Genomic DNA, 229,081 nt, shown 5'->3' with positions numbered 1-229,081 from the left:
GGGCGGCGAGTTGCCCGGCCCGCTCCAGCAGTACCTTGAAGCGGTACGGCGTCGGCCGGCTCACCGTCGCCGCCGCGAGGCCCTGGGTGCGCGGCATGCCCGCGATGTTGCGGCCCTGGCGGAGCTTGGCCAGCTGCATGTCCACCCTGGTGCGCAGAGTGCGGACCTCCGGGATCGGCAGTGCCGGCTCACCGAGGTTCGTCGGTGTCTGCGGCACCAGGGCCGCGGAGCCGAGCAGCCGGCGGGCGGCGACGTAGAGGGTGCGGGCGTGCGCGACCGATTCGTCGGTCTCCCGGGTGAACTCCGCGTCGGCGTAGTCGAGATGACATCTGATGATCGACAGCAGGGTGTACCGGGTGTGGGGCTTGGGACGTTTCGCGGACGCCGAGTCCGCCAGCGCGAACGGGTCCAGATTCGCCGTCCAGTTGGCCGGAAAGGTCAGATCGGGGCTGGACAGCGTCTCGCTGTTGATGCGGCTGTAGATCGAGGTCGGCGAGGTGAGGTCGTACGGGAGGACGATCCAGTACCAGTCGAGCGCCGCCCGGTAGTCCCCGGCCGCCTGAAGGCGCTGCGCGAGGAGCATCGGCACGGCCCAGAAGACCTCCCGGTTGTCGGCGTGCCCGGTGGTCTGCACGGCCTCGATCCCGCTCGACACGTTCGCGAGAGCCGTCTGGTGGGCGGCCCTGCGCTGCGCATCGAGATACGTGTACGGGGCGGGGAGGGTGATCCTCTTCGCCGCGAGGTACTCGGCCGCCAGCTTGACGGCCGTGCCGGCGGTGAACGTGGCTCCCGGCCCGCTGACCTGCGCGAACAGGATGTCCAGCGGCAGTGTCGGCGTGCCTGGTGTCATCGTCCTGGTGCTCGGGACGAGCAGGGCGGGGTCGAGGTGCCGCTCGGGGAACAGGAAGGCCGTGGTGGCCGCCTGCCAGGTGCCCTGTTCACCCAGCCAGGCCCAGGCGGCGGCGAACGTCTCGGGTCCGTTCTTGAACGTCCAGCCGGCCGCGGGATGGTCCGGGGCCAGCTCGCCCGACCGCTTCGCCGACAGCAGTGACTGCACGCTCTCGACCGCCTGCCCGATACGGGTCGTGCGCAGGGTCCCGCCGGCGAGCATGTCGACGAGGAACCGCGCCGACATCGACTCGCCCACCTCGCCCGCCGCCGTGGTCGTGGCCGCCAGGTCGGCGAGCAGCGCGTCGCGCAGGATCGGCAGCGCGGTCTGCTCGGCGGCGGCCACGGCCTGCGCGTCGGCCTCGCGGAGCGCCTCCCGCTGGGCGACCCTGGCGCGCAGCACGGACTGCCAGGCGGCACGGGCCCCGCCCTCGGCACGGTACGGGCCGGGCGCGGGCCCGGTCCCGCCGGTGACGAAGAAGTCCGGCGAGAGCACGAAGCCCGACTCCGCCGCCCGCCAGGCCGGGTACAGCTGCTGGCGCTTGTACGCGCCGGTGAGGACGGCCAGGCCGTCGTCCCACTCGGCCGTGGTGACCGTTCCGGCGGCGGCCAGCGCGCTCAACTGCCTGAGATACAGGAAGCCGTCCCGGGTCAGACCCCGGGCGGCGAGGGCGCCGCCGACGTCGGCACCCTGCGCGTCCTGAGCGGCCAGGGCGGCGAGGTCGAGGCCGGGCTGCGCCAGCGTGAGCATCGCGGTGAACGCGGCCGCCGGCGTCCTGCCCGTCCTGAGCGCGGACAGCGTCGCACGGTACGCGGACAGGGCCTGCGCCCGGTCGCTCAGCAGCTTGCGGATGGGGTCGCCCGCCGGCCCGTCGACGACATCGCCCGCGTCGATCACATCGGGATCGGCGAGCACTTCGAAGGCCCTCGGCGCATCGGGGTGCTGGTCCTGTCCGGCCCAGGCGAGCGACTGGGCGGACAGCCGCCAGCCGAGCAGCAGCGGCACACCGGGGACACGCAGCGGATCGGACGCGGTGGTCGAGGGCAGGCCGAACAGCGTCTCCAGGCCGGCCTCGGTCAGGGCGGGGCCGTCGACGAGCAGTCGGTCGAGTTCGTCGGGTGCCGTCGCCCCGAGCCGGATGCCGAGCCGGTCGGCGAGCGCCCGGCGGGTCGGGGCGTCGGCGCCCCTGGCCAGCCGCAGTTCCGCGTACGAGGTCCCGGCGGCGGCGAGCAGGGACGCGTAGGCCGTACCGCGGTACTCCTGTTCCAGGGCGGCACCGGGCGTGGTCGGCGTGTTCGTGGCCGCGATACGGGCCCGCAGGAGCTCGACGGGTATCCGTAACTGGTTGACCTCGTGGCCGCCCAGGTCCGCCTCGGCCGACAGCGGCTGGCTGAGCCGGTCGAGCGGCTGCCCGAGCGCCGCCACCAGGGTGGCGGTGTCCAGCGGTGCGGCGGGCGGCCCTGGCACGTTGACCTGCTCGTGCGCGAAGGACAGCAGCGCGGCGAGATACTCGCGCTCGTCCAGCCGCTGCTCCAGGGTCTCGGGAACGTACGAGCTGATCACCGTGGCCTGTACGTCCTTGGCGGTGACGTTGCCCGCGTTGTCGGTCGCCCACAGGTGGACGGTGTGCGCGCCGAAACCGGTCAGCGGTACGTCCGCGGTCCAGTTCCTGAAGTCGCCGCCCGCGCCCGGCTTCGCCAGGGTTCTGGTACCGGTGGGGGACAGCGCCCACTCCACCTTGGCGTTGCCGCCCGTCATACCGCTCTGCGCGTCGGGAGCCGTGCCCTGCAGCGGCGCGGTGGCGGCGCCCCTGCTGTCACCGAACACGGTGACGGGGGAGACCTGGAGATTCGGCGGCGAGGCGTCACGGCCGGTGAACGTACGGGTCTGCGTCGCGGTGAGGCCGTCGGGATCGGTGCAGGTGATGGTCACGGTCCGCGCCCCGAGCGGCATGGGCAGCAGACTGACCGGTATTTGGTAGGAGGCGACACCGCCCGATGTCACGGGCAAAGTCGTGTTGTCCCGCGTGATGGTGATGGTGAGCGGCGCGATCTGGGCGCGAGTCACGTCGAACCGGGCGGTGATCTGCCCGCTTCCCTCGAACAGGTCGACCGTGCTCCCGGCGGCGGGGGCCGACCAGGTGAACGCCGGTGGGAAGGCCGCCTGCACCTGGACGGTCTGGGAGACGCTGACCGGGGTGGACGTGGCGGACCACACGTCGGGCCACTGCTCGGGGTACGGGACGTACCAGCCGATCGCACGGTAGTTGGCGGTCACCTTGACCGAGATCTGCGTGCCCGGAGCGACGGACGCCGGCAACGGCACCTGAGCGCTCCAGCCCCCGCCCGATGCGGTCGCCTGCACCGCGGGCTGCCCCGCGACGGTCACCATGACCGAGTTGAGGATGTCGTACGGGTCGTGGTCACCACCCTGCGGGACGAGCCCGTTCACCTGCGCGGTCACCACGACCGTGCGCCGCACGACCGCGTTCGCGGTCGGCCCTGTGATCTGTACGGTGACGCTCACGTCTGTCTCCCCATCTTCTTGTTCACGTTGTCCACGCGCCGGATCGTGCGCCGGGCGGCGATCGGCGGAGGTCTGTCAGCGCTCTAGCGATGTCCCCTGAGATTGGGCGGGCTGGACGGCGGTGCTGTCGGCGGGACGGTGGCGTAGCTGGGGAAACCGACGAACCTGACGGTGAAGCTGTCGCCGGGCCGCACACCGAGCCGGTTCAGCTCGTTGCCCAGCTGCGAGCCGAAGGAGGCGTTGACCCTCGCGTCGCCGAAGTAGTAGGTGGTTCCCACCGGTCCGCCCGGAGTCAGGTACTTGTTGGCCACGGAGTCGAGCGGGTGCATGGCCTGCAGCCCGGTCCTGTCGAAGCCGCTCCTGTCCATGTGGTTCCTGGCGGTCCTGCGCAGCGCGCCGTCGGCCGGAAGCCGCTGACCACGGATCAGCGGCCCGTCGGTCTGCGCCCATTCGATGTTGAACCGCCCGAACTGGGCGTCGCTCGGGGCGCTCGCCATGGCGGACGTGTAGGTGATGGTCGCCACGGGCGGCTGGGCGGCGGCGGGCGCCGCGGTCGTGGGTGCCGCGGTGGAGGTGGTGGTCGGCCGTGGCGACCGCATCCCGGAGAAACCGTCCACCATGGTCTTGGCACCCAGCGCGGACTCCACGACGGCTCGTGAGTACATGCTCATGCGGGCGAAGCGTTCGAAACCGCCGGTGTTGATCGTCCAGTCGAGAGGGAGACCGTTCCCCGGATCGACGCCGCTCGCCCCCCAGGTGTTCCACACCTGAGTGGTGACGTGGCAGAGCGTGCAACCCCACTGCTTGTCCATCAGCTCGCGCGCGAAGGTCTGATCCGGACCGAGGCTGTCGTAGCGCCGGTTGCCCGCCGGCCCCCGCCCTCCGACAGTGATCGAGGCGAAGAATCCGCCGACCCCCTTCTGATAGGGGATGTCCTCCTCCCGCATCGAACCCGCGGGGCCGTCCGCCGCTTTCGCCGACGTGGCCGGCGCCCCGCTTTGACCGGGCGGTTTCCTGTCGTCGGCGCCGTCGGGGTCGACCAGCCCCATCGGGTTGTTCGACACGTACCCGTAGCTCGACGCGCCGATCGGTGAGGTGAGCGGATCGCAGGACGTCCATCGGGCCAGCCACGGTGCGTAGAAGCGGGCCTGATGGTGGCCGAGCCCGCTCTCCTCGTCGCGCTCCCGGCCGGTGAAGCGGTACCGCTTGCGGGCGTAGCTGCCGAAACCGGTCTCGCCGTACGGCGTGTACTCCTCGCGGTTGACGAGTGTGCCCGTGCCGTCCACGACGGTGGTGCTGCTGCCGAGATGGTCGGCGAGGTGCAGGGCGACGGCCGGGCCGCGGTCGTCGGGATGGGGCGCGCCGATCCGGACGAGGGCCACCCGCTGGCGCTCGTCCATGACATGGACGTGGTTGTTCGTGCCGGACCGCGTTCCGGTCCAACGACGGTGCTCGAAGGCGTCGTCCAGGTAGTGGGTCACCTCGATGGCGCCGCCCTGCCGACGGACCAGTTTCTTCACCCGCTGCCCGGTGGCGTCGTAGAGATAGTGGGCGTGCACCGAGGGCTCGGCACCCGGTGTCTGCGTGGCGAAGGCGGCGAGCCGGTCGGCGTGGTTCCAGGCGAAGCGCCGACTGGTCGTCTCGGCGGTCAGGTTGCCGTTGAGGTCGTAGGTGTAGTCGTACGGCAGTGACCCGACGGTCATCCGGCGCAGCTTGTTGCTGTCGGCCGTGGCGGTGAACTCCCGGGTGAAACCGCCGGTACCGGTGTGGGCGAGCCGGACGATGCCGCCGACGGGGTCGTAGCGGTAGGTCTCGGCACAGGCCTGTGCCCTGGTGGCATCGGTGCCGCGCGGCAGATCGGTCCACGGGTCCCCGGCCGGCGGTGCCTGGTGTTCACGGCCGGTGGCGGTCAGCAGCCGGTAGACGGGGTCGTAGGTGAAACGCCGGTCCAGGGCGTCGCCGCTGCCGAGCAGGGCGCGCAGCCGAGGTGAGGCTCCGGTCGGTGCTTCGGGGTTGCCGGGGACACCACTGCCGGGAGTGCGGTCGCGCAGGGTGGTGAGGTTGCCCGCCAGGTCGTAGTCGTAGCCGATGTCCTGGAGCGCGGGCCCCGTCGGCCGGTAGGTCGTCGCGTCGACGACGGCACAGCGCTCGCTGCGCAACCGCGCCAGGCGGAGCGTGTACGGGTCGTAGGCGTAACGGGTCATCACGCCGTTGCCGTAGGCGATCAGCGAACGCCGGCCCTTGGCGTCGTAGGCGATGCGTCTGACGTGCACGGTGCCGTCGAGCTGTACCTGCTCCAGCGCTCCCGCACGGTCGTAGGTGTGGTATAGCACATGTCGGTCGCCCTCCACGTCGGCGGGCAGGAAGGACCTCTTGACCCGGTTCAGGGCGTCGTACTGGGTGGACGTGACGTAGGAGGTCGGCTCCAGCAGTTGCGCGTCGCGCTGAGCCTGGGTCTGGCCGGCCCCGGGTGTCCAGTCGACCCGGAACGGCTGCACCTGCCAGTCCGTCGCCGCCGCCCGCTCGTAGGTGGCCAGCAGGGGCGCGTCGGCGATCACCGTGCGGGTGCTCTGCACGACGTTGCCCTTGAAGTCGACGGAGCCGGTGGCGACCTGGCCGGCCTCGTCCCGGTGGAGGATCGCGCGGCCGAGCAGGTTGCGACCGCGGGCGCCGTCCCGTTCGGCGGGGCGCTGGGCGGGCGTGCCGGCGTCGCCGTAGTCGACACGTTGCCGCAGGGTGACCGCACCGACGGCATCGTCCCTGGCCCAGACCCGGGTCGGCCGCCGCAGCAGGTCGAACGCGCCCAGGGTGACGGCGCCCTTGCTGTCGCGGCTCTCGACCACGTTCCCCAGGGCGTCGGGGACGGTGTCGCGGCGGCCCGCATCGAGACTGTCCGTCCGCCAGCGCCGCTCGGCCAGATCGAAGGAGTACCGGAACGCCACTCTGCCCAGTGCGTCGGTGACCGCCACCAGGTTGCCCCGGATGTCGTACGCCGAGCGGGTGGTCAACCGGTCCGCCGCCCCCCGGCCGTTGCGGGCGACCGCGGTGACCTTGCGGCCGAGCGCGTCGATCTCGACACCGGCCGGAGTGTTCCAGTGCCCCTCGTAGGACTGTGCCTGCGCCGGATGGGTGCGCCCGGCGTTGTCGTTCGCGTCGTAGGTGTAGGTCTCCCACGGCGTCGGCAGGTGGCGGTCCGGATCCGCCAGGTCGGCCGGGACGCCGAAGACGATCCGCTGCTCGCTGCCGTCCGGGTGCACGGTGCGCTCGACCCGTCCGCACGGGTCGTAGAAGATGCTCGCCCGCTGACCGAGCTGAGCGTCGGAGGGCGGCGCGTAGTCGTATCCCGTGGAGAAGAACGGCTCGTACTTGCGCACCGCGCGGCCCTTGTTGTCGTACACCTGCCAGCCGGACACGACCACGTTGTCCGGGCTCCCCGGCTCCCTGGTCCGGCCCGTCGCGTCGCCCACGGGCGCGAGGTCGTCGGGCGGGACGGTGCTGCCGCCGTGGGCCGGGTCGCCGAAGAGTGTGTCCTCGGCCTGGGACCGGGTCTGCAGCACACGGCCGAAACCGTCGGAGTACACCACCGACACGATCACCTCGTCACGTCTGTCGGCGGCGACGTCGGGTTCGGTGTCATGGTGCGTCCGGCGGAAACTGCGCACGGAGGCGGGCCGGCCGCGCCCGGTGAACGCGTGCAGGTCGTAGACCGTGCGCACACCCGGCGCGTCGCGGTCGCCCTCACCGTTCTTGCCCCGCACGTACTGGGCGGTGACCAGCCCCGACGGGGAGAACTCCACCGAGGTGGAGTTGCCGTTGACGTCGGTCACCTCGCGCGGTCGCAGCACCCGGTGGTCGATGACCGCCGAGACCGCGAGGCCCGCGGCGTCGACCGTGCGGATTGCCAGCAGGTCGTGCGCGTCGTGGTCGATCGTGCTCTGCGCGCCGAGCGGATCGAGGGTGGCGACGGGCATGCCGCGCGGCACACGGCCCGGCTCATGGACGTCGTAGCGGTGGCGGCCGGACACGACGTAGAAGCCGCCGGGCGATCCGGGCACGTCGCCGTCGTCGTATCGCCGGTACCCGGCCAGGTCCGGCAGTGCGCCACGGAACTCGGCCGGATACTCCGACGGCCATGTGGTCACCGGTCCGGGGCTCAGAAAGGCCGGTCTCGGCCCCGCCGCGAGGGGGTCGCCGGCCTGGTACAGGTCGTCGAGGAAGGCGTCGGTGAACGCGAGGGACTCGGTGCGCGTCGGCAGGCCGTACTCGCCCAGCACGCCGAGGGCCAGCCCGACGAACGCCTCACCGTCGAAGTGCGTACGGGTATGGCCGATCACGCGCAGCGAGATCCCGGTCCCTCGCGCCGGGCCGGCCAGGACCGCGTCCCGCAGGGCGGGCACCGGCAGACGGCCGTCGTTGACGACCTCGTGGCGCGTCGTCCTCGCGACCCGGTCGACGAGGTAGTGGTCGGTGTCGTCCCGGCGGGCGTACTCCGTGGTGGCGCACGTGGCCAGGTAGGGCTCGGGCACCGGCGTCGACGCGGCGACCGTCAGCGGGTCGCGGTGGCGCGGCACGGCTATGGAGATCTCCCCGGTCGCGAACCCGTACGCGTCGTACCCGGTGGGGTAGGCGAACTGCGTCATCGGCTCGGGGCCGCGCTCCCACCGGGTGGTGCGCGTGCCGAGCGAGAACGGGAAGAAGATCCGCTGCCGGTCCGAGGAGTCGTCCGTCTCGTCGTCCCGTACGCCCGACTGCCCGACGCCCGACCTGGCCACCGACCCTGCTACGCCCGACCCCCCGACGCCTGCCCCGGCCACGGACCCCGCTACGCCCGACTCCTCCCGTACGCCCGACAGGGTCTCCGTCACGGTGTAGGGCCGGTCGGACAGCGGGCCGCCGTCCAGTGCGAACACCTCGGTGCGCAGCACCTGCCCGCGCAGGGCGCGCAGCGCGGAGCGGCGGGCCGCCCGTGGCAGTCCCGCCAGGAACGCGAGCTGTTCCGGCGGTCTGGAGAGCATGGGCGTGTCGCCCTGCCAGTACTCGTGGCTCAGATCGAGCTCGGTCCAGTCGCCGGCCTCGTCGGCGGCGACCGGCCCGCAGTGGAACCAGCTCCTGGTGAGCACGGGCGGCGCGTGGTGGCCCTCCGGCACGCCGGCCGCCGTCGCCCCGTCGAACGTCTCCGTGTCCAGATGCTCGACCATCGCGAACCCGCGGAACTCCCGCTCGACGCCGTCCCAGTAGCCGTGGCGGTAGCGGTACTCGGTGGCCAGCGTGCCGCCCGAGATCCGGTCGGCGACCTCGGTCCTCGTCACCACGTGCACCGGGAACGGCAGCGGGGTGCGCCAACGGGTGGCCGGGTCGGCGAAGTCGCGCAGGTACTCCTGGGCCGACGGCGCGTACGTCACCCGCGTGACCGCACCGAGGCTGTTGTCCATCGAGGTGAGCAGATGAGGCTTCACCCCGCCGGTGAAGTCCAGGAACCGCGCTTGGGGCCCACCGGAGAGCCCCGCCGACCGGCTCAGCAGCAGCCCGGCCATCCCGGTGCCGAACAGGTCGGACAGTTCGAGCACGTCGGTGCCGGACACCCGTGGGGTGCCGCGGACGACGACCGGGGTCCCGGTCCAGCCGTTGCCCGACCGGTTGCCCCACAGCAGGACCCGCCCGCTGTCGACGTACAGCAGGTCGGCGGCCCCGTCCCCGTCGACGTCGCCGAGGAGCACCCGGCGCGGGTCGTAACCGTCGGGCAGGCGGGGCGCGTCCCGCATCTGGATCCGCGAACCCCATCTGTTGTGCCCGAGGTTCGGCCAGTACGCCACGTTCCCGTTGCGCAGCAGCACGAGGTCCTGAAGGCCGTCGCCGGTCATGTCGGCCAGTCGCACCCGGGGATCGGCGAGGTCGACGGGCGGGCCGCCGGTGGCGACCGCGGAGCGCCGCCAGGCCTCGCGGGGATCACGGTCGTTGAACCACGCCTGGAGGCGGGTGCCCGACCGCACCATGTCCGTCAGCCCGTCGCCGTCGAGGTCGACCAGACTCACCCGGGGGTCGGCGGTGCTCACACCGGGGGACCGCCGGTAGCGGGTGAAGCCGCGGCGGCTCCAGCCGCCCGCGAAGGCCGTCGGGAAGTAGCCCGCGGCAGGGCCGCCGTCCGGGCCCGGTGCGCCTGTCGCGGGCGCGAACAGATCGGGCCGGCCGTCACCGTCGGCGTCCAGGAACCGCACCCCCGGCTGTCCGAGCGCGAGCGGCGGCGCCTCGGTCATCGAGCGGGGCCCGTCGAACCGCCCGCCGCCCGCGTTGCGCCACACCCGTGCCGCCGCCCCGAGTTCCACGACGTCGGGCAGGCCCGCGCCGTGCAGGTCCACCAGGGCGAGCGTGGGACTGTTCAGCGCGGCGGCCGGGAAGCCCGGGCCCGTCACCGGGGAGAACCTGCGCCCGCCCGGGTCGAAGCCCGAGTATCCGAAGATCAGCGGAGGCATCAGTTCCTCAGGCACCACTGCGGAGGCCGCGGTCGGGTCCGGGTCCGGTGCGGATGCCGAGGCTGGGTCCGAGGTCGGGTCCGGTGCGGGTGCCGATGCCGGTACTCCCGACGCGTCGATCCCCACCTCGGTCACGCTCGCGAGCAGCGACACCCCGTTGAACTCCGCCTGCCGGTAGGCGAGTCGGTACTCGCGGGCCACCCGTGCCACCCCGTCCGCGGCATGTGTCGTCACCCGGATCGTGTCGCAGCGCACGGACGTCCGTACCTCGAAGCCCGCCCGGTGGTCGGAGAACGGGTCGGGGCGCGACGCGTACACGAAGTCGACGGAGACCAGGAACCGGGGGTCGGCCCGGTCGCCGTAGTCGGCGTAGGAGATGCCCGCCAGGAGCGGCCGGGACCACGATCTGCCCTGCTCGGTGCCCGCGTCCGCGAGGTGGACGTATCGGATCAGGTTGCCGAGCGGGTCGACGGTCTCGGTGAGCTGCCAGCCGAACACGCGGCCCGCGTCGCGCGGATCGGCCGTCACCGCAGGATCCCGCCAGGTGTCCGTGGCGTCCGCGGGACGCCGTGTTCCGTATCTGCTGAGCGAGCCGTCCTTGCTCCGGACCTCCCAGTAGTCACCCGTCGCGTCCTTGACGTGCTCGATCCGGGCGAACAGCCCCTCCGTCCGGGGCCGGTAGCGCACCCGGCCGGGATACGTGCCGAGGACCGGCACCAGATCCTCGGCACCCGACAGCAGGAACACATCGGCCGGACCGTCCCCCGGCCCGGCGGCGTCGACGTATCTCGGAACACCGTGCGACGTCTTCCGCGAGATACCGGGCAGACCCAGCTGCCAGCCGAGCCCGAACGGCCCGTTCCCGTTGCCGGTGCTGTAACCGAGGGCGAGCGACGGCGTGGCCCCCTGACGCCCCGCGGGTATCGACAGCGGTACGGACATGTTGCCCGTCCCCGTGAACAGGTCCGGTGCGAACTTCTCCCCCAACCCGCCTACGGCGCCGCCCCCTTGGGGCAAGGAGATCGCCGAACCCGCCGCCGTCGAGTCCGCGGTGTCCGCAGAAGTCATGGTGCCTCCCCCTGGATCGAGCCTCGGCGACCGCCGCCGCTCATCGACGGGACACCGACCTGATTCGTCAGCGTGGGCTGCGTGTGTGGGTGGAAACGTTGTCGGTAGGTTGTCGCCCAGCGCGAGCCATGCGTGGGGTGTGTGGGGCAGATCTGTGCGGGGGTGCGGACGCGTGATTCAACTGCGACTGCTGGGTCCGGTGGAACTGGTGGCGGGGGAGCGGGCCGTGGAGATCGGACCGCCGCAGCGCAGGGCCGTCCTGGCCGCGCTGGCGGTGGACGCCGGCCGGCCCGTGACGGCCGGCGTGCTGATCCAGCGGGTCTGGGGGGTGAGCCCTCCGGACGGGGCCCGGCGGGCACTGCACGCGCACATCGCCCGGCTCCGCCGCCTGTGCGAGCAGACCGCGAACGACGCCGGGGACGTCCAGTTATGCCTGGTACGCCGCTCGGGCGGCTACCTTCTCCAGGCGCCCCCGGACCAGGTGGACGTGCTCCGCTTCCGCAGGCTGGCCGACCGGGCCCGGGAGACGGGACGGACGGACGACGACCGCGCGGCCCTGCTGCGCGAGGCGCTGCGCCTGTGGCGCGGAGAACCACTGGCCGATGTGGGCGGACAGTGGGCGGAGCGGGTACGGGAGGCGTGGCGGCGCCAGTACGTGGACATCACCGTCGGGTGGGCCGCCGTCGAGTCACGTGTCGGCGACCCCCTCACCGTGATCGGTCCGCTCACCGATCTGCTCGACGAGTTCCCGCTGGTGGAGCCCCTGGCCGAGACCCTGATACGGGCCCTGCACGCGGCCGGGCGCGGCGCGGAGGCGCTGGACCGCTTCGCCACCGTCCGACGCCGGTTGGCCGAGGAACTGGGCGCCGACCCCGGTCCCGGACTGCGCGAGGCACACCGGACGATCCTGCGGGGAAACCCGCCCGCGCCCGCCCGGCGGACGGCACACCGGCAGACCTCCGAGCCCGACCCGTACGCCCACCTCCCGGCACGGCCCTCGCCGGAGTCCGCGCCGGATCCCTCACCTGAGCCGTCGCCGGAGCCTTCGCCGGTGACAGTGCGGTGGCCGGGCGCGGTCCCCGCCCAACTGCCCATGGGCGTACGGAGTTTCACCGGCCGCGCAGACGAGCTGGCGGAACTCGACATGGTCTTCGCGTCGGCTGCCGTCGAGCCGTCGGCCGTGGTGATCTCGGCGCTGTCGGGCACCGCGGGCGTGGGCAAGACCGCGCTGGCCGTGCACTGGGCACGCCGGGCACAAGCAGCCTTTCCCGACGGGCAGTTGTATGTGAATCTCCGCGGATTCGGCTCCGACGGATCGGTCATGAGCCCGGCGGAGGCGGTCCGGGGATTCCTGGACGCGTTCGGGGTGCCGCCGGCACGTGTCCCGGTCGGCCTGGAGGCACAGACCGGTCTGTACCGAAGTCTGCTGGCCGGACGGCGGGTGCTGGTGGTGCTGGACAACGCCCGCGACGCCGAGCAGGTCCGTCCTCTGCTGCCCGGAGCGCCCGGCTGTCTGGCGCTCGTGACCAGCAGGCGACTGCTGACCGGCCTCGCCGTGGCCGAGGGCGCCCATCTGCTCACCGTCGACCTGCTCACGCCCGGCCAGGCCCGGGAACTGCTGACCGGCCGGCTGGGCGTCAGCCGGGTGAACGCGGAACGCGCCGCCGTCGGGGAGATCGTCGGCCGGTGCGCGGGACTGCCCCTGGCCCTCGCGATCGTGGGAGCCCGCGCCGCGGCACGCCCCCGGTTCCCGCTCGCCGCACTCGCCGAGGAACTGCGCCGGACCGACAACCGCCTCGACGCGCTGGACGGCGGGGAGGCGCCCAGCCAGGTGCGCGCCGTGTTCTCCTGGTCCTACGAGGCGCTGAGCCCCGGGGCGGCCAGGCTCTTCCGGCTGCTGGGCCTGCATCCCGGACCCGACGCGGCACTCCCGGCCATCGCCGCGCTCGCCGGCATACCGGCGAGCCGCGCCGCCGCCCTGCTGGCCGAACTCGTCGGCGGACACCTCCTCACCGAGCACGCTCCGGGCCGCTACACCTTCCACGACCTGCTGCGCGTGTACGCCGCCGAACTGGTCGACACGATCGACAGCGGCCGGGAACGGCACACCGCGCTGCACCGGCTGCTCGACCACTGTCTGCACACCGCCCACACCGCAGACGTACTGCTGACCCCGCAGCCCAACCCGGTCCCGCTGCCAGCCGCCGTGCCCGGCGCCGCCCCCGAGGCACTGACGGACCACGAGCAGGCGCAGGCCTGGTTCGCCGCGGAGCACACCGTGCTCGTGGCCGCGGTGGAGCAGGCCTGCGCGAGCGGCTTCGACCGGCACGGCTGGCAGCTCGCGGCGGCCCTCACCACCTTCCTCGACCGGCACGGGTACTGGCGGGTGCTCGCCGCCCTGCAGACGAGCGCCCTGGAAGCGGCACACCGGCAGGGGGACCACGCGGGCCTGGCCGGTGCCCACCGGGGACTCGGGCTCGCCCTGGACCGGCTGGACCGTGTCGAGGACGCCCGCCGCCACTACCTGCTCGCCCTCGGCCTGTTCGCCGAACTCGGCAGCGACGCGGGACAGGCGCGCACCCACCAGCACCTCGCACGGATGTCCGCCGCGCAGGGCAGCCCCCAGCGGGCGCTCGACCACGCGGGCCACAGCCTCAGGCACTACCGGGCCGCCGCCGACCGGGCCGGACAGTCCGCCGCCCTCAACCACATCGGCTGGCTCAACGCCCAGCTCGGCGAGCACCACGAGGCCCTCGTCCACTGCCGGCAGGCCCTCGACCTGGCCCAGGAGACCGGAGACCTCAACGGGCAGGCCCACACCTGGGACAGCCTCGGCTACATCCAGCACCACCTGGGCAGACATGCCGAGGCCGTCGACTGCTACCGGCAGGCCGTCGACCTCTTCCACCGGACCGGCGACCGGCAGAGCGAGGCCGCCGGACTGCTGTGTCTCGGCGACATCCACCGCGTCACGGCCCGCCCCGACGCCGCACGCACCGCCTGGACGCGGGCCCTGATGCTCACCGACGAACTGGCCCTCCCGGACACGGATCCGCTGCGCACCGAACTCCGCACCCGGCTCGACGGACGGCCCGAACCGGCCTTCGGGCCGCCGGAGCAGCCGTCGCAGCCGGCGGTCCGGACCGTGCCCGTGAGGGTCGTGCCGGAGACCTCCACCCCGTAGCGGTGCGAGGCCGCGGCCCGTGCGGCGACGACGACACGGCCCCTCGCGGATCGCGTCCCGCGGACTCCGCTCCGCGGGCGGTCAGGGACCGGCGACCCGGTGCAGGTCCGCTTCGATGGCGGTGGCGCACTCCCTCAACCGCGGCACCATGGCGCGGAGTTCGTCCAGGCTGCGCATGCCCGCGCTCGCGGCGATGTTGGCCGCCGCGATGACGGCACCCGACCGGTCGTGCACGGGGACCGCCACCGCCCGCAGCCCCTGGTTGAGTTCCTGGTCGGCGAGGCAGAACCCGTCGGCCCGGGCCGTCTCTATGACCGCCCGCAACTCGTCGGCGCTGCGGACCGTGCGGTCGGTCAGCGGCTGGAGGTCGATCCGGTCCAGATAGGCCTGGAAGGCGTCCTCGGCCAGCCCGACGAGCAGCACCCGCCCCATGGCCGTGGCGTACGCGGGGAACCGGGACCCCACGTTGATGGACACGCTGATCACCCCGCCGGCCGGGACGCGCGCCACGTGCACCACGTGATCGCCGTCGAGCACGGACAGCGCCGTCGTCTCGCGCACGTCACGCATCAGGCTGGTCAGGTGCGGTTCGGCGATCTGGGGCGTGGACAGGGCCCGCAGATACGCGTGCCCCAGCTCCAGGGTCTTGGGCGTGAGCCCGAAGAGCGTGCCCTCGCTGCGCACGTAGCCGAGTTTGTGCAGGGTCAGCAGGGAGCGCCGCGCCGAGGCGCGGGAGAGACCGGTCGCCTTGGCGACGTCGCTGAGCGAGCGGAACGGATGCTCCGCGTCGAAGGCCCTGATCACTTCGAGTCCGCGCGCCAGCGACTGGACGAAGTCCGCGTCCCCAGGCCCGTCTTCGAGCAGTTCCATGTGGTGTCTCCCAGTCCCGGCGGTGGCGGCGACCACCTTCCCACATCCGGCGGACGGGTTCTGCCGACGGACACGACCAGCAGTGTACGCACAGCGAACGGTTGTGCGTGCGTCTAGCGCACATGTGTTCAGAAATGTATGGTCCCTTCCACGCACCCTCTGGTCCGGTCCTCCGGACCCTTGTCTCGTGGAGGAACGATGGAGTTCCCGATCATGCGCAGAAGAACGGCGCTGGCGGCCGCGGCCGGACTGGCTCTGTCGCTCACCGCCTGTGGCGGCGGCGAGTCGTCGGGAGGGCAGGACCCCTCCTCGAAGACGCCGGTCACTGTGCAGGCCGGTTTCATCCCGGTCATCGACGTGGCCGCGCTCTACCTGGGGGAGAAGCAGGGCTTCTTCTCCGAGCGCGGCATCAAGCTCGACATCAAGACCGCCCAGGGCGGCGCGGCCCTGGTGCCGCCGGTGGTCAGCGGCCAGTACCAGTTCGCGTTCAGCAACATCGTCTCGGTGCTCTCGGCCCGCGGCCAGGGACTGCCCCTCAAGGTGATCGCCTCCGGATCCAATTCCACGGGCACCGAGGGCAAGGACGTGACGATGATCCGCGTCCCGAAGGACAGCCCGATCAGGTCGGCCGCCGATCTCGAAGGCAAGAAGGTCAGCGTCAACACGCTCAACAACCTGCTCCAGATGCTCGGCGAGGTCGCCGTGGACGCGGACAGGGCGGACCCGGACAAGGTCCAGTTCGTCGAGCTGCCCTTCCCCGACGCGGTCACCGCGCTCGGCAAGGGCGACATCGACGCCATGGTCACCGCCGAGCCGTTCGACACCATCGCCGCGGACAAGGACACCAGGGTCATCGCCTCGCCCTACCTCGACATGGCGAAGAGCAGCCTGACGACATCGGTGTACTTCACCTCCGAGGCACAGCTGAAGAAGAACCCCAAGCTGTTCACCGCGCTGAAGGCCGCCATCGACGAGTCACTGGCCTACGCGGAGGCGCACCCCCGGGAGACCCGGGCACAGCTGTCCTCGTTCATGAAGATCGACGCCGGGGTGGCCCAGAAGGTGACCCTGCCGACCTTCGCGCCCGCGATCGAGCAGTCCTCCGTGGAGACGTTCGTCAAGACCGCCCGCGCACACGGCCTGATCGACAAGGACATCTCCTACGACGACCTGGTGTGGTCGGGAACGGCCGGCTGACATGACCAACCCCCTCCCCGGCACCAACCCTCCATCCGGCGCCGAGCCTCTCCCTGGCGCCGGCCCTCTACCCGGCACCGGCACCGGCCCCCTCCGCAGCGACCTGCCCGCCGGCAGTTCCCGCTGGGCCGTCCGGCGGGCCCAGTGGCGCTCGCTCGGCATCACCGACGAGGAGATGGCCCGGCCCAAGATCGCCATCGTCAACTCCTCCTCCGACCTGGCCGCCTGCTTCGCGCACCTCGACGACATCGTCCCGGTGCTCAAGGAGGCGATACGCGACGCGGGCGGCCTGCCCTTCGAGATCCGTACCGCGGCGCCCTCCGACTTCATCACCAGTGCCGGGGCGGGCGGCCGGTACGTACTGCCCACCCGCGACCTCATCGTCAACGACATCGAGGTCGTGGTGGAGGGTGCCCTGCTCGACGGCATGGTGTGCCTCAGCTCCTGCGACAAGACGGCGCCCGCCCACATGATGGCGGGCGGCCGGCTCGACGTGCCCACCCTGCTCGTCGCGTGCGGCTACCAGCGCAGCGCCCTGCACGAGGACGGCGGCGCCGACATCGAGGACGTCTTCCTGCACGCCGGGCACACCGCCCTCGGCCGTACCTCCGCCGAGGACCTGCTCGCCATGTCCGAGGACGCCATCCGCGGTCCCGGCGTGTGCGCGGGGATGGGCACCGCCAACACCATGCACATGGCCTCCGAGGTGCTCGGCATGGCTCTGCCCGGCACCACCCCGACCCGCGCCGAGGGTCCGGTCATGTGGGACGCGGTGCGCTCGGCCGGCCGGCACATCGTCGACATGGTCCACGCGGGGCGCACGGCACGCTCGGTGCTCACCCCGGCCGCGATCCGCAACGCGGTCACCGTGATGCTCGCGGTCGGCGGCTCGATCAACTCCGTCAAACACCTCCAGGCCGTCGCCGTCGAGGCGGGACTGGACGTCGACGTGTGGCGGACGTACGAGGAACTGGCCGACCGGGTCCCCGTCATCACCGCGGTACGGCCCAACGGCCCCCACCTCATCGAGCAGCTCGACGACGCCGGCGGCACCCGGGGCGTCCTCGCCGCGCTGGCCCCGCTGCTGGACCTCACCACGGTCGGGGCCACCGGCCGCCCCCTCGGTGAACTCCTCGCCGAGACACCGCCGTCCGACCCGGAGTTCATCCGGCCCCTGGACGACCCGTTCTCCCGTACCCCGTCGATCGTCGTCCTGCGCGGGTCCCTGGCGGCCGAGGGCGCGATCGTCAAGCTGCCCGCCGACGAGGAACGGCCCACCTCCTTCCGCGGCCCCGCCCGCTGCTACCCCTCCCGCGAGACCGCCATCGCGGGGCTCGCGGCGGGGGAGGTGCAGGCCGGAGACGTGGTCGTGCTGCGTGGCATGGGGCTGCACGGCGGCCCCGGCATGGCGATGGCCTCGGCGTTCGTGTTCGCCCTCGACGGCGCCGGGCTCGGCGAGAAGGTCGCCGTGGTCACCGACGGCCAGCTCTCCGGACTGGTCAACAAGGGCATCGTCGTCGGCGAGGTCTCCCCGGAGGCCGCGATCGGCGGCCCGCTCGGCCGGATCCACGACGGCGACGTCATCAGCATCGACCTCACCGCCCGCACGGTCGACCTGGAGGTCGATCCGGACACCCTGGCCGGCCGCGAGACCGCCCCCGCGGACACCGTCCGCACGCCCGGCTGGCTGTCCGTGTACGACCGCACCGTCACCAGCCCCGCCTGCGGCTCCGTTCTGGCCCGCCCGGACTGCGCGAGCGCGTGCGGGAAACCCCTGGGAGCAGTCCGATGAAAGTGCTCGACGCCACCCGGCCCACCAAGGCCCCGGCCGCCCCGCCCCCGCGCGTCCGCAGGCCCCGACCCCGGATCGCCCCGCTCGTCGGCATCGCGGTCGCCGCCCTGATCGCCGAACTCGTCCCACGCACCGGCCTGATCGCGGACGGCGCGCTGCCCCCGCTCAGCTCCGTCCTGGCCCAGCTCGGCCGGGAGGCGGGCGACGGCGCGCTGTGGGAGGCACTCGGCAACACGGTCCGCACCTGGGCCGTCGGACTGGTCGCCGCCGTCGCCGCGGGCGTGATCGCCGGCGTGGCCATCGGGCTCGTACCGGTGCTGCGGGCGATCACCGCCTCCACGGTGGAGTTCCTGCGCCCGATCCCCTCGGTGGCCCTCATCCCTGCGGTCATCCTCGTCTTCGGCACCGGCTACGAGTCCGGGGTGGTCCTCATCGTCTACGCCGGCTTCTGGCAGGTGCTGGTGCAGGTCCTCTACGGCGTCCAGGACATCGACCCCGTCGCCCACGACACCGCCCGCTCCTACCGCTTCGGCCTGTGGGCCCGTATCCGGCACGTCATCTGGCCCACCGCCCTGCCGTTCGTGTTCACCGGCATCCGGCTCGCCGCCTCCGTCGCCCTGGTCCTCGCCATCACCGGCGAACTGGTCATCGGCACCCCCGGTATCGGCCAGCTCATCTCCGTCGCGCAGAGCAGCGGCGCGACGACCGAGATGTTCGCACTCGTCCTGCTCACCGGCGTCCTGGGCGTCCTGGTCAACGTCGGCTTCCGGTACGCGGAGCGCGCCGCGCTCGGCTGGCACCCCTCCGTCCGGCGATCGGCGGGCTCCCGATGAACGTCCTGCGCCGCACCCTGTACGCCCTCGGACTGCCTGCCGTCCTCGTCGCACTGTGGTGGATCACCAGCGTCGACAGCACCAGCTACTACTATCCGCCGCTGCCCGACATCCTCGACCGCTTCGGCGAACTGTGGCTGTCGTCCCGCTTCGCCGAGGACGTCGTCCCCAGCATGCTCCGGCTGCTCACCGGCTTCGCCCTCTCCGCCGTCATCGGGGTGGCCCTGGGCGTCGCCCTCGGCCTGACCGACACCCTGCGCCGCGGCGCCGAACCGGTCCTGGAGTTCCTGCGCGCCCTCCCGCCGACCGTGCTGGTCCCGGTCATCGCGATCGTCGCCGGCATCGGGGACGGCTCGAAGGTCCTGGTCATCGTCTCCGGCTGCGTCTGGCCGGTCCTGCTGAACACCGTCGAGGGCGTCCGCGCCGCCGACGAGGTCATGGTCGACACCTGCCGCACCTACGGCATCACCCGCGGCGCGCGGCTGCGCCACATGGTGCTGCCCGCGGCGAGCCCGCAGATCATGGCGGGACTGCGCCAGTCCCTGTCCATCGGGCTGATCCTCATGGTCATCGGCGAGATGTTCGCCGCCACCAACGGACTCGGCTTCAGCATCGTGCAGTTCCAGCGCACCTTCGCGATCCCCCAGATGTGGAGCGGCATCATCCTGCTCGGCCTCATCGGGTTCGCGCTGTCCGCGCTGTTCACCGTCGTCGAGAAGCGGGTCCTGGGCTGGTACCTGGGCCTGCGCGAGTCGCAGAGGAAGAACGGCTGATGACAGACATGCTCAACGTCAAGGGCCTCAACAAGGTGTACGAGTCCTCCGGCCACCGCGTGGAGGCGATCGGCGACATCACCTTCTCCGTCGCCCGGGGCGAGTTCGCCTGCATCGTCGGCCCCTCCGGCGCGGGCAAGACCACCCTCCTGAAGTGCCTGGCCGGACTGCTCGCCCCCACCAGGGGAGAGATCCTGCTCGACGGCGCTCCCGTGACCGGACCCCCGCCCGGCATGGCCGTGGTGTTCCAGGAGTACGGCCGCAGCCTCTTCCCCTGGAAGACCGTGCGGCAGAACATCGACCTCCCGCTGCGGCAGAAGGGTCTGCCCCGCGCCGAACGCGACCGCCTCGTCGCCGACTCCCTCGCCGCCGTCGGACTCGCCGACTCCGGCGACGCGTACCCCTGGCAGCTCTCCGGCGGTATGCAGCAGCGCGTGGCCATCGCCCGGGCCGTCGCCTACGAGCCGCAGGTGCTGCTGATGGACGAGCCGTTCGCCGCCGTCGACGCGCAGACCCGCGCCGACCTCGAAGATCTCGTCCGGTCCCTGTGGCGCTCCCTCGGCATCACCACGCTGTTCGTCACCCACGACGTCGACGAGGCCGTCTACCTCGGCGAACGCGTCCTGGTCCTGTCCGCCTCGCCCACCCACGTCCTCGACGACGTGCCCGTCGCACTGCCCGCCGAACGCGACCAGGTCACCAGCCGCTCGACGCCCGAGTTCGCCGAACTGCGCACCCGCGTGCACCGCGGAATCCAGGAGGCCAAGGCCGGCCGCCGACGAGCGGAAGCGGCCGCATGACCGCGTACACGGACGAGGGCTCCGGCGACCCGGTCCTGCTCTGCGCCTCCCTCGGCACCACGGCCGCGATGTGGGCACCGCAGCGCACCCGCCTGCGCACCACGCACCGGGTGATCGCGTACGACCACCGCGGACACGGCGAGTTCCCGGCGCCCCCGGGACCGTACGACCTCGCCGACCTGGTCCACGACGCCGTCACCCTGCTCGACGACCTCGGCATCGAGTCCGCCGACGTCGTGGGGATCAGCCTCGGCGGCACCGTCGGGCTCGCCCTGGCCGCGGACCACCCCGGCCGGGTGCGCAGCCTCGTCACCGTCAACGCGCCCGCCTTCGCGGACGACCCGGCCTTCTGGCGGCGACGCGCCACGGCGATCCGGGAACAGGGCATGACGGCCGCCACCACCGGCCTGCTCGACCGCTGGTACGCCCCCGCCGTGGCCCAGACGCCGACCGCCCTGGTCCAGGACACCGTCGACGGCGTCGGCCTGCTCGACCCCGAGGGGTACGCGGCCTGCTGCGAGGCCATCGCGGGCACCGACCTGCGCGACCGGCTGGCCGGCGTCCGCTGCCCCGTGCTCGCGGTGCACGGGCTCGCCGACGCCGTCGTCCCGGCCCACCACGCGACGACGATCGCGACCGGCGTGCCCGGCGCCCGGCGGATCGCGCTCCCCGACGCGGGACACCTGCTGAGCCAGGAGATCCCCGACCGGCTCCACACCCTGCTGACCGAACACTGGACCGCCGCCACCTCCGCGGCCGACCGAAAGGCCACCCCGTGAACAGCCACGTCACCGAACCCGCCCGTGACACACCGGTGTTCGGCGAATGGGAGGTCGTCGTCCTCGGCGGCGGCCCCTCGGGACTCGCCGCGGCGACCGCCGCCGCCCGGGCCGGACGCAGCACCCTGCTGGTGGAGAAGAGCGGCTACCTCGGCGGCGCCGGCACCGGCGGCGGCCTGTCCACCTTCTGCGGCATGTACTCCAACGTCCACGGCGAACACGTCCTCACCGTCAGGGGACACGCCACCGAACTCCTGGAACGCATCGACCGGCTCGGCGGGCTGCGCGCCCCCCACCTGTCCTTCGCCGACCGCATCCAGGCACAGGCCTACGACATACCGGCCTACCGCAGCGCCGCCGACGACCACGTGCTGTCCGCCGGAGCCCAACTCCTCTACCACGCCTTCGCGGTGGGCGCGCTCACCGGCCCCTCGGGCGTCGAGGCGGTCGTCGTCGAATCGAAGTCGGGCCGCGGCATCCTGCGCGGTCAGATGTTCATCGACTGCTCCGGCGACGGCGACCTGCTGGCCTGGACCGGCACGAGCCACGAGAAGGCCGACCCGTACGGCGACATGCTCTACCCGTCCACCATGTTCCGCATCAACGCCGTGGACGACGAGCGCGCCGGACCCGCCTGGAAGATCCTGCCCCGCCTGATGGACGAGGCCGTGGCCGCAGGCCGCCCCCGCTTCCCGCGGCGCGGCGCGATCGTACGGCCCCAGCGCGACGCCGTGGAGTGGCGGGCCAACGCCACCCAGTTGCGCAACCCCGACGGCAGCGCGGTCGACGGCACCGACGTCTGGCAGCTCACCCACGGCGAGGTGCAGGGCCGGGCGCAGGCCCAGGAGGTGTTCGGCTTCATCCGCGAGAACCTGCCGGGCTTCGAGCGCGCGTACATCGTCGACATCGGCCCCGAGATCGGCATCCGCGAGACCCGCCGCCTGCGCGGCCGGTACGTGCTCACCGAGGACGACGTCCGCTCCTGCGCCCGCTTCGACGACTCCATCGGCCTCAACGGCTGGCCGGTGGAGGCCCATGTCGACGGGGACCTCGACATCCGCTGGCCCTACGGCGACGACCCGGTGGGCTACAACCAGCTGCCGTACCGCATGCTCGTCCCCGCCGAGGGCCCCGGCAACCTGCTCGTCGCCGGACGCTGCGCGTCGATGACCCACGGCGGCCAGTCCGCCGCCCGCGTCGCCGGACCGTGCTTCGCCATGGGCCAGGCCGCGGGCACGGCCGCCCACCTGGCACTCAAGGACCAGGTCACGGCCGCCGAGGTCGACGTCACGCGGCTGCGCACCGAACTGGAAGGAGAGGGCGCGTGCCTCTCACTGTGAGGACATCATGCTGCTGAGCCCCGCCGACGAACGCATGCTGGCCGGCGAGGAGGGCCCCGCGGTCCGCTCCGCCCTCGAACTGCTCGTCCGCTACGGCGAGTTGATGGGCGCCGAACGCCTCATCGACACCGACAACGTGTGCGGCGCCAACCTCTTCGGACCACGGCACGCACGGGTCCTGGGCACCACCGACCCGGCCGCCCTGTTCTCGCGGTTCTCCCTGGACCTCGATGAGACGGTCGACGTCCCGCCGTTCCGCGCCCACAGCTGCCAGCTCATCGGGCCCCGCGACCGCGACCAGTGGGATCTGCAGGGCATCGCGCCCAGCGACGCCGCCGCGATGGACGACAGCGAGCGCTACCTCGCCGACAAGGGCGTCGACCTGCTCTCGACCTGCACCCCCTACCAGGTCGGCAATGTGCCCCGGTTCGGCGAGCACTGCGCGTGGATGGAGTCGTCCGCGGTCGTCTACATCAACTCCGTGCTCGGGGCCCGCACCAACACCGAGGGCCGCGAGTCCTCCGCCGCGTCCATGCTCACCGGGCGCACCCCCTACTGCGGCTACCACCTGGACGCACACCGCCGGGCCACCCACCTGGTCGAGGTCCGGCACCCGGTGGTGACCACCGAGGACTGGAACGTCCTCGGCTACTGGGTGGGGGAGCGGGTCCAGGACGCCGTCCCGGTCCTCACCGGCCCCGGACTCGCGGGGAGCGCGCCGACGCCTGTACAGCTGAAACAGTTCGGCGCGGCGGCCGCCTCCTCCGGTGACGTCGAGATGTACCACCTGCCCGGTGTCACCCCGGAGGCCCGGACGGTGGAACAGGCCCTGGCCGGACGGGAACCCGCCGAGGTCTCGGTCTTCGACGCGGACGCCCGCAGGGAGACCGTGGCCTCGCTGTGCCGGACGGCCACCGACCGCGAGGTGGACTTCGTGATGATCGGCTGCCCGCACGCCTCGCTGGAACAGGTCCGCGAGGTCGCCGGGCTGCTGGAGGGCCGGCGCCTCGCGGACTCCACGGCCCTGTGGGTGTTCACTCCGCGCGCCCTGCGAGAGGTCGCCGAGCGCCACGGCCACGTCGCCGCCATCGAGAAGGCCGGCGGGCGCGTCCTGTCCGACACCTGCCCGGCGATCGGACAGTTCCTGCCGCCGGGTACGCGGGTGTTCGCCACCGACTCCGCGAAGCAGGCGCACTACCTGCCGGCCATCACCGGCGTACAGGGCTGGTTCGGCGGCGTACGCACCTGTGTCACCGCCGCCCTGGAAGGACGGTGGCCCGATGCCTGAGCCGCTGTACGGCACCGGGGTCGTCGCCGGACGGGCGAGCGGTCCGGCGCTGGTGTGCACGGCCCCGGTGTCGGGCTGGGGCGGCATCGACCCGCGCACCGGCACCATCGTGGAGAGCCGCCACCCCCAGCACGGGCACAGCGTCGCCGGCACCGTACTGGTGCTGCCCGGGGCCAAGGGGTCCTCCGGCTGGTCCGGGCAGTTCCACCTCGCCAAGCTGCAGGGCACCGCCCCGTGCGCCATCGTGTTCACGCGGATGAACAGCAAGCTCGCCCTGGGCCTCGTCGTCCTGCGCGTCCCGGCGGTGACGGGCCTGGACACCACGGGGACGATCCGCACCGGGGACCTCGTCGAGGTCGACGGAACAGCGGGCACGCTACTGGTACGAAGGAAAGGCTGACCTGATGGACACCCTGCGCATCGACCGACGAGTGGTGCTGGTCACCGGCGCGGCGAGCGGAATCGGCCACGCGATCGCCCGCGCCTGCGCGGCCGAGGGCGCCACGGTGCACCTCGCGGACGTGTCGGACTCGGTCCACGAGGCGGCCGGCAAAGTGACCGCCGCCGGCAGCGGGTCCGTCACGTCACACGTGTGCGACGTGACGGACCCGGACGCGGTCCGCACCCTCGTGGACGACGTGACCGCCGCGTCGGGCCGCCTCGACGTCGCCTTCCTGAACGCGGGCATCAACGGCGTGCCCTCCCTGCTCCAGCCTGGCGGCGCGATCGACGAACTGCCCTTCGCGGCGTGGCGGCGGGTCATGGACGTCAACCTGGACGGCCTGTTCCACTGCCTGCAGCACTGCGCCCGGGTCATGAAGGAACAGCGGTCCGGGAGCATCGTCGTCACCGCGTCCACGGCGGGCCTGCGCGCGGAACCACGCGTCAGCTACCCGTACGTCGCGTCCAAGGCCGCCGTGGTCGGCCTGGTCCGCCAGGCCTCCCTGGAACTCGCCCGCTTCGGCGTCCGCGTGAACGCCCTCGCCCCGGGGCCGGTCGTCACCAACATCGGCGGCCCCGGCCCCCGGCCCGAAGCCGCCGTCGCCGCGTGGGAGGACTCGATCCCGATGCGGCGCTGGGGCAGGCCCGACGACATCACAGGGGCGGCCCTCCTCCTGGCCTCCGACGACTCGTCCTGGATGACCGGAGGCGTCCACGTCGTGGACGGCGGAGCGTCGGCCCTGACCCAGATCCCGAGCACCGTGCTGCCGGCCCCTGCCCCTGACGCGGGCAGCACGGCGGCAGGTCGCTAGGAGACCGTGGCGGCGGGCGGGGTCCACCGCTGGGCGCGACGCACCGAGTCGGAGACTCCGTAGTCCCTTTTCAACTGTTCGGGGATGGCGTAGTGCATGACGCGTCCGCGCGTGAGGGAGGACAGTTCGAGGACCGTGGTGAGGTGGCCGAGGCGGTCCAGCGCCCAGGCGCCGAGCGGGGAGCGGTCCTCGATGCTCTCCAGCACACCGAGAAGGTGGGGCACGGCCTTGACGACCGTGTCCCACGGGGTGCGGGGCACCTGGAGCCAGTCGCCGCAGGTGTCGCCGACGAGATGACGGATGAGCGCGGAGACGATCGGGTCGAAGAAGGTGCCGGGCACGACCTCCTCGTAGAGGTCGATGAGCTGCCGGGTCAGGTGAGCGCCCTCCTCGGAAGGACCCATGTGCCGGACCATGTACAGATCGAGGAACTGTCGGGCCTCCTCAAGGGACTTGGGGACGGCGTCCTGGTCGACACCGAGCATCGCTCCGACGACCCGCCAGGCGTAGTAGTACGCCTCGGCCCCCTCCGTGGACATGTGGATGCCGAGGCGGTGCAGGGAGTCCAGCACCAGCATGGAGAAGAACATCTGCCCGCCGATCATGTCCTCCTGACAGATCGGCGTCCCCAGCGCTTCGGTGTCCCAGCGGTCCTCGCGTTTCAGATGGTGGCGGATGGAGGCGTGCAGCAGACGGACCTTCTGGGCGGCGGGAACGAAACGGCTGCCGGACTCGAAGGCATCGGGCTGCATGAGGTAGACGGTGAACTGACCGGTCTCCGCCATCCGTTTGGACGGGTACTTCAGCCCGTGGGCCGCCGACAGCAGCTGCGCCACGTGCGGGACGACGTAACAGGCGGGCATGGAGGCGAAGGAGAGGGCCGTGGAGATGTGCACGTTGTTGTCGATGAAGAACAACCGGGCCTTCTCCATCTCCCCCCAGTCGACCCAGGCAGGCGGAGCGCTCGTCTCCCGGAGGTACTCCCGGGCCACCTCGGGGAGCCCGTCCGGCAGCGGCGCGCCGACGGTGGAGACGTACCGCATGAGGGTGTTGAACTTTCCCACCTCCCCGCGCTCGAAGAGGGTGGCGACGGTGGCGTCGGCGAGTTCGTCGCCGGACCGCCGCAGGGCGTCCATCGACGCCTCGGTGTGGTTCATGGCAGGGCTCCTTGTGATGGCAGCGCTCCTTGTGAGGGTCAGGACAGGCGGGCGGACGCCGAATGGGCCAGCGAGGTCAGGGCCGTGGCGGCAGGCGCGGGTACGTCCAGCGCGTCCAGTACGCCGAGGGCCTCCTCGACCCGAGCGGTGATCATGGCCTCGACGCGGTCGGGTGCCTTCAGCCGCAGCATCACCTCGCGTACCGCGCGCAGGCCGTCCCCGTCCGGGTCCCGTCGGCCCAGGAGGGCGCGCAGCAGCTCCCGGTCGTCGGCACCGGCGAGGCGCCAGGTCTCCGCGAGCAGGGCCGTGGGGCGCCGGCCGCGTACGTCGTCGGCGTTGGCCTTGCCGGTCCGACGCGCATCCCCGAACAGGCCCAGCAGGTCGTCGCGCAGCTGGAACGCCTCGCCCAGCGGCAGCCCGTACGCGGAGTAGCCCTCGCGCAGCCGCTCGCCCGCCCCGGCCAGGGCGCCGCCGATCAACAGGGGATGCTCGACGGTGTACTTGGCGGTCTTGTACCGGATCACCTTCAGCGAAGCCGTGACGTCCGGCTCGTCCCCGGTCCGCAGGATCTCCAGGCACTCGCCCGCGATCAGCTCACGGGCCAGCACCGACCACAACGGGCGGGCCCGCGCCAGATAGGCCGCGGGCAGCCCACTGGTGGCGAACAACTGCCCGGCCAGCCCCATCAGCAGATCCCCCACCAGCAGCGCCAGCGATCTGGCGGCGGCGACGGCGCGCGGACGACGGCGTACGGCACCGCGCAGCGCGATGTGGGCGGTGGGCCGCCCGTGCCGTAACGCGCTCTCGTCGATGAGGTCGTCGTGCACGACCGCGGCGGCGTGCACCAGCTCCATGGAGGCCGCGGCCCGCACCAGCGCGTCGCTGTCCGGCTGCCCCACCGCGCGCCAGCCCCAGTAGCAGAACGCCGCCCGCAGCCGTTTGCCGTCCGCGACCGAAGCCTCCACCTGCGTGGCCACCGGCCCCAGCGCCGGATCGATCGCCGCCAACTGCCCGGCCTCCTCGGCGACGAACGCGTGCAGCACCTCGTCGACACGGGCCTTGAACGCGACCGGATCCGATCGGTCAGACGTCATCGGCGGCCCGTCGGGCCGCCGCGCGCCGGGCGAGGAGCTCCAGGTGCGCCGGGGGCGCGGACGCGTACCGGTCCAGCACCAGCCGCCCGCGCGCCAGCAGATCGTGCTCGGCCTCCGCCGCCAGCTCCGCGGCGTCCGAGCGCCGCAGCAGCCCCCGTACGGTCCCCAGGGCCGAACCCACCGTGCTCACCGTCAGCTCGGCCAGGCCCGCCACCAGCAGGACGGCCCGTTCGTCCAGGCCCCCGCGTCGTTCCGTCGCTTGCGTCACGCCACTCCCCACCCACAGCACATCCGGACGGCGCCGGTCGCACGCCGTTCCTCCCAGCATCACGACAAACCGGGCAGGGGAGGGCGGCAACTCACGATCGAGTGATCACCTCGCTTGACCGTACGGATCAACGGTCGGCGCCGACCCACCACCGAGCGGGTCGCGCCCCGACCTGGGATCGGTAGGAGCCGCCGCGGTGGGAGCGTCGCCGGATGGATGCGCAGGGGATGCTCGAACTGTGGTGGACGGTGCCCGCGGGCGCGGCGCTGGTCGGCTACGCGGGCTCGCTCGCCGGGCTGACACGGCCCCAGCGCGCGGTGTGGGTGACGGCGCGGGTCGTGGAGGTGCACCGGCCGGGCCACGGTGACTCCAAGAGGCCCGGGATCCCGGTGACCGTCGCCTTCCAGGACCCGTCCACCGGGCGGGAGTTCAGACTCCGGCATGCGGGACGGAACGGCCATGTCGTGGAGGCGGCCTGGGTGGGCCGGGAGTTCCCGGTGCGCTATCCGCGCCGCCACCCGGAGCGATTCCACCTCATGCTGGACCGGGTGGGGGAGGAACGGGGGCTGGGCGGCCCGAACTGCATGCTCCTGCTGCTGCTCGTGGGGCTGGTCGTCCAGACGTTCGTCGTACGCGGCTGGCCGGACGGGCTCATCTGCCTCGGCGGACTCCTGCTCGTCGTCGGCGCGCTCAGCCGGGACCGGCAGCACGCGCGCGCCCGCGCCGCTCTGCTGGACGGGGCGGTCGCCGCCCCGGGCCGCGTGGTCGCCGTGACCAAGGACATCCACACCGACGGAGAGGGCGACGAGATCGTGAACCACGCGCCCGTCGTCGCCTTCACCACCCGCGAGGGAGTCCATGTCACCGCGCTGTGCCGCGAGGGCGTCCCACAGCCCCGGCTGTCCCTCGACCGCGCCCTCACGATCCACTACGCGCCCGGCGACCCGGCCGTCTTCACCCCCGACCTCGACCACGACCGCCGCGAGCGGGCGTCGGCGGTCGGATTCGTCATGGGTCTGCTGCTCGCCGGGATCGCGGCGATCGCCCTGGGAGCGGCCCTTCTCCACGGCCTCCTGCCCGTCACCTGACGAGGCACGACCCCCTGCCCGTCACCCGGCGACGCACGGCCTACCGGCCCTCATCTCACGATGCAGGTGACGGCCGCCCACAGCAGGGGCGCGTGCTCGATCCGGCCGTCGGCGCGCCAGCGGTCCAACCGCTCTCGCTGCCAGGAACCGAGGCGCCGCACGGGATCGGCGTGTTCATGGGCGTCGTCGACGGCGATGACGAGGTCGGTGAGCGGACGAACAGACTCCGGCACAGCGGCCAGCCGGTGGAAGGCGAAACTGGTCGGCAGCACCCAGCGGGTTGCGGTGACCAGCCTGGCCCCGTTGTGGATCATCGCGGACGCCAGGCCGAACGACTCGGCGAAGCGGAGATCGCCGCCGCTCTCGCAGGCGATCAGCGCGACGCGCTCCGGTGCGGGCCACAACTCCGCTCCCGGTACGCCGTCGGCCCGCAGCGGGAGCGTACCCAGCAGGAGGTCCTTGGCCGACAACGGCCGGTGGGCGCGGACCGGTTCGGTCAGTCCGGTGGTCCTCGGGCCGCAGCACAGGTGGAGGGTGACGTCCTCGCTCCGGCCGCCCTCGACCGGCGCGCCGCTCACGTGTCCGACGTACATCAGACGTCGGGCGCCCCTGCGGAGCACCTCGCTCAGCCAGTCGCGGTCCAGGTCCGTGCGGCGCAGGGCCTCGGCGGGGGTGGCGACCGGGGGTTCGACGGTTCCCGTGTCGAGACGGCGTTGTACGAGGGACAGCAGAGCGGGGTCCGAGCCGGGCCGTCCGAGAACCGATCCGAGCGGGGAGTCGGCACGGTGACCGGGCACACGGGGGTCCAGGACGAGGACGACGGCGTCCGGGGCCGCTGAGTTCGGGCTCACGGCGCCGGGCCGCCGCAGCGAGGCCGGCACCGACGTGGCGATGTCCGCGAGATCGATGAGCCGGACATCGCCTTCGAGCAGCTTGTCGCCATCTCCGCCGTCCACGGCCAGCAGCTCCCACGGCACCTGGGCGACCCTGGGTGACGGCTGGAGCCGTATCAGCGGACGGCCCAGACGCGCCGACACCTGCCGGATCTGGTCGGTCAGGCCCGGCGGCCACAGCGCCTCGGCCAGCAGGCGCGCGAGGCGGCGCTCCTCCTCGTACGAGGCCAGCGCCCCGGACGCGAACGCGCGCCGCATACCCTCCGCGCCCCCGTGCTCGCCCGCACCCGGCAGGGCCGCGGCCAGGGCGCGGATCGCCTCGTCCACGTCGGCGGCGGGAGCGTATCCGGTGCCGAAACCCTGGACCCCGCTGACCCACGTCCATGTCATATGGAGGTCTCCGGCGTCGGCCAGCCGGACCTGGACCACCGGCCGGTTCGGGTGCGTCAGCTCGTCGGCGACCAGAACGGCACCTCTTCCTCACTCACGATCCGCCGGTGATAGCGGAACTCGGCCGCCTGGATGTACTCCTGCAGCGCCGTACGGTCCGTCCCCGCCGCCATCCGCACCCGCGGCGGCGGCGCGACCCGCAGCCCGACCGAGGCGGCCGCCTCGGCCGCCACACCGCCCAGCGCCGGCGGGGCGTCGTAGCCGGAGGGCGCGTACGTCTTCATGGCGGCGTCCGGGAAGACCGGTGTCTCGCCGGGGCCGGGGCTGTACGTCGGCGTACGGTCCGCAGGGCTCAGGACCAGCGACGCGCCCGCACAGCGGTGTTCCACCAGTTCGAAGATCAGGCCCTGGTCCTGGCGGCGCAGGGCGAGCCGGAAGGCCAACCGCATTCCGTCGTCGGCCAGTTGCAGCCACTGGCTCCGCGCGTGCGCCCCGGTGAAGTCGTAGCGCGCGGCCTCCAGCGCCAGCGCGGCGGGCAGGGCGAGCGAGAGCGCGGTGTCGACCGACCTCCGCTCGTGGTCGCCGTGGTCCGTCCGGTTCAGGTTGTCCTCAAGGGTCTTCGCGAGCATGAGGTCCACCTGGGCGCAGCGCTCGTACAGCGCGCGCTCCTGGTACACGTCGCGGGCACCCTGGGCGAGGCGCTTCAACTCGTCGATGTCACCCCGGTCGTAGGCCTGCCGAGCACCGAGCAGCATGGTGTCGGCGGCGGCGATCATGGCGCCGAGCCGTTCGAAGCGGGCCAGGCTCGACGCCGCCAGGGCCTCGCCCCCGTCGGCGTCGCCACGGTGCTCGGCGAGGAAAGCACGGGCCTGTTCGCAGACCGCCAGATCCTCGGACTGGCCCTGCCGCTCGAAGATCGCGGAAGCCTCGGCGTACAGCTGTTCCGCCCGGTCGAGGTCGCCGGCCCGCATCGCCGCGTACGCCCGATGCGAGATCAGCTGCTGACGCCCGGAGGTGTCACTCAGCGCCTGATACCCCTCGTCCGCGCGGGCGAAGTGGTCCTCGGCCGGTTCGGCCCGTCCGGTCGAGGCGCAGATGATCCCCAGGCAGTCCAGCAGCTGCGGCTCGATCGCGGGCGTGGTGGGCAGCAGTGCCGAGGCCAGTTCCTCGGCGGCGCCCCACTCACCGCGGTCCAGCAGCAGATGCACGCGGGCCAGGGCGAACTCGGCGGTGCGCAGCCCTTCGGGGTCGTCGAACCCGGGCAGCAGGGCCGTCGCTTCGTCCACCGTCGCCAGCGCCGCGTCCAAGTCCCCGGTCCGGCGGGACAGTTCGGCGTCGGCCTTGAGCGTCTTGAGCAGGATCTCCAGCCACAGCTGGCGGCCTCGCGGCCCCATCGGGACGTCCGCCACACCGCGCACCAGGCCGAGTGCCCGCTCGACGGAGAGACCCGCGCCGGGCAGATCCGTGGCCGTCAACTGCACGGCCGCGATGTTCGACAGCAGATGTCCGCGCAGCAACCGCACATCGGGGGAGTCCTCGAACGACTCGGCGACGGCGAGCAGTTCCGCGTAGACGGCCAGTGCGGCAGGGAGATCCGGGGTGAGCTGGTGGAGTTCGGCGCGTTCGAGGCCGCTGTCGAAGGGCTCCCCGTACAGCGCCGGGGGCGGCTGCGGCTCTGCATCGTCATGCGGTTCGGTGGCAGGTTCGGTGTCCGGTTCTTCGTTCTGCATGGGTCAGAAGTCCTCCCCTGCGTCAGCTGCGACGGCAACGATCTCGGCCAGGAAGGGCGCGGGAGACGGCTGCGTGTACGTGTCCTGCGGCGCGGGCCGGGCCGCGGCTGCCAGCCGGTGTCGCGCGAGGGCCCGGACGGCGTCACGGTCGGTGCGGCCGTCGGCGGCCGAGCCCGGTTCGGAATCCGGGTCGAAGCCGGGCAACAGGACACCGACCTCGATACGGGTACGCGGCGACAGCGAAGCCGGGACATCGAGATCCGCCCGCCCCGCCCACACGTCGCCGCGGCGTGCGAGCGACACACGGGTCGCCGGCCCGCCTTCCACACGGACCTCCGCCGCGAGGCGCACGCCGCTGACGGGCGCCGCGATGTCGGCGACGACCTCGACCTCGATCCGTCTTCCGGCGCCGACCGCGGAGACGGTCCAGGACACCGCGCTCTCGGCCGCGTCGACGAAACCGGGCGGGTAGCGGCGCCAGTCGTTGGTCCCCGCACCCCGGGCGATCACCCGGCCGCCCGCGCCTAGCCGCTCACCCGCCGTGAGGGCGTAGTCGCCGTGGCGGCCGAACAGGCTGCCGAGGTCGAGCGGGGTCCGCAGCCCGTGCGGCCCAAGCGGGTCATGTGGGGTACCCGTTTCCAGGGCCGACCGGAGCCGGCGCAACGCGTCCCCCTCCAACCCGGCGCAGTCCGCCGCGTCGTCGATCAGCCGCAGGACATCCTCCAGTTGCCGCACCGGGCCGGATGCCGACTCCCGCGCTGCCTGCCACCACCGGACCAACGGGTCCACCGCGGCCCGATGTGTCTCCAGCAGTTCGGCCGGATCACCGTCGGGCTGGTCCCCGGGGTCGTCGAAGAGCTGCTGGCAGCGATGGGTGAGCGCGGCCAATTCCATCCCGAGCAGGTCCGGTTCGAGCCCGGGAATGCCGTCCGTGTACGACGCGGGCCACCACCGGGCCGCCCAGTGGCCGAGGGCGAGCCGGGCGGCGTGCCCCGCGAGGGCGGTCTCCGACTCCGGCGGCTCCGGCGGCGTGACATCGACCGAGGCCCCCGGCGGCTCCGCTGCGAGAGCGTGCACGGTGGCGGCAACCCGCTCGCCGTGGACCGCCCACAGCCATTGCTGCGCGCGGCCGGGGTCGTGGATCTCCGCTGAGGGAAGGGCCGTTGTGCCGAGTACCGGCCAGGTCAGGACGGCACCCGCGACATCCAGAACGGCCTGGGTGAAGGCGGGTCCCGTCGCCGCGGGAACGGCGATCTGTACGGTGCCGTCCTCGGCCCGCGTGACGCGGACGCCGGAGCCGCCGCCGGTCCCCTGCATCATGCGCTCCTCGGCTCGGGCGCCACCGTCACCCGCGCGGTAGCGGTACTCGTCGACAGCGCGCGCAACGCCGCACGGACCCTCGCGCGGTGGTCCATCATCACCGAGCGGGCGACTCCGTCGAGCACGGTCCAGGCCGACCCCGCGTCTGGCAGCGCCGCGTCACGGACGTCGCGCCCGTGCAGCCGTACCCACAGCCGCCGCATGTACGCGACCCATGGAGTGCGCAGGTCCTGGGCGAGGGCGCTCAGTTGCCCGCCGTCCGGGTCGGGCCGGGAGGAGACGGTCATCCTGCGGGCCCGCAGGACCGAAGCCTCGCGCTGCCAACGGCTGTTGACGATGCGATGCGCCGCCGTCCGACCGGCCTCGGCCTCCCCATGGCCCAGAGGATCGTGGCCCGGAGGAACGTGGCCCAAAGGATCGCCGCCCGGCGCACCGAGACCCAGGGGATCGAGGCCCACCGCGAGCCGGCCCCCGAGGACGACGGCGACGCGCAGGCTTTCGTCGTACAGGCCGAGCGGTGCGCAGCTGCGGCCGACCTCGCGGCGCACGAGTTCGGGCACCGTCGGCAGTTCCTCGCGGTGTGCCGATGCCTGGAGCACGGTGAAGAGCCGCTCGAAGAGCGTCCGGTCGAACGGTGCCGGGAGTGTGGCGGTCGACGCGCCGCGACCGACCTCGGGCCGGGCAGGCACCGGATGCGCGCTCAGTCCCAGGTGCGCGGGCAGACCGGCACGGCCCCAGACCCCGTCGGCGGGCTTCCACACGGCCTGCCCGAGCCGGCTCCCGTGTCCGGCTGCCCGCAGGACGGCGAAAGCCGAAGAACCCGTGTCCATGCCCGCCTCAGCACCCGACCCTGGCGCGGCGCAGGCATCCAGAACCTCGGCCGCCAGGTGAAACGCTGCCTCGCTCGCATCGGCGTCCGGGACGAATCTCCGGGCGTCCCACGCTTCGGCGAGCCGCGCGTCGAGACGAGTACGCCGGTCGATGTCGGCCAGGTACTCCTTCAACGCCTCCACCGTGCGCCCGCCGCCCGCGTCCGCGATGTCCTCGACGACGCTGCGGGCCAACGCGTCCGCACCGGAGGCGGCGGAGGGAGCGCCGTGTTCGGTGGCCAGCTCGAAGCAGCGCTGGAAGTAGAGATCCTGAGGGTTGCCCGCTCGGACCCCCAGGGCCCGCCGCGTCTTCTTGAGCACTGTGAACCACTGCGCCGTCGCACGCAGAAGCCCATCCGACTCCCGTATCAGGGAGTCGAGTTGATCGACATCCCGTGCGCCGAGGAAGTCGGCGGCGAGCTCGGGCCGCAGCGCGGGTCTGATGATCAGCGGCAGCACGATCAGCTTGACCGTCCGGGTCAGCGGCGCGCCGCCGGGGCCGCTTAGCGATTCCAGTCCCGGCCGCGCGCCGAGATCGCGCCACGCACGGTCGATGACCATGGCACGCGGACGGCGCTCGTCGGTCGGCGGAGACTGGCTCGGCGGCGGCATGGCCCGAGATTACGTGGTGGTGGAACAGACGGTCGAACCTGGGATCGGTAGGCGATCCCTCCTCCCTACTGTCCAGGTCAGGGCCAGGACGAGAAGGGAAGACACAGCATGGGAATCTTCGGGAAGCGCCGCAGGAGCCGCGAGGAGCGGGCCGCCGAGATCGCGGGACAGGTGGCCGAGGGCAAGGGTTTCTACGGGCGTGCGACACGCGCGTTCCTCGGCAGCGAGGACTTCGCCAGGGTGCAGCAGTCGATCGGCGCGTACAACTCCGGTGTGAACGTGCAGCAGTTGCTGGCGATGGGAGTGCCGACGATCCCCGCAGTGGTGGTGTCGATCGGTGACACCGGCAGACTGGTCAACTTCGACCCGGTCGTGGACCTGGTCGTCCGGCCGTCCGGCGCGGTCACCGACCCGGTCGCGCTCCAGACCGTCGTCTCCAAACTGCGTATCCCTCGCACCGGCGACCAGGTGCTCCTGATCGCCGACCCCGCGCGACCCGGCGGCTACCTCTACGCGGGCGACGGCGTCAGCCCGTGAGACCCCGTGACCGTGGTACGGCCGCGCACAGCAGTGGTCCCGGTGACAGGAGTGAAACCTCCCACCACCGGGACCACCACCGGCACCACTGCCGGGACAACCGCTGTGCGCGCTGTCCGCTACGGCTTCTCGTCGCCGTAGAGGGCGCTCACCTCCTCGGCGGTGAGGGCCCGGTCCACGGCGTGGACCTCGTCGACCGCGCCGTTCCAGAAGTCGACGTTCGTGCCGTCCCAGTGGGCGCGGCCGACCGTGAGCGGGCCGGTGCTCCCGAGGGCGGCGCCGCCGGTGGTCGTCGCCGCGAGCTTCCCGTCGAGGTACAGCTTGATCTCGTTGGTGGCCGCGTCCCGGACACCCACGAGGTGGTACCAGCGCCCCGTCTCCGCGGCGACGGCCACCTGGGCACGGCGTTCACCCGGGGTGCTGAAGGCGAAGTTGCCGTGTCCGTACTGCAGATAGAACGAGTTGGCCAGAGCGCGGGTGTCCTGGCTGACGGCCGTGCCGTAGTTGCCGGGGATCCCGTCGAGCCGGACCCAGGCGGACACCGAGTAGCTGCCACTGGTGTCGAGCACCGGACCCGAGGTCTCCGCGTACTGCTTCTGGCCGTCGAACTTCAGAGCGCTGCCGTTGACACCGTCGGTCCAGGAAGCACCCTCGCGGAGCGTGAGGGGATTCTTGCCGGTCCCGGTGTCCTTGGCGGTGGTGCCGGTGCCCTCGTCGAGGGTCCAGTGCCCGCCCTTCAGCTTCTGCTTCGTACCGGCCGCGGCACCCGCCGCGATCACCTTGAGATTGACCTTCCGCACCTCGGCGGCGTCCATCTTGATGTCGCGCCGGTCGTACGTGTAGAGACCGTTGAGCTCGTTCTCCAGGTCGGTGATCTGGGTGTACACCGAGCCGGACAGTTCGGCGCCGGCCTGCTCGACGTAGAACTTCTCGGTGTTCTCCACGTACTTGCGGGTCAGCTCCGCCTTGGTGGTGACACCGCTGTAGATGACGGTCGGCGCGCCGGGCCACATGTGGCCGGGGGAGCGGAGGGTGAAGCCACCGTGCTCGCCGTCCATGGCGGCCCGCTTGTCGTCCGGGAAGGGTGGGTCGTCGTTGTTGTAGTCGTGGTGGTCGATGATGTCGCCCTTGCCTGAATCACCCTTCGAGTTGCAGCAGTTGACACCGCTGTGGGCGTTGACGACACGCGACGGGTCGGCGGCCTGGACGGCCTCGGTGATACGGCCCGTCTCCTCGCGGTTCCACTCGCCCCAGCCCTCGTTGAAGACGATCCAGCCGATCACGGCGGGCGAGTTGTGGTGCTGCTTCATCACCTCGCGACCCTGGTCGACGAAGGCCTTCTGGCCCGTCTCGTTGGTGATGTTCCCGGAGACGAAGTCCTGCCAGACGAGCAGGCCGAGCTTGTCGGCGTGGTAGAACCACCGCGCCGGCTCCACCTTGATGTGCTTGCGCACCGCGTTGAAGCCGAGCTTCTTGTGCGCCTCCAGGTCGAAGGCGAGGGCGTCGTCGCTGGGCGCGGTGTAGAGACCGTCGGGCCAGAAGCCCTGGTCGAGGGTGGCGAGGGAGAAGATCGGCTTGCCGTTGAGGACCAGCTTGTTGAAGCCGCCCACCTTCTCCACGGCGATCTTCCGCATGCCGAAGTAGCTGCGCACCTTGTCGCTCGACCTGCCGTCGGTCAGCGTGACGTCGAGGTCGTAGAGGTACGGGTCGTCGGGGCTCCACAGATGCTGCTTCGCCACGGGCAGGGTGAGCTTCTTGTCGGCCGCGCCGCTGACCTTTCCGACGACCTTGCCGTGGACGTCACGGGCGACGGCCTCGACACGGGCGGAGGAGGAGGCGCCCTCGGAGTCGACCGTCACCGCGAGGGTGCCGGAGTCGATGTCGGGCGTGGTGACGATGTTCTCGATCGCCGCGGGAGCGACCGGCTCCATCCACACGGTCTGCCAGATACCGGAGGTCTGCGTGTAGAAGATGCCGCCCGGGTTCGTGGACTGCTTGCCCATGGGCTGGTCCGCGCCACCGGTGTCGGTGACGGCGACCACGATCTCCTGCTTGCCGGTCCCCTTCAGGGCATCCGTGATGTCGACGCTGAAGGCGTTGTAACCACCGGTGTGCTCGGTGACCTTCTTGCCGTTGACGTAGACGCGGGACTGGTAGTCGACGGCGCCGAAGTTGAGCTTGAGCCGGTTCGAGCGGCTGTCCTTGCCGACCTTCCAACCCTTGGGCACGTCGATGACACGCCGGTAGAACATGTGGTCCTCGTGCCGTTCGAGCCCGGACAGCTGCGACTCGACCGGGAACGGCACGGTGATCTTCTCACCGAGGTCCTTGCCGAAGACCGGCTGCTCGCCCGCCTTGGCGGCGCTGAACTGCCACGTCCCGTTGAGGTTCTCCCACTTGGACCGCTTCTGCTGCGGACGCGGGTACTCGGGCAGCGGGTGCTTCTTGTCGACCTTGTCGCCCCACTTGGTGGTGAGACGGTGGGTGGAGGCGTTCTCCGCGTACCGGATGACCTTCGGCACGGCCTTGCCGCCGACCGTCAGACCGCCCGAACCGTCGTAGGAGACCCGCACCAGCTGGGCCTTCTGGATCGGCTCCGACAGATTCACGTAGAGGGAGGAGGAGTCCCCGGGGACGGACGTGACCGACTTGATCGGCATGACCGTCGTGTCGGCCTCGACCTTCAGATGGTCCTTGACCGCCTGGAGGCTGCCCACCTTGCCCTCGAACCGGGCGCGCAGTCGCGTCCCGTTCTCGGCGACCGTGTACTCCACCGGGTAGACCTCGAAGTCGGCCGGCGGGGTGAACGCGGACATCGGCACGATCTGCTTGGCCAGCGTCGGCGTCGACCAGCGCAGATACATGTTGGCGCCGCCGGTGTCCTGGAACAGCTCCAGCCGGAACGAGTGCTTCTCACCGGCGGTCAGCTTGACGGCCTGGCTGGTCTGTTCCTTGTCCCAGTCGCCCACCCAGTGGTCGATGACGGGCTGGTCGTCGATGAAGAGGCGGAAGCCGTTGTCGCCGATGGCGTAGAAGGTGTAGTCACCCGTGGTCGGCGCCTCGATCTGGCCCGTCCAACGGGCGGTCGTGTGCTCCGTCTTGCCGGTCAACTCCTTGAACGTGTCGGTGAGACCGGAGAAGTTGATCTGCGGGTCGAGCGTCGTACCACCGAGTTCGGCGAAGTCCCGGGCGCCGGGTGCCGACATGCTGAAGTACTCGCCCTTGAGGCCGTGCGTCACCACGGCGGCCTGGTCGGCGGCGGACGCGGACGAAGATCCGCCGGCCGACTCCGAAGCCGCCGCGACGGGCAGCATTCCGCTCGGTGGCAGCACGAGGGCCGCCATGGCGAACAGCGCCAGCACTCGGACTCTGGCTCTGTTCCTGGTTCTGGGGCGGGTGCCGTGTCGTGTCATCGAACCTTTCCTCGCATTGAGGCCGCGACCGCGTCCGACTGCCGGGGCAGAGTTACGGGGTGCTCGGGTACGGCCTTTCCAACGTTGGAAACCCTCTGCCTGCGGTATGACAACACGCTCACAGGAAGCTGTCCAGACCTCGCGCAGCACTCTGTTGCCTGACGTCACGAAGGGGAGGCACGCGGGCGCCACGACGTATCCGGCTGCGGCGGAGCGGGGTGCGGAGGGTGCGGGAGGGCGCGCCGAAGTGGTGCGCGGGGAGGAGGGGTTGGGGCGCCCGGCCCGGGGTCATGGCTACGCGACCTGAGCCGCGCCGGCCCGGCTGACCTTCGGCTTCGAGGAGCCGGGCGTGCCCAAGGCGCCGCTGTACCGGTGCGTGCTGGACCGCGTGGCGAGGGCCGGGTCCGTAGCGCCTCGGTCGCGACGCCGGGCGGACCCCTGAGCTGACGAAGTTCTCCGCGGACACTGGACGCGGTGAGCCCGCTCATGTCCGTCGCTGAAGCAAATGGCCATGCGGCGACGACGGCGGCGACCCGACAGGAACCGAACGTCCCCGATCACCGCGAAGCCGGCTTCACGGCGCCGCGGAGCCGTCCGTGGTGAAGGGCGGGCCGGGCGCGGGGCCGCCGGCCAGTGGAGAAGGACAGGCCGGCGCGGGGCCGCCGGAGGAATCGCCTCAGCCGTCGCGGCATGCCCGGGCGAGCTGCCCGCTGCGTACGAGCGTGGGGTTCGCACCCCGGAGCGCACTCCCGATCCGTCCCGTCCGCCGGTCATCACCCGTGCCAGGGGCCGTACTCACGCACGCCGAGGCCGCTCCCGAGCCGACGGGCCCGGGGAAGCCCGCGAAATCGTCGAATACCCTCGTCCTGGAAGACCTCGAATGTCAGGGACGCACACGTTCATGGACGTGCACCTTCATGAACGTGCGCATTGAGGAGGCGATCGTGTTCACGAGGCGCATGCGTCTGCTCGTGGGCGTCCTGCTCCTGGCCTGCCTGGTCCTCCTCGGCCGCAGCGGGCCGGTCGACGGCCCCTTCTCCGAGTCGCTGAAGGGCGAGGCCACCGCGGAGGCCGTACCGAACCGCGTCATGACGTGGAACATCTGTAACCCCTGCGACGAGAGCAGCGCCGACCGCGCGGCGGAGATCGCCAGGTACGCCCCGCAGGTCATCGGTATGCAGGAAGCGTGCGTACGCGACGTCGAGCGGACCCGGGACTATCTGGAGAGCCGGCACGGTCTGGTCTACCACGTCGAGTACGGGACGGTGCTGCAGAACTGGGGCCGCTGCGGGGGACTGCCGTGGAGCCCGGGAGCCTTCGGGCAGGCGATTCTCTCGGCGGCGCCCATGACCGACGTCGTGCACAAGGAGTATCCGGACGGCGGATCCGAGGACCGCGGGTACCTGGCGGTGACCACGACCGTGGGCGGCCAGTCCGTCCGTCTCTTCAACACCCACTTCGCGCAACGGCGTCAGGAGGCGGTCCGGGCGGACCAAGCCCGCGTACTCGCCGCGGAGTTGGCACGCTACGACCGCGCGATCGTCATCGGTGACCTGAACGCCGTGTCCAACGCCCCCGAACTCGCCCCGATATGGAAACTGGCCACGGACGTCGACCCTGGCTGCCTGCCCTCCTCGTACTCCGGAGAGTGCAAGGCGACCACCGACTGGCAGAGCAAGTTCGACTACATCTTCCTGCGAGGCATCCGCCCGCTCGATCACCGTGTTCATCCGACGCGGTACTCGGACCACCACATGCTGTACAGCGATCTGGACCTGAGCAAGGCGCGGAAGAGCCGTTGAGGGCGTCTCCGGACGACCGCCACCCCGTCAAGACGCGAACGCACGACACGTTCGCGACTGCCATGACCCACGCGTTGTGTTCAAGGTATTGACACGTCCATTACAAAGGCTTTACGTTGCGCTCACCTGAGAGCGCTCTCAGGCACCCGTCGCGTGAGACTTGAGGTGCCGCATGCCATCCCCCCGCATCAGGCCGGCCGCCGGGTTGTTCCTGGCCTCAGCCCTCGTCGCCGTGGGCCTGGGCCCGGCCGCCGCACCAGCGGCGGCCGCCACCGTGCCCGTAGGCTCCGGCAGTTACTCCGACACCCGGCCCGCCGGCACGTCGGGCCCCACGACCAACACCGGAGCGCCGGTCACGCCCAAGCTGACCGCCGCCGCCAAGGACAGACCCGTCCCCACCAACGACTGGTGGTCCTCCCTCGCCTTCCAGCGCTACGGCGACAACCCGTACTCGACCCCCATGTACGGCCACCCCCTCACCTACCAGGCCGCGTCCGGCGGGCTCGACGTCGGCTACCCGACGACCCCCGCGATCGTCGGCGACGGCCGCCAGTACGAGTACGCCCACAAGCGCGACCTCACCATCGGGCTGACCGGCCTCAACTCGCCCGACACCAAGGCCGACGACTGGTCCGACTGGACGGTCACCCCCCAGTGGTCCGACGGCACCCGTACCCTGCGCACCACGATCGGCCACGGCTCCCCGTTCGTATACGCCAAGGGCACGGGCGGCAACGCCCAGATCACCACCGCCGCCACGCCCACCGTCTTCGCCGACCAGGGCAACGTCCTCGGCATCACCGTCGCCGGACACCACTACGCCCTCTTCGCGCCGACCGGCAGCGACTGGAACGTCGCCGGCTCGACCGTCACCGCGGGTCTCGGCTCCAAGGACTACTTCTCCGTCGCCGTACTGCCGTCCACCGACGCGCTGGCCACCTTCAAGAAGTACGCCTACAGCTTCGTCACCGACTCCAAGGCGACCTGGAGCTACACCGGCGGCACCGTCAAGGCCACCTACACGCTCACCACCGAGGCGAAGGAGGGCACCGAGCGCGGCACGCTCCAGGCCCTCTACCGCCACCAGTGGCTGAACACCACGGACGCCCTGACCTCGTACACCTACGTCTCGCCGCGCGGGACCATGAAGGTCCGTGAGTCGGCCTCCTTCACCACGAGTCAGAAGGCGTCGGCGGTACTGCCGGGGCTGCCCAGGTCGAGCGGTGTGGACACCGCCAGACTGCGCGGCTACCTGGACGAGGTCGTGAACGCCTCCGACCCGTTCTCCGGGGCCTCCGACACCTACTGGACCGGCAAGGCCCTCGGCCGTCTCGCCCAACTCGTCCCGCTGGCCGACCAGATCGGCGAGACCGGCACCCGCGACAAGCTCCTCGGACTGATGAAGGGCAAGCTCCAGGACTGGTTCACGGCGGGCGGCGCGAACGAGTTCAGCTACGACAAGGACTGGAAGACGCTCACCGGCTACCCCGCCTCCTACGGCAGCGACACCGAGCTGAACGACCACCACTTCCACTACAGCTACTACGTGTACGCGGCGGCGATCGTCGCCCAGTACGACCAGGCATGGGCCGCCGACTCCGCCTGGGGCGGCATGGTCAAGGCCCTCGTACGGGACACCGCCAACCCCAGCCGCACCGACACCGCCTACCCCTTCCTGCGCGGCTTCGACGTCTACGCGGGCCACAGCTGGGCCTCCGGGCACCAGGGCTTCGCCGCCGGCAACAACCAGGAGTCGTCCTCCGAGTCCACCAACCTCAGCGCGGCCCTCGTCCTGTGGGGCTCCGCCACCGGCGACACCTCGCTGCGCGACCTCGGCACCTACCTGCTGACCACCGAGTCGGAGTCGATCGCCCAGTACTGGTTCGACGCCGACGAGCAGGTCTTCCCGTCCTCGTTCACCAAGGACACGGCCGGCATGGTCTGGGGGAGCGGCGCCGCCTACGCGACCTGGTGGACCGCCAACCCCGAGGAGATCCACGGCATCAACGTCCTGCCCGTGACCGGCGGTTCGCTCCACCTCGGCGGTGAGAAGGCCGCGATCCGCCGCAACATCGCCGAGATGGAACGGGAGAACGGCGGCCCGGCCGTCGAATGGCGGGACATCCTCTGGGAGTTCCAGTCCCTCGCCGACCCGGGCACGGCCAAGGCCAAGTGGGACGCGGGCAACGCCGGTTACACCCCGGAACAGGGGGAGTCGAAGGCGCACACCTACCACTGGATCAACACCCTCGACACCATCGGCGCCCCGGACGCCACCGTGACCGGAGACATCCCCACCTCGGCCGTCTTCACCAAGGGCACGGCCCGGACGTACGCCGCCCACAACTACGGATCGACGGCCCGTACCGTCACCTTCTCCGACGGCAAGACCCTTGCCGTACCGGCCCGTTCCACCGCGACCGGCACCGGTACCGGTTCAGGGGACCCCGACCCCGACCCGGACCCGCCCACCGGGACCGGCAACACCTTCCAGCTGCGTACCGGCGGCGCACTGACCACGGCGACCGGCGGCACGGCGGGCAGCGACACCATCGCCTCCGCCGGCGGCACCAACCACGACGGCACCCCGTACCAGCCCCTCGTCTACGAGGTCCGTGGCGTCGACGGCACCCTCACCCCCGGCGCCCAGAGCGCGTTCCGGCTCCAGGTGGACGCGGAGAGCGCCGTCGGTCTCGGTCAACAGGCCCGGATCAGCTACGACTTGACCGGCGACGGCACCTTCGATCGCACCGAGACCTACAACTACTTCGCGACCGACCCGGTCACCGGCTGGGAGGAGTACACGCAGGCACGCGGCCTCAAGGCGTCCACGGGCACGGCGGGCGACCTCGACGGCGGCACCGTACGCCTCGAAGTGTGGAACGCCATCGGCAACGGCCCGTCGAAACTCCAGACGGGTACGGACAAGTCGGTGCTGGTCATCCCGTACAGCTGAACCGGCGAACGGAGCGTCTGCGGCGGGCAACGGCGTGAGCCCTTGCCCGCCGCACCGGCGATCAGCCGTCCACGGTGTTGTAGTTGACGATCCCCTCCACCAGGAGAGCGACCGCGCCGACGAGTGGACTGTCCGCCCCTTTGCGCACCACGTCGGGTAACCGGTGCGCCTCCTCCTCGGTGACCGCCACCATGCCCCAGAACGCGTTGAAGGCCGCAGGGTCCGCAGGTTTGTCGGTGGCCGCCCCGACCGTCATGACGCCGTCCCCCTCGACCAGGGCCAGCGCGCCCATCTGCCGCAGCGTGTCGGGGTCGCGCTCCTCGGCGGCCACCACGCTCCAGCCCGCCACCTCCACCTGCTGGAGCGCGGCGAACAGGCTGCCGGCGCTTCCCGGACCGGAGACAACGATGTCGGGCAGCACGAGAGCCACCGGTCCGTGCGTCATGGGCAGGGCGGAGCGGATCGCGCCGTCGAGGTCCGGTTCGAAGGACTGGTCCTGGTGGACGAAGACCAGTTGCAGGAGGTCGGCGTAGCGCGTCAGATAGCTCACCGTGTCCAGCTTGTGCGTCCCGAACACGACGACCAGGCGCACGGTGAGTCCGCTCTTGGCCAGTTCGACGACGGCCTCCAGGCTGCGGTCCAGCACGGTGACGCCGGGAGCCAGACAGTGCAGCTCCTTCGAGTACGGCGCTCTGAAGCGGGTGCCGAATCCGGCGCAGGGCAAGATGATCGAGACATCGGGTACGGGCGCGGACGGTCTATGCATTGAGCCGCTCTCAGGTGGTGTTGACGACAGGGAACCTTGCACGCGTCGGCGGGTACGGCGGCCCGGGACCGACGTCGCACCGTCGGCCCGGGAGCACGCCGCCGATCACGGTAGCCATCGGGCCGGTCCCGCGCGAGAGGGCGTGGAGCGACGGGATCGTCCGCGTCGGTCACCCCATGCCGTACCCGGCAGCCGCACACCCGCCACGGGCCGAAGCATCGTCGTCGACCGGTGCCGCGTGAAACCCGTGTGGCCCCGGGTGCGTATGGGCAGGCATGGGCCGAACGCGTGGCGGGCCGGAGCGAAAGAGGGTGCACGATGCGGGTGTTGTTGTCCACGTACGGGACGCGCGGCGATGTCGAACCGCTGGTGGCCCTCGCGGTGCGGTTACAGGCGCTCGGCGTGGAGATACGGATGTGCGCCCCGCCGGACGAGGAGTTCGCGCGGCGGCTGGCGGACATCGGTGTGCGCCTGGTCCCGGTCGGGCCGCCCGTGCGGCCCATGATGCGCGGGACGAGTCTGCCCTCGGCGGCGGAACTCGCCCGCCACCGCAACGAGTTGGTCGACGCGCAGTTCGACATCATGCCCGCGGCGGCCGAAGGATGCGACGCGCTCGTGGTGGCCGGCCTGGCACAGATCGGAGCGCGGTCCGTGGCCGAGGCCGCGGGCATCCGCTATGTGTACACGAGCTATTCGGCGGTCAACCTGCCGTCGCCGCACCATGCGCCGCCGCCCCGGCCGGGCTGGCCCGAACCGGACACCGACGACAACCTGACCCGGTGGGAGGTGGACGCCCAGCTCGTGAACGCGCAGTTCGCCGAGACGCTCAACGGCCACCGGGCCAGGCTCGGTCTGCCACCCGTGGAAAACGTCCGCGACCACGTCTACTCCGACCGGCCGTGGCTGGCGGCGGACCCGGTCCTGGGACGGTGGCCGGGCGGCTCCGGCCTCGACGTGATCCAGACGGGCGCATGGGGCCTGCCCGACGAACGCCCGCTCCCCGCCGCCCTGTCGACGTTCCTCGACGCCGGCGCACCGCCCGTCTACGTGGGCTTCGGCAGCCTGCGCCCGGCACCGGACATCGCCCGCAGAACCGTCGAGGAACTCCGCGCACAACGACAGCGCGTACTCGTCTCCCGCGGCTGGGCGGACCTGGACGTGGTCGACGACCGGGACGACTGCCTCACCATCGGCGAGGTCAGCCATCAGACCCTGTTCGGCAGGGTGGCCGCGGTGGTGCACCACGGCGGCGCGGGTACGACGCTGACGGCGGCCCGGGCGGGCGTACCGCAGGTGGTGGTACCTCTCCGACTGGCCGACAACCCGTACTGGGCGAGCCGGGTGGCGGCCCTGGACATCGGCGCGGCCCTCGACGGTCCGTCGCTCACCGACGACTCACTCACCCTCGCGGTCAAGACGGCCCTGGCACCCGGGACCCGGGCGAGGGCGGCGGAGCTGGGCACCAGGATCCACACCGACGGAGCGCAGGTGGCCGCGAGACTGCTGGTCGACGCCCTCGGGTGAGCGAGCCGACCGGCCGAGACCGCACCACACGCCGCACGGACGCCGACTGCTAGCGTTCGGGCACATGGAAGAGAGCGTGTACGTGGGCAACGCCGGCAAGGACGCGGCCCTGGACCGGGGCTGGCTGCTCGGACACTTCAAGGAGCACGGCGATCCACGCCACAGCGATGCCCTGGAGGTCAAGTGGGGCGTCCACCCGCGCGGCGAGGAGCGCGCGCAGTGGGTGAAGGGCGAGGTGCGGACAGCTCTCCTGGTACTCATCTCAGGCCGCTTCCGTATGGAGTTCCCCGGCCGCAGCGTGCTGCTCGAAGAACAGGGCGACTATGTCGTGTGGGGCCAGGGAGTGGACCACTCCTGGGTCGCGGAGGACGAGTCCGTGGTCCTGACCGTGCGCTGGCCTTCCGTACCCGGATACGCCGTACCGCATGGCGAAGAGCGGACGGGATCGCGTACCTGAACACGGGCTTCGCCCGTTCGCCCCGACTAGTGGGGGTGGGCCTGACGGGGGTGCGCCCCGGTCTGCCGGAACCGCCCCGGCGCGACCCCGTACTCGCGCCGGAACGCGCCGGCGAAGGCGAATTCCGTCGAGTAGCCGACCTGCCGGGCTATCGCGGCCAGCGATGCGTCCGTCTCCCGGAGCAGCCGCGCGGCACAACTGAGCCGCCAGTCCCTGAGGTACGTCATGGGCGGCTTGCCGACCACCGACGAGAAGCGTCGCGTGAACGCCACCCGGGACATGCCCACGGTCTCGCTGAGCCGCGCGACCGTCCACTGCTTCTGCGGCTCGCCGTGGATCGTGCGCAGTGCGGAGGCGATCACCGGGTCGGACAGTACGGGCCGGCCCTGCGCGCCCTCGTCCTCCATCCATTGCCGCAGGACGTGGACGAGCATCAGGTCGAGCAGCGCCGACCGCGTGACGCTCGCACCCTGCGGTGTCTGTACCTGTGTCTCTGCTTCTGACTGGGCTTGTGCCTGGGCCTGTTGTGCCGCGTCGCCGTCGAGCAGGTCGACGACCGACCGCAGTGCCGGGAAGCGGTCATGGTCGGGAGACACCACGAGCAGATCCGGCATGACCGTGAGGTACGGGTGGACCTGCCCGTGGTCCAGGCGATAGGCGCCGCAGAGGAACTCGAAGTCGGCCGGCCCGGGACCCGGTTGGTCCAGGCTCAGCGCCACCTGGGGCAACCCGTCGAGCCGGCACGGAGCGTGGCTGAGCCCGTGGTCCGCTCCGGAGGTGACCAGGACGACATCGCCCGGACGCAGGGCGACGGGCGGCGCGTCGAGGGAGACGAGCCAGCCGGAGCCCCGGAGGACCACGTGGAAACCGCTCCCGGTGAGGCCGGCGTACCGCAGGCCCCACGGACCCGACTGACAAAAGCGCCGGACGGTCTCACGTCCGACGCGAAGACCGGAGACGGCCTGGCTGATCATGTCCACCCACTGGATTCTATCGGCCGTCCAAACGCGTATGCGGTCGCGACAACCGCGTATGTCCGTGCACGTCAGCGGCTGGTTCAGTGAACGACATGAACGAGAACCACACCGGCATGAAGGACTGCGTCGTGGTCGGCGCGGGGGCTGCCGGACTGAGTGCAGCGCTCACGCTCGGCCGGGCCCGCCGCAGCACCCTGGTCATCGACGCCGGCCGGCAGAGCAACCGTGTCGCGGCGAAGGTCGGAGGCCTGCTCGGACGCGATCGGCGGCCTCCCGCCCTGTTCCATGCCGAAGGCCGCGCGGAACTGCTGGCCTATCCGTCCGTCGAACTGCGCTCGGGCGAGGTCACCCACGGTGTGCGGGAGGACGACGGAACCTTCGCGGTCACCCTCGCCGACGGCCGTCGCGAGCGGGCCCGGAGCATGGTCCTGGCACCCGGAACGGACTACCGCCACCCCCAGCTGCCCGGACTGTCCGAACGATGGGGCAATGCGGTCTTCCATTGCCCTTTCTGTCACGGCTGGGAGGTCAGCGACCGCCCGCTGGGTGTTCTCGCGACGGGCGCCGTTGGTGTGCACGGCGCCCTGAACCTGCGCGCCTGGAGCGACCGGATCACACTGCTGACCAACGGCGGCGAACTCACCGACGAACAGCGTGAACGGCTGGCCGTCGGCGGAGTGGGCTGGGACGAACGGCCGATCAGCGTCCTCGACGGGCCGGGAACCGACCTGCGGGCGGCGGTGTTCGCCGACGGCGACGAACTCGCCCTCGGGGCCCTGCTGGTCAAGTCGACCCTCTACCAGCGCTCCTCACTGGCCCGGGACCTCGGAGCGTCGCTGAACGAACCGGACGAGATGCTCAGCGTCGAGGCGATCACGGTCGACGCGATGGGCCGGACCGGCGTTCCCGGGCTCTACGCGGCCGGTGACGCCGCCACCGCGGTCCCGCCGTCCATGGCGGCGGCCGTGGCTTCCGGCTATCTGGCGGGCGCCGCCGCTGCCGTGCAACTGGCCGCGGGTTACTGAAACGGGCGTCCCCGCACCCCCTCGGTGTTGCCCTCATTTGTGCCCCCGTGGACATACCGGCTTCAACGGACGCCGGATAGGAGGGAATAACCCACATCCAATAAAGGGGAAAATATGCGTATCGAGAAGGAGAACAACAAGAGCGCGGAAGGCACCGGCAGACGTCCGGCGTCCCGGCCACCCACGGCCCTGCACCCGCTGATCGCTCTCCAACAGGCCGCCGGGAACGCCGCGGTGACCCGCGCGATCCAGCGGGCACGCGACGGACAGAGCCCCGACGGGCAGCAGAGCGGGTCCAAGGAGCAGGACGCCGACGATCGGCGGAGCGGCACCACGGAGCGCGAGACCGAAGGGGATCGGCGGAGCGGGACCACGGAGTGCGAGACCGAAGGAGCCACGCCGGTCCAGCGGCGGCCGTCGGTCCGCGACGCCGTGGGTTCCCCCGGCCGCCCCCTGGAGCCCCGCGTCCTCCAGCGGGCCGAACAGGCCTACGACATGGACTTCGGCCACGTACGCGTACACAACGATCCCGTCGCCCAGCGCTCGGCCGAGGACCTCGGAGCCCTCGCCTACACCACCGGCTCGCACATCGTGCTCGGCGGTGACCGCGTCAACGACGAGGTGATGTACGAAGAGGTCGACCACGTGCGCCAGCAGGCTCTCGGGCCGGTCCCCGGCACGCCCAACGGCAAGGGGGAGAAGGTCTCCCGCCCGGACGACGCGTTCGAGCGGAGCGCCGGCGCCAACGGCCGCAAGCTGGCCCGGGGTTCGGCCCCCGACCTCTCGCTCCCCGGGTCCGCCTCATTACCCGCCTTATCCGCCTTACCCGGCGGGGCGGTGCAGCGCAGCGTGGACGCAGACGTCCCCGTCCAGCGGGCCGACCGCCCCGGTCCCGCGACCACGGCAGGGCCCTCGACCGTGGCCGAGCCACCGACGGTGGCCGAGCCCTCGACCGCGGCCGAACCGCCGGGCATGGCCACCCTCCCGGCCATCGTCCGTCTGGCGCGGCTGCTCGTCGGCGGCAATCAGGAGATCAGGAACAAGGAAGTACGGGCCGTCATCCACAAGCGGGTGCGAAGCGGCCCGAGTTTCACGGACGAGGAACTGCAGACGATCAAGGCAGTGGAGTCCGAGGACCCCAAGTGGCTCAAGACCGTGGGCCTGTGCACCCGTTCCGAGGCCGAGGCCTACCTGAAGGCGGGCAAGTTCCACGACTGGCTGGAGCAGCCGGAGGGCAAACGCCTGCTCGTGGCCACCCTGCGATGGCGGCAGGAGTCCGAGAAGCACAGCGAGGGGAAGCCGCCGGTCGAACCCAGCCGATCGGACTACCAGCTCGGCCGCCACATGGCCATGCACGCCGAAGCGACCCCGCAGCCCGAGAAGGACCGGCTCACGGAGGAGCGCAACGAGCAGATCTTCCAGACCTTCGTCGACACCATGCTCCCTCCCGGTATCAGCGACAAGGTCCCGGACGCCGCCAAGCACCGGGCGAGGGTCGCGCGCGGCACCGAGCTGCTGACCAAGATCTTCCTGATCCTGAAGGAAGGCCTGAAGGTCTTCAACCCGGCGGCGGGCGTCCACGAGGACTTCAAGGACGACGTCGCCCACGCTCTGGCCTACGGCGGCCGCGTCAACATCCGCATCCCGCAACTGGCCGACGGCCAGCACGGTTACGAGCTGCCCCAGTGGCTCCACATCACCAAGGAGGACCGGAAGTTCTGGGAGCCCAAATCGACGCCCGAGAAGCCGGTGTACCGGCGCGGGTTCGGCACCCATCACATGGAGATCGGCGAAAACCAGAAGGACGGGACGCCGGGCAAGTTCGTGGAGAAGGGCGAGATCGGGGCCACCCTGCAGAACTGGATGGACCCGCACAGCCACCTCTACGGTCTGCCCCTGGCCCTGCGGGGCATGGGGAACAAGGACTTCCACGGCGACACCATTCTCCCGAACGAGTCGTACGGACACGCCTTCATGGGCTACAAGCCGCCCACCGACAAGCGTGACGGGGCACTGCAGGTCGGCATCGAGACCGCCGGACCGGGAGGCAGGACCCCCGACGGCTACGAGCACGGCCTGACGAGCAGCGAGAAGAACAGCAACCCCGTGAGCCAGGTGGGCGGACACAAGGACGACAAGCCCGGCGCCGACGCCCCCCTCGCTTCGAGCCAGCGCCATGTCGACCTGAAGGAGTTCGGCGACTGGGTGCAGAAGCTCAAGGACCTGGAGAAGGACTGGAAGGCCGCACTGGAGGCGGCCACGACGCACGAGGAACGCGCGGCCCTGTACCGGGACCTGATCGGCAAGCGCGGTAGTTCCACTTCCTGACCGGCTGAGGGCCACTCGTGCGGCGGGCGGTGCTACAGGCCGCCCCCCACGAACGGCCCACTCGTCTGTCCTCACGTACATGTCCCACCCACATGTCCCACCCACATGTCCCACCACATGTGCCCACCGGCCGGCATGCCCGATGTCATCTGTCGGTGTCGGCTGTTCACGTCGTGTTCGCCACACAACCATCGACCGTTCCCGCGTGTCTCACAGGCGAACGTCACCCGTGAGCGGCCTCGAAGCCGCGCGCTTCCAGGAGGACTTGTGGGCATCCGTCGACTTGCCGTATCGACCGCAGTGGTCGCCGCTCTGATCGGCACCTTCAGCGTGCAGATCGTGGCGGGCACCGCGTCCGCCGCGGGCCGCGCCACCACCGTGCGTGAGGACTTCAACGGCGACGGCTACCAGGACATCGCCGTGGCCGCCCCCGGCGCCACGGTGGGCGGCCACGCCTGGGCCGGCTACCTCACGATCACCTACGGCTCGGCGAACGGCCTCGACACGGCCCACACCACCGTCATCACCCAGGACACCCCCGGAGTGCCCGGCGCGCCCGCCGACAACGGGGTCTTCGGCTACGCGCTCGTTCCCCGGGACCTGGACGGCGACGGCCTGACCGACCTGGCCGTGACGAGCCGCGAATACCGGCCGGAAGACAACATAAGCGGCTCGGTGATCGTCCTCTGGGGCCGCAGAACGGGCATCTCCGGCCAGGATTCCGTCCGCGTCGCCGGCGCTGCGACGAACGCCGAGGTCGGAGAGGACCTCACCGCGGGCGACTTCGACGGGGACGGTCACACGGACCTGTTCATGCGCAACGGCGACGACTACGACTACCGCGCCGTGCTCCACGGCCCGTTCGACCGCACCGGCGCCCCCGCCCGCGAACAGCAGATGGTGGTGTTCAGCACCGACAACACGATCTCCTCCACCGCGGCCGGCGACTTCAACGGCGACGGCATCGAGGACCTCGCGACCTTCTACGTCTACGAGAACCACGCCGAGGGCGGCAAGCTGTGGCTCGGCACGAAGGACGGCCTGTCCACCGTCCCGCAGCGGCTGTCCTCCGCGTCCGCCACCGCCGTCGCCGACTTCGACCAGGACGGTTACGCCGACCTCGCCACCCGCGAATTCCCGGGCGGCGACACGGAGATGGTCGACGACCCGGGGACCGTCAAGATCTATTACGGCTCGGCCGCGGGCCCCAGCCAGACCCGTACGCAGACCATCACCCAGCAGACCGCGGGCGTGCCCGGCGTGAGTGAGAAGAACGACGCCTTCGGCGCGCGTTTGAGCGCGGGCGACGTGAACGGCGACGGTTACCCCGACCTGGCCGTGGGTGTCCCCGGTGAGTCGATCGGCTCGGTGGCCAAGGCCGGTTCCGTGGTCCTCCTCAAGGGCGGCAAGAGCGGGCTCACCGGCACGGGCGCGCAGGCGTTCCACCAGGACACCGCGAACGTGCCGGGGGTCGCCGAGAAGAACGACGTCTTCGGCGGCTCGGTACGGCTGCTCGATGTCACCGGGGACGGGAAGGCGGACCTCACCGCGGGCGCGCCGGGGGAGGACCTCGGCACGGTCAGGAACGGCGGCGCGGTGTGGCTGCTGCGCGGTACGACGTCCGGCCTGACGGCGTCGAAGTCGTCCGCGCACAATCCCGTGGACCTCGGGACGCCGTCGGCACAGGCCGAGTACGGCTGGAACCTCAGCGGTGACAACGGGCCGGGCGTCCAGATCCCCTGACCTTCGTCGGCCCGGACAGCCTCGTACGCGCGGTCAGGGGGCGGCCGTGCTGTGGAAGCGGGCGCGGTACTGCGTCGGAGCGATACCGAGGACGCGCTGGAAGACGCGTCGCAAGGATTCCGACGAGCCGAATCCCGCCTGCTGCGCCACTTCCTCCACGGTGCCGCCACCGGCTTCGAGGAGTGTTCGGGCGGCTTCGACCCGGACGGACTCCACGTACCGTCCGGGTGTCGTACCGACCTCGGTACGGAAGAGCCGTTCCAGGTGGCGGCCGCTCAGTCCGGCCGCGGAGGCCAGGGCGGTGAGGGTATGGGTGGCCGCCGGGTCCTCGGTGACGTGGTCCATCACCCGGCGTACCGCCGGATGCTGTGGCTGCCGGGGAGCCAGCCGGGCGCTGAACTGCGCCTGCCCGCCGGGCCGGGCCATGAACACGACCAGTTGCCTGGCCACACCGCGGGCGGTCTCGGCACCCCAGTCCTCTTCGACCAGGGCCAGCGAGAGGTCGATGCCCGCGGTGACACCGGCCGACGTGAGCACATGGCCGTCCCGCGCGAAGACGGGGTTGTCCTCCACCCGGACCCGGGGATAGGCGGTCGCCAGCTGGGTCGCGAGCTCCCAGTGCGTGGCCGCGCGGCGACCGTCCAGGACCCCGGCCTCGGCCAGGAGGAAGGCTCCCGCACACACCGACGCCACGCGCTCCGCCTGCCCGGCCATCCGCGCCACCAAGGAGACCAGGCCGGTGTCGGCGACCGCCGTACGCCAGTCCTGTCGTCCCGCGACCAGCAGGGTGCTGCGGCGCCGCGGAAGCCGGAGCGGCGGTTCTCCGGCACCGATGACCAGACCTGACGAGGTGGTGACCGACTCACCGGTCGGCGAGACGACCCGTACGTCGTAGTCGCCCCCGTGGCGGTTGGCCGTCGTGAAGACCTCCACGGGGCCGGTGACATCGAGGAGCTGCACCCCGTCGAACGCCACGACGACGACCGTGCGCCGAGCGCGGGGTGCGTGGCCGGCGCCGGGCGTGCGTCTGGCGCGGGGTGTGTCCGGTGCTACTCCTTCCACGCGGAGTCCTGGATCGTCCGGACGAAGTCTCCCCGCTCGAAACCGGGAACGAAGTGCTCCAGCACGTCAGCCTTCACATTGCCGAAGGCCGTCTCGGGCTTGGAGCGGATGCCGTCGGTGAAGGCGTCCAGGATGCGGCGCTTGAAGTCGGGGCGCGGGTGGAGTGCCACGACGGCCTCGCGGTCCTCGGCGGAGAGGCTGTCGTACCCGATGCCCAGGACGTCGTACTCGACCCCCGCGGTGACCAGCGCCACCTCCGGTTCCATGAACTGGGGGATGCCGGGGGTGGTGTGCAGGGCGATCGACGTCCAGACGCGGCGGACGCTGTCCTCGGGGACACCGCGGGCTCGCAGGAACCGCCTGGCCTCGTCCGCGCCGTCCACCTCGAACCTACGGCCGCTGTCATGGAACTCCCGGTTCAGGCCGACGTCGTGGAACATCGCCCCGATATAGAGCAGTTCCGGGTCGAAGCCGAGATCGCGCTCGCGGCCCTGGAGGCTCCCGAAGAAGTACACCCGGCGCGAGTGGTGATAGATCAGCTCATCGGTGGTGTCCCGGACGAGTTCCGTCGCCTCGCGCACCAGCTGTGTGGCGGGCACCGTCACACCCGCGGCCGTAACAAGATCGATCGACATGCTGCTGTTCTCCACTTCCTGTCGGCGCACCCGGTCGGACCGCCACCCACAGCTTCGCCCGGCGGCATGCCGTCCGCCATGGCGATATCGTCCTCTGTCCCACAGATGACGACATGGAGACGCAGCACATCCTCTACCCGTCGCCGGGGCTCCGCCGGAGCGGGAGATCGTGCTGATACCAGGTGCCCGGCCGACCGCCGAGGTGGGCCGGGTCGGCCGGGCCGACGGGAACGAATCCGGCATGGGTCAGCACCGCCCGGGACGCGGCGTTCTCATGCGAGGTGGCCGCCCGCAGAGTGCGTAGCCCGTGCCGTGCCGCCGCCAGCCGGCACAGCTCCCGAACGGTCGCGGTCGCCACGCCACGACCGGCCACGTGCCGCGCGACGCGGTAGCCGAGTCTCGCGGTGCCGTCCTCCACGTCGTACAGGTTGAACCTGCCGAGCACCGAGCCGTCCTCGGCGACGAGCACATAGAAGGCGCAGACGCCGGCCTCCTGCTCGGCCAGCGCGTCGCCGTACCGGTCGGCGAACTCGTCGAAGAAGGCGTCGCCACGGTCGGAGACCGCGGCCGCGAAGTAGGCACGGTTCGCCAGCTCGAAGGCCAGAACCGCGGCGGCGTGGTCGGCATGCAGTTGCTTCAGTTCAGGCACGGCCCGACTGTATCCAGGCGGTTCCCCGAAGCCACCTGCTTTTCCCCGCGGCAACTGAGGTGCACGGTGAGGCATCAAGGACTGACGGTGACCAGTACCCGGCCGCGCCCGCCCGTGTCGACCCGGTCGTGGGCCTTGGCGATGTCCTCCAGCGGGTGGCGGTCACCGATGTCGACGGTGAGGGCGCCGGCCGCGGCCGCCGCGGTGAGGTCACGGGCGGCCTGGCGTCTGGCTGCGGCGGGGAAGTCGTCGCTGCCGAGCAGGCGGAGGGTGATGTTGTTGAACAGCAGCGGCCAGAAAGGGAGTTCGGTGCGGTCGGAGTGGGTGCCGTAGGCGGCGATGACGGCGTCGAGTGCGGTGACCGCGTTGTCGAGATCCGCGTTGGCAGACAGGGAGACCTCGACGACCCGGTGCACGCCGTCGGGCGCGTACGAGCGGATCTCGGCCGCCGGGTCGGCCGAGTCCAGGGCAACGGTGTGGGGGAGGGCCGCCAGGTCGACGCGATCCAGATCGCCGCTGCGGCGGACGGTGCCGATGACCGTGGCACCGCCCCAGCGGGCGAGTTGGGCGGCCAGGGAGCCGACGCCGCCGAGCACACCGTGCACGAGTACGGTGCGGCCGTCGACCGGGCCGTCCGCGAACACCGCGCGGTGGGCGGTGATGCCGGGGATGCCGGGGATGCCGAGGCTCGCGCCGAGTTCGTCGCCGAGATGGTCGGGGAGCACGACGGCCTGGGAGCCGGGTACGACGGTGTACTGGGCGGCGGTGCCGAAGGGCCGGTAGGACTGGGCGTCGTGGACCCATACCCGCTGTCCGACCCGGCGGGTGTCGACTCCTTCGCCGACCTCGTCGATGACGCCGGCGGCGTCGCTGTGCGGGACGACCCTCGGGTAGGGCATCGAGGAACCGAGCCAGCCGCGGCGCTTCTTGGTGTCACCGGGGTTGACGCCGGAGACGGTCACGCGGACGCGGACCTCGCCGGGGCCCGGGTGGGGGTCGGGCAGTTCGCCGACGCGCAACACGGCGGCGGCCGGGCCTTGTTCGTCGTACCAGGACGCAAGCATGGATGTGCCTCCGGAGTCTTTCAGGAGTGTGCGAGCGGCTCTTCGCCGAGCACCTCGCGCAGCCAGGCGCGTTCGGCGCGGCTGGTCGCGCGGGCCGTGAGGAGGAGGCCGCGCCGGTAGGGGTCGGCAACCTCCTCGGCGCGCAACGGGCGATCACCGTCGTAGAAGAAGCTCGCGGGCTCCTCCAGGAAGGCAAGGCGCCGACGCAGCACCGCGTGCTGTTCGGTGACGTCGGGCAACTGCGAGAGGAAGGACAGCACCGTGTGGAACCGGCTGAAGTCGGTGATCTCATGGTCGGCGGGCTTGCGCAGCCGCTGGAGCAGGTCGACGCGACCGGCCTCGGTCAGGCTCAGCAGATAGCGGGCCGCACCCGCGCGCGGGTCGGGCCGCCGTTCCAGCAGGCCCGCCTTGGCGAGGCGGTTGATGGCCGGGTAGAGACTGCCATCACTGACCGGACGGGTGTAGCCGGTCAGCTGTGTGACACGGCGGCGCACCTCATGACCGGCCAGGGAGCCTTCGGCGAGGAAGCCCAGGATCGCGAGTTCCAGCATGGCTCCATCCTCGCACACGGTACATCGTTTCGATGTGGACATCGAAACGATGCCGCCGATTCCGTGGGCGCCGCGCGTGGTCATCGGGCAGTATGGCCCGCTCGACCCGCCCCTGAGCAGTACTGGAGACCGTCGATGAAGACGACAGACGCGACAGACGAGACGGCCACGGCTGAGACAGCAGGGGCGACTGGTCTTCCGCCGTCGCTGGCGGGACGTCTGCACGCTTTCATCGAGGATTCGCAGGCCTCGACGGATCTACGGCGCTACTACGGCATCGGCCTGTCGCCGGGCGCCGCGGCGTTCACGGGCAGTCGTTTCGAGCATCTGGCCGGTGGGGGAGACCTGCCGGAGACAGCCGACGCGATGACCGCGGCGGACCTGATCGCGGTGCAGACCCTGTCGGTCACCGTCCCGGCAGACGCCGCACTGAACCTCCTGGAAGGCAGTACCGGCAGGGAACTCTCCGAGCATCTCCGCGCAATTCCCGCAGACGTGGACATGGCCGAATGCGGTGAGGGCGATCTCGGCACCGACTCGCCGGCCGACCGGGCCTGGGGCCTCCTGCACGCCCAGCCCGGCATCGGGTGGGTCACCGCGGGGAAGCTCCTCGCCCGGAAGCGGCCCCGCCTGTTGCCCGTTTACGACCGCGTCGTGCGCTGCGCCGTCGGCCGACCGGACTCGTACTGGCTCGCCCTGCACGCCGCCCTGCGTGCCGACGACCGTCTCCTGCACCGTGACCTGTTGGCCTTGCGGGACGCTGCCGGGCTCCCCCGGTCCGTCAGTGCCCTACGGGTCTGCGACGTGGTGGTCTGGATGCGGCATCGCAATGATCACCAGAAGGCGAGCTGTGTCCCCCGGTGATCACCTGGTGCACCTGCCGGCCGTCACACGTCCTGTCTGTTCGGGTCTCGCAGGCGGTCGAATCCCTTCCTCAGGGCGTTGAGCGGTGAGCTGATCGCCTTGGGTGTCTCCGGTGCGGGCGACCGGGGTGTACCGCCACCGCTCGTGAATTCGGCCAGGGCGGCCTGAGCCGCGTCGGCCGCCTCCCGGTAGAGGTCACAGGACTTCGTCATGGCGTCGAGGGCTTCGGCGTACTTGACGGCCATGCTCTGCGCGTGGGTCAGTTCCTCGTCCGGCGTCAGCAGATGCCAGCCCTTGCGCAGTTGGGTCAGGGCCTGCTCGGCGCCGTCGGGCAGCGGACGCGGCAGGTTGGCGAACTCCTCGATGAGGGCGAGGAGTTCCGTGGGTTCGGAGCCGTCCAGGAAGACCGTGTGCACGCTGAAGTGCTCCGCGTCGTGGTCCCGGCCCCGCGGGTGGACGGGCAGGATGACGGCGCCGCCGCGCTGCATCCGTACGCCCAGTTCCCGTTTCATCGCGAAGTCGGCGGTCTCCGCCTGCGCCGGAGTGGCCCGGTGCTCGACGACCCGGTGGCGCAGGCTCGGCGGCAGGAACGCGGAGACCGGCCGCTGCCCGCTCGCGTCGGGCGTCATGGCCTCGTGCACCACGACATGGATGTACCAGGTGTCGCGCGTGCAGTCCCGCAGGTGGCGGCGCAGCTCGCTGTCGTCCGCCGGCAGGCGGTTCGCCGTCCGCAGACGCACCCCGGGCACCGCGTCGTGGTCCCAGGCGACCCGGTCGCTGTCGGGCCAGAACATGGTGGCGGGCGAGGGCCACCGGAAGTCCCACGGCAGCTCCGCCTCGGCGGCCAGGATCCAGGTGACCGCCTCGTCGTCCGCGCGGCGGCCCCGATGCTCGTACGTGGTCAGCTGCGCGCGCACCATGACGCCGTCCGCCACGCGCCAGCGGGCCTCGAAGAGCCGGCGGGCCGACGGACCGGGCGCGGCGGACTCCTCGCGCGGGTACAGGACGGTGGAGCGGGACGCCTCGACGGGATCGAGGTCCGCGAAGTCGTCGAGGACCCCGGCTGCCTTGAGGGCGATCAGGTTGCGCCGGACGTCCTGCTCGGGATCGGTCCCGAGATGACGTCCGCGTGCCAGCCACACGGTGCCGGGGACGGTCGTCGTTGTGCTGCTGTTCTTAGCCATGGAACCGTTCTGTGGAAGATCAATGCCCTTACCAGTATGGCCCCTCCCGGCGGACACGCGGTGCTGCGTCAGGCCGCGTCGGCCGTCTCCGCGACGAGGCCCCTGAAGAAGGTGGCGATCGCCGCCTCGAACGCCTCGGCGAAGGCCGGGTGCATGAACGCCAGACTTGAGTCGGCCCGGAAGGCGGCGAGCTGCGCGGGAGCGGGGCGGCTGCGGGTCCACAGGGCGCCGACGAGGATGATGACCATGTGCGCCGCGCGCAGCGCCCGCTCGGCGTCGAGCTCGGGGAGCAGGTCGCGCAGCCGCTCGGCCAGCCAGTGGATCGCGTCGCGCGAGGACCTCTTGTACCGGGCCGCGACCTCGACGGAGACGTTGTGTTCGAGGATCGCGTGCTGCGCACTCAGCAGTTCGCACAGCATCGGGTGCGCGGCGAACGTGGTGGCCAGTCGTGCCGCGACCTGGCGCGCGCGCACCGGAGCCGGGGCGGACGGGTCGGCCCACCCGGGGAGTGTCCCGGCGACGTCGGCCCGGTAGCGGGCGGCCGCCTCGGAGAGCAGGTCGAGCAGGACCGCCTCACGGGACTCGAAGTAGCGCGTCATGGCGGACTTCGCCAGCCCTACGCGGCGGCTGAGTTCGTTGAGGCTCACCGCTGCCACCGGCATCTCGTCCAGCATGCCTGCCGCGGTCTCCAGGATGCTCCGCCGACGCACCGCACGCTGTTCGTCGCTCCGCGCACGCTGGAAGGTAGCCATCCCCCGAGAATAGTCGACCGCCGGTCCATTGACTGTGGACCGGCGGTACATTAATTTCAATGTACCGCCGGTCCACTATTTATCGATGGCCGGGTGGACACGCTGCCGCCGGCCGAGGGAAGGGGCATGTCATGGAGGTCACTGCGGCTGTCGACCGGGTCGACCCCGAACGGTGGCGGGCCACGCCGCCGGCGGAGCGGCTGAGGCTGCTCCGCCTGGTCCGGGCGAACATCGACCGGCATTTCGACGAGCTGACGTCGGCGGACTGCCGCGCGAAGGGCATCGACCCGGCGGACCCGGCCGACGCCCACCAGGTGGGCACGAGCATCCAGCGGGTCCTGGTGCCGATGGCCGCGAACGTCTCGGCCGCCATCGACCTGTACGAGGGACTGGTCCGCGACCGCCCGCTCCAGCCGCTCGCGGTCACCCCGGCCGGGGACGGCCGCTTCGACGTCCGGGTCTCCCCGCGCGGGAAGGACCGCCTGCTCAACAGCGACCGGACCGACTTACTGCGCGTCGTCGGAGAGCCTCGCAGGGTGGACCCGTACGCGAAGCCCGGTGGCATCGTCGCCGTACTGGGGGCGGGGAACGTCGCGTCGTCCTTCGAGATGATCAGGGCCCTCTTCGTCGACAGTTGTGTGGTCGTCCACAAGCCCCACCACCTCAACGAGGACGCCGACCGGGTGTGGGAGAAGGTCCTGCAACCGCTCGTCGACGTCCACGCGGCCTCCTTCTGCCCCGCCGCGGAAGGACCCGCACTGACCCGGGACCCCCGCCTCTCGAAGATCTACTTCACCGGCGGGACCGCCTCCGCCAAAGCCATCATGGAGGCCACGGACACCGAGCTGGTCTCCGAGTGCGGTGGCAACAACCCGTGCGTCGTCGTCCCCGGCGACCGCCCGTGGACCGAGCGGGAGATCCGCCACCAGGCGCTCCAGATCGCCACCATCGTCACGATCAGCGGCGGCTCGATCTGCGGCCGTACGCAGACCCTGGTGACGAGCCGGCACTGGCCGCAGCGGCGGCAGTTCCTGGACGCGATCACCGTCGCCCTGCGCGACCTCACGCCCGGCTCCAGCACCGGCTACCCCGGGGTCGACAAGACCTTCGAGGCCTTCCGCGACGCCTACCCGGGCGGGCGGCTCATCCAGCCCGTGGACGACCGTCCCGCCTCACAGGTCATGGTGATCGAGGACGTCGGCACCCAGGGCTTCGCGCTCGACCACGAGGCGTTCTGCCAGGTCATGAGCGAGGTCGCGCTCGATGTCGCACCCGATGCCGGGACATTCCTTCCCGCAGCGGCGGAGTTCGCCAACGAGAACCTCCTCGGAACCCTCGCCGCGACGATCCTCATCGACGAGGACACCAAGAAGGCCCACGCGGCCACCGTCGACCGCGCGGTCACGGATCTCCGCTACGGCGCCATCGGGGTCAACACGATGCCGCCGATGATCTGGACGAACCCCTACCTCATCTGGGGCGGCAACGAGGAGGGCCGCGAATTCGTCTCCGGTCGCGGCAACTTCGGCAACCTCCTGGGGTATGAGAACGCCGAGAAGTCGATCGTGGTCAGCGGCTTCACCTCGCCGGGCCACCTCCTCATGACGAACAAACGGGACTGGCTGGACCTGTCGACGCGGTTCGCCCGCTACGCCGTGCGCCCCACGTGGCCCCGTCTGTCCGCCCTCGCCCTCGCCGCGACGCGCGGGCTCTTCCGCCGAGCCGGTCGGCCTGACGCGTCACGCCGAGGACGGCGCGCGACGACTTGATCGAGGAGGCGCCTGATCGAGGGAGGCCCTTGAGGAGGTGGTGCATGAGGAGGCGGTCCTTGAGAAGGCGGTGCCTGAGATGCCTACGGCTTGCGCAGCAGCGCGCAGACGAAGTTCTCCTCGACGGTCCGCAGCCGCTCCAGAAGTTCCGGCTTGGTCGACTTGTTGACCTGGGTGGTGAGGGAGACGGTCAGTGACCGCTCGCCGTCCGGGGTGGCCGCGATCAGCTGTGTGTAGCCGGGGAAGTTGCCCGTGTGGCCGTACACCACGCCGCAGCGGGTGGTGTACCGGAAGAGGGCGAGACCGGCCTTGTTCTTGCCGGGACCGGCAGGTTCGGACGCGCCGTCCACCCAGGTCAGCTGCTGGCGGCGGGTCCGGTCGGAGATCAGCTTTCCACCGGCGTAGGCGCGGATGAAGGCCGTCATGTCCTTCGGCGTCGAGATGATCCCGCCCGACGCCCACACGCCCGACGTGCCCAGCACCTCGCTGACGTCCTCGGGCGGATTCTGCGCGGTGACGTCGTAGCCGTGCATGTACGGCTCGGGCATCCGGTAGCCCTGCGGCAGGCTGGTGCCGCGCAGTTCCAGCGGGCGGTACACGAGCTCGTCGAGCAGGTCCTCGTAGCGCCGGTCCGTCACCGCCTCCGCCATGAGCGCCACGGCGATGTTGTCGGAGTTGGAGTAGGCGTACCGGGAGCCCGGACGGAACGCCAACGGCTCGTCGGCCACGAAGTCCAGCAGGCGGCGGGAGTTGAACTGGCGGCGCGGGTTCTCGGTCACCAGGGCCAGGAACTCGGGGGCCGCGCTGAAGTCCGGCAGTCCGCTGGTGTGGTTGAGCAACTGTCTCAGCGTGACCCGATGCCATGCGTGCGGCAGCCGGGGGAGCACCTTGCCGATGGTGTCGTTCAGCCGCAGGTCCCCGCTGTCGACGAGGCGGAGGGCGGCGGCACCGCTGTACGCCTTGGCCGTGCTGGCGATGCGCATGTGGTCGGTCACCTTGATCGGACGGTCGCTGCCGGTCTCGGCGACGCCGGCCCGGTAGACCTCGGTGCGGGATCCGCGCTTGAGGACGGCGATCGCTCCGGGCGGTCCGTCGGGCGCGGTGGTCAGATCCTGCAACTGCTGCCGCAGCGCGCGGTCATGACCCGCGGGACCGTCCGCGGCGCGGGCCGCATCCTGTACCGGAGCCGCCAGGCAGGCAGCGGCCAGCAGGGTGGCAAGTGGGAGACGGACCTGCGGAAGGCTGGGAACTCGCACGGAAGGACTCCTGAAGCGTGAGCACGGTGGGATGTCAGAACCACGAGCCGCCGTCAGAACCACTGACCGAGCTTCCGGACCCACCGGTCTTCCAGCACCAGCGTGCTCGTCACCGGAGGCCCTTCCGATTCATCCCATAACACGATGTACAGAAACAAACCGATGGCCAGAGATCCACATGACGCGGCCGTACTGCACCTCAACGAGTGACACGCCCAGCGTAGAAGGTCTGCTCGGCGATCCAGACGCAGACCCAGTCCCGCGGGGATCGGTTGATCTCCTGGAGTCACGGCAGGCGATACTGAGCGACACAGAGCGCGACCTCCGCGATGTCGTGCCCATCGACCTCAGGACCGCCTCCGTCGTCGCGCCGGGCGCGGCCCCCCGGCGGCCGGTCCCAGCACAGAGGAGTTGCTGAGTGGCCCGTACGACTGGACCCGTTCTGCGCACCCAGAGGCTCGTGTTGGAACCGATCCGCCGCGCGGACAGCGACGATCTCTTCGAGGCCGTGGTCAGCCAGGACAGTGTCATGCGATGGCTGGCGACCGGCCGGGCGGACAGCAGGGACGCGGCCAGGGCCATGTGCGACGACCACGTAGCCCACTGGAGCAGACACGGTTACGGCGACTTCGCGGTCAGGGATGCCGCGACGGGCGCGTTCCTCGGCCGGGTGGGACTGCGCAATCGGGCCCGGCACGGGGTCGACATAGGTTTCGCCGTGCATCCGCGGGCCCAAGGCCGCGGGATCGCCGCCGAGGCGGGCGCCGCGTGCCTGGACCTGGCGTTTCGCCGCCTCGCGCTCCCTGCCGTCTTCGCGTTCGTCCTGCCAGGCAACACCGCCTCGACCGCGGTATTACGCCGCCTGGGCGCCCAGCCGGACGGCACTGTCGAGTCCAGCGGCCTGCAATGCCTGCGCTACCGGTTCGCCCCGGCCACGTCCAGGAGGCAGGTGACGCAAGGCAGTTGTACGAACCTTCAGCTGATCCATGCGCCGGTCCCAGGCTCTCCGACCGACCGGGCCGCACTCCACGACGGCTTGCCCGACCCCTTCGGGGTGAACGGACTCGGCCTGGAGTGGGCCGACAAGGAGCACACCCTCACGGCTGTCTCCGAAGGCCGACCGGTCGCCACCGCGGGATGGCTGCTGCGGGACATGACTTTCGACGGATCGCCACGCCGCGCCGCCGGGCTGGGCGGTGTGCTGGTGCACCCCGTCCATAGAGGCCGGGGCATCGCCCGTACGCTGATCAGCGTGGCGGTCGAACACGCACGGGCGGCCGACGCGGAAACGATGATCCTCCTCTGCCGCCCTGCCCTTGTCCCGTTCTACACGGACCTGGGATGGCGCCGACTGTCCGTGCCCGTCACAGCCCAACAGCCAGGCGGCGCACGGACGTTGCCACTGCCCACCATGACCTTCGACCTGACCGGACTGCCTGCCCCCACCCTGAGCACGGACCTGCGAGGCCTCCCCTTCTGAGCCCTCGGACGCACTGAGCGGGCTCTGCCCCGAGGTCACGTTGCGGCTCAGGGGCGGCGCGGTTGCCGCAAGCGTCCGCGTCGCGGCTACTCCGTGCCGTCCGCCGGCAGGCGTTGCGGCAGCCCCAGGCCTGGGAATCGGTCCTCGTGGAACGTGGTGATCTCCGTGATCGTTCCGCCGGTGACGCGGAGGACGTCGATCGTCAGTGGCAGGTACGCGCCCTCCTGTTTCTGCCAGAGGTAGAAGGCGACGGCGGGCTGTCGGTTCACGGAGGTGGGGACGGCGCGCAGGCCCTTCATGCCTTCGAAGCCGCTCTCCACCCAGTCGTTCACCACCGCGTCACGGCCGATGTACAGGCCCGGCGTGGGGGGCATCGAGCAGCGGACGTCGTCGCGCAGCAGCGCGGCGAGGCCCTTGACGTCCGTGGCCACGCTGGCGTCGGTGTAGCGGCGTACCAACTCGCGCGTACCGGCGTCCTGTTCGCCGCCGGTCCAGTCCTGCCGCTCGGCGGGCAGATGCTCCCGCAAGCCCGCGCGGGCCCGCTGCAGCGCGCTGTTCACGGAGTTGACGGAGTCCCCGAGGTGCTCCGCGACATCCTTCGCCGGCCAGCCGAGCACGTCCCGCAGGATCAGCACGGCCCGCGGGCGCGGCGCGAGGTGCTGGACCGCGACCAGGTACGCCAGCTCGATCGTCTCCCGCGCGACGGCGACGGCCTCCGGCTCACCCGCACCGGCCGCGGGCAGTTCGTCCAACAGCCGGTCCGGGTAGGGCTGGAGCCACGGCACCTCGCCGCCGGTCGCGGGCTCCGGGCGGTACTTGGCGAGCTGGTCCAGGCAGGCGTTGGTGGCGATCCGGTACAGCCAGGCCCGGAACGTCGACCGCCCCTCGAAGGTCTCCCGCCGCCGCCAGGCACGGAGGAACGTCTCCTGCACGGTGTCCTCGGCGTCCTCGAACGACCCCAGCATCCGGTAGCAGTGCACGTGCAGCTCCCGCCGGTGCCGCTCCGCCAGCCCCGAGAACGCCGGCTCGTCGACCTCGCCCAACCCGCTCACGTCCAGTTCCTCCAGCCGCATGTCCGCACCCATCACGTCATCCTTCCGCCGCGTCGTACCCGTCGTAGGTGTGACGGCTCCAGGCGTGAAAACTCATCACCAGGGTCCGCCGGCGGTGTGACCGAGCGCTGCTCCGCCCTCTCGTGTTCGGCACTCGATTGCGTCTGGGTTAATCGTCGGTTCAGTTATGTGCACTTGATGTTAAGTGGGGACCTCCCTAACGTTCTCGACATGAACCTCACCGTCCTCGCGGCCTCCGGCCAGACCGGAATCGCCCTCACCCGACAGGCGCTGCGGCGCGGTCACACCGTGACCGCCATCGCGCGTGACCCCGAGAAGATCGCCCTGCCCGACTCCCCGAACCTGCGCAAAGTGGCGGCCGACGTGCACGACGCGGCCAGCATCGCCGCCGTCGTGGACGGGGATTCCGTGGTCCTTTCCGCCCTCGGTACGGATCGGGCCGGGACCCTCCTGGCCGGCGCCCGGGCTGTCGTCGCCGCCGGCCCGCGGCGCGTGATCTGGCTCGGTGCCTACGGCACGGGCGAGTCGGCCGCAGTGGCGGGAGAGGGGGCGGGAATGCTCGCCAAGGTGCTGGGCGACCGCCTCGCGGACAAGGTCGAAGCCGACAACACCGTTCTCGCGGCCGGGGGCACCGTCTTCCACGCGGGGATGCTCGCCGACGGACCGGAAAGCCCCGGCCGTCGCACCGTCGGCCTGGAGGCCGGTCTTCCCCTCGACCTCGGTGCGAAGGTGAGCCGGGAGACCGTGGCCGCGGCGATGCTCGACGAAGCAGAGGTGCCTGTTCATCCGGGTGCCGTGGCCCTGCCGTTGGCGGAGTAGTCAGCCGGCTGCGATCTCTTCGAGCAGAGCGTCCAGCACGGTCAGCGGATTCAACTCCCCTTGCCTGGCCGCAGATCGCAGCAAGACATAAGACATAGATCCCTTTCGATCGATTTCAGGAGCGTCCATGAGTCAGGAACTGCTTGCCGCCACCGTCGCCGCCGTCCGCGCCGCCGGCGCCCGGATGATGACGCGCTACTCCACCGAGTCCCGTCCGCCCGCTCTCCCCGAACTGCTCGCGAACCTCCAGGCCAATGACGCGGCTGTCGTCGACGTGTTGCGGCCGGCGCTGACCGAGGCGCTGCCCAGCGGGGGCTGGCTCAACGACGAGCACGGCTCGGGGCCGCTGGCCACGGGGGAGTGGTGGCTCATCGACCCGGTCGGTGGCAACGTCAACGCCGTGCACGGCATGCCCGACTGGAACATCGGCGTGAGCCTCGTCCGTGACGGCCGCCCGGTGCTGGCGGTGGTCTACTTCCCGGTCCTCGACGAGATGTTCACCGCGACCGAGGACGGCGGGGCGTTCCTCAACGGCGTACGGCTGCGGGTCTCGGCCAAGACGTCACTGGACGGCGCACTCGCAGGGACCGGCCAGGCGCAGCCGGGTCACGACCCCGAACTGGCGCAGCGGATGGGCTCCGCCTTCGCCGCGATGACGAACTCCGCCCTGTACGTACGGGTTTCCGTACCGGTCACCCATCAGCTCGCCCAGGTCGCCGCGGGCCGGATGGATCTGCACTGGCAGTTCGACAACGTCCGGTCCCACGCGGCAGGTGTGCTGCTGGTCCAGGAGGCCGGAGGCGTCGTGACCGACTTCGAGGGCAAGCCGTGGGAACTGGCCGCCGGGAGCTACCTCGCCGCCGCGCCGGGTGTGCATGCCGCCGCGCTGGAAGTCCTGACCTCCGCCTGAGGGCCGACCGCGACCGGGAACCACTCGCCGCGCACCACTGAACGCGGCACCCCTGTCAGCGCCGTTGCTGGGCGGCCATCCACTGCCAGATGTGAGTTCCGTCGAGGCTGGGGTCGTTGCGGGCGACGTAGATCCACGACCAGTGGCCGGAGAACTGGTAGCCGTCCCAGACGACATGGTCGTAGAGCGTCACGAGCGAGTCGGGGATGAGGTCGTGCGCGTGGACGGTGTTGGCCTGCGGATCCACGGTGAGGTCGTCGCGGGAGGCGACGAGCCAGCTGGGGGTGCTGATCTTCGTCAGTTCACTGTCGGGGATCAGCGGCGGGCCGCCGGGCGGGAAGGATCCGACGACGCCGCAGATCGGCACGGACGCGGCGAACAGAGTGGGATAGACGGTGGTCATCTTCATACTCATGTAGCCGCCGTTGCTGCAGCCGACGACGTAGATCCGGTCGTGGTCGATGCGGTTGCCGCGCGTGACGTCACCGATGATCTCGCGGATGAGGGGCGCGAAGCGGGGACCGTCCTGCATCCAGGCGGAGGTGCTCTGCGGGGCCAGGACATAGGCCCCGTCGAAGATGCGCTGCGCTTCGGGGGTGGCGAAGCCCAGTGCGCCGCGGTTGGCTCGGAGCGTGGTCTCGTTGTCGTAGTAGTCGGGTAGCGAGGCCCCCTCGCCTCCGCCGTGCAACCAGACGATCAGCGGGCGCCTGCCCCGTCGGGAGGCGTGGGCGCCGGTGGGGGAGTACAGCCGGTACTTCATTCCCGAGCCGGAGATGTGCGAGCTGAACGCGTCGACCTCGGGGTCCGACAGCCGACGGTTCTGCACGAAGCTCTTGATGGTGATCGGTCGGTGATCGCGCAGGACGAACGGGGCCTGCTGGGTGACGGTGTAGGTGAGGTCGAGCATGACGTTGCGGCCCCGGCCGGCGATGTATCCGAGAGTGCCGCCCCCGGTCCGGCCCTCGGCATGGCTCAGGTCGAGCACGATGTCGCCCCGGCGGTCGAGCCGTACCGCGGTCACCGTGCGGTCGAGGTCGTACTCGCCGAAGATGACGTCGCCGTCGGCGACGGGGATCGGACTCGTGGCCTTGGCGTGCACGGTGAAGGTGCCGGTGGTCAGGCTGGCGGGATCGATCGGCCCGAGCCGGGCGGCCTCCAGGGTGACCGAGGTGACCTGTTCACCGCCGTCCAGCACCTTGGCGTTCAGGGTGAATCTCAGGCTGCTGATCGCACGGTCGTCGGCGTACGCGGAGACGCCGGGCAGGGACAGCCCGGCGGCGGCGCCCGTGCCGGCGGCCAGAAGGGTGCGACGGCTGAGCGGTGTTGCCATGCGGACTCCTTGAGTGGGGGGCTTCATCGCGGCCTGCTCGCCGAGTTCGGCGTGGGGGCCGCTGAGGAGTTGACGGCGGCCCGCCCGTACCGGATCAGGACGGTCGGTGTCATGAGCAGCACAGAAGCGAGCACCGTCGGCACGTTACCGGCGCCACCGCGCAGCGGACAGGTGCTGCTTCGGCTTTTCTCCGGACGGCGAGCGCGTTGCGAGTCCGGCTCCCTGCGGGCGTCCTCGCGGTGCGCGTGGGGGACTGACTGACGCGCGTAGCACGGACTGTCACATCGAGGGCGGCGGAGGCCGAGTGGAAGGGGCGGAGCGGAGGGTGCGCGCGCCGCGGACTTCCGGCGGCTCAGGCCGTTCGCGAACCGACAGCGTTGTCAGGCATGGTGACGCGTCGAATGCAGGCTGTTTCATGTGCGAACACTGCATTTATTCACTCGTTCGAGTGGATCTGCCTGAGTGGATTCGCTGGTTCCGCGAGTGAACTGCAACACAGTTGAGCCAGGAGAGGCGTAGACCACCTCGTGGCGCTCGCGGGGAAGTCGCTGGCCACTCTGCGTTACCAACGGGTAGGCGGCGGATTTGTGCATTGTTCAAGTACCGCTCTGTCATGTTCGCCCTGCCACGCATGCGTGTTCGCCCGTTCGGGCGAGTTTCATAGGCGACGTCAGAAGGCGCCGCAGATGCGCATCTCGTAGCGCGGAGCCGTTCGCATCTTGCCTCAACGAAGAGGATCCATGACTGACGATGCCCGTGCGGGGGTCGGTGGAAGCCCGGTGACGGCCACCGGTGTGCTGCCCTTCCCGCTGGATTTCGAGGCGCTCTATCTGAAGAACCGCGAGCACTACCACCGGTTCGCACTAGCCATTCTCAACGATCAGCAGGACGCCGAAGACGCCGTCCACCGTGCCTACTTCGAGATCCTCGCGCACTGGCCGGACCTCCTGGCCGACGGCAACGTCCACCAGCAGACGTGGGCGATCCTGCGGCGCACCGTCATCTCCGAGAAGCTGACGAACTACCGGGGCAACTTAGCCGAACTGACCGAGGACAACGACGTGGCGCGTGCCCTGTGCACCCTGCCGTCGCGGCAGTTCGACGTCACGGTCCTTCGGTACCTGTGCGGCTGTGCCACCGCCGACATCGCCTGGTACCTGGGCGTGTCGGCCAGCACCGTCGACTACCACGGCCGCAAGGCCAAGCAGCGACTTGAGCAGGCCATGCCCGGCCGTATCCGAAGGAGCAACTGAATGAGCGTTCAGAAGGGATCCGTCGCGCACACCGAACAGGTGCTGGCCGCGGCCGGCCGGCGCCTGCGCGCCCGACAGCCCGCGTTCGACGTGGGCGCCGGACTGCTCCGCCTGGCCCGCGAGGCCGGCTACAGCCCTGTAGCCGACACCGGCCCGTCCGTCTCCCGTGCCCTGCGCCATCTCAAGGAGTTCGTCAGCTGGAGCCTCGACCAGCCCGGCGCCACCACACACGTCGAGCGGTACGCCGCGACGCTCGGCGAGAGCGACGCCTACCGGCTGCTGACGCGTGACCGGGACACCGAGGAGGTCGACCTGGACGGCGCGCACGTCTTCGCCTGCATGCTGTACCTGGCCGGGCACCCCGAGAGCGCGCAGTTCTGGTGGCGCTTCACCGCCGGGGCCGGTTTCGGCGCCAGCGCCCTGTGCCTGCAACTGCTGCACAGGTCCCGGGGTGAGACCGCGGAGGCCGAGCACTGGCGCGAGATGCTGCTCCTCGTCGTCGACCTGGACGACGATGTCGCCGTGAAGACGACGTTCGTCACCACGGTCGGCAGGTTCGCGGCCTACACCCGGCGCCACCGGCCCCCGGCGCCCGTCACCCCGGCCCTCGACGCCGAAGTGCGCCGCCTGGCGACGCAGGACGACGCCGACCGCCTCGTGTGCCGGCCCGACGCGGGCCTCGCCCGGCGCCTGCAGGACTGCACCGGCTCCCTCTGACCTCGTACGGACGACTCGTACGGGCGACCCGTACGGACGCCCCGTACGGACGAATCGAACGGACGAGAAGCCCGCCGGCGGTCCCGGGTTCCTGGGCCACCGACCGCCGGCAGGCTTCTCCTCACGCCCCAGAAGGACGTGCGACACCATGAAGCGTATGTCTCCAACTGCCCTTTCCAGCAAGGGATCACGCCGCAAACGCCGCCGTCTGCGCGACGCCGCCACCTTCGCTCTCCTGCGCGGCCTGGCGTACGGCCTGGGCACCGGGGCGGCCGGCCTGCTCCTGTACTGGCTGCAGCCGTACCTGTGATCGCTCGCTTGTGCGCGTCCGGCTGCCGGCCGGTGGGGGCGGGCCGCGCAGTTCCCCGCGCCCCTGAGGGGGCCTGCTCTATGAGACAGGCCTCCACCAGCCCGCTCTTAAGGGGCGCGGGGAACTGCGCGATCGACCCCCACCGACCCGCAGCCGAACACGCAGCCCTAGCCACCCCACCCAGCCCAGTCCCACCCCCGCGGCGCGCGGATCGTGGCCGAGACCCGTGGGTCGTCGGTGACAGCGGGGAACGGCCGGATCCGGACGTTGTCCCCGGTGCGGGAGAAGGCACAGGCTGCTGCCTGCCGGGCGGGACGACTAGTCGAACCGGGGGCCCTGCCATGCTGCGCATCCATTTCACGCCCGACGACCTGAGCCTCATCCGGGTGGCGAACACACCCGACCCGCTCTGGGAGATCACCTCCAGCCTGCACCGCCTCCAAACCACCCAGGGCCGTTGGGCCTACGCCCACTGGCACCGCGCGACCAGGGAAGCCCTCGCCGGCACCCGGCTCGGCGCGGCCGTCCGGCGGCTGCTCGTCCCGGTGCTGCCCAGGGCCCGTTACTGGCCGGACTTCCTCTCCCCGCAGGAGTCCGCCGACGGGCTCGAACCGGGACTCGCCGCGATCCTCGACACCCCGCCCGGCCGCGTCGCCGACGAGGTCGCCCTGCTCGCCCGGTACGGCCGGGCCCCCGCCTGGGCGCACCGGCTCACCGAACGCCACTTCCGCGGGGAACTCGTGCGGGTACTGCGCGACTACCACGACACCGTCGTCGCCCCGCACCAGGAGTTCATCGGCGCCTCGCTCGCCGGCGAACGCGTCCTGCTCTCCCGCGCCCTCCTCGACGGCGGTGTCGGCGGCCTGCTCAGCGGCCTCTCGCCCGCCATGCGCTGGCGTCCGCCGGTCCTGCACGTCGACTACGTGCAGGACCGCGACCTGTACCTCGGCGGACGCGGACTGCGGCTCGTACCCTCCTACTTCTGCTGGCAGTCACCCGTCTCGCTGGCCGACGACACCCTCCGGCCGGTACTGGTCTACCCGCTGCACGACAGCCGGCCGGCCGCGCCGCCCGAGCGTTCGGAGGCCTCCCTGTCCGCGCTGCTCGGCCGCACCCGGGCCGCCGCCCTGCACACCCTGGCCCGCGGCGCGACCACCTCCGAACTCGCTCTCCACCTCGGCGTATCACCCGCCACGGCCACCCATCACACGACCGTGCTGCGGGACGCAGGCCTGGTACGCAGCCGACGGGTGCGGAACACCGTCCTGCACACCCTCACCCCACTCGGCGCGGCCATGCTGCGGCCGCCGGACACGGCACATTCGAGTCAGAGCCGGTCGGGCGCCCGACCTCTCGCCGAGGCCCCGGACACCTCAGCGGCCCCACCGGACGCGTACGCCCCGCCGGAGCGCTGAACTCCGCCGTCCGGCCTGGGACTTTCGAGCCGATTCGAAGGTCGTGGTGGCGCCGGGGCGGGCGCTGCGAGTGTTTCCCGCGGCACCGCACGGGCCGGTTCGGCCATGGCCCGTGCCCCGACCCCAGAGGGGACACGAAACATGTCGAAGAGGAGAACCATCAACCGCGGCCTGCTGGCGGGGGCGCTGGCGTTCGTCTGCGCCGGCACCGGCGTGGCGCTCGCCCCCGTGGCGTCCGCCGCCCCGGCTGCCTGTACCGCCTCGGCCATCACCACCGGGGAGTACGAGAGCCAGGGCACCGTCCGCAACAAGTCCGCCACCAGCACCTGCGGCGACCTCAACCTGACGTACTCCCTGAACAGCAGCTCGCGGCTGTACGACTACTACGCGGGCCGCCTGCGTCGTTCCGACGGAACCTGGTTCACCTGCGCCAAGCGCTACGTCCAGGCCTATGACGGCAACCACAGCATCAACGACTCCACGTACTGGCTGTGCACCGACGTCAACGACAACACGCCGTTCAGCGTGTCCAGCCTCCTCGAAGGCGGCGACAGCGTCACGATCACCCACTGACCTCGGCCCAGACCCACGGGGTGCCGCCCGCCCGGCGGCGCCCCGCCCCGGCGGAAGGACGGAACGGACGTGCCCCGTACGACTCCTGCGAGCGTGGCCCTCGCGGCGACGGCCGCGCTGCTGCTCGGCGCGTGTTCGGCCACGACGGAGCCGACCGCCGCGACCGGACCCGTACCGGGGCCGACCGCCACCGTGGCACCCGCCCGGGTGACGCATACCCTGCCCGACGACCCGGCGCTCATGGTGCTCCCCGCGACCGGGGCTGAGTCCCGCTGGACTCAGGGCCTGGACGTCCTGGGACAGCAGGTGACACGCTCCGTCGCCGCCGACTGTGCCCGCGAGGCCGGAACCGGGCTGCCGCCGGAGCCTCCGCTCGCCTTCATCTCGTACGCCGAACTGCCCGACCTCGCCTACCTCGGCCGGCACGGCTTCGGACACGGCACCGAGGTGCCGGTGCCCGCGGCGAGTGCCACTCCGGTGCGGACGGGCAGCGACGCGGAGATCCGTCGCTGCCGTGCGCGCGGCGAGGCCGCGGGCGAGAAGGTGCGGGAGGCCTATCTGCCGTTGCAGCGGCTGTGGTTCGGCGAACTCTCGGCCTCCCGGCGCGACCCCGCCGCCGTACGGGCTCTGCGCACCCTGTCCGGCTGCCTCACCGACAAGGGCTACCGGGTCCGCGACGAGGAGGCGTTCTTCGCCCTCGTCGACAGGACCATGATGAACGCGAGCACGGCGGACTACGCCCGTCAGGACCGCGCCCTCGGCAGCGCGTACGCCACCTGCATGCGCCCGGTCGAAGCCGTCCGCGAACCACTCCGGCGGACATTGCGCCGTCAATTCCTGGACAGGCACGCGCAGGAAGTCCGGAAACTGCGCGCCGCACTGGTCCCGACCGTGCGCGACGCGGAACGGACGTACGGAGCACGGCTGATGTTCCCGACGCCTTGACCGGAACCGTGCTCCCCGGCTCTCAAGCGACCTCGACGCTGATTTGAACGCCCAACTCCGCGAAACCCAATGCACCGGCAACGCGCCGGGAGGCGGGCGTGCGCGCACGCCACTGCGGCAGCAGCCCGCCGACGAGGGCCTGGCCGACAGCCGCCGAGCCCGTCACCCGTGCCAGCCCTCGCCCGCGTGCTTCCGGCGCGGTCAGGACGCTGACATGCGCCGTATGCCTCGGCCAGGCCCGGTATCCCGCGGCAGCAACCACGCGGCCATGCTCACGGACCACGAACGCGCGCGACGTGATCGCGTCCAGAGAAGCCTCACCGGCGTCGCCATCACCGGCCGCTTGCTCCAAGGTACGCAAGTCCGGATGAGCGGCGGGCAGTTGCTCCACCGCCAACGCACCAGCTTCCACCGGCCGAAACCCCACCGGGGACACATAGGCGAGCACCGCGGGCCCGAGCACCCGCTCAGCCCGTTCAGGGTGCCGACCTGATGTGCAGTCAGCCGATCAGGCCCCGGCTGCGAGTACCAGCCGAGAACCGGGCACCTGCGTGAGTGACACGCGCGCGATGGTCAGCGGGGCCGTGGCCTGTGCAGGACGGCGCCGGGAGGCCTTGCTCGGCCTCGTCCGGTCGCGGTCACCTGCGAAGACGAACACCCGCAGCACCAGGAACCGCCCCACCCCCGCGAGCCCGGAAGCCGCGAGGTAGACGATCTGCTCGGTGAGCACCCCGGGCGACGACTGCACCAGGTGCAGGGCCAGTACGGCGAGGGAGGTTACCGCGTAGGCGGCCGTCGCCGACCCCGCCGACTGCCAGTGCCGCCGCCACCCGGCCCGCTTCCCGGTCCCGAAGGTGAACAGCGCGTGCAACTCGGTGCACAGAGCGGTCGACACGACAGTGATCACCGCGTTCGCCACCACCCACGGCATCGCCCCGGCCAGCAGTGCCACCGCACCGCTGGACAGCACCCCGACACCCCCACCGCACACCACGAACCGCACGAAGGAGACGAACGCCCCGGGAGCGGCCACGCCCGTTGCCTCGGTGCTCGTGATGCTGCTCATGCCGCTTCCGATCTGCTCGCCTCGTACAGCTAACGCACGTAAGGCTACGAGTGTTAGCTGTCTATTTCAAGGGGCAGTGGGCATGAGGCGCAGAACAGGAGCTGCACCCATCGCCGACGGGTGCAGGATGGGTGCAGCTCACTTCGGCAGTACGGCCTGGGCGGCGGTGAGTTCTGTCCGGTTCATCGCCGCGACCCGGGCCAGCGCTTCGTGGTTCCGGTGGATGAGCGACCGTTGGACCGCTGCTTCAGCCGTGAACCACACGCCGACGAGATTCGTCCGCTTCTTGCAACCGACATCGGTCTTCGCGGTGTCGCGCTCGGCTGTCGACACGGCGGTGCCCTGGAAGCGCGGGTCCTTCGGTGGGTCGAGCGGATTGGCATAGTCCAGTCCGTTCGCCCGCATGCACCGGGACCACTGCCGCGTCACGGCCTGGACGTCCTTGTTCTTGACCGACCGTTCATAGCTCTCCGTCGACAACGACTGGGCCAGACCCCGATCCACGTCGCCGGGGCCACCCGCCCGTAACCGCCGCCCGGCCTCCCCTGCGCATCCTCCCTCCGGAACGGCGAGGCCCTTGACCCGGCTTCCTCCCTTACCGGTCAGCGCGATGCGTTCCCGTGGCCCCGGGTCGGCGGCCGAGGCCGGCCCGGCCGGGGCGCGCAGCCGGTATCCGCGGACCGCCGCTTCCGCCGGGTCGGTGATCCCGTACCGACGCTCCGTCCAGCTCGACAGGCCGCCGCCCGTTTCCCCCTCCGCAACGGGCGGATAGTCGAACCCGAACCTGACCATGCACCGCCGTACGAGCACCCGATGCGCCTCGGTTACCTTCGTCGTCTCGCCGGGGGACAGCAAGTACGCGTCCAGCGGGAGCCGGAGCCCGGTGCTCCGCAGCAGCACGGGTACCTCTTCGGGTTCTTCCCGGCGGTCTGCGGAGCACCCCGCGGTGAACGCGGCGGCGGCAGTCAGGATGAGCGCCACCACGATCCCGCGCAACGGACTACGTCCAGTAGATGGACTCGACATTGCCCCGGTAGGTCACGTTGTACTGGCCGCCGGTGTTCGGGGGCGCACCCGCGCAACTGCCCGTGTAGTTGGTGCCTGTGCAGATCACGGCGCTGCGCGTCGAGTCGTAGTTCCAGCCCCACTTCGCGGTGTTGCCCAGTGGCGAGCCCTGACCGAGACCGGGCGTGGTGTAGACGTTGTTGTTGAGGTTGGCGTCGGCGACAGAGAAGTCGGACAGGCTTCCGTTGCCGAGGATGTTGCTGGCGAAACAGTATTCGCCGCCGGTGCACACACCGTCCTGATTCGCCTGGACGGTCGAGGGTGCTGCGACCGCCGACGAGGGGATCAGTACGCTCACCGCGGCGCCCACCGCGAGCAGCGCACCGCCTAACTTGCCAATGGTTGACGTGATCATCGTGTGCCTTCCGTGATCTCCGGGCGCCGGAAGCGCCTTGGCCGTGCACCATCCTCACGGTGTCGGCAGGCCACGTCTTCGTGACTTCACCAGCAACAGGCACCCGGAACGACTCCGTCTTTTGTCATTCCTCACGAGCCATCGCGGAGAGGCCGGCACGGGTCACCTCAGGCATCGCAGCAGTGCTATGCGCAGGGGTAGTTCACCGGAGCAACTGTCCAAGGGGCTGTGACGCGACGACCGGGACGAGATGGGGAATCTCTTCACGAGATTGACGAACTTGGTAGCTCGGTAGGCCGGCACATCCTGGGCGGTCCAATAACGAAGGCAGGTGATCGTGCCAAGGAACCGTTCGATGGGTTCGCCGCGACCATTGAGCCCGTGATTCGATCATTCCTGATGATCACTGTACGGGCTTAGCTCCCCGCAACTTGACCATGATCAACCACCACGGGCTCAACACTTTGCCGCCTACTGCGCACGGGCTCATGGACCGGGTTTACGAGCGCAGTGCTCGCAGGATTTCGAGGACGAGCAGAGTGACTGCGATGAAGGTTCCTCCGGCGCACTTGACGACGTCTAGGGGTTCGGTGTGCATGACGCCGGCAACCAAAGCAGCGGCGAAGGCCACAGTCAGACCAGTGAGGAGCGCGATGAGAACCAGCAGTATGCGGTGCGGGGGTGGCGCGGAGGAGGGGGGTGGAGTCATGATCACTGCCCCCTTCCCGAAGCCGTGATCGGCATCGTGTGCTGGTGGGCCGACCGTGACTGCAAGCGCAGATCGGTGGCAGGGTCGCTGTGGACGTGGATCGGGCTAGTATCTGGCATGAGGCTTCCTTCGTCCGTTCACTGCGGGAAGGTGCTTCACCTGGAGGAGTTCTCGATTTCAAGCTGTGCCGGCTGGATCGGGAACTCCTCCTTCGAACTCGTTTTTATGTGCGGGTGCATGGCTTGTAACAGCCTTGCCTATTTGGCTCGTGATGAGTCACGTTGTTTTGTAAGACGTAGGTTCCTCCTTCTTGTGCCGTGGTGGGCGAGTGGCGCTCGAGCGGCCTTGGCGGTTGCGTCGTCTAGCGTCATACGGCGGGGTAGGCTCAAACACGTAGGACATGCGGGGGAGGTAGGCCTTGTCGGATCCGATGCGTTCCTGGCGTAAGAGTTCCTTCAGTGAGAACACTAATTGTGTGGAAGTAAGCCCGTGTGAAGACGGTGTTGTGGTGCGAGATTCGAAGTGTTGTGATGTTTTTTTGCTGACCGTGAGCCTTCCCTGTTGGTGGTATTTTCTCACCGCGATCCAGGACGATCGCGGAATTTTGTAGACTCGTCGACCGTCTATACCGGATCATGTTGTAGCTGGAACTCCGTGATTGGAGTTGCGTACTCGTTCTCTACCTCCCAGAAGGCTTCGAGGTAGTCCTCGACGCTGCGGTGTACGCCGGTGGTGGCTTTGTCGCGGAGGATGACGCTGCCGTCCGGGTTCTCCAGGTACACCACCCGGTCCTGTTCTGCGCTGGGGAACTCGAAGATGACATACGGCGAGCGAAGTAGTGGGTACAGGCCGGCTCCAAGAGGGATGATTCCGATCTGTACGTGCTTGAGCTGTGCGATCTCCCGCAGGTGCTCGATCTGGGCGCGCGTCACGGAAGGGGTACCGATGACGCGCCTGAGCGCTGCCTCGTCGATCAGGAAGCGTAGCTCCGTCCCTGTGGACGATTGCAGCAGCCGTTCCTGACGTCGCAGTCGCAATTCGAGGAGCTCTTCCTTCTCTGGCACCACGGACCGGGCCAGGATTGCGCGTGCATATTCCTCGGTCTGCAAGAGTCCTGGGACGAACAGGACTTCATAGTTCCGCACGATTGATGCGGACGCTTCGTAGCCGAGATACGACTTGAAGCCCTCGGAAAGGATGTTGCGATACTCCTGCCACCACGGCTGGCGTCGGGCTTCCTGAGCGTGGGCGATCAGCTCGGCAGCCGTTTCGTCGGGAACTCCATAGAAGGTGATCAAAGCTCTCAGGTCGGTGACCGAGATCTTCGTTCGACCAGACTCCAGCCGCATAACCTTCGACAAGGACCACACCATCTCATCGGCCACATCTGGCTGCGAGTACCCAGCCTTCTTGCGTGCGACCTGCAATTGGGTACTGAGTCGCTTGCGGAGGTACATGGGGTCTGCGTCAGGCATGAAAGTCTCCTTCAGGTGCCTCAAGTCGTCATGCAGCCAAGCTTCCTGACTCTGTGTAAGGCGACCAGGGTCGTTAGGCTACGCGCATTTTTGCTACGTGTCACTATGCCGCCTTCGGCATGGAGAACGGGCCAGATCCGGAGAGGTGGAAGGAGTGGCGTGCGAGAAAAAACGAAACTTCCGTGGCACTTCGTGATGATCCGTGGATGCCGAAGTCACCCGTTTGAGGGATGGCGAAGCTGAAGTCAGTTGATCCGTGTGGTGCCTGACCGAATATTGAGGGCGTTGTAGCTGAGTTGCTGAAGACCTTTCATCGCTGAGGTGGCCACCGGTCGACTTGCCGATGTGATCGTCAACTCTCCACCAGAGTGAGCACGATTTTTTGTGTCAAATAGTGGCTGCGGACCATTTCGCAGCGGGAGGAGATCAGTGCGATCCGGGCCGCAAGGCATTCGGCTCTCTCCGCGTGGATGATGGCATGAACACTAGAGGGTCTAGGCGTCACACGGCCACGCACACACTTTGCCTGATCAGGGCTGTCATAGTCCCGGTCGCCTTGGTGCTCGACTCCACCGACGTGAAGCGCTTTGTTGAGGCCCTGGCTGCCTCACAGGAAGGCTCTGCCCGGACCGTGATCTAGCGGCCTCCATGGCGGCGAGTTCCTTGCGAAGGGCGGCGAATACGTCGGGGCGCTCTTCACGTGCGCGCTCGCTACTCACCTGTCTCGTGATGCGAGCCATCCGTGGCCGGCGGCTTGTCGTAGGTGATCACGATCGGCGCGTTCGCCTCGGCCCGTGCGCGGTCCGATGCCGCCGCGATCTCCTCGTAGGTCCATTCCTTGTACAGACGTTTCCCGTGGGCATCTGTGATGTCGATGACCAGGCCGGTCCACTCCTCGGCGGGCTGATCGGGGACGAGTCCCAGCTCGTACGTAGCCTCCTGGAGGAGGGATTCGGTGACACGTACGCCGGTCAGTCTCTCGGTCAGAGCGAAGGCCGCCGCCTTCATGTCGACGTCCGGGGCGCTCTCGTCTTGCTCTCCCTCGGGCGTCAGCGGGAAGCCCACTTCCCGTAGCAGGGGGACCAGTTCGTCAGGGGTGCTGCCGTCGCGCGACGAAGGGCCCTCGAACGTCGTACGGAGCTCACCGTCCTCGAACCAGTGGAAGAGATGGATCGGTTTGCCGCCGTTGGTCGAGTGCGCCACGATACGGCCGCTCTTCGACAGCGTTTCCACGCTCGGCGCCGCGAACCCCAGGCCACCGTCGAAGCCGAGGACGAGTGTCCAGTCACCGTTCTCGCCCGGAGTGCCGAAAGCGCCCGCGACGTAGGACTGGTCCCAGTAGTCGTGGCCCAGCTCGGCGCGGTGGGCGTCGTCCGCCTCGATCAGTCCGGCCGTGCCCTCCCCGGTACCGCGCGGTTCCGCCTCCATCGCGTGCAGCACCTCAAGCGGGGTCCGGCCTCGTATCAGTGTGAGAGTGTATCCGCTCTCCATCATGTGCCGAAAGAGCGGCGAGGTGCGGATCCAGGCGTAGTCGTGCGCGGTTACCGAGTTCATACGGCGCAGTGTGCCTGATGCCTCTGACAACGCCCGGTGCAAGCCGGTTCCTGCACCTGGACTACCTGGACCTGGTCTTCACGCGATTTCCTGGGCCGCGCCGGGCAGTCCCAGGGCGACCAGGAGGGCTGAGGAGAGCTCTTCCACGAACAGGGCCGACCCGGTGAGTGTCCGCCGGACGGCTTCCTCGTCGGGTGTCAGTCCGGCGGCGGCCGACCAGGCGAGTGCGCCGGCCACGGCGGGTTCGAGGGGGAAGTGCTCCAGTGGTATCTCGTAGCTCTCCGCCATCTCCCGGTTGAGTAGCCCCTCCCAACTGTTGCCGTCCGGTGTGAGGCCCTCGACGAAACCCACATCGCTGTCGTGGAAGGACACCATGAGGGCCGACGTTCCCGTGTGCCGGACGAGATTCGCCATGCTGCGCTGTCCGGCGTCGGCGAAGTCGGCGACCTGCCAGCCCTCCGCCAATGTCTCAGCTTCGTCGATACCCCTGAACCCGGCCGCACGCATGAGCTGGTGCAGTTCGCCCGTGGCCCGGGTCGTCAATGATCCGCCTGAATTTCCCATGATCCGCAAGGTAGACGATGCCTCTGACAAGTCGACGCGTTCTGCTGGGGCGCTGCCAAAGGGAGCAGGGGTGGGCCGGCTACTCCATGGCCTTGTACCCGTGATGGAAGAGCGTGGGGAAGCTCGTGAACTTCCGTAGATCACCGTACTTCGGTGTGAACAGGTACGCGGCCCACTCGCCGTCCGGCCCGATGTCCGCCGGATCGAGCAGCCAGACGTCCTCGCCTGCGGCGACCTCCATGGACCGGCGGAACAGGTCCGCGTACTCGTCGTTGTCGAACTCCTCTCCGTAGAGCGGGATGAGGCTCGCACCGGCCCCGGTATCGCGCATCCACGCGATGCGCGCGCACGGATATACGAGATCCACCCACCCGCTCACCCGTATCCATCCGTCGCTGGCCAGCAAGAACCCGCGGAGACTGGGCGGGAACCGCACGCCGAGCCGACCCTCGGCCGCTGCCACGGTCTCGTCCTGGGCCGGTTCCTCCCCCAACCACCTTTCAAGCCGCCCTCCTTCGTCGAGAGCCTCCACCTCGTCCTCCTCCAAGAGATCGAAAAGCTCTTGGTCGGAGGCACGGTTCCTCAGATACAGCTCGTCGTACCGCCGCAGGTAGCCGCGCCATGCCTCCGGCGTGGTCAACACGGCAGTAACGGCAGCCTCGTTGGACTCATGCATCTCACTCATGCAGCCGATCCTGCCAGTTGCCTATGACAACGCCGCCGAGTGAAGAGGAGGCACACGCTGCACGGCTTCACCCCGATGGGAGGTCAAGCGAGTCCCCCCGCAGTGGAGTCACCACCAAGGCGATGTGCACTTGGTCTGCCCGGCGTTCTTGAGGTAGCCGCATGCGCGGAACTGGTAGCCCGACACATCCATCGTCTTCTTCGCGGCGCTGGTCTTCGAGGTGCCCGGGCCGCGGTCGACGGCGAACGGGCCGCACTGGAGCCACGACGAGCCGCCGTCCGTCGTCCAGTCCATCCACACCAGATCATTGTTGACGGTAGTGCCGCTGATCTTGGCCCACCCGCGCTGCGCTCCGGCGATGGTGCCGTATTCGAGGGTGACGGTACGGCCGGCCCCCATGTCACGGGATCGGACGACCGTTCCGGACCGGTCGTCCGAGATGTCGATGAATCCGGCGGCCCCGCCCGAATCTTGATCACATACGAGGTTCGGCGGGTCGGCGGAACTGGTACACGGTGCCGCACGGTGTCCCGCGCATCGACGCCCGACGGAACAGCGCACAGGATCACCGGCCTCAAGGGCAGGTGCACATGCCGTTGCACTTGTACAGAAGAAGCCAGCCGCAGCCCACGATGGGTTCCAAGCAGTTGCAGGACTTGTAGACGCATCTGACGACGCAGAAGTCGGAGACGGTGGAGCACTCGCAGTCGGGTGCCGCGGCGCGCGAGGCCGAGGGTTCCTGTGATCCGATGCTGGCGAACAGGCCGTGGGCATCATCGCGTCCGAAGGATCGGATCGCGGAGATCCTCAGCTCTTCGAGCCGCTCGTGCACCGCCGGACGTTCGCTTGCCGGTGCTGTGGACGGAGCCGCGAAGACGGAGGCGTCGTCGAGGATGGCCAGAGACTCGTCCAGCACACGAATTTGATCTGCTGTCAGGTCTCCGTGTATCGCGCGGTAGCGCCTCCACTGCTCGCGCCACAGGTCAGCACGTTCGGCCGGTGACAGTTGCTGGTAGGCGGCATTCCGAAAGGCCGCTGGACAGCGGATGAACTCGGCATAGGTGCGCGGGATTTGCTCCGGATGTTTCTGAGCCCATGTCCGGGCCCGTTCGGCGGCTTGGTGGGCGAAGGCGGGGGAACGGCCGGTCGCCACGATGCCGCCTGCGACAGCGAGGCCGGCACCCAGTCGCAGGAAACGCGCCCGTCCCATACCGGCCCGTTCCACCGCTTCCGGGCTACGGGCCTTGGCCCTGCGGCGCAACGTCCCCAGGGCCACAAGCACTCGTGCCCCGGAGCGTGCTCCCAGGCGGCGGGCCAAGGGGACACCCATGGCCGGTCCGGTCCAGGCCCGCACTTCCTCGTCCGCCACTTTCAGCAGGGTCGGCGTCCAATCGGGCTCGGGGCCCAGAGCACGGACACGCCACTGCTGCACTTGCGGGTCGGTCAGCGGCAGCACCTCAAGCCTGCCGTCGCAAGCGGTCCGGACCGCATCGGAGATTTCCCTGCACGTTCCGCACGAGGCGTCGAATGCCACGATCCAGCGAGCGTGTTCTCCTGCCATCGTCTGCTCCATTTCGTCGCTGTCAGGAGAAGATGCCCTCTGTATCGATGCCTGTCGTTACGTGTGAGCGCACAGTTCTTTAGTCTGCGTGCACCGGGCTTCGTTCCTCAGCCCGGATCGGCGGATCGGCTCCGCGCAGCGGGAGCACGCCGTGCGGTGAGCACGGGCTGGTAGTACCCGCCGGCAGCCGGACCGTGCCAGGTGATATCGGTGAAGCCGGCTTCCGTCACGAACTCTGTCAACTGCGGCGATGTCAGCGCCCAGTAGGTGCTCCGGCGGACTCGGACCCGCCAGGTGTTCTCGGCGGGGGTGAGCTGGAAGTGCTCCAGGTCGTAGCGCTCGCCGTCCTCATGCCAGTGCCACAGCTGGAAGGTGACCACTCGGCCGTCACATGTCTCCGAGACCTGCGGAGGTGTCCCCGTGGGCCTGGTCCGGCGCGACTCGTCGTAGGCCCGGACGGTGATCAGCAACAGTCCGTCGTCTCGCAGTACCCGTCTCATGCCGCGGAGCGCCGCCCGGACATCCTGCCCGGAGAGCAGGTGGGGGAGCGAGTTGTCCGCGCAGAGGACGACGCCGAACGACGCTTTCCTGAAGGGCAGTTGGCGCATGTCGGCCGCAGCGGTCGGAAGCCTGCGGCCCCGGACCGACGCTTCGGCGGCGGCGCGTGCGGCGGCGACCGGACTCAGGTCACTGCCGACGACCTGGTGTCCGGCCAGGGCCAGCCCGATGGCCTGGGTGCCGATCCCGCACGAGCAGTCCAGTACGGTGTGGGGTCCCGCGCCGAGAGACGTGCGGACGAGCCCGCCCAGTACGTCGGCCTGGTAGGCCATGCTCGCGTCCCAGTCCCGGAACATCAGGTGGTAGTCGTCGGCCAACTCGTCGTAGAACTTCCGCACGGAGAACCCGGACACGTATCCCACCGTAGTGTGTGCCCACCGGGGAGGACGGGGCCGTTCAGGCAGCGGCAGCCGGACTTCGCGCGCCCCATCGGACCGCGGTGGTCCGCAGTAGCCGAAGGTCCCTGGTCAGCGGGTGTCGATTTGCCCTGGAGTGCACTCGAAGGTGTTCGCTGGAGTCCTGGAGTCAGAGAACCCGCACCGTCACGCGCGACGGCATGACGACGCGGGCTCGGCCGACGAGTTTCCTGAGGAGGATGCCATGACGCAGAAGATCTGGTTCATCACCGGTGCCTCACGCGGATTCGGGCGCGAGTGGGCGATCGCCGCGCTGGAGCGCGGCGACTCCGTGGCCGCGACGGCACGCGACCTGTCCAAGCTGGACGACCTTGTCGCGACCTACGGTGAGCGGTTCCTGCCCCTGCAACTCGACGTCACGGACCGCGAGGCGGACTTCGCCGCCGTGCGGCAGGCGCACGAGCGGTTCGGCAGGCTCGACGTGGTGGTCAACAACGCCGGCTACGGCCACTTCGGCATGGTGGAGGAGATCTCCGAGTCGGAGGCCCGCGCGCAGTTGGAGACCAACCTGTTCGGGGCTCTGTGGGTCACCCAGGCGGCCCTGCCGTTCCTGCGTGAGCAGGGCAGCGGTCACATCCTGCAGGTCTCCTCCATCGGTGGGATCAGCGCGTTCCCGCTGGTCGGCATCTACCACGCGTCGAAGTGGGCTCTTGAGGGGCTCAGTCAGGCCCTCGCCCAGGAGGTCGCGCCGTTCGGGATCAAGGTCACCCTGATCGAGCCCGGCGGCTTCGCCACCGACTGGGCCGGCTCCTCGTCGAGCACGTCCGAACCGCTGCCGGCGTACGCGGAGTTCCACAAGGAGGTTCAGGAGCAGCGCCGCAAGCGTGTCGGCACCCCCGGCGACCCGAATGCGTCCGCTGCCGCCGTGATGGAGATCGTGGACGCCGACGAGCCGCCGCTGCGCTGCTTCTTCGGCAAGGCGCCGCTGAACATCGCCAAGGCCGACTATGAGGGACGTCTGGCGACGTGGGAGAAGTGGCAGCCGGTGGCGGAGCTGGCCCAGGGCTGACGCTGAGGGGTCGTTCTTGGCCCCGGCCGACCTCTGCCGCCAGGATCGTGGCAAGTCACCGTTTGCCGCTGCCGCCGCGCCCGGTCAGTAGATACGCGGCGCCGCACGATTCGGCGAGGGTGGGCCCGAAGAGGGCGGCCGGGGTGTACACGCCAGGGCGCCCCTCGCCGGCCAGGAGCCGGCGGGCGATCTCTGCGGACACCGCTCCGGTGAACTCCTGCGCGTCGCCCAGACGCAGCCACCCCTCCCGATTCTCGCCGTCCGCCCAGGTCACGACGGCGTGCCCCCAGGAGTGATCGCGCGGACGCTCCTTCGCTCTGACGCGTACCCGGGCGAGGCGGCGGGTGGCGAACGAGCGCAGGCGCTCCCGTCGCATGAGGGCGCTCAGGGCGGGTGTCATGGCCCGGATCAGGGATGAGGACGGCGCCTCGCTGGTCGCCGAAAGCACATGGCGGGCCCCGCTCGCCCGGTGAGCCGCGAGCAGTTCGCCCGACGGCATGCTCGCGGTGGTGACCCGCGAGCCGTCCGGCAGGGTGAGGCGGACCGGGTCACCGAAGAGCCGGGCGGGTGCCAGGCGGCCGTCGGTGATCCGACGGCCGTCGAGGCTGCCCAACAGGGTGCCGATCAGGGCTTCACCCGCGGTGCCTTCCTCCATCGCGATCGAGGGCACCATGTCGACACGGACCCGGAGCGGCGAGGGACGGTTCTCGCACAGCTTCACCACGACGCTCTCGGTGGCGGTCACACCGAACCCGGCACCGGTGACCACGGTCTGCCCCGCCTGAGTGGCCGCGTCGTGCATCTCGTACGCGGCCAGGAGCGCCGGGACATCGTTCGCCAGGTCGATGTAGTGGCTGCCGACGGCGCGGCAGGCGTCGACGACGGCAGGGGCCGTTGCGGTGAACGGACCGACCGTGTTGACGACCACGGCGGGGCGTTGCCGCCGGATTTCCGCCGCGGCGGCCGCAAGGGAAGGGGCCGGCAGTGTCTCGCCGCCGATCCGCTGTGCCGTGGCGTGCAGCCGGTTCGCGTCCCGGCCCACCAGGACGGCTGTCAGCCCGAGTCGGGCGAGCCGTGCCGCGACGGTACGGCCGCTGCGCCCGGTGCCGCCGAGCACCCAGATCTGTGCGCTCATCGAAGAACTCCTGTGGTGGGGGCGGGGATCAGCCGGCCGTGATGATGAGCTTGCCGCCCTTGGGCGTGCCGTCGCGCTCCAGTTCGGTGAGCGCCTTGATGGCCTCGGTGAGCGGCACCGTGCGGGCGATCGGCACCCGCAGCGTGCCGCGTCCGGCTGCGCGCGCGACCTCTTCGAGATCCGCCGTGACGGGCCTGGTGATCAAGACGTTGTACGGGCCCGGCAGCGCGCTCTTCGCGATGTTCACGGGGGTGGGGTGGATGCTGACGATGCGTCCGCCCGGCTTCAGCATCCTCTTCGCCGCGTCGGCCGGGAGCGTGCCCGCGGTGTCGACGACGAGGTCGAACCGGCCGCTGAGCGCCGTCGGGTCGAAGTCGAACTCGACGATCGGGTCGAGGCCGAGTTCGCGCGCGTCCGGTGTTGCGTTGGCGCGGCAACTGCCTCCCACCGAGGCGCCGTGCGCCAGCGCGGTCTGCGCGGCGGCTCGGCCGACTCCACCGAGGCAGCCGTTGACGAAGACCGAGTGTCCGGGCTGCAGTTTCCCCTTCTTGAGCACGGCTTGGAGCGCGGTGAGGCCGACGGTCGGGATGGCGGCGGCCTCCTCGAAGGGGAGTTCCGTGGGCTTCTTCACCACGCCCTTCTCGGCGGCCAGGACCATGTCGGCGAAGGCTCCCGACGCCTTGATCGACGCCCCGCCGAGGACTTCGTCGCCGACGGCGAGCCGGGTGACGCCCTCGCCGACCGCCTCGACGACGCCCGCGAAGTCGTAGCCCAGTCCACGCGGGAACTTCCGCCCCGTCACCATCTTCATGGCACCGCTGCGGATACCCCAGTCCATCGGATTGGCCGCGGCTGCCCGCACGCGGACCAGAACCTCGCCGGAACCGGGACGGGCCGGTTCGAAATCCTCCAGCCGCATGACTTCGGGTCCGCCGTACTGGTGGTACTGGATGCGCTTCATCGGGGCCTCCACGAGTGATGTCATCGAATGACATCACTCTAGCACGGTGATGTCATCGCGTGACATCACCGTGGGTGGAGCGGGGTGTCACCAGGTGACATCACCTACACTCTCGGCATGGGACGGTGGAAGCCTGGGGCCGGTGACCGGCTGCGCGAGGCCGCGCTGTCGCTCTATATGGAGCGCGGGTTCGAGCAGACGATGGTGGCGGACATCGCCGAGCGGGCCGGCGTCACCGCACGCACGTTCTTCCGGCATTTCGCCGACAAACGCGAGGTGCTCTTCGACGATTCCTCCGCACTGGAGGAGAAGTCGCTGGGTGTTCTCGCGGAGGTGCCGGATACGGCGTCGGCGCTGGACGCCGTCGCGGCCGTACTCGACGCGGTGGCCCGGATGGTGGGCAGCGACCGTGAGCTCGCCCGGAAGCGACAAGCCGTGATCATGGCCAACGCCGATCTCCGTGAACGTGAGTTGATCAAGCTCACCTCCCTGTCGGCCGCCCTGGCCGACAGGCTGCGGCATCGAGGCGTCGGGGAGATCGAGGCGAGCCTGGCCGCCGAGACCAGCATCGCCGTGTTCCGTGTCGCCTTCTCGCGATGGGTCACCGCCACCGAGGACCAGGACCTGCCGGACGTCATGCGCGAGACGCTGGACCGACTGCGGGCGCTGGCCGCCGCCGGCTGAACCCCTCCCTCAGTGACCGCTCTTCCCGACGGCGACGGTGACGGCGTCGGGGTGGTCCTGGATGTACGCCCTGACGACCGACTCGAAGTCGTCGTCGGGGCGCAGGCCGAGTGCTCTCGCACGTGCGTTGTCGAACGAAGCGGGCCACGAACCGACGATCGCCTCGATGGCGGGGTCGGGTGCGACGGTCACCAGGTCGGCGACGGCGTCGCCGGCCACCCGGCGCAGCGCGTCGAGCATGTCGGCGACCGTGACCGTGAGCGCCGGCAGATTGACCGGAAGCCTGCCTTCGAGGGACCCGGGACCGTTGTCGCGTCCGGCCTCGGCGATGCGGAGGATGCCCTCGACGGTGCGCCGCGGTGAGGCCAGCGCGACGCGCAGGGCGGGATCGACCGGGCAGGTGGCCGGCAGGCCCGAGAGGGGCTCGCGGATGATGCCGGACAGGAAGCCGGAGGCGGCCGCGTTCGGTGCGCCCGGCCGTACCGCGACGGTCATGAGGCGCGCCACGCGTCCGTCGACGAAGCCCCGGCGCGTGTACTCGGCGATCAGCTGCTCGCAGACGCGTTTCTGCGTTCCGTAACTCGACTGCGGCGTCGGCAGCGTCCGCTCGTCGACCACGGGCGGCAGGGGTGCCGCGGGGTCGGAGCCGTACACCGCGACGCTGCTGGAGAAGACCACGCGGGGCGTCGGTCCGCCGGCGGCCGACTGGGCGCGGGCGGCATCGAGCAGCGCACGCGTCGTGTCCAGGTTGGCGGTCATGCCGAGGTCGAAGTCGCTCTCGCACTCGGCCGACACGGCTGACGCCAGGTGGATGACCACGTCCACGGGGTGCCTGAAGACGTCGTCGAGGCGCTCGCTCAGGTCGCCCCGGACGACGTCGACCAGGGGGTGGTCCGCCACCGGGGTCGCGGCCGGCACGTTCCGGTCGGCGAGCAGCAGGCGGTCGACGGGCGCACCGCACAGGGTCCGCCGTGCGAGCAGAACATCGGTGACCTGCTGTCCCAGGAAACCGAAGCCCCCGGTGACGACGACCCTCATACGGTCCTCCTCGTCCGGCCCGCTCGTGCCGCCTGTGCCGCCTGTGTCGTTCGTGCTGCCCGTGCTGCGTGTGTTGCTCGCGCTGTCCGGTCGGCCGGGCCGCCCGTTCACCGTCGTACGAGACCGGGGTTGGCAGCGAAGTAAGCTAAGGCTAGCCTTACTGCGTGTCGAAGAACCCGAAGTTGATGCCCCGGCAGCCCCGGCTGTTCCGTTGCCATGTCGTACGCAGCGAGCGGTACACGTCCTCCATGCAACGGGTCACCGTGGCCGGACCCGACCTCTCCACGTTCCCGTGGCAAGGCTACGACCAGTGGTTCCGGTTGTTCCTTCGGAAACCGCACCAGGAGGAGTTCCCGCTGCCGGAGATCTCCGGACCGGTCTGGTGGAAGCCGTTCCTCGCCACACCCGAGGACGAGCGGGCGCACTGCGCGAACTACACCGTGGCCGAATTCCGTCCCGACGCCGCGGAGCTCGACATCGACTTCGTCGTGCACTGCGGTCCGGGCGGCGAACCGGAGGGCGCCGCGGCGATCTGGGCCTGCGGGGTGGCCCCCGGCGAGGAGCTCGCGCTCCTCGATCAGGGGCTGCTGTTCGACTGCCCCGACGACGCCTCCGAGGTACTGCTCGTCGCCGACGAGAGCGGTCTGCCCGCGACGGCCGGAATCCTGCGCTCCCTCCCGCGGGAAGCGGTCGGCCGTGTCATCCAGGAGATCCCGACCGCCGGAGACCGCCGCGACCTGGACGCCCCGGCCGGAATGACCGTCACCTGGGTGGTGCGCGACGACCCGTCCGCGGTGCCCGGCGCCGCCGCACTCGACGAGTTGCGTCGGCACGTGCCCGCCGGCCCGACGGGCTATGCCTTCGTCGTGGGGGAGTCGACCCTCGCCACCGAGGGCCGACGGCACCTGCACCGCTTGGGACTGCCGAAGTCGCGCATCACCTTCTCCGGCTTCTGGAAGCGCGAGACACACGAGAAAGCCGCCGCCGCCTGACCGCAGCGCGTTGCCGCCTGACCGCCGCGCGTGCGCCGGGCCCGTCCCTGCCGTCGGCGTCCCCCGCGGCCGTCACCCGTCCGACGCCGGGGCCAGGTGGAGCACGACCGCCGCCGTGCCGAGTGCCGGCACGGTGACCGGGACGGTTCCGCCCGGCTCCACGTCGATCGCGTGCGCGTCCAGGCCGAGGTAATTGGTGCGGAACGCCTGCCCGCCCCCGAGCGGCGTTCCGACGCGGCAGGTGACCGGAGCGTCCACCAGTGACTGCAGACGGATCATGAGCCGCCCCTCACCGGGGACGGCCAGCCCGACGAGCCGCACCCGGGCGTCGTCCAAGGTCAGCAACCGTGTCTGCGCCGGGAGGTCCGCGTCGGCTCCGACATGGACCCCGGCGCGGGCGCGGACCGCTACCAGTGGGTGGCTGGTGACAGCCGCCGTACGCACGGCCAGTCGCTCCCCGAGCCCTTCGGCGTTCTCGGCGCTCCCGTCGGCCCCGGTGAAGGCGACGCTGTAGCGGAACGTGTGGTGGAACGCCTGCTGGGACGGGAAGTTCGTGTCCCAGATGTTGTTGTGCACCCAGGAGAAGACAGTGCCCGGCTCCTCCTGCGGGAGCGACTGCGGATAGGGCGCGTACGGGATCGCGATCCCGCCGAGCTGCACGAGCGGGGCGTCGGCCGTCGACAGGGCGGCGTGATGGCCGGCGTCGCTCAGGCTGATCCAGCGGCGGATCGCGCGCATGTGGGTGGCGGACCCCGGCACGGTCTCCCGGTCGGTGCCGAGGACGCCGCCGGTGGCCTCCGTGCGCACGGTGGGGTCGTCCAGGGCGAACGGGAAGGCGAAGAAGGCACTCTCCTTGGTGAGCGTCGCCGTCTTGTCGATGCGGTTCTCCACGTCGATACGGGCCGCGCCGTGCGGGAGATGCACCCTCACCCGGAGCCGGCGGGTCCCGGCCGGGGCGCACTCGTAGACGAGGGTCTGGCCGGTGGCGTCCGTGGTGCGGTCGACCAGTGCGGCGGGCGGCGCCGTGCTGCGCGAGGCGAGCAGGTGCATCGAGTCGTCGGCGACGGTCTTGCTGGACTGGTGGTTGAACGCGCCGGCCGTGGCGTACTCGTCGTACACGTAACCGTTGAAGCCGATGACGGCGTCCTGCCGGACCAGTTCGCGTCCGGTGCGCTTGTCGACGACGGAGCCGATGCAGGCCTCGCGCAGGTCGACGGTGACCCGCAGGTGGCCGTTCTCCAGGACGGTCGGGGCGTTCTCCAGCACGGTCGGGTCCGCGGACGTCGCCGCCCCGGACACGTCAGCGCGGTCGTCGCCGCCCGGGCCAGGGACGATGTCCAGACGCAGCGACCCGCACGCCGGTACGTCGGCGACGGGCACGTGCAGGAACCGCCCGGCCGCCCGGTGGCGGTCGTTGCTCTGCGCCTCCTCCACGAACGGCAGCGAAATGCCGGTGCGGGCGTCGAGGACCTGGACCGCGTCGCGCAGCGCGACCGTGCTCTCCGGCAGGAAGAGCCGTGCCGTCTCCGTGCGCGGCCAGCTGCAGGTGTTGACGACATGGAAGGAGGCCAGCGCGTCCGCGGACGCGGCGAACGCCTCCCCGAGCAGCGCGGACGCGGAGTCCAGGAGCGTCTCCGCGTCGTCGTGGGCGCGCATGGCCTGTGCGTACTTCCAGTGCCACTGCTGCTCCCCGGAGCCGTGGCCGTGGTCTCCGTGGGTCCAGGGATCGCCGGCACCCCAGGTGTGCTCGTTGAACAGCGAGGCCGCCCGGTACACGGCCGGCGCCTTCGCCGTGACCGCCGCGCTGCCCGGTACGCCCATCAGGTGCGCGTATCCGGCCACGGTCTGGGCTTCGGCGAGGGCCGCCTGGCCGCGGCGCGTGGCGGCGAGCGGGACGGCTCCGGCGCCGACCCCGTCCACCCACCAGTCGCTCCAGTCGCCCCGGTAGGTCTCCAGGCGGTCCCCGACGCGCTGCTCGGCGTCCACGAAGAAGTCCTCGTTGCGGGAGGCCCGCAGCTGCGGGAAGGCCCATTCCTCGTTCCAGCGGCGTACCGTGTCGGCGATGATCCGGCGCGGCGGGCCGTTGTCCGCGAACTTGCCCAGCACGCGCAGGTGCAGGACGTCCCACGGATACGGCTCGACGCCGGCGGTGGCGGCGGAGGTCCCGTCGAGGATGGGGAAGCCCGGGATCCCGCGGCCCTCGTGCGGATGGGGGAACCGGGCCAGGGCGGACAGGTAGGCGGGCAGCAGGTCGTCGACACTGTCGTAGGACTCGTCGAAACCGAGGATCGAGCCCTCCATGTACGCCAGACCGTGCGGTGTGTCCGTACGCCACACCAGGACGCTGTTGCCGCTCGGCGCCTGCCAGCGGAAGAGCCGTGGCAGGTGTGCCCCGCCGACGAGGTGCGGGACGGCCCGCCCGGCCCAGTTGTGCGCCACGGAGAGGTAGCGGATGCCGTTGTCCGTCAGGACGTCGGGCAGGCCGACCACCTGCCCGGGCACGTCGGTCTGCATGGCCGTGGTGATGTCGATGCCGTGGCGGTCGCGCAACTCCGTGACCGGGCGCAGCAGTTCGTGCAGTTCGTCCGTGGAACAGGTCTCGGTGTGGAGGTTGAACGGCATCGCCGTCAGTTCGACGCGTCCCTCGCGCACGCGGTCCAGGAAGCTCTCCACCTGGCGCGCGGGCCTGTTGGCGCTCCAATCCTGGAAGGAGTGGAACCCTTCGACGGCCCAGCGGAACCGGGCGGGCTCCGGCCAGTCGTCGGTGTCGCGGCACAGTTCGAGCAGTGAGTCGAGGTAGGCGCGGGACTCGGCCATGACCCGGCCCTGCGGATCGGTGTAGCCGATGTCGAGGTGGGAGTGCTGCACCAGGTGCAGCGTCCAGTGGCGCTGCGGGCGGGCCTCGAAGTCGAGCCAGGTGCCTTCCGCCAGGTCGGGGAGTTCGATCCGCAGGGGAGTGGGCGCGTCCACCTCCGGCACCAGGACGCGCAGGTCCGTCCCGGGGCCGGAGAGGAGTTCGCTGCGGACGGGCGTGCCACCGTCGGTGGTGACCCGGGCCCTCGTGACGCGCGGTGCCCCGGTCCCGGCCGCCGCGCCCTGACGGTGGATGCGCACCCGGATGGACTGCAGCAGTCCGCCGGAGCCGTCGTGGCGCAACAGGGGTTCGCCCGACAGGCGCACCTCCAGGTCACCCAGGCCGACGGTGGCGGTGACCACGCGGTCGCGCAGGATGTCGCGCGCGATGTCGGAGTCCCACCAGGACGGCCGGGTCAGCGGTGGCTTGGGCATGGTGCGTGATCATCCTTCGTGTCGGGAGGGCGGGGGTGCGGGGGTGCGGTCAGGATCGCAAGCCGGTGGTCACGGGGCCTGCTTCGGCCCGCCCCCGGGGCCGCGCCGGTCGCCCTGGGCCAGGGTGGCGAAGATCTGCACCATGGCCGACTGGTTGAGGGTCGCGGCCGGTGCCTGCGGGTCGTAGTCGCCGCCGTTCGACGGCTGGAAGCGGAACAGCCCGTTGGCGGTGTCCCGGTTGGTCCTGTACGTGCTGTCCGCGTAGCCGCTCATGGCCTGCCGGTAGGCGGAGTTGGGGCGGACGGCGTCCAGGTCGAGTAGGTCCTTGAAGTAGAAGGCGTTGAACACGGCCGGCTGGTCGTGCAGTCGGGTGCCCTGTGTCCAGTACGCGAGTGAGGCGTCGCCGTCGGTGACGGCCTTGGCCAGCCAGCTGCTCCTGCCGGTTCCGCGGTAGAGCGCGGTGGCCGTGCCGATCATGGCACCCGAGTTGTACGTCCACAGCGTCTCGTTGGTGCTGCCGTCGTCGTTGCGGTCGTTGACGTACAGGCCCGGTGCCTTGCGCATGCACGAGGACACCCAGCCGTACCACTGCTCGGCCTTCTGGAGATAGGCGGCCTTGTGGGTGTGCTCGTAGAGGCGGGCGGCGAGCTGGGCCGAGAGCGAGGTGACGTTGGTGGCCCGGACGTTGTTGCCCGGGGAGTCGACCCAGTCCATGCCGCCCGGGCATGTCTTGCCTGTGTCGCCGTCCCAGGCTCGGGTGACGACCGGTATGACGTTCTCGGCCCGCCGGAGGAACGTCCTGTCGCCGGTGGACTCGTACTGGTCGAGCAGGCTCAGGGCGACCACGGCGTTGTCGTCGTAGTAGACGTCGCCGCCCGAGCCGAGCGGCGCGGGCAGATACGACTGGTAGCCGGGCCGGTCGCCGCCGGCGAAGTACAGCTCCACCGTGTCGAAGCGCTCCGCCGCGTCCGCACGGAAGTCCCCTCCGACGCGCGGGAGTTCCTGCATGTCGACGGCCGCAGCCGCGGCCTCGCGGAACGGCCACAGGTAGGAGTGCGCCGGGTCGGCCGCCTGCCGCGGGGTGTGCTCCAGATACAGACCGTGCTGGTCCTTGCCCTCGTACAGGTGGGTCTGCAGGGCCCGGTAGGCGTCGGTGGCGCGGTCGGCCCACAGGGACTGCGCGACGGGGCGGGGGCGGACGGGATGGGCGGACCCGGCGTGTGCGGGCACGGCGGTCCAGAGCAGGCCCGCGCAGACGGCGGTCACGGTGGCACGGCGGAGCAGCTGTCTCGGCATGGTTCACCCTTCACGAAGAGGAGGAGGGGGAGGAGGCGGACGAAGAGAGGTGTACGGAGGAGACGTACGGACGAGGCGTACGGAGGAGACGTACGGGATCAGCGGTGGATCCTGAGGCTGCTGATGAAGAAGCGCTGGGCGGAGAAGAACAGCACCAGCGTCGGCAGGGAGACCAGGAGGGCGCCGGCCAGCACGACCGGGGGACCGACGTTCGAGTAGTTGCCCTGGAGGTCGGCGAGTGCGGCCATGACCGGCCGGATGTTGCGGCTCGTGGTCAGCGTGATGCCGAACATCAGGTCGTTCCACACGGCCACGAACTGGAACACGAACACGGCGATCATGGCGGACCTGGTGAGCGGCACGTGGATCTGCCAGAACAGCCGCCACCAGGACGCCCCGTCCAGGCGCGCGGCCTCCACGACCTCCTTCGGCAGGGTGAGGGCGTAATTGCGCATGACGAAGAAGGCGAAGGGGATCGCGATCGCCGTGTAGATCAGGACGAGCCCGAACTGGGTATCGTACAACGACGATTCCGCGTACGACAGGAACAGCGGGCGGATGAAGACCTGCAGGGGAAGCAGCGTGCCGGAGTAGATCACCCAGAACCACAGGGCCCGGTGTTTCACGGGCATGATGATCGTGGCGAAGGCGGCGCCCGCGGCCAGTACGGCGGCGGCCAGCGCGCTGACGACGGAGTACAGGAGACTGTTGCCGAACGCCGGCCCGAGGTTGGCCTTGTCCCAGGCCTGGGACATGTTGTCGAAGAGCCCGAACTCCGTCGGGAGCCAGTGCGGGCTGCCCGAGTAACTTTCCGCCGGCACCAGGGCGTTGACCACCAGGAGCCAGGTCGGGACCAACCAGAGCAGGGCGAGCACCGCGACGGTGCCGGTGCGCAGGACGCGGCCGAGGGACATGGTCATTCGCCTTTCACGTCGAGCTGACGGCGCAGATAGAGCCAGGAGGCCGCCAGGACGATGACGGTCAGGACCACCGCGATCGCCGCTCCCGCGCCGGGCCGCAGCTCCAGGAAGGTCTCGTTGTACATGGACACCGCGAGCGTCTCCGTGGCCCGTCCCGGGCCGCCCTGGGTGAGCACCCAGATGAGGTCGAACGACTTGAGGCCGTTCACCAGGCTCATACCGATCACGATGATCGACACGGGCCGCAGCTGCGGCAGGACGATGTGGCGGAACTGCTGCCAGCTGCCCGCGCCGTCCAGGGAGCCGGCTTCGAGGGTCTCCGGGGGGATGGACTGCAGTCCGACCAGGAAGAGGATGACGGCCACACCGGTCGCCTGCCAGGCGTTGGCGAGGATCATCACGAGGGTGTTGCCCGGCCAGGTCAGCAGCCACCCTTGCGCGAACGAGTCGAGGCCCACCGAGGTCAGTACCTGGTTGACGGCGCCGTCGGTGGTCAGCATGAAGTTCCAGACCACCGCCACCGCGGAGCCCGACAGCGCGTAGGGAAGGACGACACACAGCCGGGCGAGGCGCGAGAAGCGGGTGGCGTCGGTCATGCAGGCGATGGCCAGCCCGAGCACGAACGGGAGCACGACCGTGCCCACCACCCACAGGAGCGTGTTCTGGATCGAGCGGGTCAGGGCCGGGTCCGAGGCGAACCGGGTGTAGTTGTCGAACCAGCTGAAGGGGGAGGTCCGGGTGTCGGCGAAGAAGCTGCGGTGGATGGTCCACACGAACGGGGCGAGCAGGAACACCGCGACCAGGAGCACGGACGGCGCCATGAACCCGCCGGCCGTCAGGCGCTCGCGTCCGCTGATCCAGGCGTGCCGCTCCGCGGGACGCGGCTCCCCGCCGACGGGCGGTGTCCGTCTGCTCCCGCCGGTGGCGGGTCGGTCGGTCGTAGAAGTGCTCATGCCTCGTCGCGCCTCCAGGCTGCCCATTCGTCTTGTGCACGTTCCTGCATCCGGCGCAGCGTGGTCCCCGGCGAGGTCTGCCCGGCCATGAACCCGCCCAGGTCGTTGGTGTTGCCCTGGATGAGGCTCGGCGGGCTGGCCTCCCAGTAACGGATCAGCGGGATCCGGCGCTCCTTGGCGACGTCACGCTGCAGCTCGGCCACGACGGGGTTGTCCGACCGGACCGTCGGGTTGGCGGAGCTGTCCTGGAGGAAGTCGCTCCACACCCGCTGGACGGGCGGTGCGAGCCACGACCCGACGTTCGCGAGCGCCGCGTCGTGCGAGGAGGCGCGGGCGGGCACGGTGAAGACGCCCGACTCGGCGATCACACTCTTCGGCGTCGCGGACCGCACGGTGGGCAGGATGAACGCCCCGTAGTCCACGCCCGGCTTCATGCCCGCGGCGGTCATTCCCTGGGCCTGCCAGGTGCCGTGCAGGAACATGCCGACCGTCCCGGCCTTCAGCGCCCCCGGGCCCCTTGCCTGGTCGAAGTCGGGCGAGGTCATCCAGCCCTTGCGCATGAAGTCGTGCCAGACGTCCATCGCCTCGCGGGCGGGGGCGTCGGTGTACGAGGCCTTGCCGGTGACCAGTTTCTGGTAGAAGCGAGGATCCACCTTGGTGACCAGTTCCTGGAACCACTCGATCGCGGGCCAGCCGCCGACCTGACTGGCCAGGAACGGCGTGATCTTGTTGCGCTTGAGGACCTCGGCGCAGTGCAGCAGCTCGTCCCAGCTCCGCGGCTCGGACAGCCCCAGCTTCTTGAACACCGGCTTGCTGTAGAACAGCACGTAGTACGACTCGTACAGGGGGATCCCGTACACCTTTCCCCGGTACGACACCGCGTCCCGTGAGGCGCCGCGCACCCATCCCTTCGCCTGGTACTTCCCCCAGACGCCGGACAGGTCGGTCAGGCCGCCGGCACGGGCGAGCCGCTTGAGCTGGTAGCCCGAGGCCCACTTGACCAGGTCGGTGGCCTTCGACGTCTGCAGCGTCATCTGCACGACCTGCTGGTACGAGGTCACCGAGGGGTTCGACAGCGGCCGCAGCGCGTAGCCGGTGATCTTCTCCAGTTCGCGTCCGGCGGCCCGGTAGCCGTCGTCCCAGGTCGCGTTGTCGTTGGAGATGCTCGTGGTCCCCGGCTGCGCCGACGTGCTGTCTCCGCGGGCGCAGCCTCCCGCGGCGAGCGTGGCCGCGCCCGCGGCCATCCCGGCGAGAAGGCGGCGCCGGGCGAGCGGCGCGGCCGCACTTCGGGTCCTGCCCGATGCTGACATTGATCACCTTCACGGAAGCGAGCCATGTACATGGCCGAATGTGAACCACAGGGCACAGAGGTGTCCCGGAACGCCCGGGGTTGCCGAGTGGGTGTTGCGTGGAAGTTAACGACAACATCTCCGCAGTGGCAAGGGTCTGGTAGCCAGAAGAAGCGCGAGTGGACTCTCGCCTGCTGAAAAGGCCAGCTTGTGAAGCTGAATGCCGGTTCAAATGACCCCGGATCAAGGATGGACTCTCTCGGACAGGCGTTGTTATCGTTAACGCACCGACAGAGCCTATTGAGGAGCAGATGTGCAGTCCGCGTCTCGTTCGTACGATCCCCACCCCAGTTACGAACCGGTCGACGGCCAGGTGACCGCGGGGTGGCCGGCCGCGGTCGCCGCGCTGCCGCCCGGTCCGCTCGTCCTGGCCGTGGACGGTCCTGCCGCGCTGGACTGGGACGCCCTGACCGACGGCCTCACGGCCGCCGTGCGCATGGCGGGTCGGGAGCCACAGCGGTCGGACGTACGCGATCACTACGCGCCCTCCGCCGCCGAACGGATCGCAGCCCCGCCCCACCCCGCCGACGACCCGTTCTTCACCCCGCTGTCGCAGGCGGCCGTCGAGGACCTCTTCGACGCCGTGCCCCGGCCGGCAAGGCCCGCGGGCGACGGTGTGCTGCTGGTCCTCGGCCCGGGCGCGGCGCTCTGCGAACCGGACGTCCTCTGGTACGCCGACCTGCCCAAGCGGTACGCCGAAGCCGCCGTCGCCAAGGGCGAGCTGCCGGTCGGCGCCAACCTGGGCCGCTCCGGCGAACCGGGCGACCTGGTGCGGCTCTTCTACACCGACTGGCCCGTGCTGGACCGCCACCGCGACGCGATCGCCGGCCGGGTCGACCGATGGATCGACACACAGGACCCGGCGGCCCCCGCGTCCCTGGACGGTACCGCGCTGCGCGGCACGCTGCGCCACCTGGCGCACGGGCCCGTCCGCACGCGCCCGTACTTCAACTCCACGCCCTGGGGCGGCCGGTGGGCGGCGAGCGAACTGGGCTTCACCCCGCAGGCGGGCAACACCGCCCTCGGCTACGAACTGATCGCTCCCGAAGCGGGCGTGCTCGTCGGCCAGAAGGACGGAGCGCAGGTCGAGATCCCGTTCCAGCTGCTGTGCGTCGAGCACCCCGAAGCCATGCTCGGCGAAGAGGTGCACCGCCGGTTCGGCACCTCCTTCCCCATCCGCTTCGACTACCTCGACACGATGGGCGGCGGCAACCTCTCCCTGCATCTGCACCCCCGTGAGCAGTACATGCGGGAGGTGTTCGGCTGGCCGTACACCCAGCACGAGACGTACTACGTCACGGCGCACGAGGACGGCGCCCACGTGCTGCTCGGGCTCACCGAGGACGCGGACCCCGACGTCATGCGGCGCCAGGTGGAGGAGGCCATCGCCGACGGCACCCCGCTGCCCGTCCAGGACCACATACAGACGCACGAGTCGGTCCAGGGCCAGCTGTTCATGATCCCCGCGGGCACCCCGCACGCCTCCGGCGCCGGAAACCTTGTGCTGGAGGTGAGCGCGACCCCGTACCTGTACTCGCTGCGCCTGTACGACTGGCTGCGCAAGGACGCCGCCGGAGCGTCCCGGCCGTTGCCCTACGAGCACGGGTTCGCCAACCTGGACACGGCCCGGCGGGGGGAGGACGTGGTGAAGGACCTGATCCAGCAGCCGCGTACGCTGCGCGCCGGCGAGGGCTGGCGCGAGGAGGTCGTCGGCGCGCTGCCCGAGATGTTCTACGCCGTGCACCGGCTGGTCGTCGCCCCGGAGGCCGACATCACCGACGACACCGCGGGCCGCTTCCACATCCTCAACGTCGCCGCCGGCCAGGGAGCCGTCGTCGAGACCCATGACGGTCGCAGCCACTTCCTGGCCTTCGCGGAGACCCTCACGATCCCCGCCGCGGTGGGCCCCTACCGGGTGCGCTCCGTGGGCGGCGACGAGGTGCGGATCGTGAAGGCGCTGGTGGTGGAGCCGTGACCGCGGCCCCTACGGCCTCCGGTGCTTCCGCTGCCTCCGCGGGAGGACCGGTCGTGCCGGTCCCCGTCCTCGACGTCGGCGGTACGCACGTCACCGCCGCGCTCGTCGACCCCACGACCGGCCACCCGGTCCCGTCCTCGGTGATCCGCAGACCGCTCGGTTCGCACGCCGACGCCGACGGCATCCTCGACGACATCGCCCTGACCGCGCTGCAACTGCCGTTCGGACATGGCCCCTTGTGGGGTGTGGCGATGCCCGGACCCTTCGACTACGACACCGGGATCGGCCGTTTCACGGGCATCGGCAAGTTCGAGTCCCTGTCCGGCGTGGACGTGGGCGCCGGACTGCGCGGGCGCCTCCTCGACCGGGCCGAGCGGCTGTGCTTCCTCAACGACGCCGACGCCTTCGCCCTCGGCGAGCACCGGGCCGGGGCGGCCGAAGGACACGACCGCGTGGTGTGCCTGACGCTGGGCACGGGCATCGGCTCCTCCTTCCTGCGTGACGGGCGGCCCGTTCACGACGGCCCCGACGTGCCGCCCGCCGGTCATGTGCACCGGCTGGACATCGACGGCCGTCCGCTGGAGGACACGGTCTCGCGCCGTGCCATCCGCCTCCACCACGCCCGGCTCGCGGCTCCGCACCGGGAGCCTGACCCGCGCGAGGAGTTCGCCCTGCCGGACGTCCACGAGATCGCCGCAGCGGCCGAGCAGGGCGACACCGCGGCCGTGGAGGCGTTCCGCTACGCTTTCGACGCCCTCGGCAGGGCCCTGGCCCCGTGGATCGACCGCTTCGGGGCCACCGCGGTCGTCGTCGGCGGTTCCATGGCGCAGTCGTGGGATCTGATCCATCCGGCGTTCGCCCGGGGACTGGCTCAGGCCGACAGAGCGCCCGTACGCGTCCTGCCGGCCCGGCAGCCCGCGGCGGCACCGCTGATCGGGGCCGCGCACTGGGTCCGGAGCACGGCGGGCACTTCATGAGGACCGGTCAGGGGCGAGGTCGCCGCCGCAGGCCGACGGAGAAGGGGGGACGGGCATGACCGCTCGTCGAGGCGGCGGGCCGACCATGCACGACGTCGGGAAGCTCGCGGAGGTCAGCGCCATGACCGTCTCCCGCGTACTGAAGAACGACCCCGGTGTGTCCGAGGCGACCAGGGAACGTGTCTTCGCCGCGGTGGACCGGCTGGGCTACCGCCGCAACGAGACCGCGCGCAGCCTGCGGCTCGGCGGCAGCGGGATGATCGGCCTCGTCGTCACCAACCTCGCCAACCCCTTCTACTCGCGTCTCGCGCTCGGCGTCCAGGAAGTCGCCACCGAGTACGGCTTCCGGATGGTGCTCAGCAACTCCGCCGAGCAGGCCGACCGGGAGCCCGGCCTCGTCGACGGCCTCGTCGACCACCAGGTCGAAGGGCTCATCGTCGTCCCCGCGGGCAGCAGGCAGCAGCACCTGGCCGCCGCCATGCGCCATGTACCCGTCGTGCTCGCCGCCCGGCCGCCCGCCGGGCTCGACACCGACTGCGTACTGGTCGAGGACTTCCACGGGGCCCGCGAGGCCACCGCCTGTCTGTTGGCCGAGGGGCACACCCGCATCGCCTTCCTGGGCAATCCGCCCTCGCTCTACACCGGGGCCGAACGGCTGCGCGGGTTCTGGGCGGCACACGACGAGGCAGGCGTCGAGCCCGACGGCGCCCTCATCCGGCAGGGCCTCGTCGACGCCGCGACAGCCGAGGCGGCGACCCTCGAACTGCTGGGACGGCCCGACGCCCCCACCGCGTTGTTCTGCACCAACAACCGCATCAGCCAGGGCGCCATCCGGGCCCTGCACAAGTCGGGAGTCACCCTGCCCCTGGCGGGCTTCGACGACTTCGACCTGTCCGACATCCTCGGCCTGCCGCTGACCCTCGTCTCCTACGACGCCGACGAGATCGGCCGGGAAGCCGCACGCCTGCTCATCGACCGCCTGGGCCACAAGGACGCGGAGCAGCCCCCTTCCCGCCGCGTCACGATCCCCACGCGCGTCGTCCGCCACGGCGTCCACGCCGACGGCCGCCCTGTCGGCACACCGCGGACCGACACGTGAGCAAGTCGCGCAACGCGTCACGTGATCAAGCCACGTGAGCATGTCGCGTAGGCAAGCCATGTAAGCAAGTCGCGCAACGCGTCACGTGACATGACACCTGAGTCACGCGACAAGGCACATGAGAAGAAGGGCCGACCATGCAGTTCCCCACGAGTGTCGAGGACCATCCGCTGGTTCGGCGCGCGGTGCGGCACCTCGACGCCCTCGGTGACCCGCGCTACGGACAGCTGCTGGTGCGCTGCCTCGACGACACCCTCGCGCGCACCATCCGGCCCATGCCCGACGGCAGCGCGTTCGTGGTCACCGGCGACATCCCCGCCATGTGGCTGCGCGATTCGTCGACCCAGCTGATGCCCTACCTCGCGCTCCTCCAGGACGACAAGGGCCTGCAGGATCTGGTGGCCGCCGTACTGGCGCGCCAGTTCGACCAGATCCGGCGCGACCCGTACGCGAACGCCTTCAACCCCGAACCGTCGGGACGCGCCCACGACGGTGACGACCTGTGCGAGGACCCCTGGGTGTGGGAGGAGAAGTACGAAGTCGACTCCCTGGCCTTCCCGCTCCTGCTCGCCCACCGCTTCTGGCGGGCCACCGGCCGCACCGACCACCTCGACGGGGCGGTGCGCACCGCCCACGCCGTGCTCACCGTGTGGCGCACCGAGCAGGACCACGAGCACCTGTCCTCGTACCGCTTCGTTCGGTCCTCCGGCCCGGCGAGCGACACCCTGCCCGGCGACGGCCGGGGAACACCCGTGGCCCGGATCGGAATGACCTGGAGCGGATTCCGGCCGAGCGACGACGCCTGTACGTACGGGTACAACGTGCCCGCCAACCTCTGCGCGGCAGCCGCCCTCGACGCGACGGCCGAGATGGCACACCAGGTCGGGGACACGGCACTGGCTGCCGATGCCACCGCCCTCGCGGCCGAACTGCGCGCAGGGGTCGCCCGCCACGGAACCGTCGACCACCCCGACCACGGCACGATCTACGCCTACGAAGTGGACGGCCTCGGCAACGCCCTGCTGATGGACGACGCGAACATGCCGAGCCTCCTCTCCCTGCCCCTGGTCGCGAACGTGTCGACCGCCGACCCGCTGTACCGCGCGACGCGCGAGTTCGTCCTGTCCCCGGCCAACCCGACCTGGTACCGGGGGGCCGCGGCCCAAGGAGTGGGCAGCCCGCACACCCCCGAGGACCACATCTGGCCGATCGCCATCGCGGTGGAAGGGCTGACCGGCGACGACGACGCGGCGCGGCTCGCGGCGCTGCGCACGCTGGCGGACACCGACGCGGGCACCGGTGCCATGCACGAGTCCTTCCACAAGGACGATCCGGGCCGGTTCACCCGGCACTGGTTCTCCTGGGCCAACGCGATGTACGCGGAACTGGCCCTGGACGTGGCCGGCCTCGGGACCCGCTCCCTGTGGTCCCATCCTGCTCCGCGCCCGCCGGCGCCCCCGGCGTGAACCTGCCCGCCCGCTCGTGGTCGGTGGCGATCCGGAGGTAGGTTCTCGACATGGACTTTCGTACCAAAGTAGAGCGTGCTCAGCGCCTCAAGCAGCTTCATGCCGATCACCAGCCGCTCGTGCTGCCGACCGTCTGGGACGCCTGGTCGGCGCGCACGGCGGTCGCCGCCGGGTTCCCCGCGCTGACGATCGGCAGCCACCCGCTTGCCGACTCCCGGGGGGCCGAGGACCACGAGGGGCAGACCTTCGAGGAAGTACTGGCCGCCGTCAGGCCCATCATCGCCGCGGTCGACGTCCCCGTGTCCGTGGACCTGGAGGCCGGGTACGGACAGAAGCCCGCGGATCTCGTCGCCGGACTCATCGAGGTCGGCGGCGTCGGTCTCAACGTCGAGGACACCGTCCACTCGGACGGCGGACGCGTGCGCAGCACGCAGGAGCACGCGAGTTACGTCGCCGGCCTGCGCGCGGCGGCCGACGACGCGGGCGTGCCGGTATGGGTCAACGGGCGCACCGATCTCTTCATTCATGCGAAGGACGCCGCCGGTGTCCTCGACGAGGCGATCGAGCGCCTGCGGGCCCTGGAGCAGGCCGGCGCCGACAGCGTCTACCCGGTGGGCATCCAGGACAACGACGAGCTGCTCACCGCGGTGACCGGTGCCGTCGCCATTCCCGTGAACTCCACGGCCCATCCCGTCAAGCACGACCTTGAGCGCTTCCGCCGTCTGGGCGTCGGCCGGATCACCTACGGCCCGCTGCTGCAGATCGCGTTGACGGACACGATGAAGGACATGCTCGGGCCTTGGGCGCCCTGACGAGCTGATCGAGCGTGGGGCGCCCGCGGGGGCCCCCCACGCTTCCGAGACAGCTCGACCGTCCGTCTTCGGCGTCATACTGTCCCGCGTGCGAGTAGCGATCATGACGGCGGGTTCGCGGGGTGATGCCGCGCCCTACACGGGACTCGGGCGCGGGCTGCACCGCAATTCCACCGGGATCGGCAGACTGGCCCGGATGGTCGGGATGACACGCTCGCTCGTGGAGCGGATGACGGACGACCTGGTGGCCGCCGCCGGATCGGCCGACGTACTGCTGCTGTCCAGTTCGCTGGGACCCCTCGGTCACGCCGTCGTCGAGGGGCACGGCCTGCCGAGCATGGGCGTCTACCTGCAACCCCTGTCACCGAAAAGGGAGTTCGCGCCACCGGTGACCGGCACACGGTCCCTGGGGTCGGTGGGCAATCGGCTCGCGGGGCGTGCCGTCGACGTGGCCGTGGACCAGATCTTCGCCGACGCGACACGGGCGTTGCGGACCCGGCTCGGTCTGCCGCCGCTCGGCTCGCGTGCCGCCCGCCGGGCCCGTGAGCGGCGCGACTGGCAGGTGCACCACGGATTCAGCCCGCTGGTGGTACCCAGACCGCGCGACTGGCGACCCGGCCTCGGCGTCGCCGGTTACTGGTGGCCGTACGACCAGGACCGTCAACTCCCCGACGAGCTGCGGAACTTCCTCGACGAAGGGCCCCCTCCGGTCTTCTTCGGGCTGGGGAGTGCCACCGTGCCGGACGCGCAGCGGCTGGGCGAGGAGGTCGTACGGGCCCTGCGCGCGGCCGGGGTCCGGGGTGTCGTGCAGCGGGGCTGGGCCGGGCTGTCCGTCACCGGCGACGACATGTTCACCGTCGACGAGGTCCCGCACGCGGCGCTCTTCCCGCGGATGGCCGCGGTGGTCCATCACGCCGGTGCGGGAACGACCGGGGCGACGCTGCGCGCCGGCGTGCCGGCCGTGCCGGTGCCGATCCAGTTCGACGAGGCGTTCTGGGCCGCGCGGCTCGTCTCGCTCGGCGTGGCCCCGGCGGCGGTTCCGCTGCGCGGGCTCACCGCGGACGCTCTCGGCGCCGCCGTGGCACGAGCCGTGACCGACCCCGCCCACACGGCGCGAGCGAGGAAACTGGCGGACCGGCTCGGCGGTGAGGACGGAGTACGGCCCGTCCTCACCGCCGTGGACCGCCTGTGACCAGGAGTCCGAGGGCGAGCAGTCCTTCGCCGACCGCGGCGCCTGCTCGTCCCGGACCGTCGTACGGGACCGCTGTTAGCCGAAGTCGTCGGGGACGATGCGGAGCTTCTGCGCGATGCGGGCGAGCGCCTTCTGGTCGGTGCTGTTGAGCGAGTCGAGGACCATGCGGCGTACGGCCCGCAGGTGTGTGGGCGCTGCTAGACGCACGATGTCGAAGCCGGCGTCGGTGAGCTCGGCGAGGGTGTAACGCCCGTCGGCCGGGTCGGGTGTCCGTACGACCCAGCCGCGCTGTTCGCAGCGTTTGGTGACGTTGGACAGGCGGGAGAGCGACCCGCTGGCGAGGAAGGCGAGCTCTCCCATCCGCAGTTTGCGCTGCGGGGCCTCGGAGAGGTGGCTGAGCACGAGGTACTCGAACAGGGTGAGGCCGTGCTCCTGCCGCAGCGGCGACTCCAGCTTGCCGGGCAGCAGCAGGATGAGGGAGATCATCCCCGTCCACGCCGCCTTCTCCTGCTCGTCGAGCCATCGCAGCTCCTCGTCGTCCTCGTGCTCGCCCGCGCCGCTCATGGACCCTCCCGTGCTGGTCACGAATCTCCCTGCTCTCCGGCGAAGCCCGCCATCGCTTTACGCTTGAAGTCATTCCGTGTTAAGTTCACTTTACGCGTGAACTCATGGATGGGGAAACGCGCCCCTACGAACAGGAAGAGGAAGCATCATGAGCACTGTCACTTTCGGCGTGGTTCCGGGCTACGGCGAGAAGCTGCACGACGCCCTCGGCTACAGCGGGGCCGTCCGCGTCGACGACCGGGTCGAGATCTCCGGTCAGGCCGGAGTGGATGACGACCTGGTCATCCCCGACTCGCTGGAGGATGAGATCATCCAGGCCTTCGACAACGTGGAGCGCACGCTCGCCACGGTCGGCGCGACATGGAAGGACGTCATCCACGTCAACTCGTACCACAAGGTCGCGCCGGGAGAAGACATCATCGGTGACGACCACAACTTGGTCATGGCCGAGCAGTTCCGTCGTCGTCTCGACGGCCGCGCGCCGATCTGGACGGAGACCGGCGTCACGGTCCTCGGCCTTGCCGCCATGCGTGTGGAGATCCGGGTCACGGCCATCGTCGGCTCCGGGAACTGAACCATCACCTGCAACGACCGAACCGCGGTCACCATGGGTTGGGCCGTGCCTCATCGCCGCGATGGCTGCCCGGTTCGGTCGGCCCGTCCGCCCGCTCATGCGCAACGCCGTCGCCGCCTCCGGTCGGGCTGCGGCCTGCCGCGGCCCAGGCCACGCCTGATGGTGGACGGGTTTTCGGCGGCGGCGTTCGCCACCAGCCGACGACCGGCTGGTGGTGGGCGGGGCCCGGCATTGCGGCTGGAACGCTTGTCGGGGTGATCGGGGTGATCGGGGTGATCGGGGTGATCGGGATGATACGGCTTCGCGGCGGGCGGCCGGCGCCCGATCGAACCGGCCGATCTGCTTGAGGGGCGGCCGCGGAGGCACCCGCTGTGTGCCCGAACTGCTGTGGACCGTACGGCCCTTGAGGCGGCTGCCCGGCGTGACGGAACAGGAACTACGGGGCACTGGCTGTGGGCCATTGCCGGCCCGCTCCGTACCTCTTGACGCCCTTGGTTCAGACCTTTAAGTTCTCCCTCGCACCGCATGTTCACAGGTGAACTTATCGTTCACCGACATGAACGAGCCTCCCCCCACCGTCTGTTCATGACGAAAGGCTGCGATCACCCCCATGACCGTGCGAACCCGTACTCGTTCCCACGCCCTGCGCGGCGGACTCGCCCTGGCGGCCCTGCCCCTGGCGGCAGGTCTCCTCGCCGCCCCGCACGCCGACGCCGCCCCGGCGGCCCCCTCGCCCGCCGTCGCCCCGGCGGCCCCCTCGCCCGCCGTCGCCCCGTACCTCTACAACGGCTGGGGCAACCCGCCCAGCCCGACGACGATCACCCAGGCCACCGGCGTGAAGTCGTTCACCCTCGCCTTCATCCTCAGCAATGGCTACTGCAACCCGCAGTGGGACGGCAGCCGTCCGCTCACCGGCGGCGTCGACCAGCGCACCATCACCACGATCCGCAACGGCGGCGGCGACGCCATCCCGTCGTTCGGCGGATACAGCGGCAACAAGCTGGAGAGCTCCTGCTCCAGCGCGAGCGAACTCGCCGCCGCCTACCAGAAGGTCATCGACGCCTACACGCTCAAGGTCATCGACATCGACATCGAGGCCGCCGCGTACGACAGCCCCACCGTGCAGCAGCGCACCGTCGACGCCCTGAAGACCGTCAAGTCACGCAACCCGGGCCTGAAGGTCCACATCACCATCGGCACCGGGCAGAGCGGCCCCGACACCAGCCTGATCAAACGCGCTGCCGCGTCGGGCCTGTCGACCGACAGCTGGACCATCATGCCCTTCGACTTCGACGGCGGAAGCCAGAACATGGGCACCCTGACCCTGCGCGCCGCCGAGGGTCTGAAGACCGCGCTGAAGCAGGCGTACGGCTACAGCGACGACCAGGCCTACCGGACCATGGGCATCTCCTCCATGAACGGCGTCACCGACCAGAACGAGAAGGTCACCGTCGCCGACTTCCGCACCATCCTCGGCTACGCCCAGCAGCACCACCTGGCCCGGCTCACCTTCTGGTCCGCGAACCGCGACCGGCCCTGCACCGGCGGCGACTCGGAGAGTTGCTCCGGCGTCGCTCAGGCCGCCTGGGACTACACCCGTGTCTTCGCCCAGTACACCGGCTGACCCCCCACCGTTCCTCGTCGCCGAAGGACCACACATGATGCGCTTCAAAGCCCTGGCCACCGCCACCGTCGCGGGCCTCGTCGGTACGATCGCAGTCCTGAGCACCGGCAGTGCCGCCGCGGCCGACCCGAACAAGGCCCCGGGTGGCAACTTCGACCTCTCCGTATGGCAGTTGCAGGAGCCCGTCGGCTCTCCCGGCTCACCGACCACCATCTCCTCGTCCCGGCTCCAGGGTGCGAACGGCTTCCAGGACTCGTACTTCTACACCGACACCCGGGACGGGGCGATGACCTTCTGGGCCCCCGAGAAGGGCGTCACCACGCCCAACTCCAAGTACGCACGCTCCGAACTGCGGGAGATGAACCGCAACGGCAGCGCCGCCGACTGGTCGCTCAGCGGCAACCACCGCATGAACGCGACCCTGCGCGTGGTGTCGGTGACCTCCAACGTGTGCGTGGGCCAGATCCACCTCGGCTCCGGAGGGTCCTCCACGAAGCCGCTCATCGAGCTGTACTACCGCGCCAACGGCGACATCGTGGCCGGCATCGAGAACTCACCCGCCGGCGGCCAGACCCCGCACACCGTCGGCCACGTCTCGCTCGGCAAGACCTGGACGTACTCCATAGCCGTCTCCGGCGGCCGCACCATCGACCTCACCGTCAACGGCAGCACCACGCACTACACGATCCCGACCTCGTTCGACCCGTACAAGCAGTACTTCAAGGCCGGTTCGTACAACCAGTCCTCCTCGGAAAGCACGACGAAGGGGGCCCGTGTCGCCTTCTACGGCCTGACGGTCTCCCACAACTGACGTGGACCGGGGGTGCACGCCATGGACGAGCACCCCCGGCCGACTCAGCCACGACGGGAACCGCACGCAAGCCTCGTCCGTGCCATCGCAGGAGGGAGCGGTGGCCTGGCCGGGCGGCTTGCCGAAGGTGTGTCTTTCCGAAGTTGATCGCGGTGCCGGTGCGCACCGCCCTGTGGAAGTGGACCGCGCCGCTGGAGAACACCGCCCCGCCGAGGCCCCCGCCGTTGAACGTGACGCCGGTGAAGTCGAAGTTGTGGCCCTGCCGGGGCTCTTGACGGCCGAGGGGGAGTCGGAGGTAGGCGCACAGGACGTCGATGCACGTCTGGCGTAGTCCCCGGGTGGGTGCATCGTCGGCGAGGCCGGTCAGTGCGTGAACACCGCCGAGGCGTACGGCTGCGGATGCGTCGCCGAGCTGGGAGACGGCGGTGGTGAAGCGTTCGGTGTGCAGGCGCGTGGCGTCGCGCAGGGCGCCGTCCTCGTCGACGCGCTGACGTCGGTAGGCCACCACCAGGGCGACCAGGGCTCCCGCGCCGGCCACGGCGCCGAAGGCGAGTTTGACCAGGTCGAACAGCGTTGCCGCGTCGATAGCCTGCCCAGGCGTGCGACTGATGAGCAATGGCTCGCCCAGCGACCGCAGTTGACCACAGTTGCAGCGGCGCCGCGAAGCGAGCGCTGTTCAGCTTTGCGGCTGACGCGCCCCGCGACCGCCATCGGTCAGGCCGAGCGACAGGAGCCGTCCTTCCAGGACCTCCCGCTTGCCGTTCGTCTCCGGTTCGCTCGCCGAACAGCGGAATCATCCATTCATCGGGCGTCGGCCGAAGCGTGTCGTGCTCCTCGGCCGACTGCCGTGCCCGGGTGGCCCTTCCGGCCCCGTGCCGTGCCGGTGAACCACGACGTGAAGTGCGCGGCGATGTGCGACATCCACCACCACGTCAAGACCAACGCCCACCCGGACACCTTCAGTTCGCCGCGTTGAGGCAGCGTCACCTAATTGTTATGGCGGATGACAAATAGCGCTTCCCGCGCTCTGGGCACGGAGTCCGGAGCGTCGTAAGTTCCCGCTCACAACATTCAGTCCGGGCGGATCACCCGACACCCGGCAATTCCTCCGAGAGCGCGCTCCTCGGTTTCCTCCTCCCCGCCCTCGTACGCCCGGTCGTGCGGTCGTCCGGTCGTGACACCAGAAAGGACCCTGCCCATGCGCAAGGGATTCCTCCTCCTCACCGCCGCCTCGGTGGCGCTGGCCAGCTCGCTCACTGCCTGCGGCGACTCCTCGTCGGACGACGGTGACTCCGGTTCCGGCTCCAAGCCGAAGATCGGTGTGATCCTTCCGGACAGCAAGTCCTCGCCCCGCTGGGAGACAGCGGACCGCAAGTACCTCTCCGAGGCGTTCAAGGCGGCGGGCGTCGAGTACGACATCCAGAACGCGCAGAACGACAAACAGGAGTTCCAGACCATCGCTGACCAGATGATCACCAGCGGTGTGAACGTCCTGGTGATCGTGAACCTGGACAGCGGCACGGGCAAGGCGGTTCTGGACAAGGCCAAGGCGCAGGGCGTCGCCACGATCGACTACGACCGGCTCACCCTCGGCGGCTCCGCCCAGTACTACGTGAGCTTCGACAACGTCGCGGTCGGCAAGCTGCAGGGCGAGGGCCTCAGCAAGTGCCTGACGGACATGAAGGCCAAGAAACCCATCATCGCCACCCTCAACGGCTCACCGACCGACAACAACGCCACGCTCTTCGCCGAGGGCTACAACGGCGTTCTCGATCCGAAGTACAAGTCGGGCGAGTACGTGAAGGGCCCGGACCAGTCCGTCCCGGACTGGGACAGCGCCCAGGCCAACACCATCTTCGAGCAGATGCTCACCAGCCAGCCCAGGATCGGCGGCGTGCTCGCCGCCAACGACACGCTCGGCAATGCGGCCATCGCCGTCCTGCGCAAGCAGAACCGCAACGGTGATGTGCCGGTCACCGGCCAGGACGCCGGCGTGCAGGGCCTGCAGAACATCCTCACGGGCGACCAGTGCATGACCGTGTACAAGGCCGTCAAGAAGGAAGCCGACGCCACGGCCAGGCTCGCCATCTCTCTCGCCAAGGGCGAAAAGGGCGACACCAACGCGACCGTCGAGGACCCCGAGGGTAAACGCAAGGTCCCGTCCGTGCTGGAGACACCGGTGGCCATCTACAAGGAGAACATCCAGGACGTCGTGGACGACGGCTTCGTCACCAAGGAGGAGCTGTGCAAGGGCAAGTACGCCGCCCTGTGCACCCAGGCCGGCATCAAGTAGCCCCGAGCGGCCGACCGGACCGTCACCACCCCTGGTCCGTCCTAGCGGGCCGGCCCGACCGGCCCGACCGGCCCGACCGCGGGTCCCGGGACTTCCAGTTCCCCGGGGCCCGCGGCCTCACGACCCCAAGGAGCCGTCTTCCATGACAGTGACCCCCACGACCCCGATCCTTCGACTGCGCGGGATCGACAAGAGCTTCGGCGCCGTGCAGGTACTGCACGACGTGTCCTTCGACGTCCGTCCGGGAGAGGTGACCGCCCTTGTCGGAGACAACGGCGCGGGCAAGTCCACCCTGGTCAAGTGCATCGGCGGGATCCATCCGATGGACGGCGGCGAGTACTGGTTCGAAGGCGAGCAGGTCCAGGTGCACAGCCCGCGCGAGGCGGCTGCCCTGGGCGTCGAGATCGTGTACCAGGACCTGGCCCTCTGCGACAACCTCGACATCGTGCAGAACATGTTCCTAGGCCGCGAGAAGCGCCGGGGGCTCGTCCTGGACGACACGACGATGGAGGAGATGGCCGCGCAGACCCTCGAAGGGCTGTCGGTCCGCACCGTCAAGTCCATCCGCCAGCAGGTCTCCAGCCTCTCCGGCGGCCAGCGGCAGACCGTGGCCATCGCCAAGGCCGTGCTGTGGAACAGCAAGGTCGTCGTCCTGGACGAGCCGACCGCCGCGCTCGGTGTCGCCCAGACGGCACAGGTCCTCGAACTGGTCCGGCGGCTGGCCGACAACGGTCTCGCCGTGGTCCTGATCTCGCACAACATGAACGACGTCTTCGCGGTGTCCGACCGGATCGCCGCGCTCTACCTGGGCCGGATGGCCGCCCAGGTGAGGACGTCGGACGTGACGCACTCCCAGGTCGTCGAACTCATCACCTCGGGCCGCAGCGGAGACCTCGGCCTCGCCCAGAGCAACGGAGTCACCGCATGACCGCAGCAGTCGTCCCCGAGAAGCCGGAACTGCCGCGCGGTCCCGGTACGCCGAAGAAGAACAAAGCGGCCTCGGCCGCGAGCCTGCGCTCGGTCGCCCGGAACTACGTCGACCGGGTACGGGGCGGCGAGTTGGGCGCCCTGCCCGCCGTACTCGGCCTGATCGTCCTGTGCGTGTTCTTCGCCGCCCTGCGCCCGGTCTTCCTGTCCGAGCTGAACTTCGCCAACCTGCTCACCCAGGGCGCGGGCAGCATCGCCATCGCCATGGGTCTCGTCTTCGTCCTCCTCCTCGGCGAGATCGACCTGTCCGCGGGATACGCCAGCGGGGTCTGCGCCGCCGTCCTCGCCATCCTGCTCACCGACCACGGCTGGCCCTGGTACGGCGCGGCCGGCGCGGCGATCCTCACCGGCACGGTCATCGGCCTGCTGCTCGGCCTGCTGGTGGCGAAGGTCGGCATCCCCTCGTTCGTGGTCACTCTGGCCGCCTTCCTGGGGTTCCAGGGCATCGTGCTGATGCTGCTGAAGGAAGGCACCAACATCTCGATCCGCGACGAGACGATCCTGGCCGTCGCCAACAACAACCTCTCCCCGGCGCTGGGTTGGGTCCTGCTCGCCGTCGGTGTGGGGGCGTACGCGGCGATCCAGTTCCGGCAGAGCCGCAACCGCCGGCGGCGCGGGCTCGCTCCCGCTCCGGCCGCCCTGCTCGCGGTCAGGATCGGCGGCCTGGCGGTGCTCGGCGCGGTCTCGGTCCACCTGCTCAACCAGGAGCGCAGCCGCAACGTCATCGTCGACTCGCTCAAGGGTGTGCCGATCGTGGTGCCGGTCATCGCCGTCCTGCTGGTCGCCGGTACGTTCCTGCTCCAGCGCACCTCGTTCGGCCTGCACATCTACGCGGTGGGCGGCAACGCCGAGGCGGCCCGCCGGGCCGGCATCAACGTGGCCGCCATCAGGATCTCCGCGTTCGTCATCTGCTCCTCCCTGGCCGCGGTCGGCGGCATCATCGCCGCGTCCCGGGGCAACTCGGTGGACCCCAACACCGGTGGCAGCAACGTGCTGCTGCTGGCGGTCGGCGCCGCCGTGATCGGCGGGACGAGCCTGTTCGGCGGGCGGGGCAGGGTCCTCGACGCCGTGCTCGGCGGGATGGTCGTCGCGGTCATCCAGAACGGGATGGGCCTGATGGGGTACAGCTCAGGGGTCAAGTACGCTGTCACGGGTTCGGTTCTGCTGGTGGCCGCAGGCGTGGATGCGCTGTCCCGTCGCCGGGCCGTACGACGATGATGTCTGGGGTGCCATGAAAGCCGGTCCCTCGCAGGAGGAGATCCGCCGGCACAACCTCGGCACCCTGCTCCGTCATGTGCACATCGGCGGGTCCATGTCGCGTGCCGTCCTGGCCGAGCGCATGGGGCTCAACCGCAGCACCATCCTGGGCCTGGTGAGCGAGCTGGGCTCGGCCGGCCTGGTCCGCGAGGAACTGCCCCGGGACACCGGCAGGGCCGGCCGGCCGTCCCTGGTCGTACGGCCCGAGTCCGACCGCGTGTACGTTCTCGCCTTCGACGTGGGAGTGGACCGGCTGGCCGCCGCCCGCATCGGCCTGGGCGGGGTCTTCCTCGACCGCAGGGAGACCCCCGTGCTTCCCGGCCGGCGCGACGCGGGGAAGGTGGCCGAGGTCCTCGCCGGCTCCGCGCTGGACATGGTGGACGCGGCAGGGCCCGGCACCTACTGCGTCGGTGTGGCCGCCGCCGTCCGCGGGATGGTGCGCCGGCCCGACGGTCTCGTCCGCGCCGCCCCCCATCTCGGCTGGGAGGACGAGGAGTTCGGCGAGGACCTCATGCGCCTGCTGGGCCTGGGGCTTCCGGTCTCCGTGGGCAACGAGGCCAGCCTCGGCGCGCTCGCGGAGCATCTGCGCGGGGCCGGGGCCGGCTGCCAGGACCTCGTGTACCTGCACGGCGACATCGGCATCGGCGGCGGAGTCGTCACCGGCGGCCAGTTGCTGGCCGGCGACCAGGGGTACGGCGGCGAGATCGGGCACATGGTCGTCAACCCGCGCAACGGCAGGCTCTGCGGCTGCGGGGCGCACGGCTGCCTCGAAGCCGAGGCGGGGGAGCGCGCCCTGCTGGAGGCCGCGCGGCGCGACCCGTCGGCCACCGGCCGGGAAGCCGTGCACGCCGTCGTCGAAGCGGCGGACCGGGGCGACATCACGGCCCGTGCCGCCCTGCACGACATCGGCGACTGGCTCGGCGTCGGTGTCGCCAACCTGGTCAATGTGCTCAACCCGCGCACGGTCGTCTTCGGCGGGACGCTCCGCGAGGTGTTCCTCGGCTCGGCCGCCCAGATCCGCAGCCGTATCAACCGCATCGCCCTCACGGCCTCCCGCGAGAACCTGCGGCTGCGGGTGGGGGAACTCGGCGACGACGCGGTGCTCGTCGGAGCCGCCGAACTCGCCTTCTCCGAGATCCTGGTCGGCCCCCTGGAGACGCTGGCCCGCGCCGGGGCGTAGCCCGAACCGGACAGGGGACGGGGGAGGGACCGGCTCGCGGATGGAGCCGGCCCCTCCGGTCACGTCAGCGGCTCAGCGGACCTCAGTGGGTCTCAGCAGGCCTTGCGCACGTATCCGCTGCCGCCGGGGGCGGTCACCAGCACATCACGCAGGACGACGCTGAGACGCCCGCCCCACTGGGCGCACGTCTCGTCGAAGTACTTCTGCTGGTACTCGATCACGATGACGTCGTCGTTGAAGCCCTCGGTGTAGTCGCCGCACTCCTTCCACTCGCCGCACTCCTCGGCGACGGCGAAGTCCAGGCCGGTCGCGGAGCGCTCGGTGGAGAGTTCGGGCGTGTTCTTCTGTCCGATGGCCAGGCCCTTGTCGTGGGCGTGGTCCGCGAGCAGCCTGACGAACGCCTTGGCGTTGGCCTTGCTGATCAGGTCGGTCCGGGTGAAGGAGTCGAGGTTGTCGGGCTCGACGGCGTCGAATCCCTTGTCGGCGCAGGCGTCGATCCAGGTGTTGACCTTCGCGGCGACCTGCTGGCGCTTGGCGGCGGTGCGGATGTCGAGGAAGGCCTCGTCCCAGTCCGGGTCGTAGACGACCTCTCCGTCCGCGTCCGTCAGCAGCAGGTCGCCCCACTCGTCCTCGGCTCCCGGCTGGGCCTGGAAGGCGTTGATGTAACAGATGTTGTACAGGCCCGCGGCCGGGGAGGCGGTGTGGTCGCGGGAGACGACCTCGACGTCGGAGGCCGGGGTGTAGGCCTGGCCGATCTGGTAGTCGAAGGGCGCGTTGGCCGGGGGCAGTTCGACCGCCGGAGCGGCGGCGTTCGCGCTCGACGAGACGAGCAGACCGCCGACGACGGCACACGTCAGGGACGCGGCCACGACGGCGGGCTTACGGGATCGCACGCGATGGGCGTGGGGCATGTGGAGCTCCAGAAGGTGGGGGTACGTCCCCGCCTCGGACCGCGCTTGAATGCGTCCGTCCTGGCGACTGTGTCCGGACTTGCGGTTGCAGGAACCGCTTTACCGGCTGGGCGTACCTCTGGCGCCAGGAAGCTGATGTTGGCGCTCCAGGGAGTAAACCGAGCGGCCCCGAGCCATGTCAACCGGCCGGTTCCGGTTGCGGAACGTTCACCACCAAACTCGTCTTTGGCACCGAGCGGTCCGCTTTCTCGACCAGTTGAGGCACTTTGATCGCGAGCGCGGACGGTCCACGGAGAGCCGCGCGGAAGCGAAAAGCAGGCTTCCCGGAGGTCAAGGGTCCGACGTCAACTGGCCTGTAAAACCTGATGACTTGGTAAAAATCCGGCACCAAGTCATGTACACGCCCATTCGGGGGAGTGCAGAGTCTGCGTGTCCGTTTCATCGGAACACGCGCGAAGGGACGACTCATGACACTCTCCCGTTCGGCACGTCTGGGGGTACTGGCCACAGCCGCCGCCTCCTTCTGCCTGATCGCCGCCGCACCCGCGCCCCACCCGGGCGCCGACGGCGTGGGCGACCCGTACTTCCCCCAGCTCGGCAACGGCGGATTCGACGTACGCCACTACGGCCTCGACGTGGCGTACGACCCCGACACCGACCGCCTCGACGGCCGCACCACGATCACCGCGCGCGCCACCCAGAACCTCTCGTCCTTCGACCTCGACCTCCAGAAGCTGGAGGTGACGAGGATCGAGGTGAACGGCAGACGGGCGCAGTTCACGCGCGAGGGCGACGAGATCCGCGTCAGCCCGCGCGACAGCCTGGACAAGAACAGGACGTTCACCGTGACCGTCACCTACGGCGGTGTGCCCGAGCCGCTGAGCGGCCCCATCGTCTTCGGCTCCGACTACGGCTGGATGAAGACCACCGACGGCGTCTTCGTCGCCTGCGAGCCCAACGCCGCGTCGACCTGGTTCCCCTCCAGCGACCACCCGGGCGACAAGGCCGCCTTCGACATCCGCATCAAGGCTCCCAAGGGTCTGACCGGGGTCTCCAACGGCCGTCTGGTCGGCACGTACGACAAGGACGGCCAGACCGTCGCCCACTGGCGCGAGACCCAGCCCATGGCGACGTATCTCGCGACGGCGACCATCGGCAGGTTCGACGTGAAGCAGGGCACGACCCCGGCGGGCACCCCGATCTACGTCGCCATCGACCCCGTCCTGGAGAACAGCAACAACGTCGACGTGTACGGCCTCACGGCCGAGGCGACCGACTACTGGTCGAAGGTCTTCGGCCCCTACCCCTTCGAGGAGACCGGCGCGATCGTCGACGACATGCCGCAGGCCGGCTTCTCCCTGGAGACCCAGACCAAGCCGGTCTACTCCGCCGTCCGCAGCGAGTCGACCATCGTCCACGAACTCGCCCACCAGTGGTTCGGCGACTCCGTCTCCGTGGAGAAGTGGCAGCACATCTGGCTCAACGAAGGCTTCGCGACCTACTCCCAGTGGCTGTGGAGCGAGCACAGAGGCACCCAGAGCGCCCACGACGCCTTCCTCGCGGGCTACAACGCGCGCCCCGCGGAGGCCGCCTTCTGGCAGACGGTCGTCGGCGACCCGCAGCGCGACACGATGTTCGCCTCCGCCGTCTACCAGCGCGGCGCGATGACGCTCCAGGTCCTGCGCGAACGCATCGGTGACAAGGCGTTCTTCAAGCTGCTCCCGACGTGGACCAGGCAGAACCGGTACGGGAACGTGAGCACCGACGATTTCGTCCGGCTCGCCGAGAAGATCTCGGGCCAACAGCTCGACGACCTCTTCCAGACGTGGCTGTTCACGAAGGGCAGGCCCGCCCTGTAGCGGATGGCAGCCCCCGTGTCGGTAAGCCGGCCGGCGGTCACCGGTGCAGTCAGCGCTTGTGGACGTGCTGGATGTCCGCATCCAGCACGTCGCGCGGATCACCGCTGTCCCCCGTGCGAGCTACGGCCAAGTGGCCTCTGAGAGGTGACGATCCGTGGGCGCCGGAACCGTAGCGTCCTCGTTGTCGCCGCGATTCGGAAACGAGCGGCCTACCCGACCGCCCCGTCCCTGAGTCCACCTCTTGTCGCTTTGGAGAGCCACGTGAACCGCACCCTCAAGACGACCGCCCTGGCCACGACGTTCTGCGCGGTGGCAGGCGCCGCCGTCGCCGGCTACGGCCAGGTCGCCGCGCAGGCCCAGGAGCCGTCGTGGACCGTGGCACGGACGCAGGCGCAGGTGCAGGCACAGACAGCGGCCGCCACGTCCGCGCGGCACGGCCACGGTCAGGGGGATGCCTTCACGGGGACCAGGAAGATCCGCGTCGACGGCCACTCGGTCAACGTCTCGTGCTCCGGCCGGACCGTGGCCCGTAAGCCCGTCGTCGTCCTGATGGCCGGAGGCGGCGACGGACTGGAGACGATGGCCGGGCTGCAGCAGACCCTGAGCCACCAGGGCAGGGTCTGCTCCTACGACCGGCTCGGGGAGGGCGCGAGCGATCAGCCGAACGGCATTCAGACCGTCGACGACAGCGGCAGGATCCTGACCGGCGTGCTCGACCGGATCGTCGGTGACCGCCCGGTCGTCCTGGCCGGCCACTCGCTGGGCGGCTACATCGCCGCCCGGTACGCCCCCGACCACCGGGACAGGGTCACGGGCCTGGTCCTGATGGACGCCACGATCCCGGCCCTCACCGAGGGCATCCGGAAGGCGATCCCCGAGTCCGCGACCGGCATGGCGGCCGAACTGCGCGACCAGACCATCGCGGTGAACGAGGGCCAGAACCCCGAGCAGTTCCTCATCGCCGACGCGCCGGTCCGCTCGGCGGGGCGCATCCCGGTGCGGATCATCAAGCACGAGTCCCAGTTCTCCGAGGTCCCCGACTACGGGCCCGCCCTGGAGCGGATGTGGGCCGAGGGCCAGCAGGAGTGGCGCGCCCTTTCCGCCCGCAGCCGCGTCAGCACCGCCGCCGGCAGCGGGCACTACATCCACGTCGACCGCCCCGACGTCGCCCTCAAGGCCATCCGGCAGGTCACCGCGCAGGCCACGAACCACCGGTGAACCCCCGCTGATGCCGGGAGGCGCCCGAGGCGCCGCCCGGCACGGGCGTCAGCCGGGCGAGAAGCCGTCGGCGGCGCCCGTCACCAGCAGGAGCGTCACCGTGGTCAGGGCCGTGGCCAGTCCGGACGCGACCAGCACGGCGAGGGTTCTGCGGGAGCGACCGGGACCGACCGGGGGCCGGTGCCCGTAACGGGCCAGCTGTGCCCAGTGGCGGGCCGCCTCCCGCGCCTCCCGACGATGGTGTACGGCAGCACACAGGCGGAGGCCGACCGTGACCACCGTGCCCGCCACCGCGGCGGCGCAGGGCATCCGCCAGGTCCCGCTCGCCAGGAGCACGGCCGCGACGGTCCCGGTCGTGCCCCAGCCGCTCAGACAGGCAGCCGCGGCGGTACGCCGGGACAGCGGACGGTCGGTCCCCGCGCGCAGCTCGGCGAGGGCCGGGACGTACCAGACGTGACCGGCCGCCGTCAGCAGTGCGGCGCCCAGCGCCAGGACGGGCTGCGACACGGTCACTTCACCGTCCCGGGCGCCGCGGCCCCCGTGGTCGTTGCGATCTCGGCACTCCCCGCACTCACCGCGATCCCCGGACTCCCCGCGATCTCCGGGTGGTGCAGGTCGAACGCCGGGGACTCCGACCGGATCCGCGGCAGGGCGGTGAAGTTGTGCCGCGGCGGCGGGCAGGACGTGGCCCACTCCAGCGAACGTCCGTATCCCCAGGGGTCGTCCACGTCCACCGGCTTCGCGTACTTGGCCGTCCACCACACGTTGTAGAGGAACGGCAGGATCGACAGGCCCAGTACGAACGACCCGATCGTGGAGAGGGTGTTGAGCGCCGTGAAGCCGTCCGCCGCCAGGTAGTCGGCGTACCGGCGGGGCATGCCCTCCGCGCCGAGCCAGTGCTGGACCAGGAACGTCAGGTGGAAGCCGACCGTGAGCGTCCAGAAGGTGAGCTTCCCGAGGCGCTCGTCGAGCATTTTGCCCGTGAACTTCGGCCACCAGAAGTGGAATCCGGCGAACATCGCGTACACGACCGTGCCGAAGACCGTGTAGTGGAAGTGCGCCACGACGAAGTACGAATCCGAGACGTGGAAGTCCATCGGCGGTGAGGCCAGGATGACGCCGGTCAGACCGCCGAAGACGAACGTGACCAGGAAGCCGACGGTCCAGAGCATCGGGGTCTCGAAGGACAGGGAGCCCTTCCACATGGTGCCGATCCAGTTGAAGAACTTCACGCCCGTCGGCACCGCGATCAGGAAGGTCATGAAGGAGAAGAACGGCAGCAGGACTCCGCCGGTGACGTACATGTGGTGCGCCCACACGGTCACCGACAGACCGGCGATCGCGATGGTGGCCCCGACCAGGCCCATGTAACCGAACATCGGCTTGCGCGAGAACACCGGGATCACCTCGGAGACGATGCCGAAGAACGGCAGCGCCAGGATGTACACCTCGGGATGCCCGAAGAACCAGAACAGGTGCTGCCACAGCAGCGCGCCGCCGTTCGCCGGGTCGAAGACGTGGCTGCCGAACCGGCGGTCGCACTCCAGCGCGAACAGCGCCGCCGCCAGCACCGGGAAGACGATCAGGATCAGTACGGCGGTCAGCAGCACGTTCCAGGTGAAGACCGGCATGCGGAAGACGGTCAGACCGGGGGCGCGCATGCAGATGACGGTGGTGATGAAGTTGACCGCGCCGAGGATGCTGCCGAACCCGGACAGGGCGACGCCCATGATCCACATGTCGGCGCCGAGGCCGGGGGAGTGCACGGCGTCGGACAGCGGGGCGTACAGGAACCACCCGAAGTCCGCGGCGCCGCCCGGTGTGAGGAAGCCGAACGCGGCGATCGACGAGCCGAACAGGAAGAGCCAGTAGGCGAGCATGTTCAGCCGCGGGAACGCCACGTCGGGCGCACCGATCTGCAACGGCATGATCCAGTTGGCGAATCCGGTGAACAGCGGCATCGCGAACATCAGCAGCATGATCGAGCCGTGCATCGTGAATGCCTGGTTGTACTGCTCGTTCGACATCAACTGCGTTCCGGGCCGGGCCAGTTCGGCGCGCATCAGCAGGGCCAGGACCCCGCCGACGATGAAGAACACGAACGCGGACACCAGGTAGAGGGTGCCGATCCTCTTGTGGTCGGTGGTCGTCAGCCACTCGACCCAGGTCGGGCGGGCGGGCGTCCGGCTGCTCCCGCCTGTCCGCCACGCGGCGTCGCTCCCGTCGGACCCTACGGGGGCCGCATCGGCCGAGGGGGCCACGTCACGCGTATGCGCGGCCTCCGACTGCTGTCTCTGTGCCTCGTCCACCGGACGGTTCCCTTTCCTTCGCCGTTGCGCTCAGCGCTGTGCTTGCGGCGCCTCCCGGCTGCCGCTCCATGATCGGCTCGGGGGTACGAGGGTCGGGTAGGGCCGAACAGTCCCCCCGCGCGGACCGGTGGGGTGGGCCCAAGGATCCACTTCGCCGTGCGACGAATCGGGGCGGGCTCACGCTCGGGCTCGCGGTCGGGCCCCGGTTCCGTACCAGGTCGGGCGGCCGTAGGAGGCGTACGGCGGCGGCCGGTGGCGTACGGCGTGCGCCCCGCATACGTCGTCCAGGGCTGAACAGCCCTGCGTCAAGGGCCGTTCGGCCCCTGGCGCGCGGGACCGTCCGACCCTGTCCGCGCCGCTCGGCGGAATGATCTCCTGACGCCGCAGCCGGCTGTGGGGGTGGCCGCCGCCTGTCCCTTGTCGTCCACTCACCGGAGGCTCATGTGCGGCGCATCAACGGTTCGTTCCTCATCGCGTTGGGGATCGCCGGCTCGATCGGCTCGGTCGCGTACCCGGTCTTCTACTCCTATCCCCACCGCTTCGACGCGGTGAAGGCGACCCGGCCCGCTCCTGCCGAGACGGTGAACACCCGATGGGGCCCGTTGACCGCCGCCGACCGGGACCTGGTGGTACGGGTACGGCTCGCCGGGCTGTGGGAGATACCGGCGGGGCAGCAGGCCATCGAACGCGCGCCCACGAAGTCGGTCAAGGAGACGGGCGACCACCTGGTGGTCGGCCACAACGACCTCGACAAACGCGTCCGTATCGTCGCGGCCGACCTCGGCATAGAGGTGCCGAACCAGCCGAACGCACAACAGCAGGGCTGGCTGGCCGAACTGACGGCCGCTCAGGGCACGGACTACGAGCAGAAGTTCGCGAACCTGCTGCGGTCCGCGCACGGCAAGGTGTTCGCGGCGGTCGCGGAGGTCCGCGCCACCACCCGCAACACGCTCATCCGGCAGCTGGCCTCGGACGCCAACCAGACCGTGCTCGACCACATCACGATGTTGGAGAGGACCGGGGACGTCGACTTCGACGCGCTCGCCGTCGATGCCGCGAAGGGGCTGACCGCCAGCCCGACCGGGCCCCCGCCGCCGAAGCCCGGTGCGTCGGCGGCCTCGGCGCCGCCCGCGCGGCCGACCGGTGACCCCACCCTGACGTCGAGCCCTTCGGCGCTGCCGACGGACGGCACGGTCAGCACGGAGCGTCCGGAACCGTCGGACCCGGAGAGCGCGGCGCGGTAACCGGGTCGGCCCGGGGCGGGCGCCGGGCACGCGGTGCCCGGCGCGCGGCTCACGGACTCAGCAGTGTCTGCCAGTAACTCCACCAGCGGGTGGCGATCAGCATGACGACGGTCAGGTACCAGGTGACCGGCACCGCCCAGTGGAACTCCGTGACACCGGCGACGACGCGGCGCGGGGCACGGACGATCCCGTGCCGCAGGTTGTGCACGGTGGTGTACCAGAACAGGGCGATGGTGGCCGCCCAGGCCAGGCAGCACCACAGGCACAGCGCGCCGATCTCGTACAGCGCCTGGCTCATCAGCCACATGCAGAAGGCCGCGCCGAACACGGCGCCGGCGTTCAGCGCGAGCCAGAACCAGCGGCGGAAGCGGGCCCCGGCCAGCAGCGCCGCACCGATCGCGATGACGACCGGGTAGGTGAGCAGGCCGAGCAGGGGATTGGGGAACCCGAACACGCCCGCCTGTTCGCTGCGCATCACGCTCGAACACGACAGGACCGGGCTGAGGTTGCACGAGGGCGCGAAGCCCGGGTCCTGGAGCAGTTGGAACTTGTCGAGGGTGATCACGAAAGATGCGAGGGCGCCGAGGCCGCCGGTCACGATCAGCAGCCAGGCGAGGGCACGGCCGGCGCCGCTGGTGGGGCTGATCGCGCGCACCCTGCCCGCGCCGCCCGTGCTGCCCGCGCTGCCCGTCATCGGGACTGTTCCTGCTCGTCGCAGCGCTGGACGGGTGCCGGTTCGGCGGCGGGCGACGGGTGGTCGCCGCCCCGCGGACGGCATCCGCCGGAGGTCCGCCGCGATGTGCCGGGTACGGTCTCGCGGGCGGCCCCCTCCGGCCACAGGACCTCCACCGGGACACCACGGGCGCGCGCGTAGGCCACCAGGTGCGCCGTGGCGTCGCGGCCGTCGGACGGCGAACCGTCCCACACGGCCAGCACCTTCCGGCACCCCGCGATCAGCCGCTCGTCCGCGCCGACGCACGCGTCCCGGTCGGCCGGGTCGTACGTCAGCAGCCGCACCTGCCGGGCCAGGGACAGCAGCTCGCCGGCCGCCAGGCGGTCACGCTCGGGCGGCATCGCGGGGACGGCCGCCTGGGCGGGCAGCACCACGACGAGGTGCCGCCCGGCCGTCCGGACCGCCCGGCCGAAAGCCAGCGGCACACCGGCACCGGCGCGCACCACCCCCTGCGCCCGCCCCAGGAACCGCTCCAGCCTCGTCCGCAACTCGGCTTCCACCAGTTCGAGCGTGCCCCGGGTCAGATCGGCATGCCCCACCGCCAGAATCATTCCCAACTTCCCTTTCGCCGCACGGCTTTCCACGTCAGCCCGTGCCGCGGGCCCGGTCCTCTCCGCCCTCGGGCGAAACGACGGACCGCCCCGGTACGGGACTGCGGGATCAGTGAAGTCACCCCACCCCAGAACCAACTAGGGCCGAACGGCCCCGCCGGGAGGAGTTCGGCACCTTTCGGGGGCAGGCGGGAGGGCGCGACGCCTCATCCACCGTCACGTACCGGTGTCACGTACCGGCTCTTCAGCTGTTCGTGGTGGGTGGTCCGTCGAGGACGGTGGGTGCGTACTCCAGCAGTTGGAGCCGGCCGTCGAAGGTGTGGCTTTCGACGAGGTCGAGGCGGACGTCGGGGTATTCGTCGAAGATCCGTTCCTGGCCGGTGGCGCCGGTGATCACCGGAAAGACGACGACGCGGAAGCGGTCCACGAGACCGGCCGTGAGCAGTGATCGGCACAGGGTGAGGCTGCCGAGGGTGCGCAGGGGATGTGTCGTGTTCTTCTTCAGATCCCGCACGGCGTCGACGGCGTCTCCTTTGACCAGCTCGGTGTTCTGCCAGCTCAGGGGCGCTTCAAGGGTCGACGAGAAGACGGTCTTGGGCATGTTGTTCAGCTGGGCGAACCCCGGGTCGTCGGGCGCCTGCGCGGCGAACCCCGACATCAGCCGATAGGTCTTGGCGCCCATCAGAGTGGCGTGCTGCTTCTCGCTGTCGCTGTCGAGCCAGGCGAGGTATTCGGGCCCTTCCATGCCCCAGAAGCCCGGCCAGCCGTCGGCGGACGCGTACCCGTCGAGCGAGATGATGAAGTCCACCATGAGATGTGCCATCAGAGTCCTCCGAAGAGTCGGTGTGCCTTGTAGTGGTTGACCGGAGTCCCCCCGGAAACTCATCGGTGCGCCTCCACGGCTGCCTGACGCCCGGCATGTGCCGCAGCCGACCCACACCGTGCCGGGGAACTTACCGCCAGAAGTGCTCTTCATGCCCAAAACGGCCTGTTGCGGCTGCTTGGGCTTCTACGCTGAATATCTGTGGTCAAGAATGCTGGGGCAGGATGGCTGGGGCAGGTGGAGTCCTTGGTGCAGTCATTGTCGGCATCGCCCATCGAGACGTCGGTCGTCGCACGGCCCGAGCGGACGGTCGTCCATGTCGCGGGACAGCTCGATCATGGCGGGACCATGACATTGATGAAGCAGCTGTCGGACCTGTCGAGCCTGTCGGCGCACAGCCACCGGCTCGTTCTCGATTTCAGCCGTGTCTCGTTCCTCGGCTTTGCAGCGGTCGAACTGGTGGAGGTCGTGGCGGAGCAGGTACGCGCGGCGGGTGGACAACTGGAGGTGTGGGGCGTCGACGACCCCCGGCTGAGGGCCCTTCATCTGAACGGCGGTCTGCGGGTGTTGCGCATCGCGGAGACAACCGGTGTGTCGTCCTCTCACACCGACGTGGAGCGCAACGAGGTGGTGTTGCGTCAGGCACTGGCCACGGCATTGCGTGTGACGGGGGCTCCCATGGGCAATGTCCAGTTCCTGGACCCTGCGTCGGACGCGCTGCGCATCAGCGCACAGCGCGGGTTCCATCATCCGTTCCTGTCCTTCTTCCGCAGCGTGGAGGTCGCGGGGCACGGGAGTGCGTGCGGCGCGGCAGCCCAGCGGCAGCGGCCCGTCTTCGTGGAGGACGTCCGTGCGTCGCCGCTGTTCGTGGGCACAGCGGCCGGGGACGTCCTCGATGACGCGGGCGTGCGGTCCGTGGCGTCGCTGCCCGTCATGACGCCGGGGGGTGAGCTGGTGGGGATGCTCTCCGTCCATCGTGCCGAGCCCACCGTGTGGGCGGCCGAGGCGCGCAGGGAACTGGGCTACGTGGTCCAGGCGGCAGACCGGCTGGCCAGGTAGCGGCGCCCGTACCCACCGCCTGACCCCTCCTTCCGGAGGTGGTGCGCCTCATCGGCAGGGGTCAGCAGGGGTCAGCAGGAGTCTGGACGCAAGACGGCGTCGTACGCGGCCGAAGCGCCGGCCACACGCAGGCACCGAAGTGGCAGATCCGGTGCGTTGACCAGCCATTCCTTGGCCTCGACCGCCGGCTGCAGACTGGCCGACCACACAGTCGTCAGCAGCAGCGCCGCTGTTTCTTGTCGGCCGCGGGCGGCAGCGGGGGCCGTCTGCCCGACAGCGTGCTCGGCCAGCTGCCGGAGAACCGGGTCCGCGGCGCCCCCGTCGATGACCCCGTACAGCACCACGGCGTACAGCGGCATGAACACCTGCGCGTCCTCGGCGTCGAGCTGCATCGTGTCCTGTGCGTAGCGCACAAGCTCAGACAGCTGTACGAGCAGAGCGGACAGCGCCCCGCAGGAACCGTGCCGGTCAGAGGAATGGTCCATGGCACCCTCGCCCGCCAGGTCCCGGGCGGGCACGCCTTCCTGGGTCCGTGTCGCGAGCGACCCCTCACGACATGCCCACGGGAATTATTCTCCTGCCCGGCGTCTCATTCACGAACAAACCGCCATAAGGGTTTTCACGGACGGCCCCCACAGCGCCGGACGCAAGGCTCACTCCTTGCACGGCGTACGTGTCATGCACGCGCTGGCCTGGGCTGATGCGGCTGTGGACGGAACGAAGCCGTCCCGAGGGGAGCGGGATCGGTAAACCGTCATACGCCGACTTCATCCGTACAGGGGATGCTGCTGCGGGGCGCACGCTCGGCGGGGACGCGCGGTTCCCGATGCGCAACCGCCCCCAGCCCTGCCGCTCATGGGGGATCAGGTTCCGGTCGGTGCGGGCGCGGTGGATCCTCGGAGGCGGAGTTCGGGCTCGACGAGGATCTCCTGCGTGCTGACGGCCCGGTTCGAGATCAGCGAGGTGACCAGACGTGCGACGTTCTCCGCGATGCGCTCGATCGGCTGGCGGACCGTGGTGAGCGGGGGTCCGATGAAGTCGAGTACGGGCGAGTCGTCGTAGCCGACGACCGAGACGTCCTTCGGAACGCGCAGTCCGGCCCGCTCCGCGGCGCGGTACGCGCCGAAGGCCATCTCGTCACTGGACGCCACGATGCCGGTCGTCCCCTGCGCGAGGAGCGCGCTCGCGGCCTGCTGACCGCCCTCGACGTTGAAGTGCTGGCGGACGACGAACTGCTCGGGGTTGTCGACACCGCGCTGTTCCAGAGCGCGGAGGAATCCCTCGACCCGCCGGTCCGCGGGCAGGTTGTCCGTCGGCCCCGCGAGGAGGCCGATCCTGCGGTGCCCGAGGTCGTGCAGATGCCCCACCGCCAACTCGGCGGCCCGCCAGTCGTCGGTCGAGACGACCGGGGTGTCGGAGTCGGGGAAACCGCCGTTGATGCTCACGTACGGGATGCCCCGTGACTCGACGAACTGCACGACGCGATGGTCCTCGTCGCGGAGGGTGTTGCTCGACGACAGGAAGACGATCGCCGCCACGCCCGCGTCCACGAGTGACTCGACATAGTCCCGCTCGCGCGGCGTCCCCGGGTACACGGGGCAGATGATCGAGGTCAGGCCGTACGGGTTCAGCTCGTTCTCGACGCGTTCGGCCTGCAGGGCGAAGATCGGGTTCTTCAGGTTGGGGGTGAGCATGACGACGAGCCGGTTGTCGAGGGGACGCTCGTAGCCGATCTGCTTCAGCGCCTCCTCCACCGCCTGCCGAGTGGCGGGCGCGACGCCGTACTTGCGGTTGATGACCCGGCTCACCGTCGCTTCGCTGACATCGGCGGCCTGGGCGACCTGGGCCAGTGTGGTGGTGCCGGCGGCCGCTCGGGATCCCTTGCGCCGCTTGGGCGGTTCGGTGGCATTCCCTGTCGTCATCTCAAACCTTCCGGTCGCAAGCCATGCGTGTTCGTGCGTCGTACGGAGCGCTGTGCTGTGGGGTGTTCACTGTTTCACGGAGCCGGCGAGGAGACCCGCGACGAAGTACCGCTGGAGGAAGAGGAACAGCACCAGGACCGGCACGACCGAGATCAGGGTGCCGGTCAGCAACTGCCCGTAGTCCGTGGACTGTACGCCGTGCAGGGTCGCCAGGGAGACCGGCAACGTGTAGGCCGCCGGGTCGCGTTGGACGATGAGCGGGTAGACGAAGTCGTTCCACTGGCCTAGGAACAGGAAGATGGCGAGGGCGGCCAGGGCCGGTCGCATGGTGGGAACGACGATCTGGAAGAACGTACGGAACTCGCCGGCACCGTCGACGCGTGCCGCCTGGAGGAGCTCGTCGGGCACGGACTGCATCGCCTGGCGCATGAGGAAGATCCCGAACGGCAGGGCGAGGTTCGGCAGGATGAGTCCTTGGTAGGAGTTGAGCCAGCCGAGTGCCACCATCATCTTGAACAGGGGCACGAGCGTCACCTGGCCCGGCAGGGCGAGCGAGGCGATGATCACGGTGAACATCGCGTTGCGGCCCCGGAACTGGAACTTGGCGAAGGCGTATCCCGCCGTACTGCACACCAGCATGCCGAGTGCGGTGTAGACCGTCGATACGACCAGGGAGTTGCGGACGGCGGTGCCGAACTCCAGCGAGTCGAAGAGCCCGGTCAGGTTGGTCCAGAAGCGGTCGCCGGGCAGCAGCGCCGGCGGGGACGAGAAGATCTCGTTCGTCGAGTGCGTCGACGCCACGACGAGCCAGGCGAAGGGGACGAGCATGAGCACGGCGCCGAGCGCGACGAACGCGGTGAGGACGGCACTGAGCGATCTGGTCGGATCGGGCTCCCGGCGTCGGCGCGGGCCCGGATGCTGCAGGGCGGTCACTGGGCACGCCTCCTGAGGACGAGCGTCTGGATGACGGAGACGGCCGTCACGATGAAGGCGAGGACGTAGCCGATCGCGGAGGCGTATCCGAAGTCGAAGTTCTTGAAGGCGCTGTTGTAGAGGTACATGCCGATGGTGAGGGTGGCGTTGTCGGGGCCGCCGCCGGTGAGCACGTACGGCTCGTCGAAGAGCTGAAGGGTCCCGATCGTCGACAGCACCACGGTGAGCAGGAGCGCCGGCCGCAGTCCCGGGAGGGTGATGTGCCAGAACTGCCGGCGCCTGTTCGCCCCGTCCATCTGCGCGGCCTCGTACAGCTCGCCGGGGATCGACTGCAGTTGGGCGAGGTACATGACCGCGTTCTGACCCGTGTAGTGCCAGGTCATCGCCATGATGATCGACGCCTTGGCCCAGAACGGGTCGGTGAGCCAGGGGATCCGGGGCAGCCCGACCGAGGTGAGCAGGTAGTTGATGAAGCCGTTCTGGTAGTTGAGGAGCGCGGAGAAGAGGATGCCGTACGCGACGAGACCCATGACGATCGGGACGAAGTAGGCGACCCGGAAGAACGAACGCCACTTGAGCAGCTTGGAGTTGAGGGCGACTGCCAGCACGATCGCCAGACCGAGCATCAACGGCACCTGGATGACCAGGATCTCGACGGTGTTGCGCAGGGCGGTCCAGAAGAGCGGGTCGTCGAGGAGCCGTCCGTAGTTCGCGCCGCCGACGAACTCGGTGACACCGCCGACGTTCTGCGTGAAGCTCAGCGCCAGGGCGTAGAAGACCGGATAGACCTTGAAGCCGACGAACAGCACGATCACGGGCAGCAGGAACACGAACGGTGTGGCGCGGGTACGCCATGTCCTGCGCGCTGACCGCCGGCGAGGCGGTTCGACGGCGGACCGGGAGGCGGCGGTGGGCGTCCCGGCCGGCCGGGGACTGGGATTCGTGGTGAGGGACATGGTGCTCTCCGGTCAGTCCTTCGCGGTCTTCCGGCCGGTCTGCTGTGCCAGCAGCTTCGCGGCCTGCTGGAGCGCCTGCTCGGGATCGGCGTCCTTGACCAGGACCTGGGTCTGCGCGTCGTCGTAGACCTTGAGCGCCTTGGGGTAGTCCTTGGTGTAGTGGTCAGGGGGCGTGTCCTGGCTCAGCGCCTCGATGACGAGCTCGTTGGTGTTGATCCCGAAGTAGGGGTTCGGCTCCTTGAAGGCGGCGGTCTTCCACATGGGTCCGTAGCTCGGGAAGAGTCCGTCGGCCTTGGTGATGACCTTCTGCCCGGCGAGCGTCGCCATGCTGTACTCGACGTATTCGTAGGCGAGTTCCTGCTGCTTGCTCGACTTCGAGACGGTGAGGTACGTGCCGCCCGCGGACGACGCCGTGTATCCGCCCTCCTTCATCGCGGGCGACATCCGCACGCCCCACTTGCCCTTCATCTCGGGCGCCGTGTCCTGGAAGCTGCCGACCATCCACGAGGCGCCGGGCATGATCGCGACGGGTGACTGTCCCTTCATCTGGGACGTGGTGCCCTGGCTCTGCGGGATGTCCGTGACGAGCTTCTTGTCGTTCGCCTCCTTGAGAAAGGTGAGCGCGTCGACGCTCTCCTTGCCGGAGAGGGCGATCTCGCCCTTGCCGTTGAAGAAGAACGTGCCCTGGAGGCGGGCGAGCATCATGAAGAAGTTCGCCGAGTCGGCCTGCGAGGCCGCCTTGTCGACGGCGAAGAGGTCGGCTCCGGTCGCCTTCTTGATCTTGACTCCGGCGGTCAGCATCTGGTCCCAAGTGCGGATCGAGTCGATGTCGACGCCGGCCTTCTCGAACAGGTCCTTGCGGTAGAACACCAGGTTCGTGTTCACCTCGAAGGGCATGCCGTACTGCTGTCCCTTCGCGTCCTGGCCGCCCTTCCACAAGCCGCTCGGGAAGTCCTTCTCCAGCGAGCCCGCACCCATGTCGCCGAGGTTCGCGAAGCCGTCGGGGAACGTCTCCAGGTAGTTGCCCATGTAGTCGCCGCCGATGTCCATGACATCGGGGAGACCCTGGCCTCCGGCCGCCATGCCAGTGGTGATCTTGTCCCAGATGGCCGGGTTGCCGACGTCCTGGACCTTGACGGTGACTCCGGGATGCGACTTCTCGAACTCCTCGGCGGTGGCCTTCATGCCGGCCGCGGGGGCTCCCCAGGCCCAGGCGGTGAGCGTGTCCTTCCCGGCCGAGCCGTCAGAGGACGACATGGAGCAGCCGGTCAGAAGCCCGGCGGACAGAGCGGTGACTGCGGTGAACACGCTGACCTGGGTGCGCCAGGGGCGACACGGCGAAGCGGTCATGGCTGTCGATCCTCCTTGATCGAGATGCAGCACGTGGCTTGGTGGGCGTCATCATGACCCGACTTACGCGTGCCTTGCAAGATTCTCTTGCAAACTTCCAACCGCGATTTGCATACTGGCTGACGCCAGCACCGTCGCATGCGGCGGGGACGCCATCGTCATGAAGGAAGTCACGACACCGATGCCCCTGAGCACCCCAGAGCGCGCGCTGCCCACCGACGGGACACCGACCCGCGTCGACGAACGCACGTGGTCGGTGACGGCGGCCGGGGGGTCGGAGCCCCGGATCCGCTTCGACGCATCCGCGGGCCCCAGCGTGCTGCTCGCCGTCGAGACCGCCCAGCCTGCCCAGACCACCGACCCTGCCCAGACCACCGACCCTGCCCAGAGCGCCGGGCTCGCCGACACCGTGGGGTCCACCGGCACCGCCGAGCGACGGCACCTTCTGCCGGACGACGGCTCGTCCCCCGTCCGTCTGACGGGCTCCGGCGCGGCCTGGCTGCTTCCCCCACGCCCCGGCGCGACCGAGCCCGCCTGGCACGTCGTCGCCGACGGCGTGATCGAGCTGCACACCGACGGTGACCGCCGCACCCTCACCGTCCACGCCGGCACGGCCACCCTCGTCGCCCACCGGGCCCGCCCCCACGCCGACGTCGACGGGGCGCGCTTCGCCCTCGACCTCCCGGGCGGTGACGCCCTCGCCGACGCCCTCGCGGGCTTCTACTGGGGCACCGTCCTGCCCTGCGTGGTCGAGCGCACCACCGCGGCCCGGTACCCGGACCGCGACGGCTACGTGATCAGTACCCTCGCCGACAAGTACGTCGGCACCTATCCGGACGTCGACCACGAGTTCCAGATCAAGGGGCGGATGGCCTGGGGGAGCCGCACCGACCAGGACGTCGTACGGCGCATGCTCGACCTGCAGCTGCGCATGATGCGCGAGGACCCCCAGCAGCTGTGGCGAGACCCCTGTGCCATCCAGCCGGACGGCGACCGCGAGTACCACGTACGCAGGAACAGCCTCGACAACTCCCAGAACGCCGTCATGTTCCTCGTCACCGGCAACGTCGAGGTGCTGGAGTCCGCGTGGCTGTACTTCGCCCGCACGAAGGACACCGGCTGGCTGCGCGAGCGCATCGAGGACCTGGAGGGCGCGGCGTCCTGCGTCGTCGACTGCATGGACCGGCAGGGACGGCTGTGGTCCGACGTGTACTACGAGGACCAGGTCATCAAGGACGGGCGGGAGACCATGGCCGCCTCGCTCGCCGCGAACTCCTTCGAACTCCTCGCCGCACTGGAGGACGCCCTCGGACGCGACGGGCAGGCCCGCTCCTACCGCGAGTCGGCCGCGCGCCTCGCCGCCGCCGTACGCGCCCCGCTCCCGGCCGGGCACTGGGACGACGCCACCCGCCGCTTCGTCGACTGGGTCGACCGCTCAGGACGCGTCCACGATCACGTGCACCTCCTCGCCAATGTCCTGCCGGCGATGTTCGGGCACGCCGACGGCACACAGACCGAGCACGTCCTCGCCCTGATCGACCGCGAACTCGACGAGTTCCAGCGCTTCCCGACCTTCCTCGCCGCCCGCGTACAGGACTACACCGACGACGAGATCGGCGACGGCGGCCCCTACGACCTGTGCGCCGCGGGCCGGTACTGGTGCTGGGACGCCGCGTTCTGGTCGTGGCGCCGCAACGGGGGGATGCTCCGCCAACAGCTGGAGACCGTCGCCGCGCAGGGCGCCCGGGACGACTACGTCATGGGCGAGCGCTACGACATGAACCACGTCCACTACAGGGACGGGTCCGACTGGCACGGTGCCGCGCACTATTACGAGTACCCGTGCGTGTACGCCTGGGTCCTCTTCACCGAGTACCTCGGGGTCCGTTCGACACTCACCGCGGACCTGCTCATCGCGCCCCAGGTCGTCGGCACCGGCGCCGTGACACTCGGGCAGCGGGCCTACGAACTCACCTACCGGATCGACCAGGACGGCTTCGAGCTCGTCAACGACGCCGGTCGGGCACGCTCGTTCGAGCTGGACCTCTCGGCACTCGGCGGCACCGGCGGCACCGGCTCAGGCGGCCCCGCCGCCCCGCGTACGGTCGTGCTCGGACCGGGCGAGTCGGTCCGCGTCGCCCTGCCGGGCACCGCCGCCACCGGGGCGGAGGGCCAGGCATGAGTGCCCCGCGTCTGCTCGACATCGACCTCGGCACCACCCCGTTCAGCCGCCGTGGTTCCTACTTCGCCGTCTCACGGGTCACCGACCAGCAGGACGGCGGCGTCTATCTGCGTACCGTGCGGGGCGACGCCCGCCACCGCGAGATCGTCCGGCTCCTCCTGGACGGCGGCACCGAGGCCCAGTCCCGTACCACCGCGGGGAAGTTGACCCTCCGGCACGGCACCACCCGGGTCGAAGCGGTCCTCGACGGACCGGGCCGGGCGTGTCTCCGTGTCCGGGAGGGCTCCCTCACCCTCGACTTCCGGGCCACCTCGCAGTACGACGCCGTCTTCCAGGAGAACGAGGACACCTGGCGGTTCATCGACAGCGGCGCCAACCGCAACTACCGCATCCGGGTCATCGGCGGCCGGGCCCGGTTCGAAGCCCGCTGGGACGGCGTCCGCAACTCGGAGGCCCGGCTGAGGATCGCCGCGCCCGACGGCACGGCGACGATCGTCGTCGACGAATACGGCAGCGCCGTGCCCACCGGCCCCCTCGACGACCCGGACGCCCTCGCCGCCGTTGCCCAGGCCGACTTCGACGCATGGTGCCGCACGCACGGCGGCGCCGAACGCGACGACCCGGTGATGGGCGACACCGTCCGGCTGGCCGCGTTCGTCACCTGGGCGGCCATCGTGCCGCCGGGCGGCGCACTGCGACGCGAGTCCATGCTCATGTCGAAGAACCGCATGACCAACGTGTGGAGCTGGGACCACTGCTTCAACGCCATGGCCCTGTGGCGGGACCCGAGGGCGGCGGCCGACCAGCTCTTCGCCGTCTTCGACCACCAGGACGAGCACGGCTGCCTTCCCGACTACGTCAACGACGCCGGTGTCGAACGCAACTTCGTCAAACCACCGATCCACGGCTGGTCCATCGCCCACCTCATGGACCGCGGCGGCCTCACCGAGGAGGCGACAGCGGCACTGTACGAACCGCTGCGCCGGTGGACCGAGTGGTGGTTCGCACATCGTGTGTACGGCGACGACGGCATCCCGTCCTACAACCACGGCAACGACTCAGGATGGGACAACGCCACGACCTTCGGCGTCGGTGTGCCCGTACAGAGCCCGGACCTGCTCGCCCACCTCGCCCTGCAGATGCAGACGCTCGCGCTGATCGCCCGCCGCACCGACCGCCCCGACGAGGCGGCGGCGTGGACGCGACGGGCCGGCGCGACCGTGCGGACGCTGTGCGACCGGTTCTGGACCGGGGAGCGCTTCGTCGCACGGGACACCCTGACCGGCGAAGTGATCGACTCGCGGAGTCTGCTCACCTTCATGCCGCTGATCCTCGGCGAACTCCTGCCGACGGCCGTACGCGACACGACCGTGCGCCGCCTCCTCGACGGCGGCTACCTCACTCCCCACGGGCCCGCCACCGAGCCGCCGGGCAGTCCTCACTACGAGGCCGACGGCTACTGGCGCGGCCCCATCTGGGCCCCTTCGACGATGCTGCTCGCCGACGGACTGCGCCGCAGCGGCCGGCCCGACCTGGCCGACGACATCGAGGCCCGGTTCATGGCGACCTGCGCGGGAGCCGGCATGGCGGAGAACTTCGACGCGATGACGGGAGCCGGCCTGCGCGACCGCAGCATGACGTGGACCGCCTCCGTGTACCTGTCGATGGTCTCCGACCGCGCCGGGCGCCGGGCCCTCGCCGCCGACGCCCTGTGCGAGCGCGCGTCATGAGCCGCGTCGGCGCTCTGCCCCGTTCCTTGCTCAGCCGGCGGTGAAAGCGGGGTAGTCCGTGTAGCCCTCGGACCGGCCGGCGTAGTGGGTGTCCTGGTCGTCGTCGGCCAGCGGGTGGCCCTGCGCGAAGCGCTCGACCAGGTCGGGGTTGGCGATGAAGGGGGCACCGAAGGACACCGCGTCGACGACGCCGTGGTCCAGGATCTCGTTGCCGAGGGCCCGGGTGAAGCCGAGGTTGGCGACGATGTTGCCCTGATAGTGGGCGCGGTAGCGGGAGAAGAGGGCGATGCGCTCCTCGATGGTGCCGGGGGCGCCCAGGAGGTGAAGGTAGGCCAGGTCGCTGTCGTTGAGCTTCTTGAGCAGCTGGTCGTACTCGGCGAATGTCTCCTCGTCCCCGGTGAACGCGGCTCCGCTGGTCCAGCCCGGGGACAACTTCACGCCGACGCGGTCGCCGCCCCACACGTCACCGACGGCGTCGAGGATGTCGAGGAGGAACCGGGCCCGCTTCTCGCCGCTGCCTCCGTAGGCGTCGGTGCGCAGGTTGAGACGGGGGTTGAGGAACTGCGGGATCAAGTGGGAGACCTGGGCGTGGAGTTCGACGCCATCGAAACCGGCGCGGCGGGCGTTCTGGGCCGCCTGGCGGTAGTCGGCGATGGTGTCGGCGATCTCTGCGGCGGTGAAGGCGCGCGGGGTGACGGTGTCCTTCGGGCCCGAGGCGGTGTAGGACTGCTCGCCGGGGTTGACGGCCGAAGGTCCGGCGGGCAGGCGGCCGTCTAGGTGGTCGGGGTGGGAGGCCGCTCCGACGTGGCCGAGCTGGGAAACGATCCGCCCGCCCGCCGCGTGGACGGCCTCGGTGACCTTCGCCCAGCCGGCGGTCTGGGTGTCGGTGTAGAGGCCGGGGACGTTGATGTAGCCGATCGCGTCCGGGCTGACCCAGGTTCCCTCGGTGACGATCAGTCCGGCGCCGGCGCGCTGCCTGTAGTAGGTCGCGTGCAGATCGGTGGGGGCCAGCTCGGCGTTGTGGGCGCGGGCGCGGGTCATGGGGGCCATGACGACGCGGTTGGGGAGCTCCAGCGCGCCGAGACGGACGGGCTGCAGCAGGGGCTGAGAGGTCATGGGTGACTTCCTTGTGGCAAGCGGCGGACAAGAAGAGAACTAGGGATGGCCGGGGACCGGATCAGTCCTGTTTGAGGGCGTGGAGCGCGGAGAGCGGGCCGCCGAGTTGCATGAGGCGTCCGCCCTCGCGCAGGGAGCCGAGATCGACGGGGGCGAACCCGAACTCGGCGGTGAGGTCCTTGACGGTCGTCCTGGCGTCGGCGTCGTCACCGGCGAGGAACAGCACCTGGCGTCCGGCCGGGTGGCGCGGATCGGCGGCGATGTACTGGCCGTAGAGGGTGTTGAACGCCTTGACGACCCGCGCGCCGGGCAGCAGCGAGGCCACGTGTTCGCTGCCGGTCAGCTCGCCCAGATCAGCGATCTCCGCGTGCGGGGGCAGGGAGGCGAACTGGTTGGTGGCGTCGATGACGATGCGTCCGCCGAAGTCCGGCAGGCCGGCTGTCGCGTCCGGGATCTGAGGCCAGCCGACCGCGAGGAGTACGAGCTCCGCCGCGGCGGCCTCCTCCGGTGTGCCGGCGTGGGCGAGCGGTCCGAGTTCGTCGGCGAGACCGGCCAGCGAGGCGGGGCCGCGGCTGTTGCTCAGGACGACCTGGTGGCCGTGGGCCACGGCATGACGGGCGACGGCCTGGGCGACGGTCCCGGAGCCGATGGTTCCTATCTTCATGGCGGTGTCCTTCGTGGGGTTCAGGATGAAGGGCTGGTGAGCAGGACCGTTCCGCTCTTGCCGGGGCGGCGGGCATGGTCGACGGCCTTCGCGAAGTCGGCGAGGTCGTAGCGGGCCGCGACCTCGAAGAGGTCCGGGGCGGACGCGGCCAGATCGGCGGCGAAGGCGACGTCCTCGGCCCGTTCCTCGGGTGTGCGGGTCATCCACCGGCCGATGGACACGCCCCGCACCGTCAGGTCCCGCGCTGTCAGCGCGACCGACTCCAACGGCGTGCTGCCGGAACCGAGTTGTCCGTAGGTGATCAGCGTGCCGCCGTCGTCGAGCAGCCCGGCCAGCTCACCGGTCAGTGATCCGCCCACCGCGTCCAGTACGACCTGGGCGCCCCGGCCGCCGGTCGCGTCCCGGACCTGAGAACGCCAGTCCGCGTCGGCGGTCGAGATGGTCGGCAGGGTGGGGAAGCGCTGCCGCAAGGTTTCCGCACCCGTGGCACTGCGTACCAGGTTGACCAGCGGGATGTCGTGCCTGAGCGCTGCCGCGGCGACCAGTCTGCCCACCGACGAACCGGCGGCCGTCTGCACCACAGGACCTGCCTGCCCGTGCTGGGCGTCCTCGACGGCCCGCAGCAGCATGAGCAGGGTGAGCGGGTTGACCAGCATCAGGGCCGCGGTGTCGTCGCTGACGCCTTCGGGTACCGGCACCACCAGATCGGCCGGAGCCGTGACGAGTTCGCTCCACGCGCCGGGCACCGGGAAGAACGCGACCCGCTGACCGGGCCGCAGGTCCCGCACACCCTCGCCGACGGTCTCGACGACGCCCATGCCCTCCAGGCCGGGAATCCGCGGCGTGGCGAACGGCTGCTGCGACGCGCCCGGAAAGCCCTGCACCCCCGCCAGATCGCCGGGGTGGACGGGCCGGGACAGCACCCGTACCCGAACCTGTCCGGCCGCGGGCGCGACAGGGGATGGCTGCTCGCTCAGGCGTAGGACCTGCGCGGCTTCTCCGTGCTGGTCATAGGTGATGGCACGCATGACGCTCCCGTTCCATGAGTTTTGATGATGTGCATCATTGAAACTCTTGTTATGATGAGAGGCGTCATTGAAAAGGTCAAGTCGACAGCGACGCGAGAGGACGGCCATGCCGCGGATCACCAAGGAGGACAAGGCCCGCAACCGGCAGAACATCCTCGAAGCGGCGGGCCGCATGTTCCGCTCGCAGGGCATCGACGCGGTCGGCATCGCCGAGCTGATGAAGGAAGCCGGACTCACCCACGGCGGCTTCTACAACCACTTCGCCTCCAAGGACGACCTGGTCGTGGAGGTGTGCGGGGCCTCCTTCGCCGCCTCGCTCGGAAGCCTGGCCCGGACGGTGCAGGACGGCCCGGACCAGGGCGTCACTCCGCTGGAGCGGGTCGTGGCCGGATATCTGTCCACGGCGCACCGTGACGCCCCGGACGGCGGCTGCCCTTCCGCCTCCCTGGTCACCGACGCCGGACGGCACAGCGAGGGCGTGCAGAGCGCCTACGCCGAAGGGGTCGAGGGCTATCTCACCGGCTTCGCCGCCGAGTTCGTGCGCGAGGCCGAGGAGCAGGGTCACCAACTCGACCCGGGCGAGGCCCGTCACAGAGCCATGCGCCTGCTCAGCGAGATGGTCGGCGCGATGATGCTCGCCCGGGCCGTACGCCACGTCGAGCCCGAGCTCTCCGACGAGATCCTGCGGACGGGCCGCGGCCATGCGCTCGACTGACGCGCTCGACTGACGCGGCGCAGCACCCGTCCTCGAACCTCGGGTGATCTCGCGCCCGTGTGTCGGCGGCGGTGGACGGGCGCGCCCGGAGGGGCGGTTGAGGCCGGGGCCGGGACCATCCGCCCGTCGCCAGGGACTCATGGCCCATGTCCCGGCTGCGGGCCGATGTGAAAAGTGGTGCCCGGAAGCCGCTCCGTGGTGCGGGGCCGGCGACCGCGCACGATCCCCTGGCTCGGTACCACCACCGGTACCCCCGCGTGAGGGAAGGGACGGACACCATGGCCCGGCAGCCGAAGCCGAAGAGTGGTGGTCCTACGGACACCGGTCCGCCGTCGGTCGGTTCGCCGTCAGGCGGTCTGCCGTCGACCGGTTCGCCCTCGGCCGGTCCGCTGTCGGGCGGTCATCCGTCGGCCGGGCCGGTGTCCGGCCGGGCCTGGCTGATGCTGGCCCTGGCCACGGCCGGCTTCGCCGTCAACTTCTGGGCGTGGGCGCTGCTCAGCCCGCTCGGCCCCCGCTTCAAGGACGGCCTCGGCCTCTCGTCGTTCGAGCAGTCGCTCCTGGTGGCGGTGCCGGTCGTCGTCGGTTCGCTGGGCCGGATCCCGGTCGGCGCGCTCACGGACCGCTTCGGCGGGCGGGTGATGTTCCCGATCGTGTCGGCCGCCACCGTCGTACCGGTCCTCTACCTCGGTCTGGCCGGGCACTCCTCCCTCACCGCCCTGCTGGTCGGCGGATTCTTCCTCGGCATCGGCGGCACGGCCTTCGCCGTCGGAGTGCCGTTCGTCAACGCCTGGTTCCCGCCCGCGCGGCGGGGTCTCGCCCTCGGGGTCTTCGGCGCCGGCATGGGTGGCACCGCCATCAGCGCGCTGACCACGGTGAAGCTGGTCGACGCCGGTGAGATGGCCACCCCCTTCCTGATCACGGCCGCCGTCCTCGGGGCGTACGCCATGACCGCGGCGCTGCTCCTGCGTGACGCCCCGGGCCGCACCGTGCCGGTCGGGCCGGCGGCCCGCCGACTGGCCGCCGCCATGCGGCTGCCCGTCACCTGGCAGGCGGCCGCGCTGTACGCGGTCGCGTTCGGCGGCTACGTGGCCTTCTCGGTGTACCTGCCCACGTACCTCAGGACCGGCTACGGCCTGACGCAGGCGGACGCCGCTAACCGGATGGCGGGGTTCGTGCTGCTGGCGGTGGCGATGCGCCCGGTCGGCGGCTGGCTCTCCGACCGGCTGGGCCCCGCCCGCGTGCTGGCGGGCTCGCTCGCCGTGGTCGTCGCCGGAGCGGTGACCCAGTCGTTCACCCCGGCGTTGGCGCCGGTGGGCACGATCGCCTTCCTGTCCATGGCGGCGGCGCTCGGCGCGGGCAGCGGGGCCACCTTCGCCCTGGTCGCCCTGCTGACCCCGGCCGACCAGGTCGGCTCGGTCACCGGAGTGGTCGGTGCCGCGGGCGGTCTGGGCGGCTTCCTGCCGCCGCTGGTGATGGGCTCGCTCTACGGCGCCTACGAGTCGTACGCGGCCGGTCTCGTCCTGCTCGCGGTCGTGGCCGCCGCGGCGCTGGCTTTCACCCTCACCACCGTGCGTGCGGCCACCGCGGGCGACCGGGGCAGGGCGCCCGCGGGCGGGCGCCCCGCCGGAGCACCTGCCGCCGAGGGCGGCTGACCCGCCCAGGTGGCCGCGGTGCGGTCACCGACCTTCCAGGGACAGCGGTCGTGCACTCCTGTCCGGCCGGAACCGATCACGATTCGAACGGGCCGCGGTGCCCGGAGCGGAGTGGCACGGTGAGCAGGAGGACCAGCCGGGAACAGACTGCGACGGGCCTGGACGGCGCGCTGGCGGAGGCACTGGTGCGCAGCCGCCGCTTCTTCACCAGGGCGGAGGTCTCCGAGGACCTGCGCACCCTGCACCGCGAGGGCGGCCGCCGGGCGGACGCGTTCTACCGCGACCGCTGGTCGCACGACAAGGTGGTGCGTTCCACGCACGGAGTGAACTGCACCGGCTCGTGCTCGTGGAAGGTGTACGTCAAGGACGGCATCATCACCTGGGAGGCCCAGCAGACCGACTACCCCTCGGTGGGTCCGGACCGCCCCGAGTACGAACCGCGGGGCTGCCCGCGCGGAGCGGCGTTCTCCTGGTACACGTACTCACCCACCCGGGTGCGCTACCCCTATGTACGCGGTGTCCTGCTGCAGATGTACAGGGAGGCAAAGACCCGGTCGGGCGGCGATCCGGTCGCCGCCTGGGCCGACGTCGTCTCCGATCCCGAGCGCTCCCGCCGCTACAAGGCGGCCCGCGGAAAGGGCGGCCTGGTACGGGCGACCTGGGCGGAGGCGACCGAGATGGTCGCCGCCGCGCATGTGCACACGATCAAGGAGTACGGCCCGGACCGGCTCGCCGGGTTCTCGCCCATCCCCGCGATGTCGATGGTCTCCCACGCGGCCGGAGCCCGCTTCTACTCGCTGCTCGGCGGGGCGATGCTGTCCTTCTACGACTGGTACGCCGACCTGCCGGTGGCGTCGCCGCAGATGTTCGGCGACCAGACCGACGTGCCCGAGTCGGGGGACTGGTGGGACGCCGGGTACCTGATCATGTGGGGTTCCAACCTGCCGGTGACGCGCACCCCGGACACGCACTGGATGGCCGAGGCCCGCTACCGCGGACAGAAGGTCGTCGCCGTCGCTCCCGACTACGCGGACAACGTGAAGTTCGCCGACGAGTGGCTGCCTGCCAGGCCCGGCACCGACGGCGCCCTCGCGATGGCCATGGGCCACGTGATCCTCAAGGAGTTCTTCGCCGACCGGCCGACGCCGTACTTCACCGGTTACGTCAAGCGGTACACGGACCTGCCGTTCCTGGTCCTCCTGGACGAGTCGCGGGACGAGCCCGGCACGTACACGCCAGGGAAGTTCCTGACCGCCGCCGACCTCGGCGACGAGCACGCGAAAGCCGAGCACGCGCAGTTCCGGACCGTCCTGCTGGACGCGGCGACGGGACGGCCGGTGGTGCCGAACGGCACGCTCGGCGACCGCTACGGCGAGGAGGGGGCCGGCCGGTGGAACCTGGACCTCGGCGACACCGACCCGCTGCTGTCCGCGCAGGGCGGCCGCGAGACCCCGGTCGAGGTCCTGCTGCCCCGCTTCGACGCACCCGACGGCAGCGCGGGACGACTGCGGCGCGGTGTGCCGGTCCGCCGGGTCGCCGGACACCGGGTGACCACGGTGTACGACCTGCTGCTGGCCCAGTACGGGGTGGGCCGTGCCGGCCTGCCCGGCCGGTGGCCGTCCTCGTACGACGACACCGACGAGCCCTGCACCCCCGCGTGGCAGGCTGCGATCACCGGGGTGGACGCCGCACGGGCGGCCCGTATCGCCCGGGAGTTCGCCGCCAACGCCGAGGAGTCCGGCGGCCGTTCGATGATCGTCATGGGGGCGGGCACCAACCACTGGTTCCACTCCGACACCATCTACCGGGCGTTCCTGACCCTGACCACACTCACCGGCTGCCAAGGAGTCAACGGCGGCGGCTGGGCCCACTACGTCGGTCAGGAGAAGGTGCGGCCCGTCACCGGCCACTCGGCGATCGCGACCGCCGCCGACTGGAACCGCCCGGCCCGGCTGATGATCCAGAGCGCCTACTGGTATCTGCACAGCGACCAGTTCCGCTACGACCCGTTCTCCGCCGACACCCTCGCGGCACCGGGACGCGGCGGCCCGTTCGCGGGCAGGACCACGGCCGACGTGATCGCCCAGTCGGCGCGGATGGGCTGGATGCCCTCGTACCCGACCTTCGACCGGAACCCGCTGGACCTGGCCGACCAGGCCGACGCCGCTGGCCGTCCCGTCGCCGAGCACATCGTGGACGAACTCACCTCGGGGCGGCTGCGGTTCGCCGGCGAGGACCCGGACGCGCCGGAGAACTTCCCCCGGGTACTGACCGTGTGGCGGGCCAATCCGCTCGGCTCGTCCGCCAAGGGCAACGAGTACTTCCTCAAGCACCTGCTCGGCACCGACTCCTCCGTGCGCGCCGCCGAGGCGCCGCCCGGGGCACGGCCCAGAGACGTCGTGTGGCGGGACGAGGCCCCGGCCGGCAAGCTCGACCTGCTGCTGACCCTGGACTTCCGGATGACCAGCACGACCGTCTTCTCCGACGTCGTCCTGCCCGCCGCCACCTGGTACGAGAAGCACGACCTGTCCAGTACGGACATGCATCCCTTCGTGCACGCCTTCAACCCGGCGATCGCCCCGCCCTGGCAGACCCGCACCGACTGGGACGCCTTCCACACCCTCGCCCAGGAGTTCAGCCGCCAGGCGGCCGCACACCTGGGCGTCCGCAAGGACGTGATCGCCGCGCCGCTGCTGCACGACACCCCCGACGAACTGGCCAATCCGCACGGAACGGTCCGGGACTGGAAGGCGGGGGAGTGCGACCCGGTGCCCGGACGCACCATGCCGAAACTCGTCACCGTCGAGCGCGACTACGGCGCTGTGGCCCAGAAGATGGGCGCGCTCGGCCCCCTCCTCGACACCCTCGGCGCCACCACCAAGGGCGTCACCTTCGAGGTCGGCCGCGAACTCGACCACCTGCGGCACAAGAACGGCACCGTACGCGGCGGAGTGGCCGACGGACGGCCCTCCCTCACCCGGGACGTGCACGCCTGCGAGGCGATCCTCGCCCTGTCCGGCACCACCAACGGGCACCTCGCCACCCAGGGATTCAAGACCCTGGAGGCCCGCACCGGCACGCGGCTGGCGGACCTGGCCGCCGAGCACGAGGGCAAGCGGATCACCTTCGCCGACACGCAGGCGGCCCCCGTCCCGGTCATCACCTCTCCGGAGTGGTCCGGATCGGAGACGGGCGGACGCCGCTACTCGCCGTTCACCGTCAACGTCGAGCGCCTCAAACCCTGGCACACCCTCACCGGCCGTCAGCACTTCTATCTCGACCACGACTGGATCACCGCGATCGGTGAACAACTGCCCGTCTACCGGCCGCCGTTGAACATGCACGCGCTGTTCGGCGAACCCCGCGTCGGCGAAAACGGCGAGAACGGTGAACTCGGCCTGACGGTCCGCTATCTGACCCCGCACAACAAGTGGTCCATCCACTCCGAGTACCAGGACAACCTGTTCATGCTCTCCCTGTCACGCGGCGGCCCGACGATCTGGATGAGCCAGGAGGACGCCGCGAAGATCGGCGTGCACGACAACGACTGGGTGGAGGCCGTCAACCGCAACGGTGTGGTCGCCGCCCGCGCGGTCGTCTCGCACCGTATGCCGGAGGGCACCGTCTACATGCACCACGCCCAGGACCGCCTGATCGACGTGCCCCGCACCGAGACCACCGGCCGGCGCGGGGGCATCCACAACTCCCTGACCCGCCTGCTGATCAAGCCCAGTCACCTCATCGGCGGCTACGCCCAGCTCACGTACGCCTTCAACTACCTGGGCCCGACCGGCAACCAGCGCGACGAGATCACCGTCGTGCGCCGCCGCACGAACCAGGAGGTGACGTACTGATGCGCGTCATGGCCCAGATGGCGATGGTGATGAACCTCGACAAGTGCATCGGCTGCCACACCTGCTCGGTCACCTGCAAGCAGGCCTGGACCAACCGCGGCGGCGTCGAGTACGTCTGGTTCAACAACGTCGAGACCCGGCCCGGCCAGGGCTACCCGCGCCGCTACGAGGACCAGGAGACCTGGCGGGGCGGCTGGGAACTGAACAGGCGCGGCAGGCTCGGGCTGAAGGCCGGCGGCCGGTTCAGGAAGCTGATCCAGATCTTCTCCAACCCGAGGCTGCCCGCCCTCGACGACTACTACGAACCCTGGACGTACGACTACGAGACCCTCATCAACGCCCCACTCCAGGAACACACCCCGGTCGCCCGCCCCACCTCCCTCGTCACCGGGAAGGACATGAAGATCTCCTGGTCGGCGAACTGGGACGACGACCTCGGCGGGTCCGCCGCGACCGGCGAGAAGGACGTCCTGCTGAACCAGGTCTCCGAGCGGATCAGGTTCGAGTTCGAGCAGACCTTCATGTTCTACCTCCCCAGGATCTGCGAGCACTGCCTCAACCCCTCCTGCTCGGCGTCCTGTCCGTCCGGCGCCATCTACAAGCGGGAGGAGGACGGCATCGTCCTGGTCGACCAGGACAGGTGCCGCGGCTGGCGGATGTGCGTGACGGGATGCCCGTACAAGAAGGTGTACTTCAACCACCGGACCGGCAAAGCCGAGAAGTGCACCTTCTGCTTCCCCCGCGTCGAGGTCGGTCTGCCCACCGTCTGTTCGGAGACCTGCGTCGGACGTCTGCGCTACCTCGGCCTCGTCCTCTACGACGCCGACCGGGTCCTGGAGGCCGCTTCCACCCCCGACGACACCGCCCTGTACGAGGCCCAGCGCGAGGTGTTCCTCGACCCGTGCGACCCGGCCGTCGGCGCCGCGGCCGAGCGGGCCGGCATCCCGCGGGACTGGCTCGACGCCGCCCGGCGCTCTCCGGTGTACGCCCTGATCAACACCTACGAGGTCGCCCTCCCGCTGCATCCCGAGTACCGGACGCTGCCCATGGTCTGGTACATCCCGCCCCTGTCCCCGGTGGTCGACGCCGTCCGCGACACGGGCCGCGACGCCGAGGACCACCGCAACCTCTTCGCCGCCGTCGACGCCCTGCGCATCCCCGTCGACTACCTGGCCCAGCTGTTCACCGCGGGCGACCCCGCCCCCGTCGACGCGGTCCTGCGCCGGCTGGCCGCCATGCGCGCGTACATGCGCGACATCAACCTCGGCCGTGAACCGGACGAGGCCGTCCCCGCGTCGGTCGGCATGACCGGCGAACAGGTCTACGACATGTACCGGCTGCTCGCCCTGGCCAAGTACGACGAGCGGTACGTCATCCCGTCCGCCCACGCCGAACAGGCGCACCGGCTCGAAGAGCTGGCCACCGAGTGCAGCCTCGACTACGAGGGCGGGCCCGGCATGGGAGCCTCGGGCCCCTTCGGTGAGTCCTCCGGCGGACCCGCACCGATCGCGGTGGACACCTTCCACGCCCTGCGGGAACGACAGACGGCGGACACCGTGGCCGCCCCCGCCGACAAGGCCACGCGCGTGAACCTCCTCGACTGGGACGGAAAAGGTGCCCCGCCCGGCCTGTTCCCGCGCAAACGGTCCGATCCCGGAGAGCGGCAGGGAGGGAGGCCATGAAGAACAAGCCCGCGCACAGCGAGTCCTGGCACCCCCGTGCCTGGCAGGCGCAGTCGCTGCTGCTCGCCTACCCGGACGAGCGGTTCGAGCAGTACCTTGCGCTGACCGCCCGGGTCGCCGACACCCTGCCGGAGCACGTCGCCGGCCCCCTGTCCCGGTTCACCGCACACGCCGAGCGGACCGCCCCCGCCGACCTCGCAGCCGCCTACGTCGCCACCTTCGACCACCGCAAGCGCTGCTGCCCCTACCTCACCTACTACGGCCACGGCGACACCCGCCGACGCGGAGTCGCCCTGCTCACGCTGAAACAGACGTACACGGCGGCCGGGTGGCGTCTGGCCGACGACGAACTGCCCGACCACCTCGCCGTGGTCCTGGAGTTCGCCGCCGCCGAACCGGCCACGGGCCTGCGTCTGCTCACCGGCCACCGGGCCGGCCTGGAACTGCTCCGGCTGGCGCTGCACGACGAAGGCTCACCCTGGGCCCACGTCCTGGACGCCGTCTCGGCCACCCTGCCGACCCTGGCCGGCGACGATCGGGAAGCGGTGACGCGCCTCGCCGCGCAGGGCCCGCCCGAGGAACAGGTCGGCCTCGATCCCTACGCGTCCCCGTCCCCCGTGTTCCTGCCCGACCCCGTCGTAGGAGGTCCCCGATGACCGCGCCCTCGCAGCCCTTCACCGCGGCGGCCGGGACCGGCAACGGCGGCGTCCTGCTGTGGACCGTCCTGCCGTACGTGTGTCTCGCCGTCTTCGTCCTCGGCCACATCTGGCGCTACCGCTACGACAAGTTCGGCTGGACCACCCGCTCCTCCCAGCTGCACGAGGGACGCCTGCTGCGCATCGGCAGCCCGCTGTTCCACTTCGGCATCCTCGTCGTACTGCTCGGCCACATCGGGGGCCTGCTCGTCCCCAAGAGCTGGACCGAGACGGTCGGGGTGAGCGAACACGCCTACCACGTGGGCGCGGTCGTCCTCGGCACGATCGCCGGGTTCGCCACCCTCGCCGGCCTGGCCGTCCTGATCTACCGGCGTCGCACGGTCGGCCCGGTCTTCTCCGCCACCACCCGCAACGACAAGGCCATGTACGTCTCACTGACCGCGACGATCGTGCTGGGCCTGGCCGCGACCGTGGCCGCGAATGTCGTGGGCGGCGGCTACGACTACCGCGAGACCATCTCCCCGTGGTTCCGCTCGCTCTTCTACCTCCAGCCCGACCCGGCGCTGATGACGGACGCGCCCGTGCTCTTCCAACTGCACGCGCTCAGCGCGCTGTTGCTGTTCGCGGCCTGGCCCTTCACCCGGCTGGTCCACATGCTCACCGCACCGCTCGGCTATCTGACCCGCCCCTACATCGTCTACCGCAGCCGCGACACCGACCTCGGCACCAGGCCGCCGCGCCGGGGCTGGGAGCGCACCGGTACCTGAGTACTCCGTGCTGTCCGTGTCCCGGCGGGCGAGCCGCGTCCGGCTCGGGCTACTCCGCGGAGTGGGTGAGGAGGTGGTCGACGGCGTCGGTCACGTCGTCGACGGTGTGGTGGGGTGTGGCGAGGCCGTCGGGCCAGGGCCTCCCGCGTACCCAGATCGCGCGCAGGCCCGCGTTGAAGCCGCCGGCGATGTCGGTCTGCGGGTCGTCGCCGGTCATCCAGTCCCCGGGGGTGAGCTGGGTGCCGCATCGCGCCGCGGCGAGTTCGAAGAGCCGCGGATCGGGTTTGCGGACGTCGATGTCGCCGGAGGCGGCGATGCCGTCGATCAGCTCGGCGAGGCCGGTGGCACGGATCTTGGCTCGCTGGATGTCGCTGGCGCCGTTGGTGGCGACGCCGATGCTCCAGCCGGCGTCCTTGAGCCGGGTCAGACTCGCGAGGACGGCGGGGCGGCAGGTAATGGCGGCCGTCATGCGGTCGACGTACACGCGCCACAGATGGTCGGCCGGCTCGCTGAGCCGGAAGGTGGCGGCAAGGCGGTCGAAGTCGCCGCGCTCGGCCCGGTCGGCGAGTTCGGTGAGCAGCCAGTGCTCGATGTCAGGTCCGTAGCCGTGGTCGTGGGTGAGGGTGGCTATGGCGTCCGCGAAGGCGGCCGTGCGGTCGACGAGGGTGCCGTCCAGGTCGAAGAGAGCGAGGCGCATGAGAGCGACCCTATCCGGCTGGCCACCTGCACTGATCCTCCTCCGGCGGCATCGCGGCGTCGGGGCGACCGCCCGTGCGGGGCGGGGGGCGTAGGCGTACGGTCCGAGCCGGTTCGCAGCGTCGCCCGAGAGTGCGGCGAGTTCAGACCGCTCGCAGACCGCTGGAGGAGTTAGTGGTCCGGGCTACCCGCGCGGCTCCAGGCCGTCCAGGATGACGTCGATCAGGCGGGCGCGGGTCCGTGCGTCCGCGGTGGCCTGGGCGGCCCGGCCGGCCGCGATCAGCAGGGCGATCAGATCGTCGAACGACACGTCCTCGCGTACGGCTCCGGCGGCTTGAGCGCGCTGGAGCAGGGCGCCGACGGCCGAGCGCAGCCGGGCCGTGACCTCGGGGTCGGCGTCCATCCGCAGATCGCTCAGGGCATCGGCGAGGATCAGCTTCTCGGCCGACGTGGTGGCCATGTCGGTGAAGAACTCCCGAAACCAGGTGAGCGGCTCATTGCCCGTCCCGACGGTCGAGGCGCGGGCGGCGAGGCGTTCGAGGCGCTGCTCGTACACCGCCTTGAGCAGGGCTTCCTTCGTCGGGAAGTGGCGGAAGACGGTGCCGATTCCGAGTCCGGCCCGCCGGGCGATCTCCTCCGTCGACGCGGTGACCCCGTGCTCGACGAACACATCGTCGGCGGCTTGGAGTACGGCGGATCGATTGCGTGCGGCGTCGGCTCGGGGAGACACGAGAACCCTTCCTTGACAAGCGGAGTGGTCACTCCGTAACGTTTTTACCGGAGTGGTCACTCCGATTCTGACTTCTGGAGGCAATCATGCCCGACAACGCGGTCCGTGATCCCCGTGAGGTGTTCGAGCTTCTGCTGAAGTCGCTCGCCGACCGGGACCTGACGACGGCGGCCGGTCTGTACGCCGACGACGCGGTGGTGCGGCAGCCGTTCGCCAAGCCGGCCGAGGTGGTGCTGACGGGCCGGCCCGAGATCGAGCAGCACTTCGCCGTGTTCGGCGCGGCCCCGATCACGCTGTCGCCGCAGAACATCGAGGTGCACGAGACCACCGACCCGCAGGTCGTCGTGGGGGAGTGGGACAACACCGTCACCCGGACGACGGACGGCACAACGGTGACCACGCACAACATCGCCGTGTTCTGCGTCCGCGACGGTCGGGTCGTGTGGTCGCGCGACTACCACGACCACGCCGCCCTGGCCGGCCTGCTGTCGTGACCTGAAGCCTGACCGGGCTCTCCGGTTCGTTGATGGTTGATGGTTGATCCCGGTGAGCAGGCCTGCGGCACGGCCGGGCTCGTATCCGCAATCACGCGCGTGGGTACGAGCCCGGCCCCCTGGCCCCCCGGGGAGCCTGTGATGTTCTGCTCCCGGCTGCTCGGAATCCGGGCGTGCGGCAGAGCTTCGGACGTGCAACTCACTCGCGTACGCCGTCCGACGTGGACGGGGCGAGCATCGCCTTGAGGATGCGTTGCAGCTCGACGCGGTCCTGGGGGGTGACCCTCGCCAACCTGCGGTCGTACTCCGCCGCGAGGGCCGCAAGTGCCCGATCGCGTGCTTGCGTGCCCTCGGCGGTCAGCGCGAGCCGATGACGCCTCAAGTCCGCCTCGTCGATCCCACGGCTGACAAAGCCCTTGGCGACGAGGTTGCGGACGTAGACCGTCACGCTCGCCTTGGGCAGCAGCAGCGCGGTCGCGATCTCCGCCGGGTACGGCGACGCCTCCACCTCGGCCAGGACGAAGAACTCCTTCGTCTCCAACCCGAGCTCGGCCAGGTCCCGCGCGCAGGCGTCCAGCACGACGCCCAGCAGCCGCTGGTTCAGCGTCCACAGCTGCGCCCCGTCGACCGACATGGTGGCCTCCGTCCGAGGTGGTACCGTTTCGTATTAGTTCCAAACTGTACCAGTTGTTGTTCTGTGCTGAGCCCCTACGGAACGACGACCTCAGGAAGGAAGCCACGCATGCTTCAGCACCTCACGATCCCGCGCGGTCCCATCGAGCTCGCCGCCGATCTCCATCTGCCCGACGACGCCGACGGCAGCGCACCGTTGCGCGCCGTGGTGCTCTCCACCCCGGGCAGCAGCGTGAAGGAGCAGATCGGCGCCAACTACGCCTCCCGTCTCGCCGCCCGCGGCATCGCGGCGCTCGTCTTCGATCCTGCCCATCAGGGCCAGAGCGGAGGCGAGCCCCGCGACCTCGAAGACCCCTACCGCCGAGGCGAGGACATCTCCTACGCCATCGACCTGCTCACCACGACCCCCGGCATCGCCCCGCGGCGCATCGGCGTCCTCGGCATCTGCGCGGGCGGGGGATACGCCGTGCACACCGCCCGTACGGACCACCGCATCAAGGCGGTCGGCACGGTCGTCCCCGGCAACATGGGCACCTCGTTCCGCGGCTTCCAGCCCGACGGCCCGGCCGCGGCACTCGACGCCCTCGCGGACGAACGTGTCGAGGAGGCCCGCTCCGGCGAAACGACCCGTGTGAACTGGCTGCCCGACACCCTTGAGGACGCCACAACGGCGGGCCTGACCGACATCGACACCACTCAGGCCATCACCTACTACCGCACCGAGCGCGGCGGTAACGAACACTCCACCAATCGACGCCTCTCGCGCAGCGACTCCCTCCTGCTCGGCTACGACGCGTTCCACTTGGCCGACCAGCTCATGACCCAGCCGCTGCAGGTCGTCCTCGGCGGACGCATCGGCAACACCGGCTCGTACGACACCGGCATGCAGCTGTGGAAGCTGGCCCCCAACCCCGTCGACCTCATGGTGATCGACGGCGCCGGCCACTACGAGATGTACGACGAGCCCGTGTACGTCGACGCTGCCGTCGAACGACTCGCCGGCTTCTACATGAACCACCTGTGAGGCATCCGAACCGGCGAACCTTCCAGTTCGCCCCGGGGGAGCGCTCCGGAGCCCCGCCCGCTGGATAGGCTCGCGGTGTGGACCGCAGCAGCAGGGTGCCGGAGGGCGTGTTCGCCGGGGGAGCACGGGCCGGGCTGTCGTCCCGTGCGGCTCGCGCGCTGTGGTGGGGGTCGGCGTTCCTGGTGCTCGGAGTGTTGGGTACCTCCGTGGTCGTCGAGGGTGTGGACCACGGCTGGCGACTGCCCGTGGCGTCGGTCCTGGTTTTCGTGCAGGTCTGTGCACTGAGGTGGCTGGGCCGCGCCCCGGTGATCGTGCTGGCAGCGGTCGCGGTGACCGGGCTGGGGGTGTGGGCACTGCTGCCGGCGGTGACCTTGACGGGGGCGCTTCTCGCCGCGCAGGTCGCGTTGTGCGTGGTGTCGGCCACCGGACCACGGCGGGTGGCGGCCGGAGCGCTCGCGGCCATGTTCCTTGCGGCGCCGCCGGCCTTCGGGGCGGGTGGCCCCGCGGGTCTTGCGGTCTATCTGCTGGCGGTCGTCCTGGCGTGGACCGCGGGGCAGTGGCGCAGGGCGCAGCAGGCGCGGATGCGGGCGGAGTTGCACCGGGTCGTGATGGAGGAGCGCGCGCGGATCGCGCGCGAGGTGCACGACGTCGTGGCGCACACCCTGTCGGTGATGGTCATCCAGGCGGGCGCCGCCGACGACGTGTTCGCCCAGCAGCCCGAACAGGCGCGTCAGGCGTTGCGGGCCATCGAGACGGGCGCCCGCTCGGCGCTGGGTGAACTGCGGCTGCTGCTCCGCGCGTTCCGGCCCGATGCCGAGGAGGACGGGGCAGGCGACGACGGGGCGGGGGAGCAGCGGGAGCCGGGACCCTCGCTCGCGCGCCTGGACGAGCTGGCGGACACGGTGCGCGCGACCGGGATGACGGTGAACGTACACCGCGAGGACGCTACCGCCGGACTGCCGGCCACGGTGGATCTGGCGGTGTACCGGATCGTCCAGGAGGCCCTCACCAACACATTGCGTCACGCGGCCGGCGCCGATGAGGTGAACGTGCGCGTGACGGCCGAAGACGGGTGCGTGGTGGTCACGGTGGTCGACAACGGACGTACGCCCCAGGGCAGGGGAGGCACGGCCCAGGGCAGGGGTCGTACCGCACAGGGACGGGGACGTACGACCCAGGGCGGACCGGTCGTGGCGGGTGCGGGTGCGGGTGCGGGCGCGGGGCGCGGTCTGGTGGGGATGACGGAACGCGCGCATCTGGTGGGCGGCAGCCTGCGCGCCGGAGCGCTGCCCGGGGGCGGGTTCGAGGTCGCGGCACGGCTGCCCATGGAGCGTGCGTCATGACGCTTCGCGTGGTGGTGGCCGACGACCAGGCCCTGGTCCGTACGGGATTCCGCATGATCATCGACGCGCGGGACGATCTCACGGTGGTCGGTGAGGCGTCCGACGGCGGGGAAGCGGTGCGGCTGACGCGGGAACTGGAGCCCGACGTGGTGCTGATGGACGTACGCATGCCCGGCGTGGACGGTATCGAGGCGACCCGGCGGATCGCCGAGTGCGGCAGTCGGGCCCGGGTGCTCGTGCTGACCACCTGGGACGTGGACGCGCACGTGGTCGCCGCGCTGCGGGCCGGGGCGAGCGGCTTCCTGCTGAAGGACATGCGCCCCGGTGAACTCGTCGACGCGATCCGGCTCACCGCGCGCGGCGACGCGCTGCTGGCGCCGGCCGTGCTGAGCCGTGTCCTCGACCGGTTCCTACGGACGACGCCCGACCAGGCGCCGCCGCCCTCCCTGCTGGAGCTGTCCGGCCGGGAGCGGGAGGTGCTCACGCTGATCGGGCAGGCGCTGTCGAACGCGGAGATCGCCGGGCGGCTGCGCGTGTCGGAGGCCACCGTCAAGAACCATGTCACCGCGGTGCTGCGCAAACTGGGCCTGCGGGACCGCGTCCAGGCCGTCGTCGCCGCCTATGACCACGGACTCGTACAGCCGCGCCACCTCTGACCGCGTCGTCTCCTCCTCAGGGAGGAGACCCGGCCGCGATCCTCCTGTGCTCCCAGTGCCGGTCCCTCCCCACGGCCGATCCGCGGCCGGTCATGCGGTCGTAGTGTCGAGGTGTGAACGACGACCTGGCCTGCCACCTGTATCTGCTCGCCCACGACGACGCGGCCGAGGGCCCCTACAACCGTTCCCGCACCCAGCTGCTGGTGCGCGCCGCCGCCCTGATCGACCTCGCCGCGCGCGGACGGCTGGTCGAGAACGGCGGCACGGTGACCGTGTCAGGCACCGAGCCGACCGGCGACCCGGTCCTGGACGGCGTTCTGCGTGACGCCGCGGGCGGGCACGGCTGGAAGCACCTCGTACGCCGCCACCGCAAGCAGATCCTGACCCAGGTGGAGGACCGGCTGGTCGCGGCGGGTCTGCTCGGTGTGAAAGTGCCCCGTACGCCCTTCGGCACACGGCGGCTGACCGTGACGGACCGCGCCGTGCCCGCCGCTCTGCGCACTCGCGTCAGCGCGGTGCTGCACGCGGACGGACCCGTGCGGGAGGTTCCCGTCGCCGATGCCGCGCTGCTGGCGCTGGCCGCGGCGGGCGGGATCCACTCGGTCGTCACACGACAGGACCAGAAGACCTTCCGGGCCCGTATCGACGCCTGCACGGGGTGCCTCGCCGCCCTCGCGCCCGGCCTGGAGAAGGCGGTACGCGCCCTGCCGACGACCATGATTGCCGCGCAGGGCGGCATGGGCGGCAGCTGACGGAACGGGGAGTCGATCGGCATGCACCGCGTCCTGACCGCACTGGGCTGCGCCCTGACGGCCGTACTCGTCACGGCCCGGTCCGTATCCCCGCCACCGCAGACGGCGCCCGGTGTTCACTTGGGAGTGCTGTCGACTTTGTAGTTGTAATGGACCTGGTTGCCGTTGACCGAGGTGGCCGTGACGGTGACGTCGTAGGTGTTGCCGCCGGCCGTGAGTTCGCAGTTGATCGTGGCTCCGACCCGGGCCGGGAGGTGCTGAGGGCAGGTGACCCTGTCGGGACGCTTGCCGGTGTCGGCGGCGAGCTTGTCGGAGATGGTCTGTGCGACTCGGGCCTTGTGGACGGCCCCGTCCTCGCTGACGCCCGTGTTCGAGGGCTTCGAGGGAGCGTCACCGACCGGCTGTTCCTCGGCGGTCGGCTGCTCCTCGGCCGTCGGCTCCTCCTTGGGCGTCGGCTGTTCCTCGACGGTGGCTGCGCTCTCGCCGGCCGTCGCTTCGTCCTTCTTCTCCGCGTTGCCGGCGCTGAAGGAGCATCCGGTGGCAAGAAGCATCGTCAGCGCGCCCAGTGCCGCCGCGCTCGCGATCCTCGTGCTGTACCCCGTGTGCTGCATTTCGTCCCCCTGTTTGTGGTTGATGAGACAGAGATTCAGGACTGCGTGATCGACTGAATCTCTTCTGATGTGCCTCAGTTACAGCTGATCCGCGCCCCGGTTTCCACGCTGTAGTTCCCCCACACCATCGAACTCCGCGTCTTGGGGCCGTAATCGCCGTCCGCCGTGACACCCACCTTCTTCTGAACGGTGATGAGCGCCGACTCGGTGAGGGGGCCGAAGTCCCCGTCCGTCACCAGGTTGTATCCGTAACAGGAGTTGAGGTTCTTCTGAAGGGCGCGGACCGCCGTGTTGCTCATCCCCCGGTCCAGCCAGCAATTGGACCCATCGATGGTGGAGTAGGGGATGTACTTGTAAGAGGTGGGGTTAGTGACCTTGTTGTATATGTTGGCCCCGTAGCTGCAGGGCGAGGTGGCCGCGGCCGCGGACGGCGCGCCGGCGAGAGCGCCACCGAGGAGGCCGACCAGAAGGGCTCCCGCGGCTGCGGCCGACTTTGCGCGTCCACTACGGATGTTCATCAATTCCTCTTCACCTTTCGATTGTCGGGCGGGTTGCCCGACTTCTTGCAGGACGGAATGCGGTGCGAATGATGCGGCGGGAAAGTGAAAGCGGGGTGGTGCGTGCCTGCCGAATTCGATCCGGTCGGCGATCAGTCGCCGCTGTCGCTGGTCACCTCGACGGCGGTACCGAGGTTCGGCGCCGCCCTCCTGGCGAGTTCGCGGGCACGGTCCCGATCCGCGCCCTCCGCCACGACGATGCTGACCGCAGAGCCGGACACGGCATCGCGTCGCAAAGTCGCGCCGACGACCGGATACCGGGCGAGCACCGCCTCGTACGCGGCGATCGCCTCGGCGGGGAACCGGTCGTTGAAGTCGCTCTCGACGAAGAGCCCTCCTCTGACCCTCAGGACCATCACACCGGAGAGCGGCCGGTGCCGGTCGCCCTCGGCGTAGATGTCCTTGAACACGGCCAACGCGCCGGTGGCATCGACCGCGGTGACCTCGATGCGCCAGCGGTCGGTTGCCTCTTTCCAGGGCTGGTCATCGATGTCGGCCTTCGTCACCCGGTCGTCGGCCGTCAGCGACCGCCACAGCGCCAGGACCTCTCCCGTACGTCTTTCGTCCGCGACGACGGTGAAGGTGATGCCGTCCGCCTCGATCCGGCCGGTGGTCTTGTCGTGGCGGGCGACGTACTTCCTCATCTCGCCCACCAGCCCGGTCACGCGGTCGGCCGAAGTACCGTCCTCCAGGATCAGCGTGCCGGTGGACGTTCCCTTGAAGGGCAGGGTGTTGTTCTTGGTGGTGTGGATTTTCGCCACGTCCGGCGTACCGGCCCAGCTTTCTTCGAATTCCCCGGCGAGCGCCGTGCCTTTGTCGATGGCGCAGCCGGTCAACGCGGGCAGGCCCAGCACGCACGCGAGGATCACCGTCGGCCACCGCAGGGTGCCTCTTTTCAGTGTCGTCTCCTTGAAAGCTCCCTAAGACCGTCAGGGACCGGTCAGTTCCCGAAGTCCGGCCGCGGTCGACCGTTGTGGCGCAGCCGGAGCAGTCGCCGGGGGTGTGAGCGCAGCACCGGATGGAGGTTCCAGCCCTGCTCCGAGGCGACGCGCAGGACGTAACCCGCGCCGGCGCCCCGGAAGTAGTGCGCTCCGAGTTCCAGGTCGCGGTGGTACTCGCGGCGGTGCCGGGAGGTCTCCACCCGCCGCGTCTGTTTCTCGATGCGCCGGTCCACGCGCGCCCGGTAGTACGCCGTGTCGCCCTCCCGCGCCAGAGCCACCGGGGTCACGCACCAGAGCGGGAGGAACGGCACCCGGCCCAGCGTGGCGTCCAGCATCCGTGTCGCACCGTTCTCGGCCCGCGGCACCATGTAGACGATCAGCTCGGCCACCGGCGCCACGAAGTAGAGACAGACGGCGAGGAAGATCCAGACCACCCACCACACCGGCAGGAACACCAGGGTCAGAGGGAGGAGCAGGAGCCAGCACAGGGCGGTTGGACGGACGGGAAGCGGCCCCCAGGCGGGGTCGTCGTGGTCATGCACGGACGGTGCCTTCTCCTCCTCAGGGGCAAGTGGCTAAAGGGTGTTGTAGGCACAGCCGTTGCGTGTCCCGTCCGGCTTGTACCTCGCCCACTTCAGATTCCAGAAGGTCTGCTCGCCGTACTGCCCGTCAACGCTGATCCCCTCGTACTTCTGGGCGTACTTGAGGGCATCGCGCGTGGCCGGCCCGAAGTCGCCGTCCACCGCGATGGAGCGCCCGTAGCACGTCTTGAGGGTCAGCTGGAGAACCTTGACGCCGTTTCCGGTGCTGCCGTAGTCCATCCAGCAGCGCATGTTGTTGAGCCCGTCGTACCGAACCGCCGGCACCTTGATCCACTGGAAGGAGGTGGCCGAGTAACTGATCATCTGGCCGCCCGAGCAGTGCCCGAGGTACGTCCACGCCGACGCCGAAGGAGCGGTGGCGAGGGCGCCGCCGAGGAGCCCGGCGGTCAGGGCGCCGGTCGCCAGAAGGGATCTGGACCGCTTGCCGGGACGAACAGACATGGTGCTACCTCTCATCAAGGGGGAGGGCGTGAACTGCCCGTGCGGCGGGCGCACACTCCACCCACCTGGATGCGTGCCCGCCGCGGCCGGTGCCAGCCCCGTACGACAGGGACGTTAGTCCGGCCCGGTCGCCGGGTGTGCCGGTCGTTCGCCCCACACGGAACGACGCGTACGCCGGAACACCCACCGGGCGGCGGACGAGACCCCTCCCGTGCACGGCCCCGACCGCACCGACGCCGGAGGCGAACGGGCGTACTGCCTTGATCGCGGGTCAACTACCCTTGTCCTCCATGGGGCATGGGGGATCCGGGGGGAACAGGGAGGCGGTCGCCGAGCCGATGGACCGCCCCAGGTCCGGTGAGCGGCTGGTGATCCTGGCCCTTGAGCGGTTCGGTGTGTGGCTGCGGTCCATCGTGGTCTGCCTGTGCGGTGCGCTGGGCGTCGTCTCGGCCGACGCGGCGGACGTTCCCCTGGCATCGACCCTGCTGGTGCCCGCTTTCCTCGCCTGCGGTGTACGCCTCTACGCGCTGCGCCGCCCGGACCTGTTCCCGCTCGCCCTGCTGTGGACATTGGACGCGGCCGTGGTGGTGTTGACGGGGCTGTCCCAGCCGGTGATCGGCGGCGAGCCCGCCAATGTGATGGTGGAGGCGATGGTCGGCATCAGCGTCGTCGCCTTCCAGTACGAGTGGGCGACGCGACCGCTGGCCGGGGCCGCCCTGGCCGCACTGGGGGCCGGCGTCTGCGTACTCGGCGACGTCCTCGCCTCGCCGGGCAGCGGCCCCGACGTGGTACCCCTGGTGCGCATGCTGATCCAGGTGTGCCTGTCCAGGGCCGCCTACCTCATCGTGCGGGCGCTGGCCAGGGCGGCCGACCGGTCGGCCGCGGTCAGGGCGGCGGCGCGCCGGGAGATGGAGGTCGCCGCCGCGCGCAGGGCGAGCGAGCGCGAGTACCTGGCGACCCTGCACGACACGGCCAGCGCGACGCTGCTGATGGTCTCCCAGGGCGACGGCCGGGACTGGTCGTGGCTGCCGCCGCGCGCCAGACAGGACCTGGAGGCCATGTCCGCCGTGCCCGGCTTCGAGACGGGGAGCGTCGACCTCGCGGCTCTCCTCAGCTGCGTGCCGGAGGGCGAGGGGCGGACCAGGGTGCGGCTCAAGACGCGTATCGACGGCCCGCTCGCGATTCCGTCCGGCCCTGGGCTCGCGATATTCAACGGGGTCCGGGAAGCCGTCACCAATGTGGCACGCCATTCCGGGGTGCGGGAGGCGGATCTCAGGGCCTGGACGGAGGGGGACGGCGCCGTCGTCGAACTGTCCGACGCGGGACGGGGTTTCGACCCGCGGTCCGTCTCCGCGCGGCGCCGGGGCATCTCCGGTTCCATCGTCGCCAGGATGCACGCGGTCGGAGGCTCCGCCACGGTCACCTCCCGTCCGGACGACGGGACCCGCGTGCAGTGGCGCTGGCACGGCCCGACCGGGGCGTCACAGACGGGGGACGGAGCACAGGCTCCCGACGTACCGCGCCCGCCCCGCGAGCAGGTGCGGCACACGGCCGACGTCCGCTTCATCCGCGGGCGGCTCCTGCACGGGACCCAACTGGCCGTGCTGCTGATCAGTCTGGTGTGGCAGTTCACCATCTCGCTGCGCCGGCTCGTGGTCCACCAGGACGTGTACCGCCCCGCGTGGGCGCAGACGACCGCCTTCGTCTGCCTTGCCGCCGTCGCCGTGATCGGGGGCGCCTATCTCCTGCGTGGCAGACAGATCCCTCCGGCGGTGCGGTGGGGGAGCGTGGGCTCGGTGCTGGCCGTTTCGGCGGTGTGCGCGTTCACGCTCCCGGCGGAGCTGTCGACGGCCGCGCCGGACTGGGCGTTCGGAGTGGTCGGCTGGCATGCGCTGTTCCTGCTGGCAGACCTGCGGGTCAGGGTGTTCGCGGCGTTCCTCGGAGCGCATGTGGGGCTCAACGCGACCGCGGTGTTCCTGTCCGGGGCGCCGAGCGCCGCCCAGTGGGCCACGTTGGGGATCTCCACGATAGGAAGCTGCGGCTTCCAGCTCTCCGTCGGCGTACTGATGTCGTACCTGCTCCACGGTACGGCGCCGGCGGCCGGAACCGCGGCCGCACGAGAGGAAGAGATGCGTACCCGGGAACGTATCCACGAGGACATGCAGCGCGACCACAAGGAGCGCTACCGCGCGCTGACGGCGACGACCGTGCCGCTGCTCGTCGGCCTCGGCCATGGTGCGCTGAGCCCGCACGACGAGGAGGTCAGGCTGAGGTGCGGTGTGGAAGCGGCCCGTATGCGCCGCCTGTTCGCGGAGAGCGACGCGGTCCTCGACCCGCTGCTGAACGAATTGCGGGCGTGCGTCGAGGTGGCCGAGCACCGGGGGGTGACGGTGAATCTGTCCGTACGAGGCCGACCGGGGGAGGTGCCGGTGGAGGTACGCAGACAGCTGATCGACCCGGTGGCGGTGACCTTGGGCCGGACCCGCTCCACCGCGCGGGTGACCGTCGTGTGGACACCCCGAACGGTACGCGTCAGCGTGGTCAGCGAGGACCGCGCCGGCGGCCGGGACACGGAAGAGGCCGCTGACACACACGACCGCGCAACGAGCGCGCAGGTGGACGTGGCGCGAACAATGCGCGGCGGAAGTGTGTGGGTGGAGGCGGGCTGGAGCAGACCGGCGATCTCCGGAGTTGACCTCACATGAGTGACAACGCACCGGTCAGCGTGGTCGTCGTCGACGACCATCCCGCCATCCTCTCGGGCGTGGAGGCGTGGTACGCCGCATCGCAACGACCCATCACCGTGGTCGCGGCCGGCGACTCCGTGGGCGAAGCCTGGACCGAGCCGGGCAGCACGGCCGACGTCGTCGTGCTGGATCTGCAACTGGGCGAGGGCGGACCCGCGTTCGGCAGCCTTCGAAGACTCGTCGACGCCGGTCGGCAGGTGATCGTCTATTCGATGCGGGACGACGAGAAGACCGCGCTCAACTGCCTGGACCTGGGAGCCGCGACCTATCTGACCAAGAGCGAGGGCCGGGACCACCTGGTCGAGGCGACGCTGGCGGCGGCGGACGAGCGGCCCTACATGCCGCCCGCGCTGGCCGGCGCGCTGGGCACGAACACCCGCGCCGACCGCCCCCAGCTCTCGGTGCGCGAGGAGAACGTACTCATCGAGTGGTTCCAGTCGGAGTCGAAGGAACTGGTCGCGCAGCGCCTCGGGATCTCCGTACGAACGGTCAACTCCTACCTGGACCGGGTGCGCATCAAGTACGCCAACGTCGGCCGCCCCGCCCGCACCAAGGCGAGCCTGGTCGCCCGCGCCATCCAGGACGGGCTGGTCGACGTGGACGACCTCTGACCGGGCGACGGACACCGGGGTTACGTAGTGATTACCCATGCGACGGCGCGCGGCCCGCCCACAGGATGGTGCTCGGAACGGAATCACCGAGCAAGCAAGAAGGAACCACTCGATGACATCACGGAACAAGGTCGTGCAGGGGGTGGCTGTCGCCGCGGTCGTCACGGCGACGGCGCTGTCGGCACCGTCACCGGCCGCGGCGCATGAAGCGAAGCCCGGTGGCAGGACCCATCAGGCGTGCCGGGGCGTGACCGTCGACAGGAGCGCGCCGGTCATCAGCCGCGCCACCGTCCTCATCAAGGCGCCGCTGACCACGATCTGGCACCTCCACACGGACATCGACGCGTGGGACACCTGGATACCGGAGATCACCCCGGCGCGGAAGAAGACGCCTGGACCGCTCCGGCAGGGCTCGGTCTTCGAGTGGTCGCCCCAGAACATGCACGTCACGTCCACGGTCAAGTCCGTCGCACCTCGCAGATGCACCGCGTGGGCCGCGCCCGTCAACGGCATCGACGGCATCCACCTGTTCACCTTCGAACAGGTCAAGGGCGGCGTACTGGCCACCACCGAGGAATCCTGGGCCGGCGCGCCCGCTGAAGCCGACGTCCCCGGCAACCAGACCGCACTCGACACCGGCCTCGCCGACTGGATGAAGCGGCTCAAGAACACGGCCGAATCGACCAGTTGCGGAAAACCGCCCGCCGCCGCTCCCGCTGCCTCCTTCGCGCAGCGGCCGGCTCGGCAACCCACCACCCAAGGATGATCAATGAGCCTTATCCCCTCCTTGTCCTCGAATCCTGACCATCCCGGTCGTCAGTACGCCCTCGGTCAGGAACTCCGGGTCTCGGTCCTCACCGCGGCCGAGGAGACCGAGGGCCGTCATGACGTGACGGACTCCTTCATGCTCGCCGGTGCGGCCACGCCGCTGCATGCCCACACCAGGTACGAGGAGCGGCTCTGGGTCTCCGCCGGCCTGCTGACCGTGTGGGCGGGCGACGAGAAGGTGACCTTGCGCTCGGGAGACTTCTACACCATCCCCCTGCGCGTACCCCATGCGATAGCAGCCGGCCCGGACGGCGCCCGCGCCCTCAACATCTCCACACCGGCCGGATTCGCCGAGGTCATCGCTCGCACCGCCACGCCGCTCCACCTGTTCACGGAAGCGACCGCACTCGACGTGGAGCTCTTCAACGCCGTGGCGGAGGAGATGGGCGACCTGCTCCTCGGCCCGCCCGGCAGCACGCCTGCCGACCTCGCGCCGAAGCCCCCGGGGACGATCTGACGCTCCCCGAGGTCGGCACGCGCGCATCCACCCCGAACGGCAGGTCGTTCGGGGTGGATGCGACGGTGCGTGGGGCAAGTCCGGCGCCGGAGCGTCGGCAGGTCTCCACTCGACCGGCCGGTCGGCGTACCGGACAGCCGTGGTCAACGGTCCGGCGTCAGACCGCTGTCAGGTGCGCGAGCGAGCCGATGACACGCTCGGGGACGTTCTCGGGCCAGAGGAACGACGGGGAGACGAGACGCTGGTGGGCGAGGCCGTGCAGGCCCGCCCACAGCGCCGTCGCGTCGGCCGACACGTCCGTGCTCGTGGCCGCGCCCGCCGCGACACAGTCGCCCAGGGCGTCGATGAGCATCAGCAGACACGACGCGCCGAGCACGACGAGATCCGTCTCGGTCAGCGAGCTGTCGCCCGGGGGCGGCACCCACAGGCCGCCGAACATCGTGCGGTAGCGCCGGGGGTGACACCCGGCGAAGTCGAGGTAGGTAGCGCAGATGGCCAGGAGCCGCTGCCGGGGATCGCCGCCGGCCCGCTCCACCGCCGCGCCCAGACTGCTCTCCAGTCCGGCGAACTCCCGTTGTACGACGGCCAGCACGATGGCCGGCCGGTCCGGGAAGTGCGGGTAGATCGAGGGGGTGGCGATGCCGACCCTGCGGGCCACCGATCGCAGCGTGACGGCATGCGGCTCACCCGTCTCGTCGAGCAGCTCGGCCGCCGCGTCGATGATCTCCTCGCGCAGGCGCCCGCCTTCTCCACGGCGGTTGTGCGTGCGGGCCGCGGCGGCCCGCGCCGCGCCGGGCGCTCGTACCGATCCGGGTCGCTTCACTTCGTCACCTTCCGTCGTGGAGTGGTCGGCGAGTCGCGGCACGCCGGGTGTCAGACCTCGGGAACGATGACGACCTTTCCGGCGACGGTGCGGGACTCGGCGAGTTGCAGGGCGGCGACGGTGTCGGTCAGGGCGAACTTGGCGGCGATCTGCGGGACTAGGTCCTGTCGTCAAATTCCCGCCTGCCGGGCGACGCCTGGCACGCTCCCCCAGCCTCCGGCCGGGGGGACCCCCACTCGCCGCACCGGGCGAAAGCCCAAGTACGTCCAGTACGCGGACTTCCGCCCGGCACACCGAGAGCACGCACCAGACGCCGCCCGGCCCGCCCTCCGGGCGGACGCCGGTAATTTGACGACAGGACCTAGGGCGCCGTCGGCAACCAGGCGCAGGACCTGGGTGAGATCGTCGGTCATCCGCTGCTGCCAGGTCTTCTGGCAGCGGCGCTTGCCGGCCCAGAGGTTGTAGAAGTGGGCGCTCCTGCCGTTGGGCAGGGCGTTCCAGGTGTTGAGGCGGGCGAAGAGCTTGAGGACGGGAAGCTGGGAGTTGCCCTCTTCGTCCTTGCTGGCGGCGGTGCCGTAGGAGACGAGGGTGCCGCCGCGGCGCAGCAGCTGCCAGGAGTCCTCGATGGCCGGGCCGCCGACGTGGTCGAAGACCGCGTCCACGCCGTCGGGGGCCAGTTCGCGGATGCGGGCGTACAGGTCCGGGTCGCGGTAGTCGACCGGGGTGACGCCCAGTTTCCGCAGAGCGTCGTGGTGGCGGGGCGAGGCGGTGCCGATGACGGTGATGCCGGCGTGCCGGGCGAGCTGGACGAGGGTGGAGCCGACGCCGCCGTTGGCGCCGAGGACCACGATGGTCTGGCCGCTGCGGACCTTGGCCGTGCGGTGGAGCATCTGCCAGGCGGTGACGCCGTTGACGGTGACCGTCTCGGCGACGGCCGGGTCGATCTCGTCGGGCACGGGCATCAGGTCGGCGGCGTCGACGGTCAGGTGGCTGGCCCAGGCCCCGGTCTTGGTGATCGCGGCGAACCGGCGTCCCATGAGCGCGCCGTCGGTTCCGGGGCCGGTCGCGGTGACGGTGCCGACCAGGTCGTAGCCGGGGACGAAGGGGAACGGCGGCTGGTCGTAGTACTTGCCGCGGCGCATCTGCTGTTCGGCGAAGCACACCCCGGTGGCCTCCATCCGCAGGACGACCTGGCCCTTGCCGGGGGCCGGCAACTCATGGGTCCGGGTCTCCAGGCCTTCCGGCTCGACCTTGCCCGGCAGGACGATCTCGGTCGCGGTGATGGCGGGTGTGGCGCTGTTCATGGCCTGCTCCTCTGACTTCCTGCCGTGTGCTTACGATCGTAAGGCTATAGCTGTTAGGTCAGATCGAACAAGGGGCTACGCGAATAAACTTACGTGCGTAAGTTCGCGGTCTGGGCGGGAAGAGGGCGTGACCGGGTCGGAGCCGGTCAGGCCCTCCTCGTCAGTCCTGGTTCAGAGCGATGTGTCCACGGACCGCAGATCGGGCCGGTCCCTGAGCTGCCGACGCGAGTTGATGCCCAGCTTCCGGTAGACGCTGCGCAGGTGCGCGTCCACGGTGCGTGGACTGATGAACAGCCGCGAGGCCACTTCTTTCGATGTCGCACCCGTGGCGACCAGCCGCGCGATGTGCAGTTCCTGCATGGTGAGCCGGTCGCGCGCGAAACCGGTCCGGCTGCGCGCCGTCTCTCCCGTGGCGCGCAGCTCGTCGGCGGCTCGCCGGGCGAACGCCTCCAACCCGGCACCGGAGAACAACTCGTGCGCCGTACGCAGCTGGGGCCGGCAGTCCTGCCTGCGGCCCTGTCGCCGCAACCACTCCCCGTACAACAGGTGGGCCCTGCCCCGGTACGGGAGCAGCGGTGTGCCGGTGAGCCGGTCGATCGCTTCCCGGTAGTCCTTCTCCGTCCCCTCCACCAGCCCTCGCGCGTACGCCGCGATGCCCAGGCCCGAAGGGGTTCCACTGGCCTGGGTGCGTTCGGTCAGCGATTCCAGCGCGGCGACGGCCGCGGCGTGGTCGCCGCACCGGACGGCGGCTTCCACCAGTTCCGGCAGGGCGAACCCGGCGACGAAGAGTTCACCGTCGGCCACGGCACGCCGTGCGGCCGCCAGGGCCTCCTGATATGCGGCCAGGCCGTTGTGGAGCACCGCGCTCGCCCAGTGGATGTTGGAGATCACCTGCCCCGTGGCGGTGGCCGTCGCGGTGACGGCCTCGAACAGTGCGACAGCCTCCTCGCGGCGTCCGCGCATCGCGGCCAGTTGCAGCCGGTGGTAGATGACGGGAGGCGCACCGGTCGCGTCGGCGATCGCCTCCTCCTCGGCGATCGCGGCCATCGCCTCGTCGAGGTCGCCGGCGAGTGCGGCGGCGGAGGCAGCCTGTGCGAGACCGAGCCGCAGGACGAGCGGGGATCCCGACGCCCGCCCGCTCTTCAGCAGCCACTCGATGATCCGCACATGGGTGCCCGGGTCCCACAGTTCGGCCGCGAGGATGATCGCGAGCGCGGGGTGCCGGGCCCACAGCGGGCCGTTCGCGCCGTCAAGGGCCTCCTTGATCAGGGGGACGGCCGCGTGGTGCCCGTCCGAGGACAGGGTGTCCAGCGCGTCCAGGATGTCCGGGGCGTGCGGCGAGGCGGTCCTGGCTTCGGCGAGGACCATGTCCGTCACACCGTTCGCGCGTCCGACGAGCAGACTCGTTTCGAGCGCCTCCACGTAACTCTCCCGGGAGCGCGCGGGATCCAGGAGCGCGAACCGCCGCGCGGCGCGCAGCATGGCCGGCGGACCGTCGCTGTCGTCCACCCGGGCCAGGGCGATGCGGCCCCGCAGCAGATCGGCCTCCGCCCGCTGCAGCTCGTACGCGCCCGAGCCCTCGACGGTCGTGAGCAGTGCGGCCGCCCTGTCGGTGGCGCCCGCGTCGAGATGGGCGCGCGTGGCCGCGAGGGTGCGTTCGATACGCCGTCCGGTGTCGAGCGACAGCTCCGCCGCGCGTTCGAGGAAGGCGGCCGTGGCCACCGCGCCACCACGTGCCAGGGCGCGGGACGCCGAGCGCTCCAGCTCCGCGGCGACGTCCTCGTCCGGGGCGGCGGAGGCCTGAGCGCGATGCCACGCGCGCCGGTCGGGGTCGGTGACCGGGTCGGTCACCTCGGCGAGCGCGCGATGGGCCAGCTGCCGCTCTCCCGCCGCGGCGTCGTCGTACACCACGCTTCGTGCCAGCGGGTGGTAGAAGCGCACGCGGGCGCCGAACTCGACCAGTCCGGTGGCGGCGGCGGCCGCACCGGCCGTCGCCAGGTCGATGTCCAGTCTGCGCGCCGCGGGCCACAGCAGCCCGGGATCGCCGGTCGGATCGGCACCGGCGATCGTGAGCAGGAGTCGCGCCTGCGCGGGCAGGCCGGACAGCGTGGTCCGGAATCCCTGGCCCACCCGGTGCGGCACCGAGGCCGGTTCGGGCGGGGCGAACCCGCCGGCTCGGGGCAGGGCGAGCAGCGCCAACGGGTTGCCCCTGGCCTCGGCCACCAGCCGGTCGCGTACCTGCTCGTCGAGCGTCTCGTGGCTCTGCCGGGCGAGAAGTGTCCGTGCGTCGGCGTCGGTCAGCCCGTCGACGTTCAGGCCCGGCAGGGCCTCCAACTCTTCTTCCTCGCACGGCAGTCGGACGGCGAACACCATGGCCACCGGCTCGGCGGAGACGCGCCGGGCGAGGAAGGCCAGTGCCTTCGACGAAGCCGCGTCGAGCCAGTGCGCGTCGTCGATCACGCACAGCACGGGGCGTTCCTGGGCGGCCGCCGTGAGCAGCCCCAGCGTCGCCAGGCCGGCCCGGAACACGTCCGGGGTCCCGGACGCCAGGTCGAAGGCGATCCGCAGGGCCTGGCGCTGCTGGACGGGCAGCTCGGTCAGGCGCTCCATCACCGGGAGGCACAGCTGGTGGAGCGCGGCAAACGGCAGCTCCGCCTCGTGCTGTGCCCCGCCCGCCCGTAGGACTCGGAACCCGGACGCCACCTCCTGCGCGTGCTCAAGCAGCGTGCTCTTGCCGATTCCCGCCTCACCGCGCAGGACCAGAGTCCCGCCCCGGCCTGCCCGCGCCGCGCCGATCAGCTCACCGAGGCGTTGTGTCTCGTACTGCCTGCCGAGCAGCGGACCGCGAGTATGGGCCAACGTTTGCACAGCGCGTAGCCTACCGAGCCGGCGGGGGACCCCGGTCCGGTCCCGGGGAACGGGCGGGTCGGGTAGTTCCGGGTGGTTCCTGGCGACGCGGGAATCGAGAACGGTCCTCGGGGAGGACGGTTCTCAAGGCGGGCGGTTCTCAGGAGTGATGGTGTGTCCGCGGCACGGCGCCGACCTTCTCGTCCTTGCCGAGCACGACGAACTGGCCCATCATCCCGTCGTCCTCGTGCTGCAACAGATGACAGTGGTACATGTACGGCGTGTTCGGATCGGTGTGCCCGCGAAAACGCATCGCCAGCCGGTAGTGCTTCCCCTGTGCCAGCAGGACGGTGTCCTTCCAGCCGCGCAGGTGCGGTTCAGGCTTCCCGCCGTCGACGGTCAGCACCTGGAACTGCACGTCGTGAACGTGGAAGTTGTGCAGAAAGCCGTTGTCGTTGACCACGTCCCACACCTCGACCGTGCCCTCGCGGACACCGAAGTCGATCCGGTCCATCGCCATCGACCTGCCGTTGATCTGGTCCGACGCGAGCACGAAGGAGCGCTCCCGTGCGGCCGTTTCACCCGCGAGGTCCGGTGCGACACCGAGCACGGCAGGGAGTTCGGCGACGTCGGACAGGGTGGCCGCGGCCCGGAACTGGCAGATGTCGAGACGGTCGTCGAAGCCGTCGATCCGTCCCAGCGTGCCGCCGTACTCGGACGGGTGGGAGCGGAGTTCGACCCGCTCGCCCGGCTCGAAGGCCACCACGATCTCTGCACGTTCGCCGGGTGAGAGATAGAGGCGCTCGGTGCTCCACGGTTCGGCGAGCAGGCCGCCGTCGGTGGCGATGAGCGAGAAGCGCCGGTCGTCGGAGAACCCCAGGTTGTACAGGCGCGCGTTGGAGCCGTTGAGCAGCCGCAGTCGTACGAGCTTGGTGGTGACGTCGACGTACGGACCGATCGCGCCGTTGACGAGCACCTCCTTCCCGATCACGCCCACCGAGCCGCCCAGTGGCACTCGCTTCTCGAACTGGTTGTCCCCGTCGAACGCCCGGTCCTGGACGATCATCGGGATGTCGTCGACGCCGTACTCGGACGGCAATGCCGACGCCTCGGAGTCCTCGTCGTCGACGATGAACAGGCCGCTGAGGCCCCGGTACAGGTGATCGGCGGTCGCGCCGTGCAGGTGCGGGTGGTACCAGAGCGTCGCGGCGGGCTGGTCGACCGTCCACCGCGGCCGCCAGGTCTCTCCGGGCGCGACGACCTGGTGGGGTCCGCCGTCCATGGCCGCGGGAAGGTGCATCCCGTGCCAGTGGAGCGAGGTGTCCTCATCGAGGCCGTTGCGCACGACGAACTCGACCTGCTCGCCGCGCCGCACCCGAATCGTCGGACCGAGATACGTGCCGTTCACGCCCCAAGTGCGGGTGGTGGCGCCCGCCTTGAACCGGGTCCTGCCCGACCGGATGCCGAGTGTGAACACCCGGGCCCCCTGCGAGCCCTTCTCCGACTCTGCCAGGGGCGGGATCGGCAGGACCTTGTCGAAGTCGATCTCACCGAACGTGTCCTGCTTCGCGGCGTAGTAGTAGCTGCCGTAACCACCACCAGCGAGGACAACCGCGCCCCCGGTGCCGAACCCGAGAGCCTTCAGCGCTGTGCGTCGTTTCATGCAGCCACCGTCGCGCGCCTGCCGGCCCCTTCGCGTCGGTGCAGATTACGTAACCTCGCCGGATGCGGATGCGGATGCGGATGCGGATGCGGATGCGGATGCGGATGCGGATGCGCAGCCGGGGCCGGGGCCGACGAGGACGGCACGTCATGGAACCGGGTCGGGCGACCGGCTCACCTGAGGGCAGGCAATATCACCCACCTCGCGATGCCGGTCACGTCTGCCACCGTGGGTCGGATTCCGGCGGTGCGGCAGAAGAGTTCGAGGGTGTCGTCGAACGCGGCCTGGCAAGGGTCGTCGTCGGCGTCCATCGCCGCCATGGCCGCCCGGACCTCCGAGGTGGTCGGCTCCTCGCTTCCTTCCTCGGAGTGGTCGGCCACCACCTCGCCGTCGCGGTACACCATGAAGCTGGTGTCCGCGTTGATGCTGCGGGAGCAGGCCACGGCGAAGGTGCCGGGGGAGAGCACCGAATTCTCCGTCCCCGGGTGGCCGTTGTTCTCGACGAGCAGTGTGTGCGGGCCGAGGGCGAACGCGGCCAGGCACACGTCGCCCATGCCGGCGTCCTCGATCTCGCTCTGTGTCCGCAGGTCGTCCCAGGTGCCCGTCCGGACCCGGCCCGGGTCGGCGCCCAGGCGCAGCAGGGCCTCGTCGGGTGTCGTGTCGTGGACGACGGCGACGCTGAAGTACTCCAGACCGTTCAGCTCCTCCAGCCACGTCTCGAAGTCCTCGGCCGGCTCCGGTGCGGCGGCGTCCGTTTCCGTCACCTCTTCGCCGTTGCGCCACACGACCGTGCCGTCCGCGCGGCACAGCAGGACTTCCCCGCTTTCCACGCGCAGTTCGTCCGCCGGACCGGCCAGCGCCGGTCGCTCGGTGTCGTCGTCGAGGATCCGCAGCATGCCGTCCTCGTCCAGCAGCAGTCCGGGCCGCTGTACGTCCCCCAGGTGCGCGTACCAGAGCCAGCTGCCGTCCGCTCCGAACAGCACCAGACGCTGGTCGTCATGGTGGCCGAGCACCGTGCTGCCGTCGGTGGAGGTGAGGGCGTGCTGACGGAGCGTCTGTCCCCGGCGCAGGACCGCGCCGCGCGGCGTGTCCACGGCCGGGCCGTCGCAGGAGGTGTGGGTGTCCACCGACCACACCGCCCGGCCCTCGGCGTCGAGCAGTTCCACCCGGCCGTCGTCGCGGACGGCGAGCCGCCGGGCACCCGAACCGGCCGTGCCGGAGCGCCAGACGGGCGCGCCGTGCGGGTTGTGCACCACCAGGTCGCCGTCGGCGGTCAGCTCGGCCCATCCGCCGATGGCCCAGTGCGTGCCTGCCGACCACACGTTCCGGTGCTCGGCGTTGCAGCGCAGCACCAGATCGCCGTCCCCCTGGTGAACCAGGGTGTGCGAGCCGGAGGGAGAGGTCAGCGACTGATGCCGCAGGCGCCCGCCGGCGCCGAGTTCCGCTCCGCCGTAGGCGTAGGGGGCTCCCGCGAACACCGGCGTGGTCCGGCTCGGTTCGCCCTCGTGCCACAGGACGGTGCCGGCGGTATCCGTCAGGCAGAGCGTCCGGGCCTTCGACTTGGTGCCGTTGACCGGCAGCATGAGCCAGCCGAGCACGGTGCCTTCCTGCTCCAGCCAGTCGACCAGCGGCCCGGTCAGTGCGTAGCTTCCGCCGCCGCCGTTGGACCAGTGCTCGCCGACCCGGAGCTGACCGTCCTGTTCGCGGACGACGGTCCGGCGCTTCTTGCCCTCGCTGAGCAGGTAGCTGCCGGCGTTGATGTCGGCCGCGGCGGCGGTGTCCCGCAGCGCCAGTGGTTCGACCGGACCGGTGCGCGAGTTGGCCAGGCGGGCGTGCTCGCCGTTGAGCAGTTCCAGGTCGCCCGCGTCGGTGAGGATCAGGTGCCGCGCCCCGGGGGCTGCGAAACCCGAGAGCCAGACCGTCTCGTAACTGTCCCAGGCCTCGACCTGGACCTCGCTCCGGTCGCCGAGCAGCAGTCGTCCGACGGTCCCCGCCCGCCAAGTGACCTCGTCCCGCTCGGTGTCCGTGATCACGGCGATGCCCGCCGCGTCGTAGTGCAGGACGAACCGTCCGCTGGGCGAGCGCAGTTGTTCGTCCGCGTGGAGTCGGTTGAACTGGAAGAGTTCGCGCATGATGACCTTTTCTCGTGCTGGGCGCCACGGGTGCGTCGTGCTTGATCGCATTGTGTCGGCTGCCACTGACAACCGGCTGGGCGCCGCAGATGCGGCCGAGGAAAGGCGACGTCAGGTCTCTCTTCCGGCCGGCAGGGGAACGGAAGAGGGTTCGTTCTCCTGCACGTCCGTCAGGATCGCGTACTGCCCGGCGAGAAGTTCGGTGAGGATGCGGCGCGCGGCCTTGAGAAGGTCCGCGATGTCGCCTCCCGCGAGGGCGTAGATGACGGTGGAGCCCTGGCGGGTGGAGACGATGATGCCCGCCCGGCGCAGTACCCCCAACTGCTGGGACAGGCTGGACGGTTCGATCTCGATGTCGGCGAGCAGGTCCCGCACAGCGACCGGGCCATGTTGCAGCAGTTCGAGAACTCTGATGCGTACGGGATGGCCCAGCATGCGGAAGAACTCGGCTTTGGCCTGGTAGAGGGGCACTTTCACAGCCGTCTGCTCCCTACGCGTGGGCGATGAGGCCGAACGGGACTCGGTGCTCCCACCTGTGAGGACAGTCTGTCGCACCTCGTCCCGCCGGAACCTACGGAATGGACATGTATGGATGTCGAGAGTTGCAGAACTCTTCACATCGAGGGCATGCGAAAGGAAGGTCAGACGGCGAGGTTTTCCTCCACTCGTTTGAGCTGGTGACGAGCCATCGCCAGGTTGGACCTCGCTTTGTCCAGCACCAGGTAGAGGAACAGGCCGTTGCCGCCTCGCCCGTTCACCAGCCGGATGATGTGGTAGTGCCGGTCGAGAGTGATCAGGATGTCCTCGATCTGGCTCGCCAGGCCGAGATGCTCCAGGGTCCGCATCTGCGCGCGGACGACATCGGTGTTTCCGGCGGCGGCCACCTCTAAGTCCAGGTCCTTGCCGCCGCCGAGCACACCGAGGGCCAGGCCGCTGGTGTAGTCCACGACGGCGGCCCCCAGGGATCCCTCCACGCCGGCCATCAACTCTTTGAGCGATACGTCCACATCGGCCATGACCTGTCTCCGTTCGCGGGCCGGGCCGGGCTGTTCCCGCCCCGTTGCGTCAGTCACGCTAGGAGCAGGACCGTGAACAGGGGCCGCATATGCACAGTTGAGCGAAAATGCAGCCCAGTAATATCTGTTGAAAGTATGCGGCCGCTTTATCTTCGGAAGTGTTCGCAGTGCTGAATGCCGCACTGCTCCAAAGCTTTTCGCCCGTGTCGGTCCGAGGAGTCACGCGAGGGCGGCCACGAGCAGCGTGAAGGCGGCGATGATGACGGCGACGCGGATGTAGTGGAAGCGGAGCCAGCGGTTCAGCTGCTCCTGCCAGTCCGCGGGCCGGTTCTCCGGGGTCCACGCCTTGTTCCGGTTGTTGATCGGGACGAGCAGCAGGAGCGACATGACCACGCTCAGGATCAGCAGCGCGGCCGCGATGACGACCAGGCCCGTGCCCTGCCGGTGCCATCCGGCGACGGCCCAGAGGGCGCTGAGGACGAGCGAGCCGACGTACCAGAACGGCATCAGGGTGCCGAGCATCCGGCCCCCGTGGGCGTGGCCGAGTTGGCGGCTGTCCTCCGGGAGGGCGTTGAGGATCGGGTTCATGACGAAGGCGACGGAGAACTCCACGCCCACCATCAGGCCGACGATCACGGTGGTGAAGACCTCAAGTGCGTCGAGCATTGCTACCCCTCCAGAAATCTAGTGCCGCTAGCTGATGAAGCAACGCTAGACCTGCTGCCGCTTGATTGTCTAGCAGTGCTAGGATCGGCCCATGTCGGTACAGGAACGCAAGGAGCGCGAACGGGCGGCCCGCGAGCGCCTCATCGTGGCGACAGCCCGCGAACTCGCCGAGCAGCAGGGCTGGGACGCGGTCACCACACGTCGGCTCGCCGAGCGCATCGAATACAGCCAGCCCGTCCTCTACAGTCACTTCCGCGGCAAGCGCGAGATCATCGGCGCCGTATCCCTCGAAGGCGCCACCGAGTTGGCCGCGGCGGTGCGGGCCGCTGCTGCTGCCGCGGACGGCCCGCGCGAGCGGGTCACCGCGCTCGCCCGCGCCTACCTCGACTTCGCCGCACGCAACCCGGCGGTCTACGACGCCCTGTTCCAGCTCGACGGCGGTCTGGCGTTCGCGCGCGAGGACACCCCGGAACCGCTCAAGGACGCTTTCGCCGCGTTGCTGGAGAGCCTGGGCGAGGTCGCCGGGGACGACGTCCATCCGGGACTGTTCACCGAGGTGTTCTGGGCGGCCCTGCACGGGCTGGCGACGCTGACCCGGGTGGGACGGCTGCCGGCGGCGGAAGCCGAGCGGAGGATGGAACTGCTGGTCGACCGGCTCGCCGTGGTCTGACGCGCCGCCCCGGCGGGCGCGCGGCCGCACTCCTCGAAGCCCCGCCGCCCGCCTGTCCGGCACCGGGGTGGAGGAGGAGCCCGGGGATCAGCTGCGAGGAGCGGCGGCGTTTCCCGGTGGGGGCACGGCCCGCGTTGCGGTGCGCTGCGCCAAGCCGTCCAGGATGAGGGTCAGGCCGGCCTCGAACGCCGACTCGTGGTCGATCACGGGCATGTCCGCCGGTGGCTCCGAGCCGTCACCGGAGCCGGCGTCCGCCTGTTCCTCCAGAACGCTGCCGACCGTGAAACGGCTCGCGGCCAGCATCGCCGTCTGCGCCTCCCGCTGAGGTACTCCGGAGGCGACCAGGAAGTCCATCTTGTGCCGGATCCGGTCGAGGTCGTTGACAGGGGTGCTGCCCGCGTGGAGGCGTGCGCCGTCCCGGCGCATCAGCAGGGTGCGCCGGAAGCTCCGCGTGTTGTCGAGGAACCACTCGCGCCAGTCGTCGTCGGGGGCCGGCAGCGGGGCGGTCGCGTGCGGTGCCATCGCCGCGTCCGCCATGGCGGCGAGGAGGTCCTTCTTGGTGCGGAAGTACCAGTAGAGCGAGGGCTGTTCGACGCCCAGCCGCTTCGCCAGCTGCCGCGTACTGACCGCGTCCAGCCCGACCTCGTCGAGCAGGTCGAGCGCTTCGGAGACGACGATCTCCCGGTTCACCTTGGTCACATTGACAAATCTATCACTGATAGATGACTCTGAAGAGGAATCGTTCACCGATAGATTTTTGGGGTGATGGGCATGGCCGACGGATCGGGAGCGCGCCCCCTGCGGGTCCTCGTCGCCGGTGGTGGGATAGCGGGCCAGGCGCTGGCCTTCTGGCTCACGCGGGGCGGCCACGAGGTGACCGTCGCCGAACGCTTTCCGGCGCTGCGGGCCACCGGAGCACAGGTCGACCTGCGAGGACAGGGCATCGAGGCCGTCGAACGGATGGGACTCCTCGACGCCGTCCGCGGCAGGCTGGTGGACGAGGCGGGCGTCGCCTTCGTCGACGCGCGTGGCAGGACCAAGGCGACGATCATGGCCAACACCTCCGGCCGGGGCCGGCAGACCCTCACCTCCGAGTACGAGATCATGCGCGGCGACCTGGTACGCATCCTGTACGACGCGTCGAAGGCCGACACCGAGTACGTCTTCGGCGTGAGCGTGGACGGCTTCGAGCAGGACGAACGGAAGGTCGTCGCGCACTTCTCCGACGGGTCCTCGGGCGAGTACGACCTCCTGGTCGGCGCGGACGGGCAGGGATCGCGCATCCGGCGGGAGATCCTCCCCGCGGGCTGCGACCCGTACTGGCGGGTCGGCATCCACATGGCCTACTGGTTCATCCCGCGCATCGCGTCCGACAGCAACATCCGGGACACCTACATGGTCCCGGGCGGCCGTCAGATCATGCGCCGCAGCCACAACCCGACCGAGACGCAGGTGTACTTCGTGATGCGGGAGGAGTCCGACGAAGCATCGGCGATCCACCGGGAACCCGTCGCGCGCCGGCAGGAATTCTGGGCGAGCAGGTTCCGCGACGCGGGCTGGCAGACCGAGCGCTTCGTCGACGGCATGCGGACGAGCCCCTTCTTCTACTCCCAGGAGGTCGTGCAGGTCCGCACCGACACCTGGTCCAAGGGCCGCGTGGTCCTGGCAGGCGACGCCGCCCACTGCGCCTCCCCCTACAGCGGCATGGGCATCTCCGGCGGCCTGGTGGGCGCCCACGTCCTGGCCGGCGAGATCAACCGGCACCCGGGCGATCTGCCGACCGCGCTGGCGAACTACGACAGCGTGCTGCGGCCCTTCGTCGACGAGATCCAGGGTGAGGTGAATCCACGTCTCCTGCGCCTGGGCATGCCGATGACCCAGCGGGCGATCGACGCCTTCCAGGCCGCCACCGCACTGGCCTGCTTCCTGCGGGTCCCCGATCTCGCCGCGCGCCTCTCGAAGGAGGACCGCGGCGGCGACTGGCGACTCCCCGAGAACCCCGCGCCGATCAGTACTGTCTGAAAGCGGCGGCACCCGGGCCGATGGCCGTCGCCAGAAGCGGGTTCTTGACCTTGACCTTGGGGGAGGCCACAGCATCGGTGGGGCCGGGCGACGCGCCCGGTACGAGGAGGAGCGGACATGGGTTTGCTGACCATCGGGGCGTTCGCGAAGGCGTCCCGGCTGTCGCCGAAGGCGCTGCGCCTGTACGACGAGCTCGGCCTGCTGACCCCCGCACGCGTCGACCCGGTGACCGGCTACCGCCTCTACGCACCGGACCAGCTGGACCAGGCCCGCCTGGTCGCCTGGCTCCGGCGCCTGGGCATGCCGCTCGCCCGCATCCAGCACGTCTGCGCGCTGGATGCGGGCCCGGCGGGCCAGGAGGTCCGCGCGTTCTGGGCCCAGGTCGAGGCCGACACCGCCGCGCGGCGGGACCTGGCCGCCTTCCTCATCGACCACCTGTCACGGAAGGACCCCACCATGTCTCCGACCGCCAAGTCCCTCGGAATCCGTTACGCCGCCCTTTCCGACAAGGGCCTCGTCCGCGAGAGCAACCAGGACACCGCGTACGCGGGATCCCAGCTCCTCGCCGTCGCCGACGGCTGCGGAAGCCAGGGAGCCCCTGCCAGCGCGGCAGCCGTCGACGCGTTCAAGCACCTCGAAACCGACAGCATCCCGGCCGGCAACCTCCTCAACGTCCTCGAAGACGTCGTCGAACAGGCCAAGCAGGCCGTCCACGATGTCGCCGGGACGGGCTCCGCGTCCGAAGGCACCGGTACGACACTCACCGCGATGCTCTGGACCGGGTCACAGCTGGCCCTCGTCCACATCGGCGACTCCCGCGTCTACCTCCTGCGCGGCGGAGAACTGTTGCAGATCACCCACGACCACACCATGGTCCAGTCGATGGTCGACGAGGGACGCCTCAGCCAGGAAGAAGCCGCCTCCCACCCCCAGCGGTCGCTCCTGGTGCGGGCCCTGGTCCCAGGAGCCGACACCAATCCCGACATGCGCCTCCACGACGCCCAGGGGGGAGACCGCTATCTGCTGTGCTCCGACGGCCTGTCGACGGTCGTGCCGACCCAGGAGATCCACCGCGTACTCGCCGGGACCGGTGAGCCCGAGACGGCCGTCCGTGAACTCATCGCCCTCGCCAACGCCTCCGGCGGCCCCGACAACGTCAGTTGCGTGATCGCCGACGTCATCGAGCTCCAGCAGTAGCAGCGAGGGCCATGCACTAGCGAATGCCATGCACTTCGGCTTGCGCACCGGCGGCGCACTTCGGCTTGCGCGCCGGCAGCGCGGGTCGGCTTGCGCGCCGGGGCGCGGGAATCACGCCGCGAGGAGTTCCTTCTCGCGGTCCGGCGTCCTGGCCTTGGGCTTCTTGTTCGGCAGCGAGAGCCGGAAGACCTTGTGCCACGCGGAGAACACCTGCTTGGGCAGCGGCCCGGTGACGTACTCCAGCTCGTACTTCTCGAAGAGCGCGCGCACCTTCACCGCGACCTCGGCGTACCGGTTGCTCGGCAGGTCCGGGAACAGGTGGTGCTCGATCTGGTGCGACAGATTGCCGGTCATGAAGTGCATGGCCTTGCTGCCGCTGATGTTCGCCGAGCCCATCATCTGGCGCAGGTACCACTGGCCGCGTGTCTCACCCTTGATGGACCGGCGCTCGAAGACCTGCACGCCCTCGGGGAAGTGCCCGCACATGATCACCGAGTGGGTCCAGAGGTTGCGTACCAGGTTCGCGGTGAACGTGGCGGCGAGCGTGGTGAGGAACGACGGGCCCGACAGCAGCGGGTGGATCACGTAGTCCTTGAGCACCTGCTTGCGGATCTTGCGGCCCACGGCCCTGGCCCGGGCGCGGAACTCCGGGTTCTTGCGGCGGCGCTTGCGCAGGTTCTTGCCGAGCTCCAGGTCGTACGCCGCGATGCCGTACTCGAAGAAGCAGGCGTTGATGAAGTTCCACAGCGGCTGGCCGAGGTGGAACGGGTGCCACCGCTGGTCCTCGTCCACGCGCATGATGCCGTAGCCGAGGTCGTTGTCCTTGCCGATCACGTTCGTGTACGTGTGGTGCAGCTCGTTGTGCGAGTGCTTCCACTGCTCGGACGGCGAGACGTGATCCCACTCCCAGGTGGTGGAGTGGATCTTCGGGTCCCGCATCCAGTCCCACTGGCCGTGCAGGATGTTGTGGCCGATCTCCATGTTGTCCATGATCTTCGCCACGGACAGACCGGCGGTGCCGAGCAGCCACGCGGGAGGGAAGAAGGAGAACAGCAACACGCCCCTGCTGGCCAGTTCGAGCTTGCGCTGTACCGAGATGACCTTGCGGATGTAGGCGGCGTCCTTCTCGCCGCGGGCGGCGATCACCTCGTCGCGGATCGCGTCCAGCTCGCGGCCCAGCTCCTCGATCTGCTCCGAGGTCAGGTGGGCGGTGGGGTCGATGGCGGTCAAGGTGCTCCTACCGTTCGATGTCGCACGGGCCCGCCGCGGCGGACACGCAGGTCTGGATGAGGACGCCCGGCTCGGCCTCGGTGATCTCGCCGGTACGCAGATCGCGGACGGCGCCCGACCTGAGCGGTGTGACGCAGCCGAAGCAGATGCCCATGCGGCACCCGGAGGGCATGAGGACGCCGGCCTCCTCGCCGATGTCGAGCAGCGGAGTGGCGCCGTCCGCGTCGACGGTCTTGCCGGTGGTACTGAACGTGACCTCGCCACCGTCGCCGGCGACGACGATGCCGGGACGGAAGCGTTCCGTGTGCAGACGCTCCCGGACGCCGTGTCCGGTCCAGTGCTCCTCGGCGGCGTCGAGCAGGCCCGCGGGCCCGCAGGCCCAGGTCTCGCGCTCGGCCCAGTCGGGCACGAGTTCGTCGAGACGGGCGATGTCGAGCTTGCCGTCCGTGTCGGTGTGCACCTCGGTGAGCCGCAGCTTCTTGTCCGCGGCCAGGTCGTGCAGTTCGCTGCGGAAGATCACGTCCTGCGGCCGTGGCGCGCAGTGGACCATGACGACGTCGTTGAACTCGGTGTCGCGCAGCATGCCCATGACGGGCGTGATGCCGCTGCCGGCCGTCAGATAGAGCACCTTGGCGGGCCTGGCCCGCGGCAGCACGAAGTCACCGGTCGCCTGGTCGAGCTGGATCAGCGTGCCCGGTTTCGCCCTGCGGACCAGGTGGTTGCTGACCTTGCCGTCCGGGATCGCCTTCACGGTGATCGTGACGCGGCCGTCCCGGCGGTCCGTCGGCGAGGTGAGGGAGTAGGCACGCCACAGGCGCACCCCGTCGACGTCGACCCCGATCCGCACGTACTGACCGGCTGTGTGGCCGCGCCAGCCCCGTCCCGGCCTGATCACGACGGTCGCGGCGTCACCCGTCTCGGGGTGCACGGCCTCGATGCGCCCACGCAGGTCGGCGCCCGCGCGCAGCGGACTGACCAGGTCGAGGTAGTCCGACGGCAGGAGCGGCGTCGTGACCGTCTCCAGCAGTTTCCACGCCCTGCTGCGGAGGGCTGTACTCGTCATGACTTCAGCTTGCTGTGCCTCAGGGCGTAAAGTCCTGACCGCAGGACGTGAATCTGGTCGGCTGAATTGTTCGCAGGGAACAAAAAATGAGCCATGCAATGAGGAGGGCCAGTGAACTGGCCCTGGACGAGACGACGGTCACCGCGCTTCGGGCCGCGCTGAGGACCACCGCCGACGAGGTCGTCGAGGCGATCATCGACGAGGTCCCTCCGTACGCCAACGCCCTGTCGGGCCGCATGGGCGCCACCATCCGCCGGGCCGTCCGCACCGCGCTGGGGCACTACCTGGATCTCGCGAGCGGGAACGCCACAGGCGGCGACGCCGGTGACGCGGCCTACGAACTGGGCCGCGGCGAGGTGCGCGACGGCCGTTCGATGGACGCCCTGCTCGGCGCCTACCGCGTCGGCGCCCGCGTGGCCTGGCGCTGCCTGGCGGCGGGTGCCGTGCCGGCGGGCCTGCCCGCCGCCGAGGTCGCCAAGTTCGCCGAGCTGACCTTCGCCTACATCGACGAGCTCTCCGCCGCGAGCGCCGCGGGCCACGCCGACGAACTGGCCGCCCGGGGCAGGGCCCACGAGCGCCATCTGGAACACCTGGCCCGTGATCTCCTCGCCGACGCGAGCCCGGACGTGCTGCGGGCCTCCGGCCAGCGGGCCGCATGGCAGCCCCCGGCTTCGCTGACCGCGGTCCTGCTGCCCGCCGCCCAGGCCCGGCCCGCCTACCGCGCGCTCGACCCGAACACCCTCGTCCTCGACGACCTGCCGGACTCCACCGGCGTACTGCTCGTCCCCGATGCCGACCGCTCCCATCTCTTGCGGCAGCTGACCGACCGCACCGCCGTGGTCGGCCCGGCCCGGCCGTGGATGCGTGCCTCCGACTCGTACGCACGAGCCGCACGCGCGCGCTCCCTCTCGTCCGACATCCGCGACACCGAGGACCACCTGCCCGAGCTGGTGCTGAGCGCGGACGCGGACGCGTTCGCGGACCTGCGCGCCCGGGCCCTCGCACCCTTGCGGACCTTGCCCGTCGCGACCGCACGGAGGCTGGAGGAGACGCTGCGGGCGTGGCTGCTGCACCAGGGCAGGCGGGAGGAGGTGGCGGCGACGTTGTTCGTCCATCCCCAGACCGTCCGGTACCGGATGTCGCAGCTGAGAGAGTTGTTTCCGGATCTCGCCTCGCCGCAGCGCGTCCTCGAACTGACGCTGGCGGTCGGCCTTCGGGCCGGCTGACACGCACTCCGACCGTCCGCGACGAAGGCTGTGCCCGGGGCCTTCACGGGCTCCGGGTCAGCCGGTCGACTGACGTACCAACTCCTGGGTGAACGCCTGCGCACCAGGTCCCGTCCACCGCCTGCGGTGGCGGGCCAGCCGTACGGGAACATCGGCGAACCGCGGTCCGGGGACCTGTACCAGCCGGCCCTGCCGCACGTGCTCCTCCACGGTCGTGAGCGGCAGGAGGGTCAGTCCCAGACCGGCGGCGACACAGGAACGGGCCGCGTCCACACTCCCGAACCTGGTCGGCCGCGGTCGGGAACCGGGCACGGCGAGCAGCCGTCGTTCCAGCTCATCGCTGTAGGAACAGCCCTGTTCCAGCAGGAAGAAGTTCTCGGCCGCGAGTTCCGTCCAGGTCACCGCGTGGGTCCGTGCGGCGAGCGGGTGGCCGGGGGCGCAGACGAGGGCGAGGGGTTCCCGGGTGATCGGCTCGGTCGTCACGTCGCCGAAGTCGGCGTCCTCCTCCAGCAGCAGCGCCAGATCGAGGCGACCGGACCGCAGCCCCTCGACACACTCCGCGGTGCCGGCCGCGTACAGACGCACGTCCATCTCCGGGTGGCTGGTGCGCAGGGCGGCGATCACGCCCGGCACGCGGGTCGAGCACAGCGACTCGGGAGCCCCCACGGCCACCGGTCCCCGCACCTCTCCCTCCCCGTCGGCCTTCAGCCGTGCCACGGCGTCGAGTACGTCCTCGGCCCGCTCCAGCATCACTCGGCCGTACTCGGTGAGCAGAGTGCCGGCGGGCAGCCGGTCGAAGAGCCGGGTGCCGAGCTCCCGTTCCAGGGTGCGGATGTGCACGGTGACCGTGGACTGGGCCAGGTGCAGCTCGGCGGCAGCGGCGGTGAAGCTGCCCGTGCGGGCGAGTGCGGTGAAGGTGTGCAGCAGGCGGGTGTCCACAGGAGCAGGGTATGCGACATGTCGATGGATCTGATCGATATCCATCATTGGACTCGATCGGCACAGGGTGGCAGCGTGGAGTCATGACCAGCGACCCGAGCGGGACCAGCCTCGCGAGCCACCCGAAGACCGAGATCCTGCGCTACTCCGCCTTCACCCACGATCCGGCCGGAGGCAATCCGGCCGGGGTCGTACTCGATGCCGCTGGACTCGACGACGCGGCGATGCCGGCCATCGCCGCCGAGGTCGGCTACTCCGAGACGGCCTTCGTCACCGCCCGGGTCGAAACGGGCAGGGGCGGAGCATCGCGCCGTTTCCGGGTCCGCTACTTCAGCCCGCTCGCCGAGGTCGCCTTCTGCGGGCATGCGACCGTCGCCCTTGCGGTGGCCCTCGCCGAACGCCTGGGCCCCGGCGAGATCGTCCTCGACACTCCCGCGGGCGAGATCCCCGTAGCCACGAGGCTGGACGGCGACGGCGCGGTGTCGGCCATGCTCACCAGCGTGCCCACCCGTTCACGCCCCGCCGTGGGCACCGAGCTGGACGCTGCTCTGAAAGCCCTCGGCTGGGCTCCCGGGGACCTCGACCCCGCGCTGCCGCCGCACGTGGCCTTCGGCGGAAACGATCACCTGGTACTGGCCGCGGGCTCCCGGGAACGGCTGGCGGACCTGGACTACGACTTCGACAGCCTCGCCGAGGTGATGCGGCGTCACGGCTGGACGACGCTCCAGCTGGTGTGGCGGGAGTCGCCGGAGCACTTCCACGCCCGGAACCCGTTCCCGGTCGGCGGGGTCGTGGAGGATCCGGCGACAGGGGCGGCGGCCGCGGCGTTCGGCGGCTACCTCCGCACCCTGGAACTCGTCACCCGCCCGGCCAGGATCGCGATCCGCCAGGGAGAGGACATGGGCCGGCCCAGCGACCTGCTGATCGACGTGGACCCCGAGGACACCCGCGTACGCGTCACGGGACGGGCCGTACCGATCGGCTGAGCGCCGTCCGACCTGCGTTTCGGGGGCGCCCGTCGACCTGTGTTCGTCCGCCCGGCGGGGCCGGAAAGACCGACGTCGTACGGGCCATGGCCCGTACGACGTCTCCAGCGGCGGACCGCTGGGACCGGTGCCCGACGCAGTCGAGCGGAGGGAGGGGCACCGGTCCGTGTGTGATCCGTTGTCAGTCGACGGACCAGCAGGTGGCTTCGAAGTCGGCGACCTTGATGTCGTCGACCTTCACGTGACCGCCGGACGCCCAGCAGCCCTCGATGTCCGAGGTGTGGGCGGCGGCAGGGGCTGCGGCCAGGAAGCCGACCGCGAGCACACCGGCTACAGCGAGTGAGATACGCCGAAGCATGCAAATCTCCTTCTGGTGGGGGACTTGGTACGACTGTTCATCAGCCGCCGGTCCACCGCACGTCGAGTCGCGCGGGCGGGTGGCGGGCACGCCCCCGCACAGGGCCACCCGGATGCTCTTGTGGCGCTAGCCTCGGCCCATGGGACTTGAATGGGAGCAGCTCGTCGTCGACGCCGCCGACCCGGTGGCCCTGGGCCGTTGGTGGTGCGAGGCACTCGGCTGGACCGTGGTGAACGACTCCCCCGAGGAGTACGAGATCAGGCCGCGGCCCGACCGGCTGCCCGGTCTGCTCTTCGGGTCCGCGCCGGACAAAAAGACCGTCAAGAACCGCCTCCACCTGGACTTCCGCCCCGACGACCGGGACGCGGAGGTCGAACGCCTGCTGGCCCTCGGCGCCCGCCACGCGGACGTAGGTCAGCGGGGGGACGAGCCATGGGTGGTCCTTGCGGACCCTGAGGGCAATGAGTTCTGTGTGCTGGGGGAGCGGTCCGGGGGCTAGGCGGCTTCCCTTGGTGATCCGGTCGTCGGCCGTCGCCGTCAACCGGGCAGTTCGACGCTGATCACGTTGCGCAGCATGCTCCGGAGGTGTTCGGGCATGTCGATGGTGTCCGGGCTGAGGAGCCATTGGACCTGGAGGCCGTCGATCAGGGCGATGAGGCTCACCGCCAGTCCCGACGGGGCCACATGGGAGTGCAGCAGATCACGGGCGGCGAGATCCTCGACGGCCTGGGTCATCTGGCTGCGTGCGCGCTCGTAGCGGGCGGCGAAGTACGGACGCGCCGGATGGTCCGCGGTGGTCGCTTCGCTGGACAGGACCGCGAAGAGGCTCACGACGAGGGGGTTCGCCTGGTTGTGGGCGACCAGGCGGATCATGCTGGCGAAGTACTCCAGTCCGTCGATGGGGTCGCCGTCGGTGCGGAAGAAGTGCTGGTCGTCCTGGAGCTCGCGCTCCTCCAGGACCGCTTCGAGCAAGGACTCCTTCGTCGGGAAGTGGTGCAGGAGACCGGCCCGGGAGACACCGCACGCCGCGGCGAGCTGGACCGTGCTCGCGTGGCGGTAGCCGACCTGCCCGAACGCGGTGAGCGCGGCCTTGATGATCTGCGCCCGCCGCCGCTCGCCCTTGGGGTAGTTGCGTGAGGTCGCCGGCCGCGTCGCCGCTTGAGCCTTAGTCATATGGGAATGCTATCCACCGTAGAAAACCGTCAGGGCTGTAGGTATTGTCTCTCTCGTCGCAGATACCGACACGGGTGTAGGTATTCACATTACGCCTCGCTCGTCTCCGGACGTATCCGTCGCACGGCCGTCGAACCCGAGAGGAAGCCGTACATGTCCACGCCACAGCTGTCGCTCCAGCTCTACTCCGTCCGCCATGCCCTGGAAGCCGACCAGGACGCCACCCTCGCCAGGATCGCCGGGCTCGGGCTGAGCCAGGTGGAGGTGTTCGGCTTCGTACGCCGCGCCGGGGAACTGTCCGGGGCGCTGGACCGCCACGGGCTGAGGGCCCGCACCGGGCACGCCGAGCTGCTGTCCACGCAGCGCTCCGACGGTGCCGGTGTCCCGTCGCTCGACGACACCTTCGCCGCGGCCGAGCGCATCGGCCTCGACCTGGTCATCGACCCGTTCGTGCCCGCGGCCCGGTGGACCGACGAGAAGGAGATCGCCCGCACCGCCGCGCTCCTGAACGAAGCGGCGGACCGCGCGGCCGAACACGGGCTGCGCGTGGGTTACCACAACCACTCCCAGGAGTTCGTCCACACCGTCCAAGGCACCAGCGCCTTCGAGTACTTCGTGAGTCTCCTCGATCCCGGCGTGGACCTGGAGATAGACCTGTACTGGGCCTCCGCGGGCGGCAAGGACGTGGTCGGACTGCTCGAACGCCTGGGTACGCGGGTGAAGGCCCTGCACGTCAAGGACGGTGCGATCATCGACGACCCGTTCTTCTCCGGGGAGCCGTTCGATCCCGCCGACACCGGGCAGGTCGCCCCCGGCCGGGGACAGGTGCCGATCGACGAGGCGCTGGCCGCCGCCGCGCACGCCGAGTTCGCCATCATCGAATTCGACCACTACGACGGTGACGTCTTCGAGGGCATCGAGGCCGGCGTCCGCTACCTGGCCGAGAAGGGCATCGCCTGATGACGACACGCACTCCGGTCGGTGTCGGACTCATCGGCGCCGGCAACATCAGCGACCAGTACCTGACCAACCTCACGGCGTTTCCCGATCTACGTGTGGTGGCCGTCGGCGACCTCGACACCGCACGCGCCCGGGGCCAGGCGCAGAAGTACGGGGTGGAGCTGTGGGGAGCGCCGGAGGTGGTCCTGGCGCATCCCGACATCGACATCGTCGTCAACCTGACCATCCCGGCCGTCCACGCCGAGGTCAGTTCGGCGATCGTCGCCGCCGGCAAGCACGTCTGGTCGGAGAAGCCGATCGCGATCGACCGGCTCAGCGCCCGGGCCCTCCTCGACGAGGCCTCCGCCGCCGGTCTCCGCGTGGGCATCGCACCCGACACCGTCCTGGGCCCCGGTCTGCAGACCGCCCGCCGGGCCCTCGCCCGCGGCGACATAGGCACACCGCTGTCCGCGTACACCGTCATGCAGTACGCGGGCCCGGATCTGTGGCACCCGGACCCCGAGTTCCTCTTCGCCAAGGGCGCCGGACCCCTCTTCGACATGGGCCCCTACTACCTCACGGCCCTGGTCAGCCTGTTCGGGTCCATCAGCCGGGTCTCCGCCGTGGGCTCGACCGGCCGTCCCACCCGTACCATCCGCACCGGCGCCCGAGCCGGCACGGACTTCGCCGTCGGCGTCCCCACCCACATCGCCGCCATCGCCCGGTTCGACTCCGGTGCGGTCAGCCAGAGCACGTTCAGTTTCGACTCCCCGCTCACCCGCACCGGCGTCGTCGAGATCACCGGAACCGAGGGCACCCTCGTCGTGCCCGACCCCAACACGTTCGCCGGCGACGTGCGGATCACCCGGGTCCCGCAGCCGGGCGGTGAGCCGGAGTGGGAGACCGTCCCGCCCGTCGGCATCGCCTCGGGCCGCGGCCTGGGGGTGCTGGACATGGCACGCGCCATCCGCGCCGACCGGCCGCACATCGCCACCGGAGAACTCGGCTACCACGTGCTGGACGCGCTCATGGCCATCGACGAAGCAGCCGCCTCCGGCGAGACCACCCATGTCACCAGCAGGATCGACGACCTCCCGCTCGTACCCGAGGACCGAGACCCCTACGGAGCCACCCTGTGACCCCACCCATCCGCGCCGGATTCATCGGCGGCGGCTTCATGGCCACGGTGCACACCCGCGCCAGCCGGGCCGCACGCGGCCGTCCCACCGCCCTGGCCGGCTCCACCCCCGAGCGGGCCAAGCAGGCCGCACACGACCTCGACGTCGAACGGTACGAGCCGGACGCCCACGCCCTGGCCTCCGCACGCGACCTGGACGTCGTCCACGTGTGCAGTCCCAACCACCTGCACGCCGAACACGCCCTGGCCGCGCTCGCCGCGGGCACGCATGTCATCTGCGAGAAGCCGCTCGCCACCACGGCCGCCCAGGCGGCCCGCCTGGTGCAGGCAGCACGCGCCGCGGACCGTGTCGCCGCCGTGCCCTTCGTGTACCGCTACCACCCGATGGCCCGCCAGGCCCGGGCACTGGTGGCCGACGGCGAGCTGGGGACCGTACTCACCCTCGACGCGGCCTACCTCCAGGACTGGATGCTGGAGGCGAGCGACGACAACTGGCGGGCGCGGACGGAAGCGGGAGGACCCTCCCGAGCCTTCGCCGACATCGGCTCCCACCTGTGCGACCTGATCGAGTTCGTCACCGGACAGCGCATCCACCGCCTGACCGCCCGCACCCGGACCGTCTTCACACGCCGGGGCGACCATCCGGTGACCAACGAGGACATCGCCGCGCTGATCGTCGAACTCGGCGACGGCGCACTGGGCACCCTGCTCATCAGCCAGCTCGCGCCCGGCCGCAAGAACAGCCTCACGCTGGAGCTGCACGGCACCCGGCAGAGCGTGCGCTTCGAGCAGGAGCGACCCGAAGAGCTGTGGATCGGCAGGCCGAACGGATCGCAGACCGTGCTGCGCGATCCGCAGACGGCCGCACCCGACTCCGCCCGTATGTCGCTGCTGCCGGCCGGCCACCCCCTGGGCTACCAGGACGCCTTCACCGCGTTCGTCACCGACGTCTACAGCGCCATCCGCGGTCAGGTGCCCGCGGGGATGCCCACGTTCGTCGACGGACTGCGCGCTGCCCGCCTGACCGAAGCCGTCCTGGCGTCGGCCCGGGACAACGGGGCCTGGATCGACACCGCACCCGACAGCAAGGAAGAAGCATGACCGCGCCCACGCACCCCGTCACCCTGTTCACCGGCCAGTGGGCCGACCTCCCCTTCGAGGAAGTCGCCGAACTGGCCGCCTCCTGGGGCTACGACGGCCTGGAGATCGCCGCGTCCGGAGACCACCTGGACCTGCGGCGCGCCGACGAGGACGACGCCTACCTGGCCTCGCGGCTGGAGATCCTCGACCGTCACGGCTTGAAGGCGTACGCCATCTCCAACCACCTGGCGGGCCAGGCGGTGTGCGACGCTCCCATCGACTTCCGCCACCAGGCGATCCTGCGGCCCTACGTCTGGGGCGACGGCGACGCCGAAGGGGTGCGCGGGCGCGCCGCCGAGGACATGAAGCGCTCCGCCCGCGTGGCCCGCAAGCTGGGCATCGACACCGTGGTCGGCTTCACCGGCTCGTCGATCTGGCCGTACGTCGCCATGTTCCCGCCGGTCCCCGCCTCCGTCATCGACGCCGGGTACGAGGATTTCGCGGCCCGCTGGAACCCCGTCCTCGACGTCTTCGACGACGAGGGCGTCCGGTTCGCGCACGAGGTCCACCCCGGCGAGATCGCCTACGACTACTGGACCAGCGTGCGCACCCTGGAAGCCATCGGGCACCGCCCGGCGTTCGGCTTCAACTGGGACCCCAGCCACATGATGTGGCAGAACATCGACCCGGTCGGATTCATCACCGACTTCAAGGACCGGATCTACCACGTCGACTGCAAGGACACCCGGCTGCGGCCGCGCAACGGCCGGGCTGGTGTGCTCGGATCGCACCAGCCGTGGGGCGATCCGCGCCGGGGCTGGGACTTCGTGTCCACCGGGCACGGGGACGTCCCGTGGGAAGACGCGTTCCGCGCGCTGGAGGCGATCGGCTACAGCGGCCCCATCTCCATCGAGTGGGAGGACGCCGGAATGGACCGACTGCACGGCGCCGCCGAAGCCGTCGGCTTCGTACGTTCCCTGCTGTGGCCGACGCCGCAAGCGTCGTTCGACGCCGCCTTCACCAACCAGTAGGCGTCGCGCGTCAGTACTCCTGGAATCACTCCTGGAATCGCGGCCCGCTGAGCCGGCGCGTCCCCGTGCCGGCTCCCCGGGTCAGTGGATGTCGTGGTCGGGGTGGGTCCGGTCGTACGACTGCCGTGCTTCGGCGATATCGGCACGGTGGGCGAGGGACCAGTCGGCGAGCGCCTTGACCAGGTGCGTCAGATCGGCCCCCGTCCCGGTCAGGCGGTAGTCGACCTGGGCCGGAACCGTCGGATAGACGGTGCGCAGCACGAGTCCGTCCCGTTCGAGCCTGCGGACGGTCAGGGTGAGCATGCGCTGGGAGATGCCCTCGACGGCACGCTGCAGTTCCCGGAAGCGGCGCGGCCCGCCCGCGAGTTCGACGATCACGAGCACCGACCACTTGTCGCCGATGCGGTCCAGCACATCGCGTATCCCGCAGTCGGGGTGCTCTTCGAGGCCACAGGGGTCGAGAGGGGCGGGGGTGGTTACCCCGGTGTGCGTGAGTGACATCGAACTGCCTTCTTGTGGCCGGTGTGCGTGCGATCAAGGATCAAGCGTAGTGACCGACGAGAACCACGACGGAAGAGTGTGATGGGCATGATCTTGGTGACGGGAGCCGGCGGGAACCTCGGTTCGGCCACCCTGGCGGCGCTGCGTGCCGGTGGCGTCGCGGCGACGGGCGGCAGCCGCACGCCGGGGCCCGGGACGGGGGCTGAGACAGGGGCTGGGACGGGGCCCGGGACGATACACCTCGACTTCGACGACCGTGCGAGCCTCGACCTCGCCGGGGTGTCGACCTTGGTGCTGATCTCCGCCGGGTACGCGGAGGACGACCAGGTCGTCGGGCGGCACACGGCGGTCCTGGACGCCGCCGTGCGCGACGGTGTCGACCATGTCGTCTACACGAGCCTGACCGCGGCCGGCGACCATCTCGGGTTCGCGTCGGCGCACCGGGCCACCGAGCGCCTGGTCCGGGCGAGCGGACTCCACTGGACGATCCTGCGCAACGGTCTGTACGCCGAACTCTTCGGCAGCCTGCTGACATGGGCCGGCGAGGGGGTGGAGTCCGCCTTCGGGGACGGCGCCCTGGCAGCGGTCGCGCGGGAGGATCTCGCCGACGCCGCGGCGGCCGTCGCGGCGAACCCGGCCCGACACCGCGGCCGGGTCCACGAGTTGGTCGGCACGCCGATCACGGCAGCTCAGGTGGCCGACAGGCTGGGGGTTGCGCATCGTGCCATCGGCCTGGGGGAGTACCGGCGCAGGCTCCTGGACGAGACCCCGGGGCTGCTGCCGTTCCAGCCGCCCATGCTCTCGTCGATCGCCTCGGCCGTGCGGCACGGCTTCCTGGACGGCACCGCTCCCGATCTCACCGATCTCCTGGGCCGCCCGACCCGCGACCCACTGGCCGTGGCCGCCACGGCTGCGGCGGCCGCACGGCCGCGAGCGAGCCTCTAGCGGAACATCACCTTGCGCCGTACGGGTGTATTCGAGGATCCGGTCATCACATGACATGACACCCGGTTGTCGTACGGTCATGACGATCAACGTGCTTGCCGCACAGCACCCCATGCCCTCCCATCCACGCCGCCGGGACGGGAAGGCACCTCTGCCCGCTCCCGAGGAGCGCGCCCGGTTGCGCCGGGCGTGGCATCTCACCGACGCGCAGGTCGCCGCGGCCTTCGGAGTGACCGCGGCGACGGTGCGGTCCTGGGAGAGCGGCCGTACCACCCCGACCGGCCTGCGGCGGGCCGCCTACGCGGCCTTCCTCAGCGGGCTGGCCCAGGGCCTGGCTCCCGTCGCCGCGGGCGTTCCGGCGCCGCCATCGGCACGGCGGACGCTCAGTCCCGCGGCCCGGCAGCGCGTCAAGCGACCGGTCGGCCCCGTGCCGGTGTGCCCCACGGCCGTGGTCCCGCAAGCGGTTCCGCGGGCGAAGGGGGCACGCGTGGCCGAGCCTGGTCGGGGCCCGGCCTCGACCGTCCTCTCCGTGGGAGACAGACCCGACCCGGTGACGCCGGCGCGCTGCCGCAGACTCCGGGCCATGACCGCCGCGACAGGCCTCTGGGCGGTCTTCGTGCACCTCATGATCACCTCGCCGCCCCCGCACCTGTAGGGCCGAACCGCCTGGCCACGCCCCGCACCGGACGGTCGAAGGGACCGTCAGGAGCGGGGCCGGCCAACGCCGTTCCGCCGGATCAGCGCGTTCCGGCGCGGGGGCCGGGACGCGCCAGGCCCACGACGGCTCCGGCCACCAGCGCCAGGGCGGCGAGGCCGGAGAACAGGGGCAGCACGGCCATGCCGTCCCTCAGCTGACTTACGGCGCTGACCAGCAGAAGGACGCCGGCCAGCAGGTACAACGCGCTCAAGGGCCGACTCGTCGGGATCATCCGCCATGTGCGCTCACTCATGTCTGCCTCCAACTGGCTTCGTCTGCAACGCAGTTCACGTGCCCGAAGATCGAGAAGCCATTCCATGAGGGAGTCACCGCCCCCTTACGGCTTCAGGCGTACCGCCAGTGAGTACAGCCGGGTGATCTGGTCGCCGCTGCCGTTGTCGTCGGAGATCAGGTAGAGCGGGCGCCAGCCTTTGTAGCGGCCGGTTCTCCATTCCTTGCCCAGGGCCATGCCCTCCACGTTGTCCATCAGGGGGTTGTTGTGGTTCGAGGCGGGTGTGGCGACTGCGCCGGGGCCGCCGGCGGGGCAGGCGGCCAGGTCGAGAACGGGGGTCTCGTCGGCGAAGACGTCCGCCGGGAGTCCGTACAGGGAGTCCTCGTCGGTCACGTCGCGGGCTTGATCGAGGGACAGCTGGACGACACGCACGGCGGTTCCCAGGCTCGCCGTGTAGGCGCGTTCCAGAGCGAGGAGTCCGTCGTCGTTGTCGAGGGCCGCGAGCTCCACCAGGTGCATTCCGTCGCTGGCGAGATAGGCGTACTGCTTGTCCGGGGTGTAGGCGCCGCCGGGCTCGCCCGTGTAGCGCTGGATACGGATCAGGGCCCGGCCGCGCTGGTCACCGTCCTTGGCCAGGGCTGCTTCCCAGCCCGCGTAGAGATGCTTTCCGTTCGGTGAGAGGGCGAGGGACTCGATGCTGCGGCCGGTCTGTGCGCTGCCCTGCGGCCAGAACCGCAGGGCTTCGGGGATGGGGAAGTCCGCACCGAGCTGCTTGCCGGTGGCGATGTCGAAGCGGCGGATGGCAGGGCCGGTCTCGGAGCCGACCAGTACCGTCCGGCCGCCTTCTTCGAGGGCCATGCCCTCACCGTCGTACCACTGAGGAAACTTCTTGCCCGTCGCGCGGCGCAGCGTGTGCGCGGTGTCGGCGGTGGGGTTCAGGTCGAAGGGGCTGCCGAGGGTGAGAGGGAACAGCAGACCGGGGGAATTGTCGGCGAGTGCCAGCGCTTCGACCCCGTCCGGCCCTTCGGAGACGAGGGCGAGCGCAGAGAGCCCCTCGACGGCTTCGTAGTCGACGTTCTTCTTGTTCAGCGCGTCGGAATGGTCCAGGAGGACCGCACGGGGCGCGTCCGCGTCCGCCAGATGACCGCCGCAGCTGCCGGCCGCGGACGCGGGATGGTTCTGCTGCCACCAGTCGGCGGCGGCCGGTGCGCCGAGACCGACCGCGAGACCGGCCGCGCCGGCCGTCAGCGACCACAGGAAGGTGCGGAGCCGGCTGCGCCGCGGCCGGCCGATGATGAGGTCGGGCGTCGGGGCCAGCGGCGGCAGTACGGCGAGGTTACGGACGAAGTCCAGCCCGCCGACACCGTTACGGTCCTCGTCCTGGGGCTCCTGAGGCATTTCGGGCCGCATCGCCGTGATCCGCGCCTTGACGGTCTGAAAGATGGCGTGCAGTCCAAGCTTCGGAGGACCGTCCGGCAGGCCGTGGCGCAGGACGTCCACCAGCGCACCGGTGAAGACCGTGCAGCGTCTGGGGTCGGGGGCGTGCGAGGGCCGGTCGCGCGGCGCGGAGGTCATGACGTACGAGCCTTCGACTCCGCGCAGCGTCTCCACCGCCACCTGACCGCCCTGCCGTCCGCGGTCGACGCCCGTCATCTCGGTGAGCACTTGACCGCTGAAGCAGCAGTCGAGGATCAGGACGCGGCGCAGCGCGGGGCCCGTGTCACGGATGGCACGGCGTACGTCGCCGGACCGCACACAGGTGTCCGGCTGGTCTTCCACCGACCCGGGCAAGGTGAGAAGGAGCTGCTGTTCGTGGCGGTCGATGAGGCCGTGGCCCGCGTAGTAGACGATCAGCGTGTCCTCGGCGAGGAGCCCGGCCTCCCGGATGGGGCCTGCCAGGTCGGCCGGCGCGGCCGGGTTGGCCACCGTGATGATCCGGTCCTCGGGGATTCCCCAGATCTCCTCGTCGGTGAGCGCGGCGCGTAGTTCGACGAGGTTGTGGCGGACGCTGCGCAGCGAGTCGAGGAACGTGTAGTCGTCCACACCGATCAGCACGCAGGCGGAACGGCTGGGGTCGATGCCGTCGACTGAGATGGGGTCCGTGATGGTGCGGGGCGCGGTCACGTTCCGGGCTCGTCGGAGCTGCCGTTGTCCGGGGATTCGCCCTGGAGCCTGCGCAGGAGGGCCCCGGTCTCCGGCTGGTCCGCGCCGACTACCTGGATGGTGACGGGTGGCGCGGTGGGCCTGCGGCTCTGCCGCCAGGCGAGGTACGACAGAGGCAGTTGGAGGACACCGACCGCCGTAGAGATCACCGCCAGAACGGAGTCGAGTTCCGGGCCCATTCGTCCGGGCCTGTCGGTGACGGTCCGCTGTACTTGGACGAGACCGCGCAGCGCCCGGTCGTCCGTGAGCCAGCCCAGTAACGACTGCAGTACTTCCTGTTGATCCGGTCCCTCCGTCCTGAACCTGATTTCCAACCGCTTCTCCGTCGATCCCACCCCAGGAACCTCTGCCTCACGCACACCATCAGATTGGCACAATTCCCCGTTTGGCCGGAGTAGTTCGCAGAACTCCGGCAGCACCGCCTGCCCGGTGGTGACCACGCAGGCGAGATCGGCCGGGTGCGTTCTGGAGACGACGTCGGCCGGCGCGGGGCGGACACCACCGCCGAGCGAGGACCGCGTACTCCGTCCACATGGTCGAGAACCGGCTTCAGAACAGCTTGGGCTGATCGAGGGGCGGGGCCACGCTCTTTCGTGTCCGGGGGCGCGCGGCGGGCGTCTCGTCCCCGAACAGCGGCGGTGTGCCGTACTCGTCGGGTACGGCTGGGACGGCGGTCGGCCTGGCGGGCACGACCGGACGCACCGGCGCGTCCTGGTCGAAGTCGTCCGGAGTCATGCGCGTCCAGTCACGTCCGTGCTGCTCGCTCACTCGTCGTCTCCCGCCGCCGCTGCTGTCCGTGCCGTATCTGATTCTCACCCTTCCCGTCATCCATGCTCAGTGATCATGATCCGCCTGATTCCGAGCGAAACAAAGGCGGACGCCTCCAACTCACCGCTGTCAACGCGATGCTTACCGGTCCGCGTTCACCGGGAGGTCGACGGCAGGACTTCGCCCGTCGGTGTTCCTGAAGCGGTCCGGGCACGGTGTTCCTCTGCGACGAGGGCGAGCACGCGCTCCCGCTCATGGCGGCCCCAGGTCTCCTTGGTGACGAGGATGCCGACGAGGCCGATCACGGCCGCGCCGAGGTAGAGCAGCGCGGCGCCCGGCCAGCCGAAGACTCCCACCAGAGCGGCGGCGAGCAGGGGAGCGAAGCCGCCGATGGCCGCGGCGAGCTGGTAGCCGAGCGAGGCCCCCGAGGTACGGGTCGCGGTGCGGAACTGCTCGGTGAGCAGGGAGCCCTGGGTTCCGGTGAGGCATGCGTGGATGAGGCCGATGCCGATGATGAACACCGTGACGACCAGGGCGGGTCGGGCGGTGTTGGTGAGCAGGTACATCGGGAAGGCGAAGAGAATCGCCGCCGTACAGCCCGCGATGTACAGGGGGCGGCGCCCGATGCGGTCGGTGAGCGCGCCGGCGAGGAAGGTGACCGCGATGGCGAGGATGCTGGCTGCGGTGATCGCGCCGAGAGCGACGGACCTGAGGTCGGGATGACGGTCGGTGAGGTAGCTGAGCAGATAGGTCGCGGTGGAGTAGTAGGCGAAGGACTCGACGACGCGCAGGGCGATGACCCGCAGGATGCCGCGCCAGTCCTCGGAGAGCGTGGCGAGGAACGGGTTCTTCTCGGTGCTGCCGGTGGCTCGGGCTTCCTGGAACTCGGGGGACTCGGTGAGCCGGGAACGCACGATCAGCGCGACGATCACCATGACGGCGCTGAACAGGAAGGGGATACGCCACTGCCAGCTCCCGTCGAAGCTGGAGCTCCACGCGAACACACCGCTGGCCAGCGCGATGCCCAGAGGGTTGCCGGCCTGGGGTATCGCCGCGAACATACCGCGGCGGTGCCACGGCGCGTGCTCGTAGGCCATGGTGATCGCCCCGCCCCACTCGGCGCCGAACGCGAGGCCCTGGATCATGCGCAGGGCCACGAGCAGGATCGGTGCGAGCACACCCACCTGCCCGTAGGTCGGCAGCACACCGATGAGGAACGTGGCGGCGCCCATGACGGTCATGGCCGCGACGAGGACGGGTTTGCGGCCGTGCTTGTCGGCGAAGTAGCCGCCGACGGCGCCCCCGAGCGGGCGCATGACGAAGCCGACCGCGAGGGTGGCGAAGGAGAGCAGGGTGCCGACGAGCCGGTCGCTCTCGGGGAAGAAGACCGCTCCGAAGTAGAGGGCGGAGGCGGTGCCGTACGCGATGAAGTCGTAGTTCTCGACACTCGTGCCGAAGGCGGCGGCGACCGCGGTCTTGACGCGGTCCTTGGAGCCGAGCGCGCTCCGACGCGGGGTGGGGACGCTGGTGGACATGGGAGTTCTCCTTGAAGGGGCACCGGATCGGCTCCGGTGTCTGCGCGTGCGGAGGATCGGGCCGCGCGAGGGGGAGGCGGTGGACTCTCGCGACCGCGGATTCGGGCATGCCGAGGAGGCGCCTGGCGTGGTCGCCCGCAGGCAGGGCGTTCGTGACTTCGTGACTTCGGGACAGGGAACTCGCGGCAGGGAAAGGGAGAGCTGACCCGTGCAGGAGGGGAGGGCCTGGGCGGTTTCGGCGGCTCGTCAGGGGGCCGGGGTCAGGGCGTCGAGCGCGTTCAGTTTGGCGACGCGGCGGCGGGTTTCCTCGTCGTCGTCGAAGACGGCACCGAGGAACTCACGGACGATGTCGGGCACGAGCGCGTGGGGGACCAGCCAGGCCCCCATGGCGATGGCGTTGGCGTCGTCGTGCTCGACGGCCTGATGGGCGGAGTAGGGCTCGTGGGCGAGACCGCAGCGGACGCCGGGCAGCTTGTTGGCGGCCATGACGGCGCCCTGGCCGGTGCCGCAGACGAGCACGGCACGATCGGCGGACCCGGAGAGGACCACCTCGCAGGTGGTGCGGGTGATGTCCGGGAAGTCGACCGGGTCACCGCTGTGGGTGCCGCAGTCGATCACTTCGTGCCCGAGAGCCTCGATGGCCTGGCGGACGGTGTCCTTGAGCGCGTATCCGGCGTGGTCCGCGCCGAGGGCGACCTTCATGGGTTGTTCCTTTCAGGGCGGGCGCGCTGCGGCTCCGCCGGGTGGCGGACGGACGGTGCGGTGCGCGGCCGGGCGGGAGAGGGGTGAGTGCTGCGTACGGCGTCGGTGATACGCCGGACGGTCGGCTAAGAGCGGTCGACGGTCCTGACGGGGACTGTGCGCCGGCCGCCGGGCACCAGCGCGGTGCACGGCCGCACGGTCGTGGGAGTCGGCGGTCTCGCCGCCGGTGGCGCCGACGGTGATCCGGGTGCTCATCGGACGGCCGGCAGGGCGCGGTCGGCGAAGGTGGTGGGGACGCGTCGACCGGGGGCGGGGCGTCCGGCGATCAGATCGACGAGCCCTCGTACGCCGAGGCGGCCGATCGACGACGCGTCGTTGCGGACCGCGCTGATGGGCGGCGAGGCGAACTCGAACCAGTCGAGGTCGTCGAAGGAGACGATCTCGATACGGGCGGCCCGTTCCGCACCGAGCCGCTCGCGCAGCGCGCGCACGACGCCCAGGGTGGTCAGACCGTTCGCGCCGAACACGGCCGTGAAGGGAACATCGTGGTCGAGGATGCGGGACATGGCCTCGGCCGCTCCGCCCGCCAGGAAGTCACCGGCGTCCAGGAGCCGCTCATCGGTGTTGATGCCGTGCGCCTGACGCCCGGCGAGGTAGGCGGCCCGGCGCTCGGCGCCGGTGGAGATCGTGTCCGGACCGCCGACGAAGGCGACGTCGTGGTGGCCCCGGCTCCGCAGCCAGGCGAGCACCTGTTCCACGCCCTGCGCGTTGTCCGTGCCGTACAGCGGGGCGTCGACGCCCTCGATCCTGCGGTTGAGGAACACGAGCGGCAGCCCGGACGCGAGCGTGGCAGCGAGCTGCGGCGAGACGGTGCTCTGCGGCGAGAACAGCAGGCCGTCGATGCGTTGGCCGGCGAAGGTCTGCAGGTAGGCGTCGGCCTGTTCGGCGTCTTCGTTCGCATTGGCCAGCAGCACGGTATAGCCGTGGTGGCGGGCCTCCTGCTCGGCGGCGTGCGCCAGCTCGGAGAAGAACGGGTTGCGGATGTCCGAGACGAGCAGCCCCAGTACGTCGGTTCGGGCGCGCCGCAGAGAACGGGCCGGCCCGTTGGCGATGTATCCCAGTTCGGCCGCGGCGGCGAGCACGCGGGACCGGGAGTCGGCCGAGGTCTGGCTGCTGCCGCTGAGCACCCGGGACGCGGTGCCGAGCGCGACCCCCGCCCGTGCAGCGACATCCTTGATCGTGGCCACTCGCCCCACCTCCTTGTGGAAACGTTTCCATGAACTCGATGACTTTAAGATCGCACACCGATCCCGAAATGGGCAAGGTCCCTCCCGCATCTCTACCGAAGCCCCGCTCGCCGGTGCCCTCCCTCGCGTCCAGGTGCGCGACGGGTGGCGGGCGGATCCGCCTGAGGAAATGAGAGGCAGGTTCCTCTCGCGCGCGGTACGGTGCGCCGATGTCAGCGATCAAGAAGTTCCAAGTCACCTTCGACTGCGCGGAACCTGAGCGGCTCGCTCGCTTCTGGTGCGAGGTGTTGGGGTACGTCGCTCCGCCGCCACCGGAGGGATTCACCACCTGGGAGGACGCCAACAGCGCCCTGCCCCCTGAGAAGCGGGATTCATGGTTCGCTTGCAGTGACCCCTCGGGTGTGGGCCCGCGCCTTTTCTTCCAACGCGTCCCCGAAGGCAAGGTCGTCAAGAACCGAGTACATCTCGACGTCCGGGTCGGCACCGGGCTCGTGGGGGACGAGCGCCTCGCCACGCTCGAAGCCGAGTGCGCGCGACTGGTCGCGCTCGGCGCGACCCACGTGCAGACGTTGTACGCCGATGAGGAGAACGAGTCATGCATCCCCATGCTGGACATCGAGGGCAACGAGTTCTGTATCGACTGAGCATGTTCTGAGCAGGGTTGCCCATCCCGATGGCAACTGTCCGCACGCGCGTACAGCCTGTCCTGGCCGCGAAGGCGATCCCAGCGAGCTCAAGGGGCGGTGCGGAAGACGACAGCGGTGCCCAGGGCGGCCTCGGCCGGCACGAACATGTCGCCGGACGGTGTTTCGTGAACGGGAAGCCCGTTGCGGCGCAGCAGGTCGCTGGCGAGGGCGAGGTCCTGTACGGCCACGGTGCAGGCGACGAACGCCGGGAGCGCGGGCGGCCGCTCGCCCGGCAGAGCGGTCGCCAGACCCGAGAAGGTCACGAGTCTCAGGGCGGCGCCATCGAGGTCGAAGACGTGGGCGGGCCCCTCTTGCCGTGCAGGTCGGCCGAGGTACGTCTCGTACCGCTGCCGAACCGCGGCCAGATCGGCGTCGGCGGCGCAGAGCGTCGCCTCGACGAGTCCCACGGCGCCGTTGGGGTGGTTGAGGCGGCGGGCGCCTTGGACATCGGGGTCCAGGTCGGCGACGAAGCCCACCCGCCCCTCCGCGACCGTGCCAGGCCTGGCATCGGGCCCCTCGCCGTCGATCTCCAGATACCGGACCGTCTCCACCGAGTCCGCGCCCTCGGGTGCGGCTCGCCGCACTGTGTTGACCCCGCCGTGCCGTACGCCGGCGGCGGTCAGGCGCTCGGCTGCCGCGTCGATGGCGGGCGACGAGAACATGAGGATGTGCATGCCCTGAAAGCGGTCCAGGCACGCGGACAGGTTGGCGCTGGTCTCGCCGATCCGTTCCACAAGCAGGGACAACACCTCGGCCGGCGCCTCCAGAGGTACAAGATGTGTGTCGGCGGGCAACCCGGTGACGTCTCCTTCCTTCACCCGCGTGACGAGTTCGAGGAAGGAACTCGGGAAATCCGCATGCGTGTTGGCGGCTCCGAAGGCTTCGGGCGCCGCGCCCTCGCGGCGGGACATCGCCGGACAACTGGGCGGCGGAACGGCGAATCCCAGCCGCTCGTACAGGCTGATCGCCTGAGCCATGTCCTCGACGATGTGGCCCACGTGGTGGATGCGGGGGGTGTCGTGTCCCATGGCCGTCACCGTAAGGAAGGTGCTGTTACCGGTCAACGCGCCATCCACCGTGCGGGGTGGGGCAGTGTGTGTCACTGGAGCACTCATTGACGACCAGAACGTGACTGCATCAGTCCTGCAAGAACTCGCCTCGACCCAGGGCTGGAGGCGAGGGAGGAAAAGAGCCTGATGCACTCGTGGAGTCCGCGCGGCCACCAAGAACTAACTCCTGGCCTGCAGGGCCTGCGAGAGCGCGTTCATGCTGATGTCGATGACCGTACGGAGCTGCTCCTGGCTCGCCTTGCTCCTGCTCATCACGGCCAGCGACTGGTTGACCGCCGTCAGGTGGACCGCGAAAGCCTCGGCGTCGGCTTCGGCCAGCTGCGAGGCGTTCAGGGCGTTCCGCAGCCGCGCGTGCTGAGAGCCGAGCGCTTCCCTCGCGTGTGCGGCGATGGTGGGGCTGAGCACCGGGCCCGCCATCGCGGTCTGGGCGATCAGGCATCCGTCAGGTACTTCAGGGTCAGCGATGCGTCGCAGGGTGACCTCGAAGAACGCCCGTACCGCCTGGAGCGGTTCCTCGGGCGCACGTGAAAGCGCCTGGTCGTACCTGTTTCCGTACCGTGCGGCGTAGCGGTCCAGGCAGCGCAGGTAGAGCGAGTCCTTGTCGCCGAACGAGGAGTAGAGGGAACTGCGGTTCAATCCGGTCGTCCTGGAGAGGTCGTCGAGTGACGTGTCGGCGTATCCGGCCCGCCAGAACTGGACCATCGCCGCGTCGAGCGCGATGTCCACGTCGAACTGCTTCTTCCCGGCCATCCCGCACGCACCTCGTTCTTGGATCAGCTGTTGTGGCCCTGCCCATCCTATCTTGAACTGATCAGTTCAAGATGGAGTAGGGTCAAGGCATGAACGACGACGCCACAGCCTCGAACCGCTCCTGCGACCAGAACCCGGTCCCCGGGTTGCCGCTGTACGACCTCGCGGGTTTCACCCACCGCTGGATCGACGCGGAAGGAATCCGCCTGCACGCGGTGGAGGGCGGCCGGCCGGCCGGTCCCACCGTCGTCCTGCTCGCCGGATTCCCGCAGACCTGGTGGGCTTGGCGGAAGGTGATGCCGGGCCTTGCCGAGCGATTCCACGTGATCGCGATCGACCTGCCGGGGCAGGGCCACTCGGAGCGCCCCCGAGGGAGCTACGACACGCACACCGTCGCCTCGCGTGTCCAGGCTGCGTTGGATGCGATCAATGTGCCGAAGTACTGGCTCGTCGCCCACGACATCGGGGCCTGGGTCGCCTTCTCGCTGGCCCTGAAGTACGAGGAGCGCCTGCATGGTGTCGCTCTGCTCGACGCCGGCATTCCCGGAGTCACCCTCCCGGACTCCATCCCGACGGACCCCGAACGGGCCTGGAAGACCTGGCACTTCGCCTTCCACCTGGTGCCCGAACTGCCCGAGACCCTGCTCACCGGCCGCGAACGTGAATACGTCGGCTGGTTCTTGAAGGCCAAAACACTGTCCCCGAACACCTTCGACGGCGCCGAGATCGACCATTACGCCGCTGCCATCGCGGCCGAGGGAGGTCTTTCGGCGTCTCTCGCCTACTACCGCGACGCCGCGGAATCGGCGCGCAAGAACCATGACGCCCTCGAACGAGGGCACTTGACCGTCCCGGTCCTGGGAATCTCCAGCTCCCACGGCTCGATCCCCGACATGGCCGCGTCCATCGGCCCGTGGGCGGAGAACGTGACCGGCGCCTTCATCCCGGAGGCCGGACACTTCATTCCCGACGAGCAGCCCGACGCGACGGTGGACGCGTTGACCGCATTCATCGATCACCAGCCTGTCGAGTAGCGAGAGTGGAGCGGGGAGCGCGAGGAGCGCGTGACGCGCTGGTCAAGCCGTGACGTAGGCGAGATCGGGACCTGGCAAGAGGGTGGCTTCGGCGGTCCGTGTCGATCGTGCCGGTCCGCCGGCCGCTATGTGCGAGAGTCACGGTCCCGCAGGGCGCTGATGCCGCCACCGTCGTTGAAGTACTGATAGGCGTGAGCTTGGCGGCGCGCATCGCGTATGCCGTTCGTAGCCGTCGCTTCGATGCGCCGGCCTTCAGCGCTGGAATCGGTCCGGTGTCGCTGCCGACGCACCAGTACCGTCACGGCGGCTGTCCCGATGGACACGACCGCTGTCGCGGCCAGTAGCAGGTAGACCATCTTCACCCCGCGTTCACCTCGGACCGCGTCCACCATGGTCCGTCCCCGGCGCAGCTCAGCTGTCAGTTGCGCGGCAGCACGCCCAGGAGCGTTGCGGTCAGGGCCAGCTTCAAGGAGTCCTTCAGCTCCAAGTGGAAGCGGGCCAGGTCGGGTTCGGCCTGGTAGGCCGCCTGGAGGCTGGGTGGGGGTGTGCTGTACGCGGACAGGGCCCCGGCCAACACCATGGTCTGCAGGCTGAACAGCGTCGCGCTCTCGCCCAGCTCCGGCAGGTACTTCTGGATCAGGGCGGTCATGGTGGTCAGGCGGTCCAGGGAGGCGCGCTTGTAGCGTGCCACGACCTCGACGGAGACGTTGCGTTCGAGGACGGTGCCCTGTGCGCCGAAGAGGTCGCACAGCACCACTCGGTCGGAGAGTGAACTGCTGAGGATCTCGGCAGCCGCTTCCGCCCGCTCGGCCATGGGTCGATCTTCGTCGACGCCGGCGGCCAACTCGCCTGCCAGTTCCGTCAGCCACTCCTGGAGGAAGTGGTCCAGCAGTTCCAGCAGTACCGCCTCGCGGGACTCGAAGTAGCGCAGCACGTTCGGCTTCGCCAGGCCCACCCGGCGGCTCAGCTCGTTGAGGGTGACCGCGGCCACGGGCATCTCGTCGAGCATCGCCGACGCCATGTCGAGGATCGCCCGTCGGCGGATCTCCCGCTGCTCTTCGGTTCGCGCCCGCTGGAAAGTCACGATCACCAGCCTAACTTAGGTACCTGCGGTACGTTGACAACGTACCGAGAGTACTTTAATGTCGTCGGTGCAAGATACCTTCGGTACGTTAGCGAGTGAGGGGCCTGACATGGGCGACAAGTGGACGACGGCGAACATTCCGGACCAGCGCGGGCGGGTGGCCGTGGTGACCGGAGCCAACACCGGACTGGGGTACGAGACCGCCAAGGCCCTCGCCGAGCGCGGGGCGAGCGTGGTGCTCGCCGTGCGCAACGCCGAGAAGGGCGAGCAGGCCGCGGCCCGCATGACCGGCGACGTGAGCGTGCAGGCGCTGGACCTGACCTCGCTCGACTCCGTCCGGACTGCGGCGGCCGCACTGCGGTCCCGGTTCGACCGGATCGACCTGCTGATCAACAACGCCGGCGTGATGTACACCCCGAAGCAGACCACCCGGGACGGCTTCGAGATGCAGTTCGGCACCAACCACCTCGGCCACTTCGCGCTCACCGGGCTGTTGCTGGACCTGATGCTGCCGGTGCCCGGCTCGCGTGTGGTGACGGTCAGCAGCACCGGCCACCGCATCCGGGCCGCGATCCACTTCGACGACCTGCAGTGGGAGCGGTCGTACAGCCGGGTCGGCGCCTACGGTCAGTCCAAACTGGCCAACCTGATGTTCACGTACGAGCTGCAGCGCCGACTCGCCGCGCACGGCACCACCGTCGCGATGGCCGCGCACCCCGGCCTGTCCGGCACCGAACTCGCCCGCAACACCCCCGCGGCCCTTCGCCTCCCGCTCACCTGGTTCGCACCGCTGATCACCCAGACACCGGCGATGGGCGCGCTGCCGACCCTGCGCGCCGCGACCGACCCCGCCGCGCTCGGTGGCCAGTACTACGGTCCCGGCGGACGCAACGAGATCATGGGCCACCCCCGCCTGGTCACCTCCAGCCCGGAGTCGTACGACGCAGCTGTCCAGCAGCGGCTGTGGGCCGTCTCCGAGGACCTCACCGGGATGACGTTCCCCGTCGTTCAGCCCAAGCGGAAATTCTTTCCCTCCGGGTCGGCCACAACGATGTAGCGGATGGCGTCGGAGTCCACGGGCGCTCGCACTCCGGCCTCGCTCCGCGGGGATCTTCCAGGCCTATGTGACTCGGGGCTGCCGGGACGGCGGTGACTGTCGCTGAGATCCGTACCAATCCGTTTCGGAAGTGGTCTCGGATCACAGAGTGACAGCAATCGCTCGCGGTCTGATGACTGACTGTCACCAGGCTGTCCGGAAGGGATGTTCCCTCATGACGCACACGCGGATTCGGCAGCTGACCACGATCCTGGCGGTGCCCGCCGCCCTCACCCTCGCAGCGGCCACCCCGGCGTTCGCCCACGACGGCCACGGCTCGCAGGCGGAGGGCCACAGCTACCAGGTCGACCTCAAGCAGTTGAACGACAGCGGGGCGAACGGAACGGCCATGCTCCAGCTGGACGGCACCGAGCTGACCGTCAAGATCGAGGCGTCCGGCCTGGTCCCGGGCCAGCCCCACGCCCAGCACATACATGGCTCCACCAAGGGGCACGACTTCCACTGCCCCGACTCCAGTGCCGACAAGAACGGCGACGGAATCGTCACCACGGCCGAGGGGCTGCCCGCCTACGGCGACATCAACATCTCCCTGACCACCAAGGGTGACACGTCCAAGGACAGCGGCCTGGCGGTGGACCGGATGCCGGCCGCCGACAAGGACGGCAAGCTCTCCTACGAGCGCACGATCACCGTCTCGCAGCAGGTCGCCGACCACATCAAGGACCTGCACGTCGTCCAGCACGGCATCGACCCGAACGGCAACGGCAAGTACGACTTCGGCAAGGGCAAGAGCGAGCTGGACCCCAAGCTCCCCCAGGAGGCCACGGCTCCCGCCGACTGCGGCATGCTCCAGGGCGCGTCCGTGGGGTCCATGCCGTCCGGCGGCGTCGAGACCGGTTCCGGAAGCACCCAGGGCGTCGAGTCGCCCGGTGTGATGGCCGCCGGTGGTGCCGCGGTGCTGAGCGCCGGAGTCCTGTTCGCCGTACGCCGTCGGGCGCTGAGCGGTCGCCGCGAGGGATGACACCCATCAGCAGTGCGGCCGTCGGACGCCGAACGGAAGGAGACCGCGGTGAGCAGGCCCCAGGACGGTCCCGACACCCCACCGATGCCTGACGATCCTGCCCACGGCTCCCCGCAGGCCCCGGTACGCCGGGGTCTGCGGGGAGCCGTGCTGATCGCGGCCATGGCCCTGCTGGTGGTCGGCGGATCACTGCTGGCACTGGGCGCGGTACGTCAACAACCCGCGCCGCCCGCCGTGTCCGGCCCCACGGCACCCACGTCACCCGCAGCCTCGCCGCCGGGGCAGCGGGCCCCGCGGTCCGACGTGGCGACCAACCGGGTTACGCCGCTGCCCAGTTCCCCGCCCGTGCGGGTGAACATCCCCGCGATCAAGGCGTCGTCCGGCCTGGAACGCCTCGGGCTGGACGGGAAGAGCGCCATGCAGACACCACGGGACCCGGCGAAAGCAGGCTGGTACACGCCCGGCCCCACCCCCGGCGCCGAGGGGCCCGCCGTCATCGCCGGTCACGTCACCTGGAACGGCAGCCGCGCCGTCTTCTTCGACCTCGCCACCCTCGAACGCGGCGACACCGTCGACGTCGCCCGACAGGACGGCACCACCGCGCACTTCGCGGTCGACCGCGTGGCCCAGTACCCCAAGAACAAGTTCCCGACCATCGACGTCTACCGCAACATCGACCATGCCGGACTGCGCCTCATCACCTGCGGCGGCACGTACTCCAAGGCCCGTAACCACTACGCGGACAACGTCGTCGTCTACGCACACCTGACAGGCCACACACCATGAGCACGCGCTGACGTCCCAGGTCGAGCCATACAAGTTAGGGTGGGCTAACTTCGATCTCAGGAGGAACAGCGTGGTGGCAGACACCCCCCGACCCGACACCGACGGCCGACCGGACTCGATGTGGGTGGAGCGGCCGCCGTTCCACAGCCGGCTCATCAAGGACGAGCGGGTCCTCGGGGTGCTCGACGAGCTCTACGAGCGGGAGCGTCGCATCAACTGGGAGGAGTACGCCCATCATCCCGACCCGCGCCACCACGCCGGTACGGGGTTCTCACTCAGCCCGGAGCAGGGCGACCAGCTCTACCTGCTGATCCGGCACGGACGGGCGCGCCGCGTGGTGGAGTTCGCCACCTCCCTCGGCTTCTCCACCCTTTTCCTGGCGGCAGCCGTCCGGGACGGCGGCGGAGGCCGGGTGTACACCGCCGAACTCGTGCCGGAGAAGGTCGAGCAGGCGCGGGAGAACATCGCGCGGGCCGGACTCGCCGACCATGTGACGTTCTTCGAAGGCGACGCCTGCGAGACCCTCGCCGCCGCTCCGGAGGACATCGATTTCGCTCTCATCGACGGCTGGGAGCCGAAGGTCTCCTTGGACGTCCTGAAGGTGATCGAGCCGAAACTGCGGTCCGGCGCTCTGATCTACAACGAGAACCAGGACCGCGAGTTCCTCGACTACGTCCGGACTCCCGACAGCGGCTACCTCAACCTGCCACTCCTGAGCGGCTCCACCTACAAGCCACAGGGCGAACTCTCCCTCCGCGTCTGACCTCTGGCCCGCGCCCGTTCCGGCGGGAAGTCACCACCACGCTGGTGTGCGGGGACAGGAACGGCGGTGCCTCGTCTTCTGGGCCTCACGCTCCGGATTCGGTGCGGTACGTGCCCGGTGTCTGTCCCATGGTGCGGTTGAACGTGTCGATGAAGGCGCTGGTCGTCGCCCAGCCGCAGCGCCGGCCCGCCTCGCTGACGTTCGCACCCTCCGCCAGCAGCACCATGGCGTGGAAGACCCGCACATTGGTTCTCCACTGCGGGTACGTCATGCCCAGTTCGGTCCTGAACAGCCGGGCCAGGGTGCGTTCGCTCACGCCGATGCGCTGCGCCAACCAGACCGCGGTGCGCGGGTGTTCCAGGTCGTCGGTCACCAGCGCGCAGGCCTGCCGCAGGAGAGGGTTGCCGGGGATGGGCAGCGTCAGCGGCTCGATGAGCGCGCGCCGCAGCCGGTCCCGCAGGACGGCGCGGAGGCGGTCGGCCTCCGGCACGGGGAGGGACGGTTCACTGCACGCGATGATCAGTTCGCGGACCAGGGCGTCCACGGCCACGACGGCCGGCGTCCCGGAGTCGAGCAGGACGTCATGGACGGGGAAACCGAGGGTGTGCACGGAACTGTGCCCGTGCACCCGGTGCTGGTGCCAGGTCCCCGCCGGGATCCACATGGCGCGGGCGCTCGACGCCACCCAGGACGCCTCGCCCGTCTGGACCGCCAGGACACCGGCGCTGACGTACAGGAGCTGGTGATAGCCGTGCTGATGGCGCCCGATGACCTCACCCGCGAGATGTGCGTGGGTGGAATCCCTGGGCTCCCTGTCCATCTCTGCTGCCTGACCGTTTTCCGACATATGACGGCAGAATAACGGAAGCGACACGCCGTACGGCCCTGCGAGCGTGACGACCATGCCCACGACGCCGCAGCCCCCGCCCCTGGACCGCCGATCCTCCGTTGCCCCGCACTCGTTGAAAGCGCGAGTCGCCTCCGGTCTGCGCGGTGCCGCCCTCGACACCCGTCCGCTGGCGCATCCCGTCTTCCGACGGCTGCTGATCGGGCAGAGCGCGGCGTACATCGGGACCATGGTCACGGGAGTCACCATTCCCGTGCAGGTCTACGCGCTGTCGCAGTCGTCCCTGGCCGTGGGTCTGACAGGACTGGCCGGACTTGTGCCCCTCGTGGTGTTCGGGCTGTACGGGGGCGTCGTCGCGGACCGGTTCGACCGCCGCGTGCTGTACCTGGCGTCGGCGTTCGTCACCTGGGGGACGACGCTGGCGCTGCTGTTCCAGGCGGTCGCGGCGTTGCGATCGGTACCGCTGATCCTGGTTCTCGTGGCCGTGCAGGCCGGTGCGTTCGCCATGTCGTCCGCGGCCCGCGGCGCGATCATCCCCCGGGTCGTCCCGACCCCCTTGGTGCCCGCCGCGAACACCTTGTACTTCACCGCCGGCAACGTCGGGCAGGTCGCCGGACCGCTGGTGGCCGGCGCCCTGATCTCCCTGCCGAACGGCTACTGCTGGGCCTACGGCGCCGACGCCCTGCTGTTCTCGCTCCTGCTGTACTCGGCCTTCCGCCTCCCTCCGGTCAAGCCGACCGGTGCGCCGATCCGCGCCGGCGGGCTGCGGCCGGTCCTGGACGGGCTGCGCTTCATCGCGGCCGCCCCTGTGCTGTGGATGTCCTTCGCGGTCGACATCGCAGCCATGACACTGGCGATGCCGACCGCCCTCTTCCCGGAAGCCGCCCAGCTGCGGTTCCACGGCGGAGCGGGCCTGCTGTACTCGGCCATCGCGATCGGCTCGGTCGCAGCCGGGCTCTTCAGCGGATGGATCGGCCGGGTACGCCGTCAGGGGCGGGCGCTGGCTCTCGCGGTGGTCGTCTGGTCGGCGGCCGTCGCCCTCGCGGGCACGGTCCACCACCTCCTGGCCGCCGTGGTCCTGCTGGCCGTGGCCGGGGCGGCGGACCTGGTCAGCGCGGTCTACCGCCAGACGATCCTGCAGACCTATTCACCCGATGCCCTGCGCGGTCGGCTGCAGGGTGTCTTCACCGTCGTCGTCGCGGGCGGGCCCCGCCTCGGTGACCTGCGGGCCGGTGTCATGGCCTCGGCCACCGGTCTCGGCCTCGCATGGAGCGGCAGTTCACTGCTCTGCCTCGTCGTCGTCCTCGGCGCTGCGCTGCTCGTCCGACCGTTCTGGCACTACGACGTGACCTCCGCGCACGCCGACCACATGACTCGGCAGACCTAGGGTGCGCGGTGCCGATCACCCTGCGGCGGTTGTTGTGCCGTCCGCCTTGTTGCGGCGGACGGAGGACCAGAAGGACCAGGCGATGAGGACGACGCCGATGAGGCCGGTGATGGTCTCGTTGACCTCGAAGCGGATGGTGATCAGGAGGATGCCGGCGAGGGCGCCGATGGCGTAGTGGGCGCCGTGCTCCAGGTAGACGTAGTCGTCGAGGGTGCCCTGGCGGACCAGGTAGACGGTGAGCGATCGGACGTACATGGCGCCGATGCCCAGGCCCAGTGCCATCAGGACGATGTCGTTGGTGATGGCGAACGCGCCGATGACGCCGTCGAAGGAGAAGGACGCGTCGAGGACTTCGAGGTAGAGGAACATGAAGAAGGCGGCCTTGCCGACGAGGGCGCCGGCGGAGATCTCCTTGCCCTTGGCCCTGGCCTCCTCCTCGGCCTCGTGCTCGCGCTCCTCGGCCTCTTCGAGGCGGTTCTCGAAGAACCCGGAGAGGCCGCCGACGACGAGGTAGGTGATGAGGCCGGCGACGCCGGAGAGCAGGACGGTCTCGGCCTTGTCGGCGGAGCCGGCGTGCAGGTGGGCCTGCGGGGCCAGGAACAGTGCGGTGACGAGCAGGATGATCAGGGCGATGCACGCGGAGAGCATGTCGACCTTGCCGAGCTTGGCGAGGGGGCGCTCCAGCCAGCCCAGCCACTTGATGTCCCGGTCCTCGAAGATGAAGTCGAGGAAGATCATCAGGAGGAACATGCCGCCGAAGGCGGCGATCGACGGGTGGGCGTCGGTGACCAGTTCCTGGTAGCGGTCGGCGTCGTTCAGGGCGAGGTCGACCGCTTCGATGGGGCCGAGCGAGGCGCTGATCGCGACGATCACGACGGGGAAGACGAGCCGCATTCCGAAGACGGCGATCAGGATGCCGACGGTGAGGAAGATCTTCTGCCAGAAGGCACTCATCTTCTTGAGGATTCCGGCGTTGACCACCGCGTTGTCGAAGGACAGCGAGATTTCGAGGATGGACAGGATCAGCACGATCCCGAACGCGGTCCATCCGCCGATCAAAACCGCTGCGACCAGGCCGAGCGCGGTGACCGCGAACGACCAGCCGAAGGTTTTCAGAACCACTGGCTACCCAATCGTGAGGTTGGGGCCGTGGGCCCCGGATCGTAGGTGTGCTGTCGCTGGTGTCTACGCGGTGCGCGGGAGGAGCGCGATGCCGTCGTCGTCGGCGTGCAGGAGGTCGCCGGGGTGGAAGGTGACACCGCCGAAGGTGACGGGGACGTCGACGGTCCCGGCGCCGGCCTTGCTGCTCTTGCGGGGGATGGTGCCGAGTGCCTTGACACCGAGCCGGAGCCCGGACAGGGCGACACTGTCGCGCACCGCTCCGTGCAGGACGAGGCCGGCCCAGCCGTTGTCCTGGGCGGCCCCGGCGATGAGGTCGCCGACCAGGGCGGTGCGCAGGGATCCGCCCCCGTCGACGACGAGGACATGGCCGTTGCCGGGGGAGCGCAGCAGGTCGCGCAGCAGCCCGTTGTCCTCGTGGCAGGAGACGGTGCGGACGGGCCCGGCGAAGCCGCGGTGGGCGCCGAACTGACGGAACTGCAGGTCGCAGACGCGCAGTTCGGTGCCGTACTGGTCGACGAGGTCGGCGGTGGGGACGGGGGTGACTGTCATGGGAGTTCCTTCACTGTGAGGGCTGCCGCGCTCGCGGTTCATCCGGCCGTCAGGAGGATGGGGGTGCGAGCGCGGCAGCCTGTCCGGGGGAGAGGGGACGGGTGGTGTGCCCCCTCAGGAGGAGGTGCAGTTTGGCGGTCTCCTCCAGTTCCTCGATCGCGTCGGCGGCCTGTTCCATGGTCGTACCCGCGACGACGGGACCGTGGTTGGCGAGGAGGACGGCGTGGTGGGTACGGGCCGTGCGCTCGGCCAGTGGTTCGAGGCTGCTGTCGCCGGGGGCGTGGTAGGGGAGGAGCGGCAGGGCGCCGACGCGCATGGCGTAGTACGCGGTGAGCGGCGGAAGCACGTCGGCCGGGTCGACGTCGCTCAGGCAGGAGACGGCGGCGGCATGGGTGGAGTGCAGGTGGACGACCGCGTGTGCGCCGGGCCTGGCCCGGTAGAAGACGGCGTGCAGGAACGCTTCCTTCGTGGGTCGGGGGCCGTCCAGATGGACGCCGTGCAGGTCGGTACGGGACAGTTCGGCGGCTTCGACGGTGCCGAGGCTGGATCCGGTGGGGGTGAGCAGCAGACTGCCGTCGGCCAGGCGGACGGACAGGTTGCCGGTCGAACCGTGCGTGAGACCGCGGGTGAACAGGGAGCGCGCGGTGCGGACGACGAGGTCGCGGGCAGCCGACTCGTCGGCGTAGGCGGTCACTTGGTCTCCGTGAGAGCGCGGGTGAACAGGTCGGGGGCGCCGAAGTTGCCGGACTTGAGCATGAGAGCGAGGTCGCCCCTTGCGGTGGTGGCATAGGTCCAGGGCACGCCGGGATCGGCTTCCTCGCCGACGAGGACGGCCCTGACCCCGAGCGCGGTGGTGACGGCGCCGGAGGTCTCCCCGCCCGCGACGAGCAGTCGGCGTACGCCGCGGTCGACCAGGTGGGAGGCGAGTGTCCCGAGCAGTTCCTCGACCTGTGCGGCGGCTTCCGCCACGCCCAGCTGGGCCTGCACGGCGGCCAGTTCCTCGGGTGACGCCGAGGCGTAGATCAGGACGGGCCGGTCGCCGTCCTGTGCGTCGTACCAGGCCAGCGCCTCTCCGGTGACATCGCGGCCGGTGGCGGCGGCGAGGACGTCGAGGTGCAGGGAGGGCAGGTCGGCGGCGTAGAACTGGGCGATCTGTTCCAGGGTGCGGGCCGAGCAGCTGCCGGCCAGGACGGCGGCCCGGCCTCCCCGCGGCAGCGGTTCGGGTGCGGCGGTCGCGGCGGCGGGGTAGGCGTGTCCGAGCCCCTCGGCCAGGCCCGCGGCCCCTGCCACGACGGGCAGTTCGAGTGCGGCGGCGCCCAGGACGGCGAGGTCGTCGTCGGTGAGGGCGTCCGCGACGACGTGCCGGACGCCGGCCTGCCGGTGCGCCACCAGCGCGTCGCGGACGGCCTCCACCCCCTGGCGCACGGTGGGCCAGTCGATGAGGGCCACCTGGTGGGGGGTCTGCGCGGCCAGGAGGCGTACCAGCACGGGGTCCGTCATCGGGTTGAGCGGGTGGTGGCGCAGGGGCGAGTCGGACAGCAGCTGGTCGTGGACGAACAGGTGTCCCCGGTAGACCGTACGGCCGTTGGGCGGTGAGGCTGGGCAGTGCAGGGTGACGGCGGCGCCGGCGGCGTTCATGAGGGCGTCGGTGACCGGGCCGATGTTGCCCTTCGCGGTGGAGTCGAAGGTGGAGCAGTACTTGAAGTAGACCTGGGCGGCGCCCTTGGCCCACAGCCAGCGCTGGGCGGCCAGCGAGTCGGCGACGGCCTCGTCGGCCGGGGTGGAGCGGGACTTGAGGGCGACCACGGCCGCGTCGCAGTCCGCCGGGAGCACGGTGGTGTCGTCCGGGGTGCCGAAAACCAGTGCGGTGCGCAGGCCCGCCCGCCGGAAGGCCGCGGCGACATCGGTGCCGCCGGTGAAGTCGTCGGCTATGCAGCCGATGCGCAGGGTCATGGTCGGGCTCTCTCCTCGGGCGGCCCGTATCAAGAGGGACGCCTTGTCAGGGGGCGGGCCCCGTCAGGGGCGCGGGTAACTGCGCGACCGGCCTCCACCGGACCGCACATGACGGAGAACCGTGCGGACTGTACGGACTCCGGGCAGGCCGAGTGGGACAGGGGGCGGGCAGGACACCGGGAGCCGGGGCGGGCGACCGCTGGCGGCCCGCCCCGAGGCGGTGGGGTCAGTCCTGGCCGGCGCCGATGGCCTTGACGACCGCGGTGGTGAACTCGCTGGTGGACGCGGAGCCACCGAGGTCCCGGGTGGAGATGCCGGAGGCGATCGCGTCGGCCACCCCCTTCTCGACGGTCTTCGCGACAACGGACAGCCGCTCGTCCCCGTGCTTGGCCGCGAGCCACTCGAACAGCATCGCGCCGGAGAGGATCATGGCGACCGGGTTGGCGATGTTCTGCCCGGCGATGTCGGGGGCGGAACCGTGGGACGCCTGTGCCATGGCGGTGGTGGCGGAGGAGTTGATGGACGGGGCGGTGCCCAGCGAACCGGAGATCTCACCGGCCAGGTCGGAGAGGATGTCGCCGAACATGTTCTCGGTGACGATGACGTCGAAGTCCTGGGCCCGGCGCACCAGATGGACGGTCATGGCGTCGATGTGGAAGTCGTCCACCGCCACGTCCGGGTACTCCTGGGCGACGTCCTGACACACCGTGCGGAACAGGCCGGTGGTCAGCTTCAGCACGTTCGCCTTGTGGACGATGGTCAGCTTCTTGCGGCGCGAGCGGGCCAGGTCGAAGGCGACGCGGGCGACGCGTTCGGTGGCCTGGCGGGTGATGATGCCCAGCATGATCGCGGTGTCCGGGGTGGGCATGAACTCACCGGTGCCGGCGAAGGTGTTGCGGTCGGCGTAGAAGCCCTCGGTGTTCTCGCGGACGATGACCAGGTCGGCGTTGTCGCAGATCGACTCGGCGCCGGGGAACGACTTGGCGGGGCGGATGTTGGCGAACAGCTGGAAGTGCTTGCGCAGTGTGCCCGAGGGGTTGAGCGCGGACTTGTGCGGCTCGGGGTAGCCGACGGAGTCGTGCGGGCCGAGGTACCAGCCGTCGAGGCCGGCCAGGGCCTCCTTGGTCTCCTCGGGGACGGGGGTGCCGTGGGACTCGATCGCGGTGGCGCCGAGCGGCAGGGACACCCAGTCGACCTCGACGCCCGCGGCCCGTGCGGCGGCGGTCGCGATCTCGACGGAGGACGGGACGATCTCGGGGCCGATGCCGTCGCCCTCAAGGACGCCGAGACGGTAGATGGTGGTGCTCATGATGCGGGTTCCTCTTTCGGTGGGCTGCTCTTGGCGGCAGGAGGGCTGAACGGGCGGGCAGCAGGGCAGTCAGGTCGTCGGGGAGGTCACGGACGGTCAGGTCAGGTCATGTCAGGGTCGCGGCCGCGTCGTCCAGTGCCGCCCAGGAGCGGGCCGCGGCCTGGTGGCTGTCACCGTTCTGGGTGTGTTCGAGCGTCAGCCAGCCGGTGAAGCCACCCGTGTGCAGTGCCCGCAGCAGGGAGGGCAGCCGCGGATCGCCGACGGTGAGCGGGCCCCGTGTGCCGGGCGCCGCCAGTTGCACGCACCCGGTGACCGAGGCGTGCTGTGCGACGGCCTCGGTCGCGTCGATGCCCTCGGCGTCGAGGTGGTGGGTGTCCAGCACGAGTCCGGCCGGGCTGTCGAGCGTGTCGATGAGGGCGCGGGCCTCGTCGGGGGTGTGCCACAGCGAGGTGTTGGCCCGCGACTGCGGCTCCAGCAGCAGTCGGCTGCCGTGCAGGGTCGCTTCCTCGGCCAGATGCTGGACGGCACGCTCGGCCCACAGGCGCTGCATGTCCTCCAGACCGGGCAGGAAGGTGCCTCGGGTCTGGCCGAGGGTGACCGGCACACCGAGCACGCCGGCGAGCCGGGCCGCGCCGAGGAGACGGAACAGGGCGTGACGGCGTACGTCCGGCGAGGGGTCGGTGAGCGTCAGCCGGTCGTGGGCCGCGACCGGGCCCGTACCGACGCCCAGGATCTTCATCCCGGCGGCTTCGACGGTCCGTACGAGGTCGTCGGCGTGGTGGGCGCCGCTGTCGCGGACCTGCAGTTCCACACCGTCGTAGCCCAGTTCGGCGAGGTGGTCCACCGCCTCGGCCAGGGGTGCGGCGTAGCCGAGGGGCATGAAGGCGGCACAGTCGTCACCGGAGACGGTGTAGGCCAGCGGCCAGGGCAGACGTGCCGTCATCGTGACACCGCCGCGGTGGTCGTCCGTCCCGCGCCGGGGACACGGGTGAGCCGACCGCGCAGTTCGCGGGCCGCGGCGCCGGCGCCGTCGAGCACGGGTACGCCCAGCAGGGCGGCCAGGGCATCGCGGGCCGGGGTCAGTGAGTACTGCGCCAGCAGCACCACGTCGGCGTCGGTGCTCCCGGTGGCGTGCAGGGCGTCGGCCAGGTGCCGGGCGGTCGCCTCGGGACCGCGCGCGGTGGCCGCCTCCTCGCTCAGAGCTGTCACGATGTCCACGGGGCGGTCCGGGCGGAGCACCGGGACGAGCGCTTCGAGCTGGGCGAGGGCGGCCGGTACGGCGGGCGCCGTGGAGGCGACGACGGCGATGCGCCGGTACGGACCGGTCAGCGCGGCGGTGAACATGGCCTCGTCGGACTTGAGGACGGGTGCGTCCCACAGGGCGCGGGCGGTGTCCACCACCTCCCCGTAGGAGGAGCAGGTCAGCAGCAGGCCCTGGGCGCCGCCGTCCATCACGTGTCCGATCAGGCGGAGCATGCGCCGGCGCAGCGCGTCGGTGAGCCCGTCGGCGTCACGGGCGTCGTCCAGCAGGCGGTCGTCCAGCACGTTCCAGACCGTGGCCTGCGGAAACTCCCGTGCGAACGCCTCTTCGGCGATGCGGTGCGCGGCGGGTACGGCGTGGATCATGGCGACCAGGGGGCGGGGTTCGTTCACCGGGGTTCTTACCTCTTCCGGTAGGCGGGGACCGGCAAGGGTCCCGACCGCGGGCCCGTTCCGAACGGCGTGAGAACGCCTCGTGAGAACACGCGGAGGAGCCCGGGATGGGGGACGGCAGCGTGTGGTTGCGGTGCCGCGCCGCCACTGTAGGCGGCACCGGTCAACCGGTCAACCGGTTGATGGCATGGAGCGCCACGTGACGGCCGGGATGCCGGCCACAGCCCCTCCCACGGGCGGCGACCCGAGGTCCCGGATCCGAGGCGCCCCATGGTGCGGGGCGCCTCACGGCCCACGGCGCCCGGCTACGCCTCGCGCCGGTCGAGGGCTTCCATCAGGCGACGGGACGCGCCGTCCATGTGCTGCGCCATCGCGGCGCGCGCCGCCTCCGCGTCCCCCGCCACGACCGCTTCGAAGATCGGTACGTGGTCGGCGTAGGCCACTTCACGGGAGCGGACGGCTCCGGTGCGCTCCACCCAACCCCGCTGGATCATCGCCCGCATGCCCTTGAGCATGTCCCGCAGCACTGCGTTGCCCGACAGCTCGCCCAGGGCGGCGTGGAAGGCGGTGTCCGCCTCGGGGAACTCCTCGTCCGGGCACTGGCGCATCGCCGCCAGCCGTGCGCGCAGGAGTTCCACGCCCGCCTCGTCGCGAGCCTGCGCGGCGAGGCCGGCGACGACCACCTCCAGCTCAGCGCGGGCCTGCACCATGTCCCGGGCGCCCCGTTCCCCGAGGATCAGGCCCAGTTCGAAGAGCCGGTACAGCACGTCGGAGTCGGTGCCGCGGAAGTACGTTCCGCTGGACTGGCGGATCTCCAGCAGTCCGAGGAACCCGAGCGACTTGATCGCCTCGCGCACGGTGGGCCGGTTCACCCCGAGCATCTCGGTCAGCTGCCGCTCCGACGGGATCCGGTCACCGGGCTGCACCTCGCCTGACATCAGGTAGTCGATCAGTCGGCGGGACACCTCGGCGGCCAGCGGTTCCCGCGGCTCGACCGTGATCCTGGCGAGTTCGGCCATCGAATTCCTCACTTCGGTATTGACGAGATGGCCGGATTCTAGTTACCTACCGGCAATCCGGTAAACCGGTTGTCCGGAGGTCGGGCGAGCCGCCTTCCCTTCCTCGACCACCCGTCCGCCACCGGACGACCCAGCCATCCCGAACGCACCCCTGACCTGCCCGCGGGCCGATGCCCGCCGCGGCCGTGTGTCTCGAAACCGCCGTACAGGAGCCGCACGTACCATGACCGACCCCACGCACGAGCCGAGTACGGCCTCACGTGCGCCGTCGGTCACCGTCCGACCCGACACGCACTGACCTGCGCCGCCCCGCGCCGCGCCGCCGACCCACCGGCGGCCCTCCGCACCTGCATCAAGGAGCAACGATGCTCGCCGTCCTCGGCTTCGCCACACTGGGCAGCTTCATGCTGCTCGTCATGCGGAAGTATCTCTCCGCCTTCACCGCCATCATGCTCACGCCCATCGCCGCGGCCCTGATCGCGGGCAAGGGCGCCAAGCTCGGCGACATGATCATGAACGGTCTGGACACGGTCGCGCCCACCGCCGCCCTGCTGCTGTTCGCCGTCCTCTACTTCGGTCTGATGATGGAGGTCAAGCTCTTCGAGCCGATCGTCCAGGCCATCGTGCGCGCCACGAAAGGCGACCCGGTCCGCATCGTCGTCGGCACCGCCGTGCTGTCCCTATGCGTCGCCCTGGACGGCGACGGCACCACCACCTACATGATCGTCTGCTCCGCGTTCCTGCCCGTCTACCGGCGCCTCGGCATCAACCCGCTCATTCTCGCCACCCTCGCCGCGATGGCGCTGGGCACCATCTCCGGCACCACGCCCTGGGGCGGCGCCGCCACCCGTGGCATCAGCGTCCTGCATCTGAGCGCCACCGAATACTTCGTCCACATGCTCGCCCCCATGGCGCTCACCAGCCTGGCCATCATCGCCGTCGCCTACTGGCTCGGCCTGCGTGAACGCGGCAAGCTCGACCCCGAGAAGCTCAGCGCCTACAAGTTGGAGATCGCTTCCGGCGAGGCGTTCGAGCCGGTCGAGGTCGACTGGCGCATGTGGTTCAACGCCGCCCTCACCGTGCTCCTCATGGCGCTGCTCATCCTGGAGGTCGCCGACCTCCTGGTGCTCTTCATGGTGGCCTTCGTGATCGCCCTGCTGGTCAACATCCGCAAGATCGGCGACCAGCAGGACCTCATCAAGCGCCAGGCGGCCAACGCGGTCCCGGTGATGATCCTGGTCCTGGCCGCCGGTGTGTTCACCGGCATCATGACCGACTCCGGCATGATCAAGGCCATGGCGGACGCGGCCCTGTCGATCGTTCCCGAGGGCTGGGGCAATGTCATCCCGCTCTTCACCGCCGTCCTCGCGCTGCCGCTCGGGTTCTTCATGTCGAACGACGCGTACTGGTTCGGTGTCGTGCCCGTCCTGGCCGAGTCCGCCGCGCACTACGGCATCCCCGCCAACGAGATCGCCAGGGCCGGCGCCATCGGGCAGATCCTGCACATGATGGGCCCCACCAGCGCGCCCCTGTGGGTTCTGCTCGGGCTCGTCAAGGCGGAACTGGGAGACTTCCAGAAGCACGCCCTGCGCTGGGGCGTCCTGGTCTCCTTCGCGTACATCGCCTTCGCGGTGGTCACCGGCGCGATCAGCGTCACCTGAGCGACGGGCGGGCCCGCGCCTGACCTTCGGTGCCACCAAGGAGTCCGGCTACGGCCGCGAGATCGGCGCCGAAGGCACGCGCGAGTCCGACAGAACCGACACCGCGCGGATGCCCCCCGCGCCTGACACCCCTCACCAGGAGAGACATCGTGCATGAACACCCCACCGACGAGCCCTGCTCCACCTCCTTCCCTCCCGCAGTCCTGTGCCCGGGGGAGCTGACCTCCTTCAGCCGTGGCGGCGGCGCACGCACGGTCCCGCTGGTCACCCGGGCCGTCGGCGCCGAGGTCTTCCTCTCCGGGCAGACCCTTTTCGAGGGCGGCGCCGGCATCGCCCTGCACACCCACAACTGCCCGGAGAGCGTGACCATCCTCGAAGGCGACGCCATCGTGGAGATCGACGGCACCGAACACCACGTCACCCGCTTCGACACCACGTACGTCGCCGCCGGCACCCCCCACCGCTTCCGCAACGCCTCGGCCACCGAGCCCATGCGCATCCTGTGGATCTACGCCTCCGTCGACGCCACCCGCACCCTCGTCGAGACCGGAGTCACCTCACGGATCGACGCGGAGCACGTCAAGACAGCCGGAGACAACTGCTGACATGGCTGGTGCCCTTGGTGCCGGGGAGCACCGGGTCGCGCAGGACGGTGTGCAGGGTGCCGTCGGCCCCTGGGTGATTGAGTGACTGGGCGGCATCGGCACCTGGGCGGACGCGGCGGCGTGCGAGGCGAACTCGCAAGCTCTCAAAGGAAATACCGCGGCCGCCGCGTCAGTTCCGACAACATCTCGGAGAGGTCAGTAGGACCTGCTACATGGTTGCGACGCGCAGCGCGACGAGCGTGATGGCGACAGCCGTGAGGACCGCTGCCGGGGGTGTCCCCGTGTAGTCACGGGCGCGCAGGTGAGCGGCGACCGCGCCGATGAAGTAGAGCGTCAGCGCGACGGCGGCGGCGATTCCGAGCGGTGCCCACCAGAGCCCGATGACGAGGCCGCCGGCGCCGGCTATCTGGGCGACACCCAGGAACGGCAGCGCTCCGTACGGCAGGCCGATGGTGGACATCTGGTCGACGAGCCGTTTCGGCCGGGTGAACTTGGCGCCGGCCGAAGCCAGGAGAACCGCCGACATGAGCGCGGCAACGATGGCATAGGCGATGAACATGGTGAGACCTCAGGTGCTGGAAGAGAGCGATCGGCTGGAGAGCCGCTGACCTGACCCGGACGCTTTCGCGGGTCAGGAGTTGTCGAGCAGCAGGGCGCAGAGTTCCGCGGGCTTGGTGATCATGGCGTCGTGGCCGGTGTCCAGGGTGTGGACGCGAGACGGCTCGCCGTTGGGCTGAAACTTCGGGATGGGCCGCCGGGCGACGCCCTCGGGCTCGTTCCCGACGCACAGGATGTGGGCCCGTGGGATGGACGCCTGTGCGGGGTCGTCCATCTCGGCCGGTTGCTGGAAGCAGAGCACCGACTCATCCGTCAGCGTGCTCTTGAGCCAGGAGATGTCGTCGGGGTCGGTGACGCCGAAGAGGCCGAGCGGCGCGGCGAGTTCCGGCAGAGGCGGAATGCGCCAGGGCTGGGCACTGCCGGCGGCACCGTCGATCAGGGCCTGTGTGAGGGGCATGACGTCGATGGCGTTCTCACCGTGTGTCGGCACCATCGCGTCGAGGTACACCAGGCGGGAGATCCGCTCGGGAACCCGGTTGGCCACGTTGGAGATGACCAGGCCCGCGTAGCTGTGTCCGACGAGGACGACGTCGTTCAGGTCGTGTTCGAGGATGAGGCCGATGACGTCGTCGGTGTGGGTGGTGAGGCCGACCTCGGGGCCGAGCAGGTCGGCCTTGTCCCCGTGGCCCGTGAGGGACGGCGCGAAGACACGGTGGCCTTCGGCGGTGAGCAGGGGCGCGACGCGGTTCCAGGACCGCCCGTCGTGCCAGGCCCCGTGTACGAGGACGTAGGTGGTCGGATGGGGCATGGCTGATCCTTGGAGTGGAAGTGGGTCTACTGACAGGTGGACTTGTGCTGCACGCGGGCATGGCTGAATCGGTTGGCGCCGAGCAGTTCCCCGCCCGTCAGTGCAGATCGACGGTCGGTTGGGCCCTGGTGGTACTGCCTCCCAGATACGCCGGCGTCATCGGCAACCCCAGGCGTGCCGGCCCGCCGGGCGCCGTCCGGCGACCCTCCGACGGCCAGCCGCACCGGCAGAGCTCTGGCCAGGCGGGGAACGATGGCGGCGCCGTTCAACGGCGGCCGGAACCGTCCCTCCCACGCGATGCGGTCCTCGTGCGCGATCCTGCGCAACAGGTCGAGCTGCGCGATGTCGGAGAGAGAAGACACCGAGTTCGACCTCGGTGCCCGCTGGAGCGGTGTGCTGCATGTCTTCGACGTTAGGCATCCGTCAGGTACCTGAAGGTACCCTTCGGCGCGTGAGCCTCCGCCCCGGAACCGTGTTCCTCGCCGACTGCCCCGCCCGCCTGGCCATCGAGATCATCTCCAGCAAATGGGCCGTGGTCACGCTCTTCGCCTTGACCGACGGCCCCCTGCGACACGGCGAGCTGGTCGAGCTCATCGGCGGTGTCTCACGCAAAGTACTGACGCAGACGCTGCGCCGTCTTCAGGACAACGGGCTCATCGAACGACGTGCGTACGCCGAGGCGCCACCACGCGTGGAGTACAGCCTGACCGAGCTGGGGCACACCTTGGAAGAGCCCATCAGAAGGCTCACCGACTGGGCACGAACCAACGGAGAAGCGGTTGCCGCCTTTCACGATGCGGCCGCGGAGAAGGACGCATCGAGCGACCCCTCCCATGGGCCCGACGGGCCGACGGCGTGAACGGACGCCGTGTGACGCACGGCCCCAGCTGTGCATGAACAGTCCGAACAGCCCCTGGGTTCCGCGCCGGTGAAGCGGCGGGAGCGGTCGGTCCTGCCGTGGCTTCCCCATGAAAGGGGCAGGCCACAGCTGTGGGGGCGGCTTCAGCCATTCCTGCGGATGCTTTTCGGACGTTCCGCCGGGATGCCGTCCGCGCGGGCCGCGCAACCCTATACTTCTACAAGCGTGTAGATGACGCGGAGGGCGTCCGGATGCTCCGGGCTGCCCTGCGGACGACGGGCAAGGCGGGAGGGCACGCACCGGTTTGAGCAGCGCATTACCCGACGGGTCACGGGCCGTCCCAGCGGCCACGCCGTCCGGACCATCCACTGGTTGTTTCCCTGGGAGGGCTGTCGTGGCTTCGATCGACCTGGACAAGGTGCTGGACAAGACGTGGGCGGACAAGAGTCTGCCGGAGATCCTCGCCGCACCGATCTCCGCGCTGAAGGGTGTCTCGGACAAGGACGGTGAACTCCTCCAGGAGGCGTTCGGCATCACGACCGTCGCCGAACTGGCCGAGTTGAAGTACGCGCGCTGGGCGCAGGCCCTGGCTGCCCTCGACGCCTCCGCCAAGTAACCCTCGCGCAGGGCGGCGGACCCCACCCCCTTCGGGGTCCGCCGCCCTGCGCGGGCAAGAACCGTACGTACACATGAAGGAGTGAACGCCACGATGGTGTTCAAGCGGCTGCTCGGTTCGCTCGGCGTGGGCGGACCCACGGTGGACACGGTCCTCGACCCGGGCGCGGTGCTGCCCGGCGGGACCCTGAACGGACAGGTACAACTGCGGGGCGGTGAAGCGGACTTCACGATCGATCACATCACCCTGGAACTGGTGGCGCGAGTCGAGGCCGAGCACGACGACGGTGAGTCCGAGGGCACTGCCGTCTTCGACCGGTTCACCGTCGGCGGCGGCTTCCGCCTCGCCGCCGGCGAGCTGCACAGCGTGCCGTTCAGCATGATGGTGCCCTGGGAGACCCCCGTCACCGAGCTGTACGGGCAAGGGCTGGGCATCGTGCTCGGGGTGCGCACCGAGCTGGCGGTGGCGGGAGCCAAGGACAAGGGCGATCTGGACCAGTTGGCGGTGCGCCCGCTGCCTGCCCAGGAGGCGATCCTGGAAGCGCTCGGACAGCTCGGCTTCGGCTTCAAGTCCGCGGACCTGGAATGGGGGCACATCGGCGGCACCGGCCAGCAGTTGCCCTTCTACCAGGAGATCGAGCTCGCCCCGGCGCCGCAGTACGCGCACCAGGTCAACGAGATCGAGGTGACGTTCCTCGCCACCCCGGGCGGCATGGACGTGATCCTGGAGGCCGACAAGCGCGGCGGCCTCTTCTCCGGCGGGCACGACGCGGTGACCCGCTTCACCGTCAGCCACTACGGCGTCGAGCAGATCAACTGGAATGACGAGGTCGACCGGTGGATCCGCCAACTGGTCGAGCACCACGTCTCCCGCGGCGGGCACGACGCGTACGGGCACAGCGATCCGCACCACAGCAGTGGTTCCTACGGACACGGTGACCCCTACGCCGCACAGGGCGGTTACGCCCACAAGGACGACCACGGCCACGGGCATGGTCACGGGCACGGTGATGGCCACGGCGACCGCTCCGGTCCCGGCATGGGCACCGTCGTCGCGGCCGGCGCGGCGGGACTCGCCGTCGGCGTGGTCGGCGGGATGGTCGCGGCCGAGGTCGTCGACGAGGTGGGCGACTTCTTCGAAGGCGACGACGACGAAGGCGAGGGCGACGAGGACTGAACCATCCGGGAGCCGGGCTGCCGCGCGTCGCCCGCTGAAGGCCCGGGACCGCGTCCGTCCCCGGCAGGCAGCAGGGGTCCACGGCTCGTGGCGGCACCACCTACGAGCCGTGGGGCGCCAACACATCCAACAGGAGCCGCTGGGACGGCTGTTGCGGCACCGGCATTCGCACCGGCACCGGCATTCGCACCGGCACCGGCAGCGGCACCCGCACCGGCAGCGGTGCGGGCACGCGCGGCCGGGCGCCCCGCTTGGCGGTCCCATCGCTCGGGACCCGGGTGGACGCCGATGCGCCAGGGAGAGATCGGGTGACGGCGGAGCACAGGTGGGCGCACCAAGAGAAATCACCGCATCCGCCAGAGAAACGTTGTATTCCCCCCTGCCGCTCGTATGGCCTCGCTGCTCCAATGGTGCGAGCGCGGTGGGCGTATCGGGGGACACCTGACGGATCCCGTGCCGCCACCGCGCTGTGCCCGGCCGCAACCGGCCGCCGGGAGCAGCGACCAAGGGGGACCGATGCACTACTTCAACGCGGCGGCGCCGGGAGCGTTTGCCCCCACCTACACCTCGACGTCTCCGCTGGAGGCGCACGCCTGGGTGCCGGACCCGGCCGCCGGGGTCGGTTACACCTTCCTCAACGCGGGCGCGCCCAACATCGTCGGCTCGACCACGACCGGGCTGCGCGTCTCGGTCAACGGCCGCTTCGCCGTGGAGGACTCACCGGTGACGCGCCGTCAGGCCAAGCACTTCTTCGCCACCGCGGCGACGGTGGCCCAGTGGAACCGCACCCTGGCCCGCCAGGGCTCCATCTTCCAGTTCTTCACCGACCCCGCCCACACGGTCACCTTCACCCTCCCCGGCGCCGGAGCCCCGACCGTCCTTCAGCGTGCCCACCCCGCCAATCTGAGCGCACCGGTCCAGCGGATCGGCAACGAAGTGACCACCACCGAGAACTGCAACGGTACGGTCCTCGAAGTGATCGGCTCGGGCCTCCAGCCCACCCCCAGGCTGGGCGCAGCGGTCTTTCTCGGGACCACTCCCGCCCAGCAGCAGACCTTCTTCGAATACCACGTCGCCAACCATCTCTCGGGCGGTGTGGCCGCCGCGGACATCCCCGCCGCCCCCGCGGCCCTTGCCGCCGCACAGGACGCCATCGCCCTGAACTGGGGGCAGGACCTCGCCGCCCTGCTGGCCCACGCGGTGCCCCCGCACAACGCGGCGCTCGCCGGCAACGCCATGACCCTGGGAGTGAACACCTTCGCCCGCCCCACCGCCGTCGGACAGGCCCTCTACACAGGCTCGCTCGGCGCCCGGCACGCCGCCGCCGGAGGACCTCAGGTCCAGGACCACGCCAACGGCCGGCTGCTCACCGATCCGGTCGACCTCAATCGCGTGCTGTGGGGCTTCCACTGGGCCGGAGTCATCGGCATGGACGGAACCGACTACCTGACGCTGGAGAACTACGCCCGGAACGGGGAGAACGCATTCGGTCAGGGCGCCGAACTCTTCTACTTCAACATGTACGGAACCGGTGTCGACGAGAGCTGGCACGAGGTCTGGGCGACCCCGAACGTCCTCAGCAAGGGCTTCGCCAACGCCATCTCGCTCGTGGTCGAAGCGGCCAACCCGCCCGGCCTGCGCTACTTCGTCCTCGGCAGCAAGAACAACCACGGTGACCTGGCGGTGGCGGCCCACGACCAGCACGTCCAGCAGGCTCTCTGCCAGGGGCTCAACTACGCCAACGTGCACCGTTACGCCGATGCCCTGCCCGACCAGTTCGCGGACCGGGGGCGCCGCAATGCCTGGATCAACGCGATCAACGCGTTGCTCGCTGCCCCTCCCGCCTGGCTGACCCCCACCACGACCGCATTCGCCCAGCACGTCCTCAACGCCCTGAACCACGTGACCGTGCCGCCTCTGTAACCGTGCCCTCCGTGACCGTGCCGCCTCCGTGACATGGCCGAGAGGTGGCACGACCAGTCGTGTCGGACATTCGAACATGGTGCAGCGGGCGGACAGCCGCGCGATCTCCAGCGATCGCGCCTGCCCGCCCGCTTCACCACACAAGAGACCTCCGTGGTCTTTCGTCGGGCAGGCGGCTCAGCCCGCGGGCTGAGTTTCCTTCTCCGCGGTGACCTCGTTGGTGGAGCCGCGCCGGGCGACGAGGGTGCTGGCGACGAAGGTGGCTGCCAGGGCGATGAGGACGAGAGCGATGACGGCTATGTGGCCGATGCGTTCGGCGCCGCCGATCAGCAGGCCGGAGACACCGAAGTCGGCGTCGGAGAAGGTGGAGTTCTGCAGGCCGACGTCGCCGAGGAAGGGCAGGACGAGCAGCGGCAGGAAGGTGATCAGCAGGCCGTTGGCCATGGCACCGAGGACGGCGCCGCGCCGTCCGCCGGTCGCGTTGCCGATGACACCCGAGGCGGCGCCCGTCATGAAGTGGGCGACGATGCCGGGGATGATGATCGTGCCGCCGACGGCCACGAGGATGCCCATGCCGATGAGCCCGCCGACGAAGCTGGCCAGGAAGCCGACGAGTACGGCGTTCGGGGCGAAGGTGAAGACGATCGGGACGTCCAGCGCGGGCCGGGCGTTGGGCACCAGCTTCTCCGAGATGCCCTTGAAGGCGGGGATGATCTCGGCGAGGACGACACGGACACCGGCGAGGATGATGAACACGCCCGCGGCGAACTTGCCGGCCTGCATGATCGCCCACAACACGTACCACTGGCCGTTGCTGAGCTCGCGCTCGACGTATCCGGGGCCTGCCACCAGAGTGACCAGCAGGTAGATGACGCCCATGGAGCCGGCGATGACGACCGTGGTGTCACGCAGGAAGCCGAGGCCCTTGGGGATCTTCAGGTCCTCGGTGGACTTGGAGGAGTCACCGAAGAACTTGGCGACGAGGCCGCTGGTGGCGATGCCGAAGTTGCCGGTGTGGCCGAGTGCGACGTTGTCGTTCTTGGTGACCTTGCGCATCCAGGGCTGGACGAGCGCCGGCGAAAGGGTGGTGATCAGGCCCTGGGCGAGGGAGCCCCAGAGGATGGCCTGCCAGGTGCTGAAGCCGTTCGCGATGAGGATGACGGCGATCATGGCCGCCAGGTACAGGGCCACGTGCCCCGACATGTAGATGAACTTGAACACGGTGAGCCGGGCCAGCAATACGTTCACGACCATGCCGAAGAAGAAGATCAGCGCGGCCTGCGAGCCGTAGTCGGTGAGCACCTTGCCGACGATGGCCTCGTTGTTGGGCACCACTCCCTGCACTCCGAAGGCGTGCTGGAACATGTCGCCGAACGGGGTCAGCGCGTCGGAGACCACGCCGGCACCGGCCGCGAGGACGAGGAAACCGACGAACGCCTTGATGGTCCCCTTGACGGTGTCGGAAAGGGACTTGCGCTGGAGCAACAGGCCCAGGAGGGCGATCAGGCCGATGATGACGGATGGCTCACGGAAGACATCCAGAAGACTGTCCAGAACGCTGTTCACAGACAACGCCTCTCTTCGGGCACGACGAGGCCGCGTGCGGAAGTGGTGGGTGCCGGGGTCGGCGAGAACGGGTAGCCGGGTTCGGCGCGGCCGGGCGGCGTGCGGGGAACCTGTCGGCGGCCTCGGCTCCGCGGCGACACGAGCGGGACGTCGCGCGCTGCGGGCGGGGCGGGCAGGCGGCGGTCGGGGCAGTGGCTGCCCCTCGCCGTCGTGGGCGGGACGGTGCCGAAGCCGGCGGCCGTCACCAAGGTACGGATCAGCGTACGGATCCACGGCGACGTACGGATCCATGGATGGACGGACGCGTGAACGTACGGATGAAACGTTTCTGCGGAGGGGGTTCCGCAGATCGGTGCTCAGTGCGGAGCCGCGACCGCTCAGGCGACGCCGTGTCGCGCGGCCGCTTCCTTGACCGCGCCGCGCAGCTCGTCCATGTCGATGATGCTGTTCAGCACGACCACGTCACCCAGACCCTGGACGGCGTCCTCCAGGTCCTTCGCGACGACGAACACGTCCGCGCTGTCGGGACCGGCGGAACTGATGTCGGAGTGCTCCACCGTGACGTCCTGGAGCCCCAGTTCGCGTACGACGGTCTCGATGTTCATGCGCACCATGAAGCTGCTGCCCAATCCGGTGCTGCACATCGCCAGGAACTTCATTCTGAGTCCTCGAATTCGGTGATCAGTTTGACTACCTCGGGCGCCGAAGCCGCGTCGCGCAGGGCTTGGCGGGTGTGGGCGTCCGAGAGAATGCGCGCGAGGGAGGCCATGGCGCGCATGTGCGCGTCGGCGTCCGCTGCCGCGAAACAGAAGTAGAGGTCGACCGCGTGCTCGGGCAGGTCGAGCAGCGGGGCCGGTTCGCCCAAGCGGAGCATCGAGATACCGGTACGCACCACTCCGTGCTCGGGGCGGGCGTGCGCGAGGGCGATGCCGTGGCCGAGGTCGATGTAGGTGCCGCCGGCCGTGATCGAGTCGAGCATGGCCCGGACGTACTCGGGGGTGACGTCTCCGGCCTCCACCAGCGGACGGGCGACCTGGGTGACTGCTTCCTGCCAGGTCAGCTTTTCCTGGGTGAAGTGGATGTTCCGCTCGGGGAGAAGGTGACTGAGCATGCGTGCTCCACAGGGGGTGCGGGGAAGGCGACCGCGGTCGACTACTCGGAGTCGGCCACGATGTCGAAGGACAGTTCCGCCGTGTCCGGCAGGAACTTCGAGGTGCCGAAGATGACGGGTTTTCGCCCCGGCTCGAAGACGCACGAGGTGGCCAGCAGCAGAGGGGTCTCCTCGGCGACTTCCAGCAGTGCGGCTTCCCGCGCGTCGCACCGGTGCAGTCCGACGACGATCTCGTTGCGGACGAGCAGCACGTCGTGCCGGGCCCGCAGGTGGGCGTACAGGGAGGAGTCGGTGAAGTCCGAGGTCAGCACGTCGGGGAAGCGGTCCTCCTCGACGTACGACTCGGCCAGGTGGTGCACCACGCCGTTCACGCTGCGCAGCCGCTCCAGCCGGACGACCGAGGTGGCGGGGCTGATGCCGAGCGCGGCGGCCAGGCGGGTGCCGGCCCGCTCGCTCCGCTGCACGGTCACCCGTGAGGTGACGGTGTGCCCCTGTCGGGTGAGCTGGGTGTGGAAGCCGGTCACCTCGTTCACGAACCGCTCGCGGTGCTTGAGGTTGTAGCGGGGGTGGCTCACGAAGGTGCCGCGGCCGTGCTCCCGTACGAGGTAGCCGTCCTGGACCAGTTCGTCCACGGCCCGGCGCAGCGTGATGCGGCTCACGTCGTACTCGCTGCACAGGATGCCCTCGGCGGGCAGTCGCTCCCCGACGGGGAGACTCTGCACGCGCCGCAAGAGGTGGTCGCGCACTTGTGCGTACTTGTGCCCGGCCATCCACGACCTCCTTGTCGGGCTTACGTGTCATCGAGACATCATGATGACTACAGGACATTCGACGCGTCAATAGTAGACACCTAAACGAAATCTTCGGGTGGGCCGGAGCCCTGGCCGCCTCTCCGCGGACCTGGCCTCACGTCGCTGGCCTGCTGTATCTCCTCTGTGAGGCTCGACAGGACCCCTCTGGTGCCGATGTGGAGGAGTGGGTTACGTTTCCCGAAGTCATCATGACGTCATGTTCTCTCATGCTCTTCGCAAGGAGTCTTCGTGGTTTCCTCAACAGCACGGTCGACACGGTCCCTTGAGGACTCCCACGCCGGAGGGCGGGTGTTCGGCGCGGCCGACATCCGGGCCGTCGCGACCGCTCGGGCCCTGGCCGTGGACGCCGTCGAGGCCGCGGGTTCCGGACACCCGGGCACGGCGCTGGCCCTCGCGCCCGTGGCGCACCTGCTGTTTCAGCGGCATGTCCGGCACGACCCGGCGGATCCCGCCTGGGAGGGCCGGGACCGGTTCGTGCTGTCCTGCGGCCACGCGAGTATCCTGCAGTACACGCAGCTCTATCTGACCGGATACGGACTGGAGTTGGACGATCTGCGCCGCTTCCGTCGGCTCGGCTCGCTGACGCCCGGTCACCCCGAGTACCGGCACACGGCCGGCGTCGAGACGACCACCGGTCCGCTCGGCCAGGGCGTCGCCACCGCCGTCGGCATGGCGATGGCGCTCAAGCGCGACGAGAGCCGCCTCGCCGGCGCCGACACCTCGCCCGACGGTCCCGCGGGCCGCACCGTGTGGGTGCTGTGCTCCGACGGCGACCTCCAGGAGGGCATCTCCTACGAGGCCGGCGCGCTCGCCGGCCGGCACCGCCTGGACAATCTGGTCGTCGTCTGGGACGACAACGACATCCAGATCGAGGGCTCCACCGGTCTGACGACCCATGAGGACACGGCCGCCCGCTTCCGTGCGCAGGGCTGGTTCGTGCAGACGGTCGGTCTCGGCGCCGACGGCGACGTGGACACCGACGCCCTCGACCTGGCCCTCGGCGCGGCGCGTGCGGAGACCGGCCGGCCCAGCTTCATCGCCCTGAAGTCGCAGATAGCCTTCCCCGCCCCGAACGCCGTCAACACGCCCGCCTCGCACGGCGCGCCGCTCGGCACCGCCGAGACCGCCGCGGTCAAGGAACTGCTGGGCGTCGAAGGCGAGTTCACGGTCCCCGCGGACGTACTGGAGCACACCCGCGGGGCGTTGGAGCGGGGCGCCGAACTGCATGCCGTCTGGGACCGGGAACTGGCCCGCTGGACGGCCGAGCACCCCGAGGCCGCGCGAGCCCGCGCACACGCCGTACGGCCACTGGATCCGGCCGCCGCCGCGGCCGTACTGCCGCACTTCGAGCCCGGGACCTCCGTCGCCCCGCGTGACGCCTCCGGCAAGGTCATCCAGGCACTGGCCGAAGCCCTGCCGAGGCTGTGGGGCGGATCGGCCGACCTCGGCGACAGCAACCGTACGACCATCACGTCGGGCGGATCGTTCCTGCCGGCGGACGACAGCGACGGACAGGGCCCGCTGGGGCGCAACGTCCACTGGGGCGTACGCGAACACGCGATGGCCGCCGCCCTCAACGGCATCGCCCTGGTCGGCTACGACACCCCCTTCGCCGGTACGTTCCTGGTGTTCAGCGACTACCAGCGACCCTCCCTGCGCCTCGCGGCCCTCATGAAGCTGCCCGTGGTGCACGTCTGGAGCCACGACTCCGTGGCCCTGGGCGCGGACGGCCCCACCCACCAGCCCGTCGAACACCTCGCCGCTCTGCGGGCCATGCCGGGACTCGCCGTGGTCCGGCCGGCCGACGCCAACGAGACGGCCGCCGCCTGGCTCAGCGCCCTGAACTCCCCGGGTCCGGTGGGCCTGGCTCTCGCCCGGCAGGGCCTGCCCGTCCTCCCGACACCGTCCGAGGCGGTACGGGAGGGCGTGGCGCGCGGCGCCTACGCGGTGACGGACCCTCAAGAAGACCTCGACGTCGTCCTGTTGGCCAGCGGCAGCGAAGTCACCCTCGCCATGGCGGCACGAGACCTCCTCGCCGAGCGGGAGATCACCGCCCGGGTCGTCTCGGTGCCCTGCCTCGACTGGTTCACCCGGCAGGACGCCGACTACCGCAACAGCGTCCTGCCCCCGTCCGTGCGCGCCCGCGTGGTCGTCGAGGCGGGTACCGCCTTCGGCTGGCACGGCCTGCTCGGCGAGCACGGCCGCGCCGTGACCGTCGACGACTTCGGAACGTCGGCTCCGGCCGAGGACGCCATGACGGCGGTCGGCCTCACCGAGGACGCGGTGGTCGAGGCGGCACTCGCGTCGCTCGCCGCCACCCGCGGCTGAACCCGTACCTGCACGGCCACTCGCGCCGCTCCTTCACCACCCACCCCCTGCACGGAGGAAGACCTGCCATGCCCGAACGCACTGTCGTCATCGGTTCGCACAGCGGACTGCACGCCCGGCCCGCCACCGCCTTCGTCCGAGCGGCCGCCGAACTGAACACACCGGTGACCATCGCGCGCGAGGACGGGACCCCCGTCGCCGCGAACAGCCTGCTGTCGGTACTGGCACTTGGGGCCGGCCACGGCGACAAGGTCACCCTGGCCGCGGAGGGCGAGGGCGCGGCGGAGGCACTGGACGCGCTGGCCGCCCTGCTGGTCCAGGACCACGACGCCTAGGGCGGCGCCACCGCAGGACGCGTCCGTGTCGTACGACCGCTCCGCCCTCCGCGGCCGGTACCAGCGGCGGGCGGAGCGGCGGACCGCACCACATCACGAAGCGAGGTCACCCTTGAACACCCCCGCGCAGATCACGTTGCAGGACGTCCAACTCGTCATCTTCGACTGCGACGGCGTCCTGGTGGACACCGAACGCATCGGACCCGAGGTCGTGGCGGCCATGGCCACGGAGTCCGGCTGGCCGCTGAGCCCCGCAGAGGTACGCCACCGGTTCCTGGGCCGCCCCGAGAGCTACCTCTACGAACAGATACGAGCCCACGCAACAGCCCCCATCGGCCCGGAATGGCTGACGGAGTACCGCACGAGGTTCCGCGACGCGTTCGCCGCGCGGCCCCGGACGATGCCCGGAGTGGGGGAGTTGCTGGATCACCTCGACACCCGAGGCCTTCCTTACTGTGTCGCGTCGAGCGGCAGCCACGAGCGCATCGCGCACTCGCTGTCGGTCACCGCGCTCCAGGATCGGTTCACCGGACGGGTGTTCAGCGCCGACGACGTGTCCTTCGGCAAGCCGGCCCCCGACCTCTTCCTGCACGCGGCCCGCACGATGGGGTACGCGCCGGAACGATCCCTGGTGATCGAGGACAGCCCGGCGGGCGTGGACGCGGCCCTCGCCGCGGCGATGCGGGTCGTCGGCTACAGCGGAGGCCCCACCGAAGCGGACGCCCTGGCACACGCCAACCTGGGAGTCATCTCATCCTTGACGCAGCTGGTGGCAGGCTCGTAACACGGTCCTGCCGGCGGGTCCTGGGCGGGCATGGCGGGCGCGCCTACCGAGTGCGCCCGTCCGGCAGGTTGCCAGCGCTCCGGGCCAGCGGACGAGTGCTGCGACGTCAGTCTCCCGAGAATCCGAAGATCCCCAGGTGAGTCGGCCTGTCGCCGGAGTGGAGGACGACGTAGTAACCGGTCCACCGCATCCGGCACTCGCCGAACAGGCTGCGCGCGTGCTCCTCATGGCTCGCAGCCTCGTTGGCAGCAGCAGCGAGTTCCTCGTACTGCTCGACCGACGGGCGGTCCGTACCGAAGTGGTGCCTCACGCGGTCGAGAGCCAGCGGGCGCAGGGTGCCGTAGTCGGCGCTCCTGGATTGCGTCGGCGGTGCGTCCGTGGCAACAAGCCTGTCGATGTCGAGGATCGTATGGGTGCCCTCCGTCTCCATGAACTCCTCGTCCTCGTAGAGGTCCTCCAGGCTTCGGTATGGGGCATCGCTGCCGTACTCCTCCTGGAACACCCGGGCCTTCAGTGTCGCCACAGCCGCTTCGGCATCGCCGTCGTACCCGGTGACGTAGTCCCATCCGCTGGCACCCATCGAGCCACCCCTCCCTGAAGATCGTGAACGGGCGAACGATAGCGGCGAGGACTGACAACCCCGCGGCCGGGCGGTGCGCGTCGGGATCAGGTGGCGGTCCAGTCGCGCAGCTGGCGGGCGATGCGAGCGACACCGAGCGCTCCGGAGGCCGCGTCCCTCACCAGCGCGACAGCCGCCTTGGGCGGGTAGTCGAGTTCGCACGTGTTGAGGATCAAGTAGGCCTCGGTCGCGTGCCAGGCGAAGGCCTCGTTGGAGTGTTCCAGACAGGGCAGCTTCGCCAGGGTCTGCAGCAACGCGGCGGCCTTGAGATACAGGGAGCCGTAGATGTCGCGCTCCATCGCCCGGGCATTGACCCGAGCGGCTGCGGCGTACAGCGGTCCCAGGTCGTCGAACTGCGGATCACCGTCGAGCAGTTCGGCGGCGTGCAGCAGGAACGTGAGGTCGAGCGGGTGGAGCGGTTCCGGCTGGGTCACGCGGCGTGGCCCCGCTCTTGGTGCTGTCCGAGTTCCCGCTGCGCTTCCTGCTCGGCCGCCCGCTGCTCGGCACTGGGATCCACACTGCTGGGTTCGGCCGCGAATGCCGCGCCGCTGCGGGCTTTGGACTTCTGGAAACCGGCCAGGAACTGCCGCTCCACGGCGACCGCACGGTCGTAGGCGGCAGAGAGGATGTACTCCTGCATGCTGACCCCCTCGTGCTTGGCTGCTGCCGCGATGGCGGCCCGCTGCGCAGGGTCGGGGAAACGCAGGTTCATCGCTGTTTTGGCATCCGACATGGTAGGTATGGTACCAGCGGTACCACTTCGTGTCTCGGGAGAAGCGCGGTTGGGAGTGATTCGCCGCCGATTTGACGATGATCGCCGACGTTTCCTGTCGCTTTGAGACGGGCCCGCGTTGCGGCGCACACCTGGCGTGGCTTGGGGCGGCGGAGGGCTGACCGACGCGGCCGCGGTGCGAGGCTGCGGTGGCAGAAGGCGGACGTGGGTCAGGCCACCGTGAGCAGTACTGCGAGGAGTATCAGGGCGGCGATCGCCGCGACGGCCCAGAGCATGCGGCGGCCGTCCTTCGAGATTCGTTCCTCGGCCTTTAGGCGTCCGTCGGAGCCCCGGAAGACATAGTACTGGTAGTGGTGGGAGCCGGACGACCGGGCCTCGACGACCGTCAGCCTGTTGATGGTGGCCTCGCGGTCCTGCTCGTTGTCCCGGGGCCGCAGGCACGGTTCGAGGGCGCTGCGATGAGCGGGTGACAGATCGTCGGGCAGCGGATCATCGGCTTTGAGGAACTCCTTCCGCCAGCCGGCTGAGTCCAGTGCGGGCTTGATGCGGCTCGGCCGCTGGACGGGGACGACGGAGTCGAGTTCCGGGACCCACGTGATCCGCCCCTCGGTCCACGTAGTCAGGTGCCCGGATCCGGTGCACGTCCCGCACTCGACGGTGCCCTTGCGGCCGCACTCCTCGCAGGCGATACGTCCGCTCGCCCCGCAGTCGTCGCACCGCACCCTGCCCCATCCCCGGCAGCCCGGGCACGCGCTGTCAGCCGTCTGGCATCCCTGACAGGTCACCCGTTCACCGGGTTGGCCGGGCTTCGGGAGCTTCGACGGGGTGCCGGGCAGGTTGCCGTGCAGCACGTACTGCGTGCACGGTGAGACACCGGAACAGACGGGGCACGCCTTGGCGGGCTCGCACGTCCAGTACGTCCTGCCCGCGCAGCGGGCGCACTGCCGCCGCCCGTTGCCGCAGTTGCACGGCCCCAGATGCGCGGAGCCGCGTTGGAGCAGAACGAGCGGCCTGCCCCGAGGCGACTCGTGGGGACCCAGCTTGTAGTCCTTCAAGTTGTCATAGAGCGGCAGCGCGGATAGGTCCACGATTCCCGGTGCA

Annotated in this window: 207 protein-coding genes and 3 pseudogenes (2 of these 210 cut by a window edge); 97 read left to right on the top strand and 113 right to left on the bottom strand. The window is 70.4% G+C overall.

Annotated elements, in window-relative coordinates:
- Positions 1-3,415, bottom strand: partial view of a Tc toxin subunit A-related protein gene (locus J8N05_RS42735; RefSeq protein WP_210892866.1) — the 5' portion only. 1,901 nt of this gene lie to the left of the window's left edge; only the first 3,415 of its 5,316 coding nucleotides appear in the window; its start codon is at positions 3,413-3,415; its stop codon lies beyond the left edge, outside the window.
- Positions 3,416-3,498: 83 nt separating this feature from the next.
- A complete protein-coding gene (locus tag J8N05_RS42730) occupies positions 3,499-10,953 on the bottom strand; it encodes a SpvB/TcaC N-terminal domain-containing protein (RefSeq protein ID WP_210892865.1) in 7,455 nt (2,484 codons plus the stop codon).
- A gap of 172 nt (positions 10,954-11,125) precedes the next feature.
- Here J8N05_RS42730 and J8N05_RS42725 point away from each other — a divergent pair, with 172 nt between their 5' ends.
- Positions 11,126-14,137 carry an AfsR/SARP family transcriptional regulator gene (locus J8N05_RS42725; RefSeq protein WP_282108201.1) on the top strand — a complete coding sequence of 1,004 codons (3,012 nt, stop codon included), beginning with the start codon at positions 11,126-11,128 and terminating at the stop codon, positions 14,135-14,137.
- 81 nt (positions 14,138-14,218) lie between these two features.
- Here J8N05_RS42725 and J8N05_RS42720 read toward each other — a convergent pair whose 3' ends face one another.
- Positions 14,219-15,007: an IclR family transcriptional regulator domain-containing protein gene (locus J8N05_RS42720; RefSeq protein WP_210892861.1), complete on the bottom strand. Its 789-nt coding sequence runs from the start codon at positions 15,005-15,007 to the stop codon at positions 14,219-14,221.
- Positions 15,008-15,220: 213 nt separating this feature from the next.
- On the opposite strand from J8N05_RS42720, the gene J8N05_RS42715 reads away from it, so the two are divergent.
- From J8N05_RS42715 to J8N05_RS42670, 10 genes are read left to right on the top strand one after another with little or no spacing between them, the layout of a single operon-like run.
- Positions 15,221-16,204 (top strand): ABC transporter substrate-binding protein, encoded by a 984-nt coding sequence (locus tag J8N05_RS42715; RefSeq protein WP_210892859.1) that lies wholly within the window; start codon positions 15,221-15,223, stop codon positions 16,202-16,204.
- A 1-nt stretch (position 16,205) separates the two neighbouring features.
- Positions 16,206-17,996 carry a dihydroxy-acid dehydratase gene (locus J8N05_RS42710; protein ID WP_210892857.1) on the top strand — a complete coding sequence of 597 codons (1,791 nt, stop codon included), beginning with the start codon at positions 16,206-16,208 and terminating at the stop codon, positions 17,994-17,996.
- Positions 17,993-18,829, top strand: a complete 837-nt coding sequence (locus tag J8N05_RS42705) for an ABC transporter permease (protein WP_210892855.1) — start codon at positions 17,993-17,995, stop codon at positions 18,827-18,829. The genes J8N05_RS42710 and J8N05_RS42705 overlap by 4 nt, the downstream gene beginning before the upstream one ends.
- The gene (locus J8N05_RS42700) at positions 18,826-19,602 is read left to right on the top strand and encodes an ABC transporter permease (protein ID WP_210892853.1); all 777 of its coding nucleotides are present in this window, start codon (positions 18,826-18,828) and stop codon (positions 19,600-19,602) included. Before J8N05_RS42705 ends, J8N05_RS42700 begins: the two co-directional genes overlap by 4 nt.
- Complete coding sequence (locus J8N05_RS42695) at positions 19,602-20,402, top strand: ABC transporter ATP-binding protein (RefSeq protein ID WP_210892851.1); 801 nt, start codon at positions 19,602-19,604, stop codon at positions 20,400-20,402. Before J8N05_RS42700 ends, J8N05_RS42695 begins: the two co-directional genes overlap by 1 nt.
- Positions 20,399-21,181: an alpha/beta fold hydrolase gene (locus tag J8N05_RS42690; RefSeq protein WP_210892849.1), complete on the top strand. Its 783-nt coding sequence runs from the start codon at positions 20,399-20,401 to the stop codon at positions 21,179-21,181. Before J8N05_RS42695 ends, J8N05_RS42690 begins: the two co-directional genes overlap by 4 nt.
- Positions 21,178-22,521: an FAD-dependent oxidoreductase gene (locus J8N05_RS42685; protein WP_210892847.1), complete on the top strand. Its 1,344-nt coding sequence runs from the start codon at positions 21,178-21,180 to the stop codon at positions 22,519-22,521. The genes J8N05_RS42690 and J8N05_RS42685 overlap by 4 nt, the downstream gene beginning before the upstream one ends.
- 7 nt (positions 22,522-22,528) lie before the next feature.
- The gene (locus J8N05_RS42680) at positions 22,529-23,809 is read left to right on the top strand and encodes an aconitase X (RefSeq protein ID WP_210892845.1); all 1,281 of its coding nucleotides are present in this window, start codon (positions 22,529-22,531) and stop codon (positions 23,807-23,809) included.
- Positions 23,802-24,209: an aconitase X swivel domain-containing protein gene (locus tag J8N05_RS42675; RefSeq protein ID WP_210892843.1), complete on the top strand. Its 408-nt coding sequence runs from the start codon at positions 23,802-23,804 to the stop codon at positions 24,207-24,209. Before J8N05_RS42680 ends, J8N05_RS42675 begins: the two co-directional genes overlap by 8 nt.
- A 4-nt stretch (positions 24,210-24,213) precedes the next feature.
- Positions 24,214-25,062: an SDR family NAD(P)-dependent oxidoreductase gene (locus J8N05_RS42670; RefSeq protein WP_210892841.1), complete on the top strand. Its 849-nt coding sequence runs from the start codon at positions 24,214-24,216 to the stop codon at positions 25,060-25,062.
- Here the strand turns inward: J8N05_RS42670 and J8N05_RS42665 are convergent.
- The 3 genes from J8N05_RS42665 to J8N05_RS42655 are packed head-to-tail and all read right to left on the bottom strand — an operon-like array spanning position 25,059 to position 27,581.
- On the bottom strand, positions 25,059-26,219 hold the full coding sequence (locus J8N05_RS42665; RefSeq protein WP_210892839.1) for an oxygenase MpaB family protein: 1,161 nt from the start codon (positions 26,217-26,219) through the stop codon (positions 25,059-25,061). The genes J8N05_RS42670 and J8N05_RS42665 overlap by 4 nt on opposite strands.
- Before the next feature lie 38 nt (positions 26,220-26,257).
- Positions 26,258-27,313: a polyprenyl synthetase family protein gene (locus tag J8N05_RS42660; RefSeq protein ID WP_210892837.1), complete on the bottom strand. Its 1,056-nt coding sequence runs from the start codon at positions 27,311-27,313 to the stop codon at positions 26,258-26,260.
- Positions 27,303-27,581: a polyprenyl synthetase gene (locus J8N05_RS42655; RefSeq protein ID WP_210892835.1), complete on the bottom strand. Its 279-nt coding sequence runs from the start codon at positions 27,579-27,581 to the stop codon at positions 27,303-27,305. The genes J8N05_RS42660 and J8N05_RS42655 overlap by 11 nt, the downstream gene beginning before the upstream one ends.
- A gap of 212 nt (positions 27,582-27,793) precedes the next feature.
- Here J8N05_RS42655 and J8N05_RS42650 point away from each other — a divergent pair, with 212 nt between their 5' ends.
- A complete protein-coding gene (locus J8N05_RS42650) occupies positions 27,794-28,669 on the top strand; it encodes a DUF3592 domain-containing protein (RefSeq protein WP_210892833.1) in 876 nt (291 codons plus the stop codon).
- Between the two features lie 50 nt (positions 28,670-28,719).
- On the opposite strand, the gene J8N05_RS47730 is transcribed toward J8N05_RS42650, so the two are convergent.
- From J8N05_RS47730 to J8N05_RS42635, 4 genes are read right to left on the bottom strand one after another with little or no spacing between them, the layout of a single operon-like run.
- Entirely contained in the window at positions 28,720-29,952 is a 1,233-nt protein-coding gene (locus J8N05_RS47730) for a CHAT domain-containing protein (protein ID WP_247706919.1), read from the bottom strand.
- Between the two features lie 56 nt (positions 29,953-30,008).
- Complete coding sequence (locus tag J8N05_RS47725) at positions 30,009-31,682, bottom strand: hypothetical protein (RefSeq protein WP_247706918.1); 1,674 nt, start codon at positions 31,680-31,682, stop codon at positions 30,009-30,011.
- Positions 31,683-31,685: 3 nt separating this feature from the next.
- Entirely contained in the window at positions 31,686-33,002 is a 1,317-nt protein-coding gene (locus tag J8N05_RS42640) for a hypothetical protein (RefSeq protein WP_247706917.1), read from the bottom strand.
- On the bottom strand, positions 32,999-34,483 hold the full coding sequence (locus J8N05_RS42635; RefSeq protein ID WP_210892832.1) for a hypothetical protein: 1,485 nt from the start codon (positions 34,481-34,483) through the stop codon (positions 32,999-33,001). Before J8N05_RS42635 ends, J8N05_RS42640 begins: the two co-directional genes overlap by 4 nt.
- Before the next feature lie 108 nt (positions 34,484-34,591).
- Between J8N05_RS42635 and J8N05_RS42630 the strand changes: the two genes are divergently transcribed.
- Positions 34,592-35,020 (top strand): hypothetical protein, encoded by a 429-nt coding sequence (locus tag J8N05_RS42630; protein ID WP_210892830.1) that lies wholly within the window; start codon positions 34,592-34,594, stop codon positions 35,018-35,020.
- Positions 35,021-35,139: 119 nt separating this feature from the next.
- On the opposite strand, the gene J8N05_RS42625 is transcribed toward J8N05_RS42630, so the two are convergent.
- On the bottom strand, positions 35,140-38,433 hold the full coding sequence (locus J8N05_RS42625) for a LamG-like jellyroll fold domain-containing protein (protein ID WP_210892827.1): 3,294 nt from the start codon (positions 38,431-38,433) through the stop codon (positions 35,140-35,142).
- Between the two features lie 917 nt (positions 38,434-39,350).
- Between J8N05_RS42625 and J8N05_RS42620 the strand changes: the two genes are divergently transcribed.
- On the top strand, positions 39,351-40,235 hold the full coding sequence (locus J8N05_RS42620; protein WP_210892825.1) for an endonuclease/exonuclease/phosphatase family protein: 885 nt from the start codon (positions 39,351-39,353) through the stop codon (positions 40,233-40,235).
- 172 nt (positions 40,236-40,407) lie between these two features.
- Positions 40,408-43,191 carry a glycosyl hydrolase gene (locus J8N05_RS42615; RefSeq protein WP_210892822.1) on the top strand — a complete coding sequence of 928 codons (2,784 nt, stop codon included), beginning with the start codon at positions 40,408-40,410 and terminating at the stop codon, positions 43,189-43,191.
- A 61-nt stretch (positions 43,192-43,252) separates the two neighbouring features.
- Here J8N05_RS42615 and J8N05_RS42610 read toward each other — a convergent pair whose 3' ends face one another.
- Positions 43,253-43,957, bottom strand: coding sequence for a glycosyltransferase family protein (locus J8N05_RS42610; protein WP_210892820.1), 705 nt, complete (start codon positions 43,955-43,957; stop codon positions 43,253-43,255).
- 318 nt (positions 43,958-44,275) lie between these two features.
- Here J8N05_RS42610 and J8N05_RS42605 point away from each other — a divergent pair, with 318 nt between their 5' ends.
- Together J8N05_RS42605 and J8N05_RS42600 are read left to right on the top strand one after the other, a co-directional pair.
- Complete coding sequence (locus J8N05_RS42605) at positions 44,276-45,481, top strand: glycosyltransferase (protein ID WP_210892818.1); 1,206 nt, start codon at positions 44,276-44,278, stop codon at positions 45,479-45,481.
- Between the two features lie 64 nt (positions 45,482-45,545).
- The gene (locus J8N05_RS42600; RefSeq protein WP_210892816.1) at positions 45,546-45,938 is read left to right on the top strand and encodes a cupin domain-containing protein; all 393 of its coding nucleotides are present in this window, start codon (positions 45,546-45,548) and stop codon (positions 45,936-45,938) included.
- 26 nt (positions 45,939-45,964) lie between these two features.
- Here J8N05_RS42600 and J8N05_RS42595 read toward each other — a convergent pair whose 3' ends face one another.
- Positions 45,965-46,912, bottom strand: coding sequence for an AraC family transcriptional regulator (locus tag J8N05_RS42595; RefSeq protein ID WP_210894261.1), 948 nt, complete (start codon positions 46,910-46,912; stop codon positions 45,965-45,967).
- A 95-nt stretch (positions 46,913-47,007) separates the two neighbouring features.
- Here J8N05_RS42595 and J8N05_RS42590 point away from each other — a divergent pair, with 95 nt between their 5' ends.
- From J8N05_RS42590 to J8N05_RS42580, 3 genes are all read left to right on the top strand, one after another.
- Positions 47,008-47,940 carry an NAD(P)/FAD-dependent oxidoreductase gene (locus J8N05_RS42590; RefSeq protein WP_247706916.1) on the top strand — a complete coding sequence of 311 codons (933 nt, stop codon included), beginning with the start codon at positions 47,008-47,010 and terminating at the stop codon, positions 47,938-47,940.
- 114 nt (positions 47,941-48,054) lie between these two features.
- The gene (locus J8N05_RS42585; RefSeq protein ID WP_210892814.1) at positions 48,055-50,268 is read left to right on the top strand and encodes an eCIS core domain-containing protein; all 2,214 of its coding nucleotides are present in this window, start codon (positions 48,055-48,057) and stop codon (positions 50,266-50,268) included.
- A 267-nt stretch (positions 50,269-50,535) separates the two neighbouring features.
- On the top strand, positions 50,536-52,011 hold the full coding sequence (locus J8N05_RS42580; RefSeq protein ID WP_247706915.1) for an FG-GAP and VCBS repeat-containing protein: 1,476 nt from the start codon (positions 50,536-50,538) through the stop codon (positions 52,009-52,011).
- A gap of 33 nt (positions 52,012-52,044) precedes the next feature.
- Here the strand turns inward: J8N05_RS42580 and J8N05_RS42575 are convergent, their stop codons facing one another.
- The 5 genes from J8N05_RS42575 to J8N05_RS42555 form a co-directional block, all read right to left on the bottom strand.
- On the bottom strand, positions 52,045-52,986 hold the full coding sequence (locus tag J8N05_RS42575) for a GlxA family transcriptional regulator (RefSeq protein ID WP_247707013.1): 942 nt from the start codon (positions 52,984-52,986) through the stop codon (positions 52,045-52,047).
- Positions 52,987-53,060: 74 nt separating this feature from the next.
- Positions 53,061-53,708 carry an HD domain-containing protein gene (locus tag J8N05_RS42570; protein ID WP_210892809.1) on the bottom strand — a complete coding sequence of 216 codons (648 nt, stop codon included), beginning with the start codon at positions 53,706-53,708 and terminating at the stop codon, positions 53,061-53,063.
- A gap of 133 nt (positions 53,709-53,841) precedes the next feature.
- Entirely contained in the window at positions 53,842-54,357 is a 516-nt protein-coding gene (locus tag J8N05_RS42565) for a GNAT family N-acetyltransferase (RefSeq protein WP_210892807.1), read from the bottom strand.
- Positions 54,358-54,431: 74 nt separating this feature from the next.
- A complete protein-coding gene (locus J8N05_RS42560; RefSeq protein WP_210892805.1) occupies positions 54,432-55,421 on the bottom strand; it encodes an NADPH:quinone reductase in 990 nt (329 codons plus the stop codon).
- Between the two features lie 20 nt (positions 55,422-55,441).
- Positions 55,442-55,972 (bottom strand): PadR family transcriptional regulator, encoded by a 531-nt coding sequence (locus tag J8N05_RS42555; protein WP_210892802.1) that lies wholly within the window; start codon positions 55,970-55,972, stop codon positions 55,442-55,444.
- A gap of 135 nt (positions 55,973-56,107) precedes the next feature.
- On the opposite strand from J8N05_RS42555, the gene J8N05_RS42550 reads away from it, so the two are divergent.
- Positions 56,108-56,836 (top strand): DUF6308 family protein, encoded by a 729-nt coding sequence (locus tag J8N05_RS42550; protein WP_247706914.1) that lies wholly within the window; start codon positions 56,108-56,110, stop codon positions 56,834-56,836.
- 23 nt (positions 56,837-56,859) lie between these two features.
- Here J8N05_RS42550 and J8N05_RS42545 read toward each other — a convergent pair whose 3' ends face one another.
- Positions 56,860-58,020: a hypothetical protein gene (locus tag J8N05_RS42545; RefSeq protein ID WP_210892800.1), complete on the bottom strand. Its 1,161-nt coding sequence runs from the start codon at positions 58,018-58,020 to the stop codon at positions 56,860-56,862.
- Positions 58,021-58,088: 68 nt separating this feature from the next.
- The gene (locus J8N05_RS42540; protein WP_210892799.1) at positions 58,089-58,772 is read right to left on the bottom strand and encodes a TetR/AcrR family transcriptional regulator; all 684 of its coding nucleotides are present in this window, start codon (positions 58,770-58,772) and stop codon (positions 58,089-58,091) included.
- Positions 58,773-58,903: 131 nt separating this feature from the next.
- Between J8N05_RS42540 and J8N05_RS42535 the strand changes: the two genes are divergently transcribed.
- On the top strand, positions 58,904-60,541 hold the full coding sequence (locus tag J8N05_RS42535) for an aldehyde dehydrogenase family protein (protein WP_210892798.1): 1,638 nt from the start codon (positions 58,904-58,906) through the stop codon (positions 60,539-60,541).
- 83 nt (positions 60,542-60,624) lie between these two features.
- Here J8N05_RS42535 and J8N05_RS42530 read toward each other — a convergent pair whose 3' ends face one another.
- A complete protein-coding gene (locus tag J8N05_RS42530; RefSeq protein WP_210892797.1) occupies positions 60,625-61,797 on the bottom strand; it encodes a serine hydrolase domain-containing protein in 1,173 nt (390 codons plus the stop codon).
- 418 nt (positions 61,798-62,215) lie between these two features.
- On the opposite strand from J8N05_RS42530, the gene J8N05_RS42525 reads away from it, so the two are divergent.
- Entirely contained in the window at positions 62,216-63,277 is a 1,062-nt protein-coding gene (locus J8N05_RS42525) for a GNAT family N-acetyltransferase (RefSeq protein ID WP_210892796.1), read from the top strand.
- A gap of 86 nt (positions 63,278-63,363) precedes the next feature.
- Here the strand turns inward: J8N05_RS42525 and J8N05_RS42520 are convergent, their stop codons facing one another.
- A complete protein-coding gene (locus J8N05_RS42520; protein ID WP_210892795.1) occupies positions 63,364-64,362 on the bottom strand; it encodes an RNA polymerase subunit sigma-70 in 999 nt (332 codons plus the stop codon).
- A 198-nt stretch (positions 64,363-64,560) separates the two neighbouring features.
- On the opposite strand from J8N05_RS42520, the gene J8N05_RS42515 reads away from it, so the two are divergent.
- Together J8N05_RS42515 and J8N05_RS42510 are read left to right on the top strand one after the other, a co-directional pair.
- The gene (locus J8N05_RS42515; RefSeq protein ID WP_210892794.1) at positions 64,561-65,169 is read left to right on the top strand and encodes an NAD(P)-dependent oxidoreductase; all 609 of its coding nucleotides are present in this window, start codon (positions 64,561-64,563) and stop codon (positions 65,167-65,169) included.
- A gap of 127 nt (positions 65,170-65,296) precedes the next feature.
- A complete protein-coding gene (locus tag J8N05_RS42510) occupies positions 65,297-66,079 on the top strand; it encodes an inositol monophosphatase family protein (RefSeq protein ID WP_210892792.1) in 783 nt (260 codons plus the stop codon).
- A gap of 55 nt (positions 66,080-66,134) precedes the next feature.
- Here J8N05_RS42510 and J8N05_RS42505 read toward each other — a convergent pair whose 3' ends face one another.
- Entirely contained in the window at positions 66,135-67,409 is a 1,275-nt protein-coding gene (locus J8N05_RS42505; protein WP_210892790.1) for a prolyl oligopeptidase family serine peptidase, read from the bottom strand.
- A 740-nt stretch (positions 67,410-68,149) separates the two neighbouring features.
- Here J8N05_RS42505 and J8N05_RS42500 point away from each other — a divergent pair.
- From J8N05_RS42500 to J8N05_RS42475, 6 genes are all read left to right on the top strand, one after another.
- Complete coding sequence (locus J8N05_RS42500; protein ID WP_247706913.1) at positions 68,150-68,662, top strand: sigma-70 family RNA polymerase sigma factor; 513 nt, start codon at positions 68,150-68,152, stop codon at positions 68,660-68,662.
- Entirely contained in the window at positions 68,663-69,379 is a 717-nt protein-coding gene (locus J8N05_RS42495) for a hypothetical protein (protein WP_210892788.1), read from the top strand. It begins immediately after the preceding gene.
- Positions 69,380-69,536: 157 nt separating this feature from the next.
- Entirely contained in the window at positions 69,537-69,689 is a 153-nt protein-coding gene (locus J8N05_RS42490) for a hypothetical protein (RefSeq protein ID WP_210892786.1), read from the top strand.
- 341 nt (positions 69,690-70,030) lie between these two features.
- Positions 70,031-71,104, top strand: a complete 1,074-nt coding sequence (locus J8N05_RS42485; RefSeq protein ID WP_210892784.1) for an ArsR/SmtB family transcription factor — start codon at positions 70,031-70,033, stop codon at positions 71,102-71,104.
- Positions 71,105-71,245: 141 nt separating this feature from the next.
- Positions 71,246-71,677, top strand: a complete 432-nt coding sequence (locus J8N05_RS42480; protein ID WP_210892782.1) for a hypothetical protein — start codon at positions 71,246-71,248, stop codon at positions 71,675-71,677.
- Between the two features lie 69 nt (positions 71,678-71,746).
- Entirely contained in the window at positions 71,747-72,622 is an 876-nt protein-coding gene (locus J8N05_RS42475; RefSeq protein WP_210892780.1) for a hypothetical protein, read from the top strand.
- Positions 72,623-72,644: 22 nt separating this feature from the next.
- Here the strand turns inward: J8N05_RS42475 and J8N05_RS42470 are convergent, their stop codons facing one another.
- The 4 genes from J8N05_RS42470 to J8N05_RS42455 all read right to left on the bottom strand — a co-directional run bounded on the left by J8N05_RS42470 (position 72,645) and on the right by J8N05_RS42455 (position 75,108).
- Entirely contained in the window at positions 72,645-73,013 is a 369-nt protein-coding gene (locus J8N05_RS42470) for a GNAT family N-acetyltransferase (RefSeq protein WP_247707011.1), read from the bottom strand.
- Positions 73,014-73,130: 117 nt separating this feature from the next.
- Complete coding sequence (locus J8N05_RS42465) at positions 73,131-73,688, bottom strand: GtrA domain-containing protein (RefSeq protein WP_210892775.1); 558 nt, start codon at positions 73,686-73,688, stop codon at positions 73,131-73,133.
- Positions 73,689-73,826: 138 nt separating this feature from the next.
- The gene (locus tag J8N05_RS42460) at positions 73,827-74,588 is read right to left on the bottom strand and encodes a hypothetical protein (protein WP_210892773.1); all 762 of its coding nucleotides are present in this window, start codon (positions 74,586-74,588) and stop codon (positions 73,827-73,829) included.
- A 100-nt stretch (positions 74,589-74,688) separates the two neighbouring features.
- Complete coding sequence (locus J8N05_RS42455) at positions 74,689-75,108, bottom strand: hypothetical protein (RefSeq protein ID WP_210892771.1); 420 nt, start codon at positions 75,106-75,108, stop codon at positions 74,689-74,691.
- 1,139 nt (positions 75,109-76,247) lie between these two features.
- On the opposite strand from J8N05_RS42455, the gene J8N05_RS42450 reads away from it, so the two are divergent.
- The gene (locus J8N05_RS42450; RefSeq protein ID WP_210894253.1) at positions 76,248-76,427 is read left to right on the top strand and encodes a DUF397 domain-containing protein; all 180 of its coding nucleotides are present in this window, start codon (positions 76,248-76,250) and stop codon (positions 76,425-76,427) included.
- A gap of 13 nt (positions 76,428-76,440) precedes the next feature.
- Here J8N05_RS42450 and J8N05_RS42445 read toward each other — a convergent pair whose 3' ends face one another.
- From J8N05_RS42445 to J8N05_RS42415, 7 genes are all read right to left on the bottom strand, one after another.
- Positions 76,441-77,292 carry a helix-turn-helix domain-containing protein gene (locus tag J8N05_RS42445; protein WP_210892769.1) on the bottom strand — a complete coding sequence of 284 codons (852 nt, stop codon included), beginning with the start codon at positions 77,290-77,292 and terminating at the stop codon, positions 76,441-76,443.
- A gap of 711 nt (positions 77,293-78,003) precedes the next feature.
- Positions 78,004-78,846 (bottom strand): DUF6461 domain-containing protein, encoded by an 843-nt coding sequence (locus tag J8N05_RS42440; RefSeq protein ID WP_210892767.1) that lies wholly within the window; start codon positions 78,844-78,846, stop codon positions 78,004-78,006.
- A 78-nt stretch (positions 78,847-78,924) separates the two neighbouring features.
- Positions 78,925-79,410 (bottom strand): hypothetical protein, encoded by a 486-nt coding sequence (locus J8N05_RS42435; protein WP_210892765.1) that lies wholly within the window; start codon positions 79,408-79,410, stop codon positions 78,925-78,927.
- Positions 79,411-79,489: 79 nt separating this feature from the next.
- A complete protein-coding gene (locus tag J8N05_RS42430) occupies positions 79,490-80,095 on the bottom strand; it encodes an SMI1/KNR4 family protein (RefSeq protein WP_210892763.1) in 606 nt (201 codons plus the stop codon).
- Between the two features lie 108 nt (positions 80,096-80,203).
- On the bottom strand, positions 80,204-80,494 hold the full coding sequence (locus tag J8N05_RS42425) for a hypothetical protein (RefSeq protein ID WP_210892761.1): 291 nt from the start codon (positions 80,492-80,494) through the stop codon (positions 80,204-80,206).
- Positions 80,495-80,669: 175 nt separating this feature from the next.
- On the bottom strand, positions 80,670-81,668 hold the full coding sequence (locus tag J8N05_RS42420; protein WP_210892759.1) for a bacteriocin fulvocin C-related protein: 999 nt from the start codon (positions 81,666-81,668) through the stop codon (positions 80,670-80,672).
- A 95-nt stretch (positions 81,669-81,763) separates the two neighbouring features.
- Positions 81,764-82,567, bottom strand: coding sequence for a class I SAM-dependent methyltransferase (locus J8N05_RS42415; RefSeq protein ID WP_210892757.1), 804 nt, complete (start codon positions 82,565-82,567; stop codon positions 81,764-81,766).
- A 247-nt stretch (positions 82,568-82,814) separates the two neighbouring features.
- Here J8N05_RS42415 and J8N05_RS42410 point away from each other — a divergent pair, with 247 nt between their 5' ends.
- Positions 82,815-83,639: an SDR family oxidoreductase gene (locus J8N05_RS42410; protein WP_210892749.1), complete on the top strand. Its 825-nt coding sequence runs from the start codon at positions 82,815-82,817 to the stop codon at positions 83,637-83,639.
- Between the two features lie 55 nt (positions 83,640-83,694).
- Here J8N05_RS42410 and J8N05_RS42405 read toward each other — a convergent pair whose 3' ends face one another.
- Both J8N05_RS42405 and J8N05_RS42400 read right to left on the bottom strand, forming a co-directional pair.
- A complete protein-coding gene (locus J8N05_RS42405) occupies positions 83,695-84,774 on the bottom strand; it encodes a saccharopine dehydrogenase NADP-binding domain-containing protein (protein WP_210892747.1) in 1,080 nt (359 codons plus the stop codon).
- Positions 84,775-84,802: 28 nt separating this feature from the next.
- Positions 84,803-85,735, bottom strand: a complete 933-nt coding sequence (locus J8N05_RS42400; RefSeq protein WP_210892745.1) for an NADP-dependent oxidoreductase — start codon at positions 85,733-85,735, stop codon at positions 84,803-84,805.
- A 117-nt stretch (positions 85,736-85,852) separates the two neighbouring features.
- Between J8N05_RS42400 and J8N05_RS42395 the strand changes: the two genes are divergently transcribed.
- Positions 85,853-86,419, top strand: coding sequence for a TetR family transcriptional regulator (locus J8N05_RS42395; RefSeq protein WP_210892743.1), 567 nt, complete (start codon positions 85,853-85,855; stop codon positions 86,417-86,419).
- A 9-nt stretch (positions 86,420-86,428) separates the two neighbouring features.
- Here J8N05_RS42395 and denD read toward each other — a convergent pair whose 3' ends face one another.
- Positions 86,429-87,457, bottom strand: coding sequence for a D-erythronate dehydrogenase (gene denD / locus J8N05_RS42390; protein ID WP_210892741.1), 1,029 nt, complete (start codon positions 87,455-87,457; stop codon positions 86,429-86,431).
- 164 nt (positions 87,458-87,621) lie between these two features.
- Between denD and J8N05_RS42385 the strand changes: the two genes are divergently transcribed.
- On the top strand, positions 87,622-88,449 hold the full coding sequence (locus tag J8N05_RS42385) for a siderophore-interacting protein (RefSeq protein WP_210892739.1): 828 nt from the start codon (positions 87,622-87,624) through the stop codon (positions 88,447-88,449).
- A 72-nt stretch (positions 88,450-88,521) separates the two neighbouring features.
- Here J8N05_RS42385 and J8N05_RS42380 read toward each other — a convergent pair whose 3' ends face one another.
- From J8N05_RS42380 to J8N05_RS42360, 5 genes are all read right to left on the bottom strand, one after another.
- The gene (locus tag J8N05_RS42380) at positions 88,522-91,737 is read right to left on the bottom strand and encodes a glycoside hydrolase family 38 N-terminal domain-containing protein (RefSeq protein WP_210892737.1); all 3,216 of its coding nucleotides are present in this window, start codon (positions 91,735-91,737) and stop codon (positions 88,522-88,524) included.
- Positions 91,738-91,806: 69 nt separating this feature from the next.
- On the bottom strand, positions 91,807-93,033 hold the full coding sequence (locus J8N05_RS42375; protein WP_210892735.1) for a glycoside hydrolase family 76 protein: 1,227 nt from the start codon (positions 93,031-93,033) through the stop codon (positions 91,807-91,809).
- Between the two features lie 98 nt (positions 93,034-93,131).
- Complete coding sequence (locus J8N05_RS42370; RefSeq protein WP_210892733.1) at positions 93,132-93,953, bottom strand: carbohydrate ABC transporter permease; 822 nt, start codon at positions 93,951-93,953, stop codon at positions 93,132-93,134.
- Positions 93,950-94,774, bottom strand: a complete 825-nt coding sequence (locus J8N05_RS42365; protein WP_384279232.1) for a carbohydrate ABC transporter permease — start codon at positions 94,772-94,774, stop codon at positions 93,950-93,952. The genes J8N05_RS42370 and J8N05_RS42365 overlap by 4 nt, the downstream gene beginning before the upstream one ends.
- Before the next feature lie 128 nt (positions 94,775-94,902).
- Entirely contained in the window at positions 94,903-96,216 is a 1,314-nt protein-coding gene (locus J8N05_RS42360) for an ABC transporter substrate-binding protein (RefSeq protein WP_210892728.1), read from the bottom strand.
- Positions 96,217-96,508: 292 nt separating this feature from the next.
- On the opposite strand from J8N05_RS42360, the gene J8N05_RS42355 reads away from it, so the two are divergent.
- The 6 genes from J8N05_RS42355 (at position 96,509) to J8N05_RS42330 (ending at position 103,776) form a co-directional block, all read left to right on the top strand.
- Positions 96,509-98,230 carry a class I mannose-6-phosphate isomerase gene (locus tag J8N05_RS42355; protein ID WP_247706912.1) on the top strand — a complete coding sequence of 574 codons (1,722 nt, stop codon included), beginning with the start codon at positions 96,509-96,511 and terminating at the stop codon, positions 98,228-98,230.
- A gap of 53 nt (positions 98,231-98,283) precedes the next feature.
- Positions 98,284-99,207, top strand: a complete 924-nt coding sequence (locus J8N05_RS42350; RefSeq protein WP_210892726.1) for an ROK family protein — start codon at positions 98,284-98,286, stop codon at positions 99,205-99,207.
- Between the two features lie 55 nt (positions 99,208-99,262).
- Positions 99,263-100,306, top strand: coding sequence for a LacI family DNA-binding transcriptional regulator (locus J8N05_RS42345; RefSeq protein ID WP_210892724.1), 1,044 nt, complete (start codon positions 99,263-99,265; stop codon positions 100,304-100,306).
- Positions 100,307-100,443: 137 nt separating this feature from the next.
- Entirely contained in the window at positions 100,444-101,772 is a 1,329-nt protein-coding gene (locus J8N05_RS42340) for a glycoside hydrolase family 125 protein (RefSeq protein WP_210892721.1), read from the top strand.
- Between the two features lie 50 nt (positions 101,773-101,822).
- The gene (locus tag J8N05_RS42335; protein ID WP_210892719.1) at positions 101,823-102,584 is read left to right on the top strand and encodes an isocitrate lyase/PEP mutase family protein; all 762 of its coding nucleotides are present in this window, start codon (positions 101,823-101,825) and stop codon (positions 102,582-102,584) included.
- Between the two features lie 103 nt (positions 102,585-102,687).
- Positions 102,688-103,776 carry a glycosyltransferase gene (locus J8N05_RS42330; protein ID WP_210894250.1) on the top strand — a complete coding sequence of 363 codons (1,089 nt, stop codon included), beginning with the start codon at positions 102,688-102,690 and terminating at the stop codon, positions 103,774-103,776.
- Between the two features lie 75 nt (positions 103,777-103,851).
- Here J8N05_RS42330 and J8N05_RS42325 read toward each other — a convergent pair whose 3' ends face one another.
- Positions 103,852-104,340 (bottom strand): MarR family winged helix-turn-helix transcriptional regulator, encoded by a 489-nt coding sequence (locus J8N05_RS42325; protein ID WP_210894248.1) that lies wholly within the window; start codon positions 104,338-104,340, stop codon positions 103,852-103,854.
- Positions 104,341-104,488: 148 nt separating this feature from the next.
- Between J8N05_RS42325 and J8N05_RS42320 the strand changes: the two genes are divergently transcribed.
- From J8N05_RS42320 to J8N05_RS42310, 3 genes are all read left to right on the top strand, one after another.
- Positions 104,489-104,914, top strand: coding sequence for a Rid family hydrolase (locus tag J8N05_RS42320; RefSeq protein WP_210892717.1), 426 nt, complete (start codon positions 104,489-104,491; stop codon positions 104,912-104,914).
- A 610-nt stretch (positions 104,915-105,524) separates the two neighbouring features.
- Positions 105,525-106,538 carry a chitinase gene (locus tag J8N05_RS42315; protein ID WP_210892715.1) on the top strand — a complete coding sequence of 338 codons (1,014 nt, stop codon included), beginning with the start codon at positions 105,525-105,527 and terminating at the stop codon, positions 106,536-106,538.
- Between the two features lie 34 nt (positions 106,539-106,572).
- The gene (locus tag J8N05_RS42310; RefSeq protein WP_407700006.1) at positions 106,573-107,349 is read left to right on the top strand and encodes a polysaccharide lyase family 7 protein; all 777 of its coding nucleotides are present in this window, start codon (positions 106,573-106,575) and stop codon (positions 107,347-107,349) included.
- A 139-nt stretch (positions 107,350-107,488) separates the two neighbouring features.
- Here J8N05_RS42310 and J8N05_RS48245 read toward each other — a convergent pair.
- Together J8N05_RS48245 and J8N05_RS47720 are read right to left on the bottom strand one after the other, a co-directional pair.
- A pseudogene (locus J8N05_RS48245) lies at positions 107,489-107,935 on the bottom strand (pentapeptide repeat-containing protein); the annotation flags it as partial.
- Between the two features lie 129 nt (positions 107,936-108,064).
- Positions 108,065-108,221, bottom strand: a pseudogene (locus tag J8N05_RS47720) (AAA family ATPase); the annotation flags it as partial.
- A 326-nt stretch (positions 108,222-108,547) separates the two neighbouring features.
- Here J8N05_RS47720 and J8N05_RS42300 point away from each other — a divergent pair.
- From J8N05_RS42300 to J8N05_RS42285, 4 genes are all read left to right on the top strand, one after another.
- Positions 108,548-109,642: a sugar ABC transporter substrate-binding protein gene (locus J8N05_RS42300; RefSeq protein WP_210892710.1), complete on the top strand. Its 1,095-nt coding sequence runs from the start codon at positions 108,548-108,550 to the stop codon at positions 109,640-109,642.
- A 142-nt stretch (positions 109,643-109,784) separates the two neighbouring features.
- Entirely contained in the window at positions 109,785-110,570 is a 786-nt protein-coding gene (locus J8N05_RS42295) for an ATP-binding cassette domain-containing protein (RefSeq protein ID WP_210892709.1), read from the top strand.
- Positions 110,567-111,847, top strand: a complete 1,281-nt coding sequence (locus J8N05_RS42290) for a sugar ABC transporter permease (RefSeq protein ID WP_210892707.1) — start codon at positions 110,567-110,569, stop codon at positions 111,845-111,847. The genes J8N05_RS42295 and J8N05_RS42290 overlap by 4 nt, the downstream gene beginning before the upstream one ends.
- A 13-nt stretch (positions 111,848-111,860) precedes the next feature.
- Entirely contained in the window at positions 111,861-113,066 is a 1,206-nt protein-coding gene (locus J8N05_RS42285) for an ROK family protein (RefSeq protein ID WP_210892705.1), read from the top strand.
- 92 nt (positions 113,067-113,158) lie between these two features.
- On the opposite strand, the gene J8N05_RS42280 is transcribed toward J8N05_RS42285, so the two are convergent.
- Positions 113,159-113,977, bottom strand: a complete 819-nt coding sequence (locus tag J8N05_RS42280; RefSeq protein WP_210892703.1) for an endo alpha-1,4 polygalactosaminidase — start codon at positions 113,975-113,977, stop codon at positions 113,159-113,161.
- 467 nt (positions 113,978-114,444) lie between these two features.
- Between J8N05_RS42280 and J8N05_RS42275 the strand changes: the two genes are divergently transcribed.
- Both J8N05_RS42275 and J8N05_RS42270 read left to right on the top strand, forming a co-directional pair.
- On the top strand, positions 114,445-115,836 hold the full coding sequence (locus tag J8N05_RS42275) for a M1 family metallopeptidase (RefSeq protein ID WP_210892701.1): 1,392 nt from the start codon (positions 114,445-114,447) through the stop codon (positions 115,834-115,836).
- 261 nt (positions 115,837-116,097) lie between these two features.
- Positions 116,098-117,054, top strand: a complete 957-nt coding sequence (locus tag J8N05_RS42270; RefSeq protein ID WP_247706911.1) for an alpha/beta fold hydrolase — start codon at positions 116,098-116,100, stop codon at positions 117,052-117,054.
- Between the two features lie 48 nt (positions 117,055-117,102).
- Here the strand turns inward: J8N05_RS42270 and J8N05_RS42265 are convergent, their stop codons facing one another.
- The gene (locus J8N05_RS42265; protein ID WP_210892696.1) at positions 117,103-117,561 is read right to left on the bottom strand and encodes a hypothetical protein; all 459 of its coding nucleotides are present in this window, start codon (positions 117,559-117,561) and stop codon (positions 117,103-117,105) included.
- Between the two features lie 2 nt (positions 117,562-117,563).
- Complete coding sequence (gene ctaD / locus J8N05_RS42260) at positions 117,564-119,315, bottom strand: aa3-type cytochrome oxidase subunit I (RefSeq protein WP_456339992.1); 1,752 nt, start codon at positions 119,313-119,315, stop codon at positions 117,564-117,566.
- A gap of 491 nt (positions 119,316-119,806) precedes the next feature.
- Here ctaD and J8N05_RS42255 point away from each other — a divergent pair, with 491 nt between their 5' ends.
- Positions 119,807-120,607: a DUF4142 domain-containing protein gene (locus J8N05_RS42255; RefSeq protein ID WP_210892694.1), complete on the top strand. Its 801-nt coding sequence runs from the start codon at positions 119,807-119,809 to the stop codon at positions 120,605-120,607.
- Between the two features lie 49 nt (positions 120,608-120,656).
- On the opposite strand, the gene J8N05_RS42250 is transcribed toward J8N05_RS42255, so the two are convergent.
- From J8N05_RS42250 to J8N05_RS42240, 3 genes and pseudogenes are all read right to left on the bottom strand, one after another.
- A complete protein-coding gene (locus J8N05_RS42250) occupies positions 120,657-121,301 on the bottom strand; it encodes a vitamin K epoxide reductase family protein (RefSeq protein ID WP_210892692.1) in 645 nt (214 codons plus the stop codon).
- 104 nt (positions 121,302-121,405) lie between these two features.
- Positions 121,406-121,891 (bottom strand): annotated as a pseudogene (locus J8N05_RS42245) (hypothetical protein); the annotation flags it as partial.
- A 244-nt stretch (positions 121,892-122,135) separates the two neighbouring features.
- Positions 122,136-122,714, bottom strand: coding sequence for a dihydrofolate reductase family protein (locus tag J8N05_RS42240; RefSeq protein WP_210892690.1), 579 nt, complete (start codon positions 122,712-122,714; stop codon positions 122,136-122,138).
- Between the two features lie 249 nt (positions 122,715-122,963).
- On the opposite strand from J8N05_RS42240, the gene J8N05_RS42235 reads away from it, so the two are divergent.
- Entirely contained in the window at positions 122,964-123,773 is an 810-nt protein-coding gene (locus J8N05_RS42235) for a GAF domain-containing protein (protein WP_210892688.1), read from the top strand.
- 71 nt (positions 123,774-123,844) lie between these two features.
- On the opposite strand, the gene J8N05_RS42230 is transcribed toward J8N05_RS42235, so the two are convergent.
- The 5 genes from J8N05_RS42230 to J8N05_RS42210 all read right to left on the bottom strand — a co-directional run bounded on the left by J8N05_RS42230 (position 123,845) and on the right by J8N05_RS42210 (position 128,934).
- Positions 123,845-124,258: a hypothetical protein gene (locus J8N05_RS42230; RefSeq protein ID WP_210892686.1), complete on the bottom strand. Its 414-nt coding sequence runs from the start codon at positions 124,256-124,258 to the stop codon at positions 123,845-123,847.
- A 378-nt stretch (positions 124,259-124,636) separates the two neighbouring features.
- Complete coding sequence (locus J8N05_RS42225) at positions 124,637-125,695, bottom strand: LacI family DNA-binding transcriptional regulator (protein WP_210892684.1); 1,059 nt, start codon at positions 125,693-125,695, stop codon at positions 124,637-124,639.
- 66 nt (positions 125,696-125,761) lie between these two features.
- The gene (locus tag J8N05_RS42220; protein ID WP_247706910.1) at positions 125,762-126,628 is read right to left on the bottom strand and encodes a carbohydrate ABC transporter permease; all 867 of its coding nucleotides are present in this window, start codon (positions 126,626-126,628) and stop codon (positions 125,762-125,764) included.
- Complete coding sequence (locus tag J8N05_RS42215) at positions 126,625-127,584, bottom strand: carbohydrate ABC transporter permease (protein WP_247706909.1); 960 nt, start codon at positions 127,582-127,584, stop codon at positions 126,625-126,627. The genes J8N05_RS42220 and J8N05_RS42215 overlap by 4 nt, the downstream gene beginning before the upstream one ends.
- A gap of 12 nt (positions 127,585-127,596) precedes the next feature.
- On the bottom strand, positions 127,597-128,934 hold the full coding sequence (locus J8N05_RS42210) for an ABC transporter substrate-binding protein (RefSeq protein WP_210892682.1): 1,338 nt from the start codon (positions 128,932-128,934) through the stop codon (positions 127,597-127,599).
- Positions 128,935-129,115: 181 nt separating this feature from the next.
- On the opposite strand from J8N05_RS42210, the gene J8N05_RS42205 reads away from it, so the two are divergent.
- Together J8N05_RS42205 and J8N05_RS42200 are read left to right on the top strand one after the other, a co-directional pair.
- Positions 129,116-131,116, top strand: a complete 2,001-nt coding sequence (locus J8N05_RS42205; RefSeq protein WP_210892680.1) for a hypothetical protein — start codon at positions 129,116-129,118, stop codon at positions 131,114-131,116.
- Positions 131,113-132,846: an amylo-alpha-1,6-glucosidase gene (locus J8N05_RS42200; protein WP_210892677.1), complete on the top strand. Its 1,734-nt coding sequence runs from the start codon at positions 131,113-131,115 to the stop codon at positions 132,844-132,846. The genes J8N05_RS42205 and J8N05_RS42200 overlap by 4 nt, the downstream gene beginning before the upstream one ends.
- Positions 132,847-132,876: 30 nt before the next feature.
- Here the strand turns inward: J8N05_RS42200 and J8N05_RS42195 are convergent, their stop codons facing one another.
- From J8N05_RS42195 to J8N05_RS42185, 3 genes are all read right to left on the bottom strand, one after another.
- Positions 132,877-133,962 (bottom strand): alkene reductase, encoded by a 1,086-nt coding sequence (locus J8N05_RS42195; protein WP_210892675.1) that lies wholly within the window; start codon positions 133,960-133,962, stop codon positions 132,877-132,879.
- Positions 133,963-134,023: 61 nt separating this feature from the next.
- A complete protein-coding gene (locus J8N05_RS42190) occupies positions 134,024-134,626 on the bottom strand; it encodes an NADPH-dependent F420 reductase (RefSeq protein ID WP_210892673.1) in 603 nt (200 codons plus the stop codon).
- Positions 134,627-134,646: 20 nt separating this feature from the next.
- Complete coding sequence (locus J8N05_RS42185) at positions 134,647-135,654, bottom strand: alcohol dehydrogenase catalytic domain-containing protein (RefSeq protein ID WP_210892671.1); 1,008 nt, start codon at positions 135,652-135,654, stop codon at positions 134,647-134,649.
- A 106-nt stretch (positions 135,655-135,760) separates the two neighbouring features.
- Here J8N05_RS42185 and J8N05_RS42180 point away from each other — a divergent pair, with 106 nt between their 5' ends.
- The 6 genes from J8N05_RS42180 to narI all read left to right on the top strand — a co-directional run bounded on the left by J8N05_RS42180 (position 135,761) and on the right by narI (position 144,980).
- Positions 135,761-136,369 carry a TetR/AcrR family transcriptional regulator gene (locus J8N05_RS42180; RefSeq protein WP_210892670.1) on the top strand — a complete coding sequence of 203 codons (609 nt, stop codon included), beginning with the start codon at positions 135,761-135,763 and terminating at the stop codon, positions 136,367-136,369.
- A gap of 440 nt (positions 136,370-136,809) precedes the next feature.
- Positions 136,810-138,021, top strand: coding sequence for an MFS transporter (locus J8N05_RS42175; protein WP_210894240.1), 1,212 nt, complete (start codon positions 136,810-136,812; stop codon positions 138,019-138,021).
- Between the two features lie 119 nt (positions 138,022-138,140).
- Positions 138,141-141,875: a nitrate reductase subunit alpha gene (locus J8N05_RS42170; protein WP_247706908.1), complete on the top strand. Its 3,735-nt coding sequence runs from the start codon at positions 138,141-138,143 to the stop codon at positions 141,873-141,875.
- Positions 141,875-143,557 carry a nitrate reductase subunit beta gene (gene narH / locus J8N05_RS42165; RefSeq protein ID WP_210892668.1) on the top strand — a complete coding sequence of 561 codons (1,683 nt, stop codon included), beginning with the start codon at positions 141,875-141,877 and terminating at the stop codon, positions 143,555-143,557. Before J8N05_RS42170 ends, narH begins: the two co-directional genes overlap by 1 nt.
- Positions 143,554-144,213: a nitrate reductase molybdenum cofactor assembly chaperone gene (narJ, locus tag J8N05_RS42160; protein ID WP_210892666.1), complete on the top strand. Its 660-nt coding sequence runs from the start codon at positions 143,554-143,556 to the stop codon at positions 144,211-144,213. Before narH ends, narJ begins: the two co-directional genes overlap by 4 nt.
- Entirely contained in the window at positions 144,210-144,980 is a 771-nt protein-coding gene (narI, locus tag J8N05_RS42155; protein WP_210892664.1) for a respiratory nitrate reductase subunit gamma, read from the top strand. The genes narJ and narI overlap by 4 nt, the downstream gene beginning before the upstream one ends.
- A 49-nt stretch (positions 144,981-145,029) precedes the next feature.
- Here narI and J8N05_RS42150 read toward each other — a convergent pair whose 3' ends face one another.
- Positions 145,030-145,677, bottom strand: coding sequence for an HAD family hydrolase (locus J8N05_RS42150; protein ID WP_210892662.1), 648 nt, complete (start codon positions 145,675-145,677; stop codon positions 145,030-145,032).
- 183 nt (positions 145,678-145,860) lie between these two features.
- Positions 145,861-146,406, bottom strand: coding sequence for a TetR/AcrR family transcriptional regulator (locus J8N05_RS42145; RefSeq protein WP_210892660.1), 546 nt, complete (start codon positions 146,404-146,406; stop codon positions 145,861-145,863).
- Positions 146,407-146,492: 86 nt separating this feature from the next.
- On the opposite strand from J8N05_RS42145, the gene J8N05_RS42140 reads away from it, so the two are divergent.
- The gene (locus J8N05_RS42140) at positions 146,493-146,900 is read left to right on the top strand and encodes a nuclear transport factor 2 family protein (RefSeq protein WP_210892658.1); all 408 of its coding nucleotides are present in this window, start codon (positions 146,493-146,495) and stop codon (positions 146,898-146,900) included.
- A 199-nt stretch (positions 146,901-147,099) separates the two neighbouring features.
- Here J8N05_RS42140 and J8N05_RS42135 read toward each other — a convergent pair whose 3' ends face one another.
- Positions 147,100-147,534 (bottom strand): MarR family winged helix-turn-helix transcriptional regulator, encoded by a 435-nt coding sequence (locus tag J8N05_RS42135; RefSeq protein ID WP_210892656.1) that lies wholly within the window; start codon positions 147,532-147,534, stop codon positions 147,100-147,102.
- Positions 147,535-147,642: 108 nt separating this feature from the next.
- On the opposite strand from J8N05_RS42135, the gene J8N05_RS42130 reads away from it, so the two are divergent.
- The 4 genes from J8N05_RS42130 (at position 147,643) to J8N05_RS42115 (ending at position 151,308) form a co-directional block, all read left to right on the top strand.
- Complete coding sequence (locus J8N05_RS42130) at positions 147,643-148,557, top strand: alpha/beta hydrolase (protein WP_210892654.1); 915 nt, start codon at positions 147,643-147,645, stop codon at positions 148,555-148,557.
- A 77-nt stretch (positions 148,558-148,634) separates the two neighbouring features.
- A complete protein-coding gene (locus tag J8N05_RS42125; protein WP_210892652.1) occupies positions 148,635-149,900 on the top strand; it encodes a sensor histidine kinase in 1,266 nt (421 codons plus the stop codon).
- Positions 149,897-150,556, top strand: a complete 660-nt coding sequence (locus J8N05_RS42120) for a response regulator (protein ID WP_210892650.1) — start codon at positions 149,897-149,899, stop codon at positions 150,554-150,556. The genes J8N05_RS42125 and J8N05_RS42120 overlap by 4 nt, the downstream gene beginning before the upstream one ends.
- A gap of 113 nt (positions 150,557-150,669) precedes the next feature.
- The gene (locus J8N05_RS42115) at positions 150,670-151,308 is read left to right on the top strand and encodes a GOLPH3/VPS74 family protein (RefSeq protein WP_210892648.1); all 639 of its coding nucleotides are present in this window, start codon (positions 150,670-150,672) and stop codon (positions 151,306-151,308) included.
- Positions 151,309-151,424: 116 nt separating this feature from the next.
- Here the strand turns inward: J8N05_RS42115 and J8N05_RS42110 are convergent, their stop codons facing one another.
- The 5 genes from J8N05_RS42110 to J8N05_RS42090 form a co-directional block, all read right to left on the bottom strand.
- The gene (locus J8N05_RS42110; RefSeq protein WP_210892646.1) at positions 151,425-151,919 is read right to left on the bottom strand and encodes a DUF4333 domain-containing protein; all 495 of its coding nucleotides are present in this window, start codon (positions 151,917-151,919) and stop codon (positions 151,425-151,427) included.
- 74 nt (positions 151,920-151,993) lie between these two features.
- Positions 151,994-152,437 (bottom strand): peptidoglycan-binding domain-containing protein, encoded by a 444-nt coding sequence (locus J8N05_RS42105; protein WP_210892644.1) that lies wholly within the window; start codon positions 152,435-152,437, stop codon positions 151,994-151,996.
- 131 nt (positions 152,438-152,568) lie between these two features.
- Positions 152,569-153,330, bottom strand: coding sequence for a hypothetical protein (locus J8N05_RS42100; protein ID WP_210892642.1), 762 nt, complete (start codon positions 153,328-153,330; stop codon positions 152,569-152,571).
- Between the two features lie 86 nt (positions 153,331-153,416).
- The gene (locus J8N05_RS42095) at positions 153,417-153,959 is read right to left on the bottom strand and encodes a hypothetical protein (RefSeq protein WP_210892640.1); all 543 of its coding nucleotides are present in this window, start codon (positions 153,957-153,959) and stop codon (positions 153,417-153,419) included.
- Positions 153,960-153,992: 33 nt separating this feature from the next.
- Positions 153,993-154,460, bottom strand: coding sequence for a peptidoglycan-binding domain-containing protein (locus J8N05_RS42090; RefSeq protein WP_210892638.1), 468 nt, complete (start codon positions 154,458-154,460; stop codon positions 153,993-153,995).
- Between the two features lie 290 nt (positions 154,461-154,750).
- On the opposite strand from J8N05_RS42090, the gene J8N05_RS42085 reads away from it, so the two are divergent.
- The 4 genes from J8N05_RS42085 (at position 154,751) to J8N05_RS42070 (ending at position 159,103) form a co-directional block, all read left to right on the top strand.
- Entirely contained in the window at positions 154,751-157,165 is a 2,415-nt protein-coding gene (locus J8N05_RS42085) for a sensor histidine kinase (protein ID WP_247706907.1), read from the top strand.
- Entirely contained in the window at positions 157,162-157,818 is a 657-nt protein-coding gene (locus J8N05_RS42080) for a response regulator transcription factor (protein ID WP_210892636.1), read from the top strand. Before J8N05_RS42085 ends, J8N05_RS42080 begins: the two co-directional genes overlap by 4 nt.
- 112 nt (positions 157,819-157,930) lie before the next feature.
- Positions 157,931-158,584 (top strand): SRPBCC family protein, encoded by a 654-nt coding sequence (locus J8N05_RS42075; RefSeq protein ID WP_210892634.1) that lies wholly within the window; start codon positions 157,931-157,933, stop codon positions 158,582-158,584.
- 3 nt (positions 158,585-158,587) lie between these two features.
- Complete coding sequence (locus tag J8N05_RS42070) at positions 158,588-159,103, top strand: cupin domain-containing protein (protein WP_210892632.1); 516 nt, start codon at positions 158,588-158,590, stop codon at positions 159,101-159,103.
- Between the two features lie 157 nt (positions 159,104-159,260).
- Here J8N05_RS42070 and J8N05_RS42065 read toward each other — a convergent pair whose 3' ends face one another.
- The 8 genes from J8N05_RS42065 to J8N05_RS42030 all read right to left on the bottom strand — a co-directional run bounded on the left by J8N05_RS42065 (position 159,261) and on the right by J8N05_RS42030 (position 169,554).
- The gene (locus J8N05_RS42065; protein WP_210892630.1) at positions 159,261-159,926 is read right to left on the bottom strand and encodes a TetR/AcrR family transcriptional regulator; all 666 of its coding nucleotides are present in this window, start codon (positions 159,924-159,926) and stop codon (positions 159,261-159,263) included.
- Positions 159,927-160,096: 170 nt separating this feature from the next.
- Positions 160,097-161,230 carry a medium chain dehydrogenase/reductase family protein gene (locus J8N05_RS42060; RefSeq protein WP_210892628.1) on the bottom strand — a complete coding sequence of 378 codons (1,134 nt, stop codon included), beginning with the start codon at positions 161,228-161,230 and terminating at the stop codon, positions 160,097-160,099.
- 171 nt (positions 161,231-161,401) lie between these two features.
- Positions 161,402-164,089 (bottom strand): ATP-binding protein, encoded by a 2,688-nt coding sequence (locus J8N05_RS42055; protein ID WP_456339986.1) that lies wholly within the window; start codon positions 164,087-164,089, stop codon positions 161,402-161,404.
- 148 nt (positions 164,090-164,237) lie between these two features.
- On the bottom strand, positions 164,238-165,740 hold the full coding sequence (locus J8N05_RS42050; protein WP_210892623.1) for a multicopper oxidase family protein: 1,503 nt from the start codon (positions 165,738-165,740) through the stop codon (positions 164,238-164,240).
- Between the two features lie 173 nt (positions 165,741-165,913).
- Positions 165,914-167,872 carry a DUF6461 domain-containing protein gene (locus tag J8N05_RS42045; protein ID WP_210892621.1) on the bottom strand — a complete coding sequence of 653 codons (1,959 nt, stop codon included), beginning with the start codon at positions 167,870-167,872 and terminating at the stop codon, positions 165,914-165,916.
- A gap of 111 nt (positions 167,873-167,983) precedes the next feature.
- The gene (locus tag J8N05_RS42040) at positions 167,984-168,349 is read right to left on the bottom strand and encodes an ArsR/SmtB family transcription factor (protein ID WP_210892619.1); all 366 of its coding nucleotides are present in this window, start codon (positions 168,347-168,349) and stop codon (positions 167,984-167,986) included.
- A gap of 164 nt (positions 168,350-168,513) precedes the next feature.
- A complete protein-coding gene (locus J8N05_RS42035; RefSeq protein WP_210892617.1) occupies positions 168,514-168,888 on the bottom strand; it encodes a hypothetical protein in 375 nt (124 codons plus the stop codon).
- 219 nt (positions 168,889-169,107) lie between these two features.
- The gene (locus J8N05_RS42030; protein ID WP_210892615.1) at positions 169,108-169,554 is read right to left on the bottom strand and encodes a DUF1772 domain-containing protein; all 447 of its coding nucleotides are present in this window, start codon (positions 169,552-169,554) and stop codon (positions 169,108-169,110) included.
- Between the two features lie 91 nt (positions 169,555-169,645).
- On the opposite strand from J8N05_RS42030, the gene J8N05_RS42025 reads away from it, so the two are divergent.
- Positions 169,646-170,224: a TetR/AcrR family transcriptional regulator gene (locus tag J8N05_RS42025; protein WP_210892613.1), complete on the top strand. Its 579-nt coding sequence runs from the start codon at positions 169,646-169,648 to the stop codon at positions 170,222-170,224.
- An 87-nt stretch (positions 170,225-170,311) separates the two neighbouring features.
- On the opposite strand, the gene J8N05_RS42020 is transcribed toward J8N05_RS42025, so the two are convergent.
- A complete protein-coding gene (locus J8N05_RS42020) occupies positions 170,312-170,923 on the bottom strand; it encodes a TetR/AcrR family transcriptional regulator C-terminal domain-containing protein (protein ID WP_210892611.1) in 612 nt (203 codons plus the stop codon).
- Positions 170,924-170,995: 72 nt separating this feature from the next.
- Between J8N05_RS42020 and J8N05_RS42015 the strand changes: the two genes are divergently transcribed.
- Positions 170,996-172,246: an FAD-dependent monooxygenase gene (locus tag J8N05_RS42015; RefSeq protein ID WP_210892609.1), complete on the top strand. Its 1,251-nt coding sequence runs from the start codon at positions 170,996-170,998 to the stop codon at positions 172,244-172,246.
- Between the two features lie 117 nt (positions 172,247-172,363).
- The gene (locus J8N05_RS42010) at positions 172,364-173,443 is read left to right on the top strand and encodes a MerR family transcriptional regulator (protein WP_210892606.1); all 1,080 of its coding nucleotides are present in this window, start codon (positions 172,364-172,366) and stop codon (positions 173,441-173,443) included.
- A 111-nt stretch (positions 173,444-173,554) separates the two neighbouring features.
- Here the strand turns inward: J8N05_RS42010 and J8N05_RS42005 are convergent, their stop codons facing one another.
- Together J8N05_RS42005 and J8N05_RS42000 are read right to left on the bottom strand one after the other, a co-directional pair.
- A complete protein-coding gene (locus tag J8N05_RS42005) occupies positions 173,555-174,673 on the bottom strand; it encodes a fatty acid desaturase family protein (RefSeq protein WP_210892604.1) in 1,119 nt (372 codons plus the stop codon).
- A 7-nt stretch (positions 174,674-174,680) separates the two neighbouring features.
- A complete protein-coding gene (locus tag J8N05_RS42000; RefSeq protein WP_210892602.1) occupies positions 174,681-175,736 on the bottom strand; it encodes a ferredoxin reductase in 1,056 nt (351 codons plus the stop codon).
- Positions 175,737-175,822: 86 nt separating this feature from the next.
- Here J8N05_RS42000 and J8N05_RS41995 point away from each other — a divergent pair, with 86 nt between their 5' ends.
- On the top strand, positions 175,823-176,962 hold the full coding sequence (locus tag J8N05_RS41995) for a PucR family transcriptional regulator (RefSeq protein WP_210892600.1): 1,140 nt from the start codon (positions 175,823-175,825) through the stop codon (positions 176,960-176,962).
- A gap of 57 nt (positions 176,963-177,019) precedes the next feature.
- Here J8N05_RS41995 and J8N05_RS41990 read toward each other — a convergent pair whose 3' ends face one another.
- Positions 177,020-177,901, bottom strand: a complete 882-nt coding sequence (locus J8N05_RS41990; protein ID WP_210892598.1) for a LysR family transcriptional regulator — start codon at positions 177,899-177,901, stop codon at positions 177,020-177,022.
- 83 nt (positions 177,902-177,984) lie between these two features.
- On the opposite strand from J8N05_RS41990, the gene J8N05_RS41985 reads away from it, so the two are divergent.
- Entirely contained in the window at positions 177,985-178,887 is a 903-nt protein-coding gene (locus J8N05_RS41985; protein ID WP_210892596.1) for a PhzF family phenazine biosynthesis isomerase, read from the top strand.
- Positions 178,888-179,068: 181 nt separating this feature from the next.
- On the opposite strand, the gene J8N05_RS41980 is transcribed toward J8N05_RS41985, so the two are convergent.
- On the bottom strand, positions 179,069-179,245 hold the full coding sequence (locus J8N05_RS41980) for a hypothetical protein (protein WP_210892594.1): 177 nt from the start codon (positions 179,243-179,245) through the stop codon (positions 179,069-179,071).
- Positions 179,246-179,384: 139 nt separating this feature from the next.
- On the opposite strand from J8N05_RS41980, the gene J8N05_RS41975 reads away from it, so the two are divergent.
- Positions 179,385-179,744, top strand: coding sequence for a VOC family protein (locus J8N05_RS41975; RefSeq protein WP_210892593.1), 360 nt, complete (start codon positions 179,385-179,387; stop codon positions 179,742-179,744).
- Between the two features lie 38 nt (positions 179,745-179,782).
- Here J8N05_RS41975 and J8N05_RS41970 read toward each other — a convergent pair whose 3' ends face one another.
- The gene (locus J8N05_RS41970; protein ID WP_210892592.1) at positions 179,783-180,418 is read right to left on the bottom strand and encodes a TetR/AcrR family transcriptional regulator; all 636 of its coding nucleotides are present in this window, start codon (positions 180,416-180,418) and stop codon (positions 179,783-179,785) included.
- Positions 180,419-180,571: 153 nt separating this feature from the next.
- Here J8N05_RS41970 and J8N05_RS41965 point away from each other — a divergent pair, with 153 nt between their 5' ends.
- Genes J8N05_RS41965 through J8N05_RS41950 form a run of 4 tightly spaced genes read left to right on the top strand, consistent with a single transcriptional unit; the run spans position 180,572 to position 184,606 of the window.
- A complete protein-coding gene (locus J8N05_RS41965; protein WP_210892591.1) occupies positions 180,572-181,378 on the top strand; it encodes a sugar phosphate isomerase/epimerase family protein in 807 nt (268 codons plus the stop codon).
- Entirely contained in the window at positions 181,378-182,496 is a 1,119-nt protein-coding gene (locus tag J8N05_RS41960; RefSeq protein WP_210892590.1) for a Gfo/Idh/MocA family protein, read from the top strand. Before J8N05_RS41965 ends, J8N05_RS41960 begins: the two co-directional genes overlap by 1 nt.
- A complete protein-coding gene (locus tag J8N05_RS41955) occupies positions 182,493-183,596 on the top strand; it encodes a Gfo/Idh/MocA family protein (RefSeq protein WP_210892589.1) in 1,104 nt (367 codons plus the stop codon). Before J8N05_RS41960 ends, J8N05_RS41955 begins: the two co-directional genes overlap by 4 nt.
- Positions 183,593-184,606, top strand: a complete 1,014-nt coding sequence (locus tag J8N05_RS41950; protein ID WP_210892587.1) for a sugar phosphate isomerase/epimerase family protein — start codon at positions 183,593-183,595, stop codon at positions 184,604-184,606. Before J8N05_RS41955 ends, J8N05_RS41950 begins: the two co-directional genes overlap by 4 nt.
- An 81-nt stretch (positions 184,607-184,687) precedes the next feature.
- On the opposite strand, the gene J8N05_RS41945 is transcribed toward J8N05_RS41950, so the two are convergent.
- Entirely contained in the window at positions 184,688-185,107 is a 420-nt protein-coding gene (locus J8N05_RS41945) for a winged helix-turn-helix transcriptional regulator (protein ID WP_210892585.1), read from the bottom strand.
- A gap of 87 nt (positions 185,108-185,194) precedes the next feature.
- On the opposite strand from J8N05_RS41945, the gene J8N05_RS41940 reads away from it, so the two are divergent.
- A complete protein-coding gene (locus J8N05_RS41940; RefSeq protein ID WP_210892583.1) occupies positions 185,195-186,052 on the top strand; it encodes an NAD(P)H-binding protein in 858 nt (285 codons plus the stop codon).
- A gap of 79 nt (positions 186,053-186,131) precedes the next feature.
- Complete coding sequence (locus tag J8N05_RS48075) at positions 186,132-186,707, top strand: helix-turn-helix domain-containing protein (protein ID WP_210892581.1); 576 nt, start codon at positions 186,132-186,134, stop codon at positions 186,705-186,707.
- 82 nt (positions 186,708-186,789) lie between these two features.
- Here the strand turns inward: J8N05_RS48075 and J8N05_RS41930 are convergent, their stop codons facing one another.
- The 7 genes from J8N05_RS41930 to J8N05_RS41900 all read right to left on the bottom strand — a co-directional run bounded on the left by J8N05_RS41930 (position 186,790) and on the right by J8N05_RS41900 (position 193,396).
- Positions 186,790-187,002, bottom strand: coding sequence for a hypothetical protein (locus J8N05_RS41930; protein ID WP_210892580.1), 213 nt, complete (start codon positions 187,000-187,002; stop codon positions 186,790-186,792).
- 84 nt (positions 187,003-187,086) lie between these two features.
- Complete coding sequence (locus J8N05_RS41925; protein ID WP_247706906.1) at positions 187,087-189,105, bottom strand: caspase, EACC1-associated type; 2,019 nt, start codon at positions 189,103-189,105, stop codon at positions 187,087-187,089.
- The gene (locus J8N05_RS41920; RefSeq protein ID WP_210892578.1) at positions 189,102-189,458 is read right to left on the bottom strand and encodes an effector-associated constant component EACC1; all 357 of its coding nucleotides are present in this window, start codon (positions 189,456-189,458) and stop codon (positions 189,102-189,104) included. Before J8N05_RS41920 ends, J8N05_RS41925 begins: the two co-directional genes overlap by 4 nt.
- A gap of 235 nt (positions 189,459-189,693) precedes the next feature.
- A complete protein-coding gene (locus J8N05_RS41915) occupies positions 189,694-189,912 on the bottom strand; it encodes a hypothetical protein (protein WP_210892577.1) in 219 nt (72 codons plus the stop codon).
- 155 nt (positions 189,913-190,067) lie between these two features.
- On the bottom strand, positions 190,068-191,447 hold the full coding sequence (locus J8N05_RS41910) for an MFS transporter (RefSeq protein WP_210892575.1): 1,380 nt from the start codon (positions 191,445-191,447) through the stop codon (positions 190,068-190,070).
- Positions 191,448-191,693: 246 nt separating this feature from the next.
- Positions 191,694-192,149, bottom strand: a complete 456-nt coding sequence (locus J8N05_RS41905; protein WP_210892573.1) for an RpiB/LacA/LacB family sugar-phosphate isomerase — start codon at positions 192,147-192,149, stop codon at positions 191,694-191,696.
- Between the two features lie 251 nt (positions 192,150-192,400).
- Positions 192,401-193,396 carry a LacI family DNA-binding transcriptional regulator gene (locus J8N05_RS41900; RefSeq protein ID WP_210892571.1) on the bottom strand — a complete coding sequence of 332 codons (996 nt, stop codon included), beginning with the start codon at positions 193,394-193,396 and terminating at the stop codon, positions 192,401-192,403.
- A 209-nt stretch (positions 193,397-193,605) separates the two neighbouring features.
- Between J8N05_RS41900 and J8N05_RS41895 the strand changes: the two genes are divergently transcribed.
- A complete protein-coding gene (locus J8N05_RS41895) occupies positions 193,606-194,040 on the top strand; it encodes a VOC family protein (protein ID WP_210892569.1) in 435 nt (144 codons plus the stop codon).
- A gap of 89 nt (positions 194,041-194,129) precedes the next feature.
- On the opposite strand, the gene J8N05_RS41890 is transcribed toward J8N05_RS41895, so the two are convergent.
- Positions 194,130-195,110 (bottom strand): VOC family protein, encoded by a 981-nt coding sequence (locus tag J8N05_RS41890; RefSeq protein WP_210892567.1) that lies wholly within the window; start codon positions 195,108-195,110, stop codon positions 194,130-194,132.
- 201 nt (positions 195,111-195,311) lie between these two features.
- Positions 195,312-195,902 (bottom strand): TetR/AcrR family transcriptional regulator, encoded by a 591-nt coding sequence (locus tag J8N05_RS41885; protein ID WP_210892565.1) that lies wholly within the window; start codon positions 195,900-195,902, stop codon positions 195,312-195,314.
- Positions 195,903-195,991: 89 nt separating this feature from the next.
- Between J8N05_RS41885 and J8N05_RS41880 the strand changes: the two genes are divergently transcribed.
- Positions 195,992-196,936 carry an alpha/beta fold hydrolase gene (locus J8N05_RS41880; RefSeq protein WP_210892563.1) on the top strand — a complete coding sequence of 315 codons (945 nt, stop codon included), beginning with the start codon at positions 195,992-195,994 and terminating at the stop codon, positions 196,934-196,936.
- A gap of 125 nt (positions 196,937-197,061) precedes the next feature.
- On the opposite strand, the gene J8N05_RS41875 is transcribed toward J8N05_RS41880, so the two are convergent.
- On the bottom strand, positions 197,062-197,298 hold the full coding sequence (locus J8N05_RS41875; protein ID WP_210892561.1) for a hypothetical protein: 237 nt from the start codon (positions 197,296-197,298) through the stop codon (positions 197,062-197,064).
- A 56-nt stretch (positions 197,299-197,354) separates the two neighbouring features.
- Complete coding sequence (locus J8N05_RS41870) at positions 197,355-198,020, bottom strand: TetR/AcrR family transcriptional regulator (protein WP_210892559.1); 666 nt, start codon at positions 198,018-198,020, stop codon at positions 197,355-197,357.
- 109 nt (positions 198,021-198,129) lie between these two features.
- On the opposite strand from J8N05_RS41870, the gene J8N05_RS41865 reads away from it, so the two are divergent.
- From J8N05_RS41865 to J8N05_RS41850, 4 genes are all read left to right on the top strand, one after another.
- Entirely contained in the window at positions 198,130-199,077 is a 948-nt protein-coding gene (locus J8N05_RS41865) for an SDR family NAD(P)-dependent oxidoreductase (protein WP_210892557.1), read from the top strand.
- Positions 199,078-199,291: 214 nt separating this feature from the next.
- Positions 199,292-200,098, top strand: a complete 807-nt coding sequence (locus J8N05_RS41860) for a hypothetical protein (protein ID WP_210892554.1) — start codon at positions 199,292-199,294, stop codon at positions 200,096-200,098.
- Positions 200,099-200,146: 48 nt separating this feature from the next.
- Positions 200,147-200,884 carry a class F sortase gene (locus tag J8N05_RS41855; protein WP_308287090.1) on the top strand — a complete coding sequence of 246 codons (738 nt, stop codon included), beginning with the start codon at positions 200,147-200,149 and terminating at the stop codon, positions 200,882-200,884.
- A 73-nt stretch (positions 200,885-200,957) separates the two neighbouring features.
- Positions 200,958-201,647 (top strand): O-methyltransferase, encoded by a 690-nt coding sequence (locus J8N05_RS41850; RefSeq protein WP_210892552.1) that lies wholly within the window; start codon positions 200,958-200,960, stop codon positions 201,645-201,647.
- Positions 201,648-201,732: 85 nt separating this feature from the next.
- Here the strand turns inward: J8N05_RS41850 and J8N05_RS41845 are convergent, their stop codons facing one another.
- Positions 201,733-202,494, bottom strand: coding sequence for a helix-turn-helix transcriptional regulator (locus tag J8N05_RS41845; RefSeq protein WP_247706905.1), 762 nt, complete (start codon positions 202,492-202,494; stop codon positions 201,733-201,735).
- A 55-nt stretch (positions 202,495-202,549) separates the two neighbouring features.
- On the opposite strand from J8N05_RS41845, the gene J8N05_RS41840 reads away from it, so the two are divergent.
- Complete coding sequence (locus J8N05_RS41840; RefSeq protein WP_210892550.1) at positions 202,550-203,881, top strand: MFS transporter; 1,332 nt, start codon at positions 202,550-202,552, stop codon at positions 203,879-203,881.
- Positions 203,882-203,896: 15 nt separating this feature from the next.
- Here the strand turns inward: J8N05_RS41840 and J8N05_RS41835 are convergent, their stop codons facing one another.
- The 8 genes from J8N05_RS41835 to J8N05_RS41800 all read right to left on the bottom strand — a co-directional run bounded on the left by J8N05_RS41835 (position 203,897) and on the right by J8N05_RS41800 (position 211,486).
- On the bottom strand, positions 203,897-205,003 hold the full coding sequence (locus J8N05_RS41835; RefSeq protein ID WP_210892549.1) for a DUF475 domain-containing protein: 1,107 nt from the start codon (positions 205,001-205,003) through the stop codon (positions 203,897-203,899).
- 63 nt (positions 205,004-205,066) lie between these two features.
- Positions 205,067-205,552 (bottom strand): ribonuclease E activity regulator RraA, encoded by a 486-nt coding sequence (gene rraA, locus J8N05_RS41830; protein ID WP_210892547.1) that lies wholly within the window; start codon positions 205,550-205,552, stop codon positions 205,067-205,069.
- Between the two features lie 49 nt (positions 205,553-205,601).
- Positions 205,602-206,246: a 3-oxo-tetronate 4-phosphate decarboxylase gene (otnC, locus tag J8N05_RS41825; RefSeq protein ID WP_210892544.1), complete on the bottom strand. Its 645-nt coding sequence runs from the start codon at positions 206,244-206,246 to the stop codon at positions 205,602-205,604.
- Positions 206,243-207,505, bottom strand: a complete 1,263-nt coding sequence (gene otnK / locus J8N05_RS41820) for a 3-oxo-tetronate kinase (RefSeq protein ID WP_210892543.1) — start codon at positions 207,503-207,505, stop codon at positions 206,243-206,245. The genes otnC and otnK overlap by 4 nt, the downstream gene beginning before the upstream one ends.
- 226 nt (positions 207,506-207,731) lie before the next feature.
- Positions 207,732-208,814: an isocitrate/isopropylmalate dehydrogenase family protein gene (locus tag J8N05_RS41815; protein WP_210892541.1), complete on the bottom strand. Its 1,083-nt coding sequence runs from the start codon at positions 208,812-208,814 to the stop codon at positions 207,732-207,734.
- Between the two features lie 106 nt (positions 208,815-208,920).
- Entirely contained in the window at positions 208,921-209,757 is an 837-nt protein-coding gene (locus J8N05_RS41810) for a sugar phosphate isomerase/epimerase family protein (protein WP_247706904.1), read from the bottom strand.
- Positions 209,754-210,467 (bottom strand): aspartate/glutamate racemase family protein, encoded by a 714-nt coding sequence (locus J8N05_RS41805; RefSeq protein ID WP_210892539.1) that lies wholly within the window; start codon positions 210,465-210,467, stop codon positions 209,754-209,756. Before J8N05_RS41805 ends, J8N05_RS41810 begins: the two co-directional genes overlap by 4 nt.
- A 305-nt stretch (positions 210,468-210,772) precedes the next feature.
- Positions 210,773-211,486 carry a FadR/GntR family transcriptional regulator gene (locus J8N05_RS41800; protein ID WP_210892536.1) on the bottom strand — a complete coding sequence of 238 codons (714 nt, stop codon included), beginning with the start codon at positions 211,484-211,486 and terminating at the stop codon, positions 210,773-210,775.
- A gap of 365 nt (positions 211,487-211,851) precedes the next feature.
- On the opposite strand from J8N05_RS41800, the gene J8N05_RS41795 reads away from it, so the two are divergent.
- Positions 211,852-213,147 carry a CitMHS family transporter gene (locus tag J8N05_RS41795; protein WP_210892534.1) on the top strand — a complete coding sequence of 432 codons (1,296 nt, stop codon included), beginning with the start codon at positions 211,852-211,854 and terminating at the stop codon, positions 213,145-213,147.
- 149 nt (positions 213,148-213,296) lie between these two features.
- Positions 213,297-213,752, top strand: coding sequence for a cupin domain-containing protein (locus J8N05_RS41790; RefSeq protein WP_247706903.1), 456 nt, complete (start codon positions 213,297-213,299; stop codon positions 213,750-213,752).
- Positions 213,753-213,960: 208 nt separating this feature from the next.
- Here the strand turns inward: J8N05_RS41790 and J8N05_RS41785 are convergent, their stop codons facing one another.
- From J8N05_RS41785 to J8N05_RS41775, 3 genes are all read right to left on the bottom strand, one after another.
- A complete protein-coding gene (locus J8N05_RS41785; protein ID WP_210892532.1) occupies positions 213,961-214,311 on the bottom strand; it encodes a DoxX family protein in 351 nt (116 codons plus the stop codon).
- A 72-nt stretch (positions 214,312-214,383) separates the two neighbouring features.
- On the bottom strand, positions 214,384-215,118 hold the full coding sequence (locus tag J8N05_RS41780; RefSeq protein WP_210892530.1) for an alpha/beta fold hydrolase: 735 nt from the start codon (positions 215,116-215,118) through the stop codon (positions 214,384-214,386).
- A gap of 26 nt (positions 215,119-215,144) precedes the next feature.
- The gene (locus J8N05_RS41775; protein ID WP_210892528.1) at positions 215,145-215,480 is read right to left on the bottom strand and encodes a hypothetical protein; all 336 of its coding nucleotides are present in this window, start codon (positions 215,478-215,480) and stop codon (positions 215,145-215,147) included.
- 38 nt (positions 215,481-215,518) lie between these two features.
- On the opposite strand from J8N05_RS41775, the gene J8N05_RS41770 reads away from it, so the two are divergent.
- From J8N05_RS41770 to J8N05_RS41755, 4 genes are all read left to right on the top strand, one after another.
- Entirely contained in the window at positions 215,519-215,977 is a 459-nt protein-coding gene (locus J8N05_RS41770; protein WP_210892526.1) for a winged helix-turn-helix transcriptional regulator, read from the top strand.
- 394 nt (positions 215,978-216,371) lie between these two features.
- Positions 216,372-216,593 (top strand): hypothetical protein, encoded by a 222-nt coding sequence (locus J8N05_RS41765; protein ID WP_210892524.1) that lies wholly within the window; start codon positions 216,372-216,374, stop codon positions 216,591-216,593.
- A 93-nt stretch (positions 216,594-216,686) separates the two neighbouring features.
- On the top strand, positions 216,687-217,769 hold the full coding sequence (locus J8N05_RS41760; RefSeq protein ID WP_210894227.1) for a sporulation protein: 1,083 nt from the start codon (positions 216,687-216,689) through the stop codon (positions 217,767-217,769).
- A gap of 516 nt (positions 217,770-218,285) precedes the next feature.
- Positions 218,286-219,692 carry a hypothetical protein gene (locus tag J8N05_RS41755; RefSeq protein WP_210892522.1) on the top strand — a complete coding sequence of 469 codons (1,407 nt, stop codon included), beginning with the start codon at positions 218,286-218,288 and terminating at the stop codon, positions 219,690-219,692.
- Positions 219,693-219,869: 177 nt separating this feature from the next.
- Here the strand turns inward: J8N05_RS41755 and J8N05_RS41750 are convergent, their stop codons facing one another.
- The 4 genes from J8N05_RS41750 to J8N05_RS41735 all read right to left on the bottom strand — a co-directional run bounded on the left by J8N05_RS41750 (position 219,870) and on the right by J8N05_RS41735 (position 223,139).
- Positions 219,870-221,258, bottom strand: a complete 1,389-nt coding sequence (locus tag J8N05_RS41750; RefSeq protein ID WP_210892520.1) for a PTS ascorbate transporter subunit IIC — start codon at positions 221,256-221,258, stop codon at positions 219,870-219,872.
- A gap of 377 nt (positions 221,259-221,635) precedes the next feature.
- A complete protein-coding gene (locus tag J8N05_RS41745) occupies positions 221,636-221,917 on the bottom strand; it encodes a PTS sugar transporter subunit IIB (protein ID WP_210892518.1) in 282 nt (93 codons plus the stop codon).
- Positions 221,914-222,369 (bottom strand): PTS sugar transporter subunit IIA, encoded by a 456-nt coding sequence (locus J8N05_RS41740; RefSeq protein WP_210892516.1) that lies wholly within the window; start codon positions 222,367-222,369, stop codon positions 221,914-221,916. Before J8N05_RS41740 ends, J8N05_RS41745 begins: the two co-directional genes overlap by 4 nt.
- A gap of 41 nt (positions 222,370-222,410) precedes the next feature.
- Positions 222,411-223,139, bottom strand: coding sequence for a GntR family transcriptional regulator (locus J8N05_RS41735; protein ID WP_210892514.1), 729 nt, complete (start codon positions 223,137-223,139; stop codon positions 222,411-222,413).
- Positions 223,140-223,409: 270 nt separating this feature from the next.
- Between J8N05_RS41735 and J8N05_RS41730 the strand changes: the two genes are divergently transcribed.
- The 3 genes from J8N05_RS41730 to J8N05_RS41720 all read left to right on the top strand — a co-directional run bounded on the left by J8N05_RS41730 (position 223,410) and on the right by J8N05_RS41720 (position 226,628).
- Positions 223,410-225,509 (top strand): transketolase, encoded by a 2,100-nt coding sequence (locus J8N05_RS41730; protein WP_308287088.1) that lies wholly within the window; start codon positions 223,410-223,412, stop codon positions 225,507-225,509.
- A gap of 68 nt (positions 225,510-225,577) precedes the next feature.
- Entirely contained in the window at positions 225,578-225,844 is a 267-nt protein-coding gene (locus J8N05_RS41725; protein WP_210892512.1) for an HPr family phosphocarrier protein, read from the top strand.
- Positions 225,845-225,956: 112 nt separating this feature from the next.
- Positions 225,957-226,628, top strand: a complete 672-nt coding sequence (locus tag J8N05_RS41720; protein WP_247706902.1) for an HAD family hydrolase — start codon at positions 225,957-225,959, stop codon at positions 226,626-226,628.
- A 106-nt stretch (positions 226,629-226,734) separates the two neighbouring features.
- On the opposite strand, the gene J8N05_RS41715 is transcribed toward J8N05_RS41720, so the two are convergent.
- The 4 genes from J8N05_RS41715 to J8N05_RS41700 all read right to left on the bottom strand — a co-directional run.
- Positions 226,735-227,208, bottom strand: a complete 474-nt coding sequence (locus tag J8N05_RS41715; RefSeq protein ID WP_210892510.1) for a hypothetical protein — start codon at positions 227,206-227,208, stop codon at positions 226,735-226,737.
- 86 nt (positions 227,209-227,294) lie between these two features.
- Positions 227,295-227,681 carry a fic family toxin-antitoxin system, toxin component gene (locus J8N05_RS41710; RefSeq protein WP_210892508.1) on the bottom strand — a complete coding sequence of 129 codons (387 nt, stop codon included), beginning with the start codon at positions 227,679-227,681 and terminating at the stop codon, positions 227,295-227,297.
- A complete protein-coding gene (locus J8N05_RS41705; RefSeq protein WP_210892506.1) occupies positions 227,678-227,980 on the bottom strand; it encodes a type II toxin -antitoxin system TacA 1-like antitoxin in 303 nt (100 codons plus the stop codon). Before J8N05_RS41705 ends, J8N05_RS41710 begins: the two co-directional genes overlap by 4 nt.
- Positions 227,981-228,189: 209 nt before the next feature.
- Positions 228,190-229,081: the 3' portion of a hypothetical protein gene (locus tag J8N05_RS41700; protein WP_210892504.1), read on the bottom strand. The gene runs 179 nt beyond the window's last position; the window shows 892 of its 1,071 coding nt (coding positions 180-1,071); its start codon lies beyond the right edge, outside the window; the stop codon is at positions 228,190-228,192.

Source organism: Streptomyces liliiviolaceus, from assembly GCF_018070025.1.
In the GTDB taxonomy this organism is placed as follows: domain Bacteria; phylum Actinomycetota; class Actinomycetes; order Streptomycetales; family Streptomycetaceae; genus Streptomyces; species Streptomyces liliiviolaceus.
Note: the sequence above shows the minus strand (reverse complement) of the source record. Positions and strands in the feature narration are given on the sequence as shown.

Bases quoted from the DNA above. Each gene is read 5' to 3' on its own strand.
- J8N05_RS42730 (WP_210892865.1), bottom strand. From the start codon at position 10,953: ATGACTTCTGCGGACACCGCGGACTCGACGGCGGCGGGTTCGGCGATC.
- J8N05_RS42720 (WP_210892861.1), bottom strand. From the start codon at position 15,007: ATGGAACTGCTCGAAGACGGGCCTGGGGACGCGGACTTCGTCCAGTCG.
- J8N05_RS42715 (WP_210892859.1), top strand. From the start codon at position 15,221: ATGCGCAGAAGAACGGCGCTGGCGGCCGCGGCCGGACTGGCTCTGTCG.
- J8N05_RS42710 (WP_210892857.1), top strand. From the start codon at position 16,206: ATGACCAACCCCCTCCCCGGCACCAACCCTCCATCCGGCGCCGAGCCT.
- J8N05_RS42705 (WP_210892855.1), top strand. From the start codon at position 17,993: ATGAAAGTGCTCGACGCCACCCGGCCCACCAAGGCCCCGGCCGCCCCG.
- J8N05_RS42700 (WP_210892853.1), top strand. From the start codon at position 18,826: ATGAACGTCCTGCGCCGCACCCTGTACGCCCTCGGACTGCCTGCCGTC.
- J8N05_RS42695 (WP_210892851.1), top strand. From the start codon at position 19,602: ATGACAGACATGCTCAACGTCAAGGGCCTCAACAAGGTGTACGAGTCC.
- J8N05_RS42690 (WP_210892849.1), top strand. From the start codon at position 20,399: ATGACCGCGTACACGGACGAGGGCTCCGGCGACCCGGTCCTGCTCTGC.
- J8N05_RS42680 (WP_210892845.1), top strand. From the start codon at position 22,529: ATGCTGCTGAGCCCCGCCGACGAACGCATGCTGGCCGGCGAGGAGGGC.
- J8N05_RS42675 (WP_210892843.1), top strand. From the start codon at position 23,802: ATGCCTGAGCCGCTGTACGGCACCGGGGTCGTCGCCGGACGGGCGAGC.
- J8N05_RS42670 (WP_210892841.1), top strand. From the start codon at position 24,214: ATGGACACCCTGCGCATCGACCGACGAGTGGTGCTGGTCACCGGCGCG.
- J8N05_RS42665 (WP_210892839.1), bottom strand. From the start codon at position 26,219: ATGAACCACACCGAGGCGTCGATGGACGCCCTGCGGCGGTCCGGCGAC.
- J8N05_RS42660 (WP_210892837.1), bottom strand. From the start codon at position 27,313: ATGACGTCTGACCGATCGGATCCGGTCGCGTTCAAGGCCCGTGTCGAC.
- J8N05_RS42650 (WP_210892833.1), top strand. From the start codon at position 27,794: ATGGATGCGCAGGGGATGCTCGAACTGTGGTGGACGGTGCCCGCGGGC.
- J8N05_RS47730 (WP_247706919.1), bottom strand. From the start codon at position 29,952: ATGACATGGACGTGGGTCAGCGGGGTCCAGGGTTTCGGCACCGGATAC.
- J8N05_RS47725 (WP_247706918.1), bottom strand. From the start codon at position 31,682: ATGCAGAACGAAGAACCGGACACCGAACCTGCCACCGAACCGCATGAC.
- J8N05_RS42640 (WP_247706917.1), bottom strand. From the start codon at position 33,002: ATGATGCAGGGGACCGGCGGCGGCTCCGGCGTCCGCGTCACGCGGGCC.
- J8N05_RS42635 (WP_210892832.1), bottom strand. From the start codon at position 34,483: ATGCCGCCGCCGAGCCAGTCTCCGCCGACCGACGAGCGCCGTCCGCGT.
- J8N05_RS42630 (WP_210892830.1), top strand. From the start codon at position 34,592: ATGGGAATCTTCGGGAAGCGCCGCAGGAGCCGCGAGGAGCGGGCCGCC.
- J8N05_RS42625 (WP_210892827.1), bottom strand. From the start codon at position 38,433: ATGACACGACACGGCACCCGCCCCAGAACCAGGAACAGAGCCAGAGTC.
- J8N05_RS42620 (WP_210892825.1), top strand. From the start codon at position 39,351: ATGAACGTGCGCATTGAGGAGGCGATCGTGTTCACGAGGCGCATGCGT.
- J8N05_RS42615 (WP_210892822.1), top strand. From the start codon at position 40,408: ATGCCATCCCCCCGCATCAGGCCGGCCGCCGGGTTGTTCCTGGCCTCA.
- J8N05_RS42610 (WP_210892820.1), bottom strand. From the start codon at position 43,957: ATGCATAGACCGTCCGCGCCCGTACCCGATGTCTCGATCATCTTGCCC.
- J8N05_RS42605 (WP_210892818.1), top strand. From the start codon at position 44,276: ATGCGGGTGTTGTTGTCCACGTACGGGACGCGCGGCGATGTCGAACCG.
- J8N05_RS42600 (WP_210892816.1), top strand. From the start codon at position 45,546: ATGGAAGAGAGCGTGTACGTGGGCAACGCCGGCAAGGACGCGGCCCTG.
- J8N05_RS42595 (WP_210894261.1), bottom strand. From the start codon at position 46,912: ATGATCAGCCAGGCCGTCTCCGGTCTTCGCGTCGGACGTGAGACCGTC.
- J8N05_RS42590 (WP_247706916.1), top strand. From the start codon at position 47,008: ATGAACGAGAACCACACCGGCATGAAGGACTGCGTCGTGGTCGGCGCG.
- J8N05_RS42585 (WP_210892814.1), top strand. From the start codon at position 48,055: ATGCGTATCGAGAAGGAGAACAACAAGAGCGCGGAAGGCACCGGCAGA.
- J8N05_RS42570 (WP_210892809.1), bottom strand. From the start codon at position 53,708: ATGTCGATCGATCTTGTTACGGCCGCGGGTGTGACGGTGCCCGCCACA.
- J8N05_RS42560 (WP_210892805.1), bottom strand. From the start codon at position 55,421: ATGCTTGCGTCCTGGTACGACGAACAAGGCCCGGCCGCCGCCGTGTTG.
- J8N05_RS42555 (WP_210892802.1), bottom strand. From the start codon at position 55,972: ATGCTGGAACTCGCGATCCTGGGCTTCCTCGCCGAAGGCTCCCTGGCC.
- J8N05_RS42550 (WP_247706914.1), top strand. From the start codon at position 56,108: ATGAAGACGACAGACGCGACAGACGAGACGGCCACGGCTGAGACAGCA.
- J8N05_RS42545 (WP_210892800.1), bottom strand. From the start codon at position 58,020: ATGGCTAAGAACAGCAGCACAACGACGACCGTCCCCGGCACCGTGTGG.
- J8N05_RS42540 (WP_210892799.1), bottom strand. From the start codon at position 58,772: ATGGCTACCTTCCAGCGTGCGCGGAGCGACGAACAGCGTGCGGTGCGT.
- J8N05_RS42535 (WP_210892798.1), top strand. From the start codon at position 58,904: ATGGAGGTCACTGCGGCTGTCGACCGGGTCGACCCCGAACGGTGGCGG.
- J8N05_RS42520 (WP_210892795.1), bottom strand. From the start codon at position 64,362: ATGGGTGCGGACATGCGGCTGGAGGAACTGGACGTGAGCGGGTTGGGC.
- J8N05_RS42515 (WP_210892794.1), top strand. From the start codon at position 64,561: ATGAACCTCACCGTCCTCGCGGCCTCCGGCCAGACCGGAATCGCCCTC.
- J8N05_RS42510 (WP_210892792.1), top strand. From the start codon at position 65,297: ATGAGTCAGGAACTGCTTGCCGCCACCGTCGCCGCCGTCCGCGCCGCC.
- J8N05_RS42505 (WP_210892790.1), bottom strand. From the start codon at position 67,409: ATGGCAACACCGCTCAGCCGTCGCACCCTTCTGGCCGCCGGCACGGGC.
- J8N05_RS42500 (WP_247706913.1), top strand. From the start codon at position 68,150: ATGACTGACGATGCCCGTGCGGGGGTCGGTGGAAGCCCGGTGACGGCC.
- J8N05_RS42495 (WP_210892788.1), top strand. From the start codon at position 68,663: ATGAGCGTTCAGAAGGGATCCGTCGCGCACACCGAACAGGTGCTGGCC.
- J8N05_RS42490 (WP_210892786.1), top strand. From the start codon at position 69,537: ATGTCTCCAACTGCCCTTTCCAGCAAGGGATCACGCCGCAAACGCCGC.
- J8N05_RS42485 (WP_210892784.1), top strand. From the start codon at position 70,031: ATGCTGCGCATCCATTTCACGCCCGACGACCTGAGCCTCATCCGGGTG.
- J8N05_RS42480 (WP_210892782.1), top strand. From the start codon at position 71,246: ATGTCGAAGAGGAGAACCATCAACCGCGGCCTGCTGGCGGGGGCGCTG.
- J8N05_RS42465 (WP_210892775.1), bottom strand. From the start codon at position 73,688: ATGAGCAGCATCACGAGCACCGAGGCAACGGGCGTGGCCGCTCCCGGG.
- J8N05_RS42455 (WP_210892771.1), bottom strand. From the start codon at position 75,108: ATGATCACGTCAACCATTGGCAAGTTAGGCGGTGCGCTGCTCGCGGTG.
- J8N05_RS42450 (WP_210894253.1), top strand. From the start codon at position 76,248: ATGCGTTCCTGGCGTAAGAGTTCCTTCAGTGAGAACACTAATTGTGTG.
- J8N05_RS42445 (WP_210892769.1), bottom strand. From the start codon at position 77,292: ATGCCTGACGCAGACCCCATGTACCTCCGCAAGCGACTCAGTACCCAA.
- J8N05_RS42440 (WP_210892767.1), bottom strand. From the start codon at position 78,846: ATGAACTCGGTAACCGCGCACGACTACGCCTGGATCCGCACCTCGCCG.
- J8N05_RS42435 (WP_210892765.1), bottom strand. From the start codon at position 79,410: ATGGGAAATTCAGGCGGATCATTGACGACCCGGGCCACGGGCGAACTG.
- J8N05_RS42430 (WP_210892763.1), bottom strand. From the start codon at position 80,095: ATGAGTGAGATGCATGAGTCCAACGAGGCTGCCGTTACTGCCGTGTTG.
- J8N05_RS42425 (WP_210892761.1), bottom strand. From the start codon at position 80,494: ATGGGGGCCGGCCGTACCGTCACCCTCGAATACGGCACCATCGCCGGA.
- J8N05_RS42420 (WP_210892759.1), bottom strand. From the start codon at position 81,668: ATGGAGCAGACGATGGCAGGAGAACACGCTCGCTGGATCGTGGCATTC.
- J8N05_RS42410 (WP_210892749.1), top strand. From the start codon at position 82,815: ATGACGCAGAAGATCTGGTTCATCACCGGTGCCTCACGCGGATTCGGG.
- J8N05_RS42405 (WP_210892747.1), bottom strand. From the start codon at position 84,774: ATGAGCGCACAGATCTGGGTGCTCGGCGGCACCGGGCGCAGCGGCCGT.
- J8N05_RS42400 (WP_210892745.1), bottom strand. From the start codon at position 85,735: ATGAAGCGCATCCAGTACCACCAGTACGGCGGACCCGAAGTCATGCGG.
- J8N05_RS42395 (WP_210892743.1), top strand. From the start codon at position 85,853: ATGGGACGGTGGAAGCCTGGGGCCGGTGACCGGCTGCGCGAGGCCGCG.
- denD (WP_210892741.1), bottom strand. From the start codon at position 87,457: ATGAGGGTCGTCGTCACCGGGGGCTTCGGTTTCCTGGGACAGCAGGTC.
- J8N05_RS42380 (WP_210892737.1), bottom strand. From the start codon at position 91,737: ATGCCCAAGCCACCGCTGACCCGGCCGTCCTGGTGGGACTCCGACATC.
- J8N05_RS42375 (WP_210892735.1), bottom strand. From the start codon at position 93,033: ATGCCGAGACAGCTGCTCCGCCGTGCCACCGTGACCGCCGTCTGCGCG.
- J8N05_RS42370 (WP_210892733.1), bottom strand. From the start codon at position 93,953: ATGACCATGTCCCTCGGCCGCGTCCTGCGCACCGGCACCGTCGCGGTG.
- J8N05_RS42365 (WP_384279232.1), bottom strand. From the start codon at position 94,774: ATGGCGCCGTCCGTGCTCCTGGTCGCGGTGTTCCTGCTCGCCCCGTTC.
- J8N05_RS42360 (WP_210892728.1), bottom strand. From the start codon at position 96,216: ATGTCAGCATCGGGCAGGACCCGAAGTGCGGCCGCGCCGCTCGCCCGG.
- J8N05_RS42345 (WP_210892724.1), top strand. From the start codon at position 99,263: ATGACCGCTCGTCGAGGCGGCGGGCCGACCATGCACGACGTCGGGAAG.
- J8N05_RS42340 (WP_210892721.1), top strand. From the start codon at position 100,444: ATGCAGTTCCCCACGAGTGTCGAGGACCATCCGCTGGTTCGGCGCGCG.
- J8N05_RS42335 (WP_210892719.1), top strand. From the start codon at position 101,823: ATGGACTTTCGTACCAAAGTAGAGCGTGCTCAGCGCCTCAAGCAGCTT.
- J8N05_RS42330 (WP_210894250.1), top strand. From the start codon at position 102,688: ATGACGGCGGGTTCGCGGGGTGATGCCGCGCCCTACACGGGACTCGGG.
- J8N05_RS42325 (WP_210894248.1), bottom strand. From the start codon at position 104,340: ATGAGCGGCGCGGGCGAGCACGAGGACGACGAGGAGCTGCGATGGCTC.
- J8N05_RS42320 (WP_210892717.1), top strand. From the start codon at position 104,489: ATGAGCACTGTCACTTTCGGCGTGGTTCCGGGCTACGGCGAGAAGCTG.
- J8N05_RS42315 (WP_210892715.1), top strand. From the start codon at position 105,525: ATGACCGTGCGAACCCGTACTCGTTCCCACGCCCTGCGCGGCGGACTC.
- J8N05_RS42310 (WP_407700006.1), top strand. From the start codon at position 106,573: ATGATGCGCTTCAAAGCCCTGGCCACCGCCACCGTCGCGGGCCTCGTC.
- J8N05_RS42300 (WP_210892710.1), top strand. From the start codon at position 108,548: ATGCGCAAGGGATTCCTCCTCCTCACCGCCGCCTCGGTGGCGCTGGCC.
- J8N05_RS42295 (WP_210892709.1), top strand. From the start codon at position 109,785: ATGACAGTGACCCCCACGACCCCGATCCTTCGACTGCGCGGGATCGAC.
- J8N05_RS42290 (WP_210892707.1), top strand. From the start codon at position 110,567: ATGACCGCAGCAGTCGTCCCCGAGAAGCCGGAACTGCCGCGCGGTCCC.
- J8N05_RS42285 (WP_210892705.1), top strand. From the start codon at position 111,861: ATGAAAGCCGGTCCCTCGCAGGAGGAGATCCGCCGGCACAACCTCGGC.
- J8N05_RS42280 (WP_210892703.1), bottom strand. From the start codon at position 113,977: ATGCCCCACGCCCATCGCGTGCGATCCCGTAAGCCCGCCGTCGTGGCC.
- J8N05_RS42275 (WP_210892701.1), top strand. From the start codon at position 114,445: ATGACACTCTCCCGTTCGGCACGTCTGGGGGTACTGGCCACAGCCGCC.
- J8N05_RS42250 (WP_210892692.1), bottom strand. From the start codon at position 121,301: ATGACGGGCAGCGCGGGCAGCACGGGCGGCGCGGGCAGGGTGCGCGCG.
- J8N05_RS42240 (WP_210892690.1), bottom strand. From the start codon at position 122,714: ATGGCACATCTCATGGTGGACTTCATCATCTCGCTCGACGGGTACGCG.
- J8N05_RS42230 (WP_210892686.1), bottom strand. From the start codon at position 124,258: ATGGACCATTCCTCTGACCGGCACGGTTCCTGCGGGGCGCTGTCCGCT.
- J8N05_RS42225 (WP_210892684.1), bottom strand. From the start codon at position 125,695: ATGACGACAGGGAATGCCACCGAACCGCCCAAGCGGCGCAAGGGATCC.
- J8N05_RS42215 (WP_247706909.1), bottom strand. From the start codon at position 127,584: ATGTCCCTCACCACGAATCCCAGTCCCCGGCCGGCCGGGACGCCCACC.
- J8N05_RS42210 (WP_210892682.1), bottom strand. From the start codon at position 128,934: ATGACCGCTTCGCCGTGTCGCCCCTGGCGCACCCAGGTCAGCGTGTTC.
- J8N05_RS42205 (WP_210892680.1), top strand. From the start codon at position 129,116: ATGCCCCTGAGCACCCCAGAGCGCGCGCTGCCCACCGACGGGACACCG.
- J8N05_RS42200 (WP_210892677.1), top strand. From the start codon at position 131,113: ATGAGTGCCCCGCGTCTGCTCGACATCGACCTCGGCACCACCCCGTTC.
- J8N05_RS42195 (WP_210892675.1), bottom strand. From the start codon at position 133,962: ATGACCTCTCAGCCCCTGCTGCAGCCCGTCCGTCTCGGCGCGCTGGAG.
- J8N05_RS42190 (WP_210892673.1), bottom strand. From the start codon at position 134,626: ATGAAGATAGGAACCATCGGCTCCGGGACCGTCGCCCAGGCCGTCGCC.
- J8N05_RS42185 (WP_210892671.1), bottom strand. From the start codon at position 135,654: ATGCGTGCCATCACCTATGACCAGCACGGAGAAGCCGCGCAGGTCCTA.
- J8N05_RS42180 (WP_210892670.1), top strand. From the start codon at position 135,761: ATGCCGCGGATCACCAAGGAGGACAAGGCCCGCAACCGGCAGAACATC.
- J8N05_RS42175 (WP_210894240.1), top strand. From the start codon at position 136,810: ATGCTGGCCCTGGCCACGGCCGGCTTCGCCGTCAACTTCTGGGCGTGG.
- narH (WP_210892668.1), top strand. From the start codon at position 141,875: ATGCGCGTCATGGCCCAGATGGCGATGGTGATGAACCTCGACAAGTGC.
- narJ (WP_210892666.1), top strand. From the start codon at position 143,554: ATGAAGAACAAGCCCGCGCACAGCGAGTCCTGGCACCCCCGTGCCTGG.
- narI (WP_210892664.1), top strand. From the start codon at position 144,210: ATGACCGCGCCCTCGCAGCCCTTCACCGCGGCGGCCGGGACCGGCAAC.
- J8N05_RS42150 (WP_210892662.1), bottom strand. From the start codon at position 145,677: ATGCGCCTCGCTCTCTTCGACCTGGACGGCACCCTCGTCGACCGCACG.
- J8N05_RS42140 (WP_210892658.1), top strand. From the start codon at position 146,493: ATGCCCGACAACGCGGTCCGTGATCCCCGTGAGGTGTTCGAGCTTCTG.
- J8N05_RS42135 (WP_210892656.1), bottom strand. From the start codon at position 147,534: ATGTCGGTCGACGGGGCGCAGCTGTGGACGCTGAACCAGCGGCTGCTG.
- J8N05_RS42130 (WP_210892654.1), top strand. From the start codon at position 147,643: ATGCTTCAGCACCTCACGATCCCGCGCGGTCCCATCGAGCTCGCCGCC.
- J8N05_RS42120 (WP_210892650.1), top strand. From the start codon at position 149,897: ATGACGCTTCGCGTGGTGGTGGCCGACGACCAGGCCCTGGTCCGTACG.
- J8N05_RS42110 (WP_210892646.1), bottom strand. From the start codon at position 151,919: ATGCAGCACACGGGGTACAGCACGAGGATCGCGAGCGCGGCGGCACTG.
- J8N05_RS42105 (WP_210892644.1), bottom strand. From the start codon at position 152,437: ATGAACATCCGTAGTGGACGCGCAAAGTCGGCCGCAGCCGCGGGAGCC.
- J8N05_RS42090 (WP_210892638.1), bottom strand. From the start codon at position 154,460: ATGTCTGTTCGTCCCGGCAAGCGGTCCAGATCCCTTCTGGCGACCGGC.
- J8N05_RS42085 (WP_247706907.1), top strand. From the start codon at position 154,751: ATGGGGCATGGGGGATCCGGGGGGAACAGGGAGGCGGTCGCCGAGCCG.
- J8N05_RS42080 (WP_210892636.1), top strand. From the start codon at position 157,162: ATGAGTGACAACGCACCGGTCAGCGTGGTCGTCGTCGACGACCATCCC.
- J8N05_RS42075 (WP_210892634.1), top strand. From the start codon at position 157,931: ATGACATCACGGAACAAGGTCGTGCAGGGGGTGGCTGTCGCCGCGGTC.
- J8N05_RS42070 (WP_210892632.1), top strand. From the start codon at position 158,588: ATGAGCCTTATCCCCTCCTTGTCCTCGAATCCTGACCATCCCGGTCGT.
- J8N05_RS42060 (WP_210892628.1), bottom strand. From the start codon at position 161,230: ATGAACAGCGCCACACCCGCCATCACCGCGACCGAGATCGTCCTGCCG.
- J8N05_RS42050 (WP_210892623.1), bottom strand. From the start codon at position 165,740: ATGAAACGACGCACAGCGCTGAAGGCTCTCGGGTTCGGCACCGGGGGC.
- J8N05_RS42045 (WP_210892621.1), bottom strand. From the start codon at position 167,872: ATGCGCGAACTCTTCCAGTTCAACCGACTCCACGCGGACGAACAACTG.
- J8N05_RS42035 (WP_210892617.1), bottom strand. From the start codon at position 168,888: ATGGCCGATGTGGACGTATCGCTCAAAGAGTTGATGGCCGGCGTGGAG.
- J8N05_RS42030 (WP_210892615.1), bottom strand. From the start codon at position 169,554: ATGCTCGACGCACTTGAGGTCTTCACCACCGTGATCGTCGGCCTGATG.
- J8N05_RS42025 (WP_210892613.1), top strand. From the start codon at position 169,646: ATGTCGGTACAGGAACGCAAGGAGCGCGAACGGGCGGCCCGCGAGCGC.
- J8N05_RS42015 (WP_210892609.1), top strand. From the start codon at position 170,996: ATGGCCGACGGATCGGGAGCGCGCCCCCTGCGGGTCCTCGTCGCCGGT.
- J8N05_RS42010 (WP_210892606.1), top strand. From the start codon at position 172,364: ATGGGTTTGCTGACCATCGGGGCGTTCGCGAAGGCGTCCCGGCTGTCG.
- J8N05_RS42000 (WP_210892602.1), bottom strand. From the start codon at position 175,736: ATGACGAGTACAGCCCTCCGCAGCAGGGCGTGGAAACTGCTGGAGACG.
- J8N05_RS41995 (WP_210892600.1), top strand. From the start codon at position 175,823: ATGAGCCATGCAATGAGGAGGGCCAGTGAACTGGCCCTGGACGAGACG.
- J8N05_RS41985 (WP_210892596.1), top strand. From the start codon at position 177,985: ATGACCAGCGACCCGAGCGGGACCAGCCTCGCGAGCCACCCGAAGACC.
- J8N05_RS41980 (WP_210892594.1), bottom strand. From the start codon at position 179,245: ATGCTTCGGCGTATCTCACTCGCTGTAGCCGGTGTGCTCGCGGTCGGC.
- J8N05_RS41975 (WP_210892593.1), top strand. From the start codon at position 179,385: ATGGGACTTGAATGGGAGCAGCTCGTCGTCGACGCCGCCGACCCGGTG.
- J8N05_RS41970 (WP_210892592.1), bottom strand. From the start codon at position 180,418: ATGACTAAGGCTCAAGCGGCGACGCGGCCGGCGACCTCACGCAACTAC.
- J8N05_RS41965 (WP_210892591.1), top strand. From the start codon at position 180,572: ATGTCCACGCCACAGCTGTCGCTCCAGCTCTACTCCGTCCGCCATGCC.
- J8N05_RS41960 (WP_210892590.1), top strand. From the start codon at position 181,378: ATGACGACACGCACTCCGGTCGGTGTCGGACTCATCGGCGCCGGCAAC.
- J8N05_RS41950 (WP_210892587.1), top strand. From the start codon at position 183,593: ATGACCGCGCCCACGCACCCCGTCACCCTGTTCACCGGCCAGTGGGCC.
- J8N05_RS41945 (WP_210892585.1), bottom strand. From the start codon at position 185,107: ATGTCACTCACGCACACCGGGGTAACCACCCCCGCCCCTCTCGACCCC.
- J8N05_RS41940 (WP_210892583.1), top strand. From the start codon at position 185,195: ATGATCTTGGTGACGGGAGCCGGCGGGAACCTCGGTTCGGCCACCCTG.
- J8N05_RS48075 (WP_210892581.1), top strand. From the start codon at position 186,132: ATGACGATCAACGTGCTTGCCGCACAGCACCCCATGCCCTCCCATCCA.
- J8N05_RS41930 (WP_210892580.1), bottom strand. From the start codon at position 187,002: ATGAGTGAGCGCACATGGCGGATGATCCCGACGAGTCGGCCCTTGAGC.
- J8N05_RS41910 (WP_210892575.1), bottom strand. From the start codon at position 191,447: ATGTCCACCAGCGTCCCCACCCCGCGTCGGAGCGCGCTCGGCTCCAAG.
- J8N05_RS41905 (WP_210892573.1), bottom strand. From the start codon at position 192,149: ATGAAGGTCGCCCTCGGCGCGGACCACGCCGGATACGCGCTCAAGGAC.
- J8N05_RS41895 (WP_210892569.1), top strand. From the start codon at position 193,606: ATGTCAGCGATCAAGAAGTTCCAAGTCACCTTCGACTGCGCGGAACCT.
- J8N05_RS41890 (WP_210892567.1), bottom strand. From the start codon at position 195,110: ATGGGACACGACACCCCCCGCATCCACCACGTGGGCCACATCGTCGAG.
- J8N05_RS41885 (WP_210892565.1), bottom strand. From the start codon at position 195,902: ATGGCCGGGAAGAAGCAGTTCGACGTGGACATCGCGCTCGACGCGGCG.
- J8N05_RS41880 (WP_210892563.1), top strand. From the start codon at position 195,992: ATGAACGACGACGCCACAGCCTCGAACCGCTCCTGCGACCAGAACCCG.
- J8N05_RS41865 (WP_210892557.1), top strand. From the start codon at position 198,130: ATGGGCGACAAGTGGACGACGGCGAACATTCCGGACCAGCGCGGGCGG.
- J8N05_RS41860 (WP_210892554.1), top strand. From the start codon at position 199,292: ATGACGCACACGCGGATTCGGCAGCTGACCACGATCCTGGCGGTGCCC.
- J8N05_RS41845 (WP_247706905.1), bottom strand. From the start codon at position 202,494: ATGTCGGAAAACGGTCAGGCAGCAGAGATGGACAGGGAGCCCAGGGAT.
- J8N05_RS41840 (WP_210892550.1), top strand. From the start codon at position 202,550: ATGCCCACGACGCCGCAGCCCCCGCCCCTGGACCGCCGATCCTCCGTT.
- rraA (WP_210892547.1), bottom strand. From the start codon at position 205,552: ATGACAGTCACCCCCGTCCCCACCGCCGACCTCGTCGACCAGTACGGC.
- otnK (WP_210892543.1), bottom strand. From the start codon at position 207,505: ATGACCCTGCGCATCGGCTGCATAGCCGACGACTTCACCGGCGGCACC.
- J8N05_RS41815 (WP_210892541.1), bottom strand. From the start codon at position 208,814: ATGAGCACCACCATCTACCGTCTCGGCGTCCTTGAGGGCGACGGCATC.
- J8N05_RS41810 (WP_247706904.1), bottom strand. From the start codon at position 209,757: ATGACGGCACGTCTGCCCTGGCCGCTGGCCTACACCGTCTCCGGTGAC.
- J8N05_RS41800 (WP_210892536.1), bottom strand. From the start codon at position 211,486: ATGGCCGAACTCGCCAGGATCACGGTCGAGCCGCGGGAACCGCTGGCC.
- J8N05_RS41795 (WP_210892534.1), top strand. From the start codon at position 211,852: ATGCTCGCCGTCCTCGGCTTCGCCACACTGGGCAGCTTCATGCTGCTC.
- J8N05_RS41785 (WP_210892532.1), bottom strand. From the start codon at position 214,311: ATGTTCATCGCCTATGCCATCGTTGCCGCGCTCATGTCGGCGGTTCTC.
- J8N05_RS41780 (WP_210892530.1), bottom strand. From the start codon at position 215,118: ATGCCCCATCCGACCACCTACGTCCTCGTACACGGGGCCTGGCACGAC.
- J8N05_RS41770 (WP_210892526.1), top strand. From the start codon at position 215,519: ATGTCTTCGACGTTAGGCATCCGTCAGGTACCTGAAGGTACCCTTCGG.
- J8N05_RS41760 (WP_210894227.1), top strand. From the start codon at position 216,687: ATGGTGTTCAAGCGGCTGCTCGGTTCGCTCGGCGTGGGCGGACCCACG.
- J8N05_RS41755 (WP_210892522.1), top strand. From the start codon at position 218,286: ATGCACTACTTCAACGCGGCGGCGCCGGGAGCGTTTGCCCCCACCTAC.
- J8N05_RS41745 (WP_210892518.1), bottom strand. From the start codon at position 221,917: ATGAAGTTCCTGGCGATGTGCAGCACCGGATTGGGCAGCAGCTTCATG.
- J8N05_RS41740 (WP_210892516.1), bottom strand. From the start codon at position 222,369: ATGCTCAGTCACCTTCTCCCCGAGCGGAACATCCACTTCACCCAGGAA.
- J8N05_RS41735 (WP_210892514.1), bottom strand. From the start codon at position 223,139: ATGGCCGGGCACAAGTACGCACAAGTGCGCGACCACCTCTTGCGGCGC.
- J8N05_RS41725 (WP_210892512.1), top strand. From the start codon at position 225,578: ATGCCCGAACGCACTGTCGTCATCGGTTCGCACAGCGGACTGCACGCC.
- J8N05_RS41715 (WP_210892510.1), bottom strand. From the start codon at position 227,208: ATGGGTGCCAGCGGATGGGACTACGTCACCGGGTACGACGGCGATGCC.
- J8N05_RS41705 (WP_210892506.1), bottom strand. From the start codon at position 227,980: ATGTCGGATGCCAAAACAGCGATGAACCTGCGTTTCCCCGACCCTGCG.